Annotated in this window: 196 protein-coding genes, 1 pseudogene and 1 riboswitch (2 of these 198 cut by a window edge); of the genes and pseudogenes, 109 read left to right on the top strand and 88 right to left on the bottom strand. The window is 68.3% G+C overall.

The window, feature by feature from the left end; genetic code table 11:
• A protein-coding gene (locus tag AC5WS7_RS15390; RefSeq protein ID WP_495955129.1) for a GNAT family N-acetyltransferase crosses the window boundary here: on the top strand, positions 1–371 show its 3' portion. 151 nt of this gene lie to the left of the window's left edge; 371 of the gene's 522 nt are visible here — the last part of the coding sequence; its start codon lies beyond the left edge, outside the window; it ends in the stop codon at positions 369–371.
• A gap of 319 nt (positions 372–690) precedes the next feature.
• On the opposite strand, the gene AC5WS7_RS15385 is transcribed toward AC5WS7_RS15390, so the two are convergent.
• Together AC5WS7_RS15385 and AC5WS7_RS15380 are read right to left on the bottom strand one after the other, a co-directional pair.
• Positions 691–2,052, bottom strand: a complete 1,362-nt coding sequence (locus AC5WS7_RS15385; RefSeq protein WP_495955128.1) for an ADP-ribosylglycohydrolase family protein — start codon at positions 2,050–2,052, stop codon at positions 691–693.
• Between the two features lie 8 nt (positions 2,053–2,060).
• Positions 2,061–2,429: a hypothetical protein gene (locus tag AC5WS7_RS15380; protein WP_495955127.1), complete on the bottom strand. Its 369-nt coding sequence runs from the start codon at positions 2,427–2,429 to the stop codon at positions 2,061–2,063.
• A gap of 420 nt (positions 2,430–2,849) precedes the next feature.
• Between AC5WS7_RS15380 and AC5WS7_RS15375 the strand changes: the two genes are divergently transcribed.
• The 4 genes from AC5WS7_RS15375 (at position 2,850) to AC5WS7_RS15360 (ending at position 10,300) form a co-directional block, all read left to right on the top strand.
• Positions 2,850–3,332 (top strand): universal stress protein, encoded by a 483-nt coding sequence (locus AC5WS7_RS15375; protein WP_495955126.1) that lies wholly within the window; start codon positions 2,850–2,852, stop codon positions 3,330–3,332.
• Between the two features lie 223 nt (positions 3,333–3,555).
• On the top strand, positions 3,556–4,638 hold the full coding sequence (locus AC5WS7_RS15370; protein WP_495955125.1) for an isochorismate synthase: 1,083 nt from the start codon (positions 3,556–3,558) through the stop codon (positions 4,636–4,638).
• Between the two features lie 1,014 nt (positions 4,639–5,652).
• The gene (locus AC5WS7_RS15365; RefSeq protein ID WP_083896113.1) at positions 5,653–5,823 is read left to right on the top strand and encodes a DUF2613 domain-containing protein; all 171 of its coding nucleotides are present in this window, start codon (positions 5,653–5,655) and stop codon (positions 5,821–5,823) included.
• Entirely contained in the window at positions 5,804–10,300 is a 4,497-nt protein-coding gene (locus AC5WS7_RS15360) for an alpha-(1->3)-arabinofuranosyltransferase (protein WP_495955124.1), read from the top strand. The genes AC5WS7_RS15365 and AC5WS7_RS15360 overlap by 20 nt, the downstream gene beginning before the upstream one ends.
• Here AC5WS7_RS15360 and AC5WS7_RS15355 read toward each other — a convergent pair.
• Positions 10,297–11,448 (bottom strand): acyltransferase family protein, encoded by a 1,152-nt coding sequence (locus tag AC5WS7_RS15355; RefSeq protein WP_495955123.1) that lies wholly within the window; start codon positions 11,446–11,448, stop codon positions 10,297–10,299. The two genes, AC5WS7_RS15360 and AC5WS7_RS15355, sit on opposite strands and share 4 nt — an antisense overlap.
• A 165-nt stretch (positions 11,449–11,613) precedes the next feature.
• On the opposite strand from AC5WS7_RS15355, the gene pgfA reads away from it, so the two are divergent.
• Positions 11,614–12,771, top strand: coding sequence for a cell envelope lipid trafficking protein PgfA (pgfA, locus tag AC5WS7_RS15350; protein WP_495955122.1), 1,158 nt, complete (start codon positions 11,614–11,616; stop codon positions 12,769–12,771).
• A gap of 129 nt (positions 12,772–12,900) precedes the next feature.
• Here pgfA and AC5WS7_RS15345 read toward each other — a convergent pair whose 3' ends face one another.
• Positions 12,901–14,130, bottom strand: a complete 1,230-nt coding sequence (locus AC5WS7_RS15345; RefSeq protein ID WP_495955121.1) for a polysaccharide biosynthesis protein — start codon at positions 14,128–14,130, stop codon at positions 12,901–12,903.
• A 576-nt stretch (positions 14,131–14,706) separates the two neighbouring features.
• Here AC5WS7_RS15345 and AC5WS7_RS15340 point away from each other — a divergent pair.
• Both AC5WS7_RS15340 and AC5WS7_RS15335 read left to right on the top strand, forming a co-directional pair.
• Positions 14,707–15,150, top strand: a pseudogene (locus AC5WS7_RS15340) (hypothetical protein); the annotation flags it as partial.
• A complete protein-coding gene (locus AC5WS7_RS15335; protein WP_495955205.1) occupies positions 15,139–17,085 on the top strand; it encodes an MmpA family trehalose lipid delivery protein in 1,947 nt (648 codons plus the stop codon). The pseudogene AC5WS7_RS15340 and the gene AC5WS7_RS15335, both read left to right, overlap by 12 nt.
• Here the strand turns inward: AC5WS7_RS15335 and AC5WS7_RS15330 are convergent.
• Positions 17,045–18,223, bottom strand: a complete 1,179-nt coding sequence (locus tag AC5WS7_RS15330; RefSeq protein ID WP_495955120.1) for a glycosyltransferase family 4 protein — start codon at positions 18,221–18,223, stop codon at positions 17,045–17,047. The two genes, AC5WS7_RS15335 and AC5WS7_RS15330, sit on opposite strands and share 41 nt — an antisense overlap.
• 203 nt (positions 18,224–18,426) lie before the next feature.
• Between AC5WS7_RS15330 and AC5WS7_RS15325 the strand changes: the two genes are divergently transcribed.
• Positions 18,427–19,197, top strand: a complete 771-nt coding sequence (locus AC5WS7_RS15325) for a class I SAM-dependent methyltransferase (protein WP_495955119.1) — start codon at positions 18,427–18,429, stop codon at positions 19,195–19,197.
• A gap of 8 nt (positions 19,198–19,205) precedes the next feature.
• Here AC5WS7_RS15325 and AC5WS7_RS15320 read toward each other — a convergent pair whose 3' ends face one another.
• The 5 genes from AC5WS7_RS15320 to AC5WS7_RS15300 all read right to left on the bottom strand — a co-directional run bounded on the left by AC5WS7_RS15320 (position 19,206) and on the right by AC5WS7_RS15300 (position 24,984).
• Entirely contained in the window at positions 19,206–19,463 is a 258-nt protein-coding gene (locus AC5WS7_RS15320) for a hypothetical protein (RefSeq protein ID WP_495955118.1), read from the bottom strand.
• Positions 19,464–19,669: 206 nt separating this feature from the next.
• Positions 19,670–19,870, bottom strand: coding sequence for a hypothetical protein (locus tag AC5WS7_RS15315; protein ID WP_495955117.1), 201 nt, complete (start codon positions 19,868–19,870; stop codon positions 19,670–19,672).
• 296 nt (positions 19,871–20,166) lie between these two features.
• Positions 20,167–21,999 carry a phosphoenolpyruvate carboxykinase (GTP) gene (locus AC5WS7_RS15310; RefSeq protein ID WP_495955116.1) on the bottom strand — a complete coding sequence of 611 codons (1,833 nt, stop codon included), beginning with the start codon at positions 21,997–21,999 and terminating at the stop codon, positions 20,167–20,169.
• A gap of 352 nt (positions 22,000–22,351) precedes the next feature.
• A complete protein-coding gene (locus AC5WS7_RS15305) occupies positions 22,352–23,737 on the bottom strand; it encodes a hypothetical protein (protein WP_495955204.1) in 1,386 nt (461 codons plus the stop codon).
• Positions 23,707–24,984, bottom strand: coding sequence for a P-loop NTPase family protein (locus AC5WS7_RS15300; protein WP_495955115.1), 1,278 nt, complete (start codon positions 24,982–24,984; stop codon positions 23,707–23,709). Before AC5WS7_RS15300 ends, AC5WS7_RS15305 begins: the two co-directional genes overlap by 31 nt.
• A 573-nt stretch (positions 24,985–25,557) precedes the next feature.
• Here AC5WS7_RS15300 and AC5WS7_RS15295 point away from each other — a divergent pair.
• Genes AC5WS7_RS15295 through AC5WS7_RS15280 form a run of 4 tightly spaced genes read left to right on the top strand, consistent with a single transcriptional unit; the run spans position 25,558 to position 31,711 of the window.
• Positions 25,558–26,916: a lipase family protein gene (locus AC5WS7_RS15295; protein WP_495955114.1), complete on the top strand. Its 1,359-nt coding sequence runs from the start codon at positions 25,558–25,560 to the stop codon at positions 26,914–26,916.
• 59 nt (positions 26,917–26,975) lie between these two features.
• Positions 26,976–27,827 (top strand): tRNA (guanosine(46)-N7)-methyltransferase TrmB, encoded by an 852-nt coding sequence (gene trmB / locus AC5WS7_RS15290; RefSeq protein ID WP_495955113.1) that lies wholly within the window; start codon positions 26,976–26,978, stop codon positions 27,825–27,827.
• Positions 27,828–27,885: 58 nt separating this feature from the next.
• Positions 27,886–28,656: an NYN domain-containing protein gene (locus tag AC5WS7_RS15285; protein ID WP_495955112.1), complete on the top strand. Its 771-nt coding sequence runs from the start codon at positions 27,886–27,888 to the stop codon at positions 28,654–28,656.
• Position 28,657: 1 nt separating this feature from the next.
• The gene (locus AC5WS7_RS15280; protein ID WP_495955111.1) at positions 28,658–31,711 is read left to right on the top strand and encodes an MMPL family transporter; all 3,054 of its coding nucleotides are present in this window, start codon (positions 28,658–28,660) and stop codon (positions 31,709–31,711) included.
• 276 nt (positions 31,712–31,987) lie between these two features.
• Here the strand turns inward: AC5WS7_RS15280 and AC5WS7_RS15275 are convergent, their stop codons facing one another.
• Positions 31,988–32,662: a DUF1707 SHOCT-like domain-containing protein gene (locus AC5WS7_RS15275; RefSeq protein WP_495955110.1), complete on the bottom strand. Its 675-nt coding sequence runs from the start codon at positions 32,660–32,662 to the stop codon at positions 31,988–31,990.
• A 300-nt stretch (positions 32,663–32,962) separates the two neighbouring features.
• Here AC5WS7_RS15275 and AC5WS7_RS15270 point away from each other — a divergent pair, with 300 nt between their 5' ends.
• The 6 genes from AC5WS7_RS15270 (at position 32,963) to AC5WS7_RS15245 (ending at position 39,517) form a co-directional block, all read left to right on the top strand.
• A complete protein-coding gene (locus AC5WS7_RS15270) occupies positions 32,963–34,171 on the top strand; it encodes an AI-2E family transporter (protein WP_495955203.1) in 1,209 nt (402 codons plus the stop codon).
• A gap of 74 nt (positions 34,172–34,245) precedes the next feature.
• Positions 34,246–35,439: a MacS family sensor histidine kinase gene (macS, locus tag AC5WS7_RS15265; protein WP_495955109.1), complete on the top strand. Its 1,194-nt coding sequence runs from the start codon at positions 34,246–34,248 to the stop codon at positions 35,437–35,439.
• A 182-nt stretch (positions 35,440–35,621) separates the two neighbouring features.
• Positions 35,622–36,254, top strand: coding sequence for a response regulator (locus AC5WS7_RS15260; protein WP_495955108.1), 633 nt, complete (start codon positions 35,622–35,624; stop codon positions 36,252–36,254).
• Positions 36,255–36,391: 137 nt separating this feature from the next.
• Positions 36,392–37,942: an adenylate/guanylate cyclase domain-containing protein gene (locus tag AC5WS7_RS15255; protein ID WP_495955107.1), complete on the top strand. Its 1,551-nt coding sequence runs from the start codon at positions 36,392–36,394 to the stop codon at positions 37,940–37,942.
• 5 nt (positions 37,943–37,947) lie between these two features.
• The gene (locus AC5WS7_RS15250; RefSeq protein ID WP_495955106.1) at positions 37,948–39,108 is read left to right on the top strand and encodes a lysylphosphatidylglycerol synthase transmembrane domain-containing protein; all 1,161 of its coding nucleotides are present in this window, start codon (positions 37,948–37,950) and stop codon (positions 39,106–39,108) included.
• A 28-nt stretch (positions 39,109–39,136) separates the two neighbouring features.
• On the top strand, positions 39,137–39,517 hold the full coding sequence (locus AC5WS7_RS15245) for a DUF3054 domain-containing protein (protein WP_495955105.1): 381 nt from the start codon (positions 39,137–39,139) through the stop codon (positions 39,515–39,517).
• A gap of 4 nt (positions 39,518–39,521) precedes the next feature.
• Here the strand turns inward: AC5WS7_RS15245 and AC5WS7_RS15240 are convergent, their stop codons facing one another.
• Positions 39,522–41,201 carry an NTF2-like N-terminal transpeptidase domain-containing protein gene (locus AC5WS7_RS15240; RefSeq protein WP_495955104.1) on the bottom strand — a complete coding sequence of 560 codons (1,680 nt, stop codon included), beginning with the start codon at positions 41,199–41,201 and terminating at the stop codon, positions 39,522–39,524.
• Positions 41,202–41,483: 282 nt separating this feature from the next.
• On the opposite strand from AC5WS7_RS15240, the gene abmR reads away from it, so the two are divergent.
• The 3 genes from abmR to AC5WS7_RS15225 all read left to right on the top strand — a co-directional run bounded on the left by abmR (position 41,484) and on the right by AC5WS7_RS15225 (position 43,024).
• A complete protein-coding gene (abmR, locus tag AC5WS7_RS15235) occupies positions 41,484–42,089 on the top strand; it encodes an ATP-binding transcription factor AbmR (protein WP_495955103.1) in 606 nt (201 codons plus the stop codon).
• Between the two features lie 78 nt (positions 42,090–42,167).
• On the top strand, positions 42,168–42,599 hold the full coding sequence (gene aroQ, locus AC5WS7_RS15230; RefSeq protein WP_495955102.1) for a type II 3-dehydroquinate dehydratase: 432 nt from the start codon (positions 42,168–42,170) through the stop codon (positions 42,597–42,599).
• A gap of 107 nt (positions 42,600–42,706) precedes the next feature.
• Complete coding sequence (locus AC5WS7_RS15225; RefSeq protein WP_495955101.1) at positions 42,707–43,024, top strand: GNAT family N-acetyltransferase; 318 nt, start codon at positions 42,707–42,709, stop codon at positions 43,022–43,024.
• Between the two features lie 7 nt (positions 43,025–43,031).
• On the opposite strand, the gene AC5WS7_RS15220 is transcribed toward AC5WS7_RS15225, so the two are convergent.
• Positions 43,032–43,793, bottom strand: a complete 762-nt coding sequence (locus AC5WS7_RS15220) for a lysophospholipid acyltransferase family protein (protein ID WP_495955100.1) — start codon at positions 43,791–43,793, stop codon at positions 43,032–43,034.
• 617 nt (positions 43,794–44,410) lie between these two features.
• On the opposite strand from AC5WS7_RS15220, the gene AC5WS7_RS15215 reads away from it, so the two are divergent.
• The 3 genes from AC5WS7_RS15215 (at position 44,411) to AC5WS7_RS15205 (ending at position 46,422) form a co-directional block, all read left to right on the top strand.
• Positions 44,411–45,025: a YqgE/AlgH family protein gene (locus AC5WS7_RS15215; RefSeq protein ID WP_495955099.1), complete on the top strand. Its 615-nt coding sequence runs from the start codon at positions 44,411–44,413 to the stop codon at positions 45,023–45,025.
• A 66-nt stretch (positions 45,026–45,091) separates the two neighbouring features.
• Positions 45,092–45,679 (top strand): sigma-70 family RNA polymerase sigma factor, encoded by a 588-nt coding sequence (locus AC5WS7_RS15210; protein WP_495955098.1) that lies wholly within the window; start codon positions 45,092–45,094, stop codon positions 45,677–45,679.
• On the top strand, positions 45,676–46,422 hold the full coding sequence (locus AC5WS7_RS15205) for an anti-sigma factor family protein (protein WP_495955097.1): 747 nt from the start codon (positions 45,676–45,678) through the stop codon (positions 46,420–46,422). Before AC5WS7_RS15210 ends, AC5WS7_RS15205 begins: the two co-directional genes overlap by 4 nt.
• Positions 46,423–46,480: 58 nt before the next feature.
• Here the strand turns inward: AC5WS7_RS15205 and AC5WS7_RS15200 are convergent, their stop codons facing one another.
• From AC5WS7_RS15200 to AC5WS7_RS15185, 4 genes are read right to left on the bottom strand one after another with little or no spacing between them, the layout of a single operon-like run.
• Positions 46,481–47,686 (bottom strand): aminotransferase class I/II-fold pyridoxal phosphate-dependent enzyme, encoded by a 1,206-nt coding sequence (locus tag AC5WS7_RS15200; protein ID WP_495955096.1) that lies wholly within the window; start codon positions 47,684–47,686, stop codon positions 46,481–46,483.
• Positions 47,683–48,717, bottom strand: a complete 1,035-nt coding sequence (locus AC5WS7_RS15195) for a 3-oxoacyl-ACP synthase III family protein (protein WP_495955095.1) — start codon at positions 48,715–48,717, stop codon at positions 47,683–47,685. Before AC5WS7_RS15195 ends, AC5WS7_RS15200 begins: the two co-directional genes overlap by 4 nt.
• 8 nt (positions 48,718–48,725) lie before the next feature.
• The gene (locus AC5WS7_RS15190; protein ID WP_495955094.1) at positions 48,726–49,385 is read right to left on the bottom strand and encodes an SRPBCC family protein; all 660 of its coding nucleotides are present in this window, start codon (positions 49,383–49,385) and stop codon (positions 48,726–48,728) included.
• Positions 49,382–51,052, bottom strand: coding sequence for a thiamine pyrophosphate-binding protein (locus tag AC5WS7_RS15185; protein ID WP_495955093.1), 1,671 nt, complete (start codon positions 51,050–51,052; stop codon positions 49,382–49,384). The genes AC5WS7_RS15190 and AC5WS7_RS15185 overlap by 4 nt, the downstream gene beginning before the upstream one ends.
• Positions 51,053–51,202: 150 nt before the next feature.
• On the opposite strand from AC5WS7_RS15185, the gene AC5WS7_RS15180 reads away from it, so the two are divergent.
• From AC5WS7_RS15180 to AC5WS7_RS15170, 3 genes are all read left to right on the top strand, one after another.
• Positions 51,203–51,718, top strand: a complete 516-nt coding sequence (locus AC5WS7_RS15180) for an EXLDI protein (RefSeq protein ID WP_495955092.1) — start codon at positions 51,203–51,205, stop codon at positions 51,716–51,718.
• A gap of 124 nt (positions 51,719–51,842) precedes the next feature.
• Positions 51,843–52,793: an ATP-binding cassette domain-containing protein gene (locus AC5WS7_RS15175; protein WP_495955091.1), complete on the top strand. Its 951-nt coding sequence runs from the start codon at positions 51,843–51,845 to the stop codon at positions 52,791–52,793.
• On the top strand, positions 52,790–53,563 hold the full coding sequence (locus AC5WS7_RS15170; RefSeq protein ID WP_495955090.1) for an ABC transporter permease: 774 nt from the start codon (positions 52,790–52,792) through the stop codon (positions 53,561–53,563). The genes AC5WS7_RS15175 and AC5WS7_RS15170 overlap by 4 nt, the downstream gene beginning before the upstream one ends.
• Positions 53,564–53,609: 46 nt before the next feature.
• Here AC5WS7_RS15170 and AC5WS7_RS15165 read toward each other — a convergent pair whose 3' ends face one another.
• Both AC5WS7_RS15165 and AC5WS7_RS15160 read right to left on the bottom strand, forming a co-directional pair.
• Positions 53,610–54,230, bottom strand: coding sequence for an HAD family hydrolase (locus AC5WS7_RS15165; protein WP_495955089.1), 621 nt, complete (start codon positions 54,228–54,230; stop codon positions 53,610–53,612).
• Positions 54,231–54,288: 58 nt separating this feature from the next.
• Positions 54,289–54,705, bottom strand: coding sequence for an SdpI family protein (locus tag AC5WS7_RS15160; RefSeq protein WP_495955088.1), 417 nt, complete (start codon positions 54,703–54,705; stop codon positions 54,289–54,291).
• A gap of 308 nt (positions 54,706–55,013) precedes the next feature.
• Between AC5WS7_RS15160 and leuS the strand changes: the two genes are divergently transcribed.
• Positions 55,014–57,917 (top strand): leucine--tRNA ligase, encoded by a 2,904-nt coding sequence (gene leuS / locus AC5WS7_RS15155; RefSeq protein ID WP_495955087.1) that lies wholly within the window; start codon positions 55,014–55,016, stop codon positions 57,915–57,917.
• Positions 57,918–57,957: 40 nt separating this feature from the next.
• Here leuS and AC5WS7_RS15150 read toward each other — a convergent pair whose 3' ends face one another.
• Both AC5WS7_RS15150 and AC5WS7_RS15145 read right to left on the bottom strand, forming a co-directional pair.
• Entirely contained in the window at positions 57,958–58,785 is an 828-nt protein-coding gene (locus AC5WS7_RS15150; protein ID WP_495955086.1) for a polysaccharide deacetylase family protein, read from the bottom strand.
• Between the two features lie 257 nt (positions 58,786–59,042).
• Positions 59,043–59,747: an SDR family oxidoreductase gene (locus tag AC5WS7_RS15145; protein WP_495955085.1), complete on the bottom strand. Its 705-nt coding sequence runs from the start codon at positions 59,745–59,747 to the stop codon at positions 59,043–59,045.
• A gap of 151 nt (positions 59,748–59,898) precedes the next feature.
• Here AC5WS7_RS15145 and ggh point away from each other — a divergent pair, with 151 nt between their 5' ends.
• Together ggh and AC5WS7_RS15135 are read left to right on the top strand one after the other, a co-directional pair.
• Entirely contained in the window at positions 59,899–61,233 is a 1,335-nt protein-coding gene (ggh, locus tag AC5WS7_RS15140; protein ID WP_495955084.1) for a glucosylglycerate hydrolase, read from the top strand.
• A gap of 112 nt (positions 61,234–61,345) precedes the next feature.
• Positions 61,346–62,077: a glycoside hydrolase family 25 protein gene (locus tag AC5WS7_RS15135; RefSeq protein WP_495955083.1), complete on the top strand. Its 732-nt coding sequence runs from the start codon at positions 61,346–61,348 to the stop codon at positions 62,075–62,077.
• Positions 62,078–62,105: 28 nt separating this feature from the next.
• On the opposite strand, the gene AC5WS7_RS15130 is transcribed toward AC5WS7_RS15135, so the two are convergent.
• A complete protein-coding gene (locus tag AC5WS7_RS15130) occupies positions 62,106–62,876 on the bottom strand; it encodes an amino acid ABC transporter ATP-binding protein (RefSeq protein WP_495955202.1) in 771 nt (256 codons plus the stop codon).
• A 20-nt stretch (positions 62,877–62,896) separates the two neighbouring features.
• A complete protein-coding gene (locus AC5WS7_RS15125) occupies positions 62,897–64,699 on the bottom strand; it encodes an ABC transporter substrate-binding protein/permease (protein ID WP_495955082.1) in 1,803 nt (600 codons plus the stop codon).
• 200 nt (positions 64,700–64,899) lie between these two features.
• On the opposite strand from AC5WS7_RS15125, the gene AC5WS7_RS15120 reads away from it, so the two are divergent.
• Both AC5WS7_RS15120 and AC5WS7_RS15115 read left to right on the top strand, forming a co-directional pair.
• Positions 64,900–65,751, top strand: coding sequence for an alpha/beta fold hydrolase (locus AC5WS7_RS15120; RefSeq protein WP_495955081.1), 852 nt, complete (start codon positions 64,900–64,902; stop codon positions 65,749–65,751).
• Positions 65,744–66,313 (top strand): TetR/AcrR family transcriptional regulator, encoded by a 570-nt coding sequence (locus AC5WS7_RS15115; RefSeq protein WP_495955080.1) that lies wholly within the window; start codon positions 65,744–65,746, stop codon positions 66,311–66,313. Before AC5WS7_RS15120 ends, AC5WS7_RS15115 begins: the two co-directional genes overlap by 8 nt.
• A gap of 36 nt (positions 66,314–66,349) precedes the next feature.
• Here the strand turns inward: AC5WS7_RS15115 and AC5WS7_RS15110 are convergent, their stop codons facing one another.
• Positions 66,350–66,772, bottom strand: a complete 423-nt coding sequence (locus AC5WS7_RS15110) for a nitroreductase family deazaflavin-dependent oxidoreductase (RefSeq protein ID WP_495955079.1) — start codon at positions 66,770–66,772, stop codon at positions 66,350–66,352.
• Positions 66,773–66,875: 103 nt separating this feature from the next.
• Between AC5WS7_RS15110 and AC5WS7_RS15105 the strand changes: the two genes are divergently transcribed.
• A complete protein-coding gene (locus AC5WS7_RS15105) occupies positions 66,876–67,865 on the top strand; it encodes an AraC family transcriptional regulator (RefSeq protein ID WP_495955078.1) in 990 nt (329 codons plus the stop codon).
• On the opposite strand, the gene AC5WS7_RS15100 is transcribed toward AC5WS7_RS15105, so the two are convergent.
• Positions 67,820–69,307, bottom strand: coding sequence for an HNH endonuclease signature motif containing protein (locus AC5WS7_RS15100; protein ID WP_495955077.1), 1,488 nt, complete (start codon positions 69,305–69,307; stop codon positions 67,820–67,822). The two genes, AC5WS7_RS15105 and AC5WS7_RS15100, sit on opposite strands and share 46 nt — an antisense overlap.
• Positions 69,308–69,818: 511 nt before the next feature.
• On the opposite strand from AC5WS7_RS15100, the gene AC5WS7_RS15095 reads away from it, so the two are divergent.
• A complete protein-coding gene (locus AC5WS7_RS15095) occupies positions 69,819–70,553 on the top strand; it encodes a VC0807 family protein (RefSeq protein WP_495955076.1) in 735 nt (244 codons plus the stop codon).
• A 249-nt stretch (positions 70,554–70,802) separates the two neighbouring features.
• Positions 70,803–71,114: a cupin gene (locus AC5WS7_RS15090; RefSeq protein ID WP_495955075.1), complete on the top strand. Its 312-nt coding sequence runs from the start codon at positions 70,803–70,805 to the stop codon at positions 71,112–71,114.
• Between the two features lie 564 nt (positions 71,115–71,678).
• Here AC5WS7_RS15090 and AC5WS7_RS15085 read toward each other — a convergent pair.
• The gene (locus AC5WS7_RS15085) at positions 71,679–72,605 is read right to left on the bottom strand and encodes a TIGR03620 family F420-dependent LLM class oxidoreductase (protein ID WP_495955201.1); all 927 of its coding nucleotides are present in this window, start codon (positions 72,603–72,605) and stop codon (positions 71,679–71,681) included.
• A gap of 174 nt (positions 72,606–72,779) precedes the next feature.
• On the opposite strand from AC5WS7_RS15085, the gene AC5WS7_RS15080 reads away from it, so the two are divergent.
• On the top strand, positions 72,780–73,763 hold the full coding sequence (locus tag AC5WS7_RS15080) for a LysR family transcriptional regulator (RefSeq protein WP_495955074.1): 984 nt from the start codon (positions 72,780–72,782) through the stop codon (positions 73,761–73,763).
• An 82-nt stretch (positions 73,764–73,845) separates the two neighbouring features.
• Here AC5WS7_RS15080 and AC5WS7_RS15075 read toward each other — a convergent pair whose 3' ends face one another.
• Entirely contained in the window at positions 73,846–74,640 is a 795-nt protein-coding gene (locus AC5WS7_RS15075) for an LLM class F420-dependent oxidoreductase (protein ID WP_495955073.1), read from the bottom strand.
• Positions 74,641–74,851: 211 nt separating this feature from the next.
• On the opposite strand from AC5WS7_RS15075, the gene AC5WS7_RS15070 reads away from it, so the two are divergent.
• Positions 74,852–75,937, top strand: a complete 1,086-nt coding sequence (locus AC5WS7_RS15070) for an ABC transporter ATP-binding protein (protein WP_495955072.1) — start codon at positions 74,852–74,854, stop codon at positions 75,935–75,937.
• Here the strand turns inward: AC5WS7_RS15070 and AC5WS7_RS15065 are convergent.
• Complete coding sequence (locus AC5WS7_RS15065) at positions 75,930–76,457, bottom strand: winged helix-turn-helix transcriptional regulator (RefSeq protein ID WP_495955071.1); 528 nt, start codon at positions 76,455–76,457, stop codon at positions 75,930–75,932. The genes AC5WS7_RS15070 and AC5WS7_RS15065 overlap by 8 nt on opposite strands.
• A gap of 109 nt (positions 76,458–76,566) precedes the next feature.
• Between AC5WS7_RS15065 and AC5WS7_RS15060 the strand changes: the two genes are divergently transcribed.
• The gene (locus tag AC5WS7_RS15060; RefSeq protein ID WP_495955070.1) at positions 76,567–77,736 is read left to right on the top strand and encodes a thiolase family protein; all 1,170 of its coding nucleotides are present in this window, start codon (positions 76,567–76,569) and stop codon (positions 77,734–77,736) included.
• A gap of 305 nt (positions 77,737–78,041) precedes the next feature.
• A complete protein-coding gene (locus AC5WS7_RS15055; RefSeq protein WP_495955069.1) occupies positions 78,042–79,022 on the top strand; it encodes an o-succinylbenzoate synthase in 981 nt (326 codons plus the stop codon).
• On the opposite strand, the gene AC5WS7_RS15050 is transcribed toward AC5WS7_RS15055, so the two are convergent.
• From AC5WS7_RS15050 to AC5WS7_RS15040, 3 genes are all read right to left on the bottom strand, one after another.
• Entirely contained in the window at positions 79,015–79,995 is a 981-nt protein-coding gene (locus AC5WS7_RS15050) for a class I SAM-dependent methyltransferase (RefSeq protein ID WP_495955068.1), read from the bottom strand. The genes AC5WS7_RS15055 and AC5WS7_RS15050 overlap by 8 nt on opposite strands.
• Positions 79,996–80,116: 121 nt before the next feature.
• Positions 80,117–80,629, bottom strand: a complete 513-nt coding sequence (locus AC5WS7_RS15045) for a TIGR04338 family metallohydrolase (RefSeq protein WP_495955067.1) — start codon at positions 80,627–80,629, stop codon at positions 80,117–80,119.
• Between the two features lie 201 nt (positions 80,630–80,830).
• Entirely contained in the window at positions 80,831–81,661 is an 831-nt protein-coding gene (locus AC5WS7_RS15040; RefSeq protein WP_495955066.1) for a DUF2786 domain-containing protein, read from the bottom strand.
• A gap of 166 nt (positions 81,662–81,827) precedes the next feature.
• On the opposite strand from AC5WS7_RS15040, the gene AC5WS7_RS15035 reads away from it, so the two are divergent.
• From AC5WS7_RS15035 to AC5WS7_RS15025, 3 genes are all read left to right on the top strand, one after another.
• Entirely contained in the window at positions 81,828–83,129 is a 1,302-nt protein-coding gene (locus AC5WS7_RS15035) for an ABC transporter substrate-binding protein (RefSeq protein ID WP_495955065.1), read from the top strand.
• 128 nt (positions 83,130–83,257) lie between these two features.
• Positions 83,258–84,235, top strand: coding sequence for a carbohydrate ABC transporter permease (locus AC5WS7_RS15030; protein ID WP_495955200.1), 978 nt, complete (start codon positions 83,258–83,260; stop codon positions 84,233–84,235).
• 65 nt (positions 84,236–84,300) lie between these two features.
• Positions 84,301–85,140, top strand: a complete 840-nt coding sequence (locus AC5WS7_RS15025) for a carbohydrate ABC transporter permease (protein WP_495955199.1) — start codon at positions 84,301–84,303, stop codon at positions 85,138–85,140.
• 101 nt (positions 85,141–85,241) lie between these two features.
• Here AC5WS7_RS15025 and AC5WS7_RS15020 read toward each other — a convergent pair whose 3' ends face one another.
• On the bottom strand, positions 85,242–85,574 hold the full coding sequence (locus AC5WS7_RS15020) for an antibiotic biosynthesis monooxygenase family protein (protein WP_495955064.1): 333 nt from the start codon (positions 85,572–85,574) through the stop codon (positions 85,242–85,244).
• Positions 85,575–85,634: 60 nt separating this feature from the next.
• On the opposite strand from AC5WS7_RS15020, the gene AC5WS7_RS15015 reads away from it, so the two are divergent.
• The 4 genes from AC5WS7_RS15015 to AC5WS7_RS15000 all read left to right on the top strand — a co-directional run bounded on the left by AC5WS7_RS15015 (position 85,635) and on the right by AC5WS7_RS15000 (position 89,836).
• Entirely contained in the window at positions 85,635–86,063 is a 429-nt protein-coding gene (locus AC5WS7_RS15015) for a MarR family winged helix-turn-helix transcriptional regulator (RefSeq protein WP_495955063.1), read from the top strand.
• A gap of 194 nt (positions 86,064–86,257) precedes the next feature.
• Positions 86,258–88,510 (top strand): transglycosylase domain-containing protein, encoded by a 2,253-nt coding sequence (locus tag AC5WS7_RS15010; RefSeq protein ID WP_495955198.1) that lies wholly within the window; start codon positions 86,258–86,260, stop codon positions 88,508–88,510.
• A gap of 429 nt (positions 88,511–88,939) precedes the next feature.
• On the top strand, positions 88,940–89,401 hold the full coding sequence (locus AC5WS7_RS15005; protein WP_495955062.1) for a GyrI-like domain-containing protein: 462 nt from the start codon (positions 88,940–88,942) through the stop codon (positions 89,399–89,401).
• A gap of 9 nt (positions 89,402–89,410) precedes the next feature.
• A complete protein-coding gene (locus AC5WS7_RS15000) occupies positions 89,411–89,836 on the top strand; it encodes a GyrI-like domain-containing protein (RefSeq protein WP_495955061.1) in 426 nt (141 codons plus the stop codon).
• Between the two features lie 251 nt (positions 89,837–90,087).
• Here the strand turns inward: AC5WS7_RS15000 and AC5WS7_RS14995 are convergent, their stop codons facing one another.
• From AC5WS7_RS14995 to AC5WS7_RS14970, 6 genes are all read right to left on the bottom strand, one after another.
• A complete protein-coding gene (locus AC5WS7_RS14995) occupies positions 90,088–90,756 on the bottom strand; it encodes a Crp/Fnr family transcriptional regulator (RefSeq protein ID WP_495955060.1) in 669 nt (222 codons plus the stop codon).
• Positions 90,753–92,387 carry an adenylate/guanylate cyclase domain-containing protein gene (locus tag AC5WS7_RS14990; RefSeq protein ID WP_495955059.1) on the bottom strand — a complete coding sequence of 545 codons (1,635 nt, stop codon included), beginning with the start codon at positions 92,385–92,387 and terminating at the stop codon, positions 90,753–90,755. Before AC5WS7_RS14990 ends, AC5WS7_RS14995 begins: the two co-directional genes overlap by 4 nt.
• A 64-nt stretch (positions 92,388–92,451) precedes the next feature.
• Positions 92,452–93,987 (bottom strand): serine/threonine-protein kinase, encoded by a 1,536-nt coding sequence (locus tag AC5WS7_RS14985; RefSeq protein ID WP_495955058.1) that lies wholly within the window; start codon positions 93,985–93,987, stop codon positions 92,452–92,454.
• Positions 93,988–94,348: 361 nt separating this feature from the next.
• Positions 94,349–94,645 carry a hypothetical protein gene (locus tag AC5WS7_RS14980; RefSeq protein ID WP_495955057.1) on the bottom strand — a complete coding sequence of 99 codons (297 nt, stop codon included), beginning with the start codon at positions 94,643–94,645 and terminating at the stop codon, positions 94,349–94,351.
• A 202-nt stretch (positions 94,646–94,847) separates the two neighbouring features.
• Positions 94,848–95,963 carry an inositol-3-phosphate synthase gene (locus AC5WS7_RS14975; RefSeq protein ID WP_495955056.1) on the bottom strand — a complete coding sequence of 372 codons (1,116 nt, stop codon included), beginning with the start codon at positions 95,961–95,963 and terminating at the stop codon, positions 94,848–94,850.
• Positions 95,956–96,513, bottom strand: coding sequence for a PadR family transcriptional regulator (locus AC5WS7_RS14970; protein WP_067676462.1), 558 nt, complete (start codon positions 96,511–96,513; stop codon positions 95,956–95,958). Before AC5WS7_RS14970 ends, AC5WS7_RS14975 begins: the two co-directional genes overlap by 8 nt.
• 272 nt (positions 96,514–96,785) lie before the next feature.
• On the opposite strand from AC5WS7_RS14970, the gene AC5WS7_RS14965 reads away from it, so the two are divergent.
• The 3 genes from AC5WS7_RS14965 to AC5WS7_RS14955 all read left to right on the top strand — a co-directional run bounded on the left by AC5WS7_RS14965 (position 96,786) and on the right by AC5WS7_RS14955 (position 101,771).
• Complete coding sequence (locus tag AC5WS7_RS14965) at positions 96,786–97,196, top strand: DUF5318 domain-containing protein (RefSeq protein ID WP_495955055.1); 411 nt, start codon at positions 96,786–96,788, stop codon at positions 97,194–97,196.
• A gap of 91 nt (positions 97,197–97,287) precedes the next feature.
• Positions 97,288–100,050: a transglycosylase domain-containing protein gene (locus AC5WS7_RS14960; protein WP_495955054.1), complete on the top strand. Its 2,763-nt coding sequence runs from the start codon at positions 97,288–97,290 to the stop codon at positions 100,048–100,050.
• 26 nt (positions 100,051–100,076) lie between these two features.
• Entirely contained in the window at positions 100,077–101,771 is a 1,695-nt protein-coding gene (locus AC5WS7_RS14955) for a glycosyltransferase family 87 protein (protein ID WP_495955197.1), read from the top strand.
• A gap of 35 nt (positions 101,772–101,806) precedes the next feature.
• Here the strand turns inward: AC5WS7_RS14955 and AC5WS7_RS14950 are convergent, their stop codons facing one another.
• Positions 101,807–103,189 (bottom strand): hypothetical protein, encoded by a 1,383-nt coding sequence (locus tag AC5WS7_RS14950; RefSeq protein WP_495955196.1) that lies wholly within the window; start codon positions 103,187–103,189, stop codon positions 101,807–101,809.
• A gap of 234 nt (positions 103,190–103,423) precedes the next feature.
• On the opposite strand from AC5WS7_RS14950, the gene rpsF reads away from it, so the two are divergent.
• The 5 genes from rpsF (at position 103,424) to dnaB (ending at position 107,240) form a co-directional block, all read left to right on the top strand.
• Positions 103,424–103,714: a 30S ribosomal protein S6 gene (gene rpsF, locus AC5WS7_RS14945; RefSeq protein WP_040829173.1), complete on the top strand. Its 291-nt coding sequence runs from the start codon at positions 103,424–103,426 to the stop codon at positions 103,712–103,714.
• A 100-nt stretch (positions 103,715–103,814) separates the two neighbouring features.
• The gene (locus AC5WS7_RS14940) at positions 103,815–104,357 is read left to right on the top strand and encodes a single-stranded DNA-binding protein (protein ID WP_495955053.1); all 543 of its coding nucleotides are present in this window, start codon (positions 103,815–103,817) and stop codon (positions 104,355–104,357) included.
• Between the two features lie 57 nt (positions 104,358–104,414).
• Positions 104,415–104,684, top strand: coding sequence for a 30S ribosomal protein S18 (gene rpsR, locus AC5WS7_RS14935; RefSeq protein WP_040829176.1), 270 nt, complete (start codon positions 104,415–104,417; stop codon positions 104,682–104,684).
• 16 nt (positions 104,685–104,700) lie between these two features.
• On the top strand, positions 104,701–105,156 hold the full coding sequence (gene rplI / locus AC5WS7_RS14930) for a 50S ribosomal protein L9 (protein WP_495955052.1): 456 nt from the start codon (positions 104,701–104,703) through the stop codon (positions 105,154–105,156).
• 704 nt (positions 105,157–105,860) lie between these two features.
• Complete coding sequence (gene dnaB, locus AC5WS7_RS14925; protein ID WP_495955051.1) at positions 105,861–107,240, top strand: replicative DNA helicase; 1,380 nt, start codon at positions 105,861–105,863, stop codon at positions 107,238–107,240.
• 215 nt (positions 107,241–107,455) lie between these two features.
• Here dnaB and AC5WS7_RS14920 read toward each other — a convergent pair whose 3' ends face one another.
• Positions 107,456–108,130 carry a winged helix-turn-helix transcriptional regulator gene (locus AC5WS7_RS14920; RefSeq protein WP_495955050.1) on the bottom strand — a complete coding sequence of 225 codons (675 nt, stop codon included), beginning with the start codon at positions 108,128–108,130 and terminating at the stop codon, positions 107,456–107,458.
• An 87-nt stretch (positions 108,131–108,217) separates the two neighbouring features.
• Between AC5WS7_RS14920 and AC5WS7_RS14915 the strand changes: the two genes are divergently transcribed.
• The gene (locus AC5WS7_RS14915) at positions 108,218–109,108 is read left to right on the top strand and encodes an alpha/beta fold hydrolase (protein ID WP_495955049.1); all 891 of its coding nucleotides are present in this window, start codon (positions 108,218–108,220) and stop codon (positions 109,106–109,108) included.
• Here the strand turns inward: AC5WS7_RS14915 and AC5WS7_RS14910 are convergent.
• From AC5WS7_RS14910 to AC5WS7_RS14900, 3 genes are all read right to left on the bottom strand, one after another.
• Positions 108,994–109,281, bottom strand: a complete 288-nt coding sequence (locus AC5WS7_RS14910; protein WP_495955195.1) for a hypothetical protein — start codon at positions 109,279–109,281, stop codon at positions 108,994–108,996. The genes AC5WS7_RS14915 and AC5WS7_RS14910 overlap by 115 nt on opposite strands.
• Positions 109,173–109,586: a helix-turn-helix domain-containing protein gene (locus tag AC5WS7_RS14905; RefSeq protein WP_495955048.1), complete on the bottom strand. Its 414-nt coding sequence runs from the start codon at positions 109,584–109,586 to the stop codon at positions 109,173–109,175. The genes AC5WS7_RS14910 and AC5WS7_RS14905 overlap by 109 nt, the downstream gene beginning before the upstream one ends.
• A gap of 335 nt (positions 109,587–109,921) precedes the next feature.
• Positions 109,922–111,109 carry a citrate/2-methylcitrate synthase gene (locus tag AC5WS7_RS14900; RefSeq protein WP_495955047.1) on the bottom strand — a complete coding sequence of 396 codons (1,188 nt, stop codon included), beginning with the start codon at positions 111,107–111,109 and terminating at the stop codon, positions 109,922–109,924.
• 54 nt (positions 111,110–111,163) lie between these two features.
• Here AC5WS7_RS14900 and AC5WS7_RS14895 point away from each other — a divergent pair, with 54 nt between their 5' ends.
• Positions 111,164–112,246, top strand: a complete 1,083-nt coding sequence (locus tag AC5WS7_RS14895) for a DUF2332 domain-containing protein (protein WP_495955046.1) — start codon at positions 111,164–111,166, stop codon at positions 112,244–112,246.
• Positions 112,247–112,279: 33 nt separating this feature from the next.
• Here the strand turns inward: AC5WS7_RS14895 and AC5WS7_RS14890 are convergent, their stop codons facing one another.
• The 3 genes from AC5WS7_RS14890 to AC5WS7_RS14880 all read right to left on the bottom strand — a co-directional run bounded on the left by AC5WS7_RS14890 (position 112,280) and on the right by AC5WS7_RS14880 (position 113,645).
• Positions 112,280–112,582 carry a DUF1330 domain-containing protein gene (locus tag AC5WS7_RS14890; protein ID WP_495955045.1) on the bottom strand — a complete coding sequence of 101 codons (303 nt, stop codon included), beginning with the start codon at positions 112,580–112,582 and terminating at the stop codon, positions 112,280–112,282.
• Between the two features lie 90 nt (positions 112,583–112,672).
• A complete protein-coding gene (locus AC5WS7_RS14885; RefSeq protein ID WP_495955044.1) occupies positions 112,673–113,218 on the bottom strand; it encodes an NUDIX domain-containing protein in 546 nt (181 codons plus the stop codon).
• Between the two features lie 136 nt (positions 113,219–113,354).
• Positions 113,355–113,645, bottom strand: coding sequence for an ANTAR domain-containing protein (locus tag AC5WS7_RS14880; RefSeq protein WP_495955043.1), 291 nt, complete (start codon positions 113,643–113,645; stop codon positions 113,355–113,357).
• Between the two features lie 639 nt (positions 113,646–114,284).
• Between AC5WS7_RS14880 and AC5WS7_RS14875 the strand changes: the two genes are divergently transcribed.
• Both AC5WS7_RS14875 and AC5WS7_RS14870 read left to right on the top strand, forming a co-directional pair.
• Complete coding sequence (locus AC5WS7_RS14875; RefSeq protein ID WP_495955042.1) at positions 114,285–114,968, top strand: class I SAM-dependent methyltransferase; 684 nt, start codon at positions 114,285–114,287, stop codon at positions 114,966–114,968.
• 30 nt (positions 114,969–114,998) lie between these two features.
• Complete coding sequence (locus AC5WS7_RS14870; protein ID WP_495955041.1) at positions 114,999–116,534, top strand: phytoene desaturase family protein; 1,536 nt, start codon at positions 114,999–115,001, stop codon at positions 116,532–116,534.
• A gap of 3 nt (positions 116,535–116,537) precedes the next feature.
• On the opposite strand, the gene AC5WS7_RS14865 is transcribed toward AC5WS7_RS14870, so the two are convergent.
• From AC5WS7_RS14865 to AC5WS7_RS14855, 3 genes are all read right to left on the bottom strand, one after another.
• The gene (locus tag AC5WS7_RS14865) at positions 116,538–117,314 is read right to left on the bottom strand and encodes a class I SAM-dependent methyltransferase (protein WP_495955040.1); all 777 of its coding nucleotides are present in this window, start codon (positions 117,312–117,314) and stop codon (positions 116,538–116,540) included.
• Positions 117,315–117,362: 48 nt separating this feature from the next.
• Positions 117,363–117,890 (bottom strand): hypothetical protein, encoded by a 528-nt coding sequence (locus tag AC5WS7_RS14860; protein ID WP_495955039.1) that lies wholly within the window; start codon positions 117,888–117,890, stop codon positions 117,363–117,365.
• Positions 117,891–118,003: 113 nt separating this feature from the next.
• Positions 118,004–118,630, bottom strand: a complete 627-nt coding sequence (locus AC5WS7_RS14855; RefSeq protein WP_495955038.1) for a GDSL-type esterase/lipase family protein — start codon at positions 118,628–118,630, stop codon at positions 118,004–118,006.
• Positions 118,631–118,752: 122 nt separating this feature from the next.
• On the opposite strand from AC5WS7_RS14855, the gene AC5WS7_RS14850 reads away from it, so the two are divergent.
• The 4 genes from AC5WS7_RS14850 to AC5WS7_RS14835 all read left to right on the top strand — a co-directional run bounded on the left by AC5WS7_RS14850 (position 118,753) and on the right by AC5WS7_RS14835 (position 123,969).
• Complete coding sequence (locus AC5WS7_RS14850; RefSeq protein WP_495955037.1) at positions 118,753–119,529, top strand: 2OG-Fe(II) oxygenase family protein; 777 nt, start codon at positions 118,753–118,755, stop codon at positions 119,527–119,529.
• Entirely contained in the window at positions 119,516–120,343 is an 828-nt protein-coding gene (locus AC5WS7_RS14845; RefSeq protein WP_495955036.1) for an SDR family NAD(P)-dependent oxidoreductase, read from the top strand. The genes AC5WS7_RS14850 and AC5WS7_RS14845 overlap by 14 nt, the downstream gene beginning before the upstream one ends.
• A gap of 105 nt (positions 120,344–120,448) precedes the next feature.
• Positions 120,449–122,821: a flippase-like domain-containing protein gene (locus AC5WS7_RS14840; protein ID WP_495955035.1), complete on the top strand. Its 2,373-nt coding sequence runs from the start codon at positions 120,449–120,451 to the stop codon at positions 122,819–122,821.
• A gap of 257 nt (positions 122,822–123,078) precedes the next feature.
• Entirely contained in the window at positions 123,079–123,969 is an 891-nt protein-coding gene (locus AC5WS7_RS14835; protein WP_495955034.1) for an EamA family transporter, read from the top strand.
• 2 nt (positions 123,970–123,971) lie between these two features.
• Here the strand turns inward: AC5WS7_RS14835 and fadD5 are convergent, their stop codons facing one another.
• Positions 123,972–125,543, bottom strand: coding sequence for a fatty-acid--CoA ligase FadD5 (gene fadD5 / locus AC5WS7_RS14830; protein ID WP_495955033.1), 1,572 nt, complete (start codon positions 125,541–125,543; stop codon positions 123,972–123,974).
• A 404-nt stretch (positions 125,544–125,947) separates the two neighbouring features.
• On the opposite strand from fadD5, the gene AC5WS7_RS14825 reads away from it, so the two are divergent.
• Positions 125,948–126,919 carry an NAD(P)H-dependent flavin oxidoreductase gene (locus tag AC5WS7_RS14825; RefSeq protein WP_495955032.1) on the top strand — a complete coding sequence of 324 codons (972 nt, stop codon included), beginning with the start codon at positions 125,948–125,950 and terminating at the stop codon, positions 126,917–126,919.
• Positions 126,920–126,997: 78 nt separating this feature from the next.
• Here the strand turns inward: AC5WS7_RS14825 and AC5WS7_RS14820 are convergent, their stop codons facing one another.
• Positions 126,998–127,945 (bottom strand): MBL fold metallo-hydrolase, encoded by a 948-nt coding sequence (locus AC5WS7_RS14820; protein WP_495955031.1) that lies wholly within the window; start codon positions 127,943–127,945, stop codon positions 126,998–127,000.
• A gap of 188 nt (positions 127,946–128,133) precedes the next feature.
• Between AC5WS7_RS14820 and AC5WS7_RS14815 the strand changes: the two genes are divergently transcribed.
• From AC5WS7_RS14815 to AC5WS7_RS14805, 3 genes are all read left to right on the top strand, one after another.
• On the top strand, positions 128,134–128,403 hold the full coding sequence (locus tag AC5WS7_RS14815; RefSeq protein WP_495955030.1) for an acyl carrier protein: 270 nt from the start codon (positions 128,134–128,136) through the stop codon (positions 128,401–128,403).
• A gap of 62 nt (positions 128,404–128,465) precedes the next feature.
• Positions 128,466–134,438: a type I polyketide synthase gene (locus AC5WS7_RS14810; protein ID WP_495955029.1), complete on the top strand. Its 5,973-nt coding sequence runs from the start codon at positions 128,466–128,468 to the stop codon at positions 134,436–134,438.
• A complete protein-coding gene (locus AC5WS7_RS14805; protein WP_495955028.1) occupies positions 134,435–136,120 on the top strand; it encodes a fatty acyl-AMP ligase in 1,686 nt (561 codons plus the stop codon). Before AC5WS7_RS14810 ends, AC5WS7_RS14805 begins: the two co-directional genes overlap by 4 nt.
• Positions 136,121–136,680: 560 nt before the next feature.
• Here the strand turns inward: AC5WS7_RS14805 and AC5WS7_RS14800 are convergent.
• From AC5WS7_RS14800 to AC5WS7_RS14790, 3 genes are all read right to left on the bottom strand, one after another.
• Positions 136,681–137,076, bottom strand: coding sequence for an RNA-binding S4 domain-containing protein (locus AC5WS7_RS14800; protein WP_495955194.1), 396 nt, complete (start codon positions 137,074–137,076; stop codon positions 136,681–136,683).
• A gap of 32 nt (positions 137,077–137,108) precedes the next feature.
• Positions 137,109–137,795: a C40 family peptidase gene (locus AC5WS7_RS14795; RefSeq protein ID WP_495955027.1), complete on the bottom strand. Its 687-nt coding sequence runs from the start codon at positions 137,793–137,795 to the stop codon at positions 137,109–137,111.
• Between the two features lie 18 nt (positions 137,796–137,813).
• Positions 137,814–137,979, bottom strand: a riboswitch (cyclic di-AMP (ydaO/yuaA leader).
• 315 nt (positions 137,980–138,294) lie between these two features.
• Positions 138,295–138,588, bottom strand: coding sequence for a hypothetical protein (locus tag AC5WS7_RS14790; RefSeq protein ID WP_495955026.1), 294 nt, complete (start codon positions 138,586–138,588; stop codon positions 138,295–138,297).
• Between the two features lie 169 nt (positions 138,589–138,757).
• Between AC5WS7_RS14790 and AC5WS7_RS14785 the strand changes: the two genes are divergently transcribed.
• The 6 genes from AC5WS7_RS14785 to AC5WS7_RS14760 all read left to right on the top strand — a co-directional run bounded on the left by AC5WS7_RS14785 (position 138,758) and on the right by AC5WS7_RS14760 (position 146,357).
• A complete protein-coding gene (locus AC5WS7_RS14785) occupies positions 138,758–139,942 on the top strand; it encodes a DUF8462 domain-containing protein (protein ID WP_495955193.1) in 1,185 nt (394 codons plus the stop codon).
• Positions 139,943–140,423: 481 nt separating this feature from the next.
• Positions 140,424–141,386: an alpha/beta fold hydrolase gene (locus AC5WS7_RS14780; RefSeq protein WP_495955025.1), complete on the top strand. Its 963-nt coding sequence runs from the start codon at positions 140,424–140,426 to the stop codon at positions 141,384–141,386.
• A gap of 170 nt (positions 141,387–141,556) precedes the next feature.
• Positions 141,557–141,847, top strand: coding sequence for an Rv0250c family protein (locus AC5WS7_RS14775; protein WP_495955024.1), 291 nt, complete (start codon positions 141,557–141,559; stop codon positions 141,845–141,847).
• A gap of 860 nt (positions 141,848–142,707) precedes the next feature.
• Positions 142,708–143,535, top strand: coding sequence for a succinate dehydrogenase subunit SdhC (gene sdhC / locus AC5WS7_RS14770; RefSeq protein WP_495955192.1), 828 nt, complete (start codon positions 142,708–142,710; stop codon positions 143,533–143,535).
• 54 nt (positions 143,536–143,589) lie between these two features.
• The gene (locus AC5WS7_RS14765; RefSeq protein WP_495955023.1) at positions 143,590–145,608 is read left to right on the top strand and encodes a fumarate reductase/succinate dehydrogenase flavoprotein subunit; all 2,019 of its coding nucleotides are present in this window, start codon (positions 143,590–143,592) and stop codon (positions 145,606–145,608) included.
• 2 nt (positions 145,609–145,610) lie between these two features.
• The gene (locus tag AC5WS7_RS14760; protein WP_495955022.1) at positions 145,611–146,357 is read left to right on the top strand and encodes a succinate dehydrogenase/fumarate reductase iron-sulfur subunit; all 747 of its coding nucleotides are present in this window, start codon (positions 145,611–145,613) and stop codon (positions 146,355–146,357) included.
• A gap of 468 nt (positions 146,358–146,825) precedes the next feature.
• Here AC5WS7_RS14760 and AC5WS7_RS14755 read toward each other — a convergent pair whose 3' ends face one another.
• Positions 146,826–147,032 (bottom strand): DUF397 domain-containing protein, encoded by a 207-nt coding sequence (locus AC5WS7_RS14755; protein WP_495955021.1) that lies wholly within the window; start codon positions 147,030–147,032, stop codon positions 146,826–146,828.
• Positions 147,033–147,089: 57 nt separating this feature from the next.
• On the bottom strand, positions 147,090–147,995 hold the full coding sequence (locus AC5WS7_RS14750) for a helix-turn-helix domain-containing protein (protein WP_495955020.1): 906 nt from the start codon (positions 147,993–147,995) through the stop codon (positions 147,090–147,092).
• A 325-nt stretch (positions 147,996–148,320) separates the two neighbouring features.
• Here AC5WS7_RS14750 and AC5WS7_RS14745 point away from each other — a divergent pair, with 325 nt between their 5' ends.
• The 8 genes from AC5WS7_RS14745 (at position 148,321) to AC5WS7_RS14710 (ending at position 154,941) form a co-directional block, all read left to right on the top strand.
• A complete protein-coding gene (locus tag AC5WS7_RS14745) occupies positions 148,321–148,635 on the top strand; it encodes a hypothetical protein (protein ID WP_495955019.1) in 315 nt (104 codons plus the stop codon).
• Positions 148,626–148,829 (top strand): hypothetical protein, encoded by a 204-nt coding sequence (locus AC5WS7_RS14740; RefSeq protein WP_495955018.1) that lies wholly within the window; start codon positions 148,626–148,628, stop codon positions 148,827–148,829. The genes AC5WS7_RS14745 and AC5WS7_RS14740 overlap by 10 nt, the downstream gene beginning before the upstream one ends.
• A complete protein-coding gene (locus AC5WS7_RS14735) occupies positions 148,826–149,146 on the top strand; it encodes a hypothetical protein (protein ID WP_495955017.1) in 321 nt (106 codons plus the stop codon). The genes AC5WS7_RS14740 and AC5WS7_RS14735 overlap by 4 nt, the downstream gene beginning before the upstream one ends.
• 553 nt (positions 149,147–149,699) lie before the next feature.
• On the top strand, positions 149,700–150,680 hold the full coding sequence (locus tag AC5WS7_RS14730) for a hypothetical protein (protein ID WP_495955016.1): 981 nt from the start codon (positions 149,700–149,702) through the stop codon (positions 150,678–150,680).
• 87 nt (positions 150,681–150,767) lie between these two features.
• Complete coding sequence (locus AC5WS7_RS14725) at positions 150,768–151,520, top strand: SDR family oxidoreductase (protein ID WP_495955015.1); 753 nt, start codon at positions 150,768–150,770, stop codon at positions 151,518–151,520.
• A 394-nt stretch (positions 151,521–151,914) separates the two neighbouring features.
• Complete coding sequence (locus tag AC5WS7_RS14720) at positions 151,915–152,781, top strand: carbohydrate ABC transporter permease (protein ID WP_495955014.1); 867 nt, start codon at positions 151,915–151,917, stop codon at positions 152,779–152,781.
• Complete coding sequence (locus tag AC5WS7_RS14715) at positions 152,771–153,649, top strand: carbohydrate ABC transporter permease (RefSeq protein WP_495955013.1); 879 nt, start codon at positions 152,771–152,773, stop codon at positions 153,647–153,649. The genes AC5WS7_RS14720 and AC5WS7_RS14715 overlap by 11 nt, the downstream gene beginning before the upstream one ends.
• A 20-nt stretch (positions 153,650–153,669) precedes the next feature.
• Positions 153,670–154,941 carry an ABC transporter substrate-binding protein gene (locus AC5WS7_RS14710; RefSeq protein ID WP_495955191.1) on the top strand — a complete coding sequence of 424 codons (1,272 nt, stop codon included), beginning with the start codon at positions 153,670–153,672 and terminating at the stop codon, positions 154,939–154,941.
• A gap of 52 nt (positions 154,942–154,993) precedes the next feature.
• On the opposite strand, the gene AC5WS7_RS14705 is transcribed toward AC5WS7_RS14710, so the two are convergent.
• Together AC5WS7_RS14705 and AC5WS7_RS14700 are read right to left on the bottom strand one after the other, a co-directional pair.
• Complete coding sequence (locus AC5WS7_RS14705; RefSeq protein ID WP_495955012.1) at positions 154,994–155,935, bottom strand: DNA-3-methyladenine glycosylase family protein; 942 nt, start codon at positions 155,933–155,935, stop codon at positions 154,994–154,996.
• A gap of 356 nt (positions 155,936–156,291) precedes the next feature.
• Entirely contained in the window at positions 156,292–159,075 is a 2,784-nt protein-coding gene (locus AC5WS7_RS14700; RefSeq protein WP_495955011.1) for an FAD-binding and (Fe-S)-binding domain-containing protein, read from the bottom strand.
• A gap of 96 nt (positions 159,076–159,171) precedes the next feature.
• Between AC5WS7_RS14700 and AC5WS7_RS14695 the strand changes: the two genes are divergently transcribed.
• The gene (locus AC5WS7_RS14695) at positions 159,172–159,558 is read left to right on the top strand and encodes a hypothetical protein (RefSeq protein ID WP_495955010.1); all 387 of its coding nucleotides are present in this window, start codon (positions 159,172–159,174) and stop codon (positions 159,556–159,558) included.
• Between the two features lie 235 nt (positions 159,559–159,793).
• Here the strand turns inward: AC5WS7_RS14695 and AC5WS7_RS14690 are convergent, their stop codons facing one another.
• From AC5WS7_RS14690 to AC5WS7_RS14655, 8 genes are all read right to left on the bottom strand, one after another.
• Complete coding sequence (locus tag AC5WS7_RS14690; RefSeq protein ID WP_495955009.1) at positions 159,794–160,693, bottom strand: NADP-dependent oxidoreductase; 900 nt, start codon at positions 160,691–160,693, stop codon at positions 159,794–159,796.
• A 155-nt stretch (positions 160,694–160,848) separates the two neighbouring features.
• Positions 160,849–162,729 (bottom strand): ABC transporter ATP-binding protein, encoded by a 1,881-nt coding sequence (locus AC5WS7_RS14685; protein ID WP_495955008.1) that lies wholly within the window; start codon positions 162,727–162,729, stop codon positions 160,849–160,851.
• Positions 162,730–163,216: 487 nt separating this feature from the next.
• Positions 163,217–164,404, bottom strand: a complete 1,188-nt coding sequence (locus AC5WS7_RS14680; protein WP_495955007.1) for a Cmx/CmrA family chloramphenicol efflux MFS transporter — start codon at positions 164,402–164,404, stop codon at positions 163,217–163,219.
• 108 nt (positions 164,405–164,512) lie between these two features.
• On the bottom strand, positions 164,513–165,085 hold the full coding sequence (locus AC5WS7_RS14675) for a TetR/AcrR family transcriptional regulator (protein ID WP_495955006.1): 573 nt from the start codon (positions 165,083–165,085) through the stop codon (positions 164,513–164,515).
• Positions 165,086–165,139: 54 nt separating this feature from the next.
• Positions 165,140–166,135 carry an oxidoreductase gene (locus AC5WS7_RS14670; protein ID WP_495955005.1) on the bottom strand — a complete coding sequence of 332 codons (996 nt, stop codon included), beginning with the start codon at positions 166,133–166,135 and terminating at the stop codon, positions 165,140–165,142.
• 240 nt (positions 166,136–166,375) lie between these two features.
• Positions 166,376–168,265 (bottom strand): hypothetical protein, encoded by a 1,890-nt coding sequence (locus AC5WS7_RS14665; RefSeq protein ID WP_495955004.1) that lies wholly within the window; start codon positions 168,263–168,265, stop codon positions 166,376–166,378.
• Positions 168,266–168,673: 408 nt separating this feature from the next.
• A complete protein-coding gene (locus tag AC5WS7_RS14660) occupies positions 168,674–169,459 on the bottom strand; it encodes an enoyl-CoA hydratase/isomerase family protein (protein WP_495955003.1) in 786 nt (261 codons plus the stop codon).
• A 71-nt stretch (positions 169,460–169,530) separates the two neighbouring features.
• The gene (locus tag AC5WS7_RS14655) at positions 169,531–170,592 is read right to left on the bottom strand and encodes a DNA polymerase IV (protein WP_495955002.1); all 1,062 of its coding nucleotides are present in this window, start codon (positions 170,590–170,592) and stop codon (positions 169,531–169,533) included.
• A gap of 380 nt (positions 170,593–170,972) precedes the next feature.
• On the opposite strand from AC5WS7_RS14655, the gene AC5WS7_RS14650 reads away from it, so the two are divergent.
• Together AC5WS7_RS14650 and AC5WS7_RS14645 are read left to right on the top strand one after the other, a co-directional pair.
• Positions 170,973–173,768, top strand: a complete 2,796-nt coding sequence (locus AC5WS7_RS14650) for an aminotransferase class I/II-fold pyridoxal phosphate-dependent enzyme (protein WP_495955190.1) — start codon at positions 170,973–170,975, stop codon at positions 173,766–173,768.
• A 45-nt stretch (positions 173,769–173,813) separates the two neighbouring features.
• The gene (locus tag AC5WS7_RS14645) at positions 173,814–174,257 is read left to right on the top strand and encodes a PaaI family thioesterase (RefSeq protein WP_495955001.1); all 444 of its coding nucleotides are present in this window, start codon (positions 173,814–173,816) and stop codon (positions 174,255–174,257) included.
• A 116-nt stretch (positions 174,258–174,373) separates the two neighbouring features.
• On the opposite strand, the gene lon is transcribed toward AC5WS7_RS14645, so the two are convergent.
• Positions 174,374–176,836 carry an endopeptidase La gene (lon, locus tag AC5WS7_RS14640; RefSeq protein ID WP_495955189.1) on the bottom strand — a complete coding sequence of 821 codons (2,463 nt, stop codon included), beginning with the start codon at positions 176,834–176,836 and terminating at the stop codon, positions 174,374–174,376.
• Between the two features lie 449 nt (positions 176,837–177,285).
• On the opposite strand from lon, the gene AC5WS7_RS14635 reads away from it, so the two are divergent.
• The 13 genes from AC5WS7_RS14635 to AC5WS7_RS14575 all read left to right on the top strand — a co-directional run bounded on the left by AC5WS7_RS14635 (position 177,286) and on the right by AC5WS7_RS14575 (position 191,039).
• A complete protein-coding gene (locus tag AC5WS7_RS14635) occupies positions 177,286–177,858 on the top strand; it encodes a TetR/AcrR family transcriptional regulator (protein ID WP_495955000.1) in 573 nt (190 codons plus the stop codon).
• Positions 177,859–177,949: 91 nt separating this feature from the next.
• Positions 177,950–178,405, top strand: a complete 456-nt coding sequence (locus AC5WS7_RS14630) for a PaaI family thioesterase (RefSeq protein ID WP_495954999.1) — start codon at positions 177,950–177,952, stop codon at positions 178,403–178,405.
• A 112-nt stretch (positions 178,406–178,517) separates the two neighbouring features.
• Complete coding sequence (locus AC5WS7_RS14625; RefSeq protein WP_495954998.1) at positions 178,518–181,613, top strand: ATP-binding protein; 3,096 nt, start codon at positions 178,518–178,520, stop codon at positions 181,611–181,613.
• A gap of 45 nt (positions 181,614–181,658) precedes the next feature.
• The gene (locus tag AC5WS7_RS14620) at positions 181,659–182,870 is read left to right on the top strand and encodes an FAD-dependent monooxygenase (protein ID WP_495954997.1); all 1,212 of its coding nucleotides are present in this window, start codon (positions 181,659–181,661) and stop codon (positions 182,868–182,870) included.
• Between the two features lie 50 nt (positions 182,871–182,920).
• On the top strand, positions 182,921–183,433 hold the full coding sequence (locus AC5WS7_RS14615) for a VOC family protein (RefSeq protein ID WP_495954996.1): 513 nt from the start codon (positions 182,921–182,923) through the stop codon (positions 183,431–183,433).
• Between the two features lie 52 nt (positions 183,434–183,485).
• Positions 183,486–184,061 (top strand): hypothetical protein, encoded by a 576-nt coding sequence (locus AC5WS7_RS14610; RefSeq protein WP_495954995.1) that lies wholly within the window; start codon positions 183,486–183,488, stop codon positions 184,059–184,061.
• A complete protein-coding gene (locus AC5WS7_RS14605) occupies positions 184,058–185,170 on the top strand; it encodes a PrsW family intramembrane metalloprotease (RefSeq protein WP_495954994.1) in 1,113 nt (370 codons plus the stop codon). Before AC5WS7_RS14610 ends, AC5WS7_RS14605 begins: the two co-directional genes overlap by 4 nt.
• A 10-nt stretch (positions 185,171–185,180) precedes the next feature.
• On the top strand, positions 185,181–186,185 hold the full coding sequence (locus AC5WS7_RS14600) for a zinc-binding dehydrogenase (RefSeq protein ID WP_495954993.1): 1,005 nt from the start codon (positions 185,181–185,183) through the stop codon (positions 186,183–186,185).
• Positions 186,186–186,245: 60 nt separating this feature from the next.
• On the top strand, positions 186,246–187,601 hold the full coding sequence (locus AC5WS7_RS14595) for a hypothetical protein (protein WP_495954992.1): 1,356 nt from the start codon (positions 186,246–186,248) through the stop codon (positions 187,599–187,601).
• A gap of 90 nt (positions 187,602–187,691) precedes the next feature.
• Positions 187,692–188,483, top strand: coding sequence for a TIGR03084 family metal-binding protein (locus AC5WS7_RS14590; RefSeq protein ID WP_495954991.1), 792 nt, complete (start codon positions 187,692–187,694; stop codon positions 188,481–188,483).
• Positions 188,484–188,812: 329 nt separating this feature from the next.
• The gene (locus tag AC5WS7_RS14585) at positions 188,813–189,481 is read left to right on the top strand and encodes a hypothetical protein (RefSeq protein ID WP_495954990.1); all 669 of its coding nucleotides are present in this window, start codon (positions 188,813–188,815) and stop codon (positions 189,479–189,481) included.
• 360 nt (positions 189,482–189,841) lie between these two features.
• On the top strand, positions 189,842–190,363 hold the full coding sequence (locus AC5WS7_RS14580; RefSeq protein ID WP_495954989.1) for an SRPBCC family protein: 522 nt from the start codon (positions 189,842–189,844) through the stop codon (positions 190,361–190,363).
• Positions 190,364–190,373: 10 nt separating this feature from the next.
• Positions 190,374–191,039 carry a ribonuclease H family protein gene (locus tag AC5WS7_RS14575; protein WP_495954988.1) on the top strand — a complete coding sequence of 222 codons (666 nt, stop codon included), beginning with the start codon at positions 190,374–190,376 and terminating at the stop codon, positions 191,037–191,039.
• Positions 191,040–191,129: 90 nt separating this feature from the next.
• Here the strand turns inward: AC5WS7_RS14575 and AC5WS7_RS14570 are convergent, their stop codons facing one another.
• The 9 genes from AC5WS7_RS14570 to AC5WS7_RS14530 form a co-directional block, all read right to left on the bottom strand.
• Entirely contained in the window at positions 191,130–192,002 is an 873-nt protein-coding gene (locus tag AC5WS7_RS14570) for a hypothetical protein (protein ID WP_495954987.1), read from the bottom strand.
• Positions 192,003–192,142: 140 nt separating this feature from the next.
• Positions 192,143–193,312: an MlaD family protein gene (locus tag AC5WS7_RS14565; protein WP_495954986.1), complete on the bottom strand. Its 1,170-nt coding sequence runs from the start codon at positions 193,310–193,312 to the stop codon at positions 192,143–192,145.
• Positions 193,309–194,379, bottom strand: a complete 1,071-nt coding sequence (locus tag AC5WS7_RS14560) for an MCE family protein (RefSeq protein WP_495954985.1) — start codon at positions 194,377–194,379, stop codon at positions 193,309–193,311. The genes AC5WS7_RS14565 and AC5WS7_RS14560 overlap by 4 nt, the downstream gene beginning before the upstream one ends.
• Before the next feature lie 104 nt (positions 194,380–194,483).
• Positions 194,484–195,593 carry an MCE family protein gene (locus AC5WS7_RS14555; RefSeq protein ID WP_495954984.1) on the bottom strand — a complete coding sequence of 370 codons (1,110 nt, stop codon included), beginning with the start codon at positions 195,591–195,593 and terminating at the stop codon, positions 194,484–194,486.
• Positions 195,590–196,585, bottom strand: coding sequence for an MCE family protein (locus tag AC5WS7_RS14550; protein ID WP_495954983.1), 996 nt, complete (start codon positions 196,583–196,585; stop codon positions 195,590–195,592). The genes AC5WS7_RS14555 and AC5WS7_RS14550 overlap by 4 nt, the downstream gene beginning before the upstream one ends.
• Positions 196,582–197,610 (bottom strand): MCE family protein, encoded by a 1,029-nt coding sequence (locus AC5WS7_RS14545; RefSeq protein ID WP_495954982.1) that lies wholly within the window; start codon positions 197,608–197,610, stop codon positions 196,582–196,584. Before AC5WS7_RS14545 ends, AC5WS7_RS14550 begins: the two co-directional genes overlap by 4 nt.
• Positions 197,607–199,106: an MlaD family protein gene (locus AC5WS7_RS14540; protein ID WP_495954981.1), complete on the bottom strand. Its 1,500-nt coding sequence runs from the start codon at positions 199,104–199,106 to the stop codon at positions 197,607–197,609. Before AC5WS7_RS14540 ends, AC5WS7_RS14545 begins: the two co-directional genes overlap by 4 nt.
• A 235-nt stretch (positions 199,107–199,341) precedes the next feature.
• Entirely contained in the window at positions 199,342–200,205 is an 864-nt protein-coding gene (locus tag AC5WS7_RS14535; protein WP_067677569.1) for an ABC transporter permease, read from the bottom strand.
• Between the two features lie 4 nt (positions 200,206–200,209).
• A complete protein-coding gene (locus tag AC5WS7_RS14530) occupies positions 200,210–201,028 on the bottom strand; it encodes an MlaE family ABC transporter permease (RefSeq protein ID WP_040829399.1) in 819 nt (272 codons plus the stop codon).
• A 584-nt stretch (positions 201,029–201,612) separates the two neighbouring features.
• On the opposite strand from AC5WS7_RS14530, the gene AC5WS7_RS14525 reads away from it, so the two are divergent.
• On the top strand, positions 201,613–202,284 hold the full coding sequence (locus AC5WS7_RS14525) for a S1 family peptidase (RefSeq protein WP_495954980.1): 672 nt from the start codon (positions 201,613–201,615) through the stop codon (positions 202,282–202,284).
• Positions 202,285–202,326: 42 nt separating this feature from the next.
• On the opposite strand, the gene AC5WS7_RS14520 is transcribed toward AC5WS7_RS14525, so the two are convergent.
• The gene (locus AC5WS7_RS14520; protein WP_495954979.1) at positions 202,327–203,820 is read right to left on the bottom strand and encodes an MFS transporter; all 1,494 of its coding nucleotides are present in this window, start codon (positions 203,818–203,820) and stop codon (positions 202,327–202,329) included.
• Between the two features lie 1,424 nt (positions 203,821–205,244).
• On the opposite strand from AC5WS7_RS14520, the gene AC5WS7_RS14515 reads away from it, so the two are divergent.
• From AC5WS7_RS14515 to AC5WS7_RS14490, 6 genes are all read left to right on the top strand, one after another.
• Positions 205,245–205,775 (top strand): DUF6764 family protein, encoded by a 531-nt coding sequence (locus tag AC5WS7_RS14515; protein ID WP_495954978.1) that lies wholly within the window; start codon positions 205,245–205,247, stop codon positions 205,773–205,775.
• A gap of 60 nt (positions 205,776–205,835) precedes the next feature.
• Positions 205,836–207,242, top strand: coding sequence for a cytochrome P450 (locus tag AC5WS7_RS14510; RefSeq protein ID WP_495954977.1), 1,407 nt, complete (start codon positions 205,836–205,838; stop codon positions 207,240–207,242).
• A gap of 280 nt (positions 207,243–207,522) precedes the next feature.
• A complete protein-coding gene (locus AC5WS7_RS14505; protein WP_495954976.1) occupies positions 207,523–208,452 on the top strand; it encodes a L,D-transpeptidase in 930 nt (309 codons plus the stop codon).
• Between the two features lie 393 nt (positions 208,453–208,845).
• A complete protein-coding gene (locus tag AC5WS7_RS14500) occupies positions 208,846–209,775 on the top strand; it encodes a carbohydrate ABC transporter permease (protein ID WP_495955188.1) in 930 nt (309 codons plus the stop codon).
• Positions 209,776–209,828: 53 nt separating this feature from the next.
• Positions 209,829–210,620, top strand: coding sequence for a carbohydrate ABC transporter permease (locus AC5WS7_RS14495; RefSeq protein ID WP_495955187.1), 792 nt, complete (start codon positions 209,829–209,831; stop codon positions 210,618–210,620).
• Between the two features lie 35 nt (positions 210,621–210,655).
• On the top strand, positions 210,656–212,002 hold the full coding sequence (locus AC5WS7_RS14490) for an ABC transporter substrate-binding protein (RefSeq protein WP_495954975.1): 1,347 nt from the start codon (positions 210,656–210,658) through the stop codon (positions 212,000–212,002).
• A 13-nt stretch (positions 212,003–212,015) separates the two neighbouring features.
• Here the strand turns inward: AC5WS7_RS14490 and AC5WS7_RS14485 are convergent, their stop codons facing one another.
• The 4 genes from AC5WS7_RS14485 to AC5WS7_RS14470 form a co-directional block, all read right to left on the bottom strand.
• Positions 212,016–214,034 (bottom strand): M13 family metallopeptidase, encoded by a 2,019-nt coding sequence (locus tag AC5WS7_RS14485; protein WP_495954974.1) that lies wholly within the window; start codon positions 214,032–214,034, stop codon positions 212,016–212,018.
• 88 nt (positions 214,035–214,122) lie between these two features.
• Positions 214,123–216,105 (bottom strand): M13 family metallopeptidase, encoded by a 1,983-nt coding sequence (locus AC5WS7_RS14480; RefSeq protein ID WP_495954973.1) that lies wholly within the window; start codon positions 216,103–216,105, stop codon positions 214,123–214,125.
• Between the two features lie 80 nt (positions 216,106–216,185).
• Complete coding sequence (locus AC5WS7_RS14475; protein WP_495954972.1) at positions 216,186–216,683, bottom strand: DUF4190 domain-containing protein; 498 nt, start codon at positions 216,681–216,683, stop codon at positions 216,186–216,188.
• Between the two features lie 13 nt (positions 216,684–216,696).
• Positions 216,697–217,488, bottom strand: a complete 792-nt coding sequence (locus AC5WS7_RS14470) for a pirin family protein (RefSeq protein WP_157116411.1) — start codon at positions 217,486–217,488, stop codon at positions 216,697–216,699.
• A gap of 252 nt (positions 217,489–217,740) precedes the next feature.
• Here AC5WS7_RS14470 and AC5WS7_RS14465 point away from each other — a divergent pair, with 252 nt between their 5' ends.
• Together AC5WS7_RS14465 and AC5WS7_RS14460 are read left to right on the top strand one after the other, a co-directional pair.
• A complete protein-coding gene (locus AC5WS7_RS14465; protein WP_495955186.1) occupies positions 217,741–219,072 on the top strand; it encodes an MFS transporter in 1,332 nt (443 codons plus the stop codon).
• 194 nt (positions 219,073–219,266) lie between these two features.
• Positions 219,267–220,862: a glycoside hydrolase family 183 protein gene (locus tag AC5WS7_RS14460; protein WP_495955185.1), complete on the top strand. Its 1,596-nt coding sequence runs from the start codon at positions 219,267–219,269 to the stop codon at positions 220,860–220,862.
• Here AC5WS7_RS14460 and AC5WS7_RS14455 read toward each other — a convergent pair.
• The 4 genes from AC5WS7_RS14455 to AC5WS7_RS14440 form a co-directional block, all read right to left on the bottom strand.
• Positions 220,850–221,995, bottom strand: a complete 1,146-nt coding sequence (locus AC5WS7_RS14455; RefSeq protein WP_495954971.1) for a sulfate/molybdate ABC transporter ATP-binding protein — start codon at positions 221,993–221,995, stop codon at positions 220,850–220,852. The two genes, AC5WS7_RS14460 and AC5WS7_RS14455, sit on opposite strands and share 13 nt — an antisense overlap.
• A gap of 155 nt (positions 221,996–222,150) precedes the next feature.
• Complete coding sequence (locus AC5WS7_RS14450; protein WP_495955184.1) at positions 222,151–223,023, bottom strand: ABC transporter permease; 873 nt, start codon at positions 223,021–223,023, stop codon at positions 222,151–222,153.
• Between the two features lie 229 nt (positions 223,024–223,252).
• The gene (gene modA / locus AC5WS7_RS14445) at positions 223,253–224,020 is read right to left on the bottom strand and encodes a molybdate ABC transporter substrate-binding protein (RefSeq protein WP_495954970.1); all 768 of its coding nucleotides are present in this window, start codon (positions 224,018–224,020) and stop codon (positions 223,253–223,255) included.
• On the bottom strand, positions 224,017–224,409 hold the full coding sequence (locus AC5WS7_RS14440) for a TOBE domain-containing protein (RefSeq protein ID WP_495954969.1): 393 nt from the start codon (positions 224,407–224,409) through the stop codon (positions 224,017–224,019). The genes modA and AC5WS7_RS14440 overlap by 4 nt, the downstream gene beginning before the upstream one ends.
• Before the next feature lie 138 nt (positions 224,410–224,547).
• On the opposite strand from AC5WS7_RS14440, the gene AC5WS7_RS14435 reads away from it, so the two are divergent.
• Positions 224,548–225,363 (top strand): hypothetical protein, encoded by an 816-nt coding sequence (locus tag AC5WS7_RS14435; protein ID WP_495954968.1) that lies wholly within the window; start codon positions 224,548–224,550, stop codon positions 225,361–225,363.
• A 45-nt stretch (positions 225,364–225,408) separates the two neighbouring features.
• Here the strand turns inward: AC5WS7_RS14435 and AC5WS7_RS14430 are convergent, their stop codons facing one another.
• The 3 genes from AC5WS7_RS14430 to AC5WS7_RS14420 form a co-directional block, all read right to left on the bottom strand.
• Complete coding sequence (locus AC5WS7_RS14430; protein ID WP_495955183.1) at positions 225,409–226,824, bottom strand: CCA tRNA nucleotidyltransferase; 1,416 nt, start codon at positions 226,822–226,824, stop codon at positions 225,409–225,411.
• A 189-nt stretch (positions 226,825–227,013) separates the two neighbouring features.
• Positions 227,014–227,715, bottom strand: coding sequence for a glutamine amidotransferase (locus AC5WS7_RS14425; protein WP_495954967.1), 702 nt, complete (start codon positions 227,713–227,715; stop codon positions 227,014–227,016).
• Between the two features lie 10 nt (positions 227,716–227,725).
• Positions 227,726–228,487: an SDR family NAD(P)-dependent oxidoreductase gene (locus AC5WS7_RS14420; protein ID WP_495954966.1), complete on the bottom strand. Its 762-nt coding sequence runs from the start codon at positions 228,485–228,487 to the stop codon at positions 227,726–227,728.
• 156 nt (positions 228,488–228,643) lie between these two features.
• Between AC5WS7_RS14420 and AC5WS7_RS14415 the strand changes: the two genes are divergently transcribed.
• Together AC5WS7_RS14415 and AC5WS7_RS14410 are read left to right on the top strand one after the other, a co-directional pair.
• Complete coding sequence (locus AC5WS7_RS14415; protein ID WP_495954965.1) at positions 228,644–229,180, top strand: NUDIX hydrolase; 537 nt, start codon at positions 228,644–228,646, stop codon at positions 229,178–229,180.
• A 22-nt stretch (positions 229,181–229,202) separates the two neighbouring features.
• On the top strand, positions 229,203–230,686 hold the 5' portion of the coding sequence (locus AC5WS7_RS14410) for a DUF6049 family protein (RefSeq protein WP_495954964.1). Its footprint extends 1,075 nt past the window's final position; 1,484 of the gene's 2,559 nt are visible here — the first part of the coding sequence; the start codon lies at positions 229,203–229,205; the stop codon falls past the right edge of the window.

Below are 230,686 nucleotides of genomic sequence, written 5' to 3'. Positions count from 1 at the left end.
TTTACGCCGAGTGGGACAGGCACTGGCAACAGCACGGCTACGGCTACTGGACCGTGCGCGCCCACTCCGGCGACACCGTCCTGGGCTTCTGCGGAATCCGTTCCATGACCATGCCCGCGGGTCCGGCCCTCAACCTCTTCTACCGCCTCGACCCGGCGGTCCGAGGCCGCGGTTTCGCCGCCGAGGCCGCCGCCGCGGTGGTGGCGTACGCCCGCGCCTACTTGCCCGGACTACCGGTGATCGCCCGCATCCAGCCGAGCAACGCCGCCTCCCACCGCGTCGCCGAACGAGTCGGCCTGTCCCGCGCCGAATATCTCGACACCGACAGCTGGCATTATTACCTCACCCCGGCCGGCTGGGGTCGTCCGTAACCAAACCGCTTGCCGTGCGGTTCATTACGCCGGAGCATTGGGCCCTCCGCGCGCCGCGGGCGGACCCGCGCCGGCGAGTTGGGTCGCACGCGGCGAGCGGCTGCCGGGCATCGGTTCGCCCGGCAGGTCATGACCTCGCCGAAACACCCTCTCGCCCGAGCAGATCGGCGCGGCGGCGGTCCTCGCGAACTCGACGAAGCCCGAACTCGGCAGCACCGGGGGCAGACCGGTCCGAAGGCCGCCGACGGGGGTGAGCCGCACTGCGCGACCTGCACTAAGGACGTCAGCCCCGCCGGGCAGGCCGCGCGTACCCGGCCGATCACCCCGAGGCGACCTGGCGGCGGGCCAGATCGAAGGTGCGGCGGGCGAGGTCGGAGATGCGGACGTTGTCGTAGCCGGAGACCGCGGTGCGGAGGCGATCGGCGAGCGGGTCGGTCCAATGACCGGGAATCGCATTGGCTCCCAAGAGGATTCCGGCTACCGAACCCGCGGTCGCGGCGGTGGAGTCGGTGTCCCAGCCGGCCTGCGCGGTGAGGCCGATGGTTCGGGTGAAATCCCCTTCGCCCCAGAGTAATCCGACCGCGACCAGACATGCGTTGCCGATCGCGTGCACCCAGCTGTAGTGGCCGTGGCGGGCGTGCACGGTGGCGACGGCCTGGTCGTAGCCGATGCCGCGCTCGTGATCGGCGACCACCTGCGCGAGTGCGACGGCGAGCCGGGAATGTTCCGGGATAGTCTGTTGCGCAAGGTGAATCGCTTTCAGCGCGCTCCCGGCGGTGAAGGCCGCGGCGGTCAGGGCCGCGACCCAGATGGCCGCCCAGGCGCCGTTGCCGGTATGCGAGACCGAGGCGTCCCGGGCGGCGAGTTCGGCGGCGCGACCCGGATCTCCCGGACAGAGGTAACCGTAGATGTCGGCGCGGATCATCGCGCCGACCCACTCGCGGTACGGATTGCGGTAGGTCGCGGTGGCGGGCGGCGCCAGGCCGTCGATCAGGTTGCGGTAGGCCACCCGGTCGGCGGTGTACGTCTGCAGGAACGGCAGCCGGCCGAGCCATTCGGCGGCCACGTCGGCGGCGGTGAACTCGATGCCCTGCTGCTCGAGCATGTGCAGACTCAGCACCGGATAGTCCAGGTCGTCGTCGCGCGGGCAGCCGTCGATCCGGCCGCGTACCGACTCCGGCCAGCCCGGGGCGAGCCGATACCCCTCCGGCATCGGGCTCAGCACCGGGATGTAGTCGGCCAGCGGATAGGCCCCGGCCTGTTCCAGATAGGTCCGAATATGCTGCGGTGACCAGGCGAAACCGTTCTCCAGCGGTTTACCGAGGGTGCAGCCGACGCACCGGCCCAGCCAACCGCCGTGCACGCGGTCGTAGAGATGGGTCGGATGCACCGGCGAACGCGGCAGTGCGGCGGGCAGCAATGCGCTCGCGGCCTCGTCGTACGGCCAGCCCGGATCGCGCGGCGCGGCCTCGACGCGCTCGAGCATCAACCAGCACGCCGCGGCGTTGGGCAGCCGGGTGTGCGTGAGCTCGCGCACCTCCTCGGCGAAAACGTCCACCGCATAACCGGATTCGCGCCGTTGCAGCCACTCGTAGTACAGCAGTGCGCGCGGGTCGCCCTCGGGATGGCCGAAGAAGGCGGACTCGATCGGCTCCACGATGTCCACGGAAGTGATGTCCACAGAAGTATTCACAGGATGGTGATGACCGCCTCGACGACCTCGGACAGCAGCGGTAGCGATTCCTCACGCTGCGGGGGACGAGCCCACCAGCGCCCCTCGTGGGTGTGCCTGCCGAATCCGGTGGGCAGGATGACATTGCTTCGAGCAGGACCGATATCCACGCCGTGACGCTCCAATTGGACGGTGCATTCCAGATTCGGGTACCCATCGAACACCGCGAGGAACGTCCGGCGCGCCGGTCGTTCCCGGACCAGTACCGGGCCGGGCACCCCGCGAACGGTCAGCTCGTCCAGTATCACCGAGCCCAGCGGTTCGGGCGTGTTCACCGCGGCGATCTGATCGACCAGCGGTAGCACCACGAATCCCGGCGCGGTCACATGCACTCGGGGCAGACCGAACTGCGTCCTGTACGCCTCGGCCCAATCTTGTGGAGTTGCAAGCTGTTCCGATCGCACATCCGACCTCGGCTCCGATGTCCACCCTCCGGCGACGGGTTCGGCCGCCGGGTTTCAAGTGAAACCCCGAAGTAGCGTTCTCGGTGCAAGTTTCGGTGAACCGTGAGCGAATTATGCAGAACGAAAACACATCTCGCTGACATACCGACCGTCCGCGTTGCCGGGGGAATCGAGCCGCTGGCCGTCGGCGACCATATCGTGCCCGGCCACCGATGCGCCGCACCGCGCCGCTGCCGCGGGACACATTCGCGCTGGCAAGAGGGCTCGACATCCCTGTGATGGGCCGCCGCGGCGGGTACTCTCGGCGAATAGTCGAGGCGCCGGAACCCAGGAGGTCCGCCCATGCCCTGCGATCTGATGCTCATCGCCTACGACGGCTCGGACAATGCCAAACGGGCCGTCGAATACGCCGGGCGGTTTCTCGCCGCGCCGAAAGCGGTCGTCCTCACCGCCTGGGAGCCGATGGTTCGCCAAACCGCGCGATTGTCCGGAATGTCCGGCGTGGTACAGCCCGAATGGGTCTCCGACGAGGAGATCGAGGACATCGCGTACATCGACGCCAAACAGATCAATGCCGAAGGGGTGCGGCTGGCCAAACTGGCCGGACTCAATGCCGAACCGCGCACCGCCGAATGCACCTCGACGATCTGGAACGCGATCGTGGACGTCGCCGACGACCTCGACGTCGACATCATCGTCGCCGGAACTCGCGGCGCGACGGGTATCCGGGCGCTGCTGCACTCGAGCGTCGCCGAAGCCGTGCTCAAACACTGCCACCGGCCGATCCTGCTGGTTCCCCCGGGCCGAAAAGCCGAATGCCCCTGAGGTCGCGCGCTGTTCCCGGCGATCGATCGCCCAGCGCCACGCCGGCAGGCTTCGGGCACACGGCGCGCCCGCACCGCGTCGGCTGCGCGATACCTCCTGGCCACGCGGTGCGAACACCGCGAGCCGGGGTGCGAGCCGGCATCCGGGTTGCCGCGCATCACAGTGAGATGTGCGTCCCTGCCCGGGCTCCGCGCGGTGCCGGGCGGACTATCGTCGGGGCACTATGGACGGATTTCTGCTCGCTCAGCCCGGCGGTGTCGTACGAACCGAGGGCGTTCGGCGCAGCCTCGACGACGCGGAATCCGCGGCGGCCGACCTGGCGAACGGAACGGCCGAGCTGATCGTCGGGGCGCTGCCGTTCGATCCGCGCACTCCGGCGGCGCTGTGCGTGCCCGAGCGGGTGCGGCATACCGCGGGGCCGTGGCGTCCGGCGGCGGTGCCGCCGCTGCCCGAGGTTCGGGTGCTCACCGAAATCCCCAGTGCCGCAGAACATATCGCGCGTGTGACGAAACTCGTCGAGCAGCTCTCGGATCCTTCGCAGCCGCTGCGCAAGGTGGTCGCGGCGCGTTCGGTGCTGGTGCGCGCCGACGAGCCGCTCGATCCGGAGGTGGTGGCCGCACACCTGCTGACCAGGCATCCGCGCGCCAATGTGTTCGCGGTCGATCTGAGTCCCGCCGGACGGCCCGGGGCGACGCTGGTCGGCGCCACGCCCGAGGTTCTGGTCGCCCGGCACGGCGAGACGGTGACGTTGCGCCCGCTCGCCGGGACGATCGCGCGACATCCCGATCCCGAGGCCGATGCCGAGCGGTCGCGGGAACTGCTGGCCAGCACGAAGAATCGCGCGGAGCACGAGTTCGTCATCGAGTGGATCCGCGAGCGGCTCGCCCCACTGTGCGAACTCACCGTCCCGGACGGCCCGGAACTGATCAACACCCACGAGGTATGGCATCTGGCCACACCGATCAGCGGCCGGGTCCGCGCGCCCGGCACCACCGCCCTCGACCTGGCCCGCGCCCTGCACCCCACCCCCGCGGTCTGCGGCACACCGACCGGCCTGGCCCTGGACACCATCACCGAATTCGAGGAGGACCGCGGCTTCTACGGCGGCGCGGTCGGCTGGTGCGACGCCCGCGGCGACGGCGAATGGGTAGTCGCGATCCGCTGCGCGGAACTGTCCGCCGACGGCCGCACCGCACGCGCCTTCGGCGGCGGCGGAATCGTCGCCGCCTCGGACCCCCGCACCGAACTCGACGAAACCACCGCCAAGCTCAGAACATTCCTGGGCAGCCTGAACTGCGCTGTGTGAGCGGCCTCTCCCCGCGCCCAAGCCGGTACCCATTGGCGAAGCCTGTCCGTCCCGCTGGAAGCCGCCCACGAAACGAACGCTGCAACAACGCCAACCCCCAACGGTTTTCGGTGCGCACCGCACCAGAGCCCCACCGAAGCGAAGCCCACCGCGCCCAGCGGCGAACCGTCTCCGGCCCGCTGGAAGTCGCCAGCGAAGCGAAAGATTCGACAACACCACCCCCAGTATTTTCGGCGCACCGCACCCGATACCCGCCGAAGCGAAACGAGGCGAAAGCTGACGCACCCAGCGGCGAACAGTCTCCGAACCACTGGAAATCGCCAGCGAAGCGAAAGATTCGACAACACCACCCCCAGCATTTTCGGCGCACCGCACCCGATACCCGCCGAAGCGAAACGAAGCGAAAGCTGACGCACCCAGCGGCGAACAGTCTCCGAACCACTGGAAATCGCCAGCGAAGCGAAAGATTCGACAACACCACCCCCAGCATTTTCGGCGCACCGCACCCGATACCCGCCGAAGCGAAACGAAGCGAAAGCTGACGCACCCAGCGGCGAACAGTCTCCGAACCACTGGAAATCGCCAGCGAAGCGAAATTCAACAACATCAACCCCAGGATTTTCGGCGCGCGCCTGGAGGCAGCCCGCGGACGATCCCGCGGTCACCGCGAACACGAGCACGAGCAGACGGGTGAGCCGGGCCTGCTGCGGCGCGGCGACGGTCGGACCCGATACCCGCCGAAGCGAAGCGAGGCGAAAGCCTGACGTGCCCAGCGGCGAACCGTCTCTGTCGGGCTGGGAGTCGCCCGCGAAGCGATAGGTTCAGCAACACCAACCCCAAGGTTTTCGGCGCGGGCTCGTCGTTCAGCCCTCGAAGCGCATGGCCGAAGGCCGAGTCTCGAGGGCTGAACGACGAGCCTTACAGCGCCGAAAACCCGCCGCAGCGAAGCGGAGGCCAAATACACAGTGGTAGGTTGGCGCGGATACGTACGGGCCGATGTATGGGAGTTCCGCGATGAAGTTTGCCGTTCCCGGGGTAGCGAGCGCTGTCGTCGGAGCCGTGCTGGGCGCGGTCGCGGTGTTCGTGGTGACGGCGGCGGCGGCCCAGAACTCGCGGCCCGACGTCGATCGCAGCGGCAACCAGTCGTCGTCGCTGCTCAACAACGTTGAGTACGGCAGCCGCTGAGTCGCCGACCAACGCTGAGTCCGATCCGGTCGCGCCGCTGGGGCGGCGCTGGGTCGCGGGCACGGTAGTCGGCGCATTCCTGCTGACCTTTCTGCAGGCTCCCGGCCTCACCGTCGCCGACACCAAATACGACCTCGCCCAGAATCCGCTGGGCTTCCTGCGGCGCGCCGCGCATCTGTGGAGCAGTCAGGCCCCCATGGGGCAGGTGCAGAACCAGGCCTACGGCTATTTCTTCCCGCACGGAAGTTTCTTCGCCCTCGGACATGCGCTGGGCCTGCCCGCCTGGGTGACCCAGCGGATCTGGTGGGCGCTGCTGCTCCTGGCCGGCTTCTGGGGCATCGTGCGATTGTGCGAGGTGCTCGGCATCGGCAGCCGCGGTTCCCGGATCGTCGCGGCACTGGCCTTCGCCCTGTCGCCGCGGGTGCTGACCACACTCGGGTCGATCTCGTCGGAGACACTTCCGATGATGCTCGCCCCCTGGGTTCTGCTCGCACCTGCCGCCTTGGGACGTATCTCCAAGTCGCGCAAGGGAATACCGCGGTGGGGCGCGCTGTCCCCGGCCGGCAGCGCGCTGGCGCTGGCGTTGATGGGTTCGGTGAACGCGGTCGCGACGGCGGCGGCGTTCGTGCCCGCGGTGATCTGGTGGGCCTCGTACCGGCCGAATCGGGCGTGGTGGCGGTTCACTCGCGCCTGGATTCCGCTGCTGGCGCTGGGGACGCTGTGGTGGGTGGTGCCGCTGCTGCTGCTGGGCAAGGTGAGTCCGCCGTTCCTGGACTACATCGAATCGTCCGGTGTCACCACCGAATGGGCCTCCCTCGGCGAGGTGCTGCGCGGAACCTCCAGTTGGACGCCGTTCGTCTCGCCGGAACGCATCGCGGGAGCGGTGCTGGTCACCCAGCCCGCGGCGGTGCTGGCGACCGGACTGCTGGCCGCGGCCGGGATGGCCGGTCTGGCGCTGCGGTCGATGCCGCACCGCGGCCGGTTCGTGCTGATCCTGGTGCTCGGGCTGGTCGGGCTCTGCGCCGGATACGTCGGGGATCTGGGCGGTCCGTTCGCCGAATCGGTGCGGGTATTCCTGGATTCCGGTGGTGCGCCGCTGCGCAATGTGCACAAGCTCGAACCGCTGATCCGGCTTCCGCTCATCGTCGGGCTGGCCCATCTGCTGCATCGCGTTCCGCTGCCCGGTGCCGTGCCGATGCCGGTGTGGCGCAGTGCGTTCGCTCATCCCGAACGACAGCGGATGGTGGCGGTGACGGCCTTGATCCTGTGCGCGCTGGCCCTGTCCACCTCACTGGCGTGGACCGGGAAACTCGCCCCGCGCGGTGCGTACGACCGGGTTCCGGCCTATTGGACCCAGACCGCCGACTGGCTGGCCGACCATGCCGCAGACACTCGCGCGCTGGTGGTGCCGGGCGCGCCGTTCGGCAGTCAGATCTGGGGGCTGACCCGCGACGAACCGCTGCAGGCACTGGCCAGAACCCCCTGGGCGGTGCGCGATGCCATCCCGCTCACCCCGCCGGGCACGATCCGGGCGATGGATTCGGTGCAGCGGTTGATCGCCGACGGACGGCCCTCGGCCGGTCTCGCGTCGACGCTGATCGATCAGGGCATCGGAATTCTGGTGCTGCGCAACGATTTGGACCCGGACACATCGCGCTCGACCCGGCCGCTGCTGGCGCACGAGGCGATCGAGGGCTCGCCGGGACTGACGAAGGTGGCCGAGTTCGGGGACGAGATCGTCGCCTCGCACGGCAAGGGGTTGGTCTCCGACGGCGATCTGCGGCCGTCCTATCCGGCCATCGAGATATACCGGGTGAGCGCGCCGCATCCGGGCGAGGCCGCCGATATCCGCAGCGGGTCGGGCGCGCCCGAATCCTTCCCGGGCGCTTATACCGTGCCGCTGAACTCGGTGCCGGTGGTGCAGGGCGGGCCCGAGGTGCTCGAGCGGTTGCGGCGGGACAGCTCCGGGCCGAACGGTCCGGTGCTGCTGTCCACCGATGCCGCGCGAGCCGGATTATCCGGCAACACAACGACTCTCACCGATACTCCGATGGACCGCGAGACCGATTTCGGCCGCGTCGACAATCACAATTCGGCGCTGCGCGCGCCGACCGACGCCCGGCGGACCCGCAATCTGGTGCCCGATTACGCCGTTCCGGGAACGCCGCGGGTCGCCGGGCGGTGGTCGGGGGCGACGATCACCGCCTCGAGCTCGGCTGCCGACGCGACCCAACTGGGCGGCACCGCGCCGGGCAGCTCCACCGCCGCGGCCGTGGACGGCGATCCGTCCACCGCATGGCTCAGCAACAGCGCCGAACACGCTGTGGGCCAGTGGCTTCGGCTCGATCTGGATCATCCCGTCAAGGCGGGGGTGCTGCAGCTGACCACGAGCGCGGCCGCACTGGGTGATCCGGTCGGACTGGTCGAAGTGCGCACCGCACACGGCACTACCGCGGTGCGCGTCACCAAACCCGGTGAGCCCGTTTCGGTTTCACTGCCGCCCGGTCTCACCGGGTGGGTGAGCATCACCGCGATCGAAACCGAGACCGGAAGTCTCGGCGGGCAATTCGGCATCTCCGAGGTCTCCCTCGAGGACTATTCGAACCGGGACGCGCCAGTGCCCGTCGCGATCCGGCACCGCACCGTCCTGCCCGCGGTCCCGGCCGGGACACAGGTGCAGGGCTGGAGCCTGGGACAGGAATTCCCTGGGCGCAGCAGCTGTTTCGACGCGCCCGATCGAGTCCGGTGCAGTAACGGCCTCGCGCTGCCCCCGGAGGAACCGGGCAGGTTCGAACGCACGCTGAACGTCCCGGCGCCGATGAGCGTCACCCCGCGACTGACGGTGCGCGCCCGGCAGGGCCCGTCGCTCGAGGCGCTGCTGACCGACCACGAGCGGCCCATCGCGCGCGGTAAGGCCGACGTCGGCGACCTGCGCGGATCGGCATTCGCCGCCACGGACGGCGATCCGGGTACGAGCTGGGTCGCCCCGCAGGACACGGTGCGGGATCCGGCGGGCCCCAAGCCGACCCTGACCCTCGAACTTCCCGCGCCGGCCCTGGTGAACGGTCTCGAGATCACCCCGCCGCGCGGCGCGCTGCCCGCCCGTCCCACCTCGGTCGCGGTCGATCTCGGCGACGGTCCGCAGGTCCGCGAACTCGACCCCGACGCACCAGCGGGCGAGCCGATCCGAATCCCGCTGCACCCGCACGTCACCGACCGGATCGAACTGAGCATCGCCACCTGGAATGCCGTATTGGACCGCACCGCACTCGGTTTCGATCAGCAACAGCCACCGGGCCTGGCCGAGGTGAACGTCCTGGGCCCGGACTATCCGGCGCCCGCGCGCGGCGACCGCCCGATCACCGTGGATTGCGCGCACGGGCCCACCATCGCCCTTGCCGGACATCTCGTGCACACCACGATCACCGCGACCGCACGTCAATTGCTCACCAGCGCACCGGTTCCCGCGAAGGTCTGCGGTATCGATCCGGTGACCGCTCCCGGACGGACCGCACCCGAGCTTCCGGCCGCCGGGCCCGGGGCGGTCGCGCTGCCGACCGGGGACGTCGACGTCGACGTCGCACCCACCGACCTGTTCTCCGTCGACGAATTGCGTTTGCCGCGCACCGATCCGGCTCCTCGCCCGATCGCGGCTCCCCCCGGCACCCGGCTGTTGGTCCTGCCGCTGAGCACCAACGTCGGCTGGCGCGCCCGCACCGCCGACGGCCACGAACTCACCCCGGTGGTCGTCGACGGCTGGCAACAGGCCTGGCTGCTCCCCGCCGCCGCGCACGGCCCGATCACCGTCGACTTCCCCCTCGACCGCTGGTACCGCCTGGCCATCTTCGGCGGCCTGCTCCTGCTGCTCCCGCTCATCGCACTGGCCCTGCCCCGCCCGCGTCTCCGTCGGCGGCGGCCCGCGCGCGCACCTGTCCCGGTCCCCGAGAACGGTTCGGCCGCAGGCACGCAAAAGCGCACAGGCACGGGCGATGCCGGTGCGCAGCGATCGCCCGCCGAGGACAGCGACACCGATTCACCGGCGAAGGGGGCTGCGGCGCAGGGTGCTTCGTCATCAGGCGAGAACTCCGCGACCGAGGACCGGACGACAGGCGGACCCGCCGACGGAACCCTGACCGAAGACGCTGCGTCGCACGAGGATCCGCCGCCACGCACCTGGAACCCGCGGATACCGGCCATGATCGGGCTGACGATCGCGGTATTCCTGATCTCTGGACCGGTCGCGATCGCGTTGGCCGCGGCCGGTTTCCTCGCCCGGTGGCGGTATCCGCGGATCACGGCGCGAGCGCTGGTGCTGGTTGCCGGAGCGGGGACGATGGTGTCGGCGGCCGCCCTGTCGACCGGGCCGTGGCGTTCGCCGGACGGGTACATGGGCGGGTCGCTGTGGGTTCAGTTCCCGGCTCTGGCGGCGGTGGTCGCGCTGAGTATCGCCGCGATCGCGGATCGGCGGCAGAACTAGCCGACGCGGCGGCGGACCCAGCGCCGGACCGGCTCCTCGATCAGCGCGTAACCGGCGGCCGACAGGGGCAGGGTGAACGCCACGGTCAGCACCAGCACCTGCGGGAACATCCCGTGGAACGGAATGATGCCGAAGATCTGGAACACCACGCTCAGCACCGCCAGATGCCAGATGAAGATGCCGTAGGACCAGCGCCCGATCGTGGCGGCCAGCCGGCTCTGCAGCCACCGATGCCGGGCCTGCCCCAGAATCAGCGGCGCGAGCAGGCCGAAACCGATCAGCGCCCCGAGGCCCATCTTCGCCACGTACTGCCACGGCGCCCCGCGCTCCAGCCCGGCCGGTCCGGCCAGATCGGTGGCGGAGGCCAGCAGGGCGATCAGCGCCAGGGACCACATGACCCAGCGGTTCGCGGCGATCCGGCGCCAGCGCGGTGGATGCGCGACCGGCGTCTCGACCAGTTCGGCCAGCAGCATTCCGCCCGCGAACCAGGGCAGATAGCCGGGCAGCCAGTTGTCGGCGTGGATCGCGTTGGGGGTCGGTACGGGCAGCAGATTCCAGCCCAGGCTGATCAGGCCCAGGGCGAGCACGATCGGCGCGCGCCACCGCGCCCACGGCCCGCGCAACCACACCACCGCGAAGGCCAGCAGCGGCAGCACCAGATAGAAGGCCATCTCCACGGACAGACTCCACATCTGGGTCAGCCCGTCGGTCAGCGTCAACGGCACGAAAACCTGGAGCAACGCCAGATTCGCCAGCCACACTCGCCGCCCCGCCGAATCCGCTGCCGACGGCAGCAGGATCAGCACCGCGCACACCACCACCCAATAGGCGGGCAGGATGCGCGCGGCCCGATGCAGCAGATAGCGCCAGGCGGGCGGTGCGGTCCCGGTACCGCGGGCCGCGGCGGCATGCGGACGCCACAGCAGGAATCCGGACAGCCCGAAGAACACCGCCACGGCCATGTCGAAGCGCTCGAACACGCGCCCCAGCAGCGGAATGCCCGAGGCGCCGGTCTGAAAGGCGACATGGGTCAGCACCACGCCCAGCGCGGCCAGCCCGCGCATTCCCTCGAGCGCCGGCACGAAACCGCGCGCCGCCGCGGGCCGGGGCGCGGCCGATGTGCCGGGCATGATATTGGTCGTGGTCATCGGGTTCCAGTCTGCCGCGTGGTTATCCGCACCAGGATTCGGGATGTTTCCGGGCTCGGATCGGCGCTGGAGGGGTCCGGACTGTTAGTGTCGGGGCTCACGAGTGCTACGCCGTGTCCGCAGCGTTACTCGGAACTGCTTGGTACGACGACGAGGAGAGTTTGCATGGCACTCAGTGCCGGTACCAGAAGGACGGTGGCCTGCGTGCTCGTGGGTCTCGGTGCGCTGCTGATCGTCGCGGCTCTGCTGATCCCGACGTATGCCCTCGGCCAGCTGGCCAAGACTCCCCTCGACCTGGAAATCACCACGATCGCACCGAGCAACGCGAACGCGCCCAGCAAGGTCCTCGACATCAAATCGCTCACCTCGGGCACCGGCGCGGCGAAGGTCAACTCCAATGTGCGGCTGATCTCGCAGCGCTATCTGACCGTCGAGGATCCCTCGGACAAAACCCAGATGACCATCCAGGCCGGTCAGACCCTGCGCAATATCGACGCGCAGGGCGATACCGGTCTGCTGTCGGCGGTCATCGACCGGGTCACCATCAACCGCAAGACCGGAATGCCGGTCGATGACGATCCGAACGGTTCGATCGCGGTGAACACCGACAGCAACGGCAACAGCATCGCCGACCCGGTCCAGCACGACGGGTTGCAGTACCGGTTCCCGATCGGTACCGACAAGAAGACGTACCCGTACTTCGACATCAACGCGCGCAAGTCGTTCGACATCAACTTCGTCGAGCAGACCGAGATCAACGACCTGAAGGTCTACCACTTCCAGCAGAAGATCCCGGTGACCGATCTGTCGAAGGTGGTCAGCGCTCCCAGCAACCAGGTGAGCCTGCCCGCGTCCAAGTGGGGCATCCCCGGCGGTGACACCCCGGTCACGATGGACCGCTTCTACACCAACACCCGCGACCTGTGGGTGGAGCCGCAGACCGGCACCATCATCAAGGGCTCCGAGCAGCTCCACATGTACTACGCGCGCAACGCCGACAAGCCGGACGTCACCGCGCTGCAGTCGACCCTGGTGTTCGACGACAACACGGTGAACTCGCAGATCGCGATCGCCAAGGACAATATGGACAAGCTCTCGCTGTACGGGCGGACGCTGCCGATCATCCTGGGCGTGGTGGGCGTGATCGTGCTGATCGCCGGCCTGGTGCTGGGCCTGCGCAGCAGCGGCACCGAGAAGCCGGGACGCCTGGTTCGGCCGAAGAACCCCAAGGGCGGTGAGACCGTCGAGCCGGGCCGGGGCTCGGGCTTCAATCTCACCGACCAGCCGACGACTCAGATCAAACTGCCGCGCAGGGACATCTGAATATCCCAGTAGCGCAATATAATTCGCCGGTGGCTCCCCGTTACGCGGGGAGCCACCGGCGTTTTCGCAGCTGGTGAGTCGAATACCGTTGCGCCCGACAGTGACCGCGTGACCCACCCGGCGCGGTGATCACGCCGGGTGATCGACCGGCACATCGTGCTCGCGGGCGGCGGCACGCAGTACGACCACGATCATCAGCGCGGCGACGACGGCCACGACCAGCGTCGAGATGCCGATCAGGGCAGGCAGAGTGTGTGCGAACAGGGCGATCGCGGACACCTCGACGGCCAGGCCCACCCAGGTGATCACGGCGGGTGCGGTGCGGTCCAGGGCGATCGCGGACAGCAGTGCGCCCTGCAGCAGGGCCAAGAGTGCGCCGTCGAGGGCGAACAGCCAGAGCCAGTGCTCGATCGGGGCGTAGTCGTGTCCGGCGAACAGCGGCGCCAATGGCGCGAGCACCGCCGCACCCGCCACCGCCGCGACGCCGACACCCAGCAGCACTCCCAGTGCGGCCCGGATCGCGCGGGCCGAATTCTGCGGCTGCGCCATCCGCGGATACAGCACCACACCGACCGCCTGCGGCAGCCAGAACGCGATCTTCGTCGCGATGGCGCCCAGCGCATAACGTCCGGCGTCGTCCCGTTCGAGCACGATCCGCGCCACGATCAGATCCACCGAGGACATCGCCATCAACGCGGCCTGCACCTGCACGGCCCGCAGTACCGCCGACCCGCCCGCGCGGATCCGCAGGGTGTCCGGGACGTCCGATTCCTCGGGGTTCGTGACCCCGGCGGCTGCCCGACGTGCGCCGACGGCCGCGGCGAACAGACCGAGGGCGGCGGCCCAGAGCGCCGCGGCAGCGCCCGCACCGGCGGCCAGCACGACCAGCGCCGGTACGACCCGCGCGACGCCCGCACCGCCGAGCACGGTCGCCAGCGCGCGAAACCTGCGGCCGCCCTGCAGGATTCCCTGTTCCCCGGAGATCAGCACCTGCGCGGGCGCGGCGAGCAGGGCACCGGCGGCAGCGACCGCGCCGACGTGCAGCACCGCACTCACCACGGGCACCAGAACCGCCGCGACGACCGCGACAACCGCCGCGCACCACCACCCCAGCGCTCGCACCGTCGCCGCCCGCGCCCCGCGCACCAGCTCGCGCGCCACGACATTCTGCAGGGCCAACGCCGGAACCGCGCACAGCAGCTGCACCGCCAGCAGACTGGCGAACTCGCTGTATCCCGCCACCCCGAGCCACCGCCCGGCCAGCAACTGCAGCAGATACCCGGCCACATTCGCCGTCATCGCCCCCGCGGTCACCAGGGTCAGATCCGCGACAGCGGGCAGACGACGGACAGCGGGCATCCCGCCATGCTGCCACCTCCAGCCCGCCCCGCGCCGACGCGGCCCGCCGCACACCGAACCGGGCCCACACCCGAGCGGACGCACGGTCGAGTCGCCGACCGGACACGGGCGGACTGAATCGTCGCGGGTAAGGGACCGGCTACGGTTTCAGACCAGCGCCGGTCGGCGTGGCTGTTGTTGAGAGTTAGTGCGCGGCTTCGTATTCAGCCGGTGTCAGGTAGTCCAGCCGGGAATGCAGACGGGCGTTGTTGTACCAGTCGCACACGCGAACGGACCGCACACACGAGCGGACCGCGCGCACGAGCAGGCCAGATACACAAGCCGACCAGACGCACGAACAGACCACACACAAGCGAGCCGGACACACAAGCCGACCGCACACACGAGCAGGCCGCACACAAGAACGGGCCGCGCACACAAGCGGGCCGGACACACAAAGCCGACCGCACACACAAGCCGACCGCACACACAAGCAGGCCGGACGCATGAGCCGGTGGGGTGGGCAAGCGTGGGTGGGGGCGGTGGGGGGAAGCGCACGACGTAGGGTGGCTCAGCGTGACTGGGCGCGGGCGCGGGGTGCGGTGGGGCCGGATCCGGCCTGCCGCGTACAGCCTGCTGTTGGCGTTGGTTGTGGCGGGGCCGCTGCTCGGGCCGGGGTATCTGCTGTTGCGGGACGGGGTGAGTACGCCGCGGTCCTATCCGACCGATTCGGCCCTCGGGTTGGGGGATGCCGCGCCGCGGGCCGTGCCGCAGGACTGGTTGCTCGCGACGGTGTCGTCGGTCGTGGATGGCGGGATCGTGGTGAAGGCGATCCTGGTCGGCGCGTTGTGGGCCGCCGGATGGGGCGCGGCCGCGTTGTCCCGCCGGCTGCTCGGCGTCTCGCTCGGACCGCAGCTGCTGGCCGCCACCATCGCGGTGTGGAATCCCTATGTGGCCGAACGGCTGCTCCAGGGACATTGGAGTCTGCTGGCCGGATACGCCGCCTTGCCGTGGACGGTGCTGGCGGCCATGCGGATCCGGTGCCGCACCGACGAAAGACGCACCGGCACAGAGCAACCGGACCTGAGCCCACAGCGCGACGACGGGAACGCATCCGACGAACCGAGCGAGCACAGCGGGACAACCGAAGACGACGAGACCAGCACGCATTCGAGAACTGTCACACCGAACCGGGCGCGCACACGTCCGAGGGAAAGCAAGCACAGCGGGACAACCGAAGACGACGAGACCAGCACGCGTTCGAGGGCTGTTATATCGAACCGGATGGGCACTCATCCGGAGGAAGGCGAGCACGGCCGGGCGGATACACCCGATACGACGAGCGAGCATCTCCGGGCCCGCGCGAACGGACGGGCCCGCGCGAACGGACGGGGTCACGCAGTTCGGATGTGGCTGGGGCTCGGCGGTTGTCTGGCCGCGGCGGGCTTGACGCCGACCGGTGCGCTGCTGGCGGGGTGTGTGGCGCTGGTCGTGGTCGGCCGGCGGAAACTGGCCGGGACGCTGGGGTTGTGGTGTGTCGCCTCGGCACCGTGGCTGGTGGCCGCCGTGCTCTCGGAGACCGGTGCCGAACCATCGGATCCGGCGGGAATCACGGCGTTCGCCGCACGCGCCGAACCCGGACTCGGCACGATCGGCAGTCTGGCCGGGCTCGGCGGAATCTGGAACGCCCAGGCCGTACCCGGTTCGCGCACAACATTGTTCGCGCTGGTGGCGACGTTCGTGCTGCTGCTCATCGTGGCGGCTGGCATCCGTCGCGTCGCCGCCCCCGGCGATGCCCCGACACGGTACGTCCGTCGTGCGCTGCTGATCCTGGCGGCCGCGGCCATCGTGCTCCCCGCACTCGGCGCGACCGGCTGGGGATTGCACCTCGGCCAATTCCTCGTCACCCGCATCCCGGGCGCCGGATTGCTCCGCGACACACAGAAATACGCCGCCCTGGCCATGCCCGCATTCGCGCTGTGCGCCGCAGCGGGCTGCCGCGCAGTCGCCACGAGGTTCGGATCGGCGCCTGCGGCACCGGCTCGTACTCCGCCAGATCCGCTGGCGCGGAGTCCTTTCGGCGATGCCGCGGACAGCCGGGCCCGCGCCGCCGGGTATCGCGGCCCCGCGACGGGCCCCGACCCGGCAGGAAAAGACGATGTGGCACCCGCAGACGCCGCGGCGCGAAACCGCGACACGGCGCAAGGGAACGACACCGCCCAGCGACCAGCGCCCAGCGACGACCGCGCCCACGACGCGAGGTACACGGCACGAGCGGACGACGCGGCGGGACGGCCGGAATCGGCCGGCTTCACGCGCGGTGCCGGCGGCGGCGGAACCGGTGTGGTGGCGGCGTTGTGCATCGCTGCGTTGATCGTGGTGCTGCCGGATCTGGCCTGGGGCGTCGGTGGGGCGATGCGGGCCGTGCGGTATCCGGCCGGGTGGCAGGCAGTCGCCGAGCGAATGGACGGTCCGGGCGACGTCGCGGTGCTGCCGGGCGGGATGTTCCGCGAATTCCCGTACAGCGGAAGGGTTCCGGTGCTCGATCCGGCGCCGCGCATGCTGCCCCGCGACGTGTTGCAGACCGGGGAGCTGCCGGTGCGCGGCGGCAGCGTCGCGGGCGAAGGCGCGCGGGCGCGGGCGGTGGAGCGGTTGCTGCTGGACGGCGCGGGACCGGACGAACTCGCGGCGCACGGGGTCGGCTGGGTCCTGGTGGAGCACACCTCACCCGGGCCGCTCGGGCGTTCGAGAGCGACTCTGGATCGTTTGACCGCCGTCTACGCCGATCACGAGCTGAGCCTGTACCGGGTACCGCACCCGCACGACGCCGGGGCGAAATCCGCTGGCGCACATCGGTTCATCGCGATCGCCGCACACCTGGCCTGGGCGCTGCTGCTGCTGGCGGGCGCGCTCGCCGCGGCCTACGACCGGTGGCCTATCCGATTTCCCGGACGCGCGGGGCGACCAGGCCGCTGACGTACTCGCCGCGTGCGGCGGCCGACAACACCTCGTGCACGCCGTTCGCGGTCAGCTCCCAGGAGAACTCCCGCGCGCGAGCACGCGCCTTCTCCCCCATCACCGTTCGGGTCTCGGCGGTGGCGAGCAGTTCGCCGACGGCCTCGCTCAGCTGCTCCGGATCGTCCACCAGCAGCCCGGTCACCCCGTCCACGACCGAATCGGTGAGTCCGCGCGAACTGCGATATCCGACCGTGGGCACCCCGTGCTGCGCGGCCTCGATCACCGCCAGCCCCCAGCCCTCCTTGCGCGAGGGCAGCACGTGCACCCATGCGCGCGAGAGCAATTCGTGTTTGCGGGCCTCGTCGACGTGACCGTGGAAGGTCACCGATCCGGCGATATCCAGTTCGCGCGCACGGCTTTTCAGGTTCTCCGCCCACCAGCCGCCGCCGATGACGTCCAGGTGCAGCCCGGGATGCCGGGCCCGCAGCGCGGCCACGACAGCGAGCGCGTCCTCGATCTGCTTGTGCGGCACCAGCCGCGAGAGCACCACGATGCTCGGATGCGATGTCCGGGTCTGCGCCGCACCGGTCGGCACCCGAGCCGGAACGGGTTCGGCGCCGTTGCGCACCACGGCGATTCGCGATCTGTTCACCCCGAGCGAGGCCAATTCCTCGGCGGAGGGCAGCGAGACCGTCAGATACTGATTGCGCCGGTGCGCCCACGGCGACAGCCGCGACTCGATCCACCAGCCGACCCGGCCCACCCAATGCCCGGCGACCGGCCACTGCTCACGATGTCCGTGGTGCACCAGCACCACCGCGGGAGCACGCGTCACCGCCCGCGCGAAGAAGGGAATGCCGTTCTGCGTGTCGATCACCGCGTCGGGCCGCACATCGCGCAGCGGCCCGAGGCCCAGGCGCCCGGCCAGCATCGCCGCCAAGGCCCGCGGATACACCGTGTAACGACCACCGGCCCGGCTGATCTCGATCCCGTCGACCCGCTCCCGCCGCGCCGCGCCGCGATATCGGGCGGTACGCAAGGTCACCTTCACCCCGCGGGCGGCGAGCTGCGCGCCCACCTGCTCCAGATACCGCTCACTGCCGCCGCCCTGCGGATGGCCGGTGTCGCGCCAGCACAGCAGCAACACCTCCCGCACAGCGGCATTCGCCCGCACTGCAGACGCGTAATTCGCGCCTCCGGGATCGGCAACTCCAGTCACCGCGGACGGCCCGCGAGGTCCGGGGTCGAGCACTGCGCACTCCAGAGTTTCTCGGAACGGATGAGGTGACAATCCGCTCCACCCTAGCGGCAGGATCCGCTCCCCGGGATGTGGGATCTCTGTGGAAAGCTCGAGACACCATGCTTCGATCACAATCCCCGAGCTTCACCCGGCGCGCAACATTGCGCCGGTCGCTGCGTTTGCTGCGCAGTTTCCGCTTCGAGCAGACCGATCCCGCGCTGTTCTACGGCGGAATCGCCACCGACACCGCCGAACTGATCGCCGACTTCTATCGCGATCTCGCCGGCTGCTCGCTGACCGGCGCGACGGTCCTCGACGTAGGCGGCGGGCCAGGCTATTTCGCCGACGAGTTCACCGCGGCGGGCGCGCGCTACCTGCCGGTCGAGCCGGATCCGGCCGAGATGCACGCCGCGGGTCTGAGTGTGCGCGGCGCGGTCCGGGGTTCGGGGATGGCGCTGCCGTTCCGCGACGACGCGGTGGACATCTGCCTGTCCTCCAATGTGGCCGAACACGTTCCGCACCCGTGGCGGATGGCCGAGGAGATGCTGCGGGTGACCAGACCGGGCGGTCTGATGATGCTGTCCTACACCGTGTGGGCGGGCCCGTTCGGCGGACACGAGACCGGGCCCTGGCACTATCTGGGCGGGGAGTACGCGGCCCGGCGCTATCGACGCCGCACCGGCCACGAACCGAAGAACCGCTTCGGCACCTCACTGTTCGCGGTGCGCGCCGCCGACGGGCTGCACTGGGCGGGGCAGGTCAGCGACCGGGCCGACGTGCTGGCCGCGTTTCCGCGCTACCACCCGCGCTGGGCCTGGTGGCTGGTGCGCGTACCAGGCATCCGGGAACTACTGGTCAGCAATCTGGTCCTGGTGATCGTCAAGCGGTGACCCGGAATTCACCCGCGCTGCCAGAACCTGCGTCCGGCCAGGCGCGCGGATTCTTCCCACGGCGGTTCCTGCATGGCCAACCCCACCGTCTCGAGCGGCGTCAGCCCCACCGAACCGGATAATTCGCGCACCGCGGCAACCGCCTCCGCGGCCTGTAACGCGGCCGTCGCCTGTTCGAGCGTCAGCGTCCGGCCGGGCAGGAAAGATACGACCCACCCGCCGGTTCCGACGGATCTTGCCTGGTGCGGCGTCTGATCACTGGTCATCAACGATCTACCGACTACTTGCACCGCCACGACTCGGACTCCCCTGCAATTGCATTTGAAAAATCGGCCAAAGCAGCTAGCTATCAGCATGCGCCGTCGGGTGGCCAAACGCAATAGTGCGTTCTATGAAAAGCGAACCGGCAGGTAGGGTTTGGAGACTCGGGATGCCTGCAGACAACCAGCGTGGTCGCTGTGACGCAGGAAGCTCACCTCGGCGTCTGCACCCGCAACATCGCCGCCGGAACCTGCCCCGGCCGCCGCGGAGCGTCGACGACCTCGACCTCCCACCCGTCCGGCAGCGCCGCCTGCAATTGCCGCGCGGCCCGGCGCATCGGCGTACTCGCCGGCGACAGCTCGAACTCGGCTGCCTGCGGAACCACCGGCGAATCGAACCCCAGCTCGGTCATGCCCACGCACCTCCATGATCGGCCTGCGCCGACGTGGGACCGAAATGATCCACCGAGGCGGCGAGGCATTCAGTTCAGCCGATTAGTTAATTTCCCGCAATCGAACCGGTCGGACATGAGATGTAGAACACATTCGAGAATAAAGCACGGACGCCCGATTCATACCCGTCCGAACCCAACCGGCTCGTGGAAAAACTCACACCGCCCGACGAGGGCTCGCGAGAGGCTCACCGCTACAAGCAAAACCGCCCGCACCGTCGGCAAGACGGTACGGGCGGTGCGTATTTCGCGGCGACTCAGCCGAGACGCTCTTTGAGCGCTTCGAATTCGTCACGCACACCGGACGGCAACTTATCGCCGACGAACTCGAACCACTCCTCGATGAGCGGAATCTCCCGGCGCCATTCGTCCAGATCGACCTTCAGCGAGGCGTCGACATCGGCCGGATCGACGTTCAGGCCGTCCAGGTCGAGATCCGCGGCGGTGGGCACATTGCCGACCGCGGTCGACTCGGCCCCGGCCTTGCCCTCGATGCGGTTGACGATCCACTCCAGCACGCGGGAGTTCTCGCCGAAACCGGGCCACAGGAAGCGGCCGTCCGCACCGCGACGGAACCAGTTGACGTAGAAGATCTTCGGCAACTTGCCGGCGTCGGCGTTCTTGCCGAGGTTGATCCAGTGGTTCATGTAATCGCCGACGTGGTAGCCCATGAACGGCAGCATCGCCATCGGGTCGCGGCGGACATTGCCGACCTTGCCCTCCGCCGCGGCGGTCTGCTCCGAGGACATCGTCGCGCCCATGAAAACGCCGTGCTGCCAATCGAAGGACTCGGTCACCAGCGGGATGGTGGTCTTGCGGCGGCCGCCGAACAGGATCGCCGAAATCGGCACACCCTGCGGATCGTCCCATTCCGGAGCCAGCGTGGGGCACTGCGACATCGGCGTGCAGTAACGCGAATTCGGGTGCGCGGCAAGGGTTTCGGTCTCGCGCAGGAACCAGTCGTTCCCCTTCCAGTCGATCAGGTGATCGGGCTCGCCCTCGAGGCCCTCCCACCAGACGTCGTGGTCGTCGGTCAGCGCGACGTTGGTGTAGACGGTGTTTCCGGCCTCCAGGGTGGCCATCGCGTTCGGGTTGGAATTGCGGTTGGTGCCGGGCGCGACACCGAAGAAACCGAACTCCGGGTTCACCGCGTACAGGCGGCCGTCCTCGCCGAAACGCATCCAGGCGATATCGTCGCCGAGGGTCTCCGCGCGCCAGCCCGGCACGGTCGGCTGCAGCATCGCCAGGTTGGTCTTACCGCAGGCGCTGGGGAACGCCGCCGCGATGTAGTAGCTCTTGTTCTCCGGCGAGATCAGCTTGAGGATCAGCATGTGCTCGGCCAGCCAGCCCTCGTCGTGGGCCATCGCCGAGGCGATACGCAGCGAGTAACACTTCTTGCCCAGCAGGGCGTTGCCGCCGTAACCCGAACCGTAGCTCCAGATCTCGCGGTCCTCGGGGAAGTGCGTGATGTACTTGGTGTCGTTGCACGGCCACGGCACGTCGGCCTGGCCGTCCGCCAGCGGCGCACCGACCGAGTGCAGGGCCTTGACGAACGGCTTGTCCGTGCCGAGCTTCTCCAGCGCGGCCTTGCCCATGCGGGTCATCACCCGCATCGAGACCACGACGTACTCCGAATCGGTGAGCTCCACGCCCAGCTTCGGATCCTCGGCGCCCAGCGGGCCCATGCAGAACGGCACCACGTACAGGGTGCGACCCTTCATCGAACCGCGGTACAGCTCGGTCATGGTGCCCCGCATCTCGGTCGGATCGACCCAGTTGTTGGTCGGTCCCGCCTCGGCCTCGGTGCGCGAGCAGATGAAGGTGCGCGACTCCACCCGCGCGACGTCGGAGGGGTCCGACAGCGCCAGGAAGGAGTTGGGCTTCTTGGCCTGGTTGAGCCGCTGGAACGTGCCCGCCTCGACGAGCTGGGTGGTCAGCCTGTCCCACTCCTCGTCGGAGCCGTCCGCCCACACGACCCGTTCGGGCTGAGTGAGTTCTGCGACCTCACGCACCCAGGCGAGCAACCCCGCGTGCTCCGTCGGTGCGGTGCCATCGGATCCGTGAAGACCAGGAATGGTCACTGAGGTCATGAAAACTCTCCTGAGATGGGCGGCCGGGGTGTTGTGAGCGAGCAGCCGGAACAGCTCACGACACCGGAACAGCCACCATTGGCGGTAGGCACCCGTTCCGTCTCGCCGACTTCAGGGCGGCATAAGAGTGGGAGCGGATGCCGTTGTTCCTTAGATAAAGAGGTTAACGCGATGTGACGGTGAGTACGGAATGGGGTTGCTCACTCGGTACCCCGACTACATGGTCATCAACCGCGGCCGCGAGGAATATCACGAAAATTCTGTTTCCGAGAAATACGCGGGCCGGAGAGTTATGGCGACGATCACAGCGAACTCGCCGCGACACGAGGATCGACCGCGTTCACCGGGCTCGTCATCGCTGCGTACGAGCCGAATCGAGGATCTGCAGATCGCGTCGGCAGGCGGCCAGTTGTGCGGGCCGGCGAGAATTCAGCTCTCGCACTCGCGACTCCAATTCCGCGATGCGGCGATCGGTTTCGACCACGCGCGCGGTCGTCGCGCGGACCGCCTGATCGGTGAGTTGCGATTCGGCTTCGACCAGTGCGGTCGACACCCGCTGTTCGAGTTGGGCCTTGACGTTCACCAGAGCGTCGGAGACCCATTGACGCATATGCGCTCGATCGGCGATATGGCCGCGGGCGCGCACCACCCAATAGGCGACGGCCGCGCCGAGTAGCAGGGTGACCGGGATGGTCGCGTAGTTCAATGCCGGGACCAGCGTCAACGGCGCGACCGCCAGACGCCCCAGGCCGAATCCACCGGACGCGCCCAGCGCGATCATCAGATGGTCTTCCACGCCCCGGTGCCGGGGTTCGGGATCGGGGCCCAGCCGCGGCGGCGGGTCGGTGCGGGCCACCGGCGGCCGGGCGGGCGCATCGGGTGTGGGCCCGGTCGCCGCCTCGAGCTGCCGGGACAGATCCTCGAGCCGGTGCGCGAGGGCGGCGTCGAGCTCGCCGGTCAGCTGGTTCACCGCCTGCTGCAGCTCGGCCGGGTAGGTCTTGGTGGCGCGGCGGCCGAGGCGGTCGAGGTCGGATCTGGCGGTGGCGTTCAGCGCGCGGATGCGGGCGCCGACCTCGTGCAGCAGATCCATCCGGGCCAGATGCACGCGGTTGCGCAGTGCGGACATCGCCTGGGCCCGGCCGCCGTCCCGCGCGGCCAGCAGCGTCGCGCGTTCCTCACGCAGGCGGGCCATCTCGGCGCCGGAGTTCAGCTCGGCGGACTGGCCGGCGATGCGCTGGCGGGTGTCGGCCAGCACCCGGTCCAGGACCGCGGCCAGACGGTCCGGTCCGCTGTCGGCGCCGGCCGCCGCGGTCAGCCGGGCATGCAGCACGGCGAGGCCGGACCGGTCCAGCAGCGCGGCGTCACCGGATTGGCGCGCGGCCGCCGACAGGCGGGCCGAGACCGGCACCACGGCCGGATCGCCGCCGAGCACCGGAGTCAGCAGGGCGGTGTTGCGGTCCAGGACCGCCCGCCAGTCCGGATGGGCGTGAATGTTGTTCATGGCGAACAGGACTCGAGTCCCGCCCGCTCGCAGCCGGGACACCGTGTTCAGGGTGCTCGCGCCGAGTGCGGCGCCCGCGTCGAGCAGCAGTAGTGCCACCGCGGGCGCGGCGCCGGCATCAGCCATCGGATCGGTCAGGTCGATCCGCGGTTCGAAGCGGGCAAGTTCGGTGCGCAGCAGCAGGGTGCCGGCGTCGGCCGGACCGATCAGCGCGACCGCCTCGGCGGCGGGCAGCACGGGACCGGCCCCGTCCGTCTCGGGGCCGGTCGCGGCCCGCAACAATGCCGCGCCCTGCGGATTCCAGCGTGCGAGCACCGCCTGCACTTCCGGGGAGAGCGAGACGGTGGCCGAACCTGCGGGCGGGTCAGAGTCCGGCACTGCAACAACCGGACGTAGCCGTGGTGCGCGCGCAGCGCGGCACGGCGAGCCGCGGCGGGCATATCGCTGGACACCACCGCGCGCCAGCGCTGCGCGCGGGCGATCGCGTCGTCGGCGGCGGCCGGATACGGCGACGGGTAGCCCGCGGCCAGATGGACGACCTCCGGACAGGCCAGTCCGGCCCGCAGACCGGTCCACAGGGCCTCGTCTCCGGCCAGATAGTCCTCGACCAGATCCCGGGCCCGCCCCGCGCCCGCACCACCCGAGCGGGCGGCCAGTCGGATCAGCTCGTCGAGGAATTCGCCGCCACGCTGTTCGGCGGACCGCTCGTAGCGGCGGTGCAGCAGGGTGTGGACCGCGTCGATACCGCTGACCGCGTGCAGTATCTGCCGGATCGTCTGCGGGCCCAGGTCCGGGTCGCCCTGCAGCGCCGCCAGCGCGGTCGACACCCCGAACAGGCCCCAGCGCGCGATCACCGCCTCGCGCTCGGCGGTATCGGGGCCGAAGTCCGCAGAGCAGAACAGTTCGGCGGTCAGCGTGAAGGACGGATCGGTGGTGGCGATATGCCTTCGCAGCGTGGTCAGATCCTGCTGCGACGGTGTGCCGGATCTGGTCCGCACGGCCAGTTCGGAGACCACCGGCAGGGTCGCCATCCCCATTTCGCCGGCGCACTGGTCCACCGCCGCGACCGCATCTGCCCAGCGGGAACCGACGGCATCGGCCTTGTTCAGCACCACGACGGTCCGGTCGCGCGGCAGCCGGGACAGCACCGCGCGGTCCCCCGGCTGCAACGCCGAGGACAGCACGTACACCAGCAGGTCGGCGTCCAGCACCGGATCCGCGCGGCCCGGTTCGTCGACCGGGGTGGTCTCCTCGGCCGAGATCAGCGCCAGCGCCCGCAACAGGGTGGACTTGCCCGCGCCCGCACGGCCCGTGACCTGGATGCGCACCGGACGCCGCCACGCGCTCGCGGCGGCGGCCACCTGTTCGGCCACCCGCGGATCCGTGCCCGGACCCGTGCGCAGATTCCCGATCAACTGGTCGAGTTCCGGTGCGGCCCCGCCCGATCCGTCGACCGGCCTGGCTGCCGCGGAGTCTGTCGGCACGGTACTACCCCCTTCCGGCGGGCAATTCTCGCAGAACTCGCCCGGATTGTCGGCACGGACCACCGTATTCACCCCGCCGAATATCGAACCTGAACCCCGGCCCGTCAACCGTCCGCCGCCAGCCGCACCCGACACGACGAGAACGCCGTGCTCGAGAGCCATGGACCGGGTGCGGTTCGGCGGACCGGGTGCGACGGAATCGAAGGCCGCCGCACCCCACCGGTCCGCGCCGCGCACAGGCCCCGACCACGGCCGGAACCCCGGCCGGCCATCCGTTCGTCCAGCGGATCTCGGCGACCTCGCACCCGTCCGAGGCGTTGAACCCCGGGGAGCCGACAGCACATGTTGTGTCATTGATCACAGGACGCAATCGGGAATCGACCTCGGATGGCGGCTGTTTTATTGAGACACAGCACAATTCGGATGTGGCGCGGTTTTCGGGTGAACATCCGGTCGCCTAGTCTGAGGCCGTCGGCGGCACCGCCGATGTGGGGCAGGGCTGTGCCCGGCACCGGTCCGCGCGGACGGGTGCGGGTGAACGGCCTGGTCACCAGGCTCAGTGAGGAGGTTGCGATGACCGTCATCGAGGACGTCATCGGACAGGGCGACGCGGCTTCCCGCGTCCGGAACACGATCGACACGCGTCCGTTGCTGCCGTCACAGGATCCGTTCCTGGTCCCGCCGACCGACCTCGCCCGCCACGCCCCCGGCGCGATCCTGCGCAGCCGTGCGGTGCGGATCGGACTGTTCGGCCTGGTCCCCCAGCGGGTGTCGGCCTGGCAGCTGCTCTATCGCAGCACCGATATGCACGGCGGGCCGGAGGTCGCGATCACCACCGTGCTCCTGCCCGACGGCGCGGACCCGGACGCCGAACGCCCGCTGCTGGCCTTCGAATCGGCGATCGACGCGACCGCCGAGCAGTGCGCGCCGTCCTACGCGCTGCGCCTGGGCGCGTGCGCGCCCGGTTCGATCACCCAGCTGGAGTGGGTGCTCGTCGCGGGCGCGCTGCGCCGCGGCTGGGCGGTGAGCATCGCCGACCACGGGGGTTCGAACGGTAATTTCGGCGCCCCGCGCGAACCCGGCTACCGCTCGCTGGACGGTATTCGCGCGGCACTGCGCTTCGCCCCGCTGGGCCTGCACGCGCGCACCCCGGTCGCGGTGTGGGGCTATTCCGGCGGCGGTATGGCCGGCTCCTGGCTGGTCGAGATGGCCCCGGCGTACGCACCCGAACTCGATATCGTCGGCGCGGTACTCGGCGCACCGGTCGGCGACCCCGGACAGGTGTTCCTCGGCCTCAACGGCGGACGCTTCGCCGGATTCCCGCCGATCATGATCGGCGCGCTGCGCCGCCTCTACCCGGCCCTGGACGAACTCCTGGAGGCCGAACTGAACGCCGAGGGCCGGCTCCTGCTGGAACTGGCCGGCCGTTCCGCGCCGATTCTGGCGCTGTCCCGCCTCACCGGACGCGATGTCGGCGACTACCTCACCCGGCCGCTGGCCGAGGTGCTGGCCGAACCGGACATGTGCGCGATGTTGGACGAGCTGCGGCTGGGCGGTCAGATCCCGAACTGCCCGATCCTGATGATCCAGCCGGTGAACGACCAGGTCATCAACGTCTGCGCCATCGATGAGCAAGTCGCGCGCTACCGCCGCGGCGGCGCGAACGTCACCTATCTGCGCGACCGGCTCAGCGAACATTTCTCCCTGTTGCCCCTGGCCACACCGCTGAGCCTGGACTGGCTCGCCGACCGGATCGCCGGACGCCCGCTGCCCGAGCCGAGCACCCGCACGGTCTGGTCGGTGGTGACCGATTCGTCGAGCTGGCGAGGTCTGCTCGAAATGACAATCACCGCAACGCGAGTCGCGCTCGGACGACCGCTGCGCGGCGAGTCGGGCCCGCGGCCCGGCCCGGCCCGCACGCTGGCGGCCTGATCGGACGTCCGGGAAGGGTTGCGCGGTCGCTTGCTGTGCTGATCATCCGATACTGGACAATGGACGCCGTGAACGACGCCGCGAACCACACTGCAGAGCCGGTCCCAGGGCCGCGGTCCACGGCTTCGACGACGGTCGACCGCGCGGTCGGCGCGCCGGATCCGGCCGCCTCGGGGACCACCGGACCGAGCCACCCGACCGGCTCGCGCCTGCACCCCCGCGTCACCAGCTTTCGCTCCCGCCGTGGCGCACTCACCGCTACGCAGCAGCAATCCTGGGCCCGGACGTGGCCGCGAATCGGCCGCGATGTTTCGGATGAACCGCTCGACGCGGCGGCCTGGTTCGGCCGGCAAGCCCCGCTGATCGTCGAGATCGGCTGCGGGACCGGCACAGCGACCGCCGCGATGGCCCAGGCCGAACCGCAGTTCGATCTGATCGGCATCGAGGTCTACAAGCCGGGCCTGGCGCAACTGGTGCAGCGCATCGAGCGCGAGGGCATCGAGAACATCCGGCTGCTGCGCGGCGACGCGGTGGACGTCCTCGAACACATGATTGCCAAGGATTCACTGACCGGGGTACGGGTGTTCTTCCCCGACCCGTGGCCCAAGGCTCGGCACCACAAGCGCCGCCTGCTGCAGCCCAGCACGATGACGCTCATCGCCAGCCGCCTGCGCCCCGGCGGAATCCTGCACGTGGCGACCGACCATGCCGGCTACGCAGAGCACATCGCCGCGGTCGGCGCGGCGGAACCGCAGTTCATCGGCCTCAACGAGGCCGCGGGCGGCGATCGCGACAGTTTCGCCGAATCCGCTCCGATCGGCTTCGACCGGCCCGTGACGAAATTCGAAAGTAAGGCGCATCGGGCCGGAAGCGACATCACCGAGCTGATTTGGGGGAAGATCGACTCATGAGCGTGCGACGCGAGCGAACAGTTAGCTCAGCCATTCCCGCCATCGATGGCGCACTGTCATGACGGTCAGCGAGATCGACCATGACGTGATGGACGTCACAGGGATGCCGCACGACGCTCCGTCCGGGCGCGCGTCCTCCCCGTCCACGGCGAGTTCCGGGGCCGGATCGGCTCCGCAGGGCAGCGGCACCGACGTGCGGCGGGTGCTGCTGGTCTGGGACGCGCCGAATCTCGACATGGGCCTGGGCGCGATCCTGGGCGGGCGTCCCACCGCGGCGTACCGGCCGCGTTTCGACGCGCTCGGCCGCTGGCTGCTGGCCCGCACCGCCGAACTCTCGGTCGGCGGCAGCGGCCGGGTGGAGGCCGAGGCCACGGTGTTCACCAATATCGCGCCCGGCACCGCCGATGTGGTGCGGCCCTGGGTGGAGGCGTTGCGCAACGTCGGGTACGCCGTCTTCGCCAAACCCAAGATCGACGAGGATTCCGACGTCGACAGCGATATGTTGGCGCACATCGAATTACGCCGCCGCGGCGCGGGGCTGGCCGGGATCATGGTCGCCTCCGCCGACGGCCAGGCGTTCCGCGAACCCCTCGAGGAGATCGCCGCAGGCGGCGTCCCGGTGCAGGTGCTCGGATTCCGCGAGCATGCGAGCTGGGCCGTGACGTCCGATATCCTCGAATTCATCGACCTCGAGGACATCCCGGGAGTGTTCCGCGAACCACTTCCGCGGGTCAGCCTCGAATCGCTGCCCGACGAGGGAGCCTGGCTGCAGCCCTTCCGGCCGCTGTCCGCACTGCTCACCTCCCGCCCCGCGCAAGGAGTCGCTTAAAGTGTTCACCCGCTGGGGCGATTTGGTCTACCGATTCCGTTTTGCCGTACTGGGCGTGATGGTGGCCGCACTGCTCGGTCTGGGCGCGTTCGGCCTCGGTTTGGACAAACATCTCAGCTCCAGCGGATGGGACGATCCCGGTTCCGAGTCGACACAGGCGGCGCAGCTGCTGGATTCGACGTACGGCCGTGACCACACCGGTGACGTCATCGTGCTGTACACCGCGCCGGACGGGAAGACCGTCGACGATGCGGCGTTCAGCAAGCCGATCATCGAGAGTCTGACCAATCTGCCCAAGCAGCATCCGGACGAGATCGACAAGGTCTACATCTCACCCTGGAACGTGCCGGGTGCGGCGCAGTTCTCGCCCGCGGTCACCGTGAGCAAGGACCGCAAGGTCGCCTTCGCCGCGATCGAACTCAAGGGCGACGACGACACCTCCACGATGAACAACTACCGGGAGGTCAAGGGGGCCTTCGACATTCCCGGGGTGAAGGTGCAGGTCGCCGGTCTGCAACCGGTTTCGGGCACGCTGAACGACACCATCGCCTCGGATCAGCGGCGCATGGAGGTCCTGGCCATCCCGGGCGTCGCTGTGCTGCTGTTCTTCATCTTCGGCGGCATCGTGGCGGCCGCGCTGCCGCTGATCGTGGGTGGTCTGACGGTCATCAGCGCCAACGGCATCGTCATGGGCATCACGAAGTTCACCGAGGTGAACTCGTTCGTGGGCGCGGTGGTGTCGATGATCGGGCTGGGCCTGGCGATCGACTACGGATTGTTCATCGTGAGCCGGTTCCGCGAGGAACTGGCCGACGGGTACGACACCCGCGCGGCCGTGCGACGCTCGGTCATGACCGCCGGACGCACCGTCGCGTTCTCCGCGACGATGATCATCGCGGCCAGTGCGAGCATGCTGCTGTTCCCCCAGGGCTTCCTGAAATCCGTCGCCTACGGCACGATCGCCACGGTCGCCCTCGCCGCGGTCGCCTCGCTGACGATCCTGCCCGCCATCCTGAGCATCCTCGGCAAGCGCGTGGACATGTTGGGGCTCAAGTGGTTCCGCAAGACCAAGACGACCGAGGAGATCGAGAACGGCTTCTGGGGCCGCAGCACGCAGTGGGTGATGAAGCATCCGCTGAAGGTCGCGGTCCCGCTGTGCATCGTGCTGCTGCTGCTGATCATCCCGGTGAAGAATCTGCAGTTCGGCGGGATCAGCGAAACCTATCTGCCGCCGGACAATCCGACCCGCCTCGCACAGCAGCAGTTCGACGAGCTGTTCCCGACCCGGCGAACCGATCCGATCAACCTGGTGATCGTCACCCAGGACCCGACGAAGATCTATTCGATTCTGCAGCAGGCGGATCAGGCTCCCGGGCTGACCGGACAGTTCGCGATTCCGGGCCAGCCGCCCACCGGATCGGACGTCTGGAAGACCTCCACCACGCTGAGCGATTCGGACAACGCCAACGCCACCATCGACTATCTGCGTTCGATGAGCGTGCCCGACGGTGTGGACGTCTACATCGGCGGAACACCGGCCATGCAGAAGGACAGCGTCGACGCGCTGCTGAACCGGATGCCGCTGATGGTGGTGCTGGTCGTCTTCGTCACCACGCTGCTGATGTTCCTGACCTTCGGTTCGCTGGTGCTGCCGATCAAGGCCGCGTTGATGAGCGCGCTCGGCCTCGGATCGACATTGGGCATCCTGACCTGGATCTTCATCGACGGTCACGGGGCCGGGCTGATGAATTTCACACCGCAACCGATCATGTCGCCGGTGCTGGTGCTGATCATCGCGATCATCTACGGCCTGTCCACCGACTACGAGGTGTTCCTGCTCTCCCGCATGGTCGAGGCGCGCGCGGTGGGCGCGAGTACCACCGAGGCGGTCAAGTCCGGCACCGCGCAGACCGGCCGGATCATCACCGCAGCGGCGTTGATCCTGCTGGTGGTCACCGGCGCGTTCGCCTTCTCCGATCTGGTGATGATGCAGTACATCGCGTACGGCATGGTCGCGGCGCTGCTCATCGACGCCACCGTGATCCGCATGCTGCTGGTGCCCGCGACCATGAAGCTGCTCGGCGACGACTGCTGGTGGGCCCCGGCCTGGATGAAGCGGATCCAGGCGAAGGTCGGTCTGGGCGAGCCGATGCTGGGCGATGAACGTCCCGGCGGCGGCGAGGTGGTCGACCTGGTCAAAACCACGCCCGTCACCGATCCGGTGACCATGCAGATCCCGATGATGCCGGATGGGACGCCGGCCAAGTCGAGCCGTAAACCCAAGCGCGCCAGGCTCATTCGGCATGCCGATCCCGAAGCGCCGACCGAGCGGCTGGACACCCCGGACACTCCCGAGGCGAAGGCGGACGCGAATACGGACACCACGGAGTCCAAGGCCGCGCGCAAATCGCGGGCCAAGTCGCGCATCCTGCCGCCGCCGGGCGTGCTGCAGCGGCCCGATCAGCCCGAATCCCGCGCCGACACCCCGGCTCCGGCTCCCCCGCCGCCCGGATCGACGCCGCCGCAGTCCTCGCTGAATCTGCCGGGCGTCACGCCGGTGACCGCCCGCGAGACGACCGCGCGCCCGCCCGAGGTCTCACCCCCGCGCGATCTGCCGCGTCCGCCGGTGCCGCCGGGTTCGGGGATGTCGGATCCGGCCGAATCCGGTGCGACGCCGGACACGCCGGCCGGCCCGACCCCGCGCATCCTGCCGCCGCGACCCAAGCAGTCCGCCGTGCCGCCGCATCCGGCCGCCCGCGCCCAGCGTTATCAGCCGCACGACGAGACCGAACCGACCGAGGCCGAACCCGCGGTCCCCCCGGCCGATTCCGCCGCCGACGCGCAGACCACGCCGACCCCGGCGACCTACGCCTCGCCGGCCGATTCCCGGCAGGAGGCCAACCGCAGCAGTATCGAACAGTGGATGGCCGATCTGCGCTCGTCTCGGAACCGCCCCGCCCAGCCCGACGATTCCGAGGAGGGCAGGCACCACGGCGGCGGCAGTAACCGGACCGTCAGCGTGAACGAACTACTCCGCCGTCAGAACCGCGAGTGAGTACCGCGCTCGGCCGGTGACCGTGCCGCGCGGATCGGAATTCCCGTGTCGCATATATGCCATCCGACGCGAATGCGCCGACGTTCCGGCGCTGGCGCACTTTCGGTGGTTGTACCCGCCTCTGGCCTTCCGTGGCGGCGATCAATTCTGCCTGCTGCGCGAAACACCGACTACAGCAAGGTCATTCACTTCTCATGCGATGCAGCGGACCCGGCGGCACTTGCATGACCACCGAATGTGCACCAGAGCCGACGTTCGGATACGCCCGGCGACCGATCAGAATCCGGACATCATCCGCCGCCACTGCACCGCGAGCGGCTGTTTGGCGGTGACCGAACCGAACCGCAGCCGGCCGTGCACGACCACGTGCAGCGGCCCGATCGGCGGGCCGGTGCGCACCTTGTTGTTCACGCTGGACCCGATCAACTCCAGCCCGTCCACGTCCACGGTGGCCGCGCCGGGCAGGATCAAGGTCAGCGAACTGCAGAAATCGTCCATGCGCAGCTCGACCACCTGTGTGGACATCACCGCCTGGGTGAAATCCAGACTGACGCTGGAGCAGTAGTTGTTCAGGTACATCGTCGGGGGCACATGCCACGCGCCCTTGCGGTTCACCGAGGAGATCCGCGAGCGGATGGTCGCCGACGCGGCGGGCGGGGGTCCCGGCGGCGCGTACGACGGCGTCGCCCGCACGGCCGGATCGGGCTGACCCACCAGCCGCACCCCCGGCAGGTCGATCAGCACAGCGTTGAGTTCGCCGCGGGTCTTGGCGGCCAGCGCGGTGTCCATCCGTTCGGTGAACTCGCCGAGCGAGAGCATCCCCAGCCCGACCGCCCGTTGCAGCAGCATCCCGACATGTTCGCGTTCCGCGTCCGAGACCCGCAGATCCCGATCCCCCGCCGCACCCCCGGTCTCGGGAACCGGCCCGGCGGAAACCGTTTCACCAGCCATGACATCGAGGCTACCGACGTCACGGCCCTGGCACATCAGGGCGATCCCTGATGTTCCGCCCGATCCGAACCCCCGGTCGGCGTGTGGTCGACGACACCGGAAACCGGCATTCCCGTCCGGTGCGCACACGTGCCCGCTGCGGTCGCGGCGGTTAGGCTCGGCCGGGTGACTGACGTTGATCCGGGCCGGGACGGGGCCGATGCGCAGGACTCGACGGCGCGCGAGGGCGGGACCGGCCGACGGATCGCAGCCGACTCGGTACATCCGTTCGTCCGGGTGAGCGCCGAATGGTGCTGGCGAATGCTGGTCATCGTGCTGGCGGTCGTGGTCATCGGCTACCTGTCCCGGCGGCTGGCCACCGTGGTGATCCCGGTCGCGATCGCGCTGCTGGTAGCGGCGCTGCTGGTGCCGCTGGTGGATCTGTTGCAGCGCCTCGGCGTGCCGCGCTCGATCGGGGTGTTCGTCTCGCTGGTCGGCTCGCTCGGCGTGATCGCCGGGGTGTTCACCTTCGTGATCGAGCAGTTCGTCACCGGTGTTCCGCAGCTGGCCAACGAATTCAAGACCAGCGTCCAGTCCATTCAGGACTGGCTGATCAACGGCCCGCTGCACCTGAGCAACGACCAGATCCGCAATGCCGGCGACACCATCGTGAAAACGCTTGAGCGCAACCAGGATTCGCTCACCAACGGCGCGCTGACCACCGCGGCCGCGATCGGCGAATTCCTCACCGGCACCTTCCTGACGCTGTTCATCCTGATCTTCTTCCTCTACGGCGGCAATCAGATCTGGGAGTTCGTCACCCGCGTGGTGCCGACCCCGCAGCGCGAACGGGTGCGCACCGCCGGCCGGCTCGGTTTCGGGACGCTGGTCGGATTCGTGCGCGCGACCGTCGCGGTGGCCGCGGTGGACGCGATCGGCATCGGCACCGGCCTGGCCATTCTCGGGGTGCCGCTGGCGCTGCCGCTGGGCACGCTGGTGTTCATCGGGGCGTTCATCCCGATCATCGGGTCGCTGCTGGCCGGTTTCATCGCGGTGTTCCTGGCCCTGATGACCAAGGGCCTGGTCACGGCGCTGATCGTGCTGGGTATCACGGTCGCGGTGATGCAGCTGGAAAGCCATGTGCTGCAACCGTTGCTGCTCGGGCGCGCGGTGCGGATCCATCCCCTCGCGGTGGTGCTCGCGATCACCACCGGCGTGGTGCTGTACGGCCTGGTCGGCGGGCTGCTGGCGGTGCCGTTCGCGGCGGTGATGAACACCGCGATCCACTCGCTGCTGTCCGGCAGTTCCGAGGAGTTGTATCAGGAGCTCAACAGCGGCGCGCCGCGACAACCGATGTTCCACGCCCAACCCGACGAGCCGGATCCGGATCGGTACCGACTGCCCGATCCCGATGCGGGCGAAGCCGAGCCCTCCGAGTCCGCCTCGAGCACGCTCACCCCGAAGACCGGATCCACCGAAACCGGCAAGAGCGAGTCCGGTGAGACCGCGGGGACCGAGGATGCGCGTTGACGGACGCTGCTGATGGCCGTCCGCATGAAACGTGAACCGCGGACGTCCACGGGCACAGCCGACGGTTCCGGCTGATGCCCCTGGGCGTGAAATGCGCACCCCGAACAGCCGCTGATACCGGGGCGACCGCGCCGCTGTGGCGTGCCGCGCAGGCATTTCGGCTGGTCACCGCGCTCTATGCGATCGGTCAGGAGGTCGCGTCGGCGCCGCACTACATCCATCCCGGACTCAGCTGGCTCCTGATCGGGCTGCTCGTGCTGTGGTCGATCGTCTCGGCGCTGTTGTTGTCGCAGTGGCGGATCAGCGCGCCGGCGCGGGTCCGCACGGCCGTGGTGATCGGCGATCACCTGGTGGTGATCGCGCTGATGGCCGCAACCCGGCTGGTCGCCGATTACGCCTGGTTCCACGGACATCAGACCGTGCCGACGACGTTGTGGGCGGCCAATGCGGTGATCGCCGCGGCGATCGCGTCGGGACCGGTGGGCGGGGTCCTTTCGGGTGTGCTGATCTCGGCGGTGAGCATCGTGGTTCGCGCGCAATGGGAGTTGGATCTGTGGTCCGACGCGACCGCGCCGATGCTGGTCTCGGTCGGCCTGGCGCTGGGCCTGGCGGCCGACACCGCCCGCCGCGCGCACCGGCAGTTGCAGCGCGCGGCCCTGCTCACCGCGGCCGCCCGCGAGCGCGAACGGCTCGCCCGCGAGGTGCACGACGGCGTGTTGCAGGTGCTCAGCTACATCAAACGTCGTGGCAGCGATATCGGCGGTGCCACAGCGGAATTGGCACAGCGGGCCGCCGAACAGGAAGTGGCGCTGCGGGTGTTGCTCTCCGAGCAGAGCGCGCCCGCGCCCGACCTGCCCGATTCCGCCGGCGCCGAACAGGATCTGCGTCCGCTGCTGACCGCGCACGCCTCGCCCACGGTCTCGGTCTCGGCCCCGGGGGATCCGGTGCCGGTCGCCCGCGAGACCGCCCGCGAACTCGCCGCCGCGGTGGCCGCCGCGCTGTCCAACACCGCCCTGCACGCCGGTCCGAACGCGAAAGCCTATGTCCTGCTGGAGGATACCGGCGACGAGGTGATCGTCTCGGTTCGCGACGACGGTCCCGGCATCCCGGACGGACGCCTGGTCGAGGCCGCCGCCCAGGGCAGAATGGGAGTGTCGCGGTCCATCCTCGGCCGCATCACCGCCCTCGGCGGCACCGCCGACCTGCGCACCGACGACGGCACCGAATGGGAGTTCCATATCCCCAGGCACCGAGAGGCGAGGAGATGAGCCGGTACTCCGATCGGCACGGGGCCGCCGCCGCCCCGGAAGACTCCACACCATCGAATGCGCCCGCGCCACCGGCGAACCCGGCGGCTCCGGGCGTACCGGCACGTCTCGCGCCACCGCGCGGTCCGGCGGGCGAACCGGCCGGTTCACCGGAAAGTACCGCGCACCAACCAATTTCAGTGATGGTCGTGGACGATCACCCGATGTGGCGGGACGGGGTGTCGCGGGATCTGACCGAGGCCGGATTCCAGGTGTGCGCCACGGCCGACGGGGTGGCCGCGGCCGCGCGACGCGCCGCGGCGGTGCACCCCGACGTGGTGCTGATGGATATGCAACTGCCCGACGGGAGCGGCGCGCAGGCCACCGGTGAAGTTCTGCGGGTGTCGCCGGACAGCCGGGTGCTGGTGCTGTCGGCCTCGGCCGAGCGCGCCGACGTCCTGGACGCGATCAAGGCCGGGGCCACGGGATATCTGGTCAAGAGCGCGTCGGCGGCCGAGCTGATCGCCGCCGTGCGCGCCACCGCCGCTGGTCAGGCCGTTTTCACGCCGGGTCTGGCCGGTTTGGTGCTCGGTGAGTACCGTCGCATCGCCGGCGCGCCCGCCGACCGCGACGCGCCGCACCGGCCCGCCCTCACCGACCGGGAGACCGAGGTTCTCCGGTTGGTCGCCAAGGGGTTGTCCGCCAAACAGATCGGCACCCGGCTGAGCCTGAGCCACCGCACGGTGGAGAACCATGTGCAGGCCACGCTGCGCAAACTGCAACTCGCGAACCGGGTGGAACTGACCCGCTACGCGATCGAACAGGGCCTCGAATAACGCCCCGGCACAGCGGGACACCGTTCCGGACAGAGTCACGGACCCGCGAACGCGGCTACGACGCGCGGTAGATTGGTGATCGTGTCACCGTCCGCGCGAGCCGCCTGCGCCGCACCTCCCACATCTCGGTAGCAGGCATGGACTCGACACATCTGGAAGCGGTCAAGCAGACCATGCGGACGCGCTGGCCGCTGTACCTGGCCTCGATGCTCGCCGCCAACGCCTTCGGCGCGATCCTGGTCTACGCCTTCATCCAGTACGGCCTGCCCGCCCCGGAGGGCTCCCCGACCGGCGTGCGCCGCACGGGTCTGCTGGTGCCGGGCCTGGTCTTCGTGATCGGCGGCGTGCTGAGCCTGACCGCCTCGGCGCTGATGCTGCGGCCGGTGATGCGCTGGCAGGTGCGCGGCGGACCGCCGAGCCGCCAGGAACAGATGGCCGCCCTGCACGCCCCGCTGCGGCAGGCGATCGTGCACCTGCTGCTGTGGCTGGTGGGCGGCGCGGTGCTGGCCGCGACGATCATCGTGGACACGCCGCAACTCGCGGGCGCGGTCATCGTCACCGAATGTATGGCCGCCACCATCGTGTTCGGTTTCACCTACATGCTGGGTGAGCGGATTCTGCGTCCGGTCGCGGCGCACGCGCTGTCGATGGGCACCTTCGATCACACCCTGACCCCCGGCGTCGGCACCCGGATGGCGATGACCTGGGGGATGGGCACCTTCGCACCGGTCATCGCGATCGTGCTGCTGTGCACCACGCAGATCACCTCCCAGGTGCACTTCTCCTCGCGCTCGCTGGCGGTGTCGATCCTGCTGCTGTGCGGCGTGGTGATCATGCAGGCGCTGGCGCTGTCGATGCTGACCGGCGCGAGCATCTCCGATCCGGTGCGTCAGCTCTCCCGGGCCATCGACCGGGTACAGGAGGGCGCCCGCGACGTGCAGGTGGAGGTGTTCGACGGTTCCGAGATCGGCCTGTTGCAGGTCGGGTTCAACCGGATGATGGAGGAGGCCGCGCAGCGCCGCGAACTTCAGGAACTGTTCGGCCAGCACGTCGGCGAGGAGGTCGCCCGCCGCGCGCTCGAGTACGGCACCGAACTCGGCGGTGAGACCCGGTTCGTGGCGGTGCTGTTCGTCGATATGGTCGGCTCCACCGCGACCGCCGCGGAACGCCCGCCGACCGAGGTGGTCAGCCTGCTCAACGAATTCTTCCGCGTCGTGGTGGACGTCATCGACCGGCACAACGGCCTGATCAACAAGTTCGTCGGCGATGCCGCGCTGGCCATCTTCGGCGCGCCGCTGGACCGGCCCGACGCGCCCACCGCGGCCCTGGCCGCCGCACGCGATCTGCGCGAGGCGTTGCGCGAGGTGCCCGGCCTGGACATCGGCATCGGCGTCTCGGCCGGTCTGGCCGTCGCCGGGAACATCGGCGCGGCCAACCGCTTCGAGTACACCGTGATCGGCGATCCGGTGAACGAGGCGTCCCGGCTCACCGAACTGGCCAAGGAACGTCCCGAACGCGTGCTGACCTCGGGCAGCGCACTGTACTTCGCGGATCCTTCCGAACAGGCGCACTGGGAATCCGGCGAAGAGGTGCAGTTGCGCGGCCGCCGCCGCAAGACCCGGCTGGCCTGGCCCGTCTCCGGTGCGGACGGTGACCCTACTGCCGGTTCGCCGCACTCATTAGGCTGACCCTTGTGACGGCCCATCGCGAATCAGCCGGTGAACCCGTGCCGGTCCCGGCACGGGCCCGGCGAGGCCGATTCTGGTGGGTGAAATGGCTGCTCGGCATCGCGCTTTCCGCCCTGCTGATCACCGAGGGCATCTACATCTATCCGCGCCTGCACGAGTCCTGGGAGAACCTGACCGAACTGCACTGGGGCTGGGCCGCGGTCTGCGTGCTGATGCAGGCGATCTCGATGAGCGGATTCGCCCGCATCCAGAAGCAGCTGATGAACGCGGGCGGAGTGCAGGTGAGCCAGCGCCGCTCGCTGTCGGTGGTCTACGGCGCGACCGCGATGTCGGTGACGTTGCCCGCGGGCCCGATGTTCTCCACGGCTTTCACCTACCGCCAGACCAGGCGCTGGGGGGCGAGCCCGATCGTGGCCTCCTGGCAACTGGTGTTCTCGGGCGTCATCGGCGCGGCGGGCATGGTGCTGCTCGGGCTCGGCGGCGCGGCGCTGGTCGGTGACCGGGTCGGGCCGTGGAAGGTGGTGCTGTCCCTCGGCGCGCTGGTCCTGATCGTGGTCGCGGGCAACTACGCCTCCGGCAACCCGGGCTCGCTGCGGACGGTGCTGCGCCGAATCCTGCACCTGTTCAACCGGATTCGGCATCATCCGCCCGATGCGGGGATGGATCGGATCGAGGAGATCCTGCATCAGCTCGAGTCGGTCGAACTGGGCCGGCGCGACGGCGCGCTGGTCACCGTCTGGGCGCTGATGCACCGGCTCGGTGACGTCGCCTGCCTGGGCGCGGCCTGCTACGCGGTGGGTGCGCAGCCGCGGGTCGCCGCGCTGATGATCGTGTTCAGCATGGGCAAAGCGGTGGGCAGCATCCCGTTCGCGCCCGGCGGGATCGTCTACGTCGACGCCATGCTGATCTACGGGCTGACCGCCATCGCGGGTCTGCCCACCGCCCAGGCGGTCGCGGCGGCGGGGGTGTATCGGCTGGTCAGCTTCATCCTGGTGGCGATCATCGGCTGGATCGTGTTCGCCTTCCTGTTCCGCGGGCGCCAGGCCGGGGATGCGGAGTACGAGAAGGAGTTCGAGGAACGTTCCCTGCTCGCAGATCAACGATCGCGCGCGGAGAACCGGCCGGCCGCGGTCGCCGACGACGAGGAGCAACCGCCGCCCGGGTGAGCGGCACCCGCCGATTACGCTGAGCCGCGTGAAGAAATTGGCGCCGTTCGTGGTGGATGTGGTGTTGGTGATCGTGTTCTGCGTGATCGGCCGGCGCAGCCACCACGAGGGCATGATCAGCGCCGGGCTGTTCCGCACGCTGTGGCCGTTCGGGGTCGGACTGCTGCTGGGCTGGGCACTGGCCCCGCTGCTCGGCGCCCGCGGCCGGTTCGACGACGTACTGGCACGATTCGACGCCCGGCTGCTGTGGCCGGCGGGCGTGACGGTGTGGCTGTCGGCGTTGATCATCGGCATGGTGCTGCGGGTGATCAGCGGTCAGGGGATCGCGTTCAGTTTCGTGCTGGTGGCCGCGTCGGTGCTGGCGTTGTTCCTGCTCGGCTGGCGAGCGGTGTGGAAGGCGCTGAGCTGACCCGTCACTTGTCGGGGGTGGCGAACGACTTCAGCAGGAGCGCCGCCATTCGCGCGGTCGCGTTTCCGCTGTCGATATCGTCGATGTGGATGGCGAACGCCAGATCGCCCATATCGCCGATCAGCCAGCCGCTGGTTCCCGCGGTCGCGGCGAACGCGTTGACGCCCTGAAAAGTGCGCAGACTCGCCAGATCCGGACCGCCGGCCGTCGAATCACGCAGCATGGCACGCAATTTGTCGAGTACCGGTCCGGGCAGCGGCGAGAGCTGAGCGTCGGTCGTGGCGGGACGGCCGATTTCGATCATCGGCGGCGCCACCGAGCCGCGCACGATGCTGGCCGCCGCGATCGCCATGCCGAACGTGCTGGCCAGGATGGGGTCCGAACCGCCGTCCTTGACCTGCTCGAATCCGCGACCGGCGATGGGCAGCCGGCCGCTGGTCTCGTCCAGGCCCGGCACCTTGAACCCGATGCCGACGCCCAGGTCCGCCGCGGCCTGCGCGGCGTCCTGCACCGAAACGTCCTGCGGGGACTTGTTCTTCATGATTCCCGCGGCGGCCTTGAACAGGTCCATATTGCTGCCGGCCGGGTAGGCGCTGGTGAACGCGGGTGATCCCTGGGCGCTGGCCTGATTGTTCTGCGCGGCGGCGACGACCGCCCCGGTGGAGGGCTGGATCGCCACGATCGAGGCCGCGGTGCCGACGCTGACCACCGCGTCCTCGGCGGCGCGCTGCAGTTTCTGATCCATGGTGGCCGCGATGTCCGGGCCCGGCGGGCCCTGGTGTCCGGCGAGCTGGGTGATCATCGCCCCATCGGGCCCGAACAGCTGGACGCCCCAACCGCGGTGCGCGTCCTTGTTCGCCTGCCAGACCTTGGTGTACGCATCGGTCAGCGGTGACCACACGCGGCGATCGGCGACCACGAGTTTGGGCTGCTTGTCCATGACCACGCCGGGAATCGAGGCCATCCGCGGTTCCAGGATCGCGAAATCGTCGTCGCGCAACGAGACCGCGACGACCGGTTTACCCTGCGCGGCCTGCAACTGCTGCATCAGGTCCGCACCGGTGATCAGCGGAGCCACGGGTGCGATGGCGTCGGCGAGGGCGTTGGTGGTGGCGACCGGATCGGTCGTCTTGGCCGGATCGATCTTGACGGTGTTGATGTTCTGCTCGGACATCAACGGCGCGCCGACGTTGTCGTTCACCTTCGGCGAGGGGGTGGCGTCGGTGCGCACCAGCTTGACCGTGCGGGTGTTGTCCAGCTGCGGAACGACCACGGTCGGATCCCAGGAGATTCGCCAGCCGACCGCCAATTTGCGGATGCTGCCCTGCAGGTCGAAATTCCAGTCCTTACCGGGGCCGAAGTTCCAGTCCGCCCGGAGGTTGAACATGGCCGACGTGTCGTCCAGCCCGATGTACTGCACGACCTTGTAATCGGGCTTGCCGGACTCGAGCCCGTTGAAGAGTTGCTTCAACGTTGCCTGCGCACCACTGGGGTACGAGGTGAGATCCGCTGCGTCCGCGGCGTTCTTGTCGTCCAGAAGGCCGGCGAAACGATTCACTATGGATTGCGGATCGGTCGGATTGCCCTGGAGGCCGCATGCCCCCATCGTGATCGCCAGGACAGCCGCCCCCACGAGTGCCGCTGCGCCCCGAACGCGAATGCGGCGGGATCCCCACACATCCATATCGCCCACTCTTCACTCTTGTCACTCCAGCAACGAGAACAACCGTACCCGACAGATTCGTTCGCGATGGCCGCCTTGACACCGTCCGCATTCTCCATGCTCAGCGACCACAATAATGCCCGTTCATGGACATCCGTCGCACTGGCTCCGGATTCCCTCCGTGTTCACACTCTGGTCTGCTCAAAGACCGTTCTCCGACAGCAGAATTCGGCGACCGCTTATCGGCGTAATCTTGTAATCACTGTTACAGAGAAGACAATGCAGAAGTGAGGTCGCAAGCTCATGAGACATGGACAACGCGGGCAGGGATTCGGCCGTCCCGGCGGCTGGCAGCAGGCCGATCTACCCGACGCCGCCGATGCGCCGGACTGGTTCGCTGGTCGATTGCCAACTGAATGGTTCAGCGGCGCACCGATCATCGAGATCGACCGCGACGAGATCGTCGTGATCGGCACGCTCCGGCCCGGCGCACCCGAGGGCTCCGCCGACACACCCGAGGCCGACGCCGATCAGCCCACCGCCAAGATTCCGCGCGCCACCCAGGAAGGCCAGGTCGCCCGCTTCCGCGAGTCGACCCGCCCGGCCCGCATGCGGATCGCGCAGGAAGCGCAGGCCCGGTTCGGCCGCACGGTCTCCTGGGGTGTGCTGCTCGGCGACGAACGAGTCCTGTTCACCCACCAGGCGGTTCCGGTGATGACGCGGCTGCGTCAGCCCGAACGCAAGGTGCTGGACACGCTGGTCGATGCCGGGGTCGCCCGTTCCCGTTCGGACGCGCTGGCCTGGACGGTGAAACTGGCCGGTAAGCACGCCGAGGAATGGCTGGACGAATTGCGTGCGGCGATGAGCAAGGTGGACACCCTGCGTGCGGAAGGCCCCAAGGGCCTGTAGCACGCCGGGTGCCACGCCCCGGCCGATAACGCCGGGCCCCGCGGCCCGCGGGAGCCGAGCGTAGGCCAAAATTGCAGCATGCCAGCTCCGATACTCGTGTTGAACGGGCCGAATCTGAACATGTTGGGCACTCGTCAGCCCGAGATCTACGGTTCGGACACCCTCGACGACGTGGTCGGGCTGTGCCGCCGGACCGCGCGGCGGTTCGATCGGGAGATCAGCGCGTTCCAGTCGAATTCCGAGGGCGCGCTGATCGATCGGATTCACGCCGCGCGCGGCGTGGAATCGGCCATCGTGATCAATCCGGGCGGACTCACGCACACCTCGGTCGCATTGCGCGACGCGCTGGTGATCCCGGAGGTGCCGATCGTCGAGGTGCACATCTCGAATGTGCATGCGCGCGAGGAATTCCGGCACCATTCCTACATCTCCCCCATCGCCGCGGCCGTCATCGCCGGACTGGGGATCCAGGGGTACGCGGCGGCGATCGAATACCTCTGCACCCGTTGAACCCCCGATCGCACCGAATCGGGCATAACGCGCGGCGGCAGGAATCGATCCGGCAACATCGGCCGGACCTCGCGCCACCGCCCGCCCGGACGTTCTACGCTCGGGCGATGACATCCGGCCCGGAAGTCCGCGACAACTCCGTCGAGGATCGGTTCGAATTGTTCGTCGACGGCAATCTCGCGGGTATCGCGGAATATCAGGACACCGCCTCGGAGCGGGCCTTCGTGCATACGGAGGTCTTCGGAGACTATGCAGGGAAGGGGTACGCGCGCACGCTCGTGGACGCGGCGCTGGACAGTACGCGACAAGACGGGTTCGGGGTGCTGCCGCTGTGCCCGATGGTCCGGCACGTCGTGGAGACGAAACCGGACTATCTGGCGCTGGTCCCGGCGTGGGCGCGGGAGCGGTTCGAACTGCCGCGGTGAGCGCGGGTCAGTAGGCCGCCACCGCACCGTCCAGGGCCTGCTGGAGTTCGGTGCGCACCAGCCGCGCGACCTCGGCCGGCCGGGCGGGTAGTTCGGGCACCGGAACGCCGAAGTGGAAACTGGCCGAAATCGCCTCGGCCCTGGTCGGTTCCACCGCGGGGTCGGCGCGCGGGCCGTAACTGAGCCCGAGACTGACCAGCGCCGGGCGGGCGCCCAATTTCATCGCCCGGAACGCGATGTGCCCGACGCCGCTGCCGACGGCCTGCACCTGCGTCGGGTCGACGTCGTTGCAGGTGCCCTCCGGAAATATCGCGATCCCGTCGCCGCGCGCCATCCGTTCGGCGCAGATGTCGATCATCCGCTGCCCGGCCGCGTTCACCGCCCGCAGACCGTGGTCCCGCCCGCGGAAGACCGGGATTCCGCCCATCATGTCGATCCGCCGGCGCAGCCTGTCCTCGACGAACAGCTCGTCCTTCGCCAGCACCCGCGTCCGCCCGATCACCGGCCGCAATCCGCTGCGCCAGGCCGCCGCGGCGACGGTGTACGGATCCTGCTGCGACAGGTGGTTGATCACGATCAGCAATGGCCGCCGCTCGGATATCAAGCGCCGCAGCGCTTCCCGAGCCCCGGCCGCATATCCCACCCGCGGCCGGTAGCGCCGCGCCAGCACCGCGTACGCACCCCACGCCTGCAACCGATTCTGCCGATGTTCCCGATAGAAGTCGTACACCACATCGCTGCTGTCGAGCACGACCTCGGGCCGTTCCATACCTTCGCGCCTCCACTTCGCTCCACCGGGGCCGGGCCCCCGAAGAGAACCGATTCTGCACCCTGAACAACGAGCCTCAGCCTTACACCTGCCGCCATATATGGTGAGTGAAACACCGAAGCCCCGCGACCCGGCGCCGCCAGAGCATCGGAACTCACCCGAGTTCCGCCCGCACCGGCAACTTCCACTTCAGGCCAGTACCCCCGTCAGGACCGACGCTCGCCCACCGCCGCCGACCAAGCCGCCGGGTCACCCGAGTTCCGCCCGCACCGGCAACTTCCACCTCAGGCCGGTACCCCCGTCAGCACCGACGCTCGCCCACCGCCGCCGACCAAGCCGCCGGGTCACCCGAGTTCCGCCCGCACCACTTTCGACTCCAGGCCGGTATCCCCTTCAGCACCGACGCTCGCCCACCGCCGCCCACCGAGCCCCAGATCACCCGGGTGACACCCGCGCCGAGGCCGGGGCTCGCCCCAGTCCTGGACCGACCGGAGCGCCAGGAGCGAAGCGGGGAGCGGAGAAAGGGAAGGACCGGGGTTGATCGGCGCCGGCCACGCCGGAGCGAAGCGGCGGCCATTAATACAGCGCCAGGGGGGAAGCGGTGCGATGATGACTGGGTGGCACGCGCAGAGGAACACGGCGACCGCTCTCGACGGGAATTCCGGCACGAGGATCAGGCGGTGCGGCCCGGGACGCTGCTGGTTTCGGCGACCGACCTGGTCGAACCGTCGTTCCGGCGGACCGTTGTGTACATCGTCGAGCACAACGACGCGGGCAGTCTGGGCGTCGTGCTGAATCGCCCGAGCGACACCTCCGTGCAGGAGGTGCTGCCGCGCTGGGCGGACCTGGCCGCCGCACCGCGCACGCTGTACGTCGGCGGGCCGGTCAAACGCGATGCCGCGCTCTGCCTGACCACGGTGAAGGTGGGGACCGCCATCGATCGCATCGATGGCCTGCGCCGGGTGGACGGCCGGGTGGCGCTGCTGGATCTGGATTCGGATCCGGACACGATCTCGCCGCTGGTCGAGGGTATCCGGATCTTCGCCGGATACGCCGGGTGGACCTTCGGCCAGCTGGAGGGCGAACTCGAGCGCGGCGATTGGATCGTGCTCTCGGCACTGCCCTCGGACCCGATCGCACAACCCGGTGACCTGTGGGCGCAGGTGCTGCGCCGCCAGCCGCTACCCTTGTCGCTATTAGCGACGCATCCGATCGAACTAGAACGCAATTGACCGCGTATATAGCTAGTGTGGCCACGATATCCGCGCCCCCACCGCGGCGCCTGAACCGGTGAGCCGATGGCGACATCACCGCGGGCGGCCGGTGCGGGCGCGGGAACCGGAACCTTCAGGGGCGTTGTGCTGCCGATACCGGACGGAGCGTCCGAGGCTCAGGCCAAGCTGCTGCGGGCGCTGTACGACCAGCATGCGCAGGCACTGTGGCGATACACCTACAGCCTGGTCGGCGATTCCGGCCGGGCCGAGGACATCGTCCAGGAAACACTGTTGCGGGCCTGGCAGCGCCCGAACGTGCTCGACCAGTCCACCGCCTCGGCGCGGGCCTGGTTGTTCACCGTCGCCCGCAATATGGCGGTGGACGAATACCGCAGCGCGCGGCACCGGCACGAGTTCCGCACGGACAATCCGCCCGAACAGGCCAGTCCCGATCAGGCGGACCGGACACTGGACAGCTGGTTGATCACCGACGCACTGGCCCGGTTGAGCACGGACCACCGCGAGGTGATCGTCCGCGCGTACTACCGTGGCCTGTCGACTCAGCAGATCGCGATGGAATTGTCCATACCCGAGGGCACCGTGAAATCCCGTATGCACTACGGGATGCGCGCGTTGCGTTCGGCATTACAGGAGATGGGGGTGACGAAGTGACGGATGTCCCCCGAGTCGGGGAGGGGGAAGCGGTGGTCCCGGACGGGGGCGACGACTACGTGATGTGGGATGCGCCGTACGTCCTGGGCTCCCTGAGCCGCACCGAACGTCTGCGTTACGAGGCGCATCTGGACGAGTGCGCGTCGTGCCGGGCGGCCGTGGCCGAATTATCCGGCCTGCCAGGCCTTCTCGGCCAGGTGGACCCCGAAGTTGCTCTCGCCCTGATCGATACACCCCTCGCGCCGAAACCGGGTGCGGTACAACCGGAACGACGGCCCGAGGAACCGATTCCCGAACCTCGGCGGCCCGGCCGGGAACGCTGGCTCGTGATCGGCACGGCAGTGGCGGCGGCGGCCGCGGCGGTGGTGATCACCGTCCCGATCACCGCCGGGTTCGATCACCAGGTGGAGACGCCGTCGGGTGAGCAGGTGGTCGCCGAACGTCAGCTGGCACCGGTACAGCCCTCGCCGATCACCGCCAGTTACAAGCTCGTCGACGTGCCCGGCGGGACGCGTATCGAAATGACGTGCAGCTATTCACCTTCGGAGACCGAGTACAGCTGGCACGGTGCGCTGTGGGTGGTCCACACCGACGGTACCGAGGCGATGGTCGCGCAGTGGACGGCCCATCCGGGCCAGACCCTCACCCCCGACGGGACCACCGCCGTGCCCCCGGATCAGATTCGCGCGGTGCAGATCCGCGACTCGATGACCAATCAGGTCATGCTCGCCAGTTCGCTCTGAACGCGCCGCGCGCACGGTACCGCGATGGCAATACCGTGCGCGGCCGCGTTGTCCGGCGTCAGCAGATTCTCCAGTTGCGGGTCCGGTCCGGATCGGCGGGAGTGGTCGGCGAGTGCACGCCGGATTCCTCGGCCGGCGCACGCCCGACCCGCACCAGCTCAGGACCGCACAGGGCCCGTTCCACCGCGCGATCCGCGGCCGGATCGCCGACCGCGATTCGCGCGCTGCCGTCGGCGTACCCCTTGGCCGCGATTCCCGCCCGGGTCAGCGTCTCGACCCGGCCCGGCCCGGGCAGGTACAGGAAGTTGGCCCGACTGCGCGGAACACGAATACCATTGCGCCGCAGGGATGTACGCAGCGTCTCGCGCTGGACGGTGATGCGCAGCACCCGCTCGTTCAACTCCGTCTCCGCGGCATACGATGCCGCCACCGCCGCAGTCGCGGTCTCCGGCGTCCCGAACGGCAGCTGTAACCGGCGCACGCGGCGGATCAGGTCGCGCCTGCCGAGTGCGTAGCCGATCCGGAGTCCGGCCAGCCCGTAGGCCTTCGAGAACGTGCGCAGTATCAGCAGATTCGGATATCGCGCGATCAGCTCCCGCGGATCCAGCATCTCGTCGACGCTCAGGAATTCCACGTACGCCTCGTCCAGGATCACCGGAATATGCCGGGGCACACCGAAAAGGAAGGCCTTCAGCTCACTCGCGGGCGGCACGGTCCCGGTCGGATTGTGCGGGCGGCACACCGCCACCAGCGCGGTGCGCTGGTCGATCGCCCGGGACATCTCCCACAGATCCTGCCGTCCCGACGAATCCAGCGGCACCGCAACGGTTTCCAGCCCCGTCATGGACGCCATCACCGGATATCCGTCGAAGGTCGGCGAGGCGAGCACGATCCCCTGCCCCGGCGCGGCGAGGGTCTGCATGATCTGCAACGCCACCCCGGTCGCCCCGGCACCGACCACGACCTGGTCCGACGCCATCCCCACCCGGTCCGCGATCAGCCCGGGCAATCGCTCGGGCAGGAACTCCGGATACCGATTCGACCGCGCCACAGCGGAATTCACCGCCTCCATCACCGAAGGCAACGGCGGAAAGGGATTCTCGCTCAACGTCAGGTCGAATCGCCCCGGCCCGGGCGCCCGTCCGCGCGCACCCCCGCCGGGCCGGCCGAGCACGGCCCGGGCCCTGCGCCGCACCGACCACTCCGAGCTGCCGCTACGCAGCACGAACCGTCGCGTCTCGTCCCCAGGGGTCGGGATACTCATCGCGCCGCTCCCCAGCGCACCGCCGCCGCCCCGGCGAAGTCACCGGCGTGCGCGAAGGCCGACATCAGTACGACCGACCCGTTGCGCAGCCGCCCGGCCTGGTTCTCGATATCGAGAGTGACGGGAATGCCTGCGGCGAAGAGGTTTCCGCACCGATCGAAGCTGTCCGGGTGACGTTCGGCGGGAAGCTCGAGGGCGTCGTGCCAGTTGCGCAGGAACAGGCGGTTGGGCTGGTTGGTGACGAAGGTGTCGATATCGCGGCCCTTCACGCCGATGCGGTCACAGACCGCGAGCGCGACCTCGGGCACGAGCCGGTTACCGCGGGCGAAGACCTTGGTGATCTTGGATTCGGAGAAGCTCACGCACGGCTGGCCCTCGCCGGGCTCCCACCATTTGCGCTCGGAACCGGTGTTGAAATCCATATCCCCGGCGAATTCCGGATACGTGCGGGTCTCGACGTCCAGAATCGGCGCTTCGTCGCCGCGGACCAGCAATCCGACGCCGCAACCGTCCCCCGGCACCGGCGCTTGGGCCAGCTTGCGGATATCGGGCTGAGTGAACACCGCCCCGGCCGAATTCTGGATGGTGGCGATGAGCGCGGAACGAGCGTCGGTGGTGCGCAGGATCATTCGCGCCAGCTGCATCATGTACACGAAGGCCGCGCAGCCGCTGTTCTGGATGTCCAGCACCGTCGAGGGCCGCATACCCAGCCGGCGCGCGACCTCCGGACCGCAGCCGACGATCGGGTTGTACGGCAGCTGGGTGTGCGTCAGCAGCACGTCCACCTCGGCGATCGCCCGCTCCCCATGGCGTTCCACGAGCGGTTCGACGGCCCTGGCGACCATCTCCATGGCGGTCTCCTCGCGATCGACGTGATGTCGGGTCGCCGGGGAACGGAACATGACGTTCTTGGCCATTCGCGCCGAACGCATATAGGGGGTGAAGTACTCGGTGCCCACGGGTTCACCGGGCAGATAACTCGCCACGTCGATCAGGCTGACCGGCGCGAGGCCGGGTTCGGTCGATTCCATCGCGGGCCTCATTTCATCCAGTCGGGCTTGATCGGAAGGCCGTGTGCGGCACGGTATTCGCAGATCGCCTTGAGATTGTCGAGTTCGAGCTGGTGTCCGGCGGAGAACATCTCCCAGAAATCCCCCACCCACACCGGACGTTTCGGCGGCGCTGCCTCGGGAAAGGGGTTCTCGTCGTAGAACGGGTGGCGGCAATTCACCCACAGCACAACCGATCCCGGCTTGTCGAACACCACCTGCGCATCCACCACGCGCATCAGGTAGATCATCCACAGATGCCTGCCCTGATCCCAGGCGCAGTGGTAGTCGACCGTCATCGCCTCGGGCTGCGCGACCGTACGGGTGTAGATCCGCGTCTCCGGGCCCAGCCGATCGTTGGCCAGCCACAGTCCCGGTTCCTCGGTCTCGGTGAATCCGCGCAGGCTGTAGGTCCACTCCTCCAGACAGCGGGTGTCGGCCAGATACTCGAACACCTCGCGCGGCGGTGCGGCGATGTAGGACTGCACCGGGCAGAACTGCCCGAAGATCTGGTCGTGCGGATAGACCGACCGGAGCATGTCCATGATGATCGGTGTGGTCTCCTCGCGATCGGAATTCTCGATGCGCAGCAGCCCCGGAATCTCGCGATCCGGGATATCACTGAGTGCGGGCAGGGCGCCGGTGGTCACGAATGCCTCCTCGGTACGGACAGGAACGGACTGAACGGGGGGATCTCGTCGGGATCACAGTCGATCGAAATGAAGGACGGCCCGGGGTTTTCGATGCAGGCGCGCAGCGCATCGGCCAGTTCCGCGGTACTGCGCGGCGAGTACGCGGGCAGCCCGGGAAACATCGCCGCCACGCCCGCGGCCGGATCGGACGGCCGGAACCTGTTGAAGCTGTACCGGTCTCCGTAATACAGCTGCTCGCGGGTGACGCACATGGCGTGCGCGTTGTTGTTGAACACGATGAAGGTCACCGGCAGCCGATACTGGATCGCGGTGTGAACCTCCATGCCGTGCATGAAGAACGCGCCGTCGCCCGCGATGACGAGCGTGCGCCGGGCGCGGGCGAAGGCGCAGCCGATCGCGGCCCCGAACGCGTACCCCATCCCGCCCATGCCGAGGGCGACCACGAAGCGCCCGTCGCGCGGCACCCGCAGATGATGCACCGCCGCGGCGCCGGTATTGCCGGCATCGGCGAATATGTCGGTCCCGGATTCGACGACGGCGCCGATGGTTTCGACCATCTCGCGGTAGCGCAGGCCGGGACCGGTCGCCGCGGGCACCGACAGCGGGGTCAGCGACGATTCGGGGGGTAGCGTCCACGGCGTCTGCGCCGGCGACTCGGAACTCTCGAAAGCCGCTGCCAATTCGGCGAGATCGACGCTCAGATCCGTACTGGCGGCGTGGATGACGTCCAGGTACGGGCGTTGGGCCCCCACCGCGGCCACCACGGTCCCGGACAACGCCTCGTCCAGCCCGGCCCGTGCGGTCACCGGCATCCGGGTGCCGACCAGCAGGCACAGCGCACTACCGCGCACCGCGTCCAGTAGTTCCGGATGGCCCATGGTCCCGGCCACCCCGCAGAATCCGGGTTCGTCCCAGGCGTACACATCCTTGGCGTCGGGCGCCACGCCGACGGCGGCGTCCAGCGCGGCGACCAGCCGGCGCAGCTGCGCACGCGCGTCGTCACGAGCGACCTGATCCCCCGCGATCACGGTGATCTTGCCCGTATCCCGCGCGGTTCGCAGCGCCGCGCGCACCCGCTCGAGACCGATCTCGTCCCGGAACCGTTCATGCGGCCGCGGCCGGAACGGCGGCACGGCTTCCATCGACGCGCGCTGAACATCCTTGGGCAGCAACAACACCGCGGGTCCGCCGCCGCGCGCGGCCTCGACCGCACGAGCCAGATGCGCCGGTAACGTCCGCGCCGACTCGACCCGGCCGCAGTACCGCGACACCTGATCGAAAAGCGCCGCGGCATCGATGGTCCCGGCCTTACCGCTGGAATCCTGGAACGCCCCGGCGCCTTCCTGATCGGTCGGCGGCTGCCCCACCAGCGCCAGCACCGGAACTTGTGCGGTGAACGATTCCGCAAGCCCGGCAACGAGGTTCATCGCACCGCCGCCGGAGGTGGCCGCGACGACCCCGATTCCCGGGCTGACCCGGGCGTACCCGTCGGCCATCGTCGCGGCGGAGAACTCGTGTTTGGCCACCACCCCGGTTATCCGGCCCGAGGATTCGAATATCGCATCGTAGAGATCCTCGATATTGGCCCCATCGACACCGAAGATATGTCGCACACCCAACGCCTCGACGGCTCGCACCAGATACCCCACCGCTGTCGCCGACATCGGCGCTCCTTCCTACCGTGCGCCGAGCGGGCCACGATCGGCCGCGCTCACCCGAACTACGAAGCAGAGGCGCGAGTGGTTCATTCGCGTTTCGAAGTGGGTTTCGAAGCGGAGCTTGTGTGTATGTATACGTCTACGTATAGTGGAGTCATGCCCAACAAGACCGTGTACGTCTCCGACGACGACCTACCCCTGTTCCAGCGCGCGCAAGAGCTGGTCGGCGGCAATCTGTCGGGCGCGATCGTGACGGCGCTGCGCCGGTTCATCGAACTCGAGGAGGGGCGTCAGGCGGGCTTCGAGGAGATCGTGCTGCGCGTCGGGCACAACGGCATTCGCCAGGTGCGATTCTCCGGAACACTGCTCACCGAGGCGCACGAATACGCCGACCACGCGTTCGAGCGCATTCGAATCTACCGCAGCCGCAAGGGCAAATTCGTCCTGCACACCCAGAGTTCCAAGTGGTCGGAGTACCCCACCGACACCAACTGGATCAAGGATCTGACGAACTGGCGGCGCATGCTCGGCGTCAACGATCCGGACTGGGGCGATTTCGCGATGGACATCTTCGACTCGGTCGAGGAACTGAAGGGAAGGGTTCCCGACCCGATCTACGACCGCGTGGCCGGCATCGCCGACCGTCCACACATCGAGGATCTCGACATCTGACCCCGCCGGGGCGCTGATCCCGCCCCCGCACAACCGCATACACAACCTCCCTTGTCCGCACACCACCGCGGACACGGCTCAGTCAACGCATGCATTCATATCTATCAGTAGATGAGAGGAAATCATGAGCGACAGCGCTCGCACACCGGCCATTTCGGTCTCCGGCCTGCGGAAATCCTATGGCGAGCAGGTCGTGCTCGACGGCATCGACCTGCATGTCCCGCAGGGCACGATCTTCTCCCTGCTCGGCCCCAACGGCGCGGGCAAAACAACCACCGTGCAGATCCTGTCCACCCTGACCCGCGCCGACGGTGGCCAGGCCCGGGTCGGCGGCCACGACGTCGCCGCCGATCCGGGCCGGGTGCGCTCCACCATCGGCGTCACCGGGCAGTTCTCCGCGGTGGACGAACTGCTCACCGGCCGGGAGAACCTGCTGATGATGGGCGACCTGTTCCACCTGCCGCGCACCGAGAACCGGCGGATCGCACAGCGACTGCTCGAACAGTTCGATCTGGTGGACTCGGCCGACAAGACCGCGGCCGGCTACTCCGGCGGTATGACCCGCCGCCTGGATCTGGCCATGACCCTGGTCGGACAGCCGAGCATCATCTTCCTGGACGAGCCGACCACCGGCCTGGACCCGCGCAGCCGCCGCGCGATGTGGGACATCATCCGCGAACTCGTCGCGGGCGGCGTCACGATCTTCCTGACCACCCAATATCTGGACGAGGCGGACGATCTCGCACATCGGATCGCGGTACTGGACCACGGCCGCATCGTCGCCGAGGGCACCCCGGACCAGCTCAAGCGCCTGGTGCCGGGCGGGCACATCCGGCTCAGCTTCGCCGACCGATCCGAACTCGGCACCGCCGCCGAACTGCTGGGCGGCGTCGCCGATGAGCTGACCCTCGCGGTGCCCAGCGACGGATCGGTGAAATCCATTCGCGCCGTGCTGGATCGGCTCGACGACGCGCATATCGAACCCGAGGGCCTGGCCGTGCACACCGCCGACCTGGACGACGTATTCCTCTCTCTCACCGGACAACCCGCTCCCGAAAAGGAAACCGCGCGATGAGCACCCTGACCTACCCGCTGGCCGATTCGACCACCATGCTGCGCCGGAACCTGGTGCACGCCAAGCGATATCCGGGCATGACGGTCGGCGTGATCCTCATGCCGGTGATCCTGCTGTTGCTGTTCAACTACGTCTTCGGCGGCGCCCTGGGCAAGGCCACCGGCGGCGCGAAATACATCGACTACATCGTGCCGGGCATGATGCTGATGATTCCGGCCTATCTCGTTGCGGGCATCGCGGTTTCGGTGGCCTCGGATATGACCAAGGGCATCGTCGCCCGCTTCCGGACGATGCCGATCGATCATTCCTCGATCCTGACCGGACAGGTGATCGGCACCCTGATCCAGGGTCTGCTCGGCGTGGGACTGATGGTGGCCGTGGGCGTGGCCATGGGCTTCCGCTCGCACGCCACGGTGCTGGAATGGCTGCTCGCCTTCGGCCTGATCGCGCTGACGATCTTCGGATTGTCCTGGCTCGGTGTGGGTTTCGGCCTGGCCGCGTCGAATCCGGAGAGCGCGAGCAACACCCCGACGCCCATCCTGTTCCTGCCGTTCCTGGGCAGCGGCCTGGTTCCGACCGGGACCATGCCCGCCGGCGTGCGGCAGTTCGCGGAGTATCAGCCCTTCACCCCGCTGACCGAGACCATCCGCGGTCTGCTGATGGGCACGCCGATCGGCAACAACGGCATCATCGCGGTCGCCTGGTGCGCCGGCTTCGTCGTGGTCGGCTACCTCTGGTCGCGCTCGCTGTTCCGGCGCAAGACCAGCTGATCGAGTCCGTCACGAACCCCCAGGCCCAACCCCGGAGCCCGGGGGTTCAGGCGCGTCCCAGGTGGGTGGCGAGCCAGCCGTCGAATTCGGTGAGGTCGCGCAGGACGACGTCCGCGCCGGCTTCGGACAGTTCCTCGGCGCTGCAGGGGCCGGTGGCCACCGCGACCGACAGCGCGTCCGCGGTTCGCGCGCCCCGGACGTCGCCGACGTGGTCGCCGACGTAGATATCGGCACCGTATTCGCGCAGCGCCTCGGCCTTGCGTTCGGCCCACAGGTTCCCGACGACCGCGTCGGCGGGGATGCCCAGATGTTTCAGGTGCAGTTCGGCATTCGGCTCGTACTTGGCGGTGACCACGACCGCGCGTCCTCCGGCGGCCTGCACCGCCTCGACCGCCCGGCGCGCACCCGGCATCATCACCGTTCCGGCAATGGCGTGTTCGGGATACATCGAGCGGTACAGGTCGGCGATCGCCGCGACGTCGTGCGCCGGGAACCAGTTCGCGATCTCCTCCTCGAGCGGCGGCCCCAGCCGGGTGACGACCAGATCGCAGTCGATCGCCACGCCCGTGCGCTCGGACAACGCCCGATAGCAGGCGCCGATCCCGGGCCGGGAATCGATCAGCGTCATGTCCAGGTCGAAGCCGACCATCAACGAATGCGAGTCCATATCGATCAGCCGACGGCCGGGCGCGGAGGTGCGGTGCGGCTCATCACGATGGCGCGGCTCAGTTCGCGGGCTGGCAGGCGTCGCGCAGCGAACACCCGCCGCAGGCGTTACCGCAGCTGCCGACCTCTTCGGCGGGGGCGAGCCGGGCGATGGCCTGTCCGGCGGCGTTGACCCCCGCGCCGAGCGTGAACAGCGCGATCACCGCGGCGAGGACGGCGGCGATGATTCCGGGGACCGGCCCGGCCAGCAGCGCGATCACGCCGCCCGCGACCAACAGCAGTCCCGCGCCGATCGAGGTGGGCGCGGCCACCTTGTTGGCGAGCAGATAGGCCTGTTCGTTCTGCACGGCCTCGGGAGTGTGGACGCCGAAGTACCGATTGGGCGGCAGCGAGCCGGTCAGCCCGAGTACGCCTGTGACGACAGCCACCGCAGCCAGCACGAACAGGATCAACGCCACCACGATCACCTCGGTCACGCTACTCGCGCACCGGCCGGCCGCCCAGGACGACCCCGGGCTTTGTGACGCGCACCATGCGCCGGCGCGGGCGGCCGCCGTCGGAACCCGCCGCTGCCGCCGATCAGGGTCTGGCAGGCTCCGACGACACCGCTGACCATCGACGACGCCGCGGGTGCGCCGACGCGACGAACCGTGGCGTGGGAACACCCCTGCGCGCGCATCGCCGCGTCGCTGGATCCGAGGGCCTTTTTGGGCGCTGACGTGCACACCCTCTACTCTGATGGACGACGTTCATTCCGGGGAGCTCGATAAGTAGAGGCAGGATCGTGCAGGACACTCGCGCAACCGAACCGACCGGCGCCGCCGCGAACGGCACCGGCGAGGTGCCCGCACACCGCTACAACGCCGACCTCGCCGGACGTATCGAGCGCAAATGGCAGCGGGTGTGGGAGGAGCGCGGGACTTTCCACGCGCCGAATCCGGTCGGCCCGCTGCGCGGCGAGATCCCCCCGGACAAGCTGTTCATCCAGGACATGTTCCCGTATCCGTCCGGTGCGGGACTGCACGTCGGGCATCCGCTGGGTTATATCGCGACCGACGTGTTCGCCCGCTACCACCGCATGACCGGCCGCAACGTGCTGCACGCGCTGGGTTACGACGCGTTCGGCCTGCCCGCCGAGCAGTACGCGGTGCAGACCGGCGCGCATCCGCGGGTGACCACCGAGTCGAACATCGCGACCATGCAGCGTCAGCTGGACCGGCTGGGCCTGGGGCACGACCGGCGGCGTTCGTTCGCCACCACCGATCCGGAGTTCTACAAGTGGACGCAGTGGATCTTCCTGCGCATCTACAACGCCTGGTACGACACGGAACTGGGCAAGGCGCGCCCGATCGACGAGCTGATCGCCGAATTCGACAGCGGCGCGAGGACTCCCGGGGACGGCAAGGTGTGGGCCGAACTGTCCGCGGCCGAGCGCAATGCCGTGGTGGACTCGTACCGCCTGGTGTACCAATCCGATTCGATGGTCAACTGGTGTCCGGGCCTGGGCACGGTGCTGTCCAACGAGGAGGTCACCGCGGAGGGGCGTTCCGAACGCGGCAACTTCCCGGTGTTCCGTAAGCGGTTGTGGCAGTGGATGATGCGCATCACCGCCTACTCCGATCGCCTGGTGGACGATCTGGACCACCTGGACTGGCCGGAGAACGTCAAGGCCATGCAGCGCAACTGGATCGGCCGTTCGCGCGGCGCGCAGGTGCGATTCGACGCCGGTTCGGAGACGATCGAGGTCTTCACCACCCGGCCCGACACGCTGTTCGGCGCGACCTATGTCGTGCTGGCGCCCGAGCACGAACTGGTCGATACGCTGACCGCCGGCGCCTGGCCGTCCGGAACCGATCCGCGCTGGCAGTTCGGGGAGACCGCGAATCCGGCCGAAGCCGTTGCCGCATACCGCAAGTCGATCGCGGCGAAATCGGATCTGGAGCGCCAGGAGAACAAGGACAAGACCGGCGTCTTCCTGGGCACCTACGCCACCAATCCGGTGAACGGCGCGCAGGTGCCGATCTTCATCGCCGACTACGTGCTCAGCGGGTACGGCACCGGCGCGATCATGGCGGTGCCCGGTCACGACGCGCGGGACTGGGAATTCGCCACCGCCTTCGGCCTGCCGATCCTGGAAGTCGTTGCGGGCGGAGATGTCTCGCAGGGCGTGCACGCCGGTGAGGGCACGCTGGTGAACTCCGGCTACCTGGACGGACTGGAGATCGAGGCCGCCAAGGCGCGCGTCATCGAACAGCTCGAGGCCGACGGGCACGGCCGCGGCACGGTTCAGTACAAGCTGCGGGACTGGCTGTTCGCCCGGCAGCGCTACTGGGGCGAGCCGTTCCCGATCGTGTACGACGAGGACGGCGCGCCGCACGCGCTGCCGGAATCCATGCTGCCGGTGACACTTCCGGAGATCGAGGACTTCGCGCCGGTCACCTTCGACCCCGACGACGCCGATTCCGAACCGTCGCCGCCGCTGGCCAAGGCCACCGACTGGGTGCACGTGGAACTGGATCTGGGTGACGGCCCGAAGAAATACCGCCGCGACACCAACGTCATGCCCAACTGGGCGGGCAGTTCCTGGTATCAGCTGCGCTACGCCGACCCGACCAACGCCGAGACATTCTGCGATCCGGAGAACGAGAAGTACTGGCTGGGACCGCGTCCCATCGAGCACGGCGACCAGGATCCGGGCGGTGTCGACCTGTACGTCGGCGGCGTGGAGCACGCGGTGCTGCATCTGCTGTACGCGCGGTTCTGGCAGAAGGTGCTGTTCGACCTGGGTGATGTGACCGGCGTCGAACCGTATCGCCGGCTGTTCAACCAGGGCTACATCCAGGCCTTCGCCTACACCGATGCGCGCGGAGCGTACGTCCCGGCGGCGGAAGTCGTCGAGCGGGACGGAAAGTTCTTCTGGACCCCGCCGACGAAGGAGGCTTCATCGGATACAGCCTCCGGTTCCGCTGAACTCGAGGTTTTCCAGGAGTACGGCAAGATCGGCAAATCGCTGAAGAACGCCATCTCCCCCGACGAGATGTGCGATCTGTACGGTGCGGACACCTTCCGGTTCTACGAGATGTCGATGGGCCCGCTGGACACCTCGCGGCCCTGGGCGACCAAGGACGTCGTCGGCGCGCACCGCTTCCTGCAGCGCGTCTGGCGGCTGGTGGTGGACGAGGAGTCCGGCGCGCTGCGCGTCACCGACGCCGAGCCCTCGCCCGAGGCACTTCGCTTGCTGCACAAGACGATTGCCGGAGCCGGTGACGACTACGCCAACCTGCGCGACAACACCGCGGGCGCGAAGCTGATCGAGCTGACCAACTTCTTGACCAAGAACTACCCCGAGGGCTCCCCGCGTTCGGTGGTCGAGCCCCTGGTCCTGATGCTGGCCCCGATGGCCCCGCATATCGCCGAGGAGCTCTGGGAACGCCTGGGCCACACCGTAGCCCTGGCCCACGGCCCCTTCCCGCTCGCCGATCCGGCACTGCTGGTGGAGGATTCGGTCGAATACCCCATCCAGGTCAACGGCAAGGTCCGCAGCCGCGTCAGCGTCCCCGCCGACGCCGACGCCGCGGCCGTGGAAACCGCCGCCCTCGCGGACGAGAAGCTGCTCGAATTCCTGGACGGCAAGACCCCCCGCAAGGTCATCGTCGTGCCCGGCCGCCTGGTCAACGTCGTCGCCTGAGCAGCGGCGCCGCCGCGAAACCGGTTGTGCCCCCGGTCGTTCAGGCAGGCGGCAGCGTGACGTCGTTCAGGGTGACCATGGACAGCTTGCGCTGCTTGATGACGTCGACGAGCTGGTTGTAGCAGTGCGTCACCGCCGGGTGATTGGCGTGGCCGATGACTATCGCCTGCGGGTTGAAGTACTTGTGCGCCATCTGGATCAGATACTGCTCGGTGACGATCGAGGAGTCGCTCAGGGAGCCGTACCAGAGGGTGGGCACGGTGTAACCGTGTTCGGCGGCGACACGGTCCACCGTCGCGTTGTGGAAGCCGTACGGCGGGCGGTAGAAAGGCGTGCCGTCGACGCCGAACGTGTTGCGCAGGAACGTTTTCGTGCGTTCGAGCTGATCGGCTACGCCCGCGGCGGAGAGCCTGGTCAGCGCGGGGTGGTTCCAGGTGTGGTTGCCGAGCTGGATCTGCCCGGACTCGACCAGCGGCCGCAGCGCGTCGCGGTGCACGGTCCAGGAATCGTAGGAGGCGGTGACGAAGAAGGTGAAGCGCGCGCCGGTGTCCTGGGCGAACTTGATGTACGCACCCACGACGTCGGCGTCGGCGCCGTCGTCGACGGTCAGCGCGAGACTGTTCCCCTTGCCCGGTAGCGCGGTGATGGTCTCCCGCGGCAGGCGCGTCTTCGGACCGCCCGGTGGCGCCGGGAGCAGCGGGAGGGCGGCCCGCGTGGTCGGCGGTACGGGCGTCGACGACGGAGCCGGCGCGATGCCCTTGGCCAGATGATTCGGCGCGGCGCCGGAAACTCCGTGCGCTGCGTCACATCCGGACAACGCGGCGGCCGTCCCAGCCGCGAGCAGCGTCAACCACTGCCTGCGGTTCATCGTCGAATTCATCTTCGCAGAACCACTTCGTGCCGGAGACCACTGACGGTCAAAATCTACCCTTCCCCCGCCGCCTCGCAACCCGGCGGCCCTGTTCGCGAGGTCATCAGCGTGTCACCGCGGGCCGGACAACTTCCCGGCCCGGCCGTCGGCCGGGATACCCGCCCACCCGGAAATCCGGCCTCGTGATCGCGAAGTCGACTGCCGCGCTGAATATTTACCGCACCCAGCATCGAGCCCGCCCCGGGGCGCGCCGGCTAGGGGCGGGCGATCGGGCGAAGGACGATCTCGGTGGGGTGGGCGTCGCGCGGTGTTTCGATCGCGGTGCGGACCGCCCGGGCGACGGTGGCGGCGGTGAGGAACTCCTCGGGTCGGTAGTCGCGGCCCTCGTCCGCGACGATGGCGCGCTGCATATCGGTGTCGATGCGGCCGGGGTGTATGGCGGTGACGCGCAGTTCGGGCTCCTCCAGACGCAGGGCGTCACCGAACGCGCGGAGGGCGAATTTGCTCGCGGCGTAGACGCCCCAGCCGGGGTTCGCGCGCAGGCCCGCGCCCGAATTGATCAGTACCACATGACCTTTGGCGGCGCGCAGCGCCGGCAGCAGCAGCCTGGTCAGCTCGGCGATGGCGATCACGTTGGCTTCCAGCGTGTTTCGCCACTGCTGGACCGAGGATTCGGCGATGGCGCCGAGTTCGGCCACTCCGGCGTTGTGCACGAGCACGTCGAGGCGATCGATCGGGGCGCAGGCCCCGGCGACGGCCTCGTAGTCGGTCAACTCAACCGGCCACGGGGTGTTTCCGGGCAGTTCCGCCGTGATCCCCGTGAGCGCCCCGGCCGTGCGCGCGCCGAGCAGCAGGTGGTGCGCGGGGGCGAGTTCGCGGGCGATCGCCGCGCCCAGGCCCCGGCTGGCGCCGGTGATCAGAGCGGTCGGCTTGGTCGTCTCGGCAGTGTGCGCGATCATTCGCCTACGGTAATCATTCTCCACCGCAACTCATGAACCGAAGGACTCCGGTGAGTACCGTATCGCCGACCACGAGCCGCTCATGAACCGGCCGCAGCCCGGCCGGGACGCGCAACGCGCATATCTGAAGGTGTCGTCGCAGAATAGGGGGATGAACGGGCCCGGTTTCACCCCCACACAGCTGGCAGCCCGTGCCGCGTACCTGCTGCGCGGTAACGATCTGGGGACGATGACCAGCGCCGCACCTCGCCTGTATCCACACATGTGGAGCTGGGACGCCGCGTTCGTCGCGGTCGGACTCGCCCCGCTGAGTGTGGAACGAGCCGTGGTCGAACTCGACACGCTGCTCTCCGCGCAGTGGAAGAACGGCATGATCCCGCACATCGTGTTCGCCAACGGTGTGGACGGCTATTTCCCGGGCCCGGCGCGCTGGGAGTGCCGGAAACTCGCCGCCAACGCCCCCGACGGCCCGGACACCTCCGGCATCACCCAGCCGCCCGTACACGCCATCGCGGTGCAGCGCATCCTCGACCATTCGCGCCGGCACGGGCGCAGCACCCGCGCGGCCGCCGAGGAATTCCTGAATCGGCGCTGGCCGGACCTGATGCGCTGGCATCGCTGGCTGGCGCACGCGCGCGATCCCAAGCAGAACGGGCGGATCACCATCTATCACGGCTGGGAGTCCGGAATGGACAATTCGCCGCGCTGGGATCGCGCCTACGAGAACGTCGTCCCGGGCGATCTGCCGCCGTACGAGCGCGCGGACAACACGCTGGTGGACCCGGCCCAGCGGCCCACCGATCGCGAGTACGACCGCTATCTGTGGCTGGTCGAGCAGATGCGCCGATGTGGATACGACGATTTTCAAGAGGCGTCCGCGCTGAGTTTCGCTGTGGAGGACGTATTCGTCACCGCGATCTACGTGCTGGCCTGTGAGGTTCTCGCCGAGATCGGTGAGGATTACCGGCTGCCCCGCGCCGATGTGCGCGAACTCTACGAATGGGCCGCCTACTTCCGCGCGGGCGTGATCGCGACGACCGATCCGCGCTCGGGCGCCGCACGGGACTACGACCTGCGGCTGGGCTCCTGGATCAACACCGAGACCCTGGCCGTGTTCGCACCGCTGCTGTGCGGCGGACTACCCCGTGAGGCCGAACGCAGCCTGCTGCGCCTGTTCGAGGGTCCCCGCTATTGCGGACATCCGGACCTGCGCTACGCGCTGCCGCCGTCCACCTCGCCGGTATCCAGGGATTTCCGCCGCGCCGAATATTGGCGCGGTCCGGTCTGGCCTGTGATGAGCTGGCTGTTCTGCTGGGTCTTCGCTCGCCGGGGCTGGGCCGAGCGGGCGTTCATGCTGCGGGCGGAGGGTCTGCGACAGGCCGCCGACGGCAGTTTCGCGGAGTATTACGACCCGTTCAGCGGTGCGCCGCTGGGCAGTATGCAGCAGTCCTGGACCGCCGCATCGGTGTTGGACTGGCTCGGCTGAATCGGCCATTTTCTGGAATTCGACCCAAAACAGCACATCTCAGGCAATCCTCTCTCACAAGACACGGTGCTGCCCCTGGCCAGTAGAGCGCCCTCCGCTTACCCTTTTGACCATGTATCGACGCATCACGGCTCATCCCCATGTTCGTCGCGCACTTCTGTCACTGTCGGCGATTGCCGCAGTTGGCACACTGTCGGCAACCGGTCCGGCGATCGCCGCACCGACCGGCCCGGACGTCTCGTCGTGGCAGCACGTGGACGGCCGGTTGATCAATTGGTTCGCCGTACGCGGCTCGGGCAACGCCTTCGCCATGCTGAAGGCAACCGAGGGGTTGAGCTACGTCAACCCGTACTTCGTCCCGGACAGCCTGCTGATGCGCGCGGCCGGAGTCGCCCGCGGCACCTACCACTACGCCCGCCCCAATCTGCCGCCCGAACCGCAGGCCGCGCTGTACTCGACGGTGGTGCTGGGGCAGAACGGCACGCTCGACCTGCCGCCGGTGCTGGATATCGAGAATTCCGGCGGGCTGCCGCCGGCCGCGCTCATCAACTGGACGCACCGCTACCTCGATACGGTGCAGTCCCTCACCGGACGCCTTCCGATCATCTACACCTATCCCCGCTTCTGGCGCACAGCGATGGCGAATTCGAGTCAATTCACCCGCTATCCGCTGTGGATCGCCGATTACAGCGGCAAGGCGCAGCCCGATATCCCGGGCGGCTGGCCCACCTGGACCTTCTGGCAGACAACCGATTCCGGCACCATCCCGGGTATCGCGGGACCCACGGACGTCAACGTCTACAGCGGCGCCCAGGGCGATTTCGGCCAGTACGCCAATATGTAGCCCGCCCGCAGCAATGGCGGTAGCCGAGTCACAGCACCTGGGAGAGGAACTGCCGCAGGCGCGGGGTTCGAGCATCGTCGAATACCCGGTCGGGTGAACCGGATTCGACGAGCTGCCCCTGGTCCATGAACATGACACTGTCGGAAACAGAACGGGCGAAACCCATTTCGTGCGTCACGACGATCATCGTCATACCGCCCGAGGCCAGATCCGCCATGAGCGCCAGGACGCCCTTGACCAGTTCCGGGTCCAGGGCCGAGGTGGCCTCGTCGAACAGCATGAGTTCCGGTTTCATCGCCAGGGCGCGGGCGATGGCGACGCGTTGTTGTTGCCCGCCGGACAGATTCGCCGGGCGGGTGTTGGCGCGGGCGGCCAGGCCGACGGCCTCCAGCTGGTCCAGGGCGACCGCGCGAGCCGCCTCCCGGGAAAGTCCGCGCAACTTGCGCGGGCCGAGCGCGACATTGTCCAGAACGCTCATGTGCGGGAACAGGTTGAAGTGCTGGAAAACCATTCCGATGCGCTGCCGCAGCCGGTCCGGATCCTCGCGCAGTACCGACACGCCGTCGATCAGCACATCGCCCGAATCCGGTTCGTGCAGCCGGTTCAGCACCCGCAGCAGGGTGGATTTGCCCGAGCCCGAGGGACCGATGACGGTGGTGGTCTTCCCGGCGTCGACGTGGATGTCGACCCCGCGCAGTACCTGGTTGCCGCCCAGGGTCAGGTGCAGGCCGGTCCCGGTGAGCGAGGAGCTGGCCCGGGCTTCGCCCGCACCGGACTGCTCGTCGCCGGTGCCCTCGATCTCGTTGCGGTGGCTCACGCTCAGCGCCCTTCCGTGGTGACGGATTGCTCGACGGGTTCGACCGGGCCGTCGGCCTTTTCCGCACGCCCGGTGCGCAACCGCCGGTCGATGTAGTTGACCAGATGCGTCAGCGGAATCGTGAGCAGCAGATACACCAGACCCGCGGCGACCAGTGGCGACAGATTGCCCGTCTGGGCATTGAGATCCCTTCCGACCGCGAACAATTCGCGCTGTGTCGCGAGCAGCCCGAGGAAGTAGATCAGCGAGGAGTCCTTGATCAGCGCGATGAACTGATTCATCAACGCGGGCAACACTCTTCGGACACCCTGCGGTATCACCACCAGCGTCATCGACTGCCGGTAACCGAATCCGATGGCGCGGGCGGCTTCCATCTGCCCGGCCTCCACGGACTGGATCCCGGACCGGAAGATCTCACCGATATACGCCGAGGCCAGCAGCGCCAGCGCGACCGCGCCGAGCCAGTAAGGGTTGCCGCCGGTCAGATTCTTGACCACCGGACCGATGCCGAGACCGATGACCAGGATGATCACCACGGCGGGAAGACCGCGGAAGATATCCGTGTAAATCCTTGCCGGCCAACGTAACCAGCGTGTCCGGGAGATACCCGCGACGGCCAGCAACATGCCGATGATCGTGCCGAGCACACCCGAAACCAATGCCAGGACAAGCGTATTGGGCAGGCCGGTCTCGAACAGGTCCGGGAATGCCTTGCGGTACAACGACCAGTCGAAGAACGTATCGCGCAACTGCCGCAGCGTCGACTTCGGCGCGGCCTGGGCCGTATTCGCGGCGTGGTGTTCCGCGGCGATCTTCGCGAAATCCGGCAGCTGCGGTGCCGGGGCCGCCTTCGAGCCGGGCTTCCAGCCCGGCGGGAACGGCCGCGGCTCCCAGTCGGAATACAGCTTGGCGTAGGTGCCGTCCGCGATGACCGCGTCGAGCCCCGAGTTGAGCGCGTCGATCAGCGGTTGATTACCCGGCCGCACGGCCCATGCGGTGAAGTTGTCCAGGCTGAACGTGTTCTGCACGATCGAGGTCGAATCCCCTGGCTTGACCGCACCGGTGGCCTGCGCCGAGGGCGCCACCCAGGCATCGATCTGCCCGGTCTTCAGATTCGCGTAGGCGGTGTTGTAGTCCGGGAATTTCACCGGGTCCAGGTGCAGCGTGTTCACCACGTACTCGTCCTGCACCGTGCCCTGCACCACACCGATTCGCACATTGGGGCCCAGGTCCGAGAAGCCGTGCAGCGCACTGCCGTTCGGCACCACCAGGGAGAAGTACCCGAAGTCGTAACCATTGGTGAAATCCACCAGTTTGCGGCGCTCGTCGGTGGTGGTGATGCTCGACGACCCGACATCGAAACGCCGATTCGCCACCTGTGCCAGCAGACCCGAGAACTCCGTTCCGGAGAACTGCACGCGCAGACCGAGTTTCGCGCCGATCGCCCGCAACAGCTCGTTGTCGAATCCGGTGAACTGCCCCTTGGAGTTCACGCAGATACTCGGCGGCGCGTCGGACAGCGTGCCGACGCTCAGCACGCCCGGCGACAGCAGGCCGAGCTTGGTGACGTCGATCTGGTCGAGCGGTTCGGTCGTCGGAGTGGTGAAGCGGTCCACGCCCGCCGACGCGCCGGTCGCCAGATTCGTCGGCGCGGCTGCGGCGGCGGCCTGCCCCGGCGGCGAGCACAGATCGCGGCCCGCCGGCGAATTGCCGCCGTTGGATCCGCACCCGGCAACGAACAGCACCGCCACCAGGGACAACACGGTGACCAGCGCGCGAATTACCGAACGGGACAAACGGGCCATAGCCGGAAACACTAGCCGGGTACCCGGCGCGGGCGGGCGTAACAGGCGCGGAACGTCGGGCACGGCAGCCATCATGCGGTCGTGCGGGCCGGGGCGGAACCTCTGCGATCACCTTGATTCGAGCGACCTGTTGACAGGTTCGGCTAATTGGATTAGCTTTATGGCTACAAGCTTTAGCTACTAGCTCCGCAGGAGTGGACATGACCGAGTACCTGACCATCGACGGTGGACAGATCGCCTACGACGTGACCGGCGAGGGGCCGCTGATCGTGCTGTCCCACGGCATGGGCGATCACCGTAACGCCTTCCGCCACCTGGTCCCGCTGCTGGTAAACGCGGGTTACCGGGTCGCGAACGCCGATATGCGCGGGCACGGCGAATCGAGCATGAACTGGACCTCGCACGACGGCAGCGACGCCATCTCCCGCACCGACGTCGCCGGCGATCTGCTGGCACTCATCCGGCACCTGGGCGGTCCGGCGGTCATCATCGGCCATTCGCTCTCCGGCGGCGCGGCCACCATCGCCGCGGCCCAGGCTCCCGATTCGGTGAGCGCCGTCGTGGAACTCGATCCGTTCACCAAGAATCAGAGCTTCCCCCTGGGCGCACTGCTGACCGTCAAGCGCTACCGGCGCGGCGGGCTCCGGCTGATCGGCACCCAGCTGTTCAAGAGCCTCGGCATCTGGATGAGCTACCTGGATGTCGCCTATCCGAACAAGCCCGCCGACCACGCCGAGGCGATGGCCACACTCGCGGCGAAACTCCGCGAGCCCGGCCGTTTCGCGGACTTCATGAAAACCGGCAAGTCCACTCCTGCCGACGCCCACGCGCAGCTGGCGAACATCTCGTGCCCCGCCCTGATCATCATGGGCACCGAGGATCCGGACTGGGCCGATCCGAAGGCCGAGGCAGAGGCGGTCGTCGCCCTCATGCCCGAGGGGCTGGGCCGGGTCGCCATGGTCGAGGGCTCGGGGCACTACCCGCACGCCGACGCCGCCGACCGGGTGGCCGAGCTGACCCTGAAATTCCTTGCCGGACAAAAGCATGCCTAGGGCCGGATTGAGCCGGGCCGAGGTCGTGCGCGCGGGTGCGGAACTGGCCGACGAGATCGGGTTCGCCAACCTCAGCATGGGGTTGCTCGCCGAAAAGCTCGGTGTGCGAACACCTTCGCTCTACAAGCACGTGGCGAGCCTGGCGGAGTTGCAGCACGATATCGCGGCCATGGCCATGGCCGAGGCCGACGCCCTCATCCGCGACGCGATGCACGGCAGGTCGGGCACGGAGGCGTTGCGCGCGTTCGCCCACGCCTTCGGCGATTTCGTGGCCGCTCACCCGGGCCGCTACAACGCGATCAACGCCGCCGCCTTCACCGGCCCGGACGATCCGTTACTGGAGTCCAGCGGGCGCGTCATCGGTTCGATCGCGGCCGTGCTGCGCGGCTACGGAATTCCCGAACCGGACATGGATCACGCGGTCCGCACCCTGCGCTGCGCCTTCCACGGATTCGCCAGCCTGCAGGCCTCCGGCGGATTCCACTGGACCGGCGACCCACGGGACAGTTACGAGTGGATGATCAGCTTCATCGATCGCGGACTCCGCGGTACGGACTGGTGACGCGATCTCGGGAGTCGCGGGCCGGATGGAGTTCGATCAGGCCCGCACCAACTCGATGACCGGGATGACCCGGGTGGTCTTGCTCTGGTACTCGGCGAACTGCGGCTGCACGGCGGACTGCTTGGCGTAGATCTCATCGCGTTCGGCGCCGCTGAGAACCTTCGCGGTCACCGGAAAGGTCTCCGTCCCGACCTCCACCGTCGTCTCCGGATTGGCCACGAGATTGTGGTACCAGGCCGGATTCTCGTCGGAGCCGCCCTTACTGCCGAAGATGAACAGCCGCTCACCCTCGCCGTAGTAGACCAGCGGCGCGATCCGCTCGATCCCGGACTTCGCGCCGACGTGATGCACCAGGATCAGCGGCACGTCGGCGAAGATGCCCGAGCCCTTGCCGCCGGTGCTGCGGAACTCCTCGATGACCTTGCGATTCATTGCCTCGAAGTCGATAGCCTCTGTCATGGTTGCCACTGTATGCGCGCGATTCGCTACAAACGATGACCGAAGACGCCGGAAGTATATCCATTTGTTTCATCAACCGGAGCGAATCGGTACTCTCGGGTACATGGATCTACTCGCCGACGTGCTCACCGTCGCCGGAGTTCGCGGTGCGGCCGGTGCGCGGATCGAGGCCGGCGAGACCTGGAAGACCACCTGGCAGCACATCGGCCGTCCCGTGTTCTACGCCGTCACCTCGGGCACCGCGTGGCTGCGTGTCCCCGGGCTCGAGGCCGAACAGTTGATGCCGGGCGACGTCGTTCTGCTGCCGACCGGTTCCGAGCACACCCTGGGCAGCGCCGTCGACACCGTCGCGTATTCCTGCGATTGCGCGACGACCGAGCAGGCCCGCGCGCAGGCGAGTGTGCTGCGCATCGGCGAGGGCGAGATCCGCACGCACATCCTGGGCGCCTCCTACGAATACGACCCGGTGGTCTCCACCCAGGTGCTGGCCTCGTTGCCGGAGATGGTCCACATCCGCGCGGACAATGGCGGCAGCTGCCTGGACGACACCGTCCGCCTGCTGGCCCGGGAACTGGCGGTTCCGCAGATCGCCGGGGCGGTCGTGCTCAACCGACTGGTCGACATCCTGCTCATCCAGCTCCTCCGGGTCTGGATGTGCCGAAACCCGGTGCAGGAGAAGGGCTCTTGGCTCGGCGTACTGAACGACCCGCTGGTGAGCGTAGCGGTGACGAAACTCCACCAGGACCCGTCCAAACCCTGGACCACCGACCTGCTGGCCACCGAACTCTCGGTCTCCCGCACCACCCTCGCCCGCCGATTCCGCACCGTCGCCGGCGAAACTCCCGGCAGCTACCTGACCCGCTGGCGAATGAACCTCGCCGCAATCCGTCTCCGAGATACCGACGACACCCTCGAAACCATCGCGCACGCAGTCGGTTACACCTCGATGCCCGCCTTCAGCCGGGCATTCCGGCGGGACCGAGGACAGGCTCCCGGGACCTACCGCCATGCCGTGCGCGCGAGTACCCCGGCGGGGCTCCCGCCGGGTCAGGCCGCGGTGTCGCCGGGTTTTCGCTCGCGCAACCGATGCTGATCCGCGGCGTGTTCTCGTTCCCAGCGAGCATGGATGCCCGCGACGACTTCCGCGAGGAGTTCTCCCGCGCGGTGGCGGTGGTTCACTCGCGGAGTACCGGTGGGGTCGATATGGTCCGGCGCGATCCATGCTGTCCGGCCCGGGAACTGTGAATCGTCACCCAGGACAACGGTCTTCCAGCCGGCCTCGCTGTCGTTGATCAGTGAATGACAGTGATCGCACGCCAGGACCAGGTTCTCGATATCGGTCGGACCGCCCTTACGGTAATCACGCACGTGATGCACAGCGCACAGTGATGCGGGCGCGTCACAGCCCGGTCGTGAGCAGCCGCTCAATGCCGCGATGAGTGAGAGTCGTTGTGCGGGTGAAGCCAGTCGCCGCATCCGGCCGAAATGCAGTGGTAGACCGCCGTGGTCGAATACCGCCAGGTATGGGCGTGATTGCTCGGCCAGCCGCAACGCATCGGAAATCGCGACGGTGCCACCGGTCGCGGTGGTCGCCACACCGGACGCCCGCTCCACGTCCTCGATCCGCATGGTGAGCACGGTGGTCACCGGGATCCCGCGATGCGAGCCCAGCGTGTCGGTGTTCACCAGCGATCGCAGCAGCAGCGTGAGCGCGTCGTGGGTGCGCTGCGCGGCGGTACGCGTATCACGTTGCGCCGCAGCGGTGATCAGCTGCGGATCAACACGGTCGATATCGACGCCGGGACTCGTCGGGTCCTCCGGGTTCGCTACGCCGGGGCGCGCGTACTTGGCCAGCACCGGATCCAGCAGAGCCCGCAACGTCGGATCGATCTCACCGCTGATGGGCGACATTCCGTCCGCGCGCTGCCGCCCTATCCGGATGCCCCGCATCCGGGCGCGATCGGCCTCGTCGGTGAGCCGCCCGTCCGGGTCCAGATGCGCCAGGATGCTCTCACCGACCTTGCCGACATCGTCGGGAGATCCGGTGACGGCGAACTCGGCCAGAATCTGCTCCGCCGCCGCACGATCAGCGGCCTCGACCGCACGCGGCACCCTGGCCATCACCGCCGCGATGCCCCGCACATGCTCGATCGAGATATCCCCACAGCGCAACGCTGTTGCGGTGCACGGCAGTTCCGGCTCGCGTTCGTCACCGGCGAGGTTGCCCAATACCCCGACCCGCTGCGCCGCACGCACCCGCGCACCGGCCTCGACGTTCGACAACCGCAGCGTCTCCATCAAGAATCGCTTGATCGTCTTGGCGCCCGAAGTCGCGGGAATCGAGCGGGAGTCCACCTCGATCAGCACTCGATGCTGCACCGCGACCAATTGCCGCGCGGCACGCTCGACCCCGCGCAACAACTCCACCACTCCACGATCGGACAGCGGGGTCAGCGCCTGTTCGACCAGTTCACCGACAGCGGCCAGCAACGCATCCGCGTTGGGCCCTCCGGTCGGCGCACTGTTCGAATTCATGTTCGAAATCCTATCGCGAAAACCGACCCCGGAACACCCAGCAATGCATGTGAAATCAAAATCTTCACTCTGAACGAATGCCCAAATATGCTCGCACACACCGTTTTTAGAAATAATCCCCGCTCACAGACGACAGCACGTGCCGCACATAGCAATTAGACAGCTAGGAAGCGACAGGAGGGCCCTGGGCCACAAACCGTATCGGCTGCAAGGTGAACCAGGCCCCAGAAGCAGTTCCCGTCGGAGTCCTCGGGCCGAGCCCACAACGGGCCGGACAAGCCATGAGATTCGCACCCGCGTGCCGGGCCGACGTCCGGGAAAATGCGTAACCCCGACCACCCGTCGTGACGGGCTGATTATGCGGTATGGGTGGAGGGGTACACATCCACCCGTGTCCACCCCGTCGCCGATGCGAACGGGTGGTCCGAACGCGAAATCCGGAGGGCGACGCCGGGAAGCGCCGGCTGCGCGAAGATTCGGCGACCATCACATCGAGAAAGACACGCACGCAATGGCATTCGCAGATGCACAGAACGTCCCAGGTACCGCACCAGCCGAGTCGAATCGTTCCGCCGAACCGGTAGGCGACCCGGATACCGCCGCACCCGCACCGGGGGTGGACCGCAAAGCACTCGCACGCCAGCTGCTCCGCGACGCCGGAGTGCCGATGGCGACCTATTACGGGCTGCACGCCGTCGGCGCGAGCGATCTGGTCGCGCTCAGCGGCGGAACGGTGCTGTCGGGCGTGTTCGTGGTAGCCGAGATCGTGCGCAAACGCCGGATCGATCCCTTCGCCTCGGTGATCCTGGCGAGTTTCGTGCTCGGCCTGGGGCTGACCTTCGTCTCCGGCGACGCCCGCTTCGCGGTCGCCAAGGACTCCTTCACCACCGCCCTGATCGGAGCGGCCTTCCTGATCAGCACGGCATTCGGCAAGCCCCTGATCTACGTCAGCGCGCAACGCGGCATGGCCGCCGACGCCGCCGCGGCATTTCGGCAGCGGTACCGCACCAGCCCGCGGATGCGGCGCGTGCTCAACGCCCTGAGCCTGATCTGGGGCGCGGGACTGTGCGTCGAGGCCGCGCTCCGCGTGGTGCTCGTCTACCACCTGCCCATCTCGACCATGGTGTGGTTGTCCACCGTCATGACGGCTGTCACATTCGGCCTGCTGATCGCCATCACCATGGCGGTGGTCCGCCGCGCCCGCGCCCGTGCCGCACGCGCCGAGGAGGCCGCGATCTCCGCCTAGCGCTCGGTCGAGCGGGCGTTGGTCCCGGCCGCCATGGTCGCGCCGCCCGCGACCGGCAACCATCCCGGTGCGGTATCGCCACCACCGCACGGCGAGATCCGACGAGGTGAGACGACAGCGTCGGAGGGCCCCCGCCGCGCCCGGTCACCGGATCGCGTGTCACCCCTCGTCCCTCCGCTGGGAGTCCTGTTACCGCAGGCAGCGGACGTGTCGGCGGTCCGGTGCCGGATTCGGTGTCATGATCGAGGCATGCGTTTCTTCGAGGCCGGTGATTTCACCGCGGACCGCCCCTGGGGAGCCATCGACATCGCCGAGATCGACACCGCGACGATCCGGCTGCACTGGACCGACCAACCCTACGAATGGCATGTCAACGACGGCCCGGAAGTCTTCGTCGTCCTGGACGGCGCGGTCGACATGCACTATCGCGAGGGCGCCGAGGAACGAGTCGAACGTCTGTCCCCGGGCCGTATCTGTTATGCCGAGGTCGGCGACGAGCACGTCGCGCACCCGGCACCGGAGGCCCGAATCCTCGTCGTCGAACGCAAGGGCAGCATCTGATCCGAATACCCGCACCGCATTGCATGACTGTCATACGGGCGCAACTGGATTGGCGGTCGAGGGACGCGGCCGGTAACCGGTGCTCGTACCAGCAGCCTCGAAACACACGGCCAGCAACCCACATTCGCACCAGCAGCCTCGAAACACGCGGCCAGCAATACAGACTCACACGGTACGAACATCGCAGGACGCGACCGGTAACCCGCACTCGCCAACCGAACACCGAAACACGCAACCAGCAACCCAGACTCACACCAACCGAACGTCCCAGAGCGCAGCCAGCAATCCGGACTCGCACCAGCCAAACATCGCAGGACGCGACCGGTAACCCGGACTCGCCAACCGAACACCGAAACACGCAACCAGCAACCCAGACTCACACCAACCGAACGTCGCAAAGCGCTGCCGGTAACCCGGACTTGGGCCAGCCGAGCACAAAACCTGCGCGGGGCACGGCAGTTTCCTCGAACCAGCCGCGAGAAACCTAGCGCGGACGGCGACCGCGCCCGCCCACGGTGATCGTGACGACCGGGCGCACAGCCCCGGAAAGTGCGATGCCCGGGCTCAGGCCCGGGAAGTTCGCGCGCGGCCGGTCACGGCCTGGGCTATGTCGACGTATCGGTCGATGCCGGAGGCGAATTCGGTGCCGATCGGTTGCAGCAGGGTGACGTGGTCGGCTCCCGCGGCGAGGTGCTCCTCGATCTTCGAGGTAATCGAATCGGGTGTGCCGTGAGCGACGAGCGCATCGACCACACGATCGTCGGCGGTAGCGTTTTCGGCTATCTCATAACCGAATTCGGCTACGGCGGCGCGAAAGGGCGGGCGGGCGGCCCAGGTGGAGACGACCTGGCGCGCGGCGTCGCGGGATCGGCCGAGGTCGTCGTCGATCACCACGGACAGACCCACTACGAGCAGTTTGTCCGGGCCGAGTGTGCGCCTGGCCCGTGCGGTGTGCTCGGGAGGGAGTCCGGCGGGCAGTGCGCCGTCGGCGATCTCTCCGGCCAGGGCGAGCATCTTCGGGCCGTTCGCCGCGAGAATGCGCGGATACGCGGTGTCCGGTGCGGGAGGCCAGGTTTCGGCGTTCATTCCGGCGACGTAATCGCGCATCGTGGTCAGCGGGGAACCGAACGACCGGCCGACGCTCTCGGCCTGCTGCGGGTAGCCGACGCCGAGGCCGAGTACGAAACGGTCCGGATAGGCCTGGGCGAGGTAGGCCGCCGCACCGTGCGCGGTCTGCGGTGGGCGGGCCCAGATGTTGGCCACGCAGGTCCCCACTGTCAGGCGTTCGGTCGCGGCGAGCAGCACGGACAGATGGGTGAAGGCGTCCTTGCCGATGACCTCGTTGGTCCACAGAGCGCCGTAACCGGCCTGCTCGAGGCGGCGGCCCGCCTCGCGCTGTGCGTCGGCGGACGGGGTGCTGGTGAAGGAGACCGGCAGGCTCACGCCCACCGGTCCCAGCGCGCGGCGTGCCGTGTCCACGGCGGGGGTGATCGTCATGGGCGTTCCTCCAAGGAAGTTCGAGTCAGCGGACAGCTTCACTGTGCTGCCGGGTGAGGTGCGCAATCCAATGAATCTTTCGCATCAGGTATTGCGTTTCGCGCATCACCGCAGCTGGCATCGGCCGACCCGACGGCGAGCGAGATACGGCCGGGATACTGTGGGGTCATGACCGACGTCCCGCCCGCGGTGGAACTCGACCTGCGGCTGGTGCACTGCTTCACCCTCGTCGCCGCGCACGGGCATTTCGGTCGCGCCGCCGAGGCCTTGCACGTCACGCAACCATCGTTGAGCCGCCAGATCAACCGGCTCGAAAAACAACTCGGCGCGCGGCTGCTGGATCGCGGTCCACGAGGCACCGCGCTCACCGAGGCGGGCCGGGTCTTCCTGCCGCAGGCCAGAGCGCTGCTGCGCACGGCGAGCCGGGTCGTAGCGCAGACCCGCGCCGCAGACGGGTCCGGTCACGTCACGATCGGCTACACCGGGGACCTGATCGTCACGCCTGTCGTGCGCGAGATGCGCCGCCGTCATCCCGACGCCGAGGTGCGCGCACAGCACGTGCAGATCACCGATGTCCCTGCCGCACTCCTCGATCACCGGGTCGACGCACTGGTCACCCGACTTCCCTTTCCGACCGAGGGCCTACACGTCACCGTCCTCTACACCGAACCGCGCATCGTTCTGTTGCCCGTCGATCATCGCTTGGCGCACAAGGACTTTCTGACCCTCGACGACATAGCCGACGAACCCATCCCGCGGCTGCGCCGATCCAACCCGGCCTGGAGCGCCTACTGGCGGATGGACCCGCGTCCCGACGGCCGCCCCGCCCCTGACGGCCCGATCATCGACGCCCTGGAGGACAAACTCGAAGTCGTCGCCGCCGGCGAGGCGATCGTCATCACCGCGGGCGGCCAATTCCCCGCCCTCCGGCCGGACGTCATCGCGCTACCCCTGCGCGGCGTAGATCCCGCCCACGTGGTCCTCGCCACCCGCCGCAATACCCGAAACCGCCTGGTCACCGCCTTCGCCGAATATGCACGGGAGCAACTCACCGGCTCGGCCGCGGCCGGCCGCGAAGGCACGCGGCCCGATACCGCCGCGGGCGGTCCGAACTCCGCGCCGCCGTCCGATCCCGAGCCGCCGCCGAGATGAACCGCACCGGGACAGCGCGCGTGGCCGGAGACCGCGCGAAACGGTCCCCGGCCACCACAGGGACTCGAATACCGTTGCGGCTCTAAGCGATTCCGGCGACCGACTCGGGGTTGAATTCATCGCGCCAGCGGATGGCTTCTTCCAGGGTGCTCAGGTCGTAGCCGGGGCCGCCGGTGCCGACGGTGAACAGGGTTGCTCCGGCGGCGACCAGGGTGGGGGCCGCTTCGACGCCGGGCCAGTTCACCGAGCGTTCGATGGCGGTCGGGTCGGTGCCCACGTCGCCGCAGTGGTCGGCGAGGATCTTCGACTTGCGTTCCAGGACATCGACATCGGCGAAGGTATGCCAGATGTCGGCGTATTCGGCCACCAGGCGCAGGGTCTTGCGCTCACCGCCGCCGCCGATCAGGATCGGGATATCGCGGACCGGCTGCGGGTTGAGTTTGCCCAGGCGCGCGGTCAAGCGTTCCATGTACTCCTTGAGCAACGCCAAACGTGTTCCGGCGGTACCAAATTCGTAGCCGTACTCGTTGTAGTCCTTCTCGAACCAGCCCGCGCCGATGCCCAGGATGAGGCGTCCGCCGGAGATGTGGTCGACGGTGCGGGCCATATCGGCGAGCAGGTCGGGATTGCGGTAGCCGCCGCCGGTGACCAGCGCGCCGAGCTGGACGCGCTCGGTCTGCTCGGCGATCGCGCCGAGCATGGTCCAGCACTCGAAATGGGCCCCGTCGGGGTCGCCGTAGAGCGGGTAGAAGTGATCCCAGTTGAACACGACGTCCACCCCGGCGTCCTCCGCGCGGCGCACGGCATCGCGGATGAGGTTGTACTCGGGTGCGTGCTGCGGCTGTAGCTGGACTCCGATGCGAACCGGTCGGGTCATTGATGCACTCCTCGATGTGAGCGTTCAGCAACTGCGAATGACCTCTCAGAGGCTACCGCCGGGACATCCGCGATGTCCGGCGAGCAGGTACGCCCACAGCGAACCGGCACGCCGTGGACGCCTGCCCAGTACTATGCGTTCAGCGGTTCGCCGCGCCCACCCTCTACTCGGATCGTCCGGCACGTTCCTGCCGGTGAAGGGATGTTTTCTGATGGCCACGGTCACTTTCGACCACGCGACCCGGGTGTATCCGGGCGCCGCCAAACCCGCCGTCGACGCGCTGGATCTGGAGATCGCCGACGGCGAATTCCTGGTTCTGGTCGGCCCGTCCGGCTGCGGCAAATCGACCTCGCTGCGCATGCTCGCCGGACTCGAGGACGTCGACGGCGGCCGGATCCTGATCGGCGACAACGATGTCACCAATGCCGAACCCAAACAGCGCGATATCGCGATGGTGTTCCAGAACTACGCGCTCTATCCGCATATGACCGTCGCGGAGAACATGGGCTTCGCGCTGAAGATGGCGAAGGTCGCCAAGGCGGAGAAGGAGCAGCGGGTCCGCGAGGCCGCGAAACTTCTGGACCTGGAACAGTTCCTGGATCGCAAGCCCAAGGCGCTGTCCGGTGGTCAGCGGCAGCGCGTCGCGATGGGCCGGGCGATCGTGCGACAGCCGCAGGTGTTCCTGATGGACGAGCCGCTGTCGAATCTGGACGCCAAACTGCGCGTGCAGACCCGCACCCAGATCGCGCAGTTGCAGCGCCGGCTGGGCACGACCACCGTGTACGTCACGCACGACCAGGTCGAGGCGATGACGATGGGCGACCGGGTCGCGGTGCTGAAGGACGGTCTGTTGCAGCAGTGCGCGACCCCGCGCGATCTTTACCGCAACCCGGCGAACCTGTTCGTCGCGGGATTCATGGGATCGCCCGCGATGAATCTGTTCACCCTCCCGCTCGCCGACGGGGCCGCGCAGCTGGGCGGTCACGCGCTGCAGGTGCCGCGCTCGGTGGCCGATGCCGTGAACGGGCGGGTCGTGGTCGGCATCCGCCCCGAACACCTCGAGTTCACCGAATCGGGCAACGGCATCGCGATGGAGGTGGACGTGGTCGAGGAGCTCGGCTCGGACGCCTACGTCTACGGGCGGGCGCTGAACGAGAACGGTTCGGGCGCAGAGGAATCCATCGTTGCGCGAGTCGACTGGCGCAACCCGCCGACCAAGGGCGACAAGCTCTCTCTCACAGCGGATCCGGAGAACGTCTACTTCTTCGCGCCCGAAGACGGTAAGCGGCTCAACTGATTTCGTCCGGCCGGGCCCGCCCCTGCTCGCGGGTCCGGCCGCGCCGCCACTGCTTGTTCAGGCGGATCCGCAGATTGTCCATCGGAACCTCGTTTCCGGCCGCGCTGCGGATCTCCACCCGGACCGGCTCGCTCGTATCGTTCTCCACCCGCTCGAGCGGCGGGGTCCCGCCCTGCAGATATTGATCGCCCCACTGCCACAGGGCGAGCACGACCGGGATCGCATCGCGGCCCATCTCGGTGAGCACGTATTCGTTGCGGGTGCGTTTGCCCTCCTCGCGGTACGGCTGCTTGCGCAGCAGGCCCGCGGTGGTGAGTTTGCGCAGGGCCGCTGCCGCGGCGGCGTCGGTGATGCCGACGCGTTCGGCGAAACCGTCGAATCGCGTGGTGCCGTAGAGGGCCTCGCGCAGGATCAGGATCGCCGAACGGGTGCCGATGACGTCCAGCGCCTTGACGACGGAACATCCCTCCGGCTTCCACGAGCGCAGATCACGTAACGGGCCTTCGAGTACAGCAGACATGACACACATCATACGACTCTGACTTGTGGTGAGTATCGTCAGCATCCTACTCTGGCTTTAGAACAACTTAGCGAGACCGCATCGTCGCGGCCGGCCGGAAGGAATCGCCATGAGAGACGCAGTGATCGTCGAGGCCGTGCGGACCCCGATCGGCAAGGGCAAGCCGACCGGCGCGCTGCACGGGGTGCATCCGGTGGACCTGCTCGCCCACAGCCTGCGGGAGGTGGTGCGGCGAACCGGTATCGATCCGGCGCTGATCGACGACGTCATCGGCGGGGTGGTGACTCAGGTCGGCGAACAGTCCGTCAACATCAGCCGGCGCGCCGCCCTGGCCGCGGGATATCCCGAATCGGTGCCCGCGACGACCGTGGACCGGCAGTGCGGAAGCAGTCAGCAGGCCATCCACTTCGCCGCACAGGGCGTGATCTCCGGTGCGTACGACATCGTGGTGGCGGCCGGACTGGAATCGATGAGCCGGGTTCCGATGGGTTCGAGCGTGGTCGGAGCCACCGATATCGGCGGGGTCGCCTTCAACGAGCGCTATCCGGAAGGGCTTGTGCCACAGGGCATCAGCGCGGAATTGATCGCGTCGCGGTGGAAGATCGGGCGTACCGAGCTGGACGAGTTCTCGCTCGCGAGTCACGAGAAGGCCGCGGCTGCGACCAAGAACGGGTCCTTCGAGGCGGAACTCGTTCCGCTGGAGGGTCTTTCCACCGACGAGGGTATTCGCGTCGGCAGCACGCTCGAGACGCTCGGCGCGTTGCGCCCGGCCTTCTACAGTCCCGAGTACGCCGCCCGCTTCCCGGAGATCGGCTGGAACATCACCGCCGCCAACGCCAGCCAGATCAACGACGGCAGCGCCGCGGTCCTCATCATGACCAGCGAGAAGGCCGCTCAACTGGGGCTGACCCCGCTGGCCCGGCTGCACAGCTTCGCCGTCGCGGGCGACGATCCGCTGCTGATGCTCACCGCGGTCATCCCGGCGACACGAAAGGTGCTGGAGCGCAGCGGTTTGCAACTCGCCGACATCGACCTGTTCGAAGTCAACGAGGCGTTCGCCGCGGTGGTCCTGGCCTGGGCCGCCGACACCGGCGCCGACCTGAGCCGGGTCAACGTGCACGGCGGCGCGATCGCCCTGGGTCACCCCCTCGGCGCATCCGGAGCCCGCCTGGCCACCACCCTGGTGCACGCCATGCGCGAACGCGGCGCCCGCTACGGCCTGCAAACCATGTGCGAGGCAGGCGGTTTGGCCAACGCCATGATCCTGGAAAGGCTCTGAGCCCCGGCGGCACCGGGGTGGCACATCACGACCGTGGCAAATCCATGACCATGCGAACCGGCTGCCCGGTCGTCTGCGCGATCGTGCGGTAGGCCCTCCCCACCGCCGGCGCGGCAACGAGCAGATCCACCGGCCCTGCTGAGCGGTGCTGCCCTCGGCAGTCAGCAACTCCTGGACCTCAGCCGCACGTTCGTCTGCTCGTTCCCTCTGTCGAGTTCCACCACCGGGCAAATAGCATTACGCCCGGGATTAGGCTGGGCCGGTGAGCCAGAGCAGTGGACGCACAGCCGGGGGCAGGTGGGCGCATGGGTGAGCTGATCGATCCCGAATCCGCGCAGGTGTACGCGATTCCGATGCGGAATCGGTTTCGGGGGATCACGGTGCGGGAGGGAATGGTTTTCGAGGGGCCGTTGGGGTGGGGCGAGTTCTGCGCGTTTCCGGAGTACGGGGATCGGGAGGCGGCGGGGTGGTTGGCCACCGCTGTCGAGCAGGTCACGGTGGGGTGGCCGGAGCCGGTGCGGGACCGGATCGCGGTGAATTGCACTGTGCCCGCGGTGGCTGCGGAACGGGCGTATGCGCTGGTCGCCGGGTCGGGATGCCGGACGGCGAAGGTGAAGGTCGCCGATCATCCCGATTCGCTGGCGGAGGATCTGGAGCGGGTAGCGGCCGTGCGTTCGGCTCTCGGACCCGGCGGGGCGATCCGGGTGGATGCGAACGCGCTGTGGGATGTCGATACCGCTGTCGATCACCTGACGCAGATCGACAGGGCCGCAGGCGGTTTGGAATACGCCGAGCAGCCCTGCCGGACCATCGAGGAGTTGGCGCGGGTGCGGCGGCAGGTGGATGTCCGGATCGCCGCCGACGAATCCATCCGCCGGGCCGAGGACCCCTTGCGGGTCGCGGTGGCCGGTGCCGCGGATATCGCGGTGCTGAAATGCACTCCGCTGGGCGGAGTTCGGCGCGCGTTGCGGGTGGCCGCGGCCGCCGGGCTACCGTGCGTGGTCTCCTCGGCGTTGGAGACCAGCGTCGGACTGTCGGCCCAACTCGCGTTGGCCGGAGCCCTGCCGAACCTCGAATTCGCCTGCGGACTGGGGACGGTGAACCTCTTCGAGGGCGATACGGTGACCGATTCGCTCCGCCCGGTCGACGGATACCTGCCCGTCCCGCGCATCGCGCCGACTCCGGACCCCGGACTCCTGCGACGTTTCCGGCATCCCGATCCGGAGCGCACCCGATGGTGGCGGGATCGCCTGGACCGAGTCCAGCGCCTGCTGCCCATCACCTGAGCGACGGGGCCTGACCCACCGATGCCACCGCGAATCCGCCCCAGGCACGGCGATTTCCGGACTCCTCGCCGAGGGTCCGCTGCTCGGTGAGCGAGAGGCCGCATGACCCGAGCAGCTCGGCGAGACGGTCGCGGACGGGCGGTGTGCTGTCGACCCCGAACTTCAACTCCTCGCCCGCGGACGCCGTGGCGGCTCGGCCGTAACGCCAGTACAGCGAGGACGATTCGAGCGGCTCGCTGGTGAAGTAGTCGAATGCGACCAGGCTGCCGGGAGCGGTCGAGGCGATCTTGCGCAGGGTGTCCTCGACGGCCGAGCGGTCGAGATACATGATCACCCCCTCCCAGAGGAACAGCGTCCGCTCGCGCGGGTCGAAGCCCGCCCTCCTCAGGCAGTCGAGCCAGTCCTCCTTCTCGAAGTCGGCGGGTACGAAAGTAACTCTGCTGGAATCGATTCCGGCCTTCTCCAGAGCCTTGCGCTTGACGGTCTGGGTCGGCGGGGTATCGACCTCGAAGACACGCACCGGCGAATCGGGCGCCGGCCCGTAGGCACGGGTGTCGAAACCCGCACCGAGGATGACGAACTGCGTGACCTCGGGCAGATATCGCTCGAGGGTCGTATCGAAGAATCCGATACGCGCGGCGGCCTCGTACTGCGGGGAAACCTTGCCCTCGAAGGGGTATCGGAACGCCCGCGGCACGTACCCGGTCAGCCGATGCGCCAGGAACACCGGAGCGGTGGTCAGGAACAACGCAGGTTTAGGGACACCGGGCAGCGCCCGAAGCAGCCGGTCGGCCGCGATGTCCGGCCGCGTCCCGAAGTTGTGCTCGGAGAACCGGGCGCTGAGCGGGCCCTGCGCGGTGCCGGACACCCCGGACCGGCCCGAGGTGACCGTCGCGCTGATCCACACCAGATAACCGAGCACGACCAGCGGAGACATCACGGTGCACAGAACGTAGAAAGCCACACGTGACACGAACGCGCGCACATTGCCTCCCTCGATTCGACGTCGATGCCGACACTACAACCGAGTCCGGGTATGAATGCCGCGACCGCCCACGGCGTGCTGCCCCGAGTCCCGCTGCCGAACGGCCCGGTCAGCCGATCCGCGCACCACATCCCAGCAGCGACGTGCGCAGCACCAGCGCGGCCTCCGGTCCGATGACGCCGTCGACCAGCTCGAGGTATCGGGCACAGAATTCCGGCCCGTGCGGCGCGCGCTGCGCACCCGGCTCGTCCAGGTGGTGCGCGATCTCGTGCAGAATCACCAATTCCCGCAGCGCCCAGGCGCTTCCGCCGGTGTGCAGCGGAACCGCGAGCACCGCGCCCTCGGTTTCGTAGTGCGCGGCCGACGCCCCCGCGCGCGCCCGGACCGTCACCGGCTCACCCGCGCGAACCCATTGCGCGCGAACCCAATTCAGCGCCAGCACCCGATCCGCGTAGCTCTGCACCGAGGCAACCGAGGCGAACCGCCGCTCCACCGGCAACGTGATCTGCGAGCCGTACAACTCCACGGTTCGCGACCCGGCCTCGTCCGCCCGGTCGAACATCCGCCGCACCAATCCCTCGGCGTCGTACACACGGCTGCGCTGCTCATCGCGCGCGCTCACGCTTCGGGCCCGGTTCCCGGCAGCACCGGCGGCGGACTCGTCCGCGGCTCGCGATCACGCGTACGGCCGCGACAGCACCGCTCACCACACTCCGCGTCCGGCATCGAACCTCCCACTGTCCGGGCCATCCATGACATCTTCACGACATCGGCGCAACTGCACCGAGCCCGTCACCGTTACGAAACCGGCCATAGGTCCGCCTCATCCGCCGAGTTGTCCACGCGCCGCGCCGAGTTCGGGTGAGGAACCCAGCCGGGCGGCCCGTCCCGCACGGTCACCGGCTCGCCGGGCGCCGGGCGAATACCCGGCGGACTCCTGCGGTCCGCGCCAGGTGCCGCGCGCCTCGGAGGTGCGGGTGTAGAAGCTGGTCAGTTCGAGTTCCTTGTCGCGCAGGGCTATCGCGGTACCGGGGGCCGCGGTCGGCTCGTCCCGCACCTGAGCCTCCACCTCGGCCTTGACCGCGGCCAGGCGGCGGCCGACACGCGCGGCGAAGGCCATCTGGAAGTTCAGCCGGGCCGTGACGGCCGCGACCGGGGCTCGCACCTGCCGCTGCACCTTGCGGCCGTAGCGTTTCTCGACGACGACCTTCTCCACCGTCGCGGACCGGTACTGCCCGGACTTGATGTACAGATCCGACGCACGCACCATCTGCACCAGCAAACTCGCGTACAACGCCTCGCAGGAGGCGATATCGGAGTCGAATCCGTACGCGTACACCTGCGTCGAGGTGCGAGCCACATCGCAGCGCACATCGTTGGCGGCGGCGATCGCGACGAACAGCTGCACATAGGTGCGCAGCCCGCGCTTACCCGGCTCGCCGATCGCGATGACCCGCTGCACCGGCGTCGCCCGGCGCTCACGGCCCGTCACATGCGCGCGGGCCACCGCCAGATCGATCGACGAGCGGGTCGCCAGGCGCTGCGCCGCGGCCAGGAACGCTTCGGCCTCGTGCTCGTTGTCGGTCGACTCCGCTTGCCGCAGCAGTCCGCCGATACGCGTGAGCAACTTGTCCTGAGTTGGCTGAGTCGACATCGCGACCCAGAATATAGAGAACCGACCGACACGACAGGCCGCGGACAATGTATCTTGCCTTGTGCAACCGGCTGAGTGTGCCGGCGCTCACGGCTCCGCGTCGCCGCCGCTCGGCTCCACCGTGCGCGCCAAGGCAGCTGCGGCTCGTCTCGACCCTGGAGTATCGATGGCATTGAACAAGGTGAGGTCACGACGCTCGTCCCGGACCTCCCGCGCCGCTCTGGCCGCCGCCTCGGCGGCACTGCTCACCGCGACCCTCGCGAGCGGGTGTTCGAGCAGCAGTGGCAACAACCCGACCACACAGGACCTCGGCGGGCGCGGCCCGATCACCTACGTCGAGGGTAAGGACACCTCGGAGACCGGTGCGGTCAAACAGCTCATCGATCGCTGGAACGCCGCGCACCCGACCGAGAAGGTCACCTTCAAGGAACAGTCCAACGACGCCTCCCAGCAGCACGACGACATGGCCCAGCACCTGCAGGCCAAGCAGCCGGACTACGACGTGCTGGCCCTGGACGTCACCTGGACCGCGGAATTCGCGGCCAAGGGCTGGATCCAGCCGCTGAAGGACTCCTTCGCGCTGGACACCTCCACCCTGCTCTCGCCGACGGTGGCCAGCGCCACCTACAAGGGCAACCTGTACGCCGCGCCGCTGAACACCAACGGCGGCCTGCTGTACTACCGCAAGGATCTGGTGCCCAACGCGCCGAAGACGTGGACCGAGATGCTCGGCGACTGCAATATCGCCAAGGAGCACAACGTCGGTTGCTACGCAGGGCAGTTCGCGCCCTACGAGGGTCTGACGGTGAATACCGCCGAGGTGATCAACGCCTATGGCGGAACCTTCGTCGGGCCGGACGGCAAGACCCCCACCATCGACAGCCCACAGGCCCGCGCGGGTCTGCAGGTGCTGACCGACGCGTACCAGAAGGGCGATATCCCCAAGGAGGCCATCTCCTTCGAGGAGCCCGAGAGCCAGAACGCCTTCGCCCAGGGCAAATTGCTGTTCCTGCGCACCTGGCCGAACTTCTACGGTGTGGCCCAAGCCGATTCGTCCGCGGTCAAGGGTGAGGTCGGCGTCGCCGCGCTGCCCGGCAAGGACGGGATCGGCGCCTCCACGCTCGGTGGGTACAACGCCGCCATCAGCGCGTACTCCAAGCACAAGGCCACCGCCCTGGACTTCCTGCGCTTCCTGATCAGCGAGGACGCCCAGCACATCGTGGCCGAGGGCGCCTATCCGCCAGTGCGGTCCTCGCTGTACGACGACCCGGCGCTGATCGCGAAGTTCCCGTACCTGCCGACGCTGAAGGATTCGATCGCCAGCGCCGTGCCGCGGCCGGTCACGCCGTTCTATCCGGCGGTGTCCAAGGCCATCCAGGACAACGCCTATGCTGCGATCACCGGACGGAAAACGGTCGACGCCGCGATCACCGGTATGCAGAAGGGGATCCAGGCCGCCGGGTCCTGACCGCGAGAGCGCCTGTGCCGAGCCGAGTCCCGTAGGAGAGAAGAACGGTGTCAGATCCTTCGGGAACGCCGGAGTACACGCGTGTTGACGAATCCGCGAGCGAACCATCGACCAGCACCGGCGCACCGATCGGTGACCGGAAGTCGCGGGTCGCTCGCGGACTGAACAAGCTGCCCGGATCGGGGCGCACCTGGTTGTTCGTGGCCCCGGTGCTGCTGGCGCTGGCCGTGGTCATCGGATACCCGGTGGTGCGCGCGGTGATCATGTCCTTCCAGAAGGACTCCGGGCTCGACCCGGCGACGGGCATGTTCGTCAACGGCGGCAGTGCCGGGTTCAGCAATTACACGCACTGGCTGCTGCAGCAGTGCACGCTGCCCGCCGGCGGCACCGAGACCTGCCCGACCGGCAATCTCGGCTCGCAGTTCTGGGCCGCGATCCTGGTGACCGTGCTGTTCACCGTCATCACAGTGACGCTCGAGGCGGTCATCGGGCTGGGCATGGCGACGGTGATGGGCAAGACCTTCAAGGGCCGCGCGCTGCTGCGGGCGGCGGTGCTCATTCCGTGGGCGATCCCGACCGCGGTGACCGCGCGGCTGTGGGAGTTCATGTTCCAGTACGACGGCGTGGTGAATCGCGTTCTCGGAACACACATTCTGTGGCAGACCGATCCGTGGTGGTCGCGCCTCGCGGTGATCATCGCCGACGTGTGGAAGACGACGCCGTTCATGGCGTTGCTGATTCTGGCCGGGCTGCAAGTGATTCCGGCCGACGTGTACGAGGCCGCGCGAATGGACGGCGCGTCGGCGTGGCAGCGCTTGCGCCACATCACCCTGCCGCTGCTCAAACCCGCACTGCTGGTGGCGATCCTGTTCCGCACGATGGACGCGCTGCGCCTGTACGATCTGCCCGCCATCATGACGCAGGGCAACGCCAACACCCGGACCATCTCGATCCTGGTCGTCGACCAGGTGCGCCAGGGGGCCAACAGCGCGTCGGCACTGTCGGTGATCACCTTCCTGCTGATCTTCGCGGTCGCGTTCGTGCTGGTGAAGGTGCTGGGCGCGAATGCGGTTGCGACACAGGAAGAACAGCGGAGGGCGCACTGATGAGCGACACCGGAATCGCCGCTGCCGTCAGCGCGCCGGAGAGCACCCGGGCGGTCACGGCGCGGATGCCGTTGAGCAGGCGATTGCGTTCCGCGAGTACGTATATCGGCGCACTGATCATCCTGGTGTGGGGCCTGGGGCCGTTCTACTGGATGGCCGTCACCGCCTTCCGCGATCCGGGCTACACGTTCGACAACACCCCGTGGCCGACGCATCTGACGACGAAGAACTTCCAGAACGCGTTCGACACCGAGCGCGGCAACAACTTCGGCCGGGCGCTGACCAACAGCGTCGTCATCGGCGCGGCCACCACGGTGATCGCCCTGCTGATCGGCATGATGGCCGCATATGCGTTGGCCCGCATCACCTTCCGCGGTAAGACGCTGGTCGCCGGGCTGGTGCTGAGCGCGTCGATGTTCCCGGTGGTCGTCCTGGTGACGCCGCTGTTCCAGCTGTTCACCGATATCGGCTGGCTCGGGCACTACCAGGCGATGATCATCCCGAACATCTCCTTCGTCCTGCCGATGACCGTGTACGTGCTGGCCTCGTTCTTCGCCGAACTGCCATGGGAGCTCGAGGAGGCCGCGCGGATCGACGGCGCCTCGCGTTTCCAGGCATTCCGCCTGGTGATGCTGCCGCTGGCCGCACCCGCGGTGTTCACCACCGCGATCCTGGCTTTCATCGCCGCGGTGAACGAATACCTGCTGTCCAGCCTGCTGTCCTCCGACGCGACCGAACCGGTCACCGTCGCGATCGCCCGCTTCTCCGGCAACGACCCCCTGGTCCAGCCGTACACGGCGATCATGGCCGCGGGCGTCATCGTCACCGTCCCCCTGGTCGTCATGGTCCTGCTCTTCCAGCGCCGCATCATCTCCGGCCTCACCGCGGGCGGCGTGAAGAGCTAGCTCCCCTTCGGGATATTCAGTGACCACCGCCGGCACCGGCGTTCCGGCGAAAACCGTTCCGCCGGGATCGGACCCGGCGATATCGAACACACCGCGGACGTTCAGCAGTGGTGGATGGATTCCACGGTGAACAGGTGCGGGTCGAAATGGTCGGCCAGGGCGGCGGCCTCGTTCATGTGCGCTCGGGCGGAGAGGTCGGCGAACATCTCGCGGTAGGCGTCGGCGGATTGCCACTGGGCGTAGTTGATCACTCGGGTGCCGTCGTCGCTGGCGTGGATGTTGGCGGAGATGAAGCCCGGGACGTGCCGCATCACCTCGTCGGTGGCGCGGGTCAACGCCTCGACCAGGGCGCGCTGCCGGTCGGGCCGGACGGTGAAGACGTTGATCAGGGTGGTGAGCTGGGCGTCGGTCGCGATGGTGGTGGTTGCGGTCATGGCACTGCCTCCATTGATGTCAAGATCCTTACACGACTGATTATGTGTAAGGTTCCTGTCATGAGTCAAGAGGGTGTGGACCGGCGGATCGGCTATCTGATCAAACAGGCGCAGCAGACGTTCCACCGCGCTTGTGCGGAACGTCTGCGGCCGCTGGGTCTGACCATGTCCCAGTACGCGGTCCTGCGCGCGCTGGCCGACGTTCCCGGCGCCCCCGCCGCCGAACTCGCCCGCCGCACCTTCGTGACCCGCCAATCCCTGCGCGACGTCCTCAACGGACTGCGGCAGGCGGGCCTGGTCACCGTCGCGGATCAGCCGGCCACCGGCCGCTCGCGCCCGGTCACCCTCACCGAAGCGGGCCGCTCCCAACTGAACCGGGCCGACGCCATCGTGATGGCCACCGACGACCGCATGACCGCTGATCTGTCTGCCGCGGATCTCCGCCGCCTGGCCGCGCTCCTGTCGACCTGCATCGAAAACCTCGCCTGACGAACGGAGCCGCTCGGTCGAGACTCCCGGACAGGCAGGCCGCGGCTCGCGGACGGTCCCGTGGAGGCTGCCGCCACCGCCCCGCACCGCCGGAATTCCGGACCGGCTCTTAGTCTGGTGAGGGAGTGGTTCCGTGCGGTTGTTCGATCACCTTGTTCTTGTAGTCCGAGGAGTTGATCGTGAGCTCGATCCGTATGCGGTGGCGAGGACGGCGCAAGACCGCGCCCTATCCCTCGCTCGCGGGGTGGAATGAGCTTCCGGAACGGGTTCGCCGGCCGCCTGCGGCTCCGGTGCGGCGGCCGCGGCGGCGCAGCAGGCCGGAGGGCGGCGAACCGGCGCACGAGCGATCCGGCCGGACTCGGGGACAGCGGATTCGGCGGTTGTCGCTGGCGTTGTTCCTGATCTTCTTCGTGATTCCGGCGTTGCTGCTGGCGTTGGCCTACTGGAGTGCGCAGGTGCCCCCGCCGGACGCGGTGCAGTCCAACCAGATCGCCACCATCACCGCCGACGACGGCACCACCGTACTGGCGAGAATCGTTCCGCCGGAAGGCAACCGGACGCCGGTGCCGCTGACGCAGGTGCCGGTTCCGGTGCGCGACGCGGTGCTGTCGGCGGAGGACCGGAACTTCTACACCAATCCCGGATATTCCACCTCGGCGTTCCTGCGCGCGGCGCGGGACAATCTGCTCGGGCACGACGACGCCGGCGGCGGGTCCACGATCACCCAGCAGTACGTCAAGAACGCCTTCCTGAGCTCCGAGCGCACCATGTCGCGCAAGGTCCGCGAGCTGATCATCTCGGCGAAGATGGCGCGGCAGTGGAGTAAGGACGACATCCTCGCCGCCTATCTGAACACCATCTACTACGGACGCGGCGCATACGGGATCGCGGCCGCGGCGCGCGCGTACTTCGCCAAACCGGTGCCGGAGCTGACCCTGGCGGAAGGGGCCGTGCTGGCTTCGGTGATCCGCACGCCGTCGCTGCTGGATCCGGAGACACATCTGCCGCAACTGCGGGCACGCTGGAACTATGTGCTCGACGGCATGGTCAGCATGGGCAAGTTGCGTGCGAAAGACCGTGCGGCGCTGGACTTTCCGCAGATCGCTCCGGTCAGCGCGTTCACCGACGAGGCCGCGCACAACGCGAACGGACTCATCCGCACCCAGGTCCTGACCGAATTACGCAACGCCGGAATCAGTCAGCAGGAGATCGACACCGGCGCACTGCGCATCACCACCACCATCGACCCGCGCGCCCAGCAGGCCGCGCTCGATGCCGTGCACGACACGCTGAGCTCGCAGCCCGCGCAACTGCGCAGCGCGGTGGTGTCGGTCGACCCGCGTTCGGGGGCGTTGCGCGCCTACTACGGCGGGGACGACGGGGTCGGCTTCGATTTCGCGCAGGCGCCGCTGCAAACCGGGTCGTCGTTCAAGACCTTCGCGGTGCTGGCCGCACTGCAGCAGGGGATTCCACTGTCGTATCGGCTGGACAGCGCGCCGGTGACGGTGAACGGCGTCCCGGTCACGAACGTGGAAGGTGAATCCTGCGGTACCTGTTCGCTGGCCGAGGCGTTCAAGCGGTCGCTGAACACCAGCTTCTACCGGCTCGCCGAGACGGTCGGCCCGCAGGCCATCGCCGACGCGGCGCATCAGGCCGGCATTCCGGAGCAGATTCCGGGCGTCGCGGGTCGCACGCTCAGCGAGAACGGCGGGCCGCCCGCCCTGGCGATCGTGCTGGGCGTGTATTCGGTGCGTCCGCTGGATATGGCCGTGGCGTACGCGACCGTGGCGGATTCCGGGATGTACCACACGCCGTTCATCGTGCAGCGCGTCGTCGCGGGGGACGGCCGGGTGCTGCTGGATCGCGGCGTTCCCGGTAAGGATCAGCTTCCCGCGCAGCAACGGATTTCGCCACAGGTCGCCGATACGACGACAACCGCGATGCTGCCGATCGCGGCATACTCCAACGGCCATGCCCTCGCGGGCCGCCCGGCGGCCGCCAAGACCGGCACCACGCAGCTCGGCGACACCGGCGCCAACAAGGACGCCTGGATGGTCGGCTTCACTCCGTCGCTGTCGACGGCGGTATGGGTCGGCACGGCCGGATCCGAGGCCATCCGAACCTCCGGCGGCGCGCCGATCTACGGCGCGGGCCTGCCCTCGGACATCTGGAAGCGAACCATGGACGGCGCACTCGGCGGCACGCCGGCCGAACACTTCCCCGCCGCCGCGCCGAACGGAACCCAGGGGCCGTTCATCGCCACGCCGCCGTCCACCGAGCAGTCCCACGGGCCGTTCGACATCCTCGCCCCACCGGCCACCACCACACCCCGCCGCCACGCGCCGGCTCCGGCGCCCGCTCCGGTGCCGGTTCCCGCACCTGCGCCGCCGCCCCCGCCGCGCCAGGTCGAGATCTTCCCCGGGCTGCACGTCCCGGTCCCGGGCTGAGCGCGCACATCCTCCGCTCGGTGCGGACCGCCCGGTCCGCGCGTACCGGTTCCGAGACACCGCGACGGCCGGGGTCTCACGGATCGCTACCAGGTCGAGACCATCTCCGGCCGCCATGTCGGTGTCCCCGGCTAAGCTCGGGGAACGCAGGAAGCATCGGCAACACTGCCGTGGACCGGCCCATTGCGGACCAGTCGCGCAACACGCATAGGATCACCTAAAGCAGGGACAGAACACCCCCAGGTCACCCGTTTTCCGCCTACCCGACATCGCCGAACCCCGGCTGGGGCCCGCCCCGGTCCTGGACCGACCGGAGCGCCAGGAGCGAAGCGGGAGAGCGGAGGGAGGGAAGGACCGGGTTGATAGGGCCCAGCCCCGCCGCAGCGGAGCCGGGGCCGAAACACAGCACTAGACATAGGGGCGACACCGGTGGATTTCAATATCGTCGAGCGCCACGAGACGCTGGTGGCGGGCACGGTGCTGCGCAGCCCGGCGCTGGCGGTCGAAGGCCCGCGCCGGCTGAAGGTCGAGGAGGCCTGGCGGCACAACCTCAAACGCGATCTGCCGGGCCCTCCGGCGAGCGCGTACATCGATCACGCTCCGGAGATCGGCTCATATCTGACGCATATCGTCGGTTATCGCTGCCAGAGCCTCGACGATCTGTTACCCGGTGACGTGCTGGCGCGCGTGCCGGGCGGCCGGTTCGCGCGATTCGTCCGCAGCGGGGACGATCTGGGCGACACCATCGTGTCGGTGTGGCGGGCGGTCTGGGATCTCGAGGCCGCGGGCGCGCTGGTACGCGCCTACACCGGCGATTTCGAGCACTATCCGGATCGGCGCACGGTCGAGGTGTTCGTTGCGCTGGCCGACGACGTCACCGGCGAGAAGTAGGGCGCGAATATGGATTTCGAGATAGTCACCCTGGGTGAGAGCCTCGTCGGCGGGCTCACCGTTCCGCTGGCCGGTCGCGAGGTGGCCGCCCGCGACCTTGACCTGGTCAACTTCACCTGGGACAGATACCTGTCCCGGGAGAAGGACGCGCAGCGCGTGGCGGCCTACGTCGGCCAGAACGACCATGCGGTCGCGGTCCTGGGCTACGAACTCACCGCTCTGGACCAGCTCGACACCGGCGACGTGCTCACCCGCATCCCGGCCGGTCGCTACGCCAAATTCGTGGTGTCCGATAAGCCGTACGATCTGCTGCGCACGGCCTGGGCGAAGGTGGCCAAGGCCGAGGCCGCCGGCACCATCACCCGCTCGCACAGCGCGGAGATCGAGCGGTACACGGGCCCGGCCTCGGTGGAGGTCTTCGTCTCCCTGGACTGAGGCTGTGTCCTTGGCCTCCGCTTCGCTCCGGCGGGGCCGGGGCCCTATTAACCCCGGTCCTTCCCTCCCTCCGCTCCCTCCGCTCCCCCGCTTCGCTCCTGGCGCTCCGGTCAGTCCAGGACCGGGGCGGGCCCCGGCCTTGGGGGTGGGCGTTATTCGGGGCGGGCGGAACCTGGGTTGTTCGTGGCCTGTCTTCGGGGTGGGCGGCCGGCCAGGCGTTCAGAGGCCCTGTAACCCGCGAGGCGGTGGTCTCAATGATGGGCGTTCGCGGCGGCTACCAGGGCGCGGCGGTCGGTGACGACGATCCGGCCGCGGCGCAGTTCGACGATGCCGCGGTCCTCGAGTTCGCGCAGGATCTTGTTGGCGGTGACACGGGTGGTTCCGGCCATCGACGCCAGATCGTCCTGGGTGAGCCGGATTTCGGCGATCGGGGCCGGGCCGCCGTAGATGCGGGCGAGGTTGACCAGCCGCCGGACCACCCGGGCCTCGACCGGCAGGTACAGGGCCTCGAGCACCATTCCGGACAGGCGGCGGACCTGCTCGACCAGGGTGTCGGTGAGCATGCGCTCGACTCCCGGATACGTCGCGCGCAACGCGGTCAGCTGGGCGCGGCTGAGGCTGAGCGTTTCCGCGTTCTCGGCGGCCTCCACGGTGGCGGTGCGTTTCGCCTCGGGGCTCAGCAGGGCCAGTTCGCCGAATGCGTCGCCGGGGCCGATCACCGACAGCGTGGCGGTATAGCCGAGCGGGGTGGCCACCCGGATCAGCAGCAGCCCGCTCTTGACCAGATGCAGAGTGTCGCCGGGATCGCCCTCGTGACACAGGATTTCGCGGCGTTTGAACCGTCGGGGCGTGCACGAGGCGAGCAGCTGACGTCGCTCGCCCTCGGTCAGACCGCGCAGCAGCGCGAATTCGGTCGTCATCGCAGACCCTCCAGGACGTAGCAGGTGACCGGCTCGCGCCGCCCCTTGACGGTGATCCCGCCCAGCGTCCGCACCACGGCCCGGGAACCGAGCTGCGCATACGTCGCGGAGCCGATCACCACCGTGCCGGGTTCGGCCACCCCCTCCAGCCGCGCCGCGAGATTGGTGGTGTCACCGATCGCGGTGTAGTTGCGCATCTGCTCGGCACCGACATTGCCCACGAGTGCGGGCCCGGAGTTGACCCCGACCCGGAAACGCGGCCAGTCCGGACGTCCCGCGGCGATCCGCCCGACGACGTACTGCAACCCCAGTCCGGCGCGCGCGGCGCGCAACGCGTGATCGGGCTGCGGGATGGGCGCGTTGAACACCGCCATCACCGCGTCGCCGACGAACTGCACCACCGTCCCGCCCTCGCCCAGGATGACCGGCACGATCGCACCGTAATAGGTGTTCAGCATCTGCACCACCGCCGCGGGATCGGTGTTCTCCGCGAACGGGGTGAATCCGGACAGGTCCGCCATGAGCACACTGACCTCCGCGATCCGGCCACCGAGATCGGCCTGCGCGGGATCGGCGAGCAGTTCGGTCGCCACCGCCGGAGACATGTAGGACCGGAACAGCTCGTCCAGCTGCCCGTACAGCCGCGCGTTCTGCGCCAAGAGCGCGAATTGCCGTTCGGTGAGCCCGAACCGGCGCGAGAGCTGCACCCCGACCGGCCCCAACGGCGCCTGCGCGGGCACTCCGCTCGCGGCCCGCTCCCGCAGAATGCCGACCATCTCGGTGAGCGCTCGCGCGTAGTCGCGTTCGAGCGAGGCCATGGTCTGCCGCAACGTCACGCTGTCGAACAGGCCCAGCGCCGAACCCTCCCGGCGGAACTGCAGATGTGTGCTGACCGCGATCAGCGCGAACGCCACCACCATCAGCACATGCCATTCCCACCACGAGGTCCGCCAGCTGCGCCCGAACCCGACCGCGAGCAGCGCCTCGATCAACAGGACGAAGGTGGTGCAGATGGTGAGCAGCAGCAGTGCGCGCCCACGGACGAACCGCCACGCGTACGCGATCGCCGCGCCCAGATAGCACAGCGCGCCGACGACCGCGATGCCCACCAGCGGGCCGGAAGATTCGGTGGGACTGGGCGTTCCGTTCAAGGGAGGCAGCCGGGTCAGCGAAAGCGCCGACCAGACAACGAAACTCAGTGCCGGCAATGCGGAAAGCAACCAGGACGAGCGATTCAGCCGCGCGACCGCCTCCGGCCCGTATTCGACGGCCGAGGCCAGTGCGGCGATCCCGCCGAGGGTCAGCCCGATCGGCACCGCGTACACGAAACCGGCATTGGGCGAGTTCAGGATGACCCCGGGCGTGGCGATCGCGTGCAGCGCGAGGAACCCTGCGGAGAACTGGAACGTCAGCGAGACCAGGATCAACCGGACGTCACGACGAGCGCGGGCGGCGCGAAACAGGATGGTGCCCAACCCCGTTGCCAGTACCGCCGCGGCCAGCACCAGCCAGAAATGCTGCACATGGTGTTCGTAGTGGGCGTCGAGCATCGGATCGGCGACGAGCAACCAAAGCCCCAGCGCGGGCAGCGACACCGCCGTCACCCAGGTGAGGGCTCTCACTTTGAACACTCGTCGAACCTACTCACCGATCGACGCCGCGGCATCCCGCCCGGATACCGGCGCTGCTGCCGAGCTATCCGCCCAACGGAAGCTGCCGCCACTGGTCGAGCAGCTGATCGATGGTGTGGTCCTTCCAGCTCATCACGATCACGAACCGGGTGTAGGCCGGATCGGGGAAGAACGTCCACACCGGCGGATGGGTGGTGTCGCGGCCGTAATCGGTCCCGGTGCAGGTAACGACCAGCGGAGCCTGCGCCTGCCTCGGGTGGGGCAGATGCTGCGGCCGCGGTTCGCATTCGTTGAAGAATTTCGAGACCAGTTGATCGAGACCGAGTTTCGCGTGCGCCGACCCGGTGCGGTCCATGATGTCGACCACGAGCGGGTTCTCGCCCTGGTCCCCCATCGGGATGGGACAGGAGATGCGCGCGTAGTCGTGATCGGCCGGATCCTCGGTGGAACCCGGATCGTTCTGCCGACAGGTCGCCCCGCGCCATCCGGTGTTGGCGTTCAAGCCGCCGATGAGTTCCGGAAACGCCTGTGCCGCAGGGGCATGCCTGGCATCCCATCCCGTTGCGCTGCCGGGTGAAACCGCGGTGGCGACGTCGGTGGTACGCGAACCACCGAACAGATCGGTGCCCATGGCCAGGTAGAGGACCACGGCGAGCACGACCGCCACGGCGGCGGCTCCCGGCAGCGCCATGCGCGCGGAGATCCCGCCGAATCGCGAATCACGTTGGGGGCCGGGCGTTTCCACCGGTTTGGAGATCGCCGTGGTATCGCTGCTCGCGGGCCGGATCCGGCGCACCTCGGCGATGAATTCGGCGCAACTGGAGAAACGGTCGGCCGGATCCTTGGCCAGGGCCTTGGCGAAAACCGGATCCAGCGCGGCGAACTGCGGCATCAGCTCGCCCGGCAACAGCGGCGGGGTGTAGACGTGCGCGTGCATCAGCGCGATCGCGTTGGTCACCGGGAACGGCGGCCGGCCGGTCAGCAGCACGAACAGGCTGCAGGCCAGGGAATACTGGTCGGACCGGTGATCGACCGGATCGCCGGAAACCTGTTCCGGCGAAACGTAGGCCGCGGTCCCGGTCACCGAGCCGGTTCTGGTCAGACCGGTGGTCACCTCACGCAACCGGGCGATGCCGAAATCGGTCAGCAGCGCACGTTCCGTGCCGCCGGGCTCGGGCACGGCGAGCAGGAAGTTCGACGGTTTCACGTCCCGGTGCAGCACGCCGGCCCGATGCGCGTAGTCGAGGGCATCCGCGATCTGCGCACCGATTCGCAACGCGCGGTCGAATTCGACCTCGGCGAGCGTGCCGGCATCGGTACCGTGCACGAATTGCATTGCGATCCAGTGGATATCGTCGGTGACGCCCCGGTCGAAAATGGTCACGATATTGGGATGGTCCAAGCCGGCGGTGAAATCGCCCTCCCGTTCGAACCGCTGCCGAGCCTCCGGATCGGCCTTGGCCGGATCGAGCAGTTTCAGGGCGACCGCCCTGGGCAACCGGGGATCCTGCGCCAGATAGACGATGCCCCAGCCGCCCGCACCGAGTTTGCGGTCGATGATGTAACCGGCGAACGACTCGCCGGGGTCGAGCTCGATCACCGTTACCCTCCGCCTCGCAGCACCCGCCGCGATGACGCGGTAGCGGGCCTTGTCCTACAGCCGGACGGGACAGGCCGGACCGTTTCCCGGCCGCCCCCGGCTGATCCTCTTACGAGTACCCCCGGACTCGCGATAACACACGTCACAGTACTCACACCCGTTACCGCTCCACGCGGCCCTGTCACCGGTCGCCCGGCCCTCGCCTCCGGTCCGCGATTTGCCGATGGTCATCCCGTGGCGGATTGGCGCAGCATGTCGATCCGGGTTCGAAGTTGCTGAGCCGCTTGGATTCCGGACCGCTCCTAGGCGGGCGCCCCGGCGCCGCGGCCGGGGCGCCCGCCATCCGGGCGACGGCTCGCGATCAGCGGCCGCGGAACCAGTCGAAGTCGAAACCGCGGTGGTGATCGCGGTAGCTCTCCCAGTCGTGGTGGTGGCTGCCGTGCCACACGTAGCGGTCGCAGAAGTTGTAGTAGTGCCAGTTGAAGTTGTCGTTCCAGCCGCAGTACGACTCACCCCACCAGGTGTGCGCGGGCTGGACGACCGTGGCGTGCACCGGCTCGGCGACAATCGGTGCGGCGGAACCGATTCCGGCTCCCGCGCCGGCGATGGCGGCGGTGGCCGCGGCGACGGTGGCGATGCGACGGATCTTGCTGATCATGTTGTGCTCCAAGTTGTTTCGCTCTGATTGGCAAGGTGATGACCATCTTGCCGAGCGGCGAGCGAATGTACTGCCAGCGCGACGACGCTCGGTGTGTAAACCTGGATACACAACGCGGAAACGCGGATCGTGAAAAAAACGATGCGCCCCCGGCAATCCGGGGGCGCATCGACTTTCGAGTCCGAGCAGGCGTCGATCCCGCTCAGGCGTTGATGATGAACGCCTCGAGCTGAGCGCGGGCGATATCGTCGGCCAGCTGCTTCGGCGGGGACTTCATCAAGTACGCCGAGGCCGGGATGACCGGTCCGCCGATGCCGCGGTCCTTGGCGATCTTGGCCGCGCGCACGGCATCGATGATGATCCCCGCCGAGTTCGGCGAATCCCACACCTCGAGCTTGTACTCCAGGTTCAGCGGCACGTCACCGAAGGCGCGGCCCTCGAGGCGCACGTACGCCCACTTGCGGTCATCCAGCCAGCCGACGTGGTCCGACGGGCCGATGTGCACGTCGTTGGCGCCCAGCTCCTTCTTCAGGTTGCTGGTGACGGCCTGGGTCTTGGAGATCTTCTTGGACTCCAGACGCTCGCGCTCGAGCATGTTCTTGAAGTCCATGTTGCCGCCGACGTTGAGCTGCATGGTGCGGTCCAGCTGGACGCCGCGGTCCTCGAACAGCTTGGCCATCACGCGGTGGGTGATGGTCGCGCCGACCTGAGACTTGATGTCGTCACCGACGATCGGGACGCCGGCGTCGGCGAACTTCTGCGCCCATTCCGGATCCGAGGCGATGAAAACCGGCAGCGCGTTCACGAATGCGACATTGGCGTCGATGGCACATTGCGCATAGAACTTGTCGGCCTCTTCCGAACCGACCGGAAGGTAGGAAACGAGAACGTCGACCTGCGCGTCCTTCAGCGCCTGCACGACGTTCACCGGCTCGGCCTCGGACAGCTCGATGGTCTCGGCGTAGTACTTGCCGATGCCGTCCAGCGTCGGGCCGCGCTGCACCGAGACCCCGGTCGGCGGCACGTCGGAGATCTTGATGGTGTTGTTCTCGCTGGCGAAGATCGCGTCGGACAGGTCGAAGCCGACCTTCTTGGCGTCCACGTCGAACGCGGCGACGAACTTCACATCGCGGACGTGGTACGGGCCGAACTTGACGTGCATCAGACCGGGCACGGTCGCGGTCTCGTCCGCGTCCTGGTAGTACTGCACGCCCTGGACCAGCGAAGAGGCGCAGTTGCCCACACCCACGATGGCCACGCGAATCTCGGACCCGGCGCTCGCACCGGTCGCTTGTGCAGCCGTGTTGACATCACTCATGGCCGGTATTTCCCTCTTTCTGTGGTGCCGCCTTCATCGATTGCTCCGCGGCGATCAATTCGTTGAGCCAGCGCACTTCGCGCTCGCTTGATTCGAGGCCGAGCTGGTGCAGCTGGCGGGTGTAGCGATCCAGGGTCCCGCTGGCCCGCTTGATCGCCTCCCGCAGCCCCTCCCGGCGCTCTTCCACCTGCCGGCGCCGGCCTTCCAGGATCCGCATCCGCGCCTCGGCGGGAGTGCGGCCGAAAAAGGCCAGGTGAACGCCGAACCCGTCATCGGTGTAGTTCTGCGGACCGGTATCGGCGAGCAGCTCGCTGAACCGCTCCCGGCCGGGCTCGGTCAGCTGGTAGACCCGCCGCGCCCGCCTGGTCACCGCACCGGCCGGAGACTCCTCGGCGATCAACCCGTCGGCCTGCATACGCCGCAGCGTCGGGTAGAGCGACCCGTAGGAGAACGCCCGGAACGGCCCGAGCAACCCGGTGAGCCGTTTGCGCAGCTCGTAGCCGTGCATGGGCGCTTCCAGGAGCAGCCCGAGAATCGCGAGTTCGAGCACCGGGCCTCACCTCCTGACTGTCGTATGCGGACCGCACCTGTGGATGCAATGACCAACTATATCGCGCCGATATAGTAGCCGACACGTCGGCACGACACATCGAATCGCGACGCGGCAGTTCCGGGGCCGCGCGCCGGCCGCACCGAAAGCGCTGGCCGACGGCATACCCCCGCACACCCGGTTCCAATACCCCGGAACGAGGCGAACCTCGAAGGGGTCGTGAACCGGCAGGAGCGGAGCGGGGGCAATCAGACACAGCTACTCTGGAGGCCGTGCGAATTCAGCGGCAGGTAGTGGACTATGCGCTTCGGCGCCGGTCGCTGCTGGCCGATGTCTATGCGGGCCGCGTGGCTGTCAGCGAGGTCTGCGATGCGAATCCCTATCTGCTGCGCGCGGCGAAGTTCCACGGACGAGGCAGTGATGTCACCTGCCCCATCTGCCGGAAAGAGCAGCTGACTCTCGTATCGTGGGTCTACGGCGACGGACTCGGGCCGGTCGCAGGCTCGGCCCGCACGCCCGAGGAACTGATCCGGCTGGCGGAGACTCGCGAGGAGTTCTCGGTACACGTGGTCGAGGTGTGCCGCAGTTGCAGCTGGAACCATTTGGTGCAGTCCTATGTGCTCGGGCACGCACCGGCGCCCACGCGTCGGCGTACCGGCACCCGTCGGACCGCCGCCGAGTGATGTGTATCGCGCCCGCGGCCCGCTTCGGCGGGCCAGCGGCGGTTGTGATCGACCGCCACCCGGACCGTTTCGAGTTATGGAGATCCGAGCTGTGACTTCGCCCTACGACGATGGACCGTCCGGCGGCCGCACCCGCGGACCGCAATCCGGCCCCGGCGGATATCCCCCGCCGCGTCCGGGGGACCCGACGCAGGGCGGACGGCCACTGCCACCGGCCCGTCCCGGCGGGCAGGCACCCGGTCCCGGCTCGCGACGCAACGGCCCGCCCGGCGACGCGCGCGCACCGCAGGGTCCCGGCGGACAGCCGCCCCGCGGTCCGGGCGGACAGGCCCCGCGCGGTCCCGGCGGACAGCCGCCACGCCGGCCCGCACCGGGAGCCCGGCCCGGCCCGGCCAGCGGCGCGACGCAGAAGATCGCCGGCCCTTCCTCCGGCGCCACCCAGAAGATTCCGCCCGGCACCCTCGGCGAGGCGATGGCGAACCGGAATCAACGCGGCGGCACCGCGACTCGTCCCCGCCCCGGCGAGAGCACCCGGCCGCGCACCGGCGCCAACCGGACCGTCGGCGGCACACCGCCGCCGGGCCCGCCCCCGCGCCGCAACGGCCCGGGCTCGGGCGGCCCCGGCGGACGAGGTCCCAAGGGCCGCAAGAGGAAATCACCGTGGCGGATCGTCCGCCGCGTGCTGTACGTCCTGGTGGCACTGGGCATCGTCGTGCCCAGCGCGGTCTTCCTGATCGCCTATTCGACGGTTTCCATACCCCAGCCCGGCGACCTCAAAACCAATCAGGTCGCCACGATGCTCGCCGACGACGGCACCACGACGATCGGCAAAATCGTTCCGCCGCAAGGCAACCGCACCGACGTCACGATCGATCAGATTCCGCCGCACGTGCGCAACGCGGTGATCGCCGCGGAGGACCGGTCCTTCTACACCAACCCGGGCTTCTCCATCTCCGGTTTCGCCCGCGCCGTGCGCGACAACCTGATGGGCAAGTCCACCGCCGGCGGTGGTTCGACCATCACCCAGCAGTACGTCAAGAACGCCATGGTCGGCAATCAGCACTCGCTGACCCGCAAGATGCACGAGCTGGTCATCTCGGCCAAGATGGCGCGGCAGTGGAGCAAGGACGACATCCTCACCGCGTACCTGAACACGATTCCGTTCGGCCGCGGCACCTTCGGAATCAACGCGGCCGCGCAGGCCTACTTCGGCAAGAAGGTGCAGAACCTCACGGTCGAAGAGGGCGCGATGCTGGCCGCGACGATCAACCAGCCCTACGGCCTGGACCCGGAGAACAACAAGGCGGGTGCGGTCCAGCGTTGGAACTACGTCCTGGACGGCATGGTCTCGATGGGCAATCTGCCCCAGGCGCAGCGCGTGCCGATGAAGTACCCGAACGTGCTGTCCTCGAGCGCGGCCACCTCGACCAACAAGAACGATCCCGATTCGGGCCCCAACGGCCTGATCAAGCGCCAGGTGATGAGCGAGCTTGCCGAGGCGGGGATCAGCGACACCCAGATCAACACCGAGGGTCTGCAGATCACGACCACCATCAATGCCAAAGCCCAACAGGCAGCGGTCGATTCGGTGACCAAGAACATGAAGGGTGAGCGTCCCGAGGACCGCACGGCCGTGGTGTCGGTCGATCCGAAGGACGGCGGCGTCAAGGCCTACTACGGCGGCGACAACGGCCAGGGCTTCGACTTCGCGAACGCGGGCCTGATGACCGGTTCGACGTTCAAGGTGTTCGGCCTGGCCGAGAACCTCGAGCTGGGTAAACCGTTGTCCACCATGTATTCCAGTGCCGATCTGGACGTGCACGGCATCAAGATCACCAACGCGGAGGGTGAGACCTGTGGCGTCTGCACCATCGCCGAGGCGCTCAAGCGCTCGCTGAACACCAGCTTCTACCGCATGGAGCTGGACATGGGCGGCGACGGCCCGGAGAAGATCGCCGCCATGGCGCACAAACTCGGCATCCCGGACACCATCCCGGGCGTGGGCAAGACCCTCACCGAGCCGGACGGTTCGGGCCCCAACGACGGCATCATCCTGGGCCAGTACCAGGTTCGCGCACTCGACATGGCCTCGGCGTACGCCACGCTGGGCGCCGAGGGCGTCTACCACAAGCCGCATTTCGTGCAGAAGGTCGTCACCGCCGATGGTCAGGTCCTGCTCGATCGCGGCCAGGTCGCGGGCGACCGGCGAGTGTCGAAGGCCGTGGCCGACAACGTGGTCGCGGCGATGGAGCCCATCGCCCACTCCTCGTTCAAGCACGACCTGGCGGGCGGGCGCGTCTCGGCGTCCAAGACCGGTACCACCCAGCTCGGTGACACCGGCCAGAACCGCGACGCCTGGATGATCGGCCTGACCCCTTCGCTCTCGACCGCGGTGTGGGTCGGTACCGAGAAGGGCGTGGCGCTGAAGAAGGCCAACGGCGGAATCATGTACGGCTCCTCCCTGCCCTCGGACATCTGGAAGGACACCATGGACGGCGCGCTCGATGGCACGCCGAAGGAGAATTTCCCGAAGCCGGATCCGATCGGCGGCCAGGCCGGTGTTCCGTCCTACTCCGCGCCGTACACGCCGCCCTCGACGACTCAGCAGTACACGCCGCCGGTGGAGATCACCCCGTCGCAGGTGGAGATCTTCCCGGGCGTCACCATCCCGATCCCGGGAATCCACCAGAATCAGAGTCAGCCGCAACAGCAGCAGCAGCAACAGCAGCCGAGCGACTCGGGACCGATGTCCGGGCAGCCCGTCGCGCCCGACGGGACCTGGCCCAGCACACCGGTGCCCGGCGAGAGCAACAACGGCAATAGCAATTCGAACAGCTCACCGGGCAACCGGTAGCGTCGGCCGGCGTGTTCGAGGAGCAATTGCCGAAGGCGCATCCGGGACCCCGGGGGGAAATACGGGCATCTCCAGACCGATACCCGTCCCCGGCCCCGGACGCCGAGCCCCGGTCGGCGACCTGGCGTGACCGTCCCAGCCGTACCGATCCGCTGACCTCGCAACTGTCCACCGCGATCGGCGGACCGGTCGGCGACCACGCCCTCATCGGCCGGTCCCGATTCTGGACTCCGCTGCGGGTCATGCTGGCCTTCGCGGTGGTCATGCTGGCGCTGAGCTGGGGCGGCAAGGCCGCGTGCATCCAGCAGACCACCACCGGCGACGGCCGCCTGACCCTGGACTGGAACAACGGCCGTCAGTACGTGGCGATGTGCTACTCCGACACCGTGCCGCTGTACGGTGCCGAACGCCTGGACGAGGGCGCGTTCCCGTACAAGAAGAGCTGGACCGAATTCGGCTCGGACGGCAAACCGCACACCCGGTACATGGAATATCCCGTGCTTTCCGGTCTCTACCAGTACATTTCGATGGAGCTGGCCAATGTGTGGGATTCGCTGCCGCTGCCCGGTGCGCTGCCGGTGGTGGTGTACTTCGACGTCGCTGTGATCGGTCTGGCGATGGCCTGGCTGGTGACGGTCTGGGCGTCGGCGCAACTGGCCGGGCGGCGGGTATGGGATGCCGCACTGGTGGCGCTCTCGCCGCTGGTGCTGGTGCACGCGTTCACCAATTTCGACGCGCTGGCAACGGCATTCGCCGCCACCGGAATGCTCGCCTGGGCGCGGCGCCGGCCGGTCCTCGCGGGCGTGCTGCTCGGCCTGGGCGGTGCGGCGAAACTGTATCCGCTGCTGCTGCTCGGCCCGATCGTGGTGCTGTGCCTGCGCACCGCCGATCGCCAGCGCATCCCGGGCATACGAGAGTTGCTGCGCCGCAGGAATTCCGGCCTCCGCGACGCGTTGGCCGAATACCTCGCGGGCGCCCGGATCAGTCCGCTGCGCGCCGCGGGTGTCACCGTCGGCTCCGCCGCGCTCAGCTGGATCGTGGTGAATCTGCCCATCGCCGTGCCGTTCACGAACGGCTGGTGGGAGTTCTTCCGGCTCAACACCCAGCGGCAGGCCGATCCGGATTCGATCTACAACGTGATCACCTCGTTCACCGGCTGGACGGGATTCGACGGCACGCTGGCCCCCGAGCAGACGCCCTCGGCGCTGAACACGGTCTCGCTGCTGCTGTTCGTACTGGCCTGTGCCGCAATCGCTTACATCACCTGCACCGCGCCGCGCCGGCCCCGGCTGGCACAGCTGGCCTTCCTGGTGGTCGCGGCGTTCCTGCTCACCAACAAGGTGTGGAGTCCGCAGTATTCGCTGTGGCTCGTCCCGCTCGCGGTGCTGGCACTGCCGAATCGGCGAATCCTGTTGACCTGGATGACGATCGACGCGCTGGTGTGGTTCCCCCGGATGTACTACTACCTGGGCACGGACCGCAAGGGCGTACCCGAGCAGTGGTTCACCGGGACGGTCTTCCTGCGCGATCTCGCCGTGATCGCGTTGTGCGCCCTGATCGTTCGGCAGATCTACCGCCCGGCCGAGGATCTGGTGCGGCTCGAGGGGGTCGATGACCCGGTCGGCGGAATCCTGGACCGCGCACCGGATCCGCTGCTTCCGTGGTTGCCCGCCTTCCTGCGGCCGCACGCGGCGTATGCCGCCGCACCATCGGTTCGCTGACGCCCGCGCCGGAACCGTTGCGCGCGGCGAACTTTTCAGGGCGACACCGGAACCAGCTCGTCGCTGGGACGCGGCTCGGCGGAATCGGACGCGCGACGCCCGCGCAGCGGTGCGTAGACGAAGGCGAAGAGCAGGTACACCAGCAGCATGGCCCGGCCCCACACGCCGAACAGCACGAAATGCTTCTCCATCTCGGCGGTGGAACCCGTGCTCAGCACATAGAAGTAGCGGAAGATCCCGATCCCGAGCGACGCGTCGGCCAGCAGATACGCGATCACCACCGACCACGGGATCTCCAGCAGCACCAGGAACGGGATCAGCCACAGCGTGTACTGCGGCGAATGCACCTTGTGCAGCAGCAGGAATCCACACAGCATCGCGGCGCTCACGCCGACCCACGGGAACAGCCCGCTGGCCTGGTAACGCCGCCAGCCCAGCCACAGCGCCACCGCGAACGAACACACCACCAGAATCGGCGAGGCCGCGGACACGACGTCCTGGAAAGACCGCTCGGCGCCGGGCGCATCGCCGAACAGCGGCCGCAGTCCCCAGAACCAGATCGAATTGGTGGTGATGTCGGCCTGCCGCAACTGCTGGAAGGTGAACGACGCCCGCCAGCCCTGGTATCCGGCCAGGACGAACGGCAGATTGATCAGTACCACCGTCCCGATCGCCGCCGCGGCCACCGCGCCCGCGCCGCGCACGTCGTACCGCCGCGTCAGCCGGGCCAGTACGCCCTCGTTCTCGTCCGGCCCGGAATCGACCGGTCGCGCGCTGCGATGGCGCAGCGCGTCCAGACCGTCGCTGCCACCGACCAGGACGTGCAGCATCAACGGCAGCACGAAGATTCCGGGATACAACTTCAGGCAGAAGCCGATGCCCAGCAGAATCGCCGCGAGAACACCCCGGGTCCGCACCGAATACCTGGTCAACGCGGTGACCACGTACACCGCGCCGACCGCCGTGCACACCACCGGCAGCTCCCAGTTGTGGAACGCGTACAGCACCAGCGGCGGCCCGGCCGCCCACAGCAGCGCCGCCTTTCCCGACATCCGCCCCAGCATCCACGCCGTCGCCAATGCGAAGGGGGCCAGCAGCAGCGCCGAGTGCAGCAGGAAGGCCGCGTCGGTGTGCGCACCCACCGCGCCGAGCCACATCAGCAGTCCGCTCAGCACCGGATATTCCACCGCGCCGCCGGTCAGCGCGCCGTGGGTGGTGATTCCGCCGGTGAGATACGGAAATACGTGTTCGTTGATATCGCGGCCCAGCCACAGGAACTGGATATCGGAATAGCAGACCCGCGCATCCTTGATGTGATCGAACGCCACGCTGCGGCCGTTCGATTCGAAGGGCGCCCCCGCGCATCGCGCCTTGTTCAGATAGGCCAACAGCAGCGTCACAGCGCACAGCAACAGCATCGTCACCGCGGCGGCCCGGCCCGGCCGCGGGAGGTTCGCCCGTGTTTCCGGACGATTCGACATGACACCCACGATAGGTGTCTGTACCCAAATTCCGCGCGGACAGCTCAGCGTGAAGATCGATTTCGCGACCGAATACCTGCTCATGTAGCCTTGGCGGGTTGCTGACGCAACGACCCTCCTGCCACGGAACGTCCGTGGCCGCACCAAGACCACAGGAGGTGATGGGTTCCCGTGCGTCATTACGAAGTGATGGTCATCCTCGATCCGAGCCTGGATGAGCGTACCGTCGGTCCGAACCTGGACACCATGCTGAACGTCGTGAAGTCCGACGGCGGCAAGGTCGACAAGGTCGACATCTGGGGCCGCCGCCGGCTGGCCTACGAAATCTCCAAGCAGAGTGAAGGCATCTACGCGGTCGTCGATCTGACCGCCGAGCCTGCCACCGTGAGCGAGCTCGACCGCCAGCTGGGACTCAACGAGTCGGTCCTGCGCACCAAGGTGCTGCGCGCCGACAAGAAGTAGAGACCCCTGTCCCCCGCGTACTCGTTTGCGTCGGTGCCTGTCTCTAGGCTCTAGCACAACAACGCGAATACGCGGATCGCACCGGAGAGCAGGAGGAACCATGGCAGGCGACACGGTCATCACCGTCATCGGCAATTTGACGGCGGATCCCGAGCTTCGATTCACGCCCGCGGGCGCCGCGGTGGCGAATTTCACCGTCGCATCCACCCCCCGCGTGTTCGACCGAAACGCGAACGAATGGAAAGACGGCGAGGCTCTGTTCCTGCGCTGCAACATCTGGCGTGAGGCGGCCGAGAACGTGGCCGAGTCGCTGACCAGGGGTTCGCGCGTGATCGTGAGCGGTCGCCTGAAGCAGCGCTCCTACGAGACCCGCGAGGGCGAGAAGCGCACGGTCGTGGAACTCGAGGTCGACGAGATCGGCCCCTCGCTGCGCTACGCCACCGCGAAGGTCAACCGGACCACGCGCGGCGGTGGCGGCGGTGGCTACTCCAATGCCAATTCCGGTGGTGGTGGGGGCTTCGGCGGCTCCAACGGTGGCGGCGGTCGCGGCGGGCAGGCCGCCGGCGGCGACGACCCGTGGGGCAGCGCTCCCGCAGCCGGCTCCTTCGGGGGCGGCGCAATGGACGACGAACCGCCGTTCTAGAACGGCTTTCATACGGGGTCACGGATGTGACTCCCAGGCAATACGGAGAACGAGACCATGGCCAAAGCACCGGCACGCGAAAAGGTGCTGAAAAAGAAGGCTTGCGCCTTCTGCAAGGAAAGCAAGGCTGCTGCCAAGGACGGCAAGAAGTTCGCGGCCATCGACTACAAGGACACGACGCTGCTGCGCAAGTACGTGAGCGACCGCGGCAAGATCCGCGCGCGCCGCGTCACCGGCAACTGCGTGCAGCACCAGCGCGATATCGCCATTGCGGTGAAGAACTCGCGCGAAGTGGCGCTGCTGCCGTACGTGTCCACGGCTCGCTGAGAACGGGAGGAACACAATGAAGCTGATTCTGACCGCTGATGTGGACAACCTCGGCGCACCCGGCGACACCGTAGAGGTCAAGGACGGTTACGGCCGCAACTTCCTGCTTCCGCGCGGTCTGGCGATCGTCGCCACCCGCGGCGCGGAGAAGCAGGTCGCGGGCATCCGGCGCGCGCAGGACGCGCGCAAGGTGCGCGACCTGGACCACGCCAACGAGCTCAAGCAGGCCATCGAGGGCCTGGAGTCGGTGTCGCTGTCGGTGAAGACCGCGGGCACCGGCAAGCTGTTCGGCTCGGTCACCACCGCCGACGTCGCGGGCGCCATCAAGGCCGCCGGTGGCCCGGTGCTGGACAAGCGCAGCATCGAGCTGCCCAAGGCGCACATCAAGAGCACCGGTAAGCACGGTGTCGTGGTGCATCTGCACCCGGATGTGGCCGCCAAGTTCACCCTGCAGGTCGACGCCGCGGAGTGATCTCGCGCACGAGCGCATGAACGTTCGAAGGCCGCCTTCGTACCAGGTGTACGAGGGCGGTCTTCGAACGTGCTTCACTGCGCCCGGCTCATGATTAACCAGCCGTTAGCTGTATTTGCGCCCCGAGAACGGCCCGGCTTTCGGGATCGATCTTCCGCCCGACCTCGGCGTATTCGGGACAAGGTGGGGATAACCAGCCGAACCGACCGACCGTATTGTGATCTGCGTCATAGCCGACGAGTGTGCTGTTAACCTGACACGCCCGGCTGTTCATCTCGAACGACACGCCGCCGCTTTATTAATCCACATGTGCGTAACTGCGAAAACGCTGATTCACCTTGCGATTATGTTGAGCGCAAGCCAGTTTTCCCCAGGTACTCCACATGGGGTGCACAACAGCAGGTGAACTATCCCCAGTTTGTCCACAACTGCGTGCACAGCCTGGTTTGGTATCCCCAGTCTGGTCCCATAGGTTCGATCCGATGTCGTGATCCGGTACCCGGGCCCGCACGCACTCCTCGGCCTCGCAGCATGCACCATCGGTTTGCTCCGTGCCGCCCCGCGGCCTCCGCGCCTCGTCGCGACGGTGTCTTCCGGGACGGCGCGGCCCGCGGTGGGGGCCGGGAAAATGTCGGTGCCCGGGGGTAGAACAGGTCATCGAAAGCGTTATCGCCGGGCGTGATGAGAGAGGACGGTCGAGTCTCGTGGCAGTCGTCGACGATCGCGGCACCCCGGAGTACTCGGAGACGCCGGGGGAGGATTTCGGTCGGCAGCCACCGAACGACATGGCGGCCGAGCAGTCCGTCCTCGGCGGCATGATGCTGAGCAAGGACGCCATCGCCGACGTCGTGGAGGTCATCCGTCCCGGCGATTTCTACCGTCCCGCCCATCAGGCCGTCTACGACGCCATCCTGGATCTGTACGGCCGGGGGGAACCGGCCGACCCGGTGACCGTGGCGGCCGCCCTGGACCGTCGCGGTGAACTCAAACGCATCGGCGGCCCCCCGTATCTGGTCACCCTCACCCAGACCGTCCCCACCGCGGCCAACGCGTCCTACTACGCGGAAATCGTTGCGGAGAAGGCGATTCTGCGCCGGCTGGTGGAGGCGGGCACCCGCATCGTCCAGTTCGGTTACGCCGGCGCCGACGGCCAGGACGTCGCCGAGGTAGTCGACCGCGCCCAGGCCGAGATCTACGAGGTCACCGAACGCCGCTCCAGCGAGGACTTCCTGCCCCTGGAAGAACTCCTGCAACCTACGATGGACGAGATCGACTCCATCGCCAGCCGGGGCGGCATCTCCCTCGGCGTCCCCACCGGCTTCACCGAGCTGGACGAGGTGACCAACGGCCTGCACCCCGGCCAGATGATCATCGTCGCGGCGCGGCCGGGTGTGGGAAAGTCCACGCTCGGCTTGGATTTCATGCGGAGCGCTTCGGTGAAGCACGGGCTGGCGAGCGTCATCTTCTCGCTGGAAATGAGTAAGACCGAGATCGTCATGCGCCTGTTGTCGGCGGAGGCGAGGATCAAACTCGGCGATATGCGTTCGGGCCGGATGAGCGACGACGACTGGACGAAGTTGGCCCGGCGGATGAGCGAGATCAGCGAGGCGCCGCTGTTCGTGGACGATTCGCCGAACTTGACCATGATGGAAATCCGCGCAAAAGCCCGGCGGCTCAAGCAACGTCACGATCTGCGCCTGGTGGTTGTCGACTACCTCCAGCTGATGACCTCGGGTAAGAAGGTCGAATCCCGCCAGCAGGAAGTCTCCGAATTCTCCCGAAGCCTCAAACTTCTCGCGAAGGAACTCGAGGTCCCGGTGGTCGCGATCTCCCAGCTGAACCGTGGTCCCGAGCAGCGAACGGATAAGCGCCCCATGGTCTCCGACCTGCGCGAGTCGGGATCGCTCGAGCAGGATGCGGATATGGTTATCCTGTTGCACCGGCCCGATGCGTTCGAGCGCGATGATCCGCGCGGGGGCGAAGCGGACCTGATTCTCGGCAAGCACCGTAACGGACCGACCGCCACGATTACCGTTGCGCACCAGCTGCATTTGAGCCGGTTCGTGGATATGGCTCGCGGGTAGGCCTGGGCCTCACCTGCCTCGCCTGCCGAGAACATCCTCACTCGGAGTACCTGCGGTTCGCCGACCAGGTCGAGCGCCTCGGCCGCGGCCCGATGCCGGGCGTGAACATCACCGGCGACCAGGTGGCCCAGGCCGTGGAAAGGCTCCGAGACCTCGCGAGCAGGTTCTCCGGCTGACGCGGCCGAGCGGTTCCGGACACCGGCCACATCCGAGCGCTACCGGAGCAGTCCGCCGAACCCATTGCGGGACAACAGTTCCCACAACCGCTGCGCCAATGCCGCGTCGCCCTCGATCCGGATCCGCTCGGAGATCTCGGCCGGACCGGGGGCGACAGGCCCGGCAGTGAGAGCCGCGAGAGTACGCAGGTCGGTGGTCACCACGACGTCGGCGAGGTCGGCTTCGCCCGGTACGACGCGGACCGTGCCGTCGTCGATGTTCAGCGCGGCGGTGGAATCGTCGAGGCGGAACTGGACCGTCGCACGGATACCGGTGGTGGCGGCCGGATCGATCAGGGTCGCGAGGAAGACCAGGGTCCATTCCGCGCGGTAGTTCTCCCCGGGACGTCGCGGTTCGTCGAATTCGTGGCGCAAACCCCACAGGGCGAGCGGGACGAGAGCGGCGGCGAGTTCGCTGCCCGCCCGAGTCAGGTCGTAGACCTGCGAGGCGGCGGGGCGGGGCAGCTGCCTGCGGGTGATCAAACCGTCCTGTTCGAGCTGTTTGACGCGGGCCGCGAGCAGGCTGGTGCCGATGCCGTCCAGCGCGTCGGCCAGGTCGGAATAGCGTTTCGGCCCGGACATCAGCTCGCGCACGATCAGCAGCGTCCAGCGCTCGCCGACGAGGTCGAGGCTGCGCGAGAGCCCGCAATATTGGTTGTAGGAGCGTCGTGCCACCGTTCTCCTTGTTCTAAATTATTCAGCAGTTACTTCTAAAACTTATGTTAGCATCGTCGTAGCGTTGGCCGACGAAGGGGAGATACTGTGACGGCGCTACTCGAAGATCCTGAAATCGTTGCGCTACAAGCGCTCTCAGCCGACATCGACGCCCAGGTTCGGCATCGCTTCGTCCGGATCGATGGTCTGCGCACCCACTACGCGGAGGCCGGGACGGGTGAGCCGCTGATCCTGCTACACGGCTGGCCGCAGCACTGGTGGGAATGGCGGCACGTCATCGGCCCGCTGTCACGGCGATACCGGGTGATCTGCCCGGACATTCGTGGACTCGGCTGGTCGGAGGGGAGCAGTTCGGGCTACACCTTCGAGCGGCTGGCGCAGGACCTGATCGATCTGATGGACCACCTGGAACTGCCGCGAGCACGGATAGCCGGGCGGGATTGGGGTCTGGCCATCGGTTATCGAGCCTGCCTGGACCGGCCGGATCGCTTCGAGCGATTCGTCGCGATGGCAGGCGTACATCCGTGGACGGCGGACGGTTTCGGAACGGGTGTCTTCCTGCGCCCGTGGCATGTGTACCTACTTGCCCTGCAAGGCAATTCGCTTCGACTGCAGAACTGGCTCAGCGTCCGGAGTCTGCGTGCGTGGCGATTCCGAGGTCGTTTCTCCCATGCGGAGATCGCGGCATATCAGCAGCGCATGCGGACCCCGGCCGCGTACCGGGCCACGGCCGAATTCAATCACAACGTCATGGCGCACGAGGTCCCGTACTTCGTGCGCAACTGCCACCGGCTCCGGTTGCGAGTTCCAACGCTGCACCTCAACGGGGCGAACGACCCTCTCTCGGAAGGGATTCCGGACAGCTACCGAGGACGGGCCGATGATATGCGGCTCGAAATGATCCCGGACTGTGGGCATTTCATTCCGGAGGAGCAGCCCGAACTGTTGGTCGATCGGCTGACGGACTTCTTCGGCTGATCCCGTCGGTTGGGGCGGTAGCGCGCCCGGATGCGGAAGCGCTCACCTTGCGGCCCGGGGAGGCTCAGGAATTCGACCGGGCGTGGTTCGGCATTGCCGAACCAGTGCGGCAGGTGGGTGTCGAATTCGGCGACCTCGCCGGTGGACTGGACCAGATCCTGATCGCCGAGGATGACGCGGAGGCGACCGCCCAGGACGTACAGCCAGTGGTAGCCCTCGTGCGAGCACGGGCCGGGTTCGCGGTCGTGACGTTCGGGCGGCCAGGACTGTTCGAAGGTTTGCAGCCCACCGGTCGACGCGTGAGGGGGATGACGGCCATGCCGTCGCGCGTGAACGGGCGCGGAAACACCCGCGGGTCGCCACTGGCGGGTGCGCCGACGAGTTCGTCGGGTGGGACTCGATAGGCGCGGGCCAGCGGAACCAGCAGTTCCAGACCCGGTTCGCGCTGGCCGGATTCGACCCGGGACAGCGTGCTCATGCCCCGATGGTGCAGATAATTTGCGGATTCCGCAAAGTTGTTTGCCGAATTCATCCACGCGGCAGGTTGGGTGGTACCGATCCGATCAGCGAGGCAGGGAAAATGGACGCGGACTTCTGGGATCCCCCACGGCCCCCCACCGGCGGGCACCCACCACACGAGCGACACCGTACTGCACGCCGAGCGAAAGCCGAATTCGTCTGCACCACAATGACTTCGGTGCGCACTTTTCCCGGCGCCCATCGGCGATGCGGACCGGGCCGGTGCGGAGTCGCGTGCTACGCCCGTACCGTCGACACCTGTCGTAGATTCGAATCTGTTGCCCACCAACCACTTCAACGCGTCGACGGAGTAATGGCCCGGGGCCGGATGAGGACGCCCGAGGCGTATTCCTCCAGCGCGTGCGCCAGCCATCCAGCGGTACGGCCGACAGCGAAAACGGTTTCGCCCGCGCCGGGGATCATCTCGAAGACGATGCCGAGGACCGCGAGCGGGAAGTCGCAGTTGAATTCCGGGAGTCGCCGGGTGCGTAGTTCGGTGCGGACGGCCTCGGCGGTCGCGATGACAGGGTGGCCGGAAGCCATGGGATACACCATGTTCCACAGGTGAGTGCCGCGGGCGTCGCCGTTCTTGTAGACGGCGTGACCGAAACCGGGAATGCGTTCGCCGCGGCGCAGGCGGTCACCGATGGCACGCGGGACCCGGGCGGGTTCGGAGATCTCGGTGAGCATGCGTTCCACCGCCGGTGAGCTGCCGCCGTGCATCGGACCGCCGAGTACGCCCAGGCCGCAGCCCACCACGGCGTAGGGGTCCGCTCGGACCGAGGCGGCCACGCGGGCGGCGAAGGTCGAGGCGGCCAGTTCGTGATCGGCGAGCAGGATCAGCGCGGTATCGATCAGCCGCAACTCGGCCGCTCCGGATGGCGGCCGGGAAGTCAGCCGCGACCAGAGCAACGCCGAGACCGATTGCCCGACAGGCTCGCTCAACGCGGGCAGGGCCTCGACCATTCCCGCGATCAGGGTGCGGCCGATGGCCGCGACCGCGGCCGGATCACGCCGAAAACGCCCCGGATCGCTGATCGCGAGCGCGGTGACCGCCACTTGCAAACGGTCCAGCGGAAGTAGTCCGGCGGGCAGTCCGGCCTGTACCGCGCGGGCGGCCGCGACCGCTTCCGGCGGACACCGCCACGGCCCGGCCGAAGCGAGTTCACCGCGCCACAGCCATTCGGCGACCTCCTCGAACCGATGCTCGGCGGCCAGTTCGAGTGCGTCGCGGCCGCGGTAGTACGGGCGGTCCCGGCCGAGCGTGGTGATCCGCGATTCGATGGCGATCTCGGTCGGTGCCGGTTTGCGGCGCGGCCGGCCGCGCCGGGCCAGCTCCTCCACCTCGGCCGGATCGAACATGCTGCGCCGACGGTCCGGATCGTAGCGCCGACGCAGCACGCCCCGGCTGACGTAGGCGTACAGCGTCGCAGGCTTCACGCCGAGCCGATCCGCCGCCGATCGCGCGTCGATCCACTCCATGCGTTGACGATAATCAATATTGATTCATCTCGACCAGTGATTCACAGTGGATCCGTGACGCTCATCTCCCAGTTCGAGTTCCAGACGAAGGTCTTCGTCAAGCTCGATTCGCCGCTGTACGCTGTGCTCGCGACCGGCATCGCACAGGACATCGGCGAGGGCGGCCCGTGCGCGAAGGCGCTGGCCGGATTCGAGGACTCGCCGCGCGATTCGGTTGCGCCGCTGCGCTTTCTGGCGGCGGTACACGCGCTGGTGCTGTCCGGGGCGGCGCCCGAGTTGGCCCGGTACTACCCGAGCGCCACCTCGCGGGCGGTGCCACCGGACGCCGATACCTGGCCCGCGTTCCGCGCCGTCGTCGCCGAGCAGATCCCGTGGATCGCGACCTGGTTGGACACCCCGCCGCGGGCACCGCAGACCAATGAGGCCGGGCGGGCGGTGCCGCTGATCGCCGGACTGCTGGCAGCGGTCGATGCGACACCGCTGCCGGTGCGGCTGCTCGAGTTGGGCAGCAGTGCCGGGCTCAATCTGCGCGCCGACCATTTCCGTTGGCGCGCCGGCGATCTCGTTTGGGGTCCGCCGGACTCGCCGGTCGACCTCGGCGACGCCTGGCGGGGACCGATTCCCGAGTGGCTGACCGCGGCCGTGCGCCGTCATCCGACACTGGACGTCATCGAACGGCGCGGCTGCGACCCGGCCCCGCTGGACCCGCTCACCCAGCGCGGCGCCGTGACGCTGCGGTCGTATCTCTGGCCGGACCAATCCGGGCGAGCGGAACGCCTCATGGGCGCGCTGCGGATCGCCGAACAGGTCCCCGCCGAGGTGATCGACTCGGGCGCAAGGGATTTCCTCGCACCGGTGAACCTGGTCCCCGGCACGCTGACCGTGGTGTGGCATTCGGTGATGCGCCAGTACGTCGATCCGGCCGAGTGGCGCGCGGTCGCCACCGAGCTGGACCGCCTCGCCGCGGCGAGCACACCGGAGGCCGGATTCGCGTATATCGCGTTCGAGGGACAGAACAATTCCGACGACCGCCACGGCTTTCGCCTCACCGCTCGCATCGGCGACGGTCCCGAAACCATCCTCGCCCGCGCCGCACCGCACGGCGTCCCGGCTTACCTGCACCCGGCCGACTACTGACGGGCCCTGCGCCGAACGCACTGTGCCACAGTATTATTGCCGCACCGGCACGCCGGGCACGAAGAGCAGCCGACGCCGCAGCGCCGTACCGGCCAGAGCCCGTCCCGGCGCGTATTCGGCCGAGTCGTACCAGTCGGTCAAGTGCCGCATCGACGGGAATTCCACGATCACGACTCGCATCGCCGCGGGCCGATTCCCCTCGGGCACATCGGGTTCGGCTCCCCTGGCCAGGTACCTGCCGCCGTACGCGGCGATCGACTCGGCCGCGATCTCCCGGTAGCGTGCGGCAACCTCCTCATCCAGGATCTCGACCTCGGAAATCACGTAGGCGGACACGAATACTCCTTTCTCGTGGGTGCTGAATCCGCCCGGGACGCGGCAATTCGGCCGGCCGAGGTGGGCGTGGGCGGCGACGTCGAGCGAAACTCACGGCACGCTCGGCCCGGTTCGCTCGTGCAGCAGCAGAAATGTGTAGGCGGCGAGGGTTTGGGCGTCGGTGATCTCACCGTCGCGGATCATGCGCTCGATGGTTTCGCGGGTGAACCAGGATGTTCGCATGTCCTGTTCCTCGGGTTCGCGTTCGGGTTCGCCCGGGGTGAGCTCGGTGGCGAGGTAGATGCGGCCGCGTTGGCTCAGCGTGCCGGGCGCGGTGTCGAGAAGGCCGAGGTAGGTCATCCGGGCGGCGCGCAGGCCGGTCTCCTCGCGGAGTTCGCGGTGGGCCAGATCGACCGGATCGGCCGGCGCGCGGTCGGGGAGGGTGCCCGCCGGGAACTCCCAGCAGCGTTGTCCGAGCGGATATCTGAACTGTTCGACCAGGAGCAGGCTGTCCTGCTCGCAGGGCACGATCATGGCGAAATCCGGCCGGGTGACCACGCCGTAGATGCCGGTGGATCCGTCGGAGCGACGGATGTCGTCCTCCCGGACCTCGAGCCACGGATTGGTGTACACGGTGCGCGATCCGAGCGTCTCCATGCGGAAAATTCTGCCCGAGGATCGCATGCGCCGCCGCGCCCTCGGCCGCGGCGGGCCCGCGGACCACGCTCGGAACTACCGAATCACCGAGCCGGACAAGCGGTTCAGCCTCGAGATCAACCGGACCGGATCCGGGTCAGGCGGGGGTGGGCACGTCGGCGGTCGGGCGAGTCAGCAGGTGCCCCCAGGCGGTGCGGGCCGCGGCGGCGGAAGCGGCGGAGGTGTCGACCGGCGGTTCCGCCCCGGCTAGTTCGACCAGAGCGCGGGCCAGCCCCAGCGCGGGCACGCGGTGACGGCGGGCGGTGTCGAGGATTTCGGCGAACGCCTCGGCGGGACTGTAGCGGCGCAAGGCCACCAGCACACCCTCGGCGGTGTCGAGCATTCGGGCGTCGTTGCGGTGGAAGGTTTCGATAACGGGCTGCGTCATGATGCTCAGGTCTCCTGCGGCGTGGTCGCCGGTCGATGATGTGGTTTGCGAGGAGGACTCACCCGGCGCCCGCGGGCGCCGGTGAGCCGAATGCGGGGTCTTGGCGGACCACTACACGGAAGGTCAGCCGCCGCAAGGGATGCGGGCCGCGGCAGGTCGAGGGAACCTACATTGTCGAGCCGGACACTGATGCGGATACGGACTGTCGACTGATGTCATATTTCGTCCCTCACCTCCTCACTGCCGAACTACGATCGCCGGGACGCAGGCCGTCGCCGGTCGTGTGAGCACAGAGGTGTACCACCGCGAAATACGAAGGGGCCACCCGCTCGACAGGGTTTCGGCAGTGCACGAGATGTTCCGGGTATGGACGGCCAACCGAGGGCCCGCACGTGCCGCGGGTGACCCGGTCGATCTCGGCGCGTGCGCGGCGGCCGGGATCAGTAGCCATTATTCATGCAGGAGCCGCACCCTACGAGGTGCTGACCTTGCCATACTGAGGCCGCCCGGGCCGGAAGTCAAGCAAGATCATTTCCCGTGTTCGAGGGCTCGAGACCCGTTGTGGATCAGCCGGTTTCGCTCCCGATCGAGGATCACCGAACCGGCGAGCGTGTCGGTGCCGATCACTAGGCTGCGCATGTGAGCGAGCCGAACCTCATCGAACATCCCGATATCCCCACCACCAGGAGCGCCTACGACGAGGTGGCGCAGCTGTACGCCGACCTGTTCGCCGACGCGCTCGCCGCGCAGCCGTTCGATCGCGCGATGCTGGGCGCCTTCGCCGATCTGGTCCGGGCCGCCGGACCCGGCCCCGTGATCGACGTCGGCTGCGGTCCCGGACGGATCACCACGCATCTGGACGCGCTCGGACTGGACGTGTCCGGTGTCGACCTGTCCCCGGAGATGATCCGGCTGGCCCGGGCCGATCGTCCGGATCTGAACTACCGGATCGGCACGATGGAACGGCTCCCGTTCGGCGACGCCGCGATGAGCGGGGTGGTGAGCTGGTACAGCATCATCCACCTGCCGCCGGAGCGGGTACCCGGCGTGCTGGCCGAATTCGCGCGGGTACTGCGACCGGGCGGGCACCTGCTGATGGCATTCCAGGCCGCGGCCGACGAGTCGGTCGCCGTCCAGCCGCACGACCACCGGGTGACCACCTCCTACCGCTGGTCCCTGCACGGGATGACGGAACTGCTGTGCCCGCGCGGCTTCACGGTCGTCGCGCGGATGCAGCGCGAACCCGATCCGGAGGAGCGCACCCGGCACTGGTACCTGCTCGCGACCCGGTTGCCCGCCGCCGACTCGCCCGAGCCGGGGTGATTCCGGCCGGATTCGTGATATCCAGGGCAGATGCGAACCTCGTACGACGTGGTGATCGTCGGCGGCGGCCACAACGGGCTGGTGGCGGCGGCGTATCTGGCGCGGGCCGGGCGTTCGGTGCTGCTGCTCGAGCGCGGGCCGCACACCGGCGGCGCGGCCGTGTCCGAACGGGTCTTCCCGGGATTCGACGCGCGGCTGTCCCGCTATTCGTATCTGGTGAGCCTGCTGCCCCGGCGGATCGTCGAGGAGCTGGGCCTGCGGTTCGCCACCCGTCGTCGGCGCATCTCCTCCTACACGCCGGTCGCGGACGCCGGTCTGCTCGTGGATACGGGAGATTCGTCCCGCACGCGCGAGAGTTTCGCCCGGCTCACCGGTTCCGACGCCGATTTCCGGGCGTGGCAGCGGTTCTACGGGACGACCGGCCGATTGGCGCGGCGCGTGTTCCCCACGCTCACCGAACCGCTGCCGACCCGGAGCGAATTGCAGCGGGTCGTCGACGACTCCGCGACCTGGGAGGCGATCTTCGAACGGCCGCTCGGCGAGACGATCGAAACCGCGTTCACCGATGACACGGTGCGCGGGGTCGTGCTGACCGACGCGCTGATCGGCACCTTCACCCACGCCCACGATCCGGCGCTGCGCCAGAACCGCTGTTTTCTCTATCACGTGATCGGCGGCGGAACCGGGGACTGGGACGTTCCGATCGGCGGGATGGGCGCGCTGACCGACGCACTCGCCGCGGCCGCGCGGGCCGCGGGCGCGCGGATCATGGTGGACAGCCCGGTGCACGCCGTCGAAACCGACGGCCGCACAGCGGAAATCCGTTATTCGGGTGGCACGGTCGCAGCGCGCTACCTGCTGGTGAACGCCGCGCCATACGAATCCGCCCGGCTGCTGGGCGATTCCGCGCCGCCGAAGCCGGAAGGCGCGCAGCTCAAGGTGAATATGCTGCTGAACCGCCTGCCCCGGCTGCGCGGAGACATCGATCCGAGGCAGGCGTTCGCCGGGACATTTCATATCGCCGAGGCGTATTCGGAGCTGGAGAGCGCCTATCGCGCCGCCGAGGCCGGGATACCACCGCCGCACCCGCCCTCGGAGATCTACTGTCACACGCTCACCGATCCGTCGATCCTGGGGCCGGAACCGGCCGCGCGCGGGATGCACACCTTGACGTTGTTCGGATTACACACTCCGGCAAGGCTTTTCGAACACGATCATGATCGCGTCACCCGGGAAGTGCTCGACGCGACGCTCGCCCGGCTGGATGCGGTTCTGGCCGAACCGATTCGGGACGTGCTGGCCACCGACGCCGCGGGCCGTCCCTGTCTGGAGGTCCGGAGCCCGCTGGACCTCGAACGCGAGATCGGACTGCCGGGCGGGCATATCTTCCACGGCGATCTGAGTTTCCCGTATCGCACCGACGACGATCCGGAACCGGCCGCGCGGTGGGGCGTGCGAACCGAGCATCGCAATGTGTTCCGGTGTGGCGCGGGCACGGTCCGCGGCGGCGGGGTGAGCGGCATCGGCGGCCACAACGCCGCCATGGCCGTACTCGAAAGCCGCTGAGCCTCAACGCAGGACGGAACGAATCACCAGCGTCTTGATCGGCAGGTCGAATTCGCCGTCGCCGATCTCCGGAACGCCGCGCAGGTAGCCGGTGATCCGATCGAGCAGTGCGGCCCGCTCGTCCGGTGAGATCACCAGCGTGTGCGAATGGGTGCCGATCGTCGCGGCGAGACTTTCGGCGGTGCGGCGCTGCACGTGCGGGAACTCGGCCTGCGCGAACTCCTCGAACAGCGGATCGGACACCGTGCCCTCGGAGGTGCGGGTCCGGAAGGAGACCTGCGATCGCGACAACCGGTCCAGTTCGGCCACCCACTCCACCTCGGCATCGTGCATATTCCAGAACGCGGCGAACACCCCGCCGGGACGCAGCACCCGGGCGATCTCGGGAAACGCGCGTTGCCGATCGAACCAGTGCAGAGCCTGTCCGACGAGTACGGCGTCCACCGAATCATCCTGCAGCGGAATGCTTTCCGCGGTCCCGTCCAGTGCCGTCAGCTGCGGGTGGCGGCGCCGGAATTCCGCTCGCATCGCCTCGTCCGGTTCCACCGCGGTGACCCGCGCGCCGACCGTGCGCAAGCCCGTGGTGAGTTTGCCGGTTCCGGCGGCCAGGTCGAGCACTTCGGGACTCGGCCCGCCGAGCGGTTCCAGCGCCCACCGGATGCCCGCGAGCGGATAGTCCGGCCGGTGCTCCTCGTAGGCGGCGGCCTCGGGACCGAAGGATTTCGCCCGTCGCGCCCGCAGTTCGGTGTCGTCCACTTCCCACTCGCTCGCACTGGTCACGCCGATTCCTCCAGCTCACTCGCCCCGCCGATGCTCCGGCTCGCCATGTTAATGCTCGGCGGGATGCTCATCGTGCGGTCCGCCGGGAGGTTCGAGGACGGACATCCGCACCCGCCATATCCGCGGCGGCGGCGAACCTTGGCCGCTGCGCGTCCAGGCGGCCGCCATGGACAACCGGATCAGCCGCCCGGCGGCGTAGAACAGCAGCGCGGCCAGCGGTAGTTCGCCCACCCCGGCGGTCACCAGGGATATCGGCAGGTCGGGGGTGTTCCAGTCCAGGACGATGTCGAACCAGGCATCGCAGCACAGCAGGGTCGCGGTGATGATCGCCCACGGAATCAGGATCGGCCGCCGCAGCCAGGCCCACAGCGCGGTCATCCCGATGGCGGCGACCAGGAAGCAATCGAATCCGACCCAGGCGATATCCCAGTGCGCGACCTCGCGATGTTCGGGCAGACTACTGGCCAGATAGATGATCCACGCCAGCAGGAAGACGAAACTTCCGGTGATCACGGCCAGGAACAGCCGCCGCAGATGGACCGCCGCGGGGTGGTTCGGAGTCAATGTGAGCGACATGATCTACCTCCGGCTGGATGAGCAAATCCCGCTGCCGATCGGATTGCGGTCCGATCATCAACATAAACCCTGCTACCAGCCGGAATAATTCCGATCCGACCGCCGCGGACCGCTCAGCGCACGACGGGCAGCGTCGAGCCGGGTTCGGCCAGCCACAGCAGCCAGTACGGGACCATCAGGGCCGCGAACTCCTCGTAACCCTCCGCCCCCGGGTGGTAGCCGTCGGCGGCGTGGATCGCACGCATCCAGGTCTGGTTGCGCAGCAGCGGCTGGTGCACCCGGACATACGGAACGTCCTGTGCGGCACAGACTTCGGCGTAGAGCGAATCCAATTCGCCGATGCGCCTGTTGTGTTCGTCATCGGCATTGGGCGGCGGGGCGACGACCAGCGTGGTCCACCCGCGTTCGGCCGCGCGCCGCAGGATCGAGGTGAGATTCGCCGCCGAATCCGCCGGAGGCACCCGCACCCGCCCGTTCTCCAGCAACGTATCGTTCACGCCGAAGGAAAACACCACGCGCGCATCGGTTTCCGCGCTCAGGCGCGGTTCGCACTCGGCCTCCCAGCGGGCCGCGACATCCGCCGACGTCTGCCCGCGCACCCCGAGGTTGTAGTAGGTGAGCGGCTGCCCGGCGCCCATGGCGCGCATCGCCAGGCGCCCAGTCCAACCCAGGCACCGGCCGTCCCCCATTCCGGCCACCAGTGAATCGCCGACGAAACAGATACGGACATCTCGGATCACCGAGTGATCGTTGCACGCCAGGACGCACGACTCGGGGCGAAAGGCCGGAATCGGCGAGGGTCCGCCCTGTGTCGACCGCCGGTACCCCATAAGATCGGCTCGTCGGTCCGGGAGGGAGACGAATGGAAACCGAAACGCCGCTGCCGGCATGGTTCACCGGCCTGCTGGCGCATCGTCGCTGGGTCCGCCGTACCCGTCCCTTCTCGCACATCTACGTGCGTGAGGTGTTCACATCCGCGTTCTACACCCGGCTGGCCGCCGAATACGAACGGCTCCGGACCGACCGACCCGAACTGTTCGCGAAGGTGGCGCAGAATTACGGGGCGTCGGGTGTGAGCCTGGCCGAGCTGCGCGACGGGCCGTTGGAAATCTTCCTCTCGCGGGCCTGGCACGACCTGATCGCCGGAGTGGCCGGTGCGTCCGGTGTCACAGGCGATGTCGAGGGTTCGGTTCACCACCATCCTCCGGGCAGTCCGCGTGGCTGGCCGCACAGCGATCTGGCCCCCGCCTGGTTCCGGGGCAGGCCACCCGGTGAGCACGAGGTGGGCCTGCCGGACCCGGGCATCGACCTCAAGACCGGCGCGCGCACTCCGGGGGTCGAGGCGCGTGAGTTGGTCCGTGCGGTCGCGGTGCTGTTCTATCTCGGCAATCCCGACTGGCAGCCGGGCCACGGCGGGGAGACCGGGCTGTACTCCGCGATCGGCGCGGTCAATCCGCAGCCCGCGGTTTACGTTCCGCCGCTGAACAATTCGATGATCGTGTTCGAATGCACGCCGCGGTCGTGGCATGCCTTCGCCGGCGGCAACACCGCCGCCCGCAACAGTGTGGTGATGTGGCTGCACCAGCCACGCGAACAGGCGGTGCGCCGCTGGGGAGGTTTCGGAATTGCCGAATGGTGATCAGCGCCGGGTCGCCTTGGTGACCGGGGCGGGCGGGCTGCTGGGCAGCGTGTTCTGCGGCGCGTACTACCAGAACTACGACATCGTCGCGGTCTGCCGCGACCGGGTGCCCGCGGTGCCCTCCCAGGAGGAGTGGTTCATCGATCCGCTCGCGCCCCGGGCGGAGTTGCCCGAGAACGCGTCCCAGGTCTTCGTGATCCGCGCCGACCTGGCCCGCGAGGGGGAGGTGGAGCGGGTGGTGGATCTGGCGCTGGCCAAGTTCGGCGGCGTGGATCTGCTGGTGAACAATGCCGCCCGCATCGAACTGCAACCCAACGGCATGGTCGACGGCGATACCGCCCTGAACGAGTTCGAACCGCAGTTCGCGATGAATGTCGGTGTGCCACTGCGGCTTTCGACGCGCCTGGCGCAACGCTGCTGGGTCGGCGCGGATCTGCGGAACCGGGAACGCAATCGCAATATCGTCAACGTGTCGAGCCTGTCCGGATCGGAGGTGTACCCCGGCGGGCAGGCCATCTACTCCGCGACCAAGGCCGCGCTCGATCACCTCACCCGCCACCAGGCCAATGAATTCGCCGAATTCGGCGTCCGGGTGAACGGCATCGCGCCCGACTCCTTCCCGCACCGGGTGCCGACCCAGAAGGTCGCCGCCGCCATCGCCGAACTCGACGCGGGCTCGATGACCGGCCTGGTGTTCGGCGTGCTCGCGCCGCCGGAACCGCAGAGTCCGCAAACCGCCCCGGCCGAGCCCGAATCCGCCGAGCGCGAGACCGCGGCGCGACCGCCCGAAAGCCGGCCGGCACCACCGGGGTGACGGCGTGTTGCCCCTGATGCGTCACGGGGTGTCCTGCATACTCACAGCTAGTCGACCGAGAGGACCGACGCAGCTCTCCCTCGATCCGAAAGTTCCGAAAACGACATGCGAGTCGACGGGCGGGAGATACCGGTCTCCGGCAGCCTCCTGCAACCACACAACCGGCGCACCAGCGACATCCTCCGGGTGATCGCATCCGCTGCGCTGGTGGCGCTGGTCATCGCCGGCTCGCTGATCACCCGGCCGCGCTGGGAGGCGCTGGAACGCTCGATCTCGGACATTCTGGGCGTCCTGACCCCGGAACAGTCCAATATCGTGTACCTGCTGTACGGCATCGCCATCTTCGCCCTGCCGTTCGCGATCCTGGTGCGGCTGCTGTTCCGCTGGCAGTGGAAACTGCTCGGCGGATACCTGACCGCCGGACTGATCGCGGTGCTGGCGCTGTCGATCACCGATACCGGAATCTCCGCACCGCGCTGGCACCTGGCCGAACCCCAGCAGCTCAACACGTTCCTGTCCCAGTTCCTGGACGACCCGCGCTGGATCGCGATGCTGGCCGCGGTGCTCACGGTGGCCAGTCCGTGGCTGCCCGCGTCCTGGCGGCGCTGGTGGTGGGCCGCGCTGCTGGCCTTCGTCCCGCTGCACCTGTTCGTCAGCCTGACGGTGCCCTCGCGAGCGATGTTCGGCCTGGCCGTGGGCTGGTTCGTCGGCGCGGTGATCACGTTGGTGGTGGGCACGCCCGCGCTGGAGGTACCGCTGGACGGCGCGGTGCGGGTGCTGGCCCGGCGCGGATACACCGTCACCGCGATCCGGGTGGTGCGCCCCGGCGGACCCGGTCCGCTGCTGCTGTCCGCCGATACCGGCCCGAATCACCGGCTCACCATCGAGATGTACGGCCAGAATCAGCGCAGCCGGGGCATGTTGCGGCAGCTGCGGCGGTTCGTCGCCTTCCGCAGCAGTGAGCGCACGCCCGTGTTCGCGTCGATGCGCCGCAGTGTGGAACATCGCGCGCTGCTGGGCATCGCGATCGGGGATCTGGGGCTGGCCAGCAACAAACCGCTCACCGTCGCGGCCCTGGAGCGCGGCTGGACGCTGTACGCGCACACCATCCCGCGCGGGGAGATCCTGTCCGTCGCCGCGGGCGAGGAGGTGCACAAGCAGGTGTGGCAGGCGTTGCAGAACATGCACCGCGCCCAGATCTCGCACGGCGACCTGCGGGCCGAGGAGATCCGCATCGCCGATGGGCGGGTGCTGTTCGGCGGATTCTCGGCCGCGGAATTCGGCGCCTACGACACCCGCTTCCAGTCCGATGCGGCCCAGCTGCTGCTGACCACCGGATCACTGTTCGGTGCGGAATCGGCGGTGCGCACCGCGATCGAGGTGCTGGGTGAGCAGGCGGTGATCGATGCCTCGCGGCGGCTGACCAAGGCGGCGCTGCCCCGGCTGGTGCGGGCCTCGGTACACGATGCGGGCGGGGTGATGAAGGACGTCCGCGAACAGGTCCTGCATCAGACCGACGAGGACCGGATCGAGGCCGCGCACATCACCCGGTTCTCCCGCAACCAGTTCATTCAGCTGGTCCTGCTGATCGGCCTGGTGTACGTGGCCTACCCGTACATCAGCCAGGTGCCGACCTTCTTCACCGAACTGCGCACCGCCAACTGGTGGTGGGCACTGCTGGGCCTGTTCGTCTCGGCGATGACGTACGTCGGCGCGGCGATGGCGCTGTGGGGATGCGCGGGCGGATCGGTGAATCCGCGAAATCTCCTGCTGATGCAGGTCGCGAACACCTTCGCCGCCACCACCACCCCGGCGGGCGTGGGTGGTCTGGCGCTGAGCGTGCGATTCCTGCAGCGCAGCGGGCTGGGCGCGGTGAAGGCGACCGCCGCGGTGGCGTTGCAGCAGGCGGTGCAGGTGATCACGCACGTCGTGCTGCTGATCGTCTTCAGTGTGGCGGCGGGGGTGTCGGCGAATCTGTCGCATTTCGTGCCGAGCGCGACGGTGCTGTACTTCGCCGCCGGCGCGCTGCTGGGCGCACTGGGCGTGACCATGTTCGTGCCCAAGGTGCGGCGCTGGCTGCGCACCGAGGTCCGTCCGCAACTGGCCGAGGTGGTCAGCGAATTGCGTACGCTCGCACACGAACCCAAACGCCTGGCGATGATCGTGCTGGGTTGCGCGTCGACCACGCTCGGTGCGGCGGCCGCGCTGTGGACCGCGATCGAGGCGTTCGGCGGGCACACCACATTCGTGACCGTCACGGTGGTGACGATGATCGGCGGCACGCTGGCCTCGGCCGCACCGACCCCGGGCGGTGTGGGTGCGGTCGAGGCCGCGCTGATCGGTGGTCTGGCCGCGTTCGGCGTCTCCGCGGGGATCGGGGTGCCGGCGGTTCTGCTGTATCGCGTACTGACCTGCTGGTTGCCGGTCTTCTGCGGCTGGCCGATCATGCGCTGGCTCACCGACAGGGAGATGATCTGACCGCGCCTGCCCGCCCGGGTGATCGGACTCACCCTGGCGCTGTGGCGGTATGCGGCGTTATGGTCTGGCCAGATTGCGCATAGGGTTCCGCGCCCAGACCGCCTGAACGACAACACAATCAGGTCTGTGCGGACCGGACCGAGCTGCGCCACGAGGGCATTCGCACCTGCGAGGCTCCGGCATCTGAGGGGATAAAAGCCTGGAGGACTCTATCGGCCTGCCCGGATTTCCGGGCCTGACAGAGAGCCCTTCGTGCTATGAATATCCTTGCCGCCGCGGCGATCTCGGATCGATCCTCCGCCGGTGTGCCGGTGTCGGTACTGGTCGCCACACTCCTGGCCGCCGCGCTGCACGCGAGCTGGAATGCGATCGCGCACTGGATCCCGGACAAGACCGCCTCGATCACCATCGTGAATCTCGGCGGCATGGTGTGCGTCCTGCCGCTGACGTTCGTCGCGGCGATTCCCGCCGCACCCAGCCGGGGCTGGCTCGCGGCGTCGGTGGCGCTGCACGTGGCCTACAACTATCTGCTGATGACCTCCTACCGGCTCGGCGATCTGAGCCAGACCTATCCGCTGGCGCGCGGCACCTCACCGCTGGCGGTCACCCTGCTGGCGGCAACGCTGCTGGGCGAATCGCCCAGCGTGGGCCAACTCGCCGGCGTGCTGCTGATCTCGGCGGGACTGGCGTGGCTGGTGCTGTGGGGGCAGCGGACGAATCCGAGCCGCCCGGCGGCGCTGGGCGCGGCGGTCGCCACCGGACTCATGATCGCCGCGTACACCACGGTCGACGGCATCGGAGTTCGCTTGGCGCACAGCACACTCGGCTATATCGCGTGGCTGATGCTGTTGGAGCAGATCGTGATCCCAGCGGGCGCCTTCGTCACGCACGGCCGCACGCTGTGGCGCCGGATCCGCCCCGTCCGGCTGATCGGGGTGGCAGGCGGCGCCATGAGCGTGGCGGCGTACGGACTGGTGCTGTGGGCCCAGACCCGCGGGGCCCTCGCCGAGGTGGCGGCCCTGCGGGAATCGAGCATCATCGCCGGAGCATTGATCGGCACCCTGCTGTTCGAGGAAGGTTTCGGCGCAGCACGGATTTTCGCCACCTGCGCCGTCACCGCGGGGATCGCGACGATGTACCTGGCGTGAGGCTAGGCCGAATATTCCTTGCGCAGTTCGACTTTCACGACCTTGCCGCTGGCGTTGCGGGGCAGCTCCGGCACGATCACCAGATCCTTGGGGTGCTTGTAGCGCGCCAGGTTCTCGTTGAGGAACGGGGTGAGCTCCTCGAGCGTGAGGGTGTCGTCCGGATTCAGCAGGGCGACAACGGCTACCGGGACCTCGCCCCACTTCTCGTGCGGGCGGCCGACGACGGCGGCCTCGTGGATCTTCGGATGCGCGAACAGGACGTTCTCCACCTCGGCGCAGTAGATGTTCTCGCCGCCGGAGATGATCATGTCCTTCTTGCGGTCCACCACGTAGACGAAGCCCTCGTCGTCCTGGCGGACCAGATCGCCGGAGTGGAACCAGCCGCCCGCGAAAGCCTCCGCGGTGGCCTCGGGCTTGTTCCAGTAGCCCTGCATGAGAGTCGGCCCGCGGTAGACGATCTCGCCGATCTCGCCCGGCGCGACGTCGTTCATCTCGTCGTCGACGACGCGGGCCTGGATGGTGGGGATGGGCTTGCCGACCGAACCCAGTTTGCGGATCGCGTCGTCACCCTCGAGTACGCAGGTGATCGGCGACATCTCGGTCTGGCCGAACACCGCGACGTTGCGCGCGTTCGGGAAGCAGTCGTCCATCGCGCGCAGCACGGTGTCCGAGGCGGGCGCGGCGCCCCAGCACAGCATCCGCAGCGCCAGCTTGCGGGTCTTGACCGTCGGCTCCTCGCAGATCATCTGCCACTGCACGGGAACGCAGAACGCCGCGGTGGCCTGCTCCTTCTCGACCGCGTCCAGCCATTCGGTGGCGTTGAACGCGCCGAGCGGATGTAGCACGGTGGTGCCGCCGAGCATGAAATACGGTGTGAGGCTGCCGAGTCCGGCGATGTGGAACAGCGGCGAGGTGCAGAAGCCGATCGACCCGGCGTCCAACTCCATTGCGCGGATACAGGTCAGGGCCTGAGCGTTCATGTTCTCGTACGACAGCACCGCGCCCTTCGGGCTGCCGGTGGTGCCCGAGGTATACATGATCAGCGCCGGGGTGTCCTCCGGAATGTCCAGCGGGACATGGGGTTCGCCCTCTTCGGCGAGCAACTGCTCGTAACCGAGCACACCCTCGCCGCTGCGCCCGCCGATCACCACGCAGGTCTCCAGGGCGGTGGCCTGACCCATTACGCCGGTCGCCAGCGGGGCCAGCATGGTATCGGTGACGATCGCCTTGGCGCCGGAATCGGCCACGATGTAGGCGACCTCGGGCGGGGTCAGCCGGAAGTTCACCGGCACCGCGATCGCGCCGAGCGCGTTGATGCCGAAGACCGCCTCGATGTATTCGGTGTAGTTCAGCGCGAGCAGCAGCACCCGATCACCGAAGCCGACCCCGCGGCGGGACAGCGCGTCGGCGAATCGCAACGACCGCTCGTGGAACTGCTCCCACGTGGTGTCCTGCCCCTTGAACCGGAACGCGACCTGATCGGGGCGCATCACCGCGTGCGCGGCGACCTGATTGTTCCAGTGGTTGCGACGCGATCGGATCGGCTCGGCGAGCGCCTGGGCACCGGTGGTCATGCACGAACTCCCTTCGGAACCGCCGCGCGCTCGCGCACCGGCTGCCCCGATGGCGTCCACGGCTGAACAATAGTGAGAATACCAGCTAACTTTTTGCCGTGACAAGGATTACAGAGAGGGTTGTACGACATCCTTCTCATTGCGCAACATAGCAGTTCAGATAGGTGATTTACACCGATTACACGGCTCTGCGGCGACAGTCTGATACAGACGGTTCCAGATACCTACGCAAACACGGGCTTACATCAAGGGTTGTCCCGGCCCACCCGGCCATGCCACTATCGACGGCATTCGCCGCAGCGAGCCGCACACGGCGCGAGCACCAGATCCGGCGGCGGCGATGCCTGTACTTCCCGCAGCGTCACAGGGACCGCCGCCGGTCACACTCGAGCAGGAGGACACCGATGTTGCACACCAGGTTCACCGAGCGATTCGGGGTGGAACATCCGATCGTGCAGGGCGGGATGATGTGGGTCGGCCGGGCCGAACTCGTCGCGGCGGTGGCCGACGCCGGCGGCCTCGGCTTCATCACCGCGCTCACCCAGCCCACCCCCGAAGACCTGCGCCGCGAGATCGCGCGCACCCGCGAGCTGACCGACAAGCCGTTCGGCGTGAACGTCACGATCCTGCCCTCGATCAACCCGCCGCCGTACGAGGAGTACGTCCGGGCGATCATCGAATCCGGCGTGAAGATCGTGGAGACCGCGGGCAGCAACCCCGAACCGTTCCTGCCCTACTACAAGGACGCCGGAATCAAGGTGCTGCACAAGTGCACCAGCGTGCGGCACGCGCTCAAGGCCGAGCGGATCGGCGTCGACGGCGTGTCCATCGACGGTTTCGAATGCGCCGGACATCCGGGCGAGGACGATGTGCCCGGTCTGGTGCTGATCCCGGCCGCCGCCAAGGCCCTGGAGATCCCGATCATCGCCTCCGGCGGTATCGGCGACGCGCGCGGGCTGGTCGCCGCGCTGGCGCTGGGCGCGGACGGGGTGAACATGGGCACCCGCTTCATGTGCACCCAGGAGTCGCCGGTGCACCAGAAGGTCAAGGAACAGATCGTCGCGCAGGGTGAGCGCGACACCCAGCTCATCTTCCGCACCATGCACAACACCGCCCGCGTCGCGGACAACGAGATCAGCCGCAAGGTCGTGGAGATCGAGAAGGCCGGCGGCGTCTTCGAGGACGTGCGCGACCTGGTCGCGGGTGCGCGCGGACGGCGAGTTTTCGAGGACGGCGATCTGAACGCGGGCATCTGGACCGCAGGACAGGTCCAGGGCCTCATCGACGACATCCCCACCTGCGACGAGCTCATCTCCCGCATGGTGACCGAGGCGGAGGGCCTGATCAACGATCGGCTGGCGTCGTTCGTGCGCTGAGCCCGTCCGCGGTGCGGCCGGCCGAGGGGTAGGTCCCCGGCCGGCCGCACTCACCTCCGGTGCGAATGTACCCCTGGCTCAAGCCCGCTCGGCGACCGCGTTGAAATCGTGGCTCGCGATGATCTCGATGCCGTCCGGCAGGGCGTGCAGGCGTTGCACCGTTTCGAACGCGCGATCGCGATCGGCGTCGACGAGCTGTCCGGGCATCGGCGCTTTCTCCCGGATCAGCTTGATCTGCAAGGTATTCCACACCGCGTCTCCGGCCAGCAGCACATGCGTGCCGTCGTTCACGGCCAGCAGGACACCGATGCTGCCGGGCGTGTGACCGGCCAGATCCAGCAACACCACCGAACCGTCACCGAACAGATCGTGACTCGCGGGGAAGGTCAGCACCGGCGGCCCCTCGAGGTGGAGCGGACGCATCGCGCGATCGCGCAGCGTTCCCCGCACCACACCGTACGGCGCGGTCTCGCCCGTCATCGCCCACTCGTATTCGACTGCCGGAACGCGCAATTCGACCGTTTCGGGAAGTTCCAGCAAACCGGACACGTGGTCCCAGTGCAGATGTGTGGCGATGGTGAAGTCGATGTCCGAACCGGACAGGTCCCGGCCCGCGAGCGCATCCTCGAGGCCGAGCACCGGCTTGCCCGGGGCCACGAATACGCCCATCGGAAAGGGCAATCCGGGCACCACGCGCTTGTGCACGCCCGCGCACATCGCCGGATCGATCACGAACCGGGCGCGGGGATGTTCGACCAGGAACGCGCCCATCCCCATCGGCAGCGTCCCGAGGCTGCGCACACCCTCGGCGACCAGGGCGGTCGGCGCCGACATCCGGGCCTGCAACAGTGCGGTGAAGCGAACCCGGTTGCGCGGGTGTGGAACTCGGGCACATTCGAGTCCGGCCAGAAAGCCCGGATCGGGACGCCGGGGGCGCAGCAGACGCCGTGGGGTCGCGGCCAGGGCCGCGCAGCAGTGCGCGAGGGTGCCCAACGCGCGGGGTCTGCCGTCGGAGAAATCGGTCACATCACCACCTTTGCCGAACGTGCCCCGGCCGGCGAAAACGGGCCCGGAGCTCGTGTGCTGATTCACAGCGACACCGTAGCGATCCGGATGCGCACTGCAAAGCCCTTCTCCGCGCGCCGAGTTCTCGGCATAATCGACCGAGGTACCTGACGGCCGGCGGCCACCGCCGAATGCGGGGAGGAGTAGCCGTGAGGCAGCGTTCTTCGGTCGAAGGCCGGTCCACCGGACGGCGGCCGGACCTTACCTCCGCGGCGGTGACGGCCATCGCGGAGCTACTCGGCATCCCCGCTCGGGCCGTATCGGTCAGCACCCCGTTCAGCGATCTGGGGCTTTCGTCGGTGCAGCTGGCCAGGCTCACGGCCGTGCTCGAAGATGCGCTGGGCGTCGAGGTTTCGCTGACCGACCTGTTCGATCATCCCGATATCGACCGGCTCGCCGAACATCTCGCGACCCGATGACAGCCGGCCCCGGCGGCACCTCACCACCCGCATCCGTTGCCGGACAGCGGGACTCGACGACCATGACGGAATCCGGCGTCGCCTCCGTCCCCCCGGTCGCGATCATCGGCATCGGCTGCCGGGTACCCGGCGCGCGGGGCGTCGGCGAATTCTGGCGGCTGCTGCGCGCGGGCGGGGACGCGACCGGATCGCCGCCGCGCGATCGCCCCGGAGCCCGGCGGGGCGGCTATCTGACCGAACTCGACGCGTTCGACAACGAGTGGTTCGGGATCTCCGAACGTGAAGCGGCCCTGATGGATCCGCAGCAGCGGCTCGGCCTGGAAGTCGCGGTCGAGGCCCTGGACGACGCCGGGGTCGGTTACCGGGTGCGCGGATCACACACCGCGGTGCTGTTCGGCGCGTGCGGGTTCGACCACGGCACGGTGGTGCTCGGTCGCGGCGGGCACGACGCGCCGTACGCGGTCACCGGATCCGCGTTGAGCATCATCGCGAACCGGCTGTCCTACGCGCTGGATCTGCACGGGCCGAGTCTGGTGCTGGACAGCGCCTGTTCGTCCTCATTGGCGGCGGTGGACATGGCGCTGCGGCTGCTCGCCGACCACACCGTCGAACTGGCGATCGTCGGCGGGGTGAATCTTCCGCTGCTGCAACACACCTCGGACTACCTGGAGCGGGCCGGCTTCCTCGCGCCGGACGGGCGGTGCAAACCCTTCGACGCCGCCGCGAACGGCTATGCCCGTAGCGACGGGTGCACGGTGCTGATCCTGCAGCGCACGGCCGACGCCCGGCGCGAGTGCAATCGGGTGTACGCCGAGATAGCCGGCGCCGCAATCGGATCCGACGGCCGGTCGAACGGGCTGTACGCGCCGAACGGGCTCGCCCAGCAGCAGGTGATCCGCCGGGCCTGGGCCCGCGCCGGAGCCGATCCCGGCGCGGCCGGTTACGTCGAATGTCACGGCACCGGGACGCCCCTGGGAGACGCCGTCGAGGTCGGCGCACTGGCCGCGGTGCTCTCCGAGAGCGACCGAACCCACCGGGTCTGGATCGGGTCGGTGAAATCGAACCTCGGCCATCTCGAGGCCGCCGCCGGAGTCACCGGAGTGGCCAAGGCGGCGCTGAGTATCGCGCACGCCACGATCGTCCCGAACGTGCACTTCCGCAACGAGAATCCGCTGCTGAACCTCGCCGCTCGCGGACTGGCGGTACCCACCGAGCCGGTCGGCTGGGCGGCCGAGTCGGCCTCGGGCCGATTTGCCGGGGTCAGCTCGTTCGGATTCGGCGGCACCAACGCGCATGTGGTGTTGCGCGGCGTGGACACCGTCGCGCCACAACGCGTCACCGACTCTCCGGTACTGCTCACGGTCAGCGGGCGGGACGAGGACGATCTGCGCGAGCAGGCCGCGCGCTCGGCCGAGGCGATCAGCCGAGGCAACGGCTCGCTCGGCGAATTCGCCGCTGCCGCATCGCGGTCGATACCCGAGCGGATGCGTGCCGCGGTCGTCGCCCGGGACCGCGCCGAGGCGGCCGCCCGGCTGCTGGAACTGGCCGAGGCCGACGGCTCTCCCCAGGGCGACGAAGCGGCGAACGGGATCGAGACCGCCGCGGCTGCGACCACACCGCCCTCCGGAACGCCGGACCCGGCGCTCGCCGAAACCGCGTCGTCGGCAGAGTCCGGAACCACACCCGCACGCGGGACGTCGTCCGAAGGCACGTCGGTCGTGCGGCCCCCGATGACACCGCGCGAGACGAGATCCGTTGCCCCCGTGGGACATACGTCGGCGGCCGACACCGAGACCATGTCCGGGCGGGTCGCTACCGTGCCACGTGCCGCACTGCCGCCCGGGGCGGTCACCCGAGGCGCCCGGGAGATCCCGGCGGCGGTCGATGCTCTTGTCCGGGATGCGCCGGTGCATAGGGCCTCCAACGACGAAGCAGGGCGCGCGGGAGCGGTAACCGGGCCGTCCGGGCGACGGCGGCGCGGGCGGATTCTGCTGGTGTTCTCGGGGCAGGGCGGACAACATCAGCGGATGGGGCGCGGACTCGCGGCGCGGTATCCGGTATTCGCGCGGGCACTTACCGAGGCCACCGAGGCGGTGACCGCGGTCGGCGGGCCACGGGTGTGGACGCCGCGGCACGGTTTCGGGCACAGCCTCGAATCCACCGATATGGTGCAGCCGGCGCTGTTCGTATTCCAGATCGCCCTGGCGGAACTGCTGGCGCACTGGGGAATTCGGCCCGATGCGGTGGTCGGGCACAGCCTGGGCGAGATCGCGGCGGCGGTGGTCAGCGGTGCGCTCTCGCTCGGTGACGGCGCGCGGATCGCCGTGGCGCGCAGCGCGATTCTGGCGCAACTGGACGGTCGCGGTGCGATGGCGATGCTCGAGGCCACGCCGGAGGAGGCCGGGCGGCTGGTGGAACCGGTCCGCGCCCATGTCGCGGTGGCCGCGGTCAACGGGCCGCGGTCGGTCGTGGTGTCCGGGACGCCGCGTTATATCGAGACGCTGATCCGGCGAGCTACCCGACGCAGCGTCTACGCGCGGCGGATCGCGGTGGACTTCGCCGCGCACAGTCCACAGGTCCACGAGCCCGCGACCGAACTGCTCGCCCGGCTCGACGGAATCAGCCCGCGCGCACCGCGAATTCGGTTGTACTCCACGGCCCGGCCCGGCGAGGCGATCACCTCCGCCACCCTGGACGCCGAATACTGGGCCGAGAATGCCGAGCGCACCGTGGAATTCGCTACCGCACTGGAATCCGCCGCTGCCGACGGCTGCAGCACGGCGATCGAGATCTCACCGCATCCGGTTCTCACCCCGGCGATCCGCGAATTCCCGGACTTCAGCGAGGCCACCCACCCGATGGCCGACCGGGAGGACGAAGCCGCCGCATTCCTGAACGGCATCGCTCGGTTGTACGTCGAGGGCCGGACGCCGGACCGGTCCGCGCAGGGCGCGTTCACCGGGCCGATCCTCCGAAGACGCTGGCGCCACCGCACTTTCCCGCTGGTGACCCACGCCGAACCCGAGCCCGTCACCGAGGATTTGGATGATCACGTCGTGCGGGGTGTGCCGATCGTGCCCGCGATGTACTGGCTGCGCCGGCTGCTGCGGACCGCCGAAGCACACACCACGCGGCTGGCGGACTTCACCGTCGACGAACCCACCGCTCTGGCCGACCTGCCCGGTGTCGCCGTGCACGCCGGAGCCGAACTGCTCGAGGTGACCGGCGCGGTCACGCTGGCTACGGCCCGAATCACCGCCGAGCCGACGCCGGGGGAGATCGTCGGCTGGATGCGCGCGATCGATGCGCATCGCATCGCCCAACCCGGTATGCGCCCCATCGATATCGGCGAGTTCTACGCCGTGCTGCGGGCGCGCGGCCTCGATTACGGGCCCCGGTTTCGTCCGCTGCGCGGCATCGTCGCCGAAACCGGCAGCGCCATCGGCCTTCTCGGCCACATACCGTTGGACACCGCGGCGCTGGACGGCTGCCTCCAGCTCATCGCCGCCGCCGCGGGGCCGCACCTGCCCGCCCACGTCCTGCCCCTGCCCGCCCGCATCGATTCCGCCTGGCTCACCACGTCACCCGGCGTCCTGCTCGCCCAGGCCCACGCCTTCCTGCGCGACACCGACACCGATGGCCTGCGCTGCGACGTCCTGGCCACCGACCAGCACGGCGCCCCCGCGGCCGCCCTCCTCGGCGTCCGCATCCACTACGCCCGTCTCCCCGAACAGCCGCCGTCAGCCGCTATCTCCGGTAATCCCGCCGCCGGTAAGATCGCCCATTCCTACACGGCCACAACAGCTTACGAATGGCTGCGCTCCGGCTCCGCCGCTCCGGGCGGACACCGAGTGACAGCCGATGCGACGACGACGCAGACCGGCGCAGCGGAGCACCGACGCGATTCGAACGACCCCACCGGCGCGGACGGTCCGGCCGAGCGGCTGGATCTTGGTTCGGGACCATGGCAGCGGATCGGCCCGTACCCCTCGTTCGCCGATACGCCGGGAGTCGTACCGCACCGGCACGATTATCGACCGTTCCGCGGCGCGGCCTTCCAAGGCCCTGCGGCAGCGCCGGATACCACGCGAAGTGAGTTCTCCGGTGACAGCGATCTCGTCGGCCGGCAGGGTGTCGGCGGCGCGATGTCGGCCGGTTCGGCGCAGCACTCCGGCGAATACGTGGATCCCTCCGGGGTCCGGTGGGAGCAGGTCCACAGTGTGCGTGATCTTGCCCGTGGTCCGTGCGACGGGGAGCCCGAACTCGCGGCGCACGGGCTCGGGACGGTTTTGCGGCGGGAGACGTGGGTCAGGCTCGCGATGCCGGAGAGCCCTGGGGCGCAACGAGATTCGCGGACCCGGCGGGCGTTGGTGATCGGCGAGTCCCGGTTGGCGGTGGGCTTGACCCGGACGCTGGATCGGTGGGTGCCCGCCGAGCGGGTCGCCCGCGACCCGATCGAGGCGGTTCCGGTCGTATCCGCGACGCTCACCGGGCGCGAGGAACCCACGGCGGTGGTCGCGGTGTGGCCGGCGGTATCGGCTCCCGGGTCGGCGGTGGGGGAGATCGGCCGGGCTCTCGAACTGCTGCAACGGATTCAGGAATGCGACGCCATGGCGTCACTGACCGTGGTGTTGCGCGATCGCCGGAGCGTAACCCAGCAGGGCATCGCCGGATTGGTGCGGTCGCTGCAACTGGAATCGGGCCGGCCGGTACGGCTGGTGTGGGCCGGTACCGAGCGGGTCGAGCCGGGTCCGCTGACCGGCCTGACGCTGTCGGGTCATGGCCTGGACGAGGTGCGAATCGGGCCGGGCGGCGTGCAGGCCAGGCGCTTCGAACCGGTGTCCCTCCTCGCGCGTCCGGTCGAAATCCGGCCGGTGGGAGCCTATGTCGTGACCGGCGGTCTCGGCGCCCTCGGCGCGGCTGCGGCGCGATGGCTGCTGGACCGCGGCGCCGGTGATGTGGTGGTGCTGACCAGGCAACCACGTCCGCTCCCGCCGCTGCTGGAGGGCCTCGAGGACCGGATCGTGGTACTGCGCTGCGATGTCACCGATCCGCGCGATCTGGCCAACGCCCTGCACGACGTCCGCGAATGCGGCGCGCCCATCCGCGGGCTGGTGCATGCCGCGGGCACCCTGCACGATGCCGAATTCGGTTCTGTGACAACGAATCAACTCGCGTCGATGTTCGAACCCAAACTCGCCGCGACTGCCGATCTGCTCGATCTGACCGCCGCCGACCCGATCGATTTCGCCCTGCTGTTCTCCTCTGCGACCGGAGCTCTGGGCGCACCCGGCCAAGCCGCCTACGCCGCGGCGAACGCCGCCCTGGACGCCCTCGCGGAGTCCCGCGCGGACCGCAAGGTTCTCAGCATCGGCTGGGGCAGTTGGGAATCGGGCCTGGCCGCCGTCGCGGGCGGCGCCGAACATCTCCGCCGCGCGGGCGTCATCCCGTTCAGCACGGCGCGCGGCACCGCGATCCTGGACGCCCTGCGCGGCTATGCCGGGCCGCACGTGCTCGCCATGGACTACACGCCCACCACGGACGATTCCCCCATAGCCCGCCGCCTGCGCACCGCCCTGCCGACGGCTGCCCGGGGCCCGGGCGAACCGGGCTCCCCGGCCGATGCACCCACAGCTCGAATACCGGTGAACTCCGATATGCCCGGGAGCGAATACGGGTATGCCTACGGGCCGACAAGCCCAGCGGCCGATCCGGTTTCCGCGGCGGGCTCCGCCGGTTCGGCAGCGGGCCAACGCCCGGCGCTCGACACGTCGGCTGCGAATGTGCCGGTAACACAGGTGGTTCGGGCCGCACTCGCCGCCACCCTGGGAATCACGGCGGAAAGTATCGGTCCGGAAGCGGAATTCACCGGGCTGGGGCTGTCCTCCCTGCTGGCGATCGAACTGCGCCGGACGCTCGAGGCCCGGCTCGGGGTTCGCATCGCGACCGCCGAACTCTTCGAGCACCCCACAGTAGCGATGCTGGGGGCGGCGCTGTCCGCACGGCTGTCCCGCGCCGGCGGGGAGACCGGATGAACGAACCGGCCGACGCGCTCGCCACGGCGGTCGCGCGATGGGCCGCCGAGCGTCCGGACGCGCCCGCGTTCACGGCGCTGTCGTATTCCGGTCCGCAATGCCGGTCGCAGACCCTGACGTTCAGCGAGTTACACAGTGCTGCAAGTGTTCTCGGCGCGAAAGTCGACGCGATGACGGCTCCGCGGGATCGGGTCGCCATCTTGTGCGATCACGGCCTGAACTACGTGGTGGCTTTTCTGGCCTGTCTCCATGGTTCCCGAGTGGCCGTGCCGTTGTTCCCGGTCGAGCGTCATCGCAACGCAGATCGGCTGGCGGCGGTCCTGGACGATGCGCGACCGGCACTGAGCCTGGTCGACCCGGGCAGCGAAATGCGCACCGCGGCCGACGGGTTCGCGACCGGCGTCGTCGCGCCGGTTACCGTCGAGCCGGCAGCCACCGCGGTACCGCCACAACCGGCCACCGAACATCCGGCCTACCTGCAGTACACCTCCGGCTCCACGAAAAGCCCTGCCGGAGTGCGGGTATCGCACGCCAATCTGGCCGCGGCACTCGATCAACTGCGCGGCGGACTGCCCGTCGCGAACCGCAAACCCATCGTCACCTGGCTGCCGTTCTTCCACGATATGGGCCTGGTCTTCGCCATGTCGCTGCCGCTTTACACCGGCGTGCACGCGGTGAGCCTGCCTCCGGCCGAATTCGCCAAACGACCGATCCGCTGGTTGCGAGCCTGCGGCGACTATCGAGCCGGGGCCACCGCCAGCCCGAATTTCGGCCTGGCTCACGTCGTTTCGGCCAGCACGCGGCAAGAGCGCGAGGAATTGGACCTGTCCGAGCTGGAGCTGGTGCTCAACGGCGCGGAGCCGATCCGGGCCGAGGTTCTGACGGCGTTCACGAAAGCCTTCGCACCCCACGGTTTCCGGCACAGCGCCCATACCGCCGGATACGGCCTGGCCGAGGCAACCCTGCCGGTCACCTTCGGCGCACCCGGCGAACCACCCGCGGCGGCCGAATTCGATCGCGCGGCCCTGGCCGACGGGCACGCGATCCGCGCCGAACCCGGCGCGGGAATCCGGCTGGTCGGCTGCGGCACACCCGCCGGCCAGCAGGTCCGCTTGGTCGATCGATCCGGAGCCCGGGTGGCCGCGGGCACGGTCGGTGAGATCTGGGTTCGCGGCCCGAATGTCTGCGCCGGATATTTCGGCAAACCTGGCGAGACGGCAGAGACTTTCGGCGCGCGAGCCCCCGGCGAAACGGAGAACTGGCTCCGCACCGGCGATCTCGGCTTCCACCACGACGGTCAGCTCTACATCGCGGGCCGCCTCAAGGACCTGATCGTGATCGCGGGCCGCAACCACTACCCGGCTGATATCGAAAGCACCGCAGCCGATTCCGCACCCGAGGTGCGCACCGGCCACATCACCGCATTCGGTGTGGACGACGGCGCCCACGAGACGTTGATCCTGGTCGCCGAGTTGAACGAGCCGCCCGCCGATGCCGCCGAGGTGGCCCGCCGGATCCGCGCCGCCGTCGCCTCCGCGCACGATATCGCCCCGGCCGAGGTGGTGCTGGTCGAACGCGGCCAGATCCCCAAGACATCCAGCGGCAAAGTGCGCCGCGGCGAGTGCCGAATCCGCTACCGCCGGAACGAGTTGGTACGCGTCGGCCCCTCGCCCACGGTGTAGGCCTGATCCACACCCATCCACAGGCCGTGGCGCATGAGCGACGGCCGTGGCGGCGGGCGCGGTCGTGCTGTTCTTCGTGCTTCGCCGGCTGGAACGGTCCGGACTGCGCCGTCGCGCCCATGCGGTCTCCGAACAGCGAAGATTCGCACTGGAGTTACGGGTTGGCCTGCCCCGTCCACTGCGGCGGATGAATGCGCTTCGACCGATCGGGTCGGCGCGGATCCACGACGCTTCTGCCCGGCAGGCAAACACCGGGCAACGCCGGGTGCGCACTGCCGAGAGCTGCCGGACCGGTGGAAGGCCGACACACGGTAGTGACCGCTCGTGACCGAATTCGGCGCGCCGCCACCCGATTCGCCGGATCGTGTGATGAAGGTCACTCGCTGATTTTCGCGTCGGCCGTGACCATTCGCATCGCGAGGGAATATCCGGGACGGGACGTCGATGAGTTCAGCACGACCACTCCGGCGAGTACACCGAGCGCGGATCCGACCTACCGGAGAACGGGAATGCTCATGAAGAGTAAGGGCTTCACGAGACGTCGAACAGCGCGAACACACTCAGGACGAGGCGGTGGGTCCTCGGCCGAGCAGTCGATCCGTCTCGCGCCGTTCGCGTTTGGTGGGACGTCCGGCACCACGATCCCGGCGCGGCATCGTCGCAACGATCTCGGGAGCGGGTGGCGGCGGACTCTTATCGATCAGGCACTGTGCGGCGATCGCCGCGCCCACACGTTTGGTGATGACCTTCTCGACTACGACGATGCGGTCGAGCCCGTTGATCCGGGCACGCACCTCATCGCCGGGTTTGACCTGATGAGCAGGCTTGACCGCGACGCCGTTCACCTTGACGTGCCCGCCGCGACACGCGGTCGCGGCGGCCGACCTGGTTTTGAACAGCCGGACAGCCCAGGTCCAGGAGTCGACCCGGGCTGTACTCGGTTGCGCCGAGGGCAGTTTCGCTTCCAGAGCGGTACTGGTCGCGAGGATCAGGCGACGCGACGCGCGGTAACGATCGAATGCGGATCGAGGTGCGCGTAGCTGACGGTCTCACCCGACTGCGGCGCCTGCAGGATCTTGCCGTCGCCGGCGTACATCGCCACGTGGCCGCCGCCCTCCTGGATGACCAGGTCGCCGGGCTGCAGGTCCTGGTAGGCGACCGGCTTGCCGACGTGCGACTGCTCGAAGCTGGTACGCGGCAGGTTGACTCCGGCCTGCTTGTAGGCCCACTGCACGAGGCCGGAGCAGTCGAAGCTCTGCGGGCCCGAGGCACCCCAGACGTAGTCCGAGCCGATCTTGCTCTTGGCCGCGCTCAGCGCGATGTTCTGCGGGCCCTGGTGGTCGTTCACACCGGGCAGGGCCGCGGTCAGACCGGGAATATTGGGCTGCTGCGGGCTCTGCGGGGCCAGCGCCTTCTGTGCGGACTTGATCTGATCCGCGTGGTCCTTGATCAGATCGGCGTGATCGGCGAGCGCCTGATTCACGGCCTTGACCTGCTGAGTGAACGAGGAATCGACCGGCACATCGAAATCACCGACACCGGGAACGTTGATGGTCTGAGCCATCGCCGACACCGCGGGCATGGCTCCGGTAGCCGAGGCGACCGCACCCATGACGAGTGCGCCCTTCACGGAATTCGGGAGCCGAGATTCCCGTTGCAGACTGTGTTTACCCACCGAGCTGAGTCTCCTGTTTCTTCCACTCCACCCGCCGACCGAGTTAGCTGACGGGTTCGGGCCGGGAAGATCGGTCCTACCCCGACCGACCTGTTTAGCCGGGCGAGGATTCACCCCACTACATCTGGGTCCTCGGTTCAGCGAACGAGCTTGCGCCCGAACGCCGATTTGGCGGTGACTCGACTGGCCGTTTCCCCTACGAAGCGGCCCACTTCGTCAAGTCACGAGAAGATTACGGCCAGCACGTGATGTTGTCCACCCCACAGCGCGGCGTGTTTTGCCGACCTCGACGAAGGCCCAGCACAGAGCCGCGATTCGGCGTGTCACGCGGCGGGTAACGGACCGATCTCGGCTCGGACACAACTGTTATCGACTCGGGTTGGAACGTTATCAACTCGATTCCGTCCGTTATCGACGGGCAAATCCAGCGCGTCGACACCCCGGCCACGACGAATCCTCTCGCCCACCGATCGGAGCCCGCGAACGGGCAGCCGCGGGTTCAGTCCCCGCTGCCGTCACGCTCGGCGAGCGCGCGTTCGAGTTCCGCGATGCGGCGCCGGGCATCGGCCAGTCCGGTCTCGAGCTGACCGAGCGCCATCACGAGCGGACCGACCGCGAGATCGGCCACCAGTTGCGGATCGTCGAAGCCCTGGCCGATCGCCTGGAGGATGTTCCCGCGAATGCGCGCCGCGAGAACGGCTTCGCGCGGCACATTCCACGATCCGACGACTTCGGCGGTGCCGCCCTCGGGTACCTCGACATCCGGTACGCCGGCATCGGGTTCCTCGCTCATGACTCTCCTGCGCCTCGGCCACCCGGCATCGCGACGGGTCACATCATCTGTGCCAACAACCACCAGCCTAGAGACCGCGTTCCCGGGCCGCACATCCCTCGCTAGTCACATCTAGGGAACGCGGTAGATGTCCGAAGATTTTCCGCGCGACACACTACGGTGGAACGGCATGGACCCCGTGCGCAATCCGTATGCTCCCGGCGCCGGACAGCGCCCGCCCGAACTCGCCGGGCGGGCGAAACAGCTCGACGCGTTCGACGTGGTGCTCGAACGCATTTCGCGCGGGCGGCCCGAGCGCAGCGTCATGCTCACGGGATTGCGCGGCGTCGGAAAGACGGTGCTGCTCAACCAGCTTCGGTCGGCCGCGCGCGCACGCGATTGGGGCACCGGCAAATTGGAGGCCAGGCCGGATCAGGAGCTGCGGCGGCCGCTGGCCTCGGCTTTGCACATGGCGGTGCGGCAGATCGCCGTGGCACACCGCAATCTGGAGATGGTCGACGACTTCCTCGGCATACTCAAGGCTTTCGCGCTGCGCGCCACCGTCGACAAGGGGATGCGCGATCGCTGGCAACCGGGTATCGACGTGCCGGCGGTGACCGGCCGCGCCGACTCCGGCGATATCGAGATCGATCTGGTCGAATTGCTGATGGAGGCCGCGCAGGTCGCCCGCGACATCGGCGTCGGCATCGCGATATTCATCGATGAGATGCAGGATCTGGGCGCGGCCGATATCTCCGCGATCTGCGGCGCGTGTCACGAATTGAGCCAGGAGGCAGCGCCTTTGATCGTGGTCGGCGCCGGCCTGCCGCATCTGCCCGCGGTGCTGTCGGCCTCCAAGAGCTACTCCGAGCGGCTGTTCAGTTATCACCGCATCGACCGGCTCGATCGGGAGTCGGCCGATCTGGCGCTGATCGCCCCGGCCGAGCGCGAGGAGGTGAAATTCACTGCCGAGGCGCTGGATTCGCTGTATCTCAAGGCCGATGGATATCCGTACTTCGTGCAGGCCTACGGCAAGACGACCTGGGACCTGGCCGCGCAGAGTCCCATCACCGCCGAGGATGTGGAACTCGCCGCCCCCGCGGCGGAGGAGGAGTTGGCGGTCGGCTTCTTCGGGTCCCGATACGAGCGGGCCACCCCGGCCGAGCGGGAGTACATGCGGGCCATGGCCGAACTGTCCGGTGACGACGGCCCGGTGGCCACCGCCGCCATCGCCAAGGAGCTGGGCCGCCGCCCCGCTTCGCTGTCACCGGCTCGGGACGGCCTGATCAAGAAGGGGCTGATCTACTCGGCCGAGCGGGGAACCATCGGGTTCACCGTGCCGCACTTCGGCCGGTACCTGCGCAGCGTCGCCTGATGTGCGAACGCCGGGAAGGCATCCGGTCCTTCGAGGGTGAGCGTGACCGGTCAACACCGAGCGATTCGGGAATCTACCCATAGCTAGCTGGTTTCCTAGATATCCATAGATTCCTATCGTCGATTCCCACATCGATTCCGAAGACCCGTGGCCCACCGAAGCGGACCCGAGCTGTCGATGTCTCCCGGCATCGTGAGGCCGCGACTGTCTCGTTGGGCGTTCCAGCCCGCGGCCATGCGTCCGCAGCTTTCTCTAAGTAGATCTACGCGAAGCGCAAGATAGGTCTAGAAATCCGGACAGACCTGCTGCGGGACTCGCAACGGAGCCACCGCGCGCCAGGACCGGCCGGTCCCGCGCCGACCGGCGGTCGACGACCGGCCGCAATTCCACAACGCGTGGATAACGCCCGTTTGGCCTGGTTAACGCCCTGGCAATTCAACTCGACAACCGGGCAAGAACGGACTCGCACCAGGAGGACGTCATGTCCACGACCGCACTCCCCGCCGCGACCGGCGAGGGCCGGCATGCCACCGTCAGCGCCGACGACGGCACCCCGCTCGCCGTGCGCGTCTTCGGCGCGGACGACGCGACCCTCACCGTCGTCTTCGTCCACGGGCACTGTCTGCGCGCGGACTCCTGGTCCTTCCTGCGCGAGCAGCTGCTGCCGCACTGGGACCCGGGCACCCGCATGGTGTTCTACGACCATCGCGGGCACGGTGATTCGGGTGCGGCCGATCCGTCCACCTACACCATCGACCAGCTCGGCCACGACCTGGACGCGGTGCTGCGCGCGGTCGCGCCGACGGGACCCGTTGTGCTGGTCGGGCATTCGATGGGCGCGATGGTCACGCTCGCCTACGCCCGGCTGCATCCCGCGGCGATCGGAACCCGGGTGGCGGGCATCGCGCTGCTGGCCTCCGCGGCCGGCGGCATCACCAGCGTCGGGCTGGCTCGGGTGCTGCACCGGCGCACGGTGACCACGTTCCAGGTCGCGGTCCGGCGAGCGCCACGAGTCATGCAGGCGTCCAAGCAGTTCGGTCGCCGGGTCTTCGAACCCGTCATGCGCGAGGCGAGTTTCGGCACCCGCGCGGTGAGCCCGCGCATGGTCGCGGTCGCCACCGCGATGCTCAACGACACGCCGTTGCTGACCATGGCCAGTTTCCTGGACTCGCTGATCCGGTTCGACGAGACCGCGACCCTGGCGCTGCTGGCCGATCTGCCCGCACTGGTTCTGGCCGGTTCGGCGGACATCGTTATCCCGTTCGCGCATTCGGTGGTGCTGGCCTCCCAGCTGTCCGCGGCCGAACTGGTGCGCCTGGACGGGGCCGGGCACAGCGTCATCCTCGAACGCGCCGAAGAGGTCGCGATCGCGGTTCTGGCCCTTGTCGAGCGGGCCCGAGTCACCTGCGCGACGCCGAGTCCGATCTGCGCGATCGCCGGATGAGCTTGGCACAACAGCCGAAACGCCTGGTCCGCGAGGTGTTAGAGCCAGAATCGAAAAGTTCGCGTACTGTGTTGTAGATCACGATGTGCGGTCGATCACAGTAAGATCATCTTCGGCCGCATGGGGCGGCACAGCGCCGAGTCGCCCTCATCCCGCTCGAGGAGGTTTCGATGACACGCAGCGATATTGCGGAGCTCCACTTCGCGGTCGGGCAGCTCCAGCAGTGCATCGGCGCACTGCGCGGCCACTACGGCGACGCCCGTTCGGTCCGCCGCCTGGAGAACGACCTCGAACGGCTCCTGCTCGACACCGAGGATTTCGAGCAGGCCCCGCCGCCGGAGGTCAGCAGCCGCCGCGAACAGGACATCATCTACGTCCCGGACAGCAAGTCCGACGAGGCCGCGTGGATGGGCGCCCAGGACGAAGGTCTCGGCTTCCACTCCCGCCCCCGCACCAAATAGGTAACGCTCACCGCCGCTCACCGCGCTGGCGCCTCCCCGCGACTTCGGCGTTGTTGAGCGCGGGGAACCCGAGCTTCGGGCCGGCGGCCGAGCGGGCGGTACCCGGTGAGTTACCCATGTGCTCCCGGGACGAGTTTTCCTTTCCCGCTATCGCGGGGTTGGGTGATCGGCTGCCGCCGGTGGCGTGATCGTGTGCGTGGACCGGCGGCGCTGCCGTGTCGCTCGCCGAGTGCCGGGCCCAGTTCCGCACATCCTGGTGCGGTGGAACGCCCGAGGAGCTGGGTCGCCGCTTTCCGCTTGCGAAGTGGACCGGCGTCCGTCGCGCGGTGATGCCGGCAGGTAACTTCGGGCGGCTCCGGCACCCGCTTCCTCCTCGATGCGCGCGAGCGCGTACGGCACGGCGGCGAAGATACGTCCGCCGCCCGGTGCACAGCACCCGCCGAAGGTCCGCGCGGTACACGCCCGCACCCCTTCCGGTGATTCGATCTTGGTATCACCGTCCACGCGAACGCTCGTCGATCATGGACAGCGCGATTGTTGCTGGTACATGGCCGCGCGGCGGGCGGAGTTCCGGTTGCGAAAAGTGCGGATTGTCAATGTGTGCCGAATTGTCTTGTTACTCAAGATAGTTCGAGATTGTTGCCGATGATTCGCCGGAACCCGTCACGCCGCACGAAGATCAGAAAATGTGGCGCAAATCATATCTATGCAAGCGGTGCGATATTCCCGAAGCCCGTGACAGCTCATAGCTCAGGTGCCGTATGGTGCTCAGCATCACATTCGATGCCGGAGGTAACGATGATGTTCCGCGGGGCAGATAGGCGAGGCATCCTGCCGTGAGTGAGCTTGCGAGCGAACCAGTGACCACACAGCGCACAGTTTCCGAATCGGGCACGGGAGTCTTCGGCCGGGGTCGCGCGAGCATCCCGGACCGCACCCTGCGCACCGACAATTGGTGGCTCCCACCGACGATGACGGTGATCGGCCTGGCCGCGTTCGTCATCTACGCGACGGTCCGGGCATTCGTCCGCACCGCCTACTGGGTGCCGGACTACCACTACCTGACGCCGTTCTACTCACCCTGCGTGAGCACGTCGTGCGCCGAGGGGTCGAGCCACTTCGGGCATTGGTTCGGCGCCCTGCCGAGCTGGATCCCGCTGGGGTTCCTGGCCCTGCCGTTCCTGCTGCTGTTCCGGTTGACCTGCTATTACTACCGCAAGGCCTACTACCGGGCGGTGTGGTTCTCCCCGCCCGCCTGCGCGGTGGCCGAGCCACACGCGAAATACACCGGGGAGACCCGGCTTCCGCTGATCATCCAGAACGCGCACCGCTACTTCTTCTACATCGCGGTGATCGTCTCGCTGATCAACACCTACGACGCGATCATGGCCTTCCACGGCAAGAACGGCGGATTCGGCTTCGGACTGGGCAACATCATCCTGGTCGTCAACGTGATCCTGCTGTGGGCGTACACCATGTCGTGCCACTCCTGCCGCCACATCGCCGGCGGGCGGCTCAAGCACTTCTCGGCCCATCCGGTGCGGTACTGGTTCTGGACCCAGGTGTCCAAGCTGAACACCCGCCACATGCAGCTGGCCTGGACCACGCTCGCCACCCTGGCGATCACCGACTTCTACGTCATGTTGGTCGCCAGCGGCACTCTCACGGACCTGCGGTTCGTGCACTGATCACGTCCGATCCCATCTCGCTCAAACCCTCTGCCTCTCAGGAGTATTCGGTCCATGCCTGAAGTCGAACGGCACAAGTACGACGTCGTGGTGATCGGCGCGGGTGGCGCCGGATTGCGCGCGGTGATCGAGGCGCGCGAACAGGGTCTGTCGGTGGCGGTGGTGTGCAAATCACTGTTCGGCAAGGCGCACACCGTGATGGCCGAGGGCGGCTGTGCGGCGTCGATGGGCAACGCCAACCCGAAGGACAACTGGCAGACCCACTTCCGCGACACCATGCGCGGCGGCAAATTCCTCAACAACTGGCGGATGGCCGAACTGCACGCGCAGGAAGCCCCCGATCGGGTGTGGGAGCTGGAAACCTATGGGGCGCTGTTCGATCGGACCCCGGACGGACGAATCAGCCAGCGCAACTTCGGCGGTCACACCTACCCGCGCCTGGCGCACGTCGGCGACCGCACCGGCCTGGAACTCATCCGCACCATGCAGCAGAAGATCGTCTCACTGCAGCAGGAGGATTTCGCGGCGACCGGTGACTACGAGGCGCGGATCAAGGTTTTCGCCGAATGCACCATCTCCGATCTGATCAAGGACGGCGACCGGATCGCCGGCGCGTTCGGGTACTGGCGCGAATCGGGCCGGTTCATCCTGTTCGAGACTCCCGCGGTGGTGCTGGCGACCGGCGGAATCGGCAAGTCCTACAAGGTGACCTCGAATTCCTGGGAGTACACCGGCGACGGGCACGCGCTCGCGCTGCGCGCCGGGGCGACGCTGATCAACATGGAATTCCTGCAGTTCCACCCGACCGGCATGGTCTGGCCGCCGAGTGTGAAGGGCATTCTGGTCACCGAGGGCGTGCGCGGCGACGGCGGGGTGCTCAAGAACTCCGAGGGCAAGCGGTTCATGTTCGACTACATCCCGGCGGTCTTCAAAGGGCAGTACGCCGAGACCGAGGATGAGGCCGATCAGTGGTTGCGCGACAACGATTCCGCGCGCCGCACACCGGATCTGCTCCCGCGCGACGAGGTGGCGCGAGCGATCAACGAGGAGGTCAAGGCCGGACGCGGTACCCCGCACGGCGGTGTCTACCTGGATATCTCCTCCCGGTTGCCGCGCGAGGAGATTCTCAAGCGGCTGCCCTCGATGCACCATCAGTTCAAGGAACTCGCCGATGTGGACATCACGGCCGAGCCGATGGAGGTCGGGCCGACCTGCCACTACGTGATGGGTGGTATCGAGGTCGACCCGGATACCGGTGCGGCGGTGGTGCCTGGCCTGTTCGCCGCGGGTGAATGCTCCGGCGGAATGCACGGATCCAACCGGCTCGGCGGCAACTCGCTGTCCGATCTGCTGGTCTTCGGCCGACGCGCCGGACTCGGCGCGGCATCCTATGTGGAGCAGCTTCCCGACCGGCCGAAAGTGTCCGAGGACGCCATCGCCGCGGCCGAGAAAACCGCTCTGGCGCCGTTCGATCCGCCCACCGAGGGCACCGCGGAGAATCCGTACACCCTGCACAGCGATATGCAGCAGACGATGAACGACCTGGTTGGCATCATCCGCAAACAGCACGAGCTGGAAGAGGCCATCGAGAAGCTCGGCGTCCTGCGCGAACGCTACGACCACGTCACCGTGGAAGGGAGCCGGCGGTTCAATCCGGGCTGGCATCTGGCCCTGGATCTGCGGAACATGTTGCTGGTCAGCGAATGTGTGGCGCAGGCGGCGCTGATCCGGACCGAGAGCCGCGGCGGGCACACCCGCGACGACCACCCGAAGATGGAGGCGGACTGGCGCAACAAGCTGCTGGTCTGCCGGGTCGATCCCGATGACGACGCACAGACCGTGCCGGGCGTCACTGTGACGCAGGCCGATCAGAAGCCCATGCGGGACGAATTGCTCGCCCTGTTCGAACTGAGTGAACTCGAGAAGTATTACACCCCTGCGGAACTCGCCAATCATCCGGCGGCGGCAGGAGAAGCTTCCCGGCCTGATCGGTCAGGGGCCGGAGGCGGCAGCGAGCGTAACCAGGAAGGCCCCCCGATCGGGCCAGATCCGACACCGAAAGGGGCTGAGTAGCAATGGGTTACGACGCGAAATTCCGAGTGTGGCGCGGCGACGACGAGGGTGGCGGCCTGCAGGACTTCACGGTCGAGGTGAACGAGGGCGAGGTCGTACTCGACATCATCCACCGGTTGCAGGCCACCCAGGCCCCGGATCTCGCGGTGCGCTGGAACTGCAAGGCCGGCAAGTGCGGTTCCTGTTCGGCCGAGGTCAACGGACGCCCCCGGCTGATGTGCATGACGCGCATGTCCACCTTCACCCAGGACGAAGTCGTCACGGTGACGCCGATGCGCACCTTCCCGGTCATCCGAGATCTGGTCACGGATGTGTCGTTCAACTACGAGAAGGCGCGGGAGATCCCATCCTTCACCCCGCCGGCCGATCTGAAGCCCGGTGACTACCGGATGCAGCAGGTGGATGTGGAACGCTCCCAGGAGTTCCGCAAGTGCATCGAATGCTTCCTGTGTCAGAACACCTGCCACGTGGTGCGCGATCACGACGACAACAAGAACGCGTTCTCCGGTCCGCGTTATCTGATGCGGGTCGCCGAACTGGAAATGCATCCGCTCGATGTGGCCGACCGCCGTGATATGGCTCAGGACGAATTCGGCCTCGGCTTCTGCAATATCACCAAATGCTGTACCGAGGTTTGCCCGGAACATATCAAGATCACCGACAATGCCCTGATTCCGATGAAGGAACGGGTCGCCGACCGGAAATACGATCCCATCGTCTGGCTCGGAAACAAACTTTTCCGGCGATAGCCGGGCGACGCGACTCCGGGTCCCGGCCGGACCGGGATCCCGGAGTCGCGAGAAGTTTTGCGGGGATGTATTCAGCCGGGTGACAACGCGATTCGTCTCGGTAGCGCTGCGTGCACCGGCTACAGCTGGGTCACCACGCCGACGGCGACCAACGCGACGAGCAGGCCGAACAACAGTGCGGAGAACACCGCTCCGCTCAGTACGTACACACCTCCCGCCGATACCGCGAACAGCATTCCTACGATCAGACGCTCAACCCAATCGCCCGGGAACAGTCTGCGGTACCGGGGAGTGTTTTTCAGCCCTCGGTCCACATATTAGCGTTACCCATAACCAGCATGAGCAAACATGCTTTCGTTGTACAACGGCCACCGATTCGTGATCATTCCCCGCGATGACCTGCAGCGAATTCCCGGCAGCCGCGAAACGGACGGGCCGAAACACCGGCCCGTCCGGCGCGCACTCGGATCAGTTCGCGTCGAACAGTCCGTGCCGAACCGCGGTGGTGAACGCCGTCCAGTCGGCGGCGCCGAAGACCAGCGCCGGGCCGTCCGGGTTCTTGCTGTCACGTAGGCCTACCCGCTCGCCGGCCAGGAACGCCACCTCCACGCACTCCTTGCCCGCACCGCTGCGACTGCTCTTGAACCATCGAGCCCTCGCCAGCTCGCTGCTCATCCTCATCTCCTCAAGGTCCTTTCCGGTACGAGCGAACCCGCGGGAGTGCGGGGGCGCTCACACCGCGTACTCCTTCGCGACCTGCCGCAGCAGGTTTCTACTGGTGTGAATATCCAACGCGCAGCGCAGCAGAACCTCGTGCGCATGCCGATAGCGCCGCACGTCGGCTTTCCTCTCGAGATACAGATCTCCGGTGAACCCCTCCACGTACACCACGGGAGGTTCGACCGGTTGCCCCTTGCTGTCGGTTCCGAACTCGAGGATCACGAACGGACCGGTCGAAAGGCCCAGGGGGACACCGGCTGCGAAGGGCAGGATGCGCAGCGTGACATTGTCCCGAGTACTGAGATCGGCCAAGTGCCGCAGCTGCGCCGCCATCACCCTTGCACTTCCGACGACGCGGCGCAAGACCGACTCGTCCAGCACGACGTCCACGGTCGCGGGATGCGCCTTGCGAGTTATCAAGGCCTGCCGCTGAAGTCGCAGCTGGACGCGCCGGTCCAGTTCGGCCTCGGTGTCCTCGGGATAGCCGAGCCGGTTCAGCGCGCGGGCATAGTCGGCGGTCTGCAGCAGGCCGGGCACCAACTCGGACTGATAGGACACCAATCGCAGCGCCGATGCCTCCAAACCCACGTAGACATCGAAGTTTTCGGGAATCAGATCACCGTAGGCGTGCCACCAGCTCTTCACCGCGGCCTGCTGGGCCAGCCCCTTGAGGCCGTCGGCGATCTCGTCCGGAATGCCGTAGATCCGGCAAAGTTCCTGAATGTCTATGGTGCGTATGCGATCTGCCTGCCCTTTCTCCAGGCGCTGCAATGTGCTGGCGCCCCACTCCATCAGCCGCGCGGCCTCGGCGATGGTGAGCCCGCCCTGAGTTCGCCAGTCGCGCAGGTATCTTCCGAGCTGACGCCGGGGCAGAGTCGACGAGGAGGCGGTTTCGGCACTCTGGTTTTCGGAACTCACGGACACAGCACACACTCCGTTCTGATCGGATGCCGCCGGCATCGAGTGCGGGTCGGAAGTACCGTGGGGCCCCCGCCGAACTACCACCACCCCGACCCGGACGTCACATCGGCGAGGGGGGATCTCATCCACTATGGAGAATCTTCCTCCCCCAAGTGGATTCGCTGCTGGACATTCGCCTGAATTCGTTCTGGATATCCAAACCGGGGCAGTTGGCTCGCCTGTTGGAGGATGCTGGAAGTGTGCTCGGGGATAGCATCTAGTCCGGAACGCGTCTGAGAAACCTCCGGGCACCATAAGGATTCGCACGCAGGAACGAGGAGTCATGGCCGTACACGTCATCGGGTCGTCGTTGATGACCAGCGATTGCACGCCCCACCGGGCTCGCAGTGTCGGACAGGAGGGCTGGGTCGTTTCCTATCTTCCCGGCCGCACGCTGACCTGTGCGCAAGCGGTAGCTGCGCTGCAGGTTGCCGAAGCGGTGCCGCCACTGCTGGATTCGGTCGAGGGGCTGGCGACCAAGGTGGGCCTCACCCTGTTGGAAGCACTGGGTATGGCCATCAATCAGCAGCCTTGGGAGGACAATCCCGCACCCCGGCGAGGGGTTCGCCGATACGGGGAGGTGGCAGCATGCAACTGACCAACATCAATATGCCGGTCGCCGGTTTGCTGCGGTGCGCCAACGATCCTGGCGTGATGACCGTCGAACAAGCCCATGCCGCAATGCAACTGCACCTGGAATGCTCGGTCGACCTGTGCCGGGTGCGTCGCCGCGCCCGCGCCGTCCTGGTCGAAGAGGGCCGCTGCGTGCTGGACCAGCGAGCGCTGCCGTGACCGCGCTGGAACCGGCGGGCAGCCGGAAGGTGGTGCGGCTGCTCCCTCCTCCCAGCCGCACCACCCCACGCCACGCCGCGGCCACCGCGCGCCACGCCCTGGCACCCGGCCGCCAAGCCGCCGCGGCCTACCTGGCCGCCAGGCCCGAACGCCGCCGCGAGCTGGGACGGCATCGCGCCTGCGTACCGCGCGCGACATCGGGCGGCGGGCCGGCGCACGGTCTCAACCACTACGACCGCATGCTGTTCTGGTTCGCCGGAGCCCTGCTGAGTCTGCGCATAGCCTTCGTCGGCGAAAACCCCATCGACGACTACTGACCTCGCGTCGCGGGAGACTCCAGCCGGGCGACTGGCGTAACTGCGCCATACGAAACGGCCGGGCGGCCGGGCTTCCTGGCGCAACTGGGCCGCATCGGCGCGACGGCATTCCGCGGAAAGGGTGGGTGTCCGGTGCAGGTCGCGAGGTCGGCCGCCGGTCATATCGGGGGTATCGGCCCCCGAATGGCGTGGGGTCCGCGTCCGGGCGCCGCGGCGGTCCGACCGCGCGGTGATCGGGGCGGCCCGGTGAGGCGCAACTGTGCCGTAGTGCGTCACAGGACATTTCGGTACCGGACCGCCGGATTCGCTCGGCGGGAGCGGCCGATTTGCTGCTACCTGCGCGGATGCGATCGCACAGCGGCGGCGGAGAAGTTGCCGTGGCCGAGCCGGCGGGTGCTCGGGGATGACATCCGGCGGATCGGGTGCCCGGACGGGCGAGAACCCGGGCCGATCTCATCGACCGGGGTTGCGGGTGCGGCCAGGGCCCTTATCCTCTTCGTTATCGGGGCGGGTCCGTTGTTCGAGGTTCCTGCTCGTGTGGGAGAGGAACCGTATGGCCCGACGCAAGCAGTCCGCCGACGCGCAGGGGTCCGCCGGGTATGCCTCGGGGCCCTGGCCGGTGGCCGAACCGCAAGAGGACCGCTGGGGTACGGCGCAGAACCGGCGGTTGCCGCCCGAGCCGGACGGGCAGCGGTGGGACAACGGGACCGGCCGTCATCCGGTGCAGGCGCCCGGACGCGCCGACACCGGACAGAATCGGCGGCTGGCCCCCTCACCGGAGGGTGAGCGCTGGGAGGCGGCGCAGACCCGCCGCCAGGCCGCGGCGGACGACGGTTACGAAACCGGGCAGACCCGGCGGCGGGCCCAGGCGGCCGACCTCGACGACGACTACTACGAGCCCGCGCCGAGCCGGCGACGGTCCGGCCGATTACGGGTCGAGGTACCCCCGATCGTCAACCCGTATTCGATCGTGGCCCTGGTGGCCGCGCTGTTGGCCCTGTTCCCGGTGGCGATCGTGTTCGGGCTGATCTCCTTCACCCACCCGCGCGGCCGGATGATGGCGCTGTTCGCGATGCTGATCGGAGCCGCGGAGGCGACCGCGCTGATCGGCCTGCTCGCGTTGTCCGGAGTTACGCTGCCGCACAACCCCTTCCGGATCCAGGCCGATTCGACGCCGGTGAGTCAGGCCACGACCACACCGGTGACCGCCGGCAATGTCCCGCCCCTGCAGGTCACCGTCAGCACCGCCGCGCCGACCAGCTCCGCCGACCGGACCGCGGTCGCGCAGGGCCAGGTGTGCACCCAGGCGCAGGCCGCGCTCATCGGCGCGACCTCGGACGGCACCACCCTGCTGTGCCTGAAGAGCAGCAGCGGATATCGCTGGACCGGGCCGTACACCGTCTCCACCGCCGTCTACGACAGCGGCTCGAAATGCAATGCGGCCAGCGACAAGTCCGCGCGGACCGCCGACGGCCACGCGCTGGTCTGCGAGGGCCAGGGCCGCAACGCCGCCTGGACGCTCTGGGTGGAGTAGTCCGCCGGCGCCACTTGCCGGTTCGTATGCTGCAAGTGCAGTTACCACCTGTGTTCGACGCCGAACGATGCAGACGGAGGATTTGTCATGGCCGAACGAGTTGCCGTAGTTTCCGGAGCCGCCCGGGGGATCGGGGCGGCGGTCGCGAAGCGGCTGGCCGCGGACGGACTGGCCGTCGGCGTGCTGGATCTGGACGCCGCGCACTGCGCCGACACCGTCCAGGCGATCACCGAGGCCGGCGGCAAGGCGGTGGCCCTGGGCGCGGACGTATCGAACGAGGATTCGGTGGCCGCGGCCATCGGCGAGCTGGCCGGATCGCTCGGCGCACCGACCGTCGTGGTGAACAACGCCGGTATCCTGCGGGACAATCTGCTGTTCAAGATGTCCGTCGACGACTGGGACGCGGTCCTGGGCGTCCATCTGCGCGGCGCGTTCCTGATGACCCGCGCGGTGCAGAGGTACATGGTCGAGGCCAAATGGGGCCGGGTGGTGAACCTGTCGAGCACCTCGGCGCTGGGCAACCGCGGCCAGGCGAACTACTCCGCGGCCAAGGCCGGTATGCAGGGCTTCACCAAAACCCTTGCCATCGAACTGGGCAAATTCGGCGTCACCGCGAACGCCATCGCGCCGGGCTTCATCGCCACCGATATGACCGCCGCCACCGCGGCCCGCGTGGGCGTGGACTTCGAGGACTTCCAGAAGGCCGCCGCCGCCCAGATCCCGGTGCAGCGCGTCGGGCGGCCCGAGGATATCGCGCACACCGCCTCGTTCCTGGTCAGCGAGGGCGCGGGCTTCGTCTCGGGCCAGGTCATCTATGTCGCGGGCGGCCCCACCAACTGACCTGCGCGGGGTCGCGCGGGATATCGAATCCGCCTGTACCCGAACGGGTTTCGCATCGACCGGGCGGGCACGCGGAAATGCGTCAAGCCTTTCCGCGTCCCCGTCCCGGCCACACGCGTCGATCCGTCCCACGACGACGTCCGGCCCGAATGTTCGGTTGTCGCAGATCGGGCGTGGCCGACAGAGCGTTCGGTGCGTTCGCCGGGACGAGCGAGCAGAGACCAAGCACGAGCGACAGAGCACTCAGCGCGTTCACCGGGGTGGGCAAGCGGACATCGCGCGCGAACGACAGAGCACTCAGCGCGTTCACCGGGACGAGCAAGCAGAGACCAGGCACGAGCGACAGAGCATTCAGTGCGTCGCCGGGGTGGGCGGGGGGCGGTAGGTTCGCGGTATGAGGCGGCGGGCGGTTCGGCGGGGGGTGACCAGTTATGTGCTGTTGTTGCCCAGCGCGGTGGGGGTCGGGTGTTTTCTGCTGTTGCCGATCGTGGTGGTGGGCTGGCTCAGTGTGCACAGTTGGAATCTGTTGGGGCCCATCCGGTTCGTCGGGCTGCGGAATTGGCGTGCGGTGCTGGGGGATCCGGCGTTCGGGCATTCGCTGCTGGTGACGGCGGGGCTGGCGGCGATCGTGGTGCCGGTGCAAACCGGCTTGGGATTGGCGGTCGCGTTGCCGTTGGCGCGGCGGAACGGCGGAACGGCGTTACTAGTGATGTTCGCGCTGCCGTGGATGTGCGCGCCGGTCGCGGTGGGCGTGGTCTGGCAGTGGATGTTCGCGCCGACCGGCGGCGCGATCGATGCGCTGCTGGGCAGCCGGATCGAATGGCTGTCCGATCCGGCGTTGGCCCTGCCCTCGGTCGCGGCGGTGGGCATCTGGTCGAATTTCGGCTATGTGGCCCTGTTCTTCGTCGCGGGTATCCGGGCGATTCCGCCGGAGATCCTGGACGCGGGCGCGCTGGACGGTGCCGATGGCTGGCGGCGCACGCGCTGGCTGGTACTGCCGCTGTTGCGTCCCACCATGTTCTTCGTCCTGGTCACCGGCATGCTCACCGCCTTCCAGACCTTCGACACGGTATACGCGCTGACCCGGGGCGGACCGGGCAACCGCACGGATGTGGTCGCGATGCGGATCTTCGACGAGGCGTTCGTGGCAGCGCGTCCCGGACGCGCCGCGGTGATGGCGCTCGTGGTGTTCGCGGTGATGTTCGCGATCACCCTTCTCCAGCATCGCTATTTCCGGGATCGGACGGTCCATGAGTACTGAATCGATCGAAAGCTTCTGCAGCGCAGTATCTTCCGTGAGACGTACGACGGCCAGGGCGCGGCTGCGCAGCCTCGCGGTCTATGCGCTGCTGTTCGCCGGCGCCCTGTTGACCGTCGCACCGCTCGTGCTCAGCGCGATGACCGCGGTGAAAGCCCCGGAGCAGTTCGCGGCCGGTTCGGCACTGGCCCTGCCGAATCCGGTGACCGGGGCGAATTTCACGACCGTACTGAACGGGGGACTGGGCCGTGCGGTCCTGGTGACGGCGCTGATGACGGCGTTCATCACCGGCGGACAGCTGATCACCGCCATCCTCGCGGCATACGCGTTCGCCCGCACCGAATTTCCCGGCCGCGACGTGCTGTTCTGGATCTACCTGGGCACCATGATGGTGCCCCCGGTGGTCACCCTGATTCCGCTCTATCTGATGTTCGCGCAACTCGGCTGGCTCAATACGTTCTGGGCGTTGATACTTCCGTTCGTGTTCGCCTCGCCGTACGCGATATTCCTGCTGCGCCAATACTTCCGGTCCATTCCGGGTGAACTGCTCGGCGCGGCGCGGCTGGACGGCGCGAACACCCTGGACATCCTGGTTCACGTGATGGTGCCGATGAGCCGGCCCATTCTGGCCACTCTGGCGCTGATCACCGTTGTCACGCAATGGAACAGCTTCATGTGGCCGCTGGTGGCCGGCAGCAGTGACACCTGGCAGGTGCTGACGGTGTCGACCGCGACGCTGCAGACCCGCTACAACGCGCAGTGGACGCTCGTGATGGCCGCGACGACATTGGCGATCGTGCCGCTGGTCCTGCTTTTCGTGGTGTTCCAGCGTCAGGTGCTGCGCTCGATCGCCGCGACGGGGCTCAAATGAGTGCCGCGACGCGCAGAACCCTGAAATCCTCGACCCGGATCGCGCTGGCCGTCGCATTGAGCGCGGTGCTGCTGGTCGCGGCGGCGCTGTGGCTCGGACGCAGCGGTGACGGCTCGGGGCGCACGGTCCTGCGGATGCGGATCTGGGATGCGAGTTTCGTTCCTGCCTACCGCGCCTCGCTCGACGCGTTCGAGCGTGCGAATCCGGACGTGCAGGTGCGGATCATGGTGGTGCCGTGGTCTTCCTATCAGCAGAAATTACGCCTGGACGTGGCCGGGGGCACCGCGGACGACGTGTTCTGGACCAATACGTTCGCCGACTACTCGGATGCGGGCCGCCTGCTCGATATCGGCGCGCTGCTGGGCCCCGATGCCGAACGCGCCTGGGACCCGTCCGCGGTCACACAGTACAGTCGCGGCGGAAAGCTCTGGGCGGTACCGCAATTCGTGGACGGCGGCACCGCGGTGTACTACAACCGGGCACTGCTCGATGCCGCGCACGTCGATCCCGCCGCATTGTCGGGATTGCGCTGGGGAGGCGATGCGGACACGTTCGCGCCGATGCTGCACCGCCTCGCGACGGTCGCGCCGTGGGCGTTCAACGCCGCCAACGATCTTCAATCCATCGAACTGCCGTTCCTGGGCTCGGCCGGCGGACGTCTGCAAGGCCCGGACGACCGGTTCGTCTTCGACAGCCCGCAGGGTGATCAGGCGTTCGGCTACCTGGTCCGGCTGATCGCCGAAAAGCTCGCACCCTCGGCCGCCGACACCGACAGCAACACCGATTTCACCCGAAACGCTTTCCTGCAAGGGAAATTGGCGTTGTTCCAGTCCGGCAGCTACAACCTCGCCACGGTCGTTCAGCAGGCGAAATTCCCCTGGGGCATCGCGATGATTCCGGCCGGGCCCGCCGGACGGGTCAGTACCGACAACGCGATCGGCCTCGCGGGAAATGCGGCGACCCGTCATCCGGCGGCGGTGCGCCGCCTGCTGGCCTGGCTGGGCAGCGCCGAAGGCAACCGCTACCTGGCCGAATCCGGCGCGACCATTCCCGCGGTGCTCGCCGACCAGCGGATCTACCGGGATTACTGGGCGCACAGGGGAATCGACGTGTCGCCGTTCTTCGATGTGCTCGACGGACCCCGGATCTCCGCGGGGAGCGGGGCCGGATTCGCGGCGGCGAACGACCTCATCGTCCCGATTCTGTCGGAGATGTACCTCGGCCGCACCCCGGTTCCCGAGGCCCTCCGGCGCGCGGTGGCAGCGGGCAATGCCGCCATGAGCGATCAGTAAGACTTGGGCGCAACGGCTTTCGCGAATATGGCACGAAAGCCGCTGAGCCCGGTCAGATTCCGCTGATGTCGACCAACGGAGTGCGTGGACCGAATTTCGGCTTGCGGGCCTGGCCGGAGATCTCCAGCAGGCGGATGGCCCGATAGCGATGCGGGCGAAGGGGTTCGAGATATTCGACCATGGCCTCGTCGTCGATGGGACGGCCGAGCAGAGTCCAGCCGACGATCGCGGCCAAGTGGAAATCGCCGACCGACAAGGCGTCCGGATCTCCCAGGGCGCGCTGGGCGATCTCCGCGGCGGTCCACACGCCGATACCCGGGACGGTCCGCAGACGTTCGGCGGCGGCCGCGGGATCGAGGTCCGCGGCCTGTTCGAGTCGGTCGGCCACCCGTGCGGCCAGCACGATCGTCTTCGAACGCTGCGGATCGACGTTCGCGCGGTGGTACTCCCAGGACGGGATGTGCCGCCAGGTGTGCGCGTCGGGCGGGACGCGCATCGGTATCGGCGTCGGGCCCGGCGCCGGATCGCCGAATTTCCACACCAGCCGCCGCCACGAGGCGCGCGCGGAGACGGTGTGCACGCGCTGCTCGAGTACTGCCGGGACGAGCGACTCGAAGATCAGCCCGGTTCGCAACATGCGCAGGCCGGGGAAGCGGCGATGCGCCTCGGCGATCTTGGGATGGTTCGGGATGAAGTCGGCCAGGTCCTCGTCGAGGCACAGCATCCGGGGCAACCGCTCGACGAATTCCGCGGCGCCGGGACCCCATGCCCGCGCCGACACCGCCCGCGGTCCCTCCTGAGCCAGCCGGTAGGTGACCGGGCCGGTGGGCATGCGCGAGGCGTGCCAGTGCGCGCCGTCGCGCGTGGTGGTATGACATGGATCACTACCGCCGCGACGCAGTGGTGCGAGGGTGCCGGCGAGATCGATCGGCAGTTCGGCGCTCACCGTGCGCTGCGCGCCGACCCTCGATTCCACCGGAACATTGTGCGCCATGCCGCGAAATGAAACGCACGCACCCGGCCGGATTCCAGTGACCTACGTCACCGGCACATCCGTGAAAGGCGATTACGGGCGCGGTACGCATGCCGGGGGGTGGCGGCGGACTGTAACGCGACTGTCATAGAGTGCGATTTCCGAACGGATTCATCCAGCCACCGATTCTTTATCCGGCAATCGGTCGGCATATCTCGCAAGGGAGGCTCTAATGCTCACCACCATTCTGAATCAGCTGCTGAACATCTGGGGTGGAATCTTCGCCGGCAGCTCCGGCTACCAGATCGCCCCGGGCACCCTGCCGTTCGGCAGCTGATCCGTCGCCGTGCGCACCCGCGGCCGAGGCCGGGTGCGCACTACCGCGAACCTTCCCGGTCGAGCAGGAATTGCGCGAGGTGCCCGGCGGACCGGCCGGCCAGCTGAGCGGCCTGGGTGCGGCAGGAGAACCCGTCCGCGAGGAACTCCGCGGCAGCATCCTTCCGCAATGCGGGCAGCAATCCGTTCTCGGCCACCGCGACCGAAATGTCGTAATGCCCATACTGCATGCCGAAATTCCCAGCAAGTCCACAGCATCCGGCGACTTCGGTCACTCTCGCGCCGGTTCTCCGGAGAATTTCGCGATCCGCGTCGTATCCGGTGAGCGCATGATGATGACAATGCGGCTGCACCACGACGGTACGGCCGCTGCGGTCCGGCGGACGCCACGCGGGGTCCGCGGTGAGGAATTCCGCCAGGGTTCGTACCGCTCGCGCGGTTCGTTCGGCCCGCGAGTCCTCCGGCAGCAGGGCGGGCAGATCCGAACGCAGGGCGGCGGTGCACGACGGCTCGAGCCCGACCACTACGCCACCGGCTCGGACGTGGCCGTCCAGTGCGTCCAGCGTGGCGCGCAGCCGGGCGCGGGCGCCGTCGAGCTGTCCGGTGCTGATCCAGGTGAGCCCGCAGCACACCCGACGTGCCGCAATGCGCACCCGGTGTCCCAGCGATTCGATGAGCTCGACTGCGGCCCAGGCTATCTCAGGGTCGAAGGCATCGGTGAAGCTGTCGATCCACAGCAGTACGCCCGGATCGCCGCCGGGTGACCGGTCACCACGCCGTTCCGCCCACTCGCGGCGAAAATTCGTGCCCGCCAAGGCCGGAACCGCACGTCTGGGATCCATACCGGCAGCGCGGAAACCGATCCGGCGAAGCGGTGCGAATCCGGCGACGGCATTGAACAGCCGCGGCATTCGCACGCCCAGGGCGAGCCACCGCGGCAGCCAGCCCAGCGCGTAGTGATCCATCGGCCGGAGTCTGCGCCGATACCGGCGGTAGAGGGTCTCGGACTTGTAGGTGGCCATATCGACCCCGGCCGGACAGTCCGCGTCGCACGCCTTGCAGGACAGGCACAGATCGAGCGATTCGGCGACCGCGTCCGAACGCCAGTCCAAGGCTCCCCGCACGACCTCCTGCAGGACGCGGGCCCGTCCACGAGTGCTGTCCTTCTCATCGGCGGTCGCCAGATACGACGGGCACATGAAACCACCCGTGGCCCGAGTGTCCGCGCGGCACTTGCCGATTCCGACGCAGCGGTGCACCGCCGTGCCGATATCGCCGTCGGCCGGGAAGGCGAATCCACCCGCGGGCGGGGTGCGCCGCAGGCCCGCGAGCCGCAGGTCCGCGTCGATCGGGCTGGGGCGCACCAGAACTCCCGGATTGAGCAGGTCGGCGGGGTCGAACAGCGCCTTGAATCCGGCGAACGCGTCGAGCGCGGCCGGAGAGTACATGCGCGACAACAATTCCGAGCGTGCGCGTCCGTCACCGTGTTCGCCGGACAGTGAGCCACCGTGGCGGACGACCTGATCGGCGGCGTCGGTGAGGAAGTCGCGGAACCGCCGGGGGGCATCGGCTATCGGCAGATCCAGCCGGACGTGGATGCAGCCGTCGCCCAGATGTCCGTACAGCAGGCCGTCCACACCGTGCGCAGCCATCAACTCCTCGAAGTCGCGCAGGTAGGCGCCGAGGTTCGCGGGCGGCACCGCGGCGTCCTCCCAGCCGGGCCAGGCGGGGCGGCCGTCGGGCGTGCGCCCGGCAAGCCCGGCGCCGTCGGCACGAATCCGCCACAGCCGCGCTGCCACAGCGGAATCGGTGACGACGCGGCTGTCGATCGCGTGCGCTGTGCGGCAGAGCGCGGCTGCCCGCTCGTGCGCCTCGCCGGCGGTGTCACCCGCGCATTCGACGAACAGCCAGCCGCGGCCCCGGGGCAGTTCGGGAATCGTGCCGCGGTGGGCGCGCACGACGTCCACGAGCCGGGCGTCGATACCCTCCACCGCGGTCGGGGCGACCGCGGTGACCGCCGCGACATCCTCTGCCGCAGTGGGCATATCGGGGTAACCGAGGACCACCAGGACAGTCGCCCTGGGCACCGGGACCAGCGTCACCGCCGCCTCCAGCAGCAGGCCGCAGGTGCCCTCGGTGCCGACGAACGCACGCGCCGCCGAGGGATCGCGTTCGGGCAGAAGATGTTCCAGGCCGTACCCCGATGCCTGCCGCTCGAAGCGGCCCAGCTCGGTACGGATCACCGCCAGTTCGGATCGAGCGAACTCGGCCAGGCCGGGTACCGCCGACAATCCCGCGCCGAGAATCCGCTCGGTTCCGGTGCCGTCGAGTATGCGCAGCTCGCGCACCGAATCCGAGGTCCGTCCCCAGGCCATCGCGTGCGGCCCGCACGCGTTGTTCCCGATCATCCCGCCCAGCGTGCAGCGATTCTGCGTCGACGGGTCCGGTCCGAAGCGCAATCCGGCTTCCCCCGCCCGGCGCTGCAACGCCCCCAGTACGACACCGGGTTGCACTCGGGCGCAACGGTTTTCGACGTCCATCTCGAGGATCGCGGACATATGCCTGCTGAAGTCGAGTACCACACCGGCACCGATCGCGTTGCCCGCCACCGAAGTTCCCGCACCTCGCGCGGTCACCGGCAGCCCTTCGTCCCGCGCCGCCGTCAGCACCGCCGCCACATCCGCATCACCGCGCGGGAAAACCACCGCCACGGGCCGCACCCGATAGTTCGAGGCATCCGAGGCGTATTCCGCGCGCCGCCGCTCACCGGCGTCGACCTCGCCCTCGATCCTGCTCTCCAGCGCACGCAGCCACGAATCGGTCATACGGCCAGCCTAAGCGGGGTGCGGATACGGGCCCGACCGGCGGCGCGCACTTTCCACCGCCGGTTACACATCGGCGTCCGGCGTAACGTCGAACGGGTGCAGATGTCCACCGCGCGCATCCTGATGATCGGCCTCCACCCCAGCGCACTCGACTACAGCGAGCGCCCAGGCCTGGACGAGGCAACCCTGACCGCACGCATCGACGCCGGTAACGCGGCCCTGCGCGACGCCGGGTTCGACGCCGTGTCGTGCCAGATCCCCGCCGACCCGGCCCAGGCCGAGACCCGGATCCGCGAACACCTCTCCGACGGCCCGTTCGACCTGGTCATGATCGGCGCGGGCGTCCGCGCCGACACCAGCTACACCCTGCTTTTCGAACGCATCGTCAACGTGGTCGCCGAGGCAGCCCCCGGCATCCGCTTCTGCTTCAACACCGCACCGGAGAACACAGTCGACACCCTCCGCCGCTGGGTGACCCCGTAAGAAGCGGCGTACGCCCAGCGAGACCGGGCCCGCCTTGCGAAGACCGTCACCGGCCAACCCCCTGGTCCACCGAGCGGGGAGCCGCACACCGCGACAAAAGCCGACCGACTCGGCAAGGCAAATCGCCGCCCGCCGACGCCTTCGTGCTCGTTTCCCGTCGCGCCGCTACAGCATCAGCGAGCGAGAAGGTAGCGACCGACACAGGAGACCAACAGCACTGGCGGAAGGCGCGCTCTCAGTCGGTCGTGACCAGCACGATCTTGCCGAGGCCGTGGCCGGACTCGCTTTCCCGTTGGGCCGCCGCGGCTTCGGCGAGCGGGAAGATGCGGGCCGGGCCCGGCAGGCGGATGGCCTCGGCGGCGAGCAGGCGGGCGGCCTCGACGACGTCGTCCAGCGGGCCGCCGGAGCGGGAGAAGAAGGGGATGCCCTTCTCGGCGGCCGCCGGGTCGGCGATGGTGATGATGCGGTCGGTGCCGCCGCGCAGTTCGATGGCAGCGTCGAGGAATCCGTGTCCGGCACAGTCGAATACGGCATCGATGCCGTTCGGCGCGAGGACGCGGACGCGATCGGCGACGCCGTCGCCGTAGGTGGTGGGCGTCGCGCCGAGGGAGCGGACAACCTCCTGATTGGCCGGCGAGGCCGTACCGATCACCTGGACGCCCGCCGCGCGAGCCAGCTGTGCGGCCATCGAACCGACCGCGCCCGACGCGCCGTTCACCAGCAGCGTCTCATCCGGCGCGAGCTTCAGCCGTTCGAGGCCGCCGCCCGCGGTGTTGGCCGCGACCGGGATCGCGACGGCATCGGTGAAGGACAGTTCGGCGGGTTTGGCGACCAGGCGTTCGGCCAGGGCGAATTGCGCGTAACCGCCACCCTCCGACCAGCCGATGACCTCATCGCCCACCTGCCAGACCGCCTCGGGACCGGCCGCGTCCACGACTCCCGCGATCTCGATTCCGGCTCGGCGCGGGAAGTCCGGACCGGGCATCATCCCCCGTCGGATCTTCCAATCCGCCGGATTGACCCCCGCCGCGCGAACCGCCACCCGCACCCGGGCGCCCTCCGGTTCGGGCACTGGCACCTCGACCAGTCGCAACACCTCGGGGCCGCCGATTTCGTCGTACTGGATCGCCTGCATGAGACCGAGCCTAGGCGCTGGGTCCGGCAACTTCCGGACCCCCGATCCCACGGCCATGTCGGGGTGGCCGGTCCGGCGGTAACCGGTCGCGCCCGGTTGCGGTGCGACGCTCGGCTCGGGCGGCAACGGCCTCGGATGCGGCCCGATACCGGGAGTCATGCGGCCACCGAGTCGCCCTCGTCGGCGAATTGCGTGTGGTAAAGCTCCGCGTACCGGCCGTCCCGGGCAAGCAGGTCGCTGTGCGTGCCGCGTTCGACGATCCGTCCGGCCTCCACGACCAGGATCTGGTCGGCGTTGCGGATCGTGGACAGCCGGTGCGCGATGACCAGTGCGGTGCGACCGGTCAGCACCTCGGCCACGGCCTCCTGCACGGCCGCCTCGGAGGTGGAGTCCAGCGATGCGGTGGCTTCGTCCAGCACCACCACGCGGGGTTGTTCGAGCAGGAGGCGGGCGATGGTGAGACGTTGGCGTTCGCCGCCGGACAGGCGATATCCGCGCTCGCCGACCACGGTGTCCAGACCGTCGGGCAGCGAGTCGATCAGATCGCCCAAACGGGCCCGCCGCAACGCGTCCCAGATCTCCGCATCGGTCGCGCCGGGACGAGCCAGCCGCAGGTTGGCGCCGATGGTGTCGTGGAACAGATGCCCGTCCTGGGTGACCAGGCCGACGGTGGCCTGGATGGATCGTCCGGTCAGCTCGCGAACGTCGGCCCCGTTCAACCGCACCGCACCGGAATCCACGTCGTAGAGCCGCGAAACCAGCTGTGCGATGGTCGATTTGCCCGCACCCGAGGAACCGACCAGTGCCACCATCTGCCCGGGCTCGGCGCGCAGCGAAATCCCGTGCAGCACTTCGTCGCCGCCGCGCGTGTCGAGAGTGGCGACATCCTCGAGCGAGGCCAGCGACACCTTGTCCGCCGCCGGATAGCCGAAGCGCACATCGTCGAACTCCACGGTGACCGGGCCGGGCGGCACCTCGCGCGCATCGGGCGCGTCCTGGATGAGCGGCTCGAGATCGAGAATCTCGAAGACGCGCTCGAAGCTGACCAGCGCGGACATGATGTCCACCCGGGCGCTGGCCAATGCGGTCAGCGGGGTGTAGAGCCTGGTCAGCAGCAGCGAAAGCGAAACCACCGCACCGGCGTTCAGCTCACCGCGCAGCGCGAACCAGCCGCCCAGTCCGTAGACCAGCGCCACCGCGAGTGCCGACACCAGCGTCAGCGCGGTGACGAATGTGGTCTGCAGCATCGCGGTCCGTACCCCGATATCGCGCACCCGCCCGGCACGCAGGGCGAATTCCGCCGACTCGTGCTGCGGCCGGCCGAACAGTTTCACCAGGGTCGCGCCGGGCGCGGAGAAACGTTCGGTCATCTGCGTACTCATCGCCGCGTTGAGCTGCGCGCCCTCGCGCTGGATCGCCGCCACCCTGGTGCCCATCCGCCGCGCCGGAATCATGAACAGCGGCAACATGATCAACGCCAGCACCGTGATCTGCCAGGACAGCCGGACCATCACAACGACGGTCAGCAGCAGCGTGACGATATTGGTGACCACGCCCGAGAGCGTCGTGCTGAACGCCCGCTGCGCGCCGATCACATCGCTGTTGAGCCGGCTGACCAGCGCACCGGTCCGGGTGCGGGTGAAGAAGGCGATCGGCATCTTCTGTACGTGATCGAACACCGCGGTGCGCAGGTCCAGGATCAAACCCTCGCCGATCCGCGAGGACAGCCACCGGATCACGATGCCCAGCGCCGCGTCGACCACGGCCAACGCAGCGATCGCGAGCGCGAGCAGCACCACTACCCGTGCCGCGGAATGTCCGACGATGTGATCGACCACCCGCCCGGCCAGCAGCGGATTGGCCACCTCCAGCACCGCGGACACTACGCTGAACAGCAGGAAGCCGATCAACGGCCGGCGATGCGGCCGGGCGAATCGCAGCATCCGCCGAGCGGTCGCCCCGCTGAACCCGCGCCGCTCGACCGGCGCACCGGCCTGCCGATACAGCTGACTCCACGCCACCGATTCGATCGTCATCCGCCCAACTCCTTCCGCCGGCCATTCAACACCGACCCACCGACACTAAAACCTCAACAAAGATTCAGCTCAAGTGTTCCGGGCGGAGTTCGCGCACAGCGGAAACGGTCGCCGACGAAGCAGGAAGGCCCGCCTCGCGTGTCCGTCGGATCAGCTTTCGACGGGTTCCCAGCCGCGACGGACGGCGCGTGCCCCGGGGGCCGTCTTCGCGTCGGCAGGTACGGCGCCGGGGCCCGCGAATTCGGTCTGGCCGTGGGCGAATCGTGGATGGTGGCGTTCGGGCGGGCCGAGGCGCGGGTGGCGTGGTTCGTGGTCGCGGCGGCGATCGGGCGGTACGTGCCGCGGTTGCGACGGGCCGCGGCGCGCGGATGAGCGCCGAAACGCGTCGATCGCCTGCAGCGTGATCGGCAGTGCCCCAGGCGTTCTCGGCAACCGGCGCTGAGATCACCTGGGACTCGGACTGTTCGCGGCGGTGCCGCTGAGCGCCTCAGGCCTCGGCCCGTGCGAGGTCCTGCGAGCCGGCTGCCGGTGCCGTGCGCCGTTCCAGGCCGGCCGAGACGGCGACCAACGCGAGGGCGCCCAGGCCGAGAGCCAGGCCGATCCAGCCGACCGAGGGGTAGCCCATGCCCGCGGTGATGGCCAGGCCGCCGAGCCAGGGGCCTGCGGTGATCCCGATGTTGAAGGAGGCGACATTGCCTGCCGCGCCGAGGGTGGCGGCCTCGGGGGCCAGGGTGAATACGCGGCTGTTGAGGACAGGGTTGATGCCGAAACCGAAGGCGCCCAACAGGAATGCCAGCACCGACGTCACGATGGCCTGGTGTGCGAATATCGCCAGCAGGGCCGAGGCGAGGCAGACGCCGGTGATGCCCAGCGTGAGGGTACGGATCGGGTGGGCGTCGGCGGTCCGGCCGCCGACGGCGATGCCGAGTACCGATCCGATGCCGTAGAGCGCCAGCACGACGGGCACCCAACCGGCGGGCACCCGGGTGGTCCCGGTCAGCAGCGCGCCGAGGTATCCGAAGCTGACCAGGAGTGCTGCGGTGGCGACAATGGTCGTGCCGTAGAGCAACAGGACCGGACCGGAGCCCAGCGCTCGCAGCTCCCGGCCCACCCGCTGAACCGTCTCCGGGCGTCCGCCGGGCACCTTGGCCAGGACGCCCAGCATGGCGAGTGCGGACATCGCGGCCACCGCCCAGAATGCCCCGCGCCAGCCGAAGTGCTGTCCGATGAAGGTGCCCGCGGGCAGGCCGACGACCGTTGCGACAGTCAATCCGCCCGCGACGATGCTCATCGCCCGGCCGCGCATATCCGCGGCCACCAGGCCGACCGCCGTCGCGGAGGCCACCGCCCAGAAGCCGGCGTAGACGAATGCACCGGCCATCCGTGCGGTGAACAGCACCCAGTAATTGGAGGTCAGCGCGTCGACGATCTGCGCGAGGACGAAGATCGCGAGGAAGGTCAGCAGTGCGCTGCGGCGTGACCACCGTTGCGTCGCCACGGCCAGAACCGGAGCGCCGATCAGCATGCCCAGGGCGAAGGCCGAGATCAACAGACCGGCCTGCGGTACGGAAACGCCCAGATCATCGGAGATTTCGGTGAGCAGTCCGGTGAGCATGAGTTCCGATGTGCCCTGGGCGAATATGGCTAGGCCCAGGATGTAGACGGCAAGTGGCATCGGTTGAACCTCCAGTTTTAGATTGTCCAGTTCAAAACTCGGACAGCAGGCGTTCGGGGGTGGATTCGGTCGTTGGGGAAAGCGCGGCTCAGCGGCCGCGGATGACGATCACAGGCAGCTCAGCGCGACGGTCGCGATCCCGGCCAGAGTCTCCCGAGACGCACCGCCACGGGCGGCGACCCGCATACCGGTGATCGTCGCGACGACGAATTGCGCCACATCGCCCGGCGCCCTGGACTTGTCGATCTCGCCGGCACGCTGCCCGGCCGCGAGCGTCGCGATCAGCGCGGCCAGGCGTCGGTCGCGGTCGGCCGCCAACAGGGCGGCCATCTCGTCATCGCGCAGGCCGAATTCAACCGTCGCGTTCACCACCAGACAGCCGAGCGGATCGCCCTCCGGCGAGTCGACGACCTGCCAGAGCAGGGCCCGCACCTTGTCCTGGGCCGAACCCGGGCCGTCGAGCACTTCGAAGGCACCGGCGTTCTTCTCGGCCATGTACCGGCGTAGCGCACGTTCGAACAGATCGCGCTTGCTGACGAAGGTGTTGTAGATGCTGCTACGACCCAAACCCGTTGCGCTGCACAGGTCTTGGGTCGAAGTCCCCTCGTAGCCCGCAGACCAGAACGCGCGCATCGCCGCGTCCACCGCCTGGGTCTCGTCGAACTGCCTGGGTCGCGCCACGGCACGACCCTAGCAAATTTTGTATCTATCTGTCCAAAACCGATTTCGGCGCGGTCAGAACTCCCCGGCGACGCCGAGCACCGTGCGGCCCGAGTGCCTGCCCTCGCGAATCTCGCGCAGCACCGATTCGGCCTCGATGATCGGTGCGTAGTTCTCCAGTTCGGACAGATGCCGCGGCTCGAGATCCTTGCCCAGGCGGGTCCACAGGGCCCGGCGCTGATCGATCGGGTACTGCACCGAGTCGATGCCGAGCAGGGCGACACCGCGCAAGATGAAGGGCATGACCGTGGTGGGCAGCCCGGTACCGCCGGTGAGTCCGCTGACCGCGGCCGCACCGCCGTATTCGATCGTGCTGAGAATGTAGGCGAGGGATTTACCGCCGACGCTGTCCACCGCACCGGCCCACTGCGCCTTACCGAGCGGGCGGATCTTCGCCTCCGGGTCCTCGGGCAGGCGGCCGATCACCGATTTCGCGCCCAACGCCGAAAGCCGCTCGGCCGCATCGGTTTTGCCCGTGGAGGCGACCACCTCGAAACCGAGACCGGCCAGAATGTCCACCGCTACGCTGCCGACGCCGCCGGTCGCACCGGTGACCAGGACCGGTCCGGAATCCGGGGTCAGGCCGCGATCGAGCAGGGCCTGCACACTCAGCGCCGCGGTGAATCCGGCGGTGCCCAGGGCCGCGGCCTCGCGCGGGGTGAGGCTCTCCAGCTTGACCACCCATTCCGCCGGGACCCGGGCGTACTCGGCGAATCCGCCGTTGTGCGCGACGCCGATGTCGTAGCCGTGCGCGATCACCGGATCGCCGGGTACGAAGGACGGATCCTGCGATGCGGACACCTCACCGATGATGTCGATGCCCGGGACGATCGGATAGTTGCGCACCACCCCGCCGCCGGGCGTGATCGCCAGCCCGTCCTTGAAGTTCGCACTCGAATAGAGCACCTTGATCGTCACCGTGCCCGGCCCGAGGAAGTCGTCGCCGACCTCCTCACGCGTCAACACGACCCCGTCGTCCGTCTCGTGTGCCACCATCGCCAAGAACGCCATGAGTCCGAGCATAGGGCGAGCGCGCCTGCCGGGCGAGCATCGAACGACAGCCGCACCCCTCGGCCATAAGACGCACCCCTTGCACCGAATATTCACCGTGTCCGGTGTGCGGCGGCAGGGGAGTATGCCACGACCAGCGCGCACCAGGGCCGACGAAACATTCACGACCCTTGCGTGCCACTTGCTCCGCCGCCGGGGCAGGGATCCATCTGCCGGGAAGGGCCGCCCGGCGTATCCGCGTCAGTGCGAGTACGAGGCCACGCCGACCGGGCCCGCGCCCAGGCAGACGCGCAAACCCGGTGTGGCAGTACCGATTCGCAGCAGCGTGCCGCCGCCGATGACGCGGACGTAGACCGTGTTCAGGCCCGCGCGGACCGGAGCGACGACGGTTTCGCCGTGTTCGAGGGCAACGGTGATCCGGCCGTCGCCGCTGGCCAGATAGTTGAGCTGGGCGGTCCAGGCGTTATCGATCATCGGGCCGTCGAGCGGGACGGGAACCGGCTGCGTGCCGGATATCGCGTAGCCGCACCCGCGGACCGGGCCGCGGCGGACCCCACGGTTCCACCAGACCGCGGCGTCGACGATCCGGCCGTCGTCGGTGATCATGCGCAGCCGGGGCGTGGCATGGGCGAACATGTCCGGCGGCGCGAGCGGGGAGAGCACCACGCTGATCCGGTTCAGCGGATAGGCCAAGGGGTTCAGCACTTTCCACGGCACCTCCTGCTCGAGCAGGGGCGGGCCGCCCGCGGCCAGCTCGGATTTCACGGTGGTGAGGTAGACCCGGGTCGGACCGACGGACCAGGACCGGCTGAACGTGATCGTGGACCACAGGCTGCTCGCCAGGAACGCCGCGACCAGCGCGACCGCGATCGGCGGCCGCACGCCGTGCCGGACCGCCTCGCGCGGCCCGGCACGCAGCAGCAGCGCACCCGCGACGGTCAGCGGAACGGCCAGATCCGCGAGGTAGCGCAGCGATTGGGTCAGCTCGTCGGTGGTGTACGGCCCGCCCCGGATCAGCGCCACCGGCAGTTGCGCGGCCAGCACGTAGATCACCACGGCCGCCCACACCGGCCATACCCGGCGCCTGGTCCGGATCGAATACACCACGACCGCGCCGATGATCAGCCAGGCGAGCACCACCGTCCAGACCGGCGCCGCCGCCCACGGCGTGGAGGGCACCCATCGTTCCCAGTGCCACGGCCCGCCCACCAGCGCGGGCACGATGCCGCGCGAGATCGCGTGGTCCAGCAGCGCCCGTATTCCGCCCGGGGTACTGCGCACCGCCGAGACGTGCACCACCGTGAGATAGATTGCGCCCCAGCAGATCAGCACCACAGCCGAGCCGATCCACAAACGCGCCCCGCGCCGCGCCACCGTGCGGATCGCCCGGTCCCGCCCGTCGAGGTAGCGGACCAGCCCGGCCACGACGAACGCCACGAACGGCACGATCACCGACTTCTCGAAGAACAGCAGCGCCGCCACCAGCACCAGGCACCCGGACAGCGCGTACCGCCTCCGGCCGGTCCGGATCAGCAGCACCGCATCGCCCACCACCCAGGCCAGGGCGATCTGCAGCGGCAGGGCGTTCAGCGCGGCCGACCACCAGGCGAACGCGGGCAACGTCAGCGGGCAGAACAGGTAGAAAGCCAGCGGGACGAGCAGCGTCCACCGGGTGCGCCGAGCCGTGGCGCGAACGCGCTCCCACAACCCGCGCCCGGCATCCCGGCCCGATCCGTACTCCGGCGAGGTCAGTACGAGCAGCATGCGCAGCACCGCCGCCGAGGCGAGCAACTGCAGCACGACCATCGAGATCACCGGGCCGGCCCACACATACGGCCCCAGCCGCGTGATCACCCAGGCGACGGCGAACGCCGCGGGCATGAAATGCCCGTCGTGGTCGTACAGCAGCAGATTCGCCGAGAACAGCGGCAATCGCCCCGCCCGCCCCGCGAGGATCAGATCATCCCAGTAGAAATAGCCTCGCCCGGCCACCCACCCGCGAACCACCAGCTGCACCACGACGAGCCCGACGGCCACCGCCAACGGCCCGTTCGCCCACTGCCGGCGCGGGCCGTCCGCCACTCGCGGCGTGGACACCGCCTCCGACGATCCGGCCGACGCGATATCCATGGCACCCCACCATAGTGGCGAATCCCGAATCCGTCGGACGTGATCCGCACACCGATCGGGAGCAACGCTGCGTGCAGATGAAAAGCATTGTCCGGGAGAATCATTCGCGCGGCCGCGCTGACGCGATCCGCTTCGGGCGCCACCGCCTCCGGTGCGCGACCACGCCACACCCCGAGTGGCAACCCTGACGCCGCGTCGCGGTGACGAGGACACCGCCGACGACACCAACTCCGAGCACCACCCGGGCGACCGACCCGCGCACGGACACGGCCGACCCGAAGCGCCCAGCCGATCAGCCTGCGACGGCGCATCGCGGCGCACGGGCCGGGTTGCGGGTGCGTCGCATCCGATGCCGTCGAACCCGACGGCGCCCTCGCGCGTGTTCGCGGAACGGCGACGGCGCGCGGGTCAGTTGAACTTCGGTGCGCGCTTGTCCAGGAAGGCGGTGATTCCCTCGGTGCCGTCGGGATCGGATGCGGCGGCGGAGATGAAGGAGGCTTCGCGGGCGAGTTGCTCCTCGAGGGTGTGGTCGGGGCTGACCAGGAGGAGTTTCTTGACGTTGGCGTTGCCGTGCCGGGGGCCGGCGGCGAACCGGGTGGCCAGCTCCTCGACAGTGGCGGTGAGGTCGGCGTCGGGGACGACGCGGTGCAGCAGGTTCCAGTCCAGGGCCTCGGCGGCGGACAGGGTGCGGTTGAAGTACATCAGTTCCTGGGTGCGGCGCAGGCCGATCAGGCGCGGCAGGTAGTAGGAAGCGCCGCCGTCGGGGCTCAGGCCCGCACGGGTGTAGGCCATGGTGAACGAGGCCGATTCGGCGGCGACCACCACGTCACCGGTCACCGCGAGGCTGAAGCCCGCGCCCGCGGCGGTACCGTTCACCGCGACGATCAGCACCGCCTCCATCCGCGCGAAGGACGAGATCGCCGCGTGCAGGTTGTCGGCCAGGTGTTTGACGTAGGGTCCCGCGCCGCTCTCCTGCACCGCCATCGCCTTCAGATCGCCACCGGCGCAGAAGAACCGGCCCGCGCCGGTCAGCGTGACGACCTTGAGCGCGGGATCATCGGCGACCAGGGATGCCACCTGCGCCAGCTCGCGGCCGAGAACGTGATCGATGCCGTTGGCCGCCGTGGGCCGATTCAGGGTGATCCGGGCGATATTCCCGGTGCGTTCGAACTCGATCGTCTGGTACTGGCTCATCAGGACTCCCTCTCCATCGCATCCGCATCCAATGTGACATACGACGCGAAGGGCGCGAATAGCCGGGAGGTCTATTCGGGCAGCAGTTCCAGGCGGACGCCGAGCAGGCGAACCGGCCGGTCCAGCTCGAAACGGCCCAGGATTTCGAGTGCGGCCTGCGCGATCCGGTCGACGTCGGTCGTCGGCTCGGGGAGTTTGCGCTGTTTGGTACGGGTGAAGAAGGTATTGGTGCGTACCGTGACCCCCACCCGCACGGTGCTGCGTCCGGTCTCGGCGACCTCCTCGGCCACCGCGGTCGCCAGCCGCAGCACCTCGGCATCCATCTCGGCGCGTTCGGTGAGATCGTGCGGGAACGTCTCGGATTTGCTGTGGCCCACCGGAATTCGCGGTTCGGTGACTACCTCTGTATCACCCGCGCCGCGACCCAGCAACCACAGATACGGTCCTGTACTGGGACCGAATTCGGCCGCGAGGGCCTGCCGATCCGCCGCGGCGAGTTCGGCGACGGTGGTGATCCCCAGGGCCTCCAGGCGTTTGGCGATGCGGGAACCGATACCCCACAGTGCGCTGGTCGGGCGGTGCGCCATCAGCTCGGACCAGTTCTCGGCGGTGAGCCGGAAGATGCCGGTTCGCGCCTCGCCGACCTGCTCCCCCGAATCACCGGACTTGCCGACCGATTTCGCGAATCCGGTGGCGAGCTTCGCCCGAAGTTTGTTGTCTCCGATACCGATTGCGCAGGTGAGATCCAATTCCTCGATGGCACTGCGGATCTCGCGCGCCAGCCGTTCGGGATCGTCGGTGTCGGCGGCCAGGAACGCCTCGTCCCAGCCGAGCACCTCCACCCGGACCGGGAAGGTGCGCAGCAGATCCATCACCTCGTCGGAAGCCTCGGAGTAGGCGGCCATATCCAGCGGGAGGAATACCGCGTCCGCACATTTGCGCGCCGCGGTGCGCAGCGGCATGCCCGCGTACACCCCGTACCCGCGCGCCGGATACGACGCGCAGGTCACCACCTTGCGAGGCTCATTCGGGTCCCCGTTGCCGCCCACGATGACCGGACGGCCCCGCAGTTCCGGGTGACGGCGAAATTCCACCGCCGCCTGGAACTGATCCAGATCAACATGCAACAGCAAGCGCCGGCCCGCCTCTCTCCTCCGCCTCGCTCCTCCGCCTCTCCGCGTCTTCAGCGTGTCGTCGGGTACTTCGGAGCGTATGCCTTCGGGCCGGCGGTAGGGGAGGTACTCGGGTTTCGGGCGTGCCCGGGAAGTTACCCATGTGCTTGCGAGATCAGTTGTTGCGTTGAGTGAGTTTGGACCCGCCCGACTCCCTACCCCCGGCCCGACGCAAAAATCTCGAAGCGCCCAACGGCACGCTGAATTCACGGGGAGGCGGGGGAGCGCTAGGAATTTGCTCGATGGCGGGACACAATGTCTGCAGGGATGAATTGTCCCGTGTGATCCGGCGTATCCGGCGGATCAGCCCGCCGCAGCGATTGGGGGCGACAGCAACGACATTGCACCGGGACGGCGAACGCGCGAAAGGGCTCAGCGTCTCCGCGCTGGTGGCGGTGGCGAACCCGTCGTACTCGCGAATCGACACGTGGAATCTGCTGGACGACGCGTGCCGCCGACTCGCGGATGTCGACCGGGCCGGGCTGGACACCACCCACGAAGCCGCTCGGGTGCGGCGCCTGCTCGATCGTCTCGCCGCCTACGAACGGTACTGGCTGTACCCGGGTGCGACGCGAGTGGCGGCGTTTCAGGGATATCTCGCCGATCTCGCGACGGCGCAGCTCACCGAGGAGGTGGCGCTTGCCGTGCGGCTGCTCTCCGAGTACGGCGACAAGGCAGCGGTGTTCGACACCTCGGCGCCGTTGACCGATCAGGAGCTCGTGGCGCGGACCAGACGACAGCAGTTCTTCACCGTCCTGCTCGGCGACGACTCTCCGCCCGAGGCTCCCGACAGCCTGGCGGCCGGCCTGCGGGCACTGCGCGACCCGTCCGATGACGCGCAGTTCGAGCTGCTCGTCGCGGCGAGTATCGAGGACGCCATCACCGCTGTCGCGTTGAACGGCGAGATCCAGGCGGCGATCATCCGGCACGACCTGCCGCTGCGCTCCCGCGACCGGGTGCCGCTGATGACCGCGCTGCTCGGCGCGAACGAGGACGTGATCGTGACCGACCGCACGCCGAGCTGGGTCGAATGCGGCGAGTGGATCAGTCGGCTGCGGCCGCACATCGACCTGTATCTGCTCACCGACGAGTCGATCGCCGCGGAGACGCAGGACCAGCCGAACGTCTACGATCGCACGTTCTATCGGCTCAACGATGTCACCGACCTGTACAGCACTCTGCTGGCCGGCTTCCGGAGCCGGTTCGCCACCCCGTTCTTCGATGCCCTGCGCGCATATGCCGCCGCGCCGGTCGGCCAGTTCCACGCTCTTCCCGTCGCACGCGGCGCCAGCATCTTCAACTCCAAATCGCTGCAGGATATGGGCGAGTTCTACGGCCGCAACATCTTCATGGCCGAGACGTCGTCCACCTCCGGGGGACTGGACTCACTGCTGGATCCGCACGGCACGATCAGGTCGGCGATGGACAAGGCCGCGAAGACGTGGCGCGCGGACCGGACGTACTTCGTCACCAACGGAACATCCACCGCGAACAAGATCGTGGTGCAGGCGCTGACCCGGCCGGGCGACATCGTCCTGATCGATCGCAACTGCCACAAGTCGCACCACTACGGCCTGGTACTCGCCGGGGCGTATCCGATGTACCTGGACGCCTACCCGCTCGCGCCGTTCGCGATCTACGGAGCCGTATCCCTGCACACCATCAAGAAGGCGCTGCTGGACCTCGAGGCGGCCGGGCAACTGGACCGGGTGCGCATGCTCCTGCTCACCAACTGCACGTTCGACGGCGTCGTCTACAACCCCCGCCGCGTGATGGAGGAGGTCCTGGCGATCAAGCCGGACATCTGCTTCCTGTGGGACGAGGCGTGGTACGCGTTCGCCACCGCCGTGCCGTGGGCACGGCAGCGGACCGCGATGGTGGCCGCCGAGCAACTCGAATCGACGTTGTCCTCGCCCGGATACGCCGAGAGTTACCGTGCCTGGCGTGCGTCGATGCGGGGAGTCGAGCGTGCCGAGTGGAGCGACCACCGGCTGCTTCCCGATCCCGCGCGGGCACGGGTACGCGTGTACGCGACGCACTCCACCCACAAATCGCTCTCGGCCCTGCGGCAGGCATCGATGATCCATGTCCACGACCAGGATTTCCGGGCTCTGGTCGCGGAGACGTTCGCCGAGGCGTTCCTGACCCACACCTCGACCTCGCCGAACCAGCAGCTCCTGGCGTCGTTGGACCTGGCGCGGCGGCAGGTCGACATCGAAGGTTTCCAGCTGATCCGGAATGTGTACGACATGGCGCTGGTCTTCCGGCACCGCGTCCGCAAGGACCGGCTGATCGGCAAGTGGTTCCGCATTCTCGACGAGTCCGATCTGGTGCCCGAGCAGTTCCGCGGCTCCGAGGTCAGCTCGTACCAGCAGGTCAGGCTGGGCGGCTTGGCGAAGTGGAACGAGGCGTGGCGGTCGGATCAGTTCGTGCTCGACCCGACTCGGGTCACCCTGTACGTCGGCGAAACCGGGATGAACGGGTTCGAGTTCCGTGAGCGGGTGCTGATGGAACGATTCGGCATCCAGATCAACAAGACCTCGATCAACAGTGTGCTGTTGATCTTCACGATCGGCGTCACCTGGTCGAGCGTGCACTACCTGCTCGACGTGCTGCGCCGGGTGGCCGCCGACTTCGAACGGAGCCGGAACGCGGCGGGTGCGGCCGATCGCGCCCTGCACTCGAGACGGGTCGACGAAATCACCAAGGATCTGCCCGCGCTGCCCGACTTCAGCGAGTTCGACAGCGTTTTCCGGCCCGACGGAGCCAGTTCGTTCGGCGATATGCGATCGGCCTTCTACGCCGGGTACGAGGAATCCGACCGGGAACACGTCCTGATCGGCGACGCCGGACGACGGATCGCGAAGGGAAAGACGTTGGTGTCCACCGCTTTCGTCGTTCCGTACCCGCCCGGTTTCCCGGTGCTGGTCCCGGGGCAGGTGATCTCCCGGGAGATCCTGTATTTCCTGGCCGAACTCGACGTCAAGGAGATTCACGGATACAACCCCGATCTCGGATTGTCGGTCTTCACCGAGGCCGCGCTCGCCCGGATGACCGCGGCTCGGCGAGAATGTGCGGTAACGCGCGGCGGCACTGTGCTGGAGGCAGTTCGGACGTCCGCTTCGGCCGGCACGTGATGCGCTGGTCGCGCGTGAGGGCAGCAGCGAACAGGAGACCGGCCGATGACCGATACCGCACTCGATCTCGACAGCGCCCGCGCGGTGCTGGCAGCGCAGCCGTTCAGCGTGCTCGTCGGTGCCGAGATCACCGAATACGGCGATGGCGCGGCCACTCTGGAGATTCCGATCCGACCGGAACTGCGCCAGCAGTTCGGATTCGTGCACGGCGGGGTACTGGCCTACGCCGCCGACAACGTCATCACCTATGCCGCCGCCACCGTTCTCGGCGCGAACGTGCTGACCGGCGGTTTCAACATCACCTACCTGCGGCCCGCCACGGGTCTGCGCCTGCGCGCACAGGCCCGGGTCACCGGAGCCACCCGCCGCCAGGCCGTGTGCGGGTGCGAGATCTACGCCGTGCAGGAAAGCGGCGATCAGGTGCTCTGCGCCGTGGCACAGGGATCCGCGCGGTCCGTCGATCGGGAGCTGTCCCCGGGCGACAACTGAACGGGCACTGCGGGCCGAGTGAAGTGACCGCTGCTCGCTGGACGGGCGAATCGCGCCGACCCCGCACACGAAAGGGCCGTGCACTTCGATGAAGTGCACGGCTCCTCGACTATCGGTCAGGCCGAGGCGGCGAACGCCTGGTAGGCCGGTTCGGCGACCGGTTCGATTGCGTAGGCCAGGATTTCGGCCACATCGGCGACGGGACGCACGTCCAGTGCGGCCAGCACCTCGGCGGGGACGTCGTCCAGATCCGGCTCGTTGCGGGCCGGGATGAACACCGTCTTCAGTCCCGCGCGCTGGGCGGCGAGCAGCTTCTGCTTCACCCCGCCGATCGGCAGCACCCGGCCGTTCAGCGTGACCTCACCGGTCATGCCGACATCCGAGCGGACCTGCCGGCCAAGCGCCAGCGACACCAGGGCGGTCACCATGGTCACACCCGCGGACGGGCCGTCCTTGGGCACCGCGCCCGCCGGGAAGTGGATGTGGATGTTGCGATCCAGCACCCCCGCAGCGCCCCGGCGGGCCGAAGGCGGCAGCGGAGCGTAACCACGTAGGCCCTCGGAAGCTGCGGCATCAGATGGAGCCTCTATCCCGATCTCCTCGAGATGCGAGCGGACGTAGGTCAGCGCGATCTGCGCGGACTCCTTCATCACATCGCCCAGCTGGCCGGTCAGGGTCAGCGAACGCTCGCCCTCGGCGGCATTGGCCTCGATGTAGAGGACATCGCCGCCCGCGCCGGTCACGGCCAGACCCGTCGCGACACCGGGGACCGCGGTGCGTTCCACCCCGTCGGGGATGAAACGCGGACGGCCCAGGTAGTCCTTCAGGTCACCCAGCCCGATCACCAGCGTGTCGGAACGAGTTGCGGCCGAATCGGATTCGACGTCGTACCCCAGGTCCTTGTCGTAACCCAGGCTTTCCGGCACGAATTCGCCCTTCTGCACCAGGTTTTCGGTTCCGGCCAGGTCCGCCGACTCCGACAGCCGGGTCGCCGCCTTGCGCAGCGCCTTGGCGATCAGACGTTCCATCTGCCGCACCCCGGCTTCGCGGGTGTAGTTCGCGGCGATCTCGCGCAACGCCTCGTCGGTGATCGAAACCTCCTGTGCGGTCAGCGCATTGCGTTCGAGCTGACGGGGGATCAGGAAGTCGCGGGCGATGGCCACCTTGTCGTCCTCGGTGTAACCGTCGACCGTGATCAGCTCCATGCGGTCCAGCAGCGGGCCCGGGATCGTGTCCATGACGTTCGCGGTCGCGATGAACAGCACATCGGACAGGTCCAGATCCAGATCCAGGTAGTGATCGCGGAAGGTGTGATTCTGCGCGGGATCGAGCACCTCGAGCAGCGCGGCCGCCGGGTCGCCCCGGAAGTCCGAGCCGACCTTGTCGATCTCGTCCAGCAGCACAACGGGATTCATCGATCCCGCCTCCTTGATCGCGCGCACGATCCGGCCGGGCAGTGCGCCGACGTAGGTGCGCCGGTGACCGCGGATCTCCGCCTCGTCGCGCACGCCGCCCAGGGCCACGCGAACGAACTTGCGGCCCAACGCACGTGCCACGCTCTCACCGAGCGATGTCTTGCCGACTCCGGGCGGACCGACCAGCACCATCACCGCACCGGAACCGCGACCGCCGACGACCTCCAGTCCGCGCGCGGCCCGCCGCGCGCGCACCGCCAGGTACTCGACCATGCGGTCCTTCACCTCGTCCAGGCCGTGGTGATCGGCGTCCAGGATCTCGCGGGCGGCCGAAACATCGGTCGCGTCGGCGGTTTTCACCGTCCACGGCAATTCCAGCACGGTGTCGAGCCAGGTGCGGATCCAACCCGACTCCGGACTCTGATCACTGCCGCGCTCGAGCCGGTCGACCTCGCGCAGGGCGGCGGTGCGGACCGTCTCGGGCAGGTCCGCGTTCTCCACGCGGGTGCGGTAGTCGTCCGCGCCGTCGGGCTCGCCCTCGCCCAGCTCCTTGCGAATCGCGTTGAGCTGCTGGCGAAGCAGGAATTCGCGCTGGGACTTCTCCATGCCCTCGCGCACGTCCTCGCTGATCTTCTCGGCCACCTCCGCCTCGGCGATATGGTCCTTGGTCCAGCCGATCAGCGTGGTGAGACGGGTTGCCACGTCGGGGGTTTCGAGTATTTCGCGCTTCTGCTCATCGGTCAGGTACGGCGCGTACCCGGCGGTGTCGGCCAGCGCGGAGGGATCGGTCAGCCGATTGACCGCGTCGATCACCTGCCATGCCTCGCGCCGCTGCAGCACCGAGACGACGAGCTTGCGGTACTCGGCGGCGAGTTCCTTGGTGCGGCCGTCGGCCTCGGGGATCTCGACCGGTTCGGCCTCGACCCACAGCGCCGCGCCCGGCCCGGTCACGCCGTGGCCGATCTTCGCGCGCCGCTCGGCCTTCAAGACCGCCGCCGGTGCGCCGCCGCGCATCCGTCCGACCTGCTCGATCGTCGCCACGACGCCGAAGGACGCATAGCCCTCGGCCAACCGGGGAGCGAGCAGCACGGCGTCCAGGCTCGCTGCCCGGGCGGCATCGATGGCGGCCTGCGCCGACTCGTCGAGCTCGATGGGCACCACCATGCCCGGCAGCACGATCGGATCGGTCAGGAACAGCACCGGCAAGTTCTGTGGTGTAGTCACGTTCGACCCTTTCCAAAGTTGAGCGATACCTACTCAACCCCGAGCCTTCCGGTTCTGTTCCGCCTGCGCGTTCACTAGCCGCGAACACGCACGCAACCCCAAAGTTGAGCGTATGGCGCTAAACACTCAGCACTCCAAGATTGTTCCGATCCGAGCAACCGGGCCGTACACCCCCGGACAGCGCCGACGTCAGGCGACATCCGAAGACGCCCACGTCCGTTTCACCGAACTCCACGGCAGGACCTTCCGGCAGGAGAGAAATCCAGGAGAGAAATGCGAGGCATATCCGCGGGCGGTACTGGAACAGGGCGCCGCGATGCCGCCGCGGACCGCACGGGGGAGGCCGATTGGAGATCCGCAGTCGCACCTAGGGATATTAGGTTGGAGGGATGTCACCTCGATCAGGCCTGACGACAGAGCGTGTGGTGCGGGGCGCGGCCGAACTCGCCGACGAGATCGGCTTCGACAAACTGACCCTGTCGGCGGTCGCGCGGAAATTCGGGGTGAAGGATCCGAGTCTGTACGTGCATGTCCGCAACCTGCACGATCTGCGGGTCCGGGTGGCGCTGCTGGCCAGTGCGGAGTTGAACGAGCGGATCGGGGCGGCCGTGGCGGGGCGCTCCGGCCGCGACGCGCTGACCGCGTTCGCGGACGCGTATCGTTCCTATGTCCTGGATCACCCGGAACGCTATGCGGCGACGCAGATTCGGATGGATCCGGCCGAGGTGGGCGCGGAACCCGCGCTGCTGCGCAGTATCGAACTCACCACGGCCGTCCTGCGCGGCTACCACCTCGGCGAGACCGCGGGGCTGGACGCAGCTCGCTTGTTGCGCAGCACCTTTCACGGGTTCGCCACCCTCGAGGCGTCGGGCGGATTCGCGCACTCCCGCCCGGCCGCGGACTCCTGGCCACATATCGTCGCCGCCCTGCATCACACGCTGTCGAACTGGCCGCGCGGCTGAATCGGCGAGTTGGCGCCGGTCGATCAGGAATTCCGCCGGCAGCCCGGGCACACGATACGATTCCGCCGCCACCGTGGTCACGAGGAGATCGATGGACGAGACAGCACTCGAGCAAGCGAGTCCGCAAGTGCAGGAACGCATTCGGGACAGTTTCGAACGGCAGGGGCTGATGCGCCATCTGGGCGCGCGGCTGACCCACATCGGCCCCGGCCGAGTGCACATCGAATTGCCGAATCGGCCCGAGGTCACCCAGCAGCACGGTTATGTGCACGCCGGCGCCACCAGCGCCATCGCGGACAGCGCGGGCGGGTACGCGGCGTACACGCTGTTCCCCGACGATTCGTCGGTGCTGACCGTGGAATACAAGATCAATCTGCTCGCACCGGCCGAAGGCGATCACCTGGAGGCCGTGGGGGCGGTGCTCAAACCGGGGCGGACGCTGACCGTGTGCCGGCTGGAGGTATTCGGCGTGCGGGCCGATCGTCGCACCCTTATCGCGACCGGCCAGCAGACGTTGATCTGCCTGACCGGCAAGCCGGATCGCTGAGACCCGCGACTACCCGGCCGGGCCGGTGTGACGACCACGACGTCAGCGCGCACTCGTCGGTCGGGTCGCCGAGACCGGCCCGCGCACAGGCTTTTCGGTCATACTGACGATCGTGCAGATCGGGATTCTGGGTCCGGTGGAAGTGCGCGGTGCCGACGGAAGCCCGGTGGCGGTGGGCGGTCCGCAGGTGCGAATGTTGCTGGCGCTGCTCGCATCCGAGGCCGGCTCCCTGGTGTCACGGGATCGGCTGATCAACGACATGTACGGTCAGGACCCGCCGCACGACGCCAAACACGCGCTGCAATCGCAGATTTCCCGGTTGCGGCGTGCGCTGCGGGCCGCCGGCGCGCAGGAATGCCTGGAATCCACGGCGGCCGGGTATCGCCTCGCGATCGACCCGGCCGACGTGGACGCGCATCGGTTCGTCCGGTTGACCGAAGATGCCCGCGACGCATCGGCCGACCGTGACCCGGCCACCGCCGCCGCGTTGCTGGATGAGGCCGAGCGGATGTGGCGGGGCGCGGCACTGGCCGACGTCGCTGACGCCCCGTTCGCGGCGGCCGTGATCACCCGCTTGTCCGAGGTCCGGCTGGCCGCGAGGCAGGATCGCGCGGCCGCCGCCCTGGCCCTGGGCGACCATCGCGCAGCGGTCGCACTGCTCGCGGAAGTGGTTGCCGCGCAACCACTTCGAGAACGCGCCCGGGCACTGCTCATGCGCGGACTGTCCGGCATCGGCCGCCGCGGCGAGGCACTCGAACTGTTCGAGCAGGGCCGGCGGCTGCTCGCCGAGGAACTCGGCGTCGATCCGTCGGCGGAGCTCGCGCAGGCGCATCTGGAAATCCTGCGGGCGCAGGCCGATACGTCCGCGACGCGCCGCATGCCCGCGCCGCTCACCACCTTCGTCGGACGCGACGACGAGCTGGCGCACATCTCGGCGCTACTCGCACGATCCCGCCTGGTGACGCTGACCGGCCCCGGCGGAACCGGTAAAACCCGCCTGGCGCTGGAGGCCGCCGCGCGAGCGGCGGGTGCGGTGTACTTCGTCGATCTGTCACCGTTGTCGGCCGGTGAGCAGATCGCCGGAGAGATCACCGCGGCACTCGGCGGCCGCGCGGGCAGCGAGCAGGAGGACGCGGAGGGAGGGCTGCGGGCTCTGCTCACGGACCGGGCGCTGCTGATCGTGCTCGACAACTGCGAGCACCTGGTGGAAACCTGCGCGCGGCTGGTGCATCGGGTGCTGCGCGACTGTCCGGGGGTCCGGGTGCTGGCGACCAGCCGCGAGGCCCTGCGCATCACCGGTGAGACGGTTCTCGCGGTCGGGCAGCTGCCGGTCGCCGACGCCGAGGCCCCGCTGGCCGAACAGCTCGGTTGCGCCGCGGTCCGCCTGTTCGCCGATCGCGCCGCCGCGGCCCGGCCCGGGTTCGCCGTCGATGCCGGCACGATCGCGCTGGTGCGGCGCATCTGTGCGCGGCTGGACGGGCTGCCGCTGGCATTGGAGCTGGCCGCCGCGCGGCTGCGCACCCTGGACGTCGCCGACATCGACGCGCGCCTGGCCGACCGGTTCCGGTTGCTGACCCGCGGAGACCGCACCGCCGAACCCCGGCACCGCACGCTGCAGGCGGTGGTGCAGTGGAGCTGGGAGTTGCTGGACCCGGCCGAACGCCTGCTGGCCCGCCGTTTCGCGGTATTCGCCGGCGACGTCACCGCCGGCACGGCCGCATCGGTCTGCGAAATCGACGAGGCCGAGGAATTGCTCTCGAACCTGGCCGAGAAATCCCTGGTCGAGGTGCGTGGTGGCCGTTACCGGATGCTGGAGACGATCCGCGCCTACGGCTCGGCGCGGCTGGCCGAATCCGGTGAACTCGAGCGGTTGCGCGACGCGTGTGCCCGCCACTACGCCGACCTGGCCGAGCAGGCCGATCCGCTGCTGCGCGGGCCGGACCAATTGCGTTGGCTGACAGTGCTGTCCGAGGAACACGACAATCTGCAGGCGGCACTGCGCTGGGCCGTGCGCGCCGATCCCGCTCTGGCGCGACAGCTCGTCGCCGCGCAGGCGTGGTACTGGTGGCTCAGCGGTCATCCGGGCGACGCCGTGGAACTGGCGGGCGAGTTGCTGCGAGTACTCGATCCGGACCCGTGCGCCGAGGAATACGCGCTGTGCGCGGCGGTCGCCGCGCGGGGAGAGGCGGGCCCGTCGCCTGCGGTCGGAACTGCCGTTTCGGCGGTGTCGTGCCTCGAAAAGCCGCTGCGGCGACCGCATCTGGTATTCCTGCTGGCCATGGCCGGTGGGTTGCCCGGGCCGCAGCGCGAGCGCCTGGACGGGTTGTTCGGGCCCGACCCGTGGGCGCGGGCATTTCGCTGTCTGGGCAACGGGCTGGGCCTGCTGATGTCCGGGCAGCCCGAACTCGCCGAACTCGAATTGCGGTGTGCGCTCACGGGATTCCGCGACACCGGCGATCGGTGGGCGATCGCGACCACGCTCGACAAACTGGCTGTCGTCGCCGACTGGCGCGGGGAGCGCGACGCGGCCCTGGAATCGATCGACGAGGCCGTGCTCTTGTTCGCCGAGCTGGGCGTCGGCGACGAGGCGGCCGACCTGTTGAACCGCCGCGGCGACATGCTGGCGCGCCACCCGGCCCAGGCGGCCGACCTGGGCGCGGCCGAGGCCGCCTACCGCCGCGCGGGCGAGCTCGCCCGGGCAGCGGGCGCGACGGCCATGTACGTCGACGCGCTGCGCGGGCTCGGCGACCTGCGCGGGACCGCTGGACAGACGGCCGAGGCGCGACGGCATTACACCGCGGCCCTCGAGTTCCCCGACAACGGGTCGGTCGGCATGATCGAAGCACGGTCTCGCGGCCTCATCGGAATGGGCCGGCTGGCGCTGATGGACGGCGATATCGCGGCCGGCCGGGCGGCGGCATGCGAAGCATTCGAGTTGTCGCACCGGGTATCCCGGCCGGTGGCCGCCGAGGCCGTCGAAGCGGTGGCCGGATTCGCCACCGCCCTCGGGCAACCCGAACGCGGCGCGGAGTTGCTCGGCGCGGCCGAAGCGTTGCGCGGAATGCCCTCTGCCGCAGGCGGTGTGGCCGCCGACACCGTCGCGCGATGCCGTACCGAGCTGGGCGAACACGATTTCCGGGCCGAGTACGCGCGCGGCGCCGGCCGCACGGTCGAACAGGTGGCCGCGCTGATCGGTGAGTGGCGGTGAGCCGACGGTGAGGATTCGGTGAGCGCTGCTCGCGAAGCTTGTCCCATGACAACGCAGCAGTTCACCAGCAAAACGGTTCTCATCTCCGGCGCGAGTGTCGCCGGTCCGGCCCTGGCCTACTGGCTGGCCCGGTACGGGTTCGCCGTCACCGTCGTCGAGCAGGCGCCCAGCCTGCGGGAGGGCGGTTACAAGGTCGACATCCGCGGTGTGGCAATGGATGTGATCGACCGGATGGGCCTGTCACAGGAGGTTCGCAAGGCCTCCACCGCGATCCGCGGCGGGGCCTGGGTCGACGGCAACGGCAAGGCACTGGCCACGCTCGGACCCGAACTGATCGGGTTGCGCTCCCGCGGCGACGACGAGGTGCTGCGCGGAGATCTGTCCCGGATTCTCTTCGACGCCACCAAGGACGCGGTCGAATACCTGTACGGCGATTCGATCGCCGAGCTCACCGAGCAGTCCGAGGGGGTACGGGTCCGCTTCCGCAACGCCACGCCGCGGGTTTTCGATCTGGTGATCGGAGCCGACGGCATGCATTCGGCGGTGCGCCGGTTGACCTTCGGAGCCGAGGAACAGTTCGCCCGGCACACCGGGATGGCCGCCTGTGTGGTCTCGGTACCGAATTTTCTGGAACTCGACCGCTGGGAGCTGATCTATCCCATCCCCGGGCAGGTGGTGCAGGTGTACGCGACCGAGCGCGGTGCGGCCAAGGCGCAGTTCATCTTTCAGCTCCCCGAGCAAGTGCCCGATCTGCGCGACCGCGCCGCTCAGCAACAATTGGTGGCCGATGCGTTCGCCGATGCCGAATGGCAGACACCGGCGCTGCTCCGCGCTGTGCCGGACTCCCCGGACTTCTACTTCGACACGGTCAGCCAGATTCACCTCGACCGCTGGTCGCACGGGCGCGTCGCGCTGGTCGGCGATGCCGCGTGGTGCCCGTCACCGCTGTCCGGGCAGGGCACGAGCATGGCGCTGATCGGCGCGTATGTCCTTGCGGGAGAGCTGAAATCCGCGGCCGGGGATCATCGCGTCGCCTTCGATCGCTACCAGCGCGCGCTGGCTGATTACGTCGGCGAGAACCTGACCCTGGGCTGGAACAACGCCACCCAGATGGTCGCCGCGGACCGGCGCGCGATCCGGTTCCAGACCACCATGTTGCGAATGCTGCGCCACATGCCCTGGAAGGGCTTGGCCTTGCGGCCGATCATCAAGCCGCTCGAGCACGCCGCCAACGCCGTTCGGCTCGCGGATTACTGAGCGGTTCGGCTCGAACCGCTTCGCTCACTTACTTTTTCGAGGAGTACCCCATGAGTATCGTCACCGGCCCCATCTTCCAGTTGGCATGGGTCGTAACCGACCTGGACAGCGCCGAAAGGCAATTCGGCGAACAGTACGGCGTAGACACCTGGACGCGTATGCCCAGCACGCACTTCGGGCCCGATCAGGCGCGCTACCGCGGTGCGCCCGCCGACTACGTCGTCGACACCTCGCTGGCCTACGCCGGCGGTCAGCAACTCGAACTGATCGCCCCGGTTTCGGGTGAGAACCTGTACACCGAACAGTTGGCGCGCTCCGGCCCCGGACTCAACCACATCGCCTACGTCCCCGAGGATTTCGATGCCGCACTCGCGCGGGCACGCGCCACCGGCACCGAAGTGGTCCAGCACTGCACGGTCGTCGAACTCGGGATGGAATTCGCCTACCTGGCCGGCGGGCCGCTCGGCGCGCACATCGAACTGCTGCGTTTGCCCGACGGCGCCCGGGCCCTGTTCGACAGTATGATTCCCGCCGGTTACCACAACCCCTGGCATCGGGCGTAGCCGCTGCGGGCTGATACATTCCGGTACATTCCGGCTTCTATTCTCGAGGACGATGCCGGTTCGCCCGGACAACGGTGGGGTGCGCCGAGAGGAGCGGGCGTTGGGCACAGGACGGGGTTGGCGGCAGGCCGGGGTGATCGCGGGCATCGTGGCGGTGCTGATCGCGGGGCCCGCGGCGCTGGCGGCGCTGGTGCCGGCGCGGGAGACGCCGGTGAGCGGCGGTGCGGCGATCCGGCTCACCGCACCGGGGCAAGCGCCGGAGACGATCGAATTCTCCGGCGTGGACGGCTGGAGTCGGCGGCCGACCGGCGACCGGACCACCGCGATCCTGGACGGCTCGAACGGGCGGGTGCTGATGGTGACCCTGGTCAACGGGGTCACCGATTTCGGCTCGGCGGCTCGATGGCGACGAGAAGTGCTGGGGGCCCAGGCTTTTGCGGTGCGGGAGGACGGCGGCAAGATCGCCAACACGTACGGATTCGCCGGGCCGACCTGCCGGGGCAGTGCCCGTCCGGGGGTGTGCGCGATTCTGGGCAAGGGCAATCTGGCGGTGTCGGTACTGATCAGCGGGACCGACACCGGCGCGGATCTGCAACCGATCGTGTACTCGCTGCGGGTCGCGTCATGACCTGGTTCCGGCCGGGTTCGGCGCTGTGGTGGACGTACTGCCTGATCTGCCTGGCCGGATCGATCGCGTTGGTGCTGCAGATCCTTCCGGCGGCGTTGCTCACCTGGCCGTCGATCCTGGTCGGGCTGCCGTTCATGGTGGTGACGCTGCTGGTGGTCGCCGCATTCCTGTTCTGGCTGGATCTGTACCGCGACCACGTGCGGATCCGGGTCGTGCTCGCGATGGGGTTCGTCTGGGGCGCGGCGGCCGGGCCGGGAATCGCGATCTTCGGCAACGACAACCTGATTCACGCCATCCGGAACATCGCCGGGGACGCCTTCGCGGTGGACTGGCAGGCCCCGATCTCGGCATCGATCATCGAGGAGGGCATCAAGGGCGCGGGCGTTCTCGCCGTCGCCTGGCTGTTCCGTCCGCAGCTGAGCAGGCCCATGCACGGGCTGCTGCTCGGCGGGTTCACCGGACTGGGATTCCAGATCAGCGAGGACGCCACCTACCAGGCCAATGCCGTCTTGCAGTCCGCGCAGGGCGATACCGGCACCGCGGTGCTGGTGGGAATTCTGCGGCTGCTGACCGCCGTCACCTCGCACTGGATGCTGACCGGAATCGCCGGAATCGGCATCGTCGTCGCGGTCGGCGCGACGTACTGGTCGCGCCCGCGGCGGGCAGCGGCCCTCGTGGTCTGCTATCTGCTCGGTGCCGCAATGCATTTCGGCTGGGACGCGCCCATGTCGGGGGCGACCGGATTCGGCAGCGTGGTGCGCCGGACCGTGGTGTACGTCGTCGTGTTCATCGTGGTCTACCTCTGGGGCGCCCGCATCGAAACACGCTGGTACCGATCGGTTGTCGACTGGACGGTCGCCCGCGGCCTCGCCCCGCCCGACGAGTTGAACAGCCTGGCCTCCCGCCGCAGCAGGTGGCGGACGCGGCGCGCACTGCGGGTGCCGCACCGGATCGCGGTTCCGCGCCGTCGCGAACTACTGGACTGGGTACAGGCCGTGGATGCCCGAATTCCCCGCCCCGACGGTGCGATACTCGGAGGGTCGGCCGGGCCCGGCCTCGATCACGGAGCCCGCCGAGATCGACCGCACCACCCGACAACCGACTCGTGAGGAGTGGACGATGCTGGCAGCACGACTGCATCTGGAACCCGAACGTCATCTGTCACTGGACAACGTTCCCGTCCCCGATCCCGGACCGGATCAGGTGCTGATCGAAGTCGCGGCGGCGGGGGTGTGCCTATCGGACGTGCATCTCATCGACGGCACCCTGACCCCGCTGTTCCTCGACGGCGGCGTGGTCACCCTGGGACACGAGGTCGCCGGGACCGTGCACACGCTGGGCCCGGGAGTGACCGCGGCCAAGGTGGGCGACCGGGTGCTGCTGCAGGCCGGTGAGCAGCGTAACGGCGCGGTGTTCACCCGCGGCGTCGACTACGACGGCGGCTGGGCCGAATACGCCCTCGCGCGCGTGGACACGCTGGTCCCGATTCCCGACGATCTGCCCTTCGAGCAGGCCTGCTTCATCCCGGACGCGGTCTCGACGCCGTGGGCGGCGATCACCGCGACCGCACAGGTGCGCGCGGCCGAACCGGTCGGCGTCTGGGGTGTGGGCGGCCTCGGCGCGCACGGTGTACAACTGCTGCGGTTGCTGGGCGCGGCCCCGATCATCGCGGTGGACCCACTGCCCGCCGCACGCGACCGCGCCCTCGAATTCGGCGCGGATCTGGCCCTCGACCCCGCCGATCCCGAGCTGCGCAGTCAGGTTTTCGCGGCGACGAGCGGCACCGGACTGGCCGCCGCCTTCGACTTCGCCGGCGTCGCCGCCGTGCGCGAGCAGGCGGTCATCTGTCTCGGACCGGGCGGGCGGCTGGTACTGGTCGGGCTGACCGACAAGCCGATCACCATCACCGGCGGCACCGCGTTCAGCTATTTCGGGCAGCAGTTGCGCGGGCATTACGGTTCGGCCCCCGAACACGTCACCGAACTGGTGAAACTTCAACGCCTGCACCGGGTGGGCTTCGCCCGGTCGGTCAGTGCCGTGCTGCCGCTGGCCGACGCGGCGAAGGCGGTCGCCGCACTCGAGTCCAAACAGGGCAACCCCATCCGGATAGTCCTGCAACCCTAGTATGAGAGGGTTGGTGCCTCGAGATATCAGCACCGGTACCGCACAAGGGGGCCCCAGACGATGACCTCACTGGGCGGCGGTGTGTTCGTCGACTGGGAGAACCTGACCCACCAATCCAAACTGGTCGTCGATGTGGTCAGCTTCGCGGTCTTCAGCGGGATCGCGGGCTGGCTCACCAACTGGACCGGCGTGCTGATGTTGTTCTGGCCGCTGCGATTCCGCGGAATTCGCGTGCCGGGCCTGAAGGTGCTGTACCCCTATTTCCCCCGCCGGGTCCAGGTGCTGCCGACGTTCTCCGGCGACGGCAGCCGGATCGGTTTCCAGGGATTCATCCCCGCCCGCGCGGAGAAGATGGCCAGTATCTGCGTGGATATGGCGATCATGCGGATCGGCAGTCCGCGGGACTTCATCCACGAACTGGATCTGCAGGGCATCGCCGACTACATCGCCGATGTCGCCCGTCCCCAGCTGCCCGAGCTGGTGGACGGGGTCATGCAGCGGGAGAATCCGGAACTGTGGCGCGCGGTGCCGCGCGCCGCGCGCCAGCTGCTGTATCAGCGGGTGGCCCGGGAACTGCCGACGATGTGCCGCCGCGCGTTCGAGGAGCTCGGCGACAACGTCGATCAGCTGATCGACATCAAGATCTTCGTCATCCGCTATCTACGCGAGAATCCGCACATCCTGAAGGATCTGACCACCACGATCGCCGCGCCGGAGCTGAGGTTCATGGTGCGCATCGGCCTGCTGGGCGCGCCGTTCGGACTTCTGCTTGCGCTGGGCATGTACGTGCACGACAACGTTCCGGTGCTGAACCTGATCCCGGGGTGGTTGATCATCCTGACCGTGACGGCGACGATCGGCGTGCTGGTGAACGTCATCGCGATCAAGATGGTGTTCGAACCGGGCGATCCGCAGCCCCGCTACAAATACCTGTGGAAGCAGGCGCTGCTGGCCAAGCGGCAGCCGCAGGCCGCGGGCGATCTGGCGCACATCCTGGCCTATCAGGTGCTCACCCTGCCGAATCTGGCCACCGAACTGCTCGCCGGGCCCAATGGCGACAAGACGTATCAGATCGTCCAGTCGCTGATCTCCGAGGAGATCCACCGGCAGCTCGGCCCGACCACCGGAATGGTGCGAGTCGCGTTCGGCCGCAGGCAATTCGACAATCTGAAGGTGGGCGCGGCCGGCGCCGCGGTGGGCCTGGCGCCGACGCTGGTCGCGGACGAGGAGTTCGCGCTGGAACAGGCGAAGAAGATCGACGAATTCGCCGCGCGCAAACTGCAGCAGCTCACGCCGGGGGAGTTCATGGAGATGTTCTACGCCTCGGTCGAGCAGGATGCCTGGCTGCTGTATCTGCACGGTGCGGTGCTGGGCCTGGCCGTCGGCGCGGTGCATATGGTGCTGTTCGGCTGGTAGCACGGCCGTTCGCAGCAGACGGTGCGGTCGCGAGCAAGAACAAGCACGCATGCTTGCATTTTTCCGCCGTTGTTTGCCATGCTGAACCGCATGGTGAACGTGGCGGCACTGCTCGAGGATTACGCGGCCGAATGCGCCGATCTGGACCGGATGGTCGCCGCCCTGCCCGCGGCGGAGTGGTCGCGCGCCACACCCGCGCCCGGTTGGACCGTCGCTCATCAGATCGGCCATCTGACCTGGACCGATGAGGTCGCCACCCGGTCCGCGACCGACGCCGCGGCGTTCGGTGAACTGGTGCGGGCGGCCTTGCCGCGGGCGGCCACCTTCGTGGACGAGGCCGCGGCGCAGGCCGCCGCGGCGGCACCCGCGGAACTGCTCGCGCGCTGGCGGCGCGGCCGCGCCGCACTGGCCGAGGCCCTGCTCGCCGTACCGGCGGGGACGAAGTTGAGCTGGTTCGGACCGCCGATGAGTCCGGCGTCGATGATCAGCGCGCGGCTGATGGAGACCTGGGCGCACGGGCAGGATGTCGCCGACGCGCTCGGAGCGACCCGCACGCCGACCGCACGCTTGCGCACCATCGCCCATATCGGCGTGCGCACCCGGAATTTCGCCTACGCGGTGCACGATCGTCCCGCCCCGGCCGAGGAGGTCCGCGTCGAGCTGACCGCACCGGACGGCGGTGTGTGGAGCTGGGGGCCGGAGTCGGCGAGCCAGCGCGTCACGGGACCGGCGCTGGACTTCTGTCTGCGAGTGACGCAGCGGCGGCATCTCGACGATCTCGCGCTCGAGGCGACCGGTGCGGATGCCTGGGAGTGGCTGAGTATCGCCCAAGCGTTCGCGGGGCCCGCGGGAGCGGGACGTGCGGCGGGGCAGTTCGCCTGAACCGGCGACAGCCGCGAATGCGGCCGCTGGAGCGGGCGAGCGCCAACTCAGGATAAGCCGTGGCTGATGCCCGACCGGACGTCGTTGGCCGGAGGTCTCTGTGTTGGCAGTCGAAGCGGACGCTCGCCAGCTGATCGCATGATTACCCGGTTGATCTCGTCCGGAAACATCACGGCGGGAATTTTTCGCGGTCCGCGCGACCTGTTCTTTACGTTCGCGTCGCTGAGGGGTAACCCCCGGCGCAGTAACCTGGTCAAGCGTACGACTTTCAACGGTGCGGGTCGTCCGGCAGGTAGGACCAGGGGAGAGGGAGAGCTACCGTGCGCACCGTGACATCGCAGATCCTCCGGCACACCGCGGTGGTGCTCGCCGGTATGGCCAGCATCGGATTCACCGTCGGCGCCGGAACGTACGTGGTCAACCAGATGGCCGCCGATCAGCACGAATCCGCCGGAACCACGCGTCCGGAAGAGGCTGCGGCCGAACCGGTTGCGCCGGTGCCGCCGCAGTCCGCCGGACCGGACGTTCCGCAACCATCCACCGACACAGTGCGATTCGTCGCCGAGACGCGCGAGCTGCCGGTCGGCCGGGATCGCCGGCCGACCGCCGTACCCGCTCCCGCGCTCGTGCGACCGCGCGTTCCGACCACCGTCGCCGTCCAGGCGAACACCGCGCCGAGCGGTCGCCTTCCGCTGCTCGGCGACGCCTACATCGGCGCGAATCTGACTCGGCCCGAACCGGATTCGCTGTCGATAACCCTCGATACGAATCTTTTCGACGCACCGGCCGGCGGCACCGCCCCCGGCGGCACCCGGCTCCGCACCGACCTGGACGTCCGCAACGGCCGGATCACTCTCGCCCTGACCAACCCGCTCCTGGGCGCCCGGTCGGTCCACGTCACGCCGCCCCGGGACGACACCACCACACCCGCCCCGGACACCATTGCTGCGACCGAGACACAACCCGTCACGGCGCCCGGCGAATTCGCCACTGCCTGACCGCTCAGGCGTACTGCGATTACCACCGGTTTCCGAAAGCGGTACCGCCGGTTCGGTTTCGAGGCCGGGCGCGAGCGTCCGGCACGGCGGTTGCCCTGGCCGAATCCGGGATGGCCGCCGCGCCGCGTCATCGCACCGTGATCGATTCCGCGAGGCGGTATTTCGGTCAGCGGCGCGAGCGCCCTGGGCGAATGGGCTTGCGGCACAGGGCCGGACGAATGTTTCACGATGAACAATGCGACCCGGCTGGCTCGGGGAACGCAGCTGGGCTGCGACTTTCGGACCATCTGCCGATTGGGGTGAAATAAAGAGGACTCTTGTAGTACTTTTATCGGCAGCCGTGGAACAGGGAGTACGCCTATGGGCCACATCAAGTACGCGAGCGACGTCGGGGCGCCGGTGGAGGTCGCGTTCACCTACACGGACACGCCGATGTTCGTACCGGAGTGGATGGTCGGCATCGCGACGTTCGAACCGGCCCAGGACGCCGGTTACGGGGCCGGAGCCGTCTACGCCGCGACACTGCGTCTGGGTGTGTGGCACCCCACGGTCGAGTGTGAGATCACACGGTACCGCCCGAACGCGGTCATCGGATACACATTGCGCAGGCGCCGCACGGGGAAGGCGGCGCCTGCGGATTCCGACCACGCCGAACCACCCGCCGAATGGGGCACGCTGACCCTGCATTTCGCTCCGCTCGGTTACGGCCGCACCGTACTGACCTCGGAAATCGAGTATCCAGAAGCGAAGCGGCTGCCCGGCCGCATGTGCGCCGCAGTGGTCCGGTCGACCCTGCGCTGGACGCTGCGCCGCACCGAATCTCAATTACGAAGAGCTATCGAGGAATTCCACGGTACAGACCTTGTCGGTCGGATTGCGTAGGGTACCTGCCATGATCATCGTGAGCACCGACGGATCCTGCCTCCGCAATCCCGGTGGCGCAATCGGCTGGGCCTGGGTCAACCACCAGGGCGCCTCCGGCAGTGGAGGTGCCGCCTCGGGCACCAACCAGGTGGCCGAGCTACGCGCGGTGCTCGAGGCGATCGTCTCGCATCCGGGTGCGGAGCCGCTGTTCATCGAGAGCGATTCGCTGTACGCCATCAAATGCGCCTCGGAGTGGATCTCCGGATGGCGGATGAACGGATGGCGCACCTCCACCGGCGGCCCGGTCAAGAACGTCGAACTCGTCCGCCACATCGACCAGGCGATCGCCAGCCGTCCCGGCCCCGTGCGCTTCCGCTGGGTGCGCGGACACGTCGGCAACTACTTCAACGAACAGGCCGATCAGCTCGCCGGTACCGCGGCCCGCCAGGCCGCGGCGGCCCCCGGCGCCGCCGCGACCGGGAGCTGCGATCTGCCCGCACTGACGATGCCCGATCCGACCACCACCGATCCGACCGAACCCATCCCCGTCGTCGAGCCGGTCGACCCGACCGAACCCATCCCCGCGGTGCCTCCACGTACGAAAAAGGTTGCCGCACAATCACAATCGGCTCGCACTCAGACCCGAAAGGCCGATGCGCAGCCCCGGAGGGCCGATGCGCTGACGCTGTTCTGAGCACGGCCGCCGTTCTGTGCCCGCGGCGGCCCGCAAGCCTGACGGCAGTGGCGGAACGAACCCACTGCCGTCAGGCGCGGTCGAACGAACTCAGTTGCCCGGCTGGGTACCGTTGCCCGGCGCCTGCTGCGGCGTATCGGCGCCCGGGACCGGCGCCGCCGTACCGGCCTGCAAATCGTTGGTCATCGGCGACTGGAAGTTGTCGACCATCCACTTGCCGTTCTGCTTCTGCAGCGATGCGACCACACCGATGGTCAGCGGCTGCGGGGTGGGGGTCGCCGCCTTGGACTGGTTCTGCGTGATCAGCATGACCACCGACGCCTTGTTCGCATCGCCGGACTCGTAGGCGCAGTGGATCTCCCCGACGGTCGAGCGGGCCTGCGCCTGCTGGGTGATCTGCTTGAGCGCTGACGAGGCGCCGTCGAACTGGGTCAGCCAATCGCCGGTGGAGCGATCCTTGACCCTCTTGATGTAGTCGTCGAAGCTCTTCGAGTCGTAGGTACCGACCTGATGACCGAAGTCGCAGGCCGCGGCCACGGCGGAGTCGCGGGCGTCCAGCTTGTCGCCGCGATCGCTCGCCTGCATCCCGAACCCGACCGCCGCCGCGATGGCGGCGACCGCCACGACGCCCGCTGCGCCCGCGGCCGCCCACGGCACCCAGCTCGTACCCTTGCGCTCGGCGCCCGCCGGCTGCGCCGGGGCAGCGGTCGCCGGAGCCTTCTGTTCGGCGGCGGACTTCTCGGTCGCATCGCCGGCCGAGGCGGACGTGGACTGCTTCACCGTCGCGTCCTCGGCGGAATCCTGCGCGGCCGCGGTCGAGAGCTTCACCGTCTCATCGGTGTCGCCGGCCGCCTTCGCTGAGGTGTCCTGCTCGGGCGTGTCCCGCTCGACGGTCTTGTCCGTCGCGGCCGTCTCCTCCGCCTTTCCGTTCGTCTTGTCGGTGGCGGCGTCGTCATCGGACATGAATGAATCTGTCACTTTCCCGGTACGCGGGTACGCACCGTATTGCCGGATCGGGCCAGGCTACAAGGCCCGGACCACACGGGACACCCGCCGAGTGTAGGCACTCGCCGACGGGATCGCCGCCGTGCCGGTAACCCCACTCACCGCACCGGGGGCAAGGTCCGGGCATTCGGATCGACTCCCGCGGGCATCTGGGCGCCGTTGTTCGGGATGGCGGGCCGAGGAGCATTCGCCGAACCACGAATCTGCTGATCCGGCGGAGAGTTGGTGCAGTAGTTGTACTTGTTGAGCGTACCGTCGCCAACTCGCCACGGAGCGCTCAGCGGGTGAGCGTACGCGCAGTAGGGCCGCGGCCAGATGTCCACGATGGTGTAGAACTCGCCGTCGTGAGCCGGGACGCCGATCGCGGAGCTGCCGTTGACCAGAGCCGGGAACAACGCCCGCAACGCCGGCAGGCGCAATTCGGACGCCTTGGTGATGGCCGCGAAGTTCGTCGCCAGCTTGGTGATCGGATCGGCGGTCTTGTCCAGCACTGCACCGAGTTCCCGCATCTGGCCCGGCGCGGAGTCCAAGATCTTGGTCAATTCGTCGTTGGCGTTGTTGAACTGCTTGAACAGCGTGGACGAATTCGCGGTCAGCGTGCCCAGGTCCGGCTGCGCCTGCGAGGTCGTCGCCGCGATCGTGCGCAGGTTCGCCAACAGGTTGGTGGTCTGCGGCAGCAGACTGTCCAGACCCGCGGTGACCAGGCTCAGTGCGTCGATCATGCTGCGCAGCTGGTCCGGGCCCCCGCTCAGGGCGGTGTCCATCTCCTTCAGGATGGTGCTGAGCCGGACCGGATCGATCTGCTTGAAGAACGAGCTGGAATTGTCCAGCACCGCCCACACCGGTGTCGGGGTGTGGATCCGGTTCGCGTCGTACTTGATCACCGAACCGTTGGACAGGTACGGGGCCTGATCGGTCTTCGGGCGGAAGTCGATGTACTGCTCACCCGCGCCGGACAGGGCCTGCACCGCGACCTCGGTGTCCTTGGGGATCTTGTAGCGGGAGTCGATCGAGACGTCGGCCCGGATCGCATCGCCGGCGTTGGTCAGGGTGATGTCTTCGACCTTGCCGATCCGGTAGCCACGCAGGGTGACGTCGTTACCGGGTTGCAGTCCGCCGGACTGGTCCAGATCCACGGTGACCGCGTACGTGCTCTGCAACGGATTAACCCGCATCACGCTCACCAGCAGATACGACGCGCCGATCAGCAAGGCGATCACCAGCGCGACGTTCGACACCAGCATCTTGTGCCGCCGCACCCAGTTCATCGGTGACCCCCTTGCAACCGGCCCTGCACGACCTGCAGTACCTGGATCAGGCTGCCGGTGAAGTCCTGCGCGTCGCGCAGGTCCCAGAGTTTGCTGTGGGCCGGATCGGTGATCAGGCCGACGTCGAGGTTGGTCAGCGTCGCCGCGACGGCGAGGCTGTTGCCCTTGAACGAGGCGTCCACCCCGGGCCGCACCTGATGCAGCGCGTCGAGCATGGGGCCGAAGGACTTCTGTGACTGGGACAGCGCCGTCATCAGCTTGCGCAGGCTGTCCAGCAGGCCGGACAGCTGATCGGAGGTGGTGTTGGCGTAATCCCCGAGGGCCGCGCTGGTGGTGGAGATCTTGGACAGCAGATCACCGAGCGCCTTGTTGTTCTCGGCGATGGTGCCGATCATCGAGGGCAGCGTGTTCGCGACCTGGCCGAGCTGATCGTGATGGGCCTGAAGGGTATTGGCCAGTGTGTCGAATCCCTTCAGCACACCGTCGATTCGCGCGCTGTCGGCGTGCAGCGTCGTGGTCACGCTGGTCATCTGCCGCAGCAGATCGGCCAGCTGCTGCGGTCGCCCGCCCACCACCGAATCCAGCTCGCCGGTCAGTTTCGTCAGCGCCGCGATACCGCCGCCGTTGAACAGCATCGATACCGACAACAGCAGTTCCTCGACGGTCGCGCCGGCCGAGGTGTGGTCGATCCCGATGGTGTCGCCGCCGCGCAGCGGCGGTTGCGTCGCCGCGTCCTTCGGCCTGCTCACCGCGACGAAAACGTCACCGAGCGGAGTGGCCTGGCGCAGCTCGGCGGTGGTGTCCGCGGGCAGGTCGATGTCCTTGCTGATGGTCAGATCGACCACGGCCTGGAAATTCTTGGTGGTGATGTGCGAGACCGTGCCGATATCCGAGCCACCGATCTTCACCTTGGCCTGATCGGGCAGATTCAGGGCGTTGGCGAAGACGGCGTGCACGGTGTAGGTCTCGCCCCTGGTGCCGGGTTTGGGCAGCGGCAGCGACTCCACGGTCACCCCGCAACCCGACGCCAGGATCAGCACCGACGACGCTGCGGTGGCGGCAATCAAACTGCGGCTGTGTCGTCTGGCAGCACTCCCGGGCCCTGCGTGGTTACGCAAGCTGCCGCCTCCGGGCCTGCCGGGAGTCCCGAGCCGTTTTCGCATGAGTCGGATCATTTCGTCAATCCCAACATTGCCGCGGTCAATCCGAAGTCGGGACCGAGATCCTGCACCTTGCCGGTCCGGCAGCCGTCCGCGCGCATCTGGATCTTCTCGCAGAACGCGCTGACGACCTCACCGCCGAGCGTGGTGCCGATCAGGGCGTGCAGCCGCACGAAGTGGCGGCCGCGGTCCATCGAGCTGTCCAGGTTCTGCAACAGCATCGGCGCGATGTCCACGACCTCGGTGAGTCCGGCGGCGTTGGCGCGCAACTGGTTGGTCACATTGGTCAGCCCGGTGAGGCTGGAGGCCAGCTGACTCTGGTACTTGCCGAAGGTGCCGCTGGTGTTGGCCAGGAACGCGTTGAGCTGATCCAACGTCGCCTGCAGGCCCGGGGCCTGCTGCGCCAGCAGCGAGGACATCTGGGTGACCCGGTTGCTGAAGTCCCGCACCGATTTGTCGTTGTCGGCCAGCATCGTGGTCAGCTCGTTGAGCTTGATGATGATCTCCGAGATCGCGTCCTTGTTGTCGACGCCGACCTTCAACGCACCGGACAGGGCGTTGAGGGTGTCGCGGATCTTCTCGCCCTGGCCGTTCACCACGTCGTAGAGCAGCGTGCCGTCCAGCGGACCGGACTTGCCGTCGGTACCCGGCGCGGGTTTCAGCGAGGAGGTGAACTGGTCGATGGTCTTGATCAGCGTATCCAGTTCGACCGGCGTGCGGGTGGACTCGATGGTCAGATGCGAATCGTCCGGCAGGGTCGCGCCGCCGGTGTACACCGGGGTCAGCTCGATGTGCCGATCGGTCACGATGGACGGCGAGATCAGCGCGGCGGTGACGTTCTTCGGGATCTTCACATCACCGTCGATGGTCATGTGCACCTCGGCGTACTGACTGTGCGGGACGATCTTGTCCACCTTGCCGACCTCGAGGCCGAGCACGGTGATCGGGTTGCCCACGAACATGCCCGCGATATTGCGGAAGTCGGCGGTGATGTGGGTACTGGCGCCGACCGTGTCCTGCACCGAGAGCGGCATAGCCGAACAGCTGCCCACCGCGACGGCCACGGCGCCGATGCCGAGGCCCTTCGCGATCCGCGCGATCACCCGTGCGGTCGGTCTCATCCCTGGCACCCCTCGATCACTCGGGCGAAGCACAACCAGTTGTCCGGGAACAGCCACGGCAGGCCGACCTCGCCGTACGGGCCGTTGCCGAACGCATTGTTCAACTGCCGCAGCGCGGGCGGCATGATCGACAGCAGCCGATCGAGGTTGTCCTTGTTCTTCTGCAGACCCGCGGCCATCGTGTTGAGCTGGTCGATGGTCGGACCGATCTGGTTGTTGTTCTCCGCGCCGATCTGCTGCAGTTGTTTGGTCAGCGAGGCGACGTTGTTCAGCAGCTGACGCAGCAGTTGCTGACGTTCCATCACCCGGTTGGCGATCGCCTCGCCCTGGGTGATCACCAACAGCACGCTGTTGCGGTTGTCGCCGAGGATCTTGGTGACCCGGTCCAGGTTCTTCAGCAGGCCGTCGACCTGGTCCTTGCGGTCGTTGATGGTCTTGGCCAGCGCGCCGACGCTGTTCAGCGCCTCCGCGGTCAGCTGCGGCGAGCCGTCCATCTGATCGCCCAGGACCTTGAAGGTCTGCACCAGCTTCTGGGTGTCCAGGGCCTCGAACTTCGGTGTGCCGATCTGGATCACGTCGGACAGGTCGTATGGCACCGTGGTGTTGTTCTTGTGGATCCGGCCGTCCTTCAGACCCGAGCCGTCGCCCGGGTCCAGGCTGACGTAGCGCGCGCCCAGCAGGGTCGCCATCTTGATCGAGGCCCTGGCGTCCGCGCCCAATTTCAGATCGCCGTTGACCTGCAACGTGATCAGGACGTGGTCGCCCTCGAGCTTCTCGCCCGACACCGTGCCGACCGGGACACCGGCCACATCGACCTTGTCACCGTTCTTCAACCCGGCGGTCTGCGCGAATTCGGCCTTGACCTCCTGCTTGCCGACGCCGAGCTTGCCGAAGCTGGAGGAGACCACCAGCAGCAGCACCACCAGCGCGGCACCGATGATGCCCAGCCAGAAGTAGCGGTTCGCGTTGAAACGTTCCTTGATCTTCGTCATGGCCGGCACACCGCCGAGTGGGAGTTCCCGCCGATCTGGGTGAGCAGGCCGCGCGGCAGCAGCACGCCGTACAGCGAGATGTCCAGGCTGCACACATAGGCGCTGGCGTAGGCGCCGTCCTGGGTGAAGTTACCCAGGCGGGCCATCACGTCCGGCAGGTCGATGGCCGCCTGGTCGAGTTTGGCGCCGTTGGCGATCAGCATGGTCAGCGCACTGGTGCTGGCGTTCTGCGCGGCCGCGATCTTGGGCTGCACCCCGCCGAGCATGCTCACCATCGCCGAGGTGGCGTCGGCGATCTTGACCGTCGAACTCTGCAGGGACTGGCCCTGCTGGTACAGCCCGCCGATCAGCGCGCGGGTCTGGGTCACCAGCGTCTCCAATTCGTCACCTCGTTTCGCCAACCCCGCCATCACGCCGGAGAGGTTGGTGATCACGTCGGACAGGATCGCGTCGCGACGCTGGAAATCGCCCGCGAGCGCCGCGGCCTGGGTGATGAACGCGCTCAACGAAACTCCGTCACCCTGCAGTGCCTGGATGAAGGTGTTGGAGAGCTGGTTCACCTGCTCGGGCTGCAGTGTCTGGAACAGCGGTTCGAAACCGTTGAGCAGTCCGGAGATATCGAAGGACGGCTCGGTCTGGGCCAGCGGAATCGAACCGCCGCTGTGCAGCGGCGTCGCGACGCCCTTGGTTCCGGGCGCGAGCGCGACGTACCGCTGGCCGATCAGGTTCTGGTAGCGGACCAGCGCCTTGGTGGTGCCGTACAGCGTCTGGTCGTTCTGCACGATGAACGTGACGACTGCGTGGTGCTGCTTGTCCAGGTCGATCTTCTCGACCTTGCCCACGCGCACACCGGCCATCCGCACGTCGTCGCCGGGCCGCAGGCCCAGCACGTCGCTGAAGGTGGCCGAGTAACTGGTGGTGGACCCACTCACGCTGCGCGCCAGCGTATTCCAGATGAGTACCGTGACCAGGATCGAGACGATCGCGAAGACGCCGAAGCCGATCAGGGGTTTACGAATGCTCATCGGCCTGCACCGTTTTCGGTCACTTGCAAGGTTCCACCCCTCAGGATCGAGCTCAGCAGCACGTATTCGGCGACGGTCGGGCGGTGGCCCAGCAGGGCGGTGATTGCGGCATCACCGGTGTAGTCGACGGTTCCGGCGATGGGAGCCGCGGCGGGTGCGGCCGGCAGCTGTGCCGAGGCGGGCTTGTTCGGCGCCGCCGCGGCCGGAGCCGGGGCCGCGAGCCCCGGAATCCCGTGCGGGAACAGGTTCTGCAGCGGAGTTCCGGCGAACGGGTCGGCCGTGTTCGGCTTGTTCTGCGGCTGCGCGGCCTGCGCGGTGTATCCCGGGATCGCGGGCAGGCCCGGAATCGCGGGCAGCTTGGGCAGCCCCTTCGCCGAATCCAGCGCCCGCGGCTTCAGCGCGCCCGGCAGCGTGCCCGGATTCGAAACCGCCGGCGCCGTACCGCAACTCGGTCCGGCCATGGCGCCGTACCGGGGGCAGTCGCCGCGGTCGTACGGCTTGTACGGGGTGAAGGTCAGGCCCATGTTCCAGACCATCTGCTTCTGCGGACCCCAGTGGAATGTGGTGCCCAGCTGGCGAATCGAGGCGTTCAGGTTCGCGATGGCGGTCGGCAGCGCGTCCGGCTGATCGGTCAGCGCGCCGAACAGGTCGCCGGTTCCGACCGTGAGCCGCTTACCGGCGTCACCGTTGGCGGCGAACAGCGCGTTGACCTTGTCCACGGTGCTGCCGGTGCCGGTGATCAGACCGGCGACCGCGGCACGTTTGTCGGAGATGGTCTTCGCGGTCTTCACCGACTCGGCCAGCGAGCCCATCAGTTCGGGGGCGGACTGATTCAGCGCGTGCATCGCCTCGGAGAAGTTGTCCAGCGTCTGGTTGGGGTCCGGCACGGACTTACGCAGCTGGGCCAGCACGTTGTCCAGGCGCTCGACCGTGGAACCCGGTACCCGGCTGCCGCTTTCGAGTCCGTAGGACAGGGTGCCGAGCACCCGGCCCAGCTGCACCGGGTCGATCTTGTCGAGGATGGTGCGCACGGTGGTCAGGGTGTCCTGCAGGGCGATGGTGCCCTGGCTGTGGTCCTCGGCGATGGTCGAACCCGCGCGCAGATGGGTCTTGGCCGGGCCGTTGTAGACCAGTTCGACCGAGGTGACGGCGAACAGGTTGCTCGGCACCACGCGTGCGGTCACGGTGGACGGGATGTTGCCGACGAAGTCCGGCTTCATCTCGATGTGCACCTGCTGCTGCGCACCCTTGTCGGCCACCGCGACGTTCTTGACCGAACCCACCAGAATGCCGCGGAACTTGACGTCGGCGTTATCGGGCAGGCCGTCGCCGGTGGTGCTCAGGTCGGCGGTGACGTCCACCTTGGGATGCAGGATGTATCCCTTGTACCGGGCCATGAGGAAGCCCAATATCAGCGCGAAGACGATGAGCCCGGAAGCACCCGCGACAAGCAGTTGCCGCATGGTCGGTCCGCGCCCACTCGGATCGATGATCACGAACGGACCCCTATTCTGGATCTGATGCGGATGAACGGGGGGCCTGCGTGGTAACGCTCCGCTGCCGCCTCCGGCCCTGACCCGTTCATGCTGGATCTGATGCGGATGAACGCGGGGCCTGCGTGGTAACGCTCCGCTGCCGCCTCCGGCCCTGACCCGTTCATGCTGGATCTGATACGGATGAACGGGGGGCCTGCGTGGTAACGCTCCGCTGCCGCCTCCGGCCCTGACCCGTTCATCCGGAGATCCTGATGCCGGGGTTGACGCCCCAGACCGCGAGCGTGATGAACAGGTCGGCGAAGACGACCGCGATGATGCAGTACTTGATCGCCCGGCCGGCCGCGACGCCGACGCCCTCGGGACCGCCGGAGGCGAAGAACCCGTAGTAGCACTGGATGAAGGTGGTGATCGCGACGAAGACGATCGCCTTCAGCAGCGACCACAGCACGTCGTGTGGGACCAGGAATTGGTAGAAGTAGTGCTGGAAGGTGCCGCTCGCGGTGCCGCCGTACAGGCCGACGGTCCACGCGCAGGTGAGGTAGGCGAACGGCAGCGCCAGGCAGTACAGCGGGACGATCGCGATCATCGCCGCGATCATCCGGGTGCTGACCAGGTACGGCAGCGGCCGGATGGCCTGAGATTCCAGGGCGTCGATCTCCTCGGCGATACGCATCGAGCCGAGCTGCGCGGTGAAGCGGCAACCGGCCTGTGCGGCGAAGGCGACCGTGGCCAGCATCGGGCCGAGCTCGCGGGTGGTGGCGAAGGCCGAGATCGCCCCGGTGATCGGGCTCAGGCCCAGCAGATTCAGCGAGGTGTAGCCCTGGATGCCGACGGTCATACCGCCGAATGCGCTCAGGATGAGCACCACGCCGATGGTTCCGCCACCGACGATCAGGCTGCCGTTACCCCAGGTGACGTCCGAGAGCAGCCGCCAGATTTCCTTCGGATAGTGCTTGAACGCCAGCGGGAAGGAACCGATCGACCGCAGGAAGAAGAAGACCTGGTGGCCGATCCGGGCCAGCCAGTCGCGGGGCGCACCCGCGGATGCCTTGATGCGCTCGAGTGGCCGCAGTAGCGGCGGTACATAAGTTGACGACACCGGCTCAGACCATCTGTGCGGGGAACAGGGTGTTGTAAATCTGCGTGATGATCAGGTTGACGCCGAACAGCATCACCGCCGAGAGCACCACTGCCGTGTTGACCGAGTTCGCGACGCCGCCCGGGCCGCCGCGCGTGGTCAGCCCCGCGTCGCAGGCGATGATCGCCGCGAGCAGTCCGAAGATCAGCGACTTCACCAGTGCGACGAGCAGGTCCGTGGTCACCGCGAAGGATGCGAACGTGCCGATGTACGAACCGGGCGTACCGCTCTGCGCGAAGATGTTGAACACGTAGCCGGTCAGGAAACCGACGAAAACCACAAAGCCACACAGCAGAACGGACACTAACATAGCCGCGCCGAGCCGGGGCGCGACCAAGCGCCGCAGCGGATCGACGCCCATCACCTTCATCGCGTCGATCTCCTCGCGGATGGTCCGCGAGCCGAGGTCGGCGCAGACCGCCGAACCGACCGCCCCGGCGATCATCAACGAGGTGACCAGCGGCGCGCCCTGCTGAATGATGCCCAGGCCGTTCGCCGCGCCGATGAACGAGGTCGCGCCGACCTGCTGGGCGACCGAACCGACCTGGATCGAGACGATGACGCCGATCGGGATGGCGACCAGCAGCGTGGGCGCGGCGGCGACACTGGCCATGAACGCGCATTGCCGGACGAATTCCGCAAATGGGAAGCGTCCGCGGAAGATGCTGACGAACAGCTCACCGACGGCTTCGATACCCATCGTGATCTGGCGGCCGAAGGTCTCGATCGACCGTTTCGGATGGTCCTGCCAATAGCCTCTGCCCCAGTCGAGCGCACCACTCATTCGTGACGCTGGGCGTATGGCCTCCGGCCCGCCCGGACGGTCGGTGGTGAACTGCACTGGCTAACCCCTCTCGACGTCGGTTACCCGCCCCGACGACTGTTTGCTCGAGGAACCTTACTACGGAGTTAGGAAAAACACACCACCATCTGTGACTGCGGTCATTGACCCAGATCACGACCGGTAAATGATTGTGAGCGGAGACAACGAGTTGGTAAATACCCCAATAAGCAGGTTTGCAATCTAGAACACGTTCTACGTTCTTGAACGGCCGTCCAACTCGTGTGCGCAGCCAGGCTGAATACCCCGGATTGCGTTTATGCAAAACCAATCTATGTTTTCCGATGTGGCATGAGCGTAACTCCGGGGCCAATCGATCCCGGGGCTATCACACTCCGTGTCGCATCGGCGACTCGCCGGTCATCACCGGTCACCGTGGTAATGGCAACCACGCCGTCACGCTCGGTTCACCGGCATCTCACCGGCAAACTCGCTAGTCACACCGCACCCATCGGCGCGCCGATACTGACAGGATGTAGTACGACATGGGTTGATATCGTGCGGGCTTCCGACGTCTCTGGAGGGACATGTTCAACACACTCGCCAAGGCGGCGCGCACCGCCTTCGCCGTGGCCATCGGCGCGGCGCTGCTCGGTACGGGCGCGGGGGTCGCGCAGGCTGCCGGCGGTGCGCCGGTGCTCGGCGGCGGTTCCGGAATCATCATTGACAACCAGTTCGAGTGCACCCTCACGACCATCGGTCACGACCGGGCCGGGCGGTTGGTCGGACTGACCGCCGGGCACTGCGGCGAGGCGGGTGCGCAGGTGTGGGCCGAACAGGCTCGCGGCGCCGGAGTGGTCGGTCACTTCACCTACTCCAACCACGATCTGGACTACGCCGTCATCCAGTTCGATTCGCACAAGGTCACTCCGACCAACCACGTCGGCAACGTGACGATCACCGGGGTCGGCGCACCGGCCACATTCCCCAATATCGTCTGCAAGGAGGGCCGGACCACCGGCAACACCTGCGGCATCGCCTGGGGCGACATCTTCCAGACCGATGAGACCTGGAGCCAGATGTGTGTGGTCGAGGGCGATTCCGGCGCGCCGGTCGTCGTCGGCACCAGACTGGTGGGCATGGTCAACGCCTATCTGGCCGTGGCCTGCTTCGGCCCGGAGGTCGGCACGAATATGAACGCCATCCTGAACGACCTCAACCGCCGCGGCAACGTCGGCTCGGGCTACGCACCGGTCTGATCCGTCCGAACATCCCTCGCGGGGCGGTGATCCGAATCCGGATCACCGCCCCGAGGCGTGTCCGGGTAAATCCCGTTGGGCCGGTGCGTTCGGTTGTACGGCCGGACCGCTCATATTGCAATGCGGCAAGGTGTCGACCTCGCCGGGTTCCCGGTGCGCCCGCGGTCCGCCCAGCAGCGCGGCGGCGATCGCCGCGCCGGTCAGCAGCAGGCCCACGCAGATCCACATCGCCACCGCGAAGCCGTGATCGATGGCGGCCGCGTCGGCGACCGATCCGGAGATCCCGGCCAGTCCGGGCAGCGCGGCCACCGCGAGCAATTGCGCGGTCCGGGCGACGGCGTTGTTCACTCCGGAGGCGATCCCGGCCTCCGACGAGGGGACCGCACCCAGTACCGCCCCGGTCAGCGGGGCCACCAACGCGGACAGTCCGAGGCCGAACACGATCACGCCCGGCAGCACATCGCTCAGGTAGCCCGCCACATGTCCGGAGCCGGGGCCGATACGCAGCAGCAGGACCAGGCCGACCGCGCTCAGCAGCGGTCCGATCGTCATCGGCAAGTGCGGACCGTGCCGCTGGGCCCAGCGGCCGGCGGGCGCGGACAGCACCAGCATGATCACCGTGATCGGCAACGTCGCGATGCCCGCGAACAGCGGCGAGAAGTGCGCTACCTGCTGCAGTTGCAGCACCAGCAGGAAGAACACGCCGCCCAGCGCCGCGTAGACGGCCAACGTCACGAGGTTCGCGGCGGTGAACACCCGGGAGCGGAACAGCGCCGGCGGGACCAGCGGATGATCACTGCGCAGCTCGATCACCACGAACACCGCCAACAGCACCACCCCGGCGACAGCCAGCAGCGGCAGCCTCTCGATCAAGCCGAAAGTCAACGCGCCCAAGGCCACAGCGACGACCAGCGCACCCGGCACATCCGACCGGCGCGAGGCGCCCGGATCCCGGCTCTCGGGCACATGTCGCTGCGTCACCGCGACCACCACCGCGGCCAGCGGCACGTTGATCAGGAATATCGACCGCCAAGAGGCCACCTCGATCAACCAGCCACCCAGAAACGGCCCGACCGCACTCGCGATACCGCCGAACCCGGACCACAGCCCGATCGCCGATCCCTGATCGCGCTCATCGATGGAGGAGGAGATCAGCGCCAGGCTGCCCGGCGTCAGCAGCGCACCCGCCACACCCTGCACGATCCGCGCGGCCACCAGCATCTCGATATTCACCGCCGCACCGCACAACACCGATGCGGCCGCGAAACAGATTGTGCCCCAGACGAATACCTTGCGCCGCCCGAGCCTGTCCCCCAGCGACCCGCCGAGCAGAATGAACGAGGCGAGGGTCAGGGTGTACCCGCTCAACGTCCACTGCAGCCCCGCCACCCCGGTATGCAGCGCGTCGCCGATCCGCGGCAGCGCGATATTGACCACCGTCGCGTCCAGTGCGGCCACCGCCGACCCCAGCACGGTGGCGATCACGATCCACCGTCCGGTTCGCGAGCCCAGCCGCGGCAGCTCATCCCCGCTCACGCTCGGCCACCGGCCCCGCCGCTGCGCCCCGAACCACCCACCGGCGACCGCCCACACACGCTCATCCCCACAGGCTACGACCGAACACGCACCCGACCGGTGCAGTTCGCCATGCGCGGACAGAGCGCGCACCGGATGCCCAGCACGACGGACGCACCGAACTCCCGGTCCGGAGTTCGGCCGAACGTTCCCGGACACATCGAGACGTCGACCGGCCACCGCGACCGCCGCACCGACCACCCACTCCTACGGTCGGTTCCTATGACCGGACCGGGTCGTTCGCCCTGTACAGCCTGCTGCCATCCAGCCGACCGTGACCGCTGCATCGACCAGCCACTCCTGCTGACAGTTCCCACGACTGCTCCGGCTGTTCGCCCCAGCACCCGCTGCTCTCCAGGCAATCACGACCGCTGCGCCCACCATCCAGTCCCGGACAGTCGGCGCACGACCGGACCGGGCGCTGTTCGCTCCCGGACAGCCCACCGCCGCCCGAGCAGCCGTCACCGCTGCACCGACTGCCCAGTCCGCCGGACAGCCGGCGCAAGCGGACCGGGCGCTGTTCGCCTCCCGTAAAGCCTCTGCCATCCGGGCGACCACGATCGCTACGCCGATCACTCGGTCCCGCGGACGTCCGCGCGCGAGCGGGCCGGGCTGTTCGCCCCCGTACAGCCTGCTGCCCTTCGGGCGACCGCGACCGCCGTACCGACCCCACCCAGTCCTGCGGCCACTCCGCGCGAGCGGACCGGACGCTGTTCGCTCCCCGTAAGCCTGCTGCTGTCCGAGCGACCGTGGCTGCTGCGCCCACCATCCGCCCCTCGGCAGTTCGCGCGAGCAGACCAGGCTGGTCAGTCAATTCACCTCTGGACGACGAGCTGCCGCCCAGGCGACCCTGGCCGCTGTCGCCGACCACCCAGTCCTGCGGACACTGCGCGCGAGCGGACCGGACGCTATTGGCCCCGTAAGCTGCTGCTGTCCGGGCGGCCATGGCTGCTGCGCCCACCATCCGCCCCTCGGCAGTTCGCGCGAACGGGCCAGGCTGGTCAGTCGGTTCGCAGTCGGCGACGAGCTGGCGCCCGAGCGACCGTGGCCGCCGTCGCCGGCGGGCCAGTCCTGCGGACAGCCGGCGCGACCGGACCGGGCGCTGTTCGCTCGCGGACAGCCGCTGATGCCCGAGCAACTATGACCGCTGCGCCGGCCACCCAGTCCTGCGGACAGTCCGCGCGAACGGGCCGGGCTGCCGGCTTCCGGGCAGTGTGCTGTCGTCCAGCGTTGCGGTGGGCGGTGCGCGCTTCCACGCCGGAACGTCTCCCGGTTTGTGTGCGGGCGGGGCGGGTATGGCGCGCGGGAAGCGTTCACTTGCTCGATTCCTGCTCGTAGCAAATCTTCTGGGTATGGTGAAGCGGTAGGCCAGGAGGGAGCGAACGATGAAGGTGATCAGCGTAGTTGGAGTTTCCGCCGTTGCTGTCGGCGTCTACCTCTGCTCCACTGGCAATGCATCGGCAAATCAAGTGCACTGCGATTCCGATGGCGGGCGGGACATTACGGTGATCGCCGGTAGTACAGCCTGCCGGGCGACGGTGGGCGATACCGGGCACGCTCGGGCCGCCGGGTACGACGGCATCGGCTTCGCGCGGGCCGACGCCGGGGCGGTCGCACTGGGGCTGGGGGTGTCCGGAGGAATCGGCGCGAGCGAGGGTTCGCGGGGGATACCGATCGCGATCGGTGTGGGCCCGCAGTCCTACGCGTTCACCTCACTGCGCGGCAGTGCCGGTCCGGGCGTGAGCTTCGCGATGAACGGCTCACTGGCACAAGTACTTTCGGACAACGACTCGGTCACCTGCCTCGGCTCGGCCGCCCTGGCCTGGGATTCCCGCACCGGTACCAGCTGTCTGGCCACACCCCTGGGTCTGTGGCGCACCGCCGCTGTGCCACGCCGCCCGGATCTGCCGCGCTGACGCATCCGGAGTACGGCGAGCCGCGATGAACCGGCTCGGGTCCGGCGCCGTTTTCCCGATATGAGTGTCGTGACTTCTGCCGACGGTGGCCTGCGGGCACCGCGGCCTGCGGTGTTGCACGCGCTGGCGGCGGGTATCGATTTCGAGCGGTATTTCCGCTGGCGACGGGAACGGGACGGGGATCCGTTCGCCGTGGCGTTCCCGGGATTCGGGAGTGCGGTGTTCACCGGAACGCCCGCGGGAGCCGGGGAGTTCTTCCGCGCACCGGTCGAGTCGCTGACCCCGCCGCTGCCGAATCCGATCGAGCCTCTGGTCGGCTCGGCCTCGCTGATTCTGGCACGTGATCAACGGCATCGCCGGGAACGCGCGCTGCTGACGCCCGCCTTTCATCGTTCGCGGATCGCGCACTACGCCACTGTTATTCGCGATTCCGCCCGCGCGGAGCTGGACGGGTTCGGGGCGGGTCCGGCATGGCGGTCCGGCGTCCGGGTGGACGCGCGGGTGGCGGCGCGCGCGATCACGCTGCGAGTGATACTGGAGGTCCTCTTCGGCGACGGAAGTCGTTCTCGCCGTACCGAATACACCGCGGCGGTGGTGCGGTTCCTGAACGCGTTCAACGGACCGCTGATGTTACTTCCGGCCTTGCGGCACAGCGCTTTCGGGCATGCGCCCTGGGACCGGTTCCTGGCCGCGCGCGCTCGGCTGGACGCGCTGATCAGCGCCGAGGTCGCCGAACGGCGCACGGCGGGCGCGGATCGCGGCGGCAACGACATCCTGTCCACGCTGCTCGCGACCCGCCGCGACGATGGATCCCCGATCGAGGACGCCGATCTGCGCGATCAGTTGCGCACCCTGCTGGTCGCCGGTCACGAGACGACCGCGACCAGCCTGGTCTGGGCGCTGTACCGGCTGCACCGCAATCCCGAGACGCTGGACCGGCTGCGTTCGGAACTTGGCGGATTCGACCCGGACGGTGATCCGGCCGATCTCGCCCGGCTGCCATATCTGGACGCCGTCTGCCAGGAGACATTGCGGATGCATCCGCCCGTCCCGATCGTGCTGCGCCGCTTGACCGGACCGTTCACGCTGCGCGGCGCCGCGCTGGACGCCGGGGACACCATGGGCATCGCCGTGCCGTTGCTGCATTCGGATCCGGAGGTGTGGCCGGAGGCCGAACGCTTCCGTCCGGAACGTTTTCTCGAACGTCGCTACGGCCCGGCCGAATTCGCGCCCTACGGCGGCGGGCACCGGCGCTGCCTCGGCTCCACCCTGGCGGACTACGAGTTGCGCATCGTGCTGGCGACCCTGCTGCTGCGCACCGAACTGGCACTTACGCGCCACTATTCGCGGGGGCGGACACCACTTTCGGTGCCGCACAACATCGCTACGGGGCCGCGTGCCGGGATTACCTTCAATGTGGTGTCCCACCAAGGACACTCCGGTGATTCGTATCACAATGTCATGTGACGTGACATCGTTTCGCTTGTTGCTGGGTACTGCTGTATGCCCGGCTCTCGCCCCCCGCCAACGGCGCATACGTCCCGAAACTCGGTTATCGCCGCGCCCCGGTGACACATCACACTTCGATTGGAACGAGTCCATAACCACGAATCCTCGATTGGCCGAAGCTGTTCGGAAATGTAGTAATGGATGCGGGGCCGGGGACGACATACATCTCGTTGTGATCTCGAGCGAGACCTTCCGCGCATCTTCGCGCGTGAGTAGAGGATTGAGAGGACGTACGGCTTTGCGCACCACCACCTGTCGGAAACCCGCACGGGACAAGGCAACACGGGGCACGCGGATCGGCGTCCTAGCCCTGGCGATCAGCGCGGCGGGAGCCCTGGCCGCGGCGCCCGCGACCGCGGCGCCGCTGTGGCCCGGCGGACCCGATGTGCCGGGCGCGCCCGCACTGATGCAGAGCCCGCAGCCCGAGCCGGGCGCGGCGCCGATGAAGAACCCGCCGCCGTTGCCGCAGGCCAACTTCGCGAACCCTGGCCTGAGCCCCGGTGACGGCGAGGTCGTCGGCGTGGCCGAGCCGATCTTCGTCAACTTCAAGGCGCCGGTGGCCGATCACGCGGCCGCGGAAAAAGCCATCCGGATCACCTCCTCGACGCCCGTGAAGGGCCACTTCTACTGGTACGGCGACAAGCAGGTGCGCTGGCGGCCCGAGAACTACTGGCCCGCGCACGACACCATCACCGTCCAGGCCGCCGGCACGCACGTCGAGTACAAGACCGGCGACGAGGTGATCACCACCGCCGACGACGCCAACCACCAGATCACCATCACCAAGAACGGCCAAGTCATCAAGACCATGCCTACCTCGATGGGCAAGAAGGGCCACGAGACGCCCAACGGCATCTACTACGTGGGCGAGAAGAATCGCAAGATGATCATGGATTCGGCCACCTTCGGCGTGCCGGACACCTCGCCCGAGGGATACAAGGTCCCGGTCGAATACGCCACGCGGCTGGCCAGCAACGGCATCTTCCTGCACGCCGCCCCGTGGTCGGTGGCTCAGCAGGGCAACTCCGACGCCAGCCACGGCTGCCTGAACGTCAGCACCGCCGACGCCAAGTGGTTCTTCGACAACGCCCAGAAGGGCGACCCGGTCGTGGTGAAGAACTCCACCGGCGCCGCCAGCCGCAGCGACGGCATGGGCGACTGGAACTGAGCTTGCCCGCCTCGCCAGCCCGCCTCCCCGCGACGCTCCCCCGCCTCTCCGCGACTTCAGCGGGCCGTTGGGTACGCCGATACTCGGGCGTCGGGCCGGCGGTTGGGAAGCGATTACCTTCTGGACGTACCCGGGGAGTTACCGATGTGCTCGCGAAATCAGTTGGCAGCGTAAACGTCGACCGGATTGCGATTGTGTGCGGTAGCCCCTGGGGCACACCCGAAAACCCCCTGATATTCATCGTCGATTTGCTGTTGGAGCGGGGTGTGCGCCTTTACGATTCGGCGCATGTCCGTTTTGCCGCAGGGGGAGGGGTCGGCCTTCGCCGAGTCTGCACGCAGGGGGTTGGGCGGGATCGGTCGAGCGCTCACGCGTAGCCGTCGTGGCGGCGCGATGCGCGGGAGTCCGGAACGCGTGCTGCCGCAGGCTCGGGGGCGCGGATTGCGGGGGCGGCCGTGGAGCGACTACGGGTTGTTCCTGGTGCTGGTGGTGCCGAATCTGGCGCTGTTGGGGGTCTTCGTCTACCGGCCGCTGATCGATGACATCCGGTTGTCGTTCACCGACTGGAATCTGGCCGATCCGCTGGCGCACTACATCGGCCTGGAGAACTACCGAGAGTGGTGGGGACGCGGCGATTCCTGGCAGATCGTCGGCAATACGGTGATCTTCACCGTCGCCGCGGTGGCCGGAAGTATGCTGCTCGGACTCGCACTGGCCCTGCTGCTGGATCGGAAGCTGTTCGGCCGCAACGTGGTTCGCTCGGTGATCTTCGCGCCGTTCGTGATCTCCGGCGCGGCGATCGGGGTGGCGTTCCAGTTCATCTTCGATCCCAGCTTCGGCCTGATCCAGGACGTGCTGCACCGGCTCGGCGTCACGAATGTGCCGGACTTCTACCAGAATTCACACTGGGCGCTGTTCATGGTGACGGTGACCTACATCTGGAAGAACCTCGGCTACAGCTTCGTCATCTACCTGGCCGCGTTGCAGGGAACCCGGCCGGATCTGATGGAGGCCGCCCGGATCGACGGCGCCGGCCCGTGGACCCGATTCAGCCGAATCCTGTTGCCGCAGTTGCGTCCGACGACGTTCTTCCTGTCGATCACGGTGATGCTGAACTCGCTGCAGGTCTTCGACATCATCAACGTGATGACCCGCGGCGGCCCGCTGGGCACCGGCACCACGACCATGGTCTACCAGGTCTACCTGGAATCCTTCCGCAACTTCCGGGCCGGATACGGCGCGACGGTCGCCACCATCATGTTCGTGGTGCTGCTGATCATCACGCTGGTGCAGGTCCGCGTCATGGATCGGGGAGAGGCGTGAACGCCACGTACCAGCGCCGCAAACTGGCCGCCACGCTGCTGGGTTACGCCGCGATGGTGTGTGTGCTGATCATCGTCGGCGTACCGCTGTTCTGGATCGTCATCACCTCGTTCAAGGCGCGCCCGGACATCTACACCGCACCCGCGGTGTACTGGCCGCACAGCTGGCATCCGGAGAACTACCGCGAGGCGACGACCACGTTGCCGTTCTGGCAGTTCCTGCGCAATTCGCTGATCATCACCGCGATCGTCGCGGCGGTGAAGTTCGTCCTGGGCATCATCAGCGCGTACGGGCTGGTGTTCCTGCGATTCCCGGGTAAGAACCTGGTGTTCCTGGTGATCATCGCCGCGCTGATGGTGCCGAATCAGATCACGGTCATCTCCAACTACGCCATCATCGCCGAGATCGGCTGGCGAAACACCTTCCAGGGCATCATCGTTCCGCTCTGCGGCGTCGCGTTCGGCACCTTCCTGATGCGCAACCACTTCCTGTCCCTGCCCGTCGAGGTGATCGAGGCCGCGCGGATGGACGGCGCCGGCTGGTGGTCGCTGCTGACCCGGGTGGTGCTGCCGATGTCGGGGCCGACCATGGTCGCCTTCGCGGTTGTTACGCTGGTCAACGAGTGGAACGAATACCTGTGGCCGTTCCTGATGGCCGACGACGCACGAGTGGCCACCCTGCCGGTCGGGCTGACGCTGTTGCAGAACACCGAGAATCCCAGCGTCACCAACTGGGGTCCGGTGATGGCCGGAACGCTGCTCACCATGGTGCCGATCCTGCTGGTGTTCCTCGTCCTGCAGCGGCACATGATCAAGGGCCTGACCTCCGGTGCCATCAAAGGCTGAGCGCCACAGCACATTCGCCCGAGAAGGAGACTGCCGTGTCCGATGCTGTCACCCGTAGCGTCGCCGGAACCCGGAAAGCGTTGTCCCGGCGCGGATTCCTGGGCCTGTCCGTCGCGGCGGCCGGGGCCGGGGCGGCGGCCTGCGCCGGGATGGGTGGCGGCGGGGTACAGGGCGGCGATCCGAACAACATCACCTTCTGGTCGAACCATCCGGGCACGTCCAAGCGCCGCGAACTGGCGATGATCGCCGCCTTCGAGGCGGCGCATCCGGGGCTGCGGGTCACCCTGGTCGACGCGGGCAAGGACTACGGGGAGGTGTCGCAGAAGTTCAACGCGTCGCTGATCGGCGGGCAACTGCCCGATATCGTCGTGCTCTCGGACGTGTGGTGGTTCAATTTCGCGATCAACAAGGCCATCACCCCGCTGGACCAGTATTTCGGCGATGCCGGTGTGCGACTGGACGATTACGTGGACACGTTCGTCAACGACTATCAGTTCCAGGGCAAACACTATGCGCTGCCGTACTGCCGCTCGACGCAGATCTTCTGTTACAACCAGGACGTCTGGGCCAGGGCCGGTCTGCCGCAACGAGGTCCGCAGTCCTGGGCGGAATTCGACGAGTGGGGCCCGAAGATCCAGAGCCTGATGGGCCCGAACCGGTGGGCGCACGGGTGGTACAACGCGACCAACAACCTGGCGTGGACGTTCGAGGGGCCGATATGGACGTTCGGCGGCGCCTACTCCGACGGCTGGACGCTGAAATTCACCGATCCGGCGACGATCGCCGCGGGAAACGCGTTGCGCGAGATGATCAATGTGAAACGGTACGCCAGCATTCGGCCGCAGGCGGCCACCGACTTCGGCACCGGCGTCATCGCCTCGGCGATCACCTCCACCGGGGATCTGGCGGGTATCAACGCCAACGCCAAGGGGAAACTGTCCTTCGCCACGGATTTCCTGCCGCATCCCAACGGCCCCGGCTGCACCACCGGCGGGGCCGGACTGGCCATTCCCGCACGCATCTCCGATGAGCGAAAAGTGAACGCGCTCAAATTCATCGAGTTCATCACCGATACCGCCAACACGACCTCGTTCGGGCAGGCCACCGGATATATTCCGGTGCGCAAGTCCGCGCAACAGGACCCGTCCGAGATGGCCTTCCTGGCGGAGAATCCCAATTTCCGGACCGCGATGAATCAGCTTCCGCTGACCAAATCCCAGGACTACGGCCGGGTTTTCCTGCCCGGCGCGGACCAGATCATCGGCACCGGACTCGAGCGGATCGGGCTGCGCAATCAGGATGTGCGCGAGGTCATGTCGGGCGTGCAGAACCAGCTGCACGGTATCTATACCCGGCAGATCGCGCCCAAACTGCCCAAGTGAGCCGAACCGGTGATCACCAGATCCGCACGCGCTCCGAGGGTTCCAGATACAACGCATCGCCCGGACGCACATCGAACGACTCGTAGAAGTCGTCGATATTGCGAACCACGGCATTGCAGCGGAATTCGTTGGGCGCGTGCGGGTCCGCGACCAAGCGCCGGACCGCCTCCTCGGGACGCACCTTCGCACAGCGCATCCTGGCCCAGCCCATGAAGAACCGCTGCTCGCCGGTGAATCCGTCGATGGTGGGGGATTCGGCGCCCGCCAGCGAGATCCGGTAAGCCTTCAGCGCGATCGACAGACCGCCCAGGTCGCCGATGTTCTCGCCGATCGTGAACTCACCGTTGACGGTGTACTCGGCGGGCAGGTCCCGGGGAGAAAGCACCGCGTACTGATCGATCAGAGCCTTTGTCCGCCGGTGGAATTCGTCGTGGTCGGCGGCGGTCCACCAGTCGACCATGGTGCCCTCGCCGTCGTGGGTGCTGCCCTGATCGTCGAAGGCGTGCCCGATCTCGTGTCCGATCACCGCGCCGATGGCGCCGTAGTTCACCGCGTCGTCGGCGGCGGGATCGAAATAGGGCGGGCGCAGGTAGCCCGCGGGGAAGGTGATCGCGTTCATACCGCGGTGGTAGAACGCGTTGACCGTCTGCGGACTGGTCAGCCATTCGCCGCGATCGACCGGGCGCTCGAGCCTGCGCAACTGGAAGTCGTGCGCGGCAGCGTATCCGCGCCGGTAGTTGCCGACCAGGTCGTTGGGATCGATGTGGATGTCCGAGTAGTCGCGCCAGTGGTCCGGGTAGCCGATCTTGGCGACGATCTTCTCCAGCTTCGCCGTGGCCGCGATCTTGGTGTCCGGACCCATCCAGGGCAGCTCGGCGATGCTGCGACGGTATGCCTCGCGCAGGTGGGTCACCATCTCGGACATCTTCGCCCGGGCCTCGGGCGGGAAGTGTTCGGCGACGAAGATCTTCCCGACCGCGTCGCCGAGCAGTTCCTGTACCAGCGCCACGCCGCGCTTCCAACGGTCCCGGATCTGCCGGGCTCCGGTCAGCGTGCGACCGTAGAACTCGAAATGTTCGTGGGCCACCGCATCGGTGAGATACGGTGCGCGCCTGCGGATCACCTGCCACGCCGCCCAGGCCTGCCAGTCCGCGAGCGGGGCCCGCGCCCAGAGCCGGGCGAACGCGGTCAGGTAGTCCGGCTGCCGCACCACCACCTCGGCGTGCACCTCGGGGCCGGGCCTGCCGACTCCCTCGGTGAGGCCGCGAGTCCAGCTCGCCCAGTCGAATTCCGCGGCCTCGGCGGTGAGCTCGTCGAATGTGCGCAGGTTGTAGGAGGCTTCGACGTCCCGGCGACGCACCACGTCCCAATGCGCGGCGGCCAGGGCGCGTTCCAGCTCGAAGATGCGCCTGCCGACCCCGTCCAGGTTCTCCGGCAGCGACTTTCGCAGTGCCGGATCGGCGGCGATCAGGACGAACATCGCGTCGATATGGCCGATGTACGCCGCGCGGATCTCGGCGAATCGCTCGGTGCGGTAATAGGATTCGTCGGGCAGGCCGAGGCCCGACTGAGTCAGGTGGACCAGGTTCCGCCGCGCGTCGTGACTGTCGCCGCTGACGAAGATATCGACCGCGCCACCCACGCCGGTCCGCTGCAACCGGCCCAGCAGGGCCGCGAATTCGGTGCGGTCGGTGATCGCGGCGATATCGGCCAATTCCCCGGCGATCGGCCGCAGCCCCGCCTCGGCCACCGCGTCCAGATCCATGAAGCTCGAGTACAGCTCGGCGATACGGCGGATCTCCTCGCCCGCCGACGCCGGCGCGGTGACCGCGGCCATGATGATCGCCTGCACATCCATTTCGGCTCGATCGCGCAGGTCGGAGACCGAACCGGAATGTACGCGGTCCGCGGGGATCTCACAGGTGCGCAGCCAGGCGCCGTTCACGAAGCCGTACAGATCGTCCTGCGGCCGCACGGATCTGTCGATATGGGAGAAATCGATACCTGATACACGATTGGGCACGGCAGTCACCTCTATCAGTATGCCGTGACACCTCCACCGATTCAGGCGAATCGGACCCGCCCGCCCGCCGGGAGCCACCGGAGGGCGGGCGCGGGCACTACCAGATTCGAACGCGCTGCGCGGGTTCCAGGTACAGCGCATCACCCGGCGCCAGTTCGAACGCCTCGTGGAAGGTGTCGAGATTGCGGACCACGCCGTTGCAGCGGAACTCCGCCGGCGAGTGCGGATCGATGGCCAGGCGGCGGATGGCCTCCTCCTCGCGCGCCTTGGTGCGCCAGACCTGCGCCCAGCCGAAGAACACCCGTTGCAAGCCGGTGAGACCGTCGATGACCGGAGCCTGCGCATCACCCAGTGCGATGCGGTAGGCCTCCAGCGCGATCGAGAGCCCGCCGAGGTCGCCGATATTCTCGCCGATCGTGAATTCGCCGTTGACCTTGTGGTTTTCCGCCAGACCCTTGGGCGTGAACTGGTTGTACTGATCGATCAGCGCGCGGGTGCGTTTACCGAATTCGGCGCGATCCGCGTCGGTCCACCAGTCGACCATATTGCCGTCGCCGTCGAACTTGCTGCCCTGATCGTCGAAGCCGTGTCCGATCTCGTGGCCGATCACCGCGCCGATACCGCCGTAGTTGGCCGCGTCGTCGGCGTTCATATCGAAGAACGGCGGTTGCAGGATCGCCGCGGGGAAGACGATCTCGTTCATGCCCGGGTTGTAGTAGGCGTTGACCGTCTGCGGGGTCATGAACCACTCGTCGCGATCGACCGGACCGCCGAGTTTGTTCAGGTCGCGGTCGTGTTCGGCGGCGTAGCCGCGACGGTAGTTGCCGACCAGATCGGCCGGGTCGACGACGACGCCGGAGTAGTCGCGCCAGCGGTCCGGATAACCGATCTTCGGGGTGAATTTGTCCAGCTTGGCCAGCGCGGCCTTGCGAGTCTCGGGACCCATCCACTCCAGCTCGGAGATGTTGCGGCGGTACGCCTCCTGCAGGTTCGCCACCAGGACCTGCATGCGCGCCTTGGCCTCCGGCGGGAAGTGCTGGGCCACATACAGTTTGCCGACCACCTCGCCGAGCAGATCCTCGACCAGCGACACACCGCGCTTCCAGCGTTCGCGATTCTCCTGGGTGCCGGTGAGGATGCGGCCGTTGAAGTCGAACGACTCCTCGACGATCGCGGCGGTCAGATACGGTGCGCGAGCGCGCAGTACCCGCCAGCTCGCCCAGGCCTGCCAGTCGGCCGTCGATTCCGATGCCCACAGGCCGGCGAAGGTGCGCAGATAATCCGGCTGCCGCACCACGACCTCGGCGAACAGCTCCGGCCCGGAGGCGGGAACCCCCTCGGCCAGGCCGGATGTCCATGCCGCCCAGTCGAATTCCGGATGCTGCGCGGTCAGGTCCGCGAAAGTGGTGAGGTTGTAACTCAATTCGGCGTCGCGACGACGCACCACGTCCCAATGCCCCGCGGCCAGTTTGGTTTCCAGGTCGAATACCCGTTGCGCGTCGAAGTCCAGCCCGGCCAGGGCGAACATCCGGCGGATGTGCTCGACGTACTTCGTGCGGATTTCCGCGTACTCCTCGCCCCGGTAGTACGACTCGTCGGGCAGGCCGATCCCGGCCTGACTGGTGTGCACCAGATAGCGCTGGGAATTCTTGTCGTCGGTGTCGACGTAGAACACGAGCGCCCCGCTGACGCCGACCCGCTGCAACCTGCCCAGCAGCGCGGCGAACTCGGCGCGATCGGTGACGGCGGCCACCGCCGCCAACTCCTCGGCGATCGGGGTCAGTCCGGCGGCCTCGACCGCGGCCTCGTCCAGGAAGCTGGTGTAGAGGTCGCCGATCTTGCGCTCATCGCTCCCGGACGCGGCGTCCGAGGCCGCCGCGGTCTGAATGATCTCGCGCACGTCCCGCTCGGCCTGGTCGTAGAGCGCGCGGAAGGCGCCGTCGACCGCGCGGTCCGCCGGAATCTCGTACGTCTCCAGCCATTGGCCGTTGACGTGCGAGAACAGGTCGTCTTGTACCCGCACGGCGGTGTCGCGATAGGTCAGATCCAGGCCGGAGGAACTCGTCAGATCAGCAGTCACGCTGTCCAGTATGCCGACGCGCGGCGGGCGTCGCCGCAAACGCGGCTGCCGGCCGCGCCGCCGCTACCGGACGTCCCGGCTCAGCGGGCGGGGGTGGGCGTGTTCTCCAGGCTGGAGCGGAACTGGTCGGCGCACTGCTGGATCTTGGCCTTGTCGCCGTTGGCCTGCTTCGTGCAGTCCATATAGGTGCGCCCGCCATGGTCCACCACCCAGTTACCGGCGACCACGCCGATCACGATTCCGGCGATCAGCCCGAGAGCGGCCAGGGCCAGGCCGAACCACGCGAGGACACCGCCCGCCGCGGTGCCGCGCCGGGCCTTGACCACCGCGATGATGCCGAAGATCAGGCCCAGGAGTCCGAACAGCACGCCGCCCAGCACCGTCGGGCAACTCAGAATGGCCAGAATGCCCAGGACCAGTGCGGTGATCGCCAGACCGCGGCCCTGCCCCTGCGGCCGGTACGGCTCACCGGGCGGAGCCGGATAGTCGCTCGGCGGAGGCGGCGGATAGCCGCCCTGGCTCGACGACGGGTATTGACCGGGCGGTGGGTATTGACCGGGCGGTGGGTACTCCGTCATGACTGTCCTCTCGTTATTGTCCGCCCAGGCGTGCGTGCATCTCCCACACCAGGATCTCGGCGGGCCGGTTCGCGGTGATGCGCTGGCCGCCGCTGCGGGTCAGGCGCACGGCATCACCCGCGTACAGGGTGCCGATCCCGGCCATATCGACCTCGCCCTGGGCGATGAACAGATGCAGATAGGGCGCCTCGGGCAGTTCCACCGTGCTCGGCTGACCGGGCAGCCCGAGCCGCGCGACGTGCAGAGCCGAATGACTGCTGTTGATCTTGATGGCGGTGCGATCGCGATAACGGGGCAGTCCCGAGGCCACCGTCACCAGGCCGCCCGCGGCCAATTCGGTATCGATCTCGAGCTGCTGGTAGCCGGGGTCGAGATTCGGCTCGTCGGGCACCACCCACATCTGCACGAAATGCACCGGTTCGGTGTGCTCGGCGGTGCCGCCCTGCTCGGGAGGCAGATGCCAGGAATCGTTCTTCTCCGAGTGCAGGATTCCGGTGCCCGCGCTCATCCGCTGGGCCAAGCCCGGATAGATGATGCCGCTGTGGCCGAGCGAATCCTGGTGGACCAGCGAGCCGCGCAGCACCCAGGTCACGATTTCCATATCCCGATGCGGATGGGTGTCGAAACCCTCCCCGGGACGCACCACGTCCTCGTTGTTGACCAACAGCAGGCCGTGGTGGGTGTTCTCCGGATCGTAGTGCTCGCCGAAGGAGAACGAATGCTTCGAATCCAGCCATGCCACACGGGTTTTCATGCGGTCGCCGCCGCGGTGGACATCGATGTGGGGGGTCGTGAGTGTGGACACCGTGGTCCTCCTCTCGGGCCGGGCGTCGAAAAGACAGTTCCAGCGTGCCACAACCTTGCCCGCATCCGCCCGGTGGATGCGGCGATCGCACCGGCACGCACTGTACCAGCTATTATGTGGCAAATACGCGCAGCCGCATCGTCCACCCACGATATCGGCCGCGGCGGCGCGATCGGCTAACCTCGCGAGGTGGCCGACCCCCGCCCCGACGACGTTCCGGCCGCACCGAGCCGACCGGCGACCAGGCGGGAGCTGTTGCGGCTGCTCCGGCATTCGGGCGCGGGGTTGCGGCGACTGTCGGCGGTGCGTTTCGCCGGACAGTTCGGGGACGGCATGTTCCAGGCCGCGCTGTCGGGCGCGATTCTGTTCAATCCGGAACGGCAGACCGATCCGCCGGCCATCGCGGCCGGATTCGCGGTGCTGTTGCTGCCGTATTCGGTGATCGGACCGTACGCCGGCGCGCTGCTGGACCGCTGGGATCGGCGGGCGGTGTTGTTCGTTGCCAATGTATTGCGCGCCTTGCTGATCGGTGTGGCGAGCGTCGGCCTGGCGACGGGTATCGCCGAGACGCCGCTGCTACTGCTCGCGCTGGCGGTGGTGGGCGTGAGCCGATTCGTGATGGCGGGCGTCTCGGCGGCGTTGCCGCGGGTGCTCGAACCGCGCCGGCTGGTGCCGGCGAATTCGGTACTGGCCACGGTGGCCTCCGGATGTGCGGCGGCGGGCGCCGCGGTGGCGGTGGCGATCATCGGGGCGGTCGGAGCGGGCAACCTGGCCGGGGCGGTCGCGGTGGCGGCCAGCGCCTCCGGATCGGTGATCGGCGCGGTGTGCGCGGCCCGCTTCGCATCGCGGGCGCTGGGCCCCGGTGACGACGAGCCGGGCGCGGACCGGCCGGCCAGTTCGGTGCGGGCCGTCCTGACCGGGTTGCGGACGGGTGCGCGAGCGGTGTGGGAATCCGCGCACTGCACCGTCGCCATGATCGGCATCGGCGTGCACCGGATCGTGTTCGGCGCGGACACCCTGCTCATGGTCCTGGTCCTGCGGCGCTCGGCGACCGAGAGCACATCGCTGGGCGGCGGTCTGGTCGGATTCGGCGTGGCGATCACGGCCACCGCCGCCGGCATGCTGCTCGCCGCGGTCCTCACGCCGCTGGTGATCCCCCGGCTCGGCCGGCCGCGGACCGTCCTGGCCGGCCTGGTCACCGCGCTGGTCGTGCAAACCGCCCTGGTCACGCCCATCACCGTCACGCACGGCGCGAATACCGATGTCGCACACCGGCTGCTGCTGGCCGGAGCGTTCCTGCTCGGCCTGGCCGGCCAGACGGTCAAGCTCACCGGCGACGCCACCATGCAGATCGATATCGGCGACTCCCGGCGCGGCCAGGTGTTCGCCCTGCAGGACACGGTGTTCAACATCGCCTTCGTGCTGGCGCTCGCCGCTGCGGCGCTGGTCGTCCCGGCCGACGGGCGCTCGATCGGCGTGGTGCTGGCCGGGTCCGCCTGCTACGCGGTGGGAATCGTCGCGGTCGTGGTGATCATGGCCGGATCGCGGCGCGGTTCCGGCGTCGCCGTGGGATCGGCGCGGTAGCGGCCGGGACACCCTGCGGATTCCCGGCCGATCGGACCCGATCTCCCGGCGCCGGGCGATTCGTGCCGCGGCGGGCGGATGCGGTCCGCTAAATTGAACGGGCTGTGCCCGGCTCCACTTCTGCGAGCGTTTCGCTGTGCGATGTCATCGCGGCACGGCCCGTGCCCGGAACAGAACCGAGAGAGGCCGTGGGGTTGCTGGCGAAATCCGCGCTGTTCGGCGTGCTGCTGACCGGTGCGCTGGTGGTGCCCGCCCCGGCCTGGTCCACACCGCTGCCCTGGCAGCCGCCGCCCCGGAACGTCTGCGGGGAAACGGGTTTCGATCCGCGAGCGCGCGAGCCCGATCCGCATGCCGCGCCCGGACCGCTGCTGCCGCCCACCATCGATATTCCGGTGCCGGTACCGAAGATCACCCCGGTACCGGTGCCCGGCCCGCCGCCGAACACCACCCGGATCACGCCCGCGCCGCTGCCGATCGATCCGTGCCGCAGTCCGTGTCCGGACGTCCGCGACACGCCGCCACCGAAACCGACGGCGCCCATGACCAAGCCCGAAGAGCCTGCGCCGCCGCCGAATTCCGGCTCGTCCTCGGGGTCCGGCACCGGATCGGGCACCGGGTCCGGAACCGGATCGGGGCAGTTCAACCTGCCGCAGATCCGGATAAAGCCGGATATCGAGCCGATTCCGATTCCGGTGCCGGGCGGCCCCGCGCCGTCTCCGCAGCAGCCGCCGCCGACGGTGGTGCATCCGGCCCAGCCCGGCCCGGTCGCCGCGCCCCCCGCACCGCGCACGGTGCGCTCGGTGGATCTGGTGTCTCAGGTCACCGGTCACGGCTCGGCCAACCGCACCGATATGCGCTGGCAGGTCGACGGCACCGATCTGGGCATCATGTGGCAGACCGAGCCCGGACAGATCGCCGTCGTGTTCGGCGACAGCTTCGGCAAGGGCTGGACCGGCGGCGGAGCCGGCGGGGATGATCAGGACTGGCGCAGTAATGTGCTGGCCTACAGCAGCAATCACGATCTGTCCCAAGGTCTGAAGATCGACACCATGATCCAGGACAGCCGTTGCCACGCCGCGGAACTGCTGGACAGCCGCAAGATCGTCAACTTCGAGACCACGGTCATCCCGACCTCCGGATTCGCCCTGGGCAACCGGCAGTACATGAGCTACATGTCGGTGAACCACTGGAGCAAGATCCCGGGCATGTGGTGGACCAACGACGGCGGGCTGGCCTACTCCGACGACGACGGCAAGACCTGGGTGAAGGATCAATACGCCAAGTGGAACAACATGTTCGGCGTGGACCGCTTCCAGGTCGCGTCGATGGTGCCGCACGGCGACTACGTCTACATGTTCGGCACGCCCAACGGCCGAATCGGCGTCATCGGACTGGCGCGAGTGCCGAAATCCGAGGTGCTGAACAAATCCGCGTACCAGTACTGGGTGAACGGCAGCTGGGCTCCGTCGCAGGAAAATCTCGCCACCCCGCTGGTGCCGGGCATCGCCGGCGAATTGTCCGTGCGCTACGACGATTCCAGCGATCAGTGGCAGATGGTGTACCTCGATTCACTGCGGCACGCGATCGTGCTGCGCACCGCGCGGGAACCGCAGGGGACCTGGACCGATGACGTGCCGCTGGTGGACACCAACGACTATCCCACGGCCTACGGCGGTTTCATCCACCCGTGGTCGACGGGTAAGGACCTGTACTTCACGATATCGGCCTGGAACAGCTACAACGTCTACCTGATGCACGCGACGCTCAATCAGCCGGATCAGCACGGATAGACCTGTACCTCACCGGCTTTCACGCTGAAGTACACCTCCTCGCCGGGGATCACCGAGAGTTCGGCGACCGCGGCGGGCGTCAGGTCCGCGACCACTCCCGGTCCGTCGGCGCGATCCGCGGCGTGCACCCGGATCACGCCGCCGCGGTCGGTGAGTTCGGCGACGCGGACGCGGAAAACGTTGCGCGGGCTGCCTTCCGGGCGTTTCCGGTAGACCGCGACGGCTGCGGGGGAGAATACGGCCGCGGCCCGCACGCCCGGCGTCAACGGTGATTCGGCGCGGCCCTGGATCGCGTCCGCAGCGCAGCGCACGCTGCCCAGGCTCGAAACCGGTTCGGACGCGGGAGCTTCCGCGGTGCCGATCATCAGGTTCACGCCCGCGATCCGTGCGGCGAAGGCGCTGCGGGGCCGGGAGAGCACCTCGGCGACCGGACCCTGTTCGACGATATGCCCCGATTCGACGACCACGACGCGGTCGGCGAGCGTCAGCGCGTCGACGATATCGTGCGTGACCAGTAGCGCGCTCGGCGCGGGACCGGCACGCCGCGAGGATATTCCGGGATCGCGCAGGGCACGCCGCAGCAGGGTGCGCATCGCGGGTGCGGCGGATACGTCGAGTGCGGCCATCGGCTCGTCCAGCAGCAGCACTCGCGGTTCGACGGCCAGTGCCCGCGCCAGCGCCACCCGCTGTGCCTGTCCGCCGGACAATTGTCCGGGCCGCCGCCCGGCGAATTCGATCGCGTCGACCGCACGCAACCAGTCCAGCGCCACGGCCGCCGCCGCCCGCGAACGCATTCCGCGGCTGCGCGGCCCGAACGCCACATTCGCCGCCGCCGTCAGATGCGGGAACAACAGCGCGTCCTGGGCCAGCAGCGACACCTGCCGCCGATGCGCCGGAACCGCCGCGCCCGCACCGATATCGGTCAACGTCCGCCCACCCAGCCGAACATATCCGGCGTCGGGCCGCACCAGCCCCGCGACGATTTCCAGCAACGTGGACTTGCCCGCGCCGTTGGGACCGAGCACGGCCAGCACCTCCCCGGGCGCGACCGCCAACTTCAGGTCCACCCCCCGCTGCGCCAGCCGCACCGAAATCTCCAGTCCGGCGGCGTCGTTCCCCGTAGATGCGCTCACCACACACCGCCTCGCACGAGCGCGCGGGAACCACCTGTCGTCTTCAGCTCCCGGAGACGTGCTGAAAAGTGCTGCACTGCAGAGTATTTCGACGCATAACAGCGGCGCGGGCCGGACCGGCTGCGGCAGCACCCCGGCACGTCGCAACGGATCGCTCATCGAGGTTCACCCTCGACGGCGCCGGTGTTCGCGGCGCGGCCGCCCCAGCGCCACAGGCCCGCGGCCCATTCGCGGCCCTCCGGAATGCCGACGCGACGGTAGGCGACCAGGACGACGAGGACGGCGATCACCACCAGGAGCAGCGACAACGCCACGGCGGCGCCGGGATCGTTCTCGCGCTGGAGGTAGATCTCCAGAGGAAGGGTTCGGGTGCGGCCCTGCAGGCTGCCCGCGAACGTGAGGGTCGCGCCGAATTCGCCCAGCGCGCGGGCGAAGGCGAGGACCGAACCGGAGATCAGCGCGGGCCGCAACAGTGGCACCGTGATTCGCCGCCACACGGTCGTCGGCGCGGCCCCGAGCGTGGCCGCGATCCGCTCGTAACGCTCACCGGCGGTGCGCATCGCACCCTCCAGCGTGATCACCAGGAACGGCAGCGCGACGAAGGACTGCGCGAGCACCACAGCCGTTGTGCTGAAGGCGATCTCGATACCCATCGCCTCGAGGTGCTTGCCCAGCAGTCCGTACCGCCCGAACAGATACAGCAGCGACAGACCACCGACCACCGGGGGTAACACCAAGGGCAACAACACCATCGCCCGCAGTACCGGTAGCACCCGCCACCGCACCCGAGCCAGCAGCACCGCCATCGGAACTCCCAGCACGACACACACCACCGTACTGGCCGACGCCGTCTTCAGACTGAGCCACAACGCATCCCGCGACGCCGCCGAGGTCACCAACTCCCCGAAACGCGACCACTCCACCGCACCCGTCAGCGCCACCAGCGGCCCGATGACGAACGCGAACCCCACGAGCGCGGGAAGCAACAACCACCGCGGCATCCCGGGTCCCGGCCCCCGCAGCAGCATCCGGAGTCCGCGCCGGATCCCGCGCCCGGCATCCGGCTGCCCCGAATCGTTGCCCGTCGCCACCGCCTCGCCCGCCTCCACCACACCGTCCCCGGTCACACCGACACCCTCCGCGCAGATCCGGAACAGCGCCACCGGACACACCGTCCATCCGCCTCCGGCTGCACGCTCACGTGGCTACACCGCCCACCGGAGCCGCCGGGGCCGAGGCGACGATTTCCGCCGTAGGTCACGGTGCGCCGAAGCCGGCCTTCGCCAGAACCGCGCGTCCGTCGGGGCCGGTCACCAGCTCGTCGAACTGTTTCGCCAGCTCGGCATGCTTCGAATCGGCCACCGCGGCAATCGGATAGGTGTTGACCGCGCCGGCGGATTCCGGAAACGAGACGGCGGTGACCTTGTTGCCCGCACCGGCCGCGTCGGTCACGTAGACCAGTCCGGCGTCGGCGGCGCCCGTGGTGACCTTGGACAGCACGTCGGTGACGTCGGATTCCTCGCTGACCGGGGACAGCGTGACGTGCGAGGCCGTCTCGACCTTCTTGGTCGCCGAACCGCACGGCACCTGCGGCGCGCAGACCACGACCTTCAGCTCCGGTTTTGCCAGGTCCGCAAGGCTCGCAACATGTTTCGGGTTGCCGGGCGCAGTGACGATGGTCAGCACATTGGTCGCGAAATTCTGCGGCGCCGCGGTGATTCGCTTGGTCTTCACCACCTTCTGCATATTCGCGGTGTCCGCGGCGGCGAAGACATCCGCGGGTGCGCCCTGGTTCAGCTGCGCGGCCAGGTCCGAGGAACCGGCGAAGGAGAAGCTGACCTTGGTGTCCGGGTGCTCGGACTCGAACTTCTTGCCCAGATCGGTGAACACCTGATTGAGCGAGGCCGCGGCGAACACCGTCAGCGTGGTCGTCGAACCGCCCGAATCGCTGGAACCGCAGCCCGCCAGTGCCGCACCCAGCGCCGCGGCCGTGAGCGCCACTCCCGCGCGCCGGGCACGGCTCATGGCGTTTCGACCACCACCGTGGTCGCCTTCACGCTGGCCACCGCGACGCTGCCGGGCTCGAGCCCCAACCTCCGCACCGACTCGCTGCTCATCAGGGATATCACCGTGAACGGCCCACATTGCATCTCCACCTGTGCCATCACCCCGTCGGCCACCACAGCGGTGACCAGTCCGGGAAACCGGTTGCGGGCCGAGCTGGCCCCGCCCAGCGTCACCTGCGGCGGCCGCGCCTGGGCGACCGCCCATGCCGCGAGATCCTTGCCGTCTATCACCAGACGTCCGGACGCGTCCTTGTGCGCGTCGAGTACGCCGGTATCGATCCACCGGCGCACGGTGTCGTCGCTGACACCGAGCAGTTCGGCGGCGTCACGAATCCGCAGGTCGGGCATCACTGCAGAATAGTTCCGCAGATTCGGTGAAAACAATGCCGGTCGTCCGAATCTGCGGTTGAATTCCCCGCCAACTCGGCAGCTGTGACCGACTGGGAGCACCGGATGTCATCGGCGGCCAGTACGCTCGGAGCAATCATGGCCACCTATTTCGATCCGAGATCCTGGTCGCCGTTGCGTGCGGTCGGACTCGGCAGGCGCCTGCTGGACCCGGGCTGGTTGGAACAGTGGAGTTCCTTCACCACCGCCTGGCTCGATCCGGTCGCCGATCTGGGCGCGGGCGCGGTCACCGCGCTCCTGCCCGATGTGCTGATGACGCTGCTCAGCGAGGGAATTCTGAGCCGCTTCGGTGGTCAGGGAATCAGCGCTACCCTGCTCGGCAGCGATATGACCGCCACGCTGGAAACCCTCGAGGCCCGCCGCCGCGGCGCGCACTTCGAGACCCGGGCCGCGCTGAGCGGGCTGCGCTGGAACGGTCATCGGATCGAGCGGATGACCGTCGTCGCGCACGGCGTGCGAATGATTCCGGGTGTGCCGACGAAGGTTCGCAGTACCCACCTGGACATCACCGGCACCATCACCACCGCCGCGCTGGTGGACTGGCTGAACACCTGGCGACTCGACTGGCGACTGGGCGTGGCCCCCGACGGGCTGATCATCGCCCGGCACCGGCGGCTGCGGATTCAGGCACTGGTGGACGCGTCGGTGACGAACGACCTGCTCACCGTGCAGGTGCGGCAGGCGAGCTGGATGGGTGTGCGGATTCCGCGGCGAGCGTTCGCCCTGGCCCCGATTCCGCTGACCGACCTGCCGAAACGGATCGCGGTGCGCAGTGCCGAACGCGACGGTGAGCTGGTGCGGTTCCACGTGGACGTGCCCGAGATCACCGGGTCGTTCGATCTGGCGCAGATGCGCTCGGCCATCGTCGCGGGGACGACACTGATCATCTTCTAGCCGGTGTCTCGCGCGCGGCGTCGTAGCGGAAAGGCCCGGGCGACCCTACTGTCCGCCCCGGTTCCACCAGTCCCGCAGCGCGGACTCGGCCTCCTCGCGCGTCATCGGCCCGCGATCCAATCGCAGTTCCTTCAGATACCGCCACGCCCGGCCGACCTGCGGTCCCGGTTCGAGACCGAGCAACTCCATGATGGCGTTGCCGTCCAGGTCGGGGCGCACCCGTGCCAGATCCTCCTGCTGCTGCAGTCGTTCGATGCGCGCCTCGAGATCGTCGTAGGTGGCGCGCAGCGCGGCGGCGCGGCGCTTGTTGCGGGTGGTGCAGTCCGCGCGGACCAGTTTGTGCAGGCGGGGCAGCAGTTCGCCGCCGTCGGTCACGTAGCGGCGCACCGCCGAATCGGTCCACTGCCCCTTGCCGTAGCCGTGGAAACGCAGGTGCAGATAGACCAGACGAGCCACGTCCTCGGTGAACTGCTTCGGATACTTCAAGGCGCGCATACGTTTTCGCACCATCTTCGCGCCGACCACCTCGTGGTGGTGGAAGCTCACCCCGCCGCCCGGCTCGTTGCGCTTGGTGGGCGGTTTGCCGATGTCGTGCAGCAGCGCCGCCCAGCGCAGCACCAGATCCGGATCGCCCTGCTCCTGATCGATGGCCTGGCGCAGCACCGTCAGCGAATGCTGGTAGACGTCCTTGTGCTGGTGATGCTCGTCGATCTCGAGTTTCATCGCGGGCACCTCGGGCAGGACCCGCTCGGCCAGCCCGGTCTCGCACATGATGTCGATGCCCTCGGTCGGATGCTCCCCGGCGATCAGCTTGTCCAGTTCGGCGCGCACCCGTTCGGCGGTGATCCGGCCGATTTCGTCGGCCATCGTCGCGGTCGCGACGCGCACCCGCGGCGCGAGCTCGAAGCCCAGCTGAGAGACGAAACGCGCGCCGCGCAACATCCGCAGCGGATCGTCGTTGAACGAATCCTCCGGTGCGGCAGGGGTATCGAGCACACCGGCCAGCAGGGCGGACATACCGTCGAGCGGATCGATGAACTCGAGCGCGCCGTCCGCGCCGACGCGCACGGCCATCGCGTTGACGGTGAAATCGCGGCGCACGAGATCGCCTTCGAGGGTGTCGCCGAAGGTCACCTCGGGATTGCGCGAGATCCGGTCGTAGCTGTCGCTGCGGAACGTGGTGATCTCCAGCTGCCATCCCGATTTGGCCGCGCTGACCGTGCCGAACGCCAAACCGCCCGTGTCCCAGAGGTTGTCGGCCCATCCGCGGACGATCTGCTGCACGGTCTCCGGTCGCGCGTCGGTGGTGAAGTCCAGATCGGTGCCCAGCCGCCCGAGCACCGCATCGCGCACACTGCCACCCACCAGGTACAGCTGATGTCCGTGCGCGGCGAACATCTCGCCGAGCGGGGTCAGCACATCCGACACCCGCCCCAGCGTGATCGCCGCCGAGGCAAGCAGTCTCGTGCGCCGGTCCTCCGGCGACAGCGGGACCGGCACTGCTACATCCTCGGACTTCGGCGAAACCACAGCCACGCAGCTTACTGACCGGAGAACCCGCGACCCCATCGGCGGCGTCGAGAAGCCCGATGGCCCGCCGCGACGCGGCGCGATCGGTCCGGACATCTCAGCGGAAACGACCGGGCCGGATCAGCATCCGGCCTCGTCCAGCCACTGAGTGACCACCTCGGCGGCGCGCCGGCCCAGCTCCGGGCCGATCGCCGCGGCATCGTGGCGCAGGGTGCGCGGATCGATATCCGCGGCCGCGAGCGCCCCGGCGTGTCCCCAGAGCCAGTGTTCGATGTCGCGGTGGTCGGTCTCCAGGTGGAATTGGAGCCCGAGGACGTGGTTCTCCACGACGAAGGCCTGATTCGGGCATTGCGCGGTGGAGGCGAGGTTGCGGGCGCCGTCCGGCAATTCCAGGCAGTCGTTGTGCCAGCGCAGGACGGGTATTCCGGCGAGGTGACGCAGGGGTGAGTTCAGCCCGTCGGGAGTGAGGTCGAGCGGGGCGTAGCCGATCTCCGTGGTCGCCCCCGGGACGACCGCCGCCCCCAGCGCTCCGGCGAGCAGCTGCGCCCCGAGACAGATCCCGATCGTGGGTCCGCGCGTACTCAGCCGGGCCCGCAGCGCGGTGAGCTCGTCGTTCAGGGCCGGGTAGCGGTCGAGGTCGTTGACGCCGACCGGACCGCCCAGCACGACCAGCAGATCCGCGCCGACCAGCGCCTCGGCGTCGATGCCTTCGGCCGGGACGTCCAGGTACCGCACGTCGTAGCCGCGATCGCGCAGCAGCGGATCGAGCAGCCCGAGATCTTCGAAAGCGAGATGGCGCACGGCCAGGGCGACGGGGGACATGGGAGGCCTTTCAGCTGCGTAGATACGAGGCGCCGTTGAGGTCGACGATGGTGCCCGAGGCCCAGGCCGCGGCCGGCGACGCGAGAAAACGGACGGCCGCGGCGATCTCCTCCGGCGTGCCGACCCGGCCGAACGGGCTCTGCTCGCGGATCCGATCGCCGTCCGGTCCGGTCAGTTTGGCGGTCTGCCGTTCGGTGGCGACGAATCCCGGGGCCACCGACGTCACGGCGATGTCGTGCGGCGCCAGCGCCAGGGCCATCGACTGCCCGAACGCGTGCAGGGCGGCCTTGCTCGCGCCGTAGGCGGGGAAGTCGGGTTCGCCGCAGAACGCGCCGCGCGAACCGACGTTCACGATGCTCCCGGAGGCGCCGCGGTCGATCAGGTGCCGGGCCACCGCCCAGGTGACCTCGGCCGCACCCAGCACGTTGACGTCCAGCATGCGCCGCCAGATCCGCTGCCAGCCGGCCAGCGGGATATCGGCGACCGGATGCCGGGTGTCTTCGGCCGGTGCGACGGCCGCATTGTTGATCAGGACGTCGACGCCGCCGAGCGCGGCCACCGCCTCGGCCGCGATTCGTTCGCCGGTGCCGGGTTCGCCCAGATCGCCCTGGAGCAGCGTGTGCCCACTGCCGGGCAGTCGCCGCAACGTTTCCTCGGCGTCCGCGCGCCGGCCGGCGTACTGCACCGCCACCCGATCGCCGCCCTCGGCGAACGTCGTGGCGATGGCCCGGCCGATACCGCGGGACGCGCCCGTGACCAGTACACCCCTCATCGAGCGAACGCCGTCCACTCGTCGCGCAACGTCTCCAAGTCCATGACCGAACCCAACCACAACGGGATTCGCGGCCGCTCGACGGCGACCCGCACGGCCCGCGACCGCGCCGGAGCGATGCGGAGGCGGACGATCCGGCACAGCTAGACTGACCGGGTGTCTCCGGCCGATCGCGCGAACAGTCGACGCCGCCAGCCCCGGCGCCGCGGTTCGGCCGGTAATGCGGCCACCCCGAGGATGCGCACTGTGCGCGAAACCTCCGCGGGCGGGTTGGTCGTGGACGGGTTGGACGGCCCTCGCGAACAACGTTGCGCCGCCCTGATCGGCCGCACCGACCGGCGCGGTCGGCTGCTGTGGTCGCTGCCGAAGGGACATATCGAACAGGGCGAGACCGCCGAGCAGACCGCGGTCCGCGAGGTGGCCGAGGAAACCGGGATCAACGGCCTGGTCGTCGCCGAACTCGGCAGCATCGATTACTGGTTCGTCACCGAGGGACGCCGGGTACACAAGACGGTGCACCACTATCTGATGCGCTCGGTCGGCGGGGAGTTGTCCGACGCCGATATAGAAGTCACCCAGGTTGCCTGGGTTCCGCTCACCGACCTGGATTCCCGGCTGGCGTACGCCGATGAGCGCCGGCTGGCGGAGGTCGCGAACCGCCTGATCGACCGGATGGAGAACGGCAAACAATGACGCATGCGGGTCGGAGGCGTCAATGAGCCAGCTCATCGACGCCCCGCGGGCGCGGGCGCGCACCCTGTCGCGACACCGCTGGGCGGCGATTCTCGCCGTCCTGGCCCTCGCCGTGCTCAACATCGCGCTGACCGGCCCGGCCGCCGCGGAACCGTCGGGGGTCGGCGATTCCTCCTCGACGCCGAAATTCCTCAAGCTCACCCTCGACTCGGTATCTCCGAATACGGTCACCACCAGCAGCGATTCCGTGATCGCGATCACCGGGACGGTCACCAATATCGGCGATCGGGTGGTGGACGACATCGAGCTGCGGACCCAGCGCGCCGGTGCGATCACCGATCCGCGCGGGCTGCGGTCGGCGCTGCGGCTGGATCAGTCCAGCTATCCGATCGACACGCCGTTCGTGGACGTCGCGAAGCGACTGAGTCCCGGGCAGCGCAAACAGTTCACCCTGCGGGTGGGTGTGCGCGCGGGAAGTAAGGGCACGCCGGGGAGCGCGCCGGTCACCGCATCGCTGGACATCTCCTCGCCCGGGGTGTATCCACTGCTGCTGAACGTCAACGGGACGCCCGCCTACGGCGGTCAGGCCCGCTTGGACGACGCGCGTTTCCTGCTGCCGGTGCTGGGCCTGCCCGCACCGGGTGACGCGGATGCCAAGTCCGCACAACCCGTTTCGGCTCCGGCCGACGCACCTGTCGCGACCACCATGCTGTGGCCCCTGGCCGACCGGCCGCGGCTGGTCGCCGGAATCCCCGGCTCGGTGAACGGCAAGGCACTGCTCACCGACGACGAACTGGCCGGCGAGCTGGCCACCGGGGGACGGCTCGATCAACTGCTGGGCGCCCTGGAATCGGCGGTCCACCCCGATTCCGCCGGCACCGGGACCGATATCTCGAATGCGCTGTGCCTGGCCGTCGATCCCGACCTGCTGCTGACCGTCTCGGATATGACGACCAGCTACCGGGTGCTGGCCAGTCCGTCCGATCCCGACGGCCCCACCCGCGACGGCACCGGCACCGAGGCCGCCAAGTCGTGGCTGAACCGGTTGCGCGCGCTGGCCCCGACGATGTGCACCGTCAGCCTGCCGTTCGCCCAGGTCGATCTGTCGGCCCTGGCCGCCGTGCACGATTCGGCAGTCACCTCCCGCGCGATCTCCGCACCCGACGAACTTGTCGACCAGATTCTGTCGATCAGGTCGATGCACGGGGTGAGCCTGCCCGAGTCCGGCAGCATCGACTCCGACGCCGCGACGATGCTCGGCCAGCACGGCTTCACCGCCGCGGTCCTGGCCGACAACGCCGTCGCGCCCGCCGGGACGGCGAGCAGTTCCGCATCCTCCGCGCGCACCGCGACGACGGTATCGGCGAGCTCGAGCCTCGCGACCCCCTCGACGGTGCGCCTGCCCGGCCCGACACCCCCCGCCGCGCCGTCGAACGGAAGCTCCGCCAGCGCGCCCGATCCGGGAATGAAGGTGTCCACCTTCGACATCTGGCCCGCCACCGCGCT

The sequence above is a fragment of the Nocardia sp. PLKS1-43 genome (assembly GCF_059510335.1).
This window is presented reverse-complemented; position numbering and strand designations above follow the sequence as displayed.

Coding starts and splice junctions, on each gene's coding strand:
- AC5WS7_RS15375 (WP_495955126.1), top strand. CDS start 2,850: ATGCCCTGCGATCTGATGCTCATCGCCTACGACGGCTCGGACAATGCC.
- AC5WS7_RS15370 (WP_495955125.1), top strand. CDS start 3,556: ATGGACGGATTTCTGCTCGCTCAGCCCGGCGGTGTCGTACGAACCGAG.
- AC5WS7_RS15365 (WP_083896113.1), top strand. CDS start 5,653: ATGAAGTTTGCCGTTCCCGGGGTAGCGAGCGCTGTCGTCGGAGCCGTG.
- AC5WS7_RS15355 (WP_495955123.1), bottom strand. CDS start 11,448: ATGACCACGACCAATATCATGCCCGGCACATCGGCCGCGCCCCGGCCC.
- pgfA (WP_495955122.1), top strand. CDS start 11,614: ATGGCACTCAGTGCCGGTACCAGAAGGACGGTGGCCTGCGTGCTCGTG.
- AC5WS7_RS15345 (WP_495955121.1), bottom strand. CDS start 14,130: ATGCCCGCTGTCCGTCGTCTGCCCGCTGTCGCGGATCTGACCCTGGTG.
- AC5WS7_RS15335 (WP_495955205.1), top strand. CDS start 15,139: ATGCGGATCCGGTGCCGCACCGACGAAAGACGCACCGGCACAGAGCAA.
- AC5WS7_RS15325 (WP_495955119.1), top strand. CDS start 18,427: ATGCTTCGATCACAATCCCCGAGCTTCACCCGGCGCGCAACATTGCGC.
- AC5WS7_RS15320 (WP_495955118.1), bottom strand. CDS start 19,463: ATGACCAGTGATCAGACGCCGCACCAGGCAAGATCCGTCGGAACCGGC.
- AC5WS7_RS15315 (WP_495955117.1), bottom strand. CDS start 19,870: ATGACCGAGCTGGGGTTCGATTCGCCGGTGGTTCCGCAGGCAGCCGAG.
- AC5WS7_RS15310 (WP_495955116.1), bottom strand. CDS start 21,999: ATGACCTCAGTGACCATTCCTGGTCTTCACGGATCCGATGGCACCGCA.
- AC5WS7_RS15295 (WP_495955114.1), top strand. CDS start 25,558: ATGACCGTCATCGAGGACGTCATCGGACAGGGCGACGCGGCTTCCCGC.
- trmB (WP_495955113.1), top strand. CDS start 26,976: ATGGACGCCGTGAACGACGCCGCGAACCACACTGCAGAGCCGGTCCCA.
- AC5WS7_RS15285 (WP_495955112.1), top strand. CDS start 27,886: ATGACGGTCAGCGAGATCGACCATGACGTGATGGACGTCACAGGGATG.
- AC5WS7_RS15275 (WP_495955110.1), bottom strand. CDS start 32,662: ATGGCTGGTGAAACGGTTTCCGCCGGGCCGGTTCCCGAGACCGGGGGT.
- AC5WS7_RS15270 (WP_495955203.1), top strand. CDS start 32,963: ATGCTGGTCATCGTGCTGGCGGTCGTGGTCATCGGCTACCTGTCCCGG.
- macS (WP_495955109.1), top strand. CDS start 34,246: ATGCCCCTGGGCGTGAAATGCGCACCCCGAACAGCCGCTGATACCGGG.
- AC5WS7_RS15260 (WP_495955108.1), top strand. CDS start 35,622: ATGGTCGTGGACGATCACCCGATGTGGCGGGACGGGGTGTCGCGGGAT.
- AC5WS7_RS15255 (WP_495955107.1), top strand. CDS start 36,392: ATGGACTCGACACATCTGGAAGCGGTCAAGCAGACCATGCGGACGCGC.
- AC5WS7_RS15240 (WP_495955104.1), bottom strand. CDS start 41,201: ATGGATGTGTGGGGATCCCGCCGCATTCGCGTTCGGGGCGCAGCGGCA.
- abmR (WP_495955103.1), top strand. CDS start 41,484: ATGAGACATGGACAACGCGGGCAGGGATTCGGCCGTCCCGGCGGCTGG.
- aroQ (WP_495955102.1), top strand. CDS start 42,168: ATGCCAGCTCCGATACTCGTGTTGAACGGGCCGAATCTGAACATGTTG.
- AC5WS7_RS15225 (WP_495955101.1), top strand. CDS start 42,707: ATGACATCCGGCCCGGAAGTCCGCGACAACTCCGTCGAGGATCGGTTC.
- AC5WS7_RS15220 (WP_495955100.1), bottom strand. CDS start 43,793: ATGGAACGGCCCGAGGTCGTGCTCGACAGCAGCGATGTGGTGTACGAC.
- AC5WS7_RS15210 (WP_495955098.1), top strand. CDS start 45,092: ATGGCGACATCACCGCGGGCGGCCGGTGCGGGCGCGGGAACCGGAACC.
- AC5WS7_RS15200 (WP_495955096.1), bottom strand. CDS start 47,686: ATGAGTATCCCGACCCCTGGGGACGAGACGCGACGGTTCGTGCTGCGT.
- AC5WS7_RS15195 (WP_495955095.1), bottom strand. CDS start 48,717: ATGGAATCGACCGAACCCGGCCTCGCGCCGGTCAGCCTGATCGACGTG.
- AC5WS7_RS15185 (WP_495955093.1), bottom strand. CDS start 51,052: ATGTCGGCGACAGCGGTGGGGTATCTGGTGCGAGCCGTCGAGGCGTTG.
- AC5WS7_RS15180 (WP_495955092.1), top strand. CDS start 51,203: ATGCCCAACAAGACCGTGTACGTCTCCGACGACGACCTACCCCTGTTC.
- AC5WS7_RS15175 (WP_495955091.1), top strand. CDS start 51,843: ATGAGCGACAGCGCTCGCACACCGGCCATTTCGGTCTCCGGCCTGCGG.
- AC5WS7_RS15170 (WP_495955090.1), top strand. CDS start 52,790: ATGAGCACCCTGACCTACCCGCTGGCCGATTCGACCACCATGCTGCGC.
- AC5WS7_RS15165 (WP_495955089.1), bottom strand. CDS start 54,230: ATGGACTCGCATTCGTTGATGGTCGGCTTCGACCTGGACATGACGCTG.
- AC5WS7_RS15150 (WP_495955086.1), bottom strand. CDS start 58,785: ATGAACCGCAGGCAGTGGTTGACGCTGCTCGCGGCTGGGACGGCCGCC.
- AC5WS7_RS15145 (WP_495955085.1), bottom strand. CDS start 59,747: ATGATCGCGCACACTGCCGAGACGACCAAGCCGACCGCTCTGATCACC.
- ggh (WP_495955084.1), top strand. CDS start 59,899: ATGAACGGGCCCGGTTTCACCCCCACACAGCTGGCAGCCCGTGCCGCG.
- AC5WS7_RS15135 (WP_495955083.1), top strand. CDS start 61,346: ATGTATCGACGCATCACGGCTCATCCCCATGTTCGTCGCGCACTTCTG.
- AC5WS7_RS15125 (WP_495955082.1), bottom strand. CDS start 64,699: ATGGCCCGTTTGTCCCGTTCGGTAATTCGCGCGCTGGTCACCGTGTTG.
- AC5WS7_RS15120 (WP_495955081.1), top strand. CDS start 64,900: ATGACCGAGTACCTGACCATCGACGGTGGACAGATCGCCTACGACGTG.
- AC5WS7_RS15115 (WP_495955080.1), top strand. CDS start 65,744: ATGCCTAGGGCCGGATTGAGCCGGGCCGAGGTCGTGCGCGCGGGTGCG.
- AC5WS7_RS15110 (WP_495955079.1), bottom strand. CDS start 66,772: ATGACAGAGGCTATCGACTTCGAGGCAATGAATCGCAAGGTCATCGAG.
- AC5WS7_RS15105 (WP_495955078.1), top strand. CDS start 66,876: ATGGATCTACTCGCCGACGTGCTCACCGTCGCCGGAGTTCGCGGTGCG.
- AC5WS7_RS15100 (WP_495955077.1), bottom strand. CDS start 69,307: ATGAATTCGAACAGTGCGCCGACCGGAGGGCCCAACGCGGATGCGTTG.
- AC5WS7_RS15095 (WP_495955076.1), top strand. CDS start 69,819: ATGGCATTCGCAGATGCACAGAACGTCCCAGGTACCGCACCAGCCGAG.
- AC5WS7_RS15090 (WP_495955075.1), top strand. CDS start 70,803: ATGCGTTTCTTCGAGGCCGGTGATTTCACCGCGGACCGCCCCTGGGGA.
- AC5WS7_RS15080 (WP_495955074.1), top strand. CDS start 72,780: ATGACCGACGTCCCGCCCGCGGTGGAACTCGACCTGCGGCTGGTGCAC.
- AC5WS7_RS15075 (WP_495955073.1), bottom strand. CDS start 74,640: ATGACCCGACCGGTTCGCATCGGAGTCCAGCTACAGCCGCAGCACGCA.
- AC5WS7_RS15070 (WP_495955072.1), top strand. CDS start 74,852: ATGGCCACGGTCACTTTCGACCACGCGACCCGGGTGTATCCGGGCGCC.
- AC5WS7_RS15065 (WP_495955071.1), bottom strand. CDS start 76,457: ATGTCTGCTGTACTCGAAGGCCCGTTACGTGATCTGCGCTCGTGGAAG.
- AC5WS7_RS15060 (WP_495955070.1), top strand. CDS start 76,567: ATGAGAGACGCAGTGATCGTCGAGGCCGTGCGGACCCCGATCGGCAAG.
- AC5WS7_RS15055 (WP_495955069.1), top strand. CDS start 78,042: ATGGGTGAGCTGATCGATCCCGAATCCGCGCAGGTGTACGCGATTCCG.
- AC5WS7_RS15040 (WP_495955066.1), bottom strand. CDS start 81,661: ATGTCGACTCAGCCAACTCAGGACAAGTTGCTCACGCGTATCGGCGGA.
- AC5WS7_RS15035 (WP_495955065.1), top strand. CDS start 81,828: ATGGCATTGAACAAGGTGAGGTCACGACGCTCGTCCCGGACCTCCCGC.
- AC5WS7_RS15025 (WP_495955199.1), top strand. CDS start 84,301: ATGCCGTTGAGCAGGCGATTGCGTTCCGCGAGTACGTATATCGGCGCA.
- AC5WS7_RS15020 (WP_495955064.1), bottom strand. CDS start 85,574: ATGACCGCAACCACCACCATCGCGACCGACGCCCAGCTCACCACCCTG.
- AC5WS7_RS15015 (WP_495955063.1), top strand. CDS start 85,635: ATGAGTCAAGAGGGTGTGGACCGGCGGATCGGCTATCTGATCAAACAG.
- AC5WS7_RS15010 (WP_495955198.1), top strand. CDS start 86,258: ATGCGGTGGCGAGGACGGCGCAAGACCGCGCCCTATCCCTCGCTCGCG.
- AC5WS7_RS15000 (WP_495955061.1), top strand. CDS start 89,411: ATGGATTTCGAGATAGTCACCCTGGGTGAGAGCCTCGTCGGCGGGCTC.
- AC5WS7_RS14995 (WP_495955060.1), bottom strand. CDS start 90,756: ATGACGACCGAATTCGCGCTGCTGCGCGGTCTGACCGAGGGCGAGCGA.
- AC5WS7_RS14980 (WP_495955057.1), bottom strand. CDS start 94,645: ATGATCAGCAAGATCCGTCGCATCGCCACCGTCGCCGCGGCCACCGCC.
- AC5WS7_RS14975 (WP_495955056.1), bottom strand. CDS start 95,963: ATGAGTGATGTCAACACGGCTGCACAAGCGACCGGTGCGAGCGCCGGG.
- AC5WS7_RS14950 (WP_495955196.1), bottom strand. CDS start 103,189: ATGCTGTTGCTGTGCGCTGTGACGCTGCTGTTGGCCTATCTGAACAAG.
- AC5WS7_RS14940 (WP_495955053.1), top strand. CDS start 103,815: ATGGCAGGCGACACGGTCATCACCGTCATCGGCAATTTGACGGCGGAT.
- rpsR (WP_040829176.1), top strand. CDS start 104,415: ATGGCCAAAGCACCGGCACGCGAAAAGGTGCTGAAAAAGAAGGCTTGC.
- rplI (WP_495955052.1), top strand. CDS start 104,701: ATGAAGCTGATTCTGACCGCTGATGTGGACAACCTCGGCGCACCCGGC.
- AC5WS7_RS14905 (WP_495955048.1), bottom strand. CDS start 109,586: ATGAGCACGCTGTCCCGGGTCGAATCCGGCCAGCGCGAACCGGGTCTG.
- AC5WS7_RS14900 (WP_495955047.1), bottom strand. CDS start 111,109: ATGGAGTGGATCGACGCGCGATCGGCGGCGGATCGGCTCGGCGTGAAG.
- AC5WS7_RS14885 (WP_495955044.1), bottom strand. CDS start 113,218: ATGGAGACGCTCGGATCGCGCACCGTGTACACCAATCCGTGGCTCGAG.
- AC5WS7_RS14880 (WP_495955043.1), bottom strand. CDS start 113,645: ATGACGCAGCCCGTTATCGAAACCTTCCACCGCAACGACGCCCGAATG.
- AC5WS7_RS14870 (WP_495955041.1), top strand. CDS start 114,999: ATGCGAACCTCGTACGACGTGGTGATCGTCGGCGGCGGCCACAACGGG.
- AC5WS7_RS14860 (WP_495955039.1), bottom strand. CDS start 117,890: ATGTCGCTCACATTGACTCCGAACCACCCCGCGGCGGTCCATCTGCGG.
- AC5WS7_RS14850 (WP_495955037.1), top strand. CDS start 118,753: ATGGAAACCGAAACGCCGCTGCCGGCATGGTTCACCGGCCTGCTGGCG.
- AC5WS7_RS14840 (WP_495955035.1), top strand. CDS start 120,449: ATGCGAGTCGACGGGCGGGAGATACCGGTCTCCGGCAGCCTCCTGCAA.
- AC5WS7_RS14835 (WP_495955034.1), top strand. CDS start 123,079: ATGAATATCCTTGCCGCCGCGGCGATCTCGGATCGATCCTCCGCCGGT.
- fadD5 (WP_495955033.1), bottom strand. CDS start 125,543: ATGACCACCGGTGCCCAGGCGCTCGCCGAGCCGATCCGATCGCGTCGC.
- AC5WS7_RS14825 (WP_495955032.1), top strand. CDS start 125,948: ATGTTGCACACCAGGTTCACCGAGCGATTCGGGGTGGAACATCCGATC.
- AC5WS7_RS14810 (WP_495955029.1), top strand. CDS start 128,466: ATGACGGAATCCGGCGTCGCCTCCGTCCCCCCGGTCGCGATCATCGGC.
- AC5WS7_RS14805 (WP_495955028.1), top strand. CDS start 134,435: ATGAACGAACCGGCCGACGCGCTCGCCACGGCGGTCGCGCGATGGGCC.
- AC5WS7_RS14790 (WP_495955026.1), bottom strand. CDS start 138,588: ATGAGCGAGGAACCCGATGCCGGCGTACCGGATGTCGAGGTACCCGAG.
- AC5WS7_RS14785 (WP_495955193.1), top strand. CDS start 138,758: ATGGACCCCGTGCGCAATCCGTATGCTCCCGGCGCCGGACAGCGCCCG.
- AC5WS7_RS14780 (WP_495955025.1), top strand. CDS start 140,424: ATGTCCACGACCGCACTCCCCGCCGCGACCGGCGAGGGCCGGCATGCC.
- AC5WS7_RS14775 (WP_495955024.1), top strand. CDS start 141,557: ATGACACGCAGCGATATTGCGGAGCTCCACTTCGCGGTCGGGCAGCTC.
- AC5WS7_RS14765 (WP_495955023.1), top strand. CDS start 143,590: ATGCCTGAAGTCGAACGGCACAAGTACGACGTCGTGGTGATCGGCGCG.
- AC5WS7_RS14760 (WP_495955022.1), top strand. CDS start 145,611: ATGGGTTACGACGCGAAATTCCGAGTGTGGCGCGGCGACGACGAGGGT.
- AC5WS7_RS14755 (WP_495955021.1), bottom strand. CDS start 147,032: ATGAGCAGCGAGCTGGCGAGGGCTCGATGGTTCAAGAGCAGTCGCAGC.
- AC5WS7_RS14745 (WP_495955019.1), top strand. CDS start 148,321: ATGGCCGTACACGTCATCGGGTCGTCGTTGATGACCAGCGATTGCACG.
- AC5WS7_RS14740 (WP_495955018.1), top strand. CDS start 148,626: ATGCAACTGACCAACATCAATATGCCGGTCGCCGGTTTGCTGCGGTGC.
- AC5WS7_RS14730 (WP_495955016.1), top strand. CDS start 149,700: ATGGCCCGACGCAAGCAGTCCGCCGACGCGCAGGGGTCCGCCGGGTAT.
- AC5WS7_RS14725 (WP_495955015.1), top strand. CDS start 150,768: ATGGCCGAACGAGTTGCCGTAGTTTCCGGAGCCGCCCGGGGGATCGGG.
- AC5WS7_RS14720 (WP_495955014.1), top strand. CDS start 151,915: ATGAGGCGGCGGGCGGTTCGGCGGGGGGTGACCAGTTATGTGCTGTTG.
- AC5WS7_RS14715 (WP_495955013.1), top strand. CDS start 152,771: ATGAGTACTGAATCGATCGAAAGCTTCTGCAGCGCAGTATCTTCCGTG.
- AC5WS7_RS14705 (WP_495955012.1), bottom strand. CDS start 155,935: ATGGCGCACAATGTTCCGGTGGAATCGAGGGTCGGCGCGCAGCGCACG.
- AC5WS7_RS14700 (WP_495955011.1), bottom strand. CDS start 159,075: ATGACCGATTCGTGGCTGCGTGCGCTGGAGAGCAGGATCGAGGGCGAG.
- AC5WS7_RS14690 (WP_495955009.1), bottom strand. CDS start 160,693: ATGCAGGCGATCCAGTACGACGAAATCGGCGGCCCCGAGGTGTTGCGA.
- AC5WS7_RS14685 (WP_495955008.1), bottom strand. CDS start 162,729: ATGACGATCGAATCGGTGGCGTGGAGTCAGCTGTATCGGCAGGCCGGT.
- AC5WS7_RS14680 (WP_495955007.1), bottom strand. CDS start 164,404: ATGCCACTTGCCGTCTACATCCTGGGCCTAGCCATATTCGCCCAGGGC.
- AC5WS7_RS14670 (WP_495955005.1), bottom strand. CDS start 166,135: ATGGCGTTCTTGGCGATGGTGGCACACGAGACGGACGACGGGGTCGTG.
- AC5WS7_RS14665 (WP_495955004.1), bottom strand. CDS start 168,265: ATGGATATCGCGTCGGCCGGATCGTCGGAGGCGGTGTCCACGCCGCGA.
- AC5WS7_RS14660 (WP_495955003.1), bottom strand. CDS start 169,459: ATGAGCCAGTACCAGACGATCGAGTTCGAACGCACCGGGAATATCGCC.
- AC5WS7_RS14645 (WP_495955001.1), top strand. CDS start 173,814: ATGACCGATACCGCACTCGATCTCGACAGCGCCCGCGCGGTGCTGGCA.
- lon (WP_495955189.1), bottom strand. CDS start 176,836: ATGGTGGTGCCCATCGAGCTCGACGAGTCGGCGCAGGCCGCCATCGAT.
- AC5WS7_RS14635 (WP_495955000.1), top strand. CDS start 177,286: ATGTCACCTCGATCAGGCCTGACGACAGAGCGTGTGGTGCGGGGCGCG.
- AC5WS7_RS14630 (WP_495954999.1), top strand. CDS start 177,950: ATGGACGAGACAGCACTCGAGCAAGCGAGTCCGCAAGTGCAGGAACGC.
- AC5WS7_RS14620 (WP_495954997.1), top strand. CDS start 181,659: ATGACAACGCAGCAGTTCACCAGCAAAACGGTTCTCATCTCCGGCGCG.
- AC5WS7_RS14615 (WP_495954996.1), top strand. CDS start 182,921: ATGAGTATCGTCACCGGCCCCATCTTCCAGTTGGCATGGGTCGTAACC.
- AC5WS7_RS14610 (WP_495954995.1), top strand. CDS start 183,486: ATGCCGGTTCGCCCGGACAACGGTGGGGTGCGCCGAGAGGAGCGGGCG.
- AC5WS7_RS14605 (WP_495954994.1), top strand. CDS start 184,058: ATGACCTGGTTCCGGCCGGGTTCGGCGCTGTGGTGGACGTACTGCCTG.
- AC5WS7_RS14600 (WP_495954993.1), top strand. CDS start 185,181: ATGCTGGCAGCACGACTGCATCTGGAACCCGAACGTCATCTGTCACTG.
- AC5WS7_RS14595 (WP_495954992.1), top strand. CDS start 186,246: ATGACCTCACTGGGCGGCGGTGTGTTCGTCGACTGGGAGAACCTGACC.
- AC5WS7_RS14590 (WP_495954991.1), top strand. CDS start 187,692: ATGGTGAACGTGGCGGCACTGCTCGAGGATTACGCGGCCGAATGCGCC.
- AC5WS7_RS14580 (WP_495954989.1), top strand. CDS start 189,842: ATGGGCCACATCAAGTACGCGAGCGACGTCGGGGCGCCGGTGGAGGTC.
- AC5WS7_RS14575 (WP_495954988.1), top strand. CDS start 190,374: ATGATCATCGTGAGCACCGACGGATCCTGCCTCCGCAATCCCGGTGGC.
- AC5WS7_RS14570 (WP_495954987.1), bottom strand. CDS start 192,002: ATGTCCGATGACGACGCCGCCACCGACAAGACGAACGGAAAGGCGGAG.
- AC5WS7_RS14565 (WP_495954986.1), bottom strand. CDS start 193,312: ATGAACTGGGTGCGGCGGCACAAGATGCTGGTGTCGAACGTCGCGCTG.
- AC5WS7_RS14555 (WP_495954984.1), bottom strand. CDS start 195,593: ATGAGACCGACCGCACGGGTGATCGCGCGGATCGCGAAGGGCCTCGGC.
- AC5WS7_RS14550 (WP_495954983.1), bottom strand. CDS start 196,585: ATGACGAAGATCAAGGAACGTTTCAACGCGAACCGCTACTTCTGGCTG.
- AC5WS7_RS14545 (WP_495954982.1), bottom strand. CDS start 197,610: ATGAGCATTCGTAAACCCCTGATCGGCTTCGGCGTCTTCGCGATCGTC.
- AC5WS7_RS14530 (WP_040829399.1), bottom strand. CDS start 201,028: ATGAGTGGTGCGCTCGACTGGGGCAGAGGCTATTGGCAGGACCATCCG.
- AC5WS7_RS14525 (WP_495954980.1), top strand. CDS start 201,613: ATGTTCAACACACTCGCCAAGGCGGCGCGCACCGCCTTCGCCGTGGCC.
- AC5WS7_RS14515 (WP_495954978.1), top strand. CDS start 205,245: ATGAAGGTGATCAGCGTAGTTGGAGTTTCCGCCGTTGCTGTCGGCGTC.
- AC5WS7_RS14510 (WP_495954977.1), top strand. CDS start 205,836: ATGAGTGTCGTGACTTCTGCCGACGGTGGCCTGCGGGCACCGCGGCCT.
- AC5WS7_RS14500 (WP_495955188.1), top strand. CDS start 208,846: ATGCGCGGGAGTCCGGAACGCGTGCTGCCGCAGGCTCGGGGGCGCGGA.
- AC5WS7_RS14495 (WP_495955187.1), top strand. CDS start 209,829: ATGGTGTGTGTGCTGATCATCGTCGGCGTACCGCTGTTCTGGATCGTC.
- AC5WS7_RS14475 (WP_495954972.1), bottom strand. CDS start 216,683: ATGACGGAGTACCCACCGCCCGGTCAATACCCACCGCCCGGTCAATAC.
- AC5WS7_RS14450 (WP_495955184.1), bottom strand. CDS start 223,023: ATGCTGCTGCGGGGGCCGGGACCCGGGATGCCGCGGTGGTTGTTGCTT.
- modA (WP_495954970.1), bottom strand. CDS start 224,020: ATGAGCCGTGCCCGGCGCGCGGGAGTGGCGCTCACGGCCGCGGCGCTG.
- AC5WS7_RS14440 (WP_495954969.1), bottom strand. CDS start 224,409: ATGCCCGACCTGCGGATTCGTGACGCCGCCGAACTGCTCGGTGTCAGC.
- AC5WS7_RS14435 (WP_495954968.1), top strand. CDS start 224,548: ATGGCCACCTATTTCGATCCGAGATCCTGGTCGCCGTTGCGTGCGGTC.
- AC5WS7_RS14425 (WP_495954967.1), bottom strand. CDS start 227,715: ATGTCCCCCGTCGCCCTGGCCGTGCGCCATCTCGCTTTCGAAGATCTC.
- AC5WS7_RS14420 (WP_495954966.1), bottom strand. CDS start 228,487: ATGAGGGGTGTACTGGTCACGGGCGCGTCCCGCGGTATCGGCCGGGCC.